Source organism: Fibrobacter sp. UWB16, assembly GCF_900215325.1.
Taxonomy (GTDB): Bacteria; Fibrobacterota; Fibrobacteria; order Fibrobacterales; family Fibrobacteraceae; genus Fibrobacter.
The window spans coordinates 1-195,611 of record NZ_OCMS01000005.1 but is presented as its reverse complement, the minus strand read 5'-3'; the positions used below and the strand labels follow the sequence as shown (position 1 = coordinate 195,611).

Below are 195,611 nucleotides of genomic sequence, written 5' to 3'. Positions count from 1 at the left end.
ACTTGCATGTATAAGACACGCCACCAGCGTTCGTTCTGAGCCAGGATCAAACTCTTCATTGATTTTCTAAATAGTCTGTCCTGTTTTTCGTAAATAGACTTCCAAGAAATTTTCTTGGGCCGTCACTAAGCACATCTCCGATTCCTTCAATCTTCCCGAAAGTCTCGCGGGCTTTCGTCTCTCGTTCAGGTCGTTTTGGGTGACCCGTTCGAGGGTGAGACCAATTATAGAATTTTCAGGAATAAAAACAAGGGGTCAGCGTAAAAAAAATCAACTTTTTTTCACTTTTTTCGATAAAAACGGGTTGTCTTCCGGTTCTACATCATGATATTCACATTCTATTCACCACTTTTTTAAGGGCACCCCAAAAGAAAAAGGGCAATTTGCCCTTTTCAAGTCCAATTTTTGGAGAAAAAATTTTCTGAGAGTCCTAAAAATGCCCCTTTTAAGGAGCAACTACCCTATTATGGATATATTCCAAAGGGTTTGTACAAGTATCCAAGTCTACTTCAGTCGATTTCACCTGCCAACGGAACCACGTCAACTGTCGTTTTGCGTAATTTCGCGTTTTTCGCTTAACTTCTTCGAGGACAGATAGCACTTGATTGCCGTCTTTTGCACACAAAAGTTCTTTATAGCCGAGACTCTGCCATGCAGGAGCGTCTAACGGCACGGTTTTAGCAAGTTCATGAATTTCATCAAGCCAACCATCTGTCATCATCTGGTCCACGCGAGCATCGATCCGCGCATAAAGGTTTTCGCGACTACGGTTCAACCAGAACACAGGCAGTTCACCAATACCACCTTCACGTTCCTTTTGCCAATCCGAGAGCTTACGCCTCGTCAGCTGAAACACTTCCAAGACGCGTATAATGCGCTGGACATTGTTCAGTTCAACTTTTTCCATCGCTTCGGGGTCTGCCTGTTTTGCCTTTTCGTATAAAGTTTTACTTCCAAACTTAGCAGCATCGTCTTCAAAAGACTTGCGCACGGATTCTTCGATTTTGGGAATCTGTGGAAGTCCAAGCATTAAGGACTGGAGATAAAGGCCAGTTCCCCCAACCAAGATGTAATTTTGACCTGGGTTATCGGCTAAAAGCTTTTTCACATTTGCACAAAAATCGCCCGCAGAAAATGCCTGACGAGGATCCAGGAAATCAACTAGATGGTGTTTTACCCTAGCCATATCTTTTAACGACGGCTGGGCAGTTCCAATGGCAAAGCCCTTGTAGATTTGACGTGAATCCACGCCGATAATTTCGGCATTAAAGCGTTCCGCCAGTTCCAGTGAAAGGCGAGACTTGCCAACACCGGTAGCTCCAACAAGTGCAAATAGAATAGGCATGGACTCAATGTAGTTATATTTATATATGAAATGATCAAACTAAAACACATTGTCGCACTTTTTTTAGCGTCGGGGATTTTTGCTGGTTTAGCATTTTTATTGAACAACCAGGATAAGGCGCAGCACGTTCTTGAAAAGCTCGAGGAGACCACAGGCATACGAGAACCGGAGGCCGCCCCAACCGAGCAGGACACCATTCCGTTCAGTCAAAAATTACAAGATGAAATGAAGATTATTTCGTCTTCGTACTCCAAGCGTTCCAAGCGAACCATCTGGACTCTCGCACGCGGAAAGACTATTGTCGTTTACCTTTTGCAGGCTCAAAAATTCATTCAAAAGCATGGCGGCAAAATTCTCCTGATGGAAGAAATAAACGAAAACCCCAACGCCTACCAATCCGCAAAAGTCGATATTCTTACGCCCAAAGGCGATTCGTTAAACCTGATATTCCAGGTTTCAGACAATATTTTCATGAAGAACGCATCGCTGATGTCGATTGCATTCCAGACAACAAACTTAACTCCAGAGATTATTGAAGAGCTCAACAAACTCGATTTTCCATTTGACTTGCTGATTCCACCCTTCGGTCTCAATGACGAAGTCTATAAAAGCCTAGACAAAATCAAGAACAAAGAAATCGTTCTATGGTTAACGATGGAATCAACAAAGTTGAACAAAGTCCATAACAAATTGCGTCCGCTCCGCATCCACCACACCGCAGAGCAAATCGAAGAAACAATCGATGCGGCAAAACAGGTCCTCCCCAATGCGGCAGGCATCGCAACTCGCTACGGCGAACAGGCGGTCAAGCATAAGCAACTTTTACAGGCCATTTTAAAACCGACAGAAAAAAGGAACATGTGGTTTATGGATTTATCCATGGAAGAACGAACCGTCGTTCCGCAGACCTGTAAAGACCTTGACATCACCTGCAAGATTGCATTTCCGTACAATCCGGATAACAGTTCCATTGAGGACTACGTCCATCAAAAACTTAGAGAAGCCCCCAAAAGCGGAACTTCTATAATGATCTTGCCTCTGACAGAAAAAAATTTGTCTAAAATTGAGGATATCGCCAAGAAGGCAGCCAAGCAAGGCACTACCCTCGTAGAACTTTCAACGTTATTAAATTCCAAATAGGAGAGCCTATGTCTATCAAACTCGGTGTAAACGTAGATCACATTGCAACAATCCGTGAAGCCCGTAAAGGCAAGGAACCTGATCCGGTCGCAGCAGCCATGATTGCCGAACTCGCCGGTTGCAATGGAATTACCGCCCACCTCCGTGAAGACAAGCGCCACATCCAGGACCGTGACATCAGGCTCCTCCGCGGAACAGTCACAACAAAGTTAAACCTTGAAATGGCTCCGACACAGGCAATGGTGCAGTTCGCCATCAACCGCCAGCCGGATATGGTAACGCTCGTTCCAGAAGTCCACACGGAACTTTCTACTGAAGACGGCTTGAACGTTTCTGCAAAGATTGACGAACTTGCAAAGTACATCATGACGCTCAGAAACAACGACATCCAGGTGAGCGTGTTCATCGACGCCGAAACAGAACAGGTCAAAGCAGCCAAGAAGGTCGGCGCAAACTATGTGGAATTCAACACCGGCAAATACGCAACCGCATTTGAACTCGGCAGCCGCGAAGAAGTCGATCGTGAAATTTCTGCACTGCAGGACATGACGGTGCTCGCCCACAAGTATGGCTTGAACGTGCTTGCAGGACGCGGCCTCAACTACAGAAACGTAGAAGCCGTTGCACAGATTGACGGCATTGACGAAATCATCATCGGTCACAGCATCATAAGCCGCGCCACACTCGTCGGCATGGAACGCGCTGTAAAAGAAATGATTGAAGCAATCAGGGGTTAATAATCCCTATATTCCACGTTTTCGAGGACAAGCCCCTGCGGGGGCGCCCACGTGCGTTCGCCTTTGAACTTTTTCTCGAAAATCTGGTTGACCGTACCTTCGGGATAGCGGCCTCGACCAATATCAAAAAGCGTCCCGACCATCGCACGCACCTGACGGTGCAAGAAGCGGTTCCCTTTGATATGGAACATGCAGCTCCAGTCGTTCAAGCGTTCCAAGCGGAACTCGCTCAACGTGCAAAGTGTCGATTTTCCATCATTACGCGGGATGCAAAAATCAATAAAATCGTGTTCGCCAAGGAAAGACTGAGCCTCGCGGCCCATCGCCTCGATATCCAAATTCAGCGAACCGCACTCCCAGCCAAAGTCACGCATCAACGCCACCGGGCGCGTAAATATCGTGTACTGGTAATAACGTAAAACGGCATCGTAACGCGCATTGAAATCAGGAGCACAAGGCTCCAAATCGCGGATGCGAATCAAGCGCTTAGTAAGACCATTCACAGAACGTACAACCTTCTGCGGATCCAATTCGCCATCAAAATCAAAGTGGACACACTGGCCGCGGGCATGGACTCCCGTATCCGTTCGGCCCGACCCCACCACGCGGATGGGCGCACGTAACGCCGTAGACAACGCCTCTTCGAGCGTTGACTGCACGGTTACAAAGCGGAGCTTGCCACCACAATTTTGTTCTTGCCAGCCGTAAAAGGCGCTGCCTAGATATTCACAACGAAAGCGGTAACGCATTAGTTACCTGCTTCTACAGCTTCCTTGATAACAGCCTCGACCTTAGCCTGAGGAATCTTCAACTTCGAAGCAATAGCCGAAGCCGGGAAACCTCTGCGAGACATCTGCAAAATCTTGCTGTTCACCGAAGATTCGCGATCAAAGCGGTTCATTTCAAGCGGATGGGCAACAGCTGTTGCAACAACTTCGGGCTTTGGCGCAGCTGCCGGAGCAGCGGGCTTAACCTTGGTGCGGTCATGATGTAGCACATCAGAAAGCGACTGCATTGCAGACGTGATGCGTTCTCTCGCCGTCGGGCGGAGAACCGTTCTACCGTTAAACGGAGACGTTAAAATTCGATTTTCAGGAACGCCATGTTCATCTTCGAAAGCAGCCTTCGTGGCGTTCACGTTCGAAGCATTCAAACTTGATGCATTTGCGCTGGAGGCATTCAAATTCGTTGCACTCTGGTCAACTGGATTTGCACCTGCGGCAGCCTTCGTCTGAAGAGCCATCGTTTCACGGCGCTTTGCGGCAAATTCTTCGGCTTCATCGATAATTGACTTTTTAGGAGCATGAACACGCGGAGTAAGGACCGTTTCTGTATCATCCACAGAAGGCATCTCCCCAGTTTCTCTCGATTTCGCAAGAGCTTCCATCATGCGCGTTTCAACAATCTTTTTACGGTGGATAAGCACGAGCACAAGAACCACGGAGCAAAGGAGCACGGCAAGCGTTCCGCCGATAATCCAAAGCCAAACGCCACCAGAGAAGCCTCCCACATTTTCTTCCGGAGCATCAGCCTCATCAGCCGTATTGGTGCGCATCGCCGAAAGGTCTTCCCATGCGTTAGAAAGTTCGTCGCGGATTTTCACCTGAGTATCGACATTGCCCTGGGCGTTCCAAAGAGCCACTTCCAAGGAATCAATTTTTGCGCGCGTCTGCATGTACCGGCTAACGTCAAAAGAGGAGGACGAACCAGAAAAATCAACCTTGAGGTATACAATTAAGGCGCAAGCCAAGACAAAAAGAACAACTGGAGCAGCGTATTTCTTCATGCCCGAAAATTTAGCAATAAAACCCTTTTCGTTATCAAAGTTTGACACTGAACAAAACCTCTTTTTTACATACCTAATAATAATTGTAGCAAATTTACAACACCCCATTGAGAAGTTCACAACACTTTTCAACACGAATATGACAAAAAACACATTATAGAGCCAAACTTTAAATACCTTTATGTTCAAGAACTCTTTGTTCTCCTCCTAACCCCAAAAGAAACACTTTAGCCCCAACAGCTAAAGTGTTTTTTCGTTTTTTAAGACATTCAGCCACATTCACGGCACACTAGCAATTGTCCATAGCTCCAAAAAGGTTTCATTGGCATATTATGCATAACAATAAGCGAGATAAGAGGTTACATAATTTAAGGATAACGATAAATCGTCAATAAAATGGAGGCGTCGGCCAAGGTATTGTCTTCGCAGTAGCGTGCAAAACGAGAGTCGCGGGCGACTGCTTGCAGGCGCACATGACCAAGTGAAGCCGCTGACGCCGTAGGCGTCAACTCTGAGCTGGGGCCCCGCCCGCATGAAGTACTTTTAGCATCAAAAAAGACTTTTGGAGGTCATTCCCGTACAATCATTCCAATTTATACGGTCAATAATTGCACTTTTTCGCTTGCAATTGCGCCAAACACAACTTTTTCCGAAAAGTTTTTATAGTTTCAAGCTATGCAACCGCAAGCACTTAGATTGTCCCGCATTACAATTTCGAATCTCCGCTCTATCCAGCGCGAGACTTTTCCGCTTAGTGATTTTACCGCCCTGATTGGCTACAACAACGCCGGAAAAACGAATATCTTGATGGGAATCCGCTGGTTGCTTGCCAATTTCTCGCTGGACATCTCGTATTTTGATGACCCGAACCACCCCGTAGAAGCGGAAGGACTTTTTGAGGGCATAACCGAGCAGGTTTTGAACCGTCTTGGAGAAGAAAAAGCAGCCGAAGTAGAGCCGTTCCTCTCGGGAACAACGCTCCGCGTCAAGAAAGTGCAGCGAATCCCGGGTGAACTCCCCGGCAATATTGAATTTTGGGCATTCTGCCCGCCAAACGGCAAGCGCAAAGGCAAAGACTGGGTACGCGTCAATGACAAGTTTACCGCAGCCTTTAATCGCATGTTCCCGGAATCCATCGCTATTTGGGATTTTGAGGGGAACCAAGCCTACACCAAGCTCATGCACGAGATTTTCAAGCCACTGGAACGCAGGTTTGGTGGCGAATTGAGCCAGGTCATCGAGCAGTTTACGGAACTGCTCTCCCCCGGAAGCGACTGCCAGGCCGAAGAAATCAAGGCTTTCGATAAAGAAGTCAACTCGGCACTCCGTCCGCTATTTCCGAGCGTTCGCGTGGAGCTCGACATTCCCGTGCCGACTCTCGAAACATTCCTCAAGAGCGCAACGATTAAAGTCGTCGACGAAGATGACGGTTTTGAACGCGATATTTCGCGCATGGGTGCAGGTTCGCAGCGCGCCATCCAGATGGCACTTATCCGCTACCTCGCCGAAATCAAGAAGCACCACAATAACCATTACCTGAGCCGCAAGCTTTTATTGATTGATTCGCCGGAACTCTTTTTGCACCCGCAAGCAGTGGAACTCGTGCGCGTGGCGCTGAAGAACCTTTCGAACGAAGGCTATCAAGTCGTTTTTGCAACGCATTCCGCGCAGATGGTCACGAGCGAAGACGTGAGCACGTCTCTCTTGATTCGCAAGAACAGGGAACGCGGCACATTCATGCGCAAGCGAATGGAAGATGCCGTTCGCCAGGTCGTGAAAGATGCTCCGAGCCAGTTGCAAATGCTGTTTAGTTTGTCTAATAGCAATGAACTTTTGTTCGCCGATTACGTGCTACTCACCGAAGGTAAAACGGAATGGCGTGTGCTGCCCGCCCTTTTCGAGCGCATCACCGGGCAATCTTTTGCTCTGATCAAGTGCGCACTCGTGCGTCAAGGCGGCGTGAGCAATACACGCAAGAGTATGCAGGTTTTAAGCGCAATGGACATTCCCGTGCGTGCGATTGTCGATTTGGACTACGCATTTACCACGGCAACCCGCGACGGATTTTTGAGCGCCAATGACCCAGACATTACGGAATGCCGCAACTTGTTCCGCGAGCTCGCTTGCCACAACCATTTGCGATTGGTAAACGGCCTCCCCGTCAACAAGCACAGCAATATCAGCGCATCCACGGCATACGCAATGATGGCATCCATGCCCGAAGCCGAACGCCCCATCCGCAATATCCACAATAAACTTTGCGAGCAAGGCATTTGGGTCTGGACTCGTGGCGCAATTGAAGAACACCTTGGGCTAAATGGCAAAAACGAGATGGTATGGCGCAATTTTATTGAACGCAGCAAGTCCAAGAACTTTGTGCAGACGCTCCCCGACTACGATGGCATTGAGGCATTGTGCCAATGGATTATCAACGGGAGCCGCGGGCAATTCTAAAAAATTCACAGCGAAGCAAAAAAAGGGAGTGCGCATTTCTGCGACACTCCTTTTTTGAAAAGGCGATCCCGGCACAAGGCCGGGATGACATTCTAGATGTTGTCGATAATTGCGTTGAACGCTTCGACAGGACGCATCCACTTCTTGAGAAGTTCTGCCTTCGGAACATAGTAACCACCGATATCGGCAGGCTTACCCTGTTCGGCAGCGAGAGCGGCGACAATCTCGGATTCCTTTGCGGAGAGAGCGGCAGCGATCGGAGCGAACTTTCCGGCGAGTTCCGCATCGTCCTTCTGGGCGGCGAGAGCCTGAGCCCAGTAGAGAGCGAGGTAGAAGTGGGAACCACGGTTGTCGAGTTCACCGATCTTACGAGCCGGCGTGCGGTTGAATTCGAGAATCTTGCCGTTGGCAGCATCGAGCGTATCAGCCAAGACCTTAGCCTTCTTGTTGCCGTCCTTGAGCGCGACCTGTTCGAATGCAGGCACGAGTGCGAAGTATTCACCGAGAGAATCCCAGCGGAGGTAGTTTTCGGCGAGGAACTGTTGCACCTGCTTCGGAGCAGATCCACCTGCACCCGTTTCATAAAGGCCACCACCAGCCATAAGCGGCACGATGGAGAGCATCTTTGCAGAAGTTCCGACTTCGAGAATCGGGAAGAGATCCGTGAGGTAGTCACGCATCACATTACCCGTCACACCGATAGTATCGAGGCCAGCCTTGGCACGCTTCATCGTTTCGACGATAGCCTTGCGCGGGCTCATAATCTTGATGTCGAGCCCCTTGAGGTCATGTTCCGGCAAGTAGGCTTCCACCTTCTTCTGAATTTCGCGGTCGTGAGCGCGTTCCGGATCAAGCCAGAAAATCGCCGGCGTGTTGCTGAGGCGAGCGCGCGTCACAGCGAGCTTCACCCAGTCACGCACCGGAGCGTCCTTGGCCTGGCACATACGGAAGATATCGCCAGCAGCGACTTCCTGCTGCAAGAGGACTTCGCCCTTGCTGTTCACAGCGCGAATGACGCCCTTGCCCTTTGCGACAAACGTCTTGTCGTGGCTGCCGTATTCTTCGGCACCCTGAGCCATGAGGCCCACGTTCGGCACAGTACCCATCGTCTTCGGGTCGAATGCGCCGTTCTGCTTGCAGAATTCAATCGTTTCGTCGTAGATACCAGCGTAGCAGCGGTCCGGAATGCATGCCACAACTTCTTGCAGCTTGCCTTCCTTGTTCCACATGCAGCCAGAATTGCGGATCATGGCCGGCATAGAAGCGTCAATAATCACGTCGCTCGGCACATGCAGATTCGTAACGCCCTTGGCAGAATCGACCATCGCGAGATCCGGGCCTGCGGCGAGGGCGGCGTTAATAGCAGCCTTGACTTCGGCTTCCTTGGCATTGCCTTCGAGGCGCTTAAACAAGTCACCGAGACCGTTGTTGGCATCGATTCCGAGTTCCTTGAAGAGGTCAGCGTACTTCGTGAACACATCCTTGAAGAACACGCGGACAAACGCACCGAACAGCACCGGGTCAGAAACCTTCATCATCGTGGCCTTGAGGTGCACGGAGAAGAGGAGGCCCTTGGCCTTGGCTTCGGCCATCGCATTGGCGATGAACTTTTCGAGAGAAGCCATGCGCATGACGGTCGCATCGATGATTTCGCCCTTGAGGAGCGGCTTTGCGGCACGGAGTTCCGTCACGGCACCAGCTTCATCGACAAATTCAATCTTGAACGTGTCGGCTTCGGCCATCGTAATGGACTTTTCGTTGCCGTAGAAGTCATCGGCCTGCATGCTCGCGACATAAGTCTTCACGGATTCGTTCCACACGCCGTTGCTATGCGGATTGTTGCGGGCATAGTTCTTGACAGCGTTAGGAGCGCGGCGGTCGGAGTTGCCCTGACGAAGCACCGGGTTCACGGCGGAGCCCTTCACCTTGTCGTAGCGGGCGCGGATAGATTTTTCTTCGTCGTTGAGAGGAGCATCCGGATAATCCGGGAGAGCGTAGCCGTTCTTCTGGAGTTCGGCAATCGCGGCCTTGAGCTGCGGCACCGAGGCAGAAATGTTCGGGAGCTTGATGATGTTTGCATCCGGTTCAAGCGTGAGCTTGCCGAGGAATGCGAGGTCATCCGTCACCGGCTTACCAGCAAACGTCGTACCTGCCGGGAGCGTGTCCGCGAAAGCGGCAAGAATGCGGCCCGGCAAGGAGATGTTCTTAGTTTCAACATCGATATCTGCGGTCTTTGCGAAAGCAGATACGATAGGAAGCAAAGACTGAGTCGCCAAGAACGGCGACTCGTCCGTAAGGGTGTAATAGATTTTAGTATTCATACAGTGCAAAAAATAGAAAATCCCAGCACTGTAGCTGGGATAAAAAGAATTCAATTAGACAAATCCATACTGATTAATCCACTCGCCATACGGTTCAATCCGTTCAAGACTTTCTTGATCGTCGCATTTCCAAAGTGGGCTTACATAAGTCTCCCTCACAATTTTCTTTCCGCTCACATCCCATTCAGGCGAGCCTTTTATCAAATACACGGAATAATAAACATCATTATTCTCCGTGCACGATTCCCCACTTTTCACAATATCCAAAATACGAATTTCATCGGCACCAATACTTTTCAAAATATGACCTTTAGCACCAATATCCTTTAAAACAATTATATAATAAGTTTCGTTCCTCCGTTTAAGAACTTCGAACACTTGCGGACTTTGGGCCGCCTCTGGGAAAAAAACTTCGACCAGAGAATCAGGCAAATGATACACGCCCTCTTCACGATATGCACTTACCACATCTGTTCCATTCGGGAAAGAATTGTATGCAACACCATCCCCAAAAACAAGTTCTGGATAATGATACGTGTGTAAGGTTCCATCAACCGTATCCTTAAATACATTAAATTGTTCCCTATAAGCATCAAATGTACGTTTCAAGCCTATACGCCAAGCAACTGATAAACTATCGAGCACAGGATCATAATTATTTTCAGGTTCAGGACAAGTGCTATAAAAAGACGATTCCATGTCTACGTATCCACCACCAGAACACGCTTGAATCACGTCATCTGCATTTTCAACAGATGCATATTTTACGGAATCATCTTGGCACATATTCTTATATTCTTCCGTAAATGAATCCATAACGGCATCTTCAGTCAATCCATCTAGAGCAAACATCGAGCAAGCCATAGTCAGCCTTAAACTTCGGCATCCATCTCCAAAATCTTTGAAGATTCCATTAGACTCGCTACAAGATTGTTTAAACCGATTCAAATATTCGGAACAGGACACGCCGTAGCCCCAATATCCATTTTGAAAGCTCTCAGTTCCGACCGATTTTACAATAACAGGAACACCATCCACTTCGACAAGTTTTGAGGATATAACACTTGAAGTTTTTTTCTGCGGACCACTGAAACTAGCACTAGCGTTAAACGACTGTTTCAGCACTACACCTAAATCCGCTGGATATGTCGAAACATTGCATTTTCGACGGCCATTTTGGCTTGGATAAGCAAAATTCTCTTCTGGCTTTGAATCAAACGGATATGTCAACCTAAGGATTTCCAAATAATTTGAATCAGGTTCCCAAATTCCGTCGTCATCAACCTCATCGCTATTAGACAGAACATACTTTGCAGAATCAACAAGAGTCTTGAAAGACTTTGTCAGAATCACCTTCTGTTCATCCGTCAAATTTGCCATTGGCGAAGTACTCGGTTCAGTCGTCGCCCCAGAGACCCCCGATTCAGCACCCGCATCGTTGGAACAAGCAGCCCAAAAGGCAGTCAAGCCTACTAGTATTACTTTATTCAGGTTTTTCATATTAGGCCTCCACCCCACTAGCGAGCGGGAATAGCTGTAAATTCAATCGATAAACTTTATCGTATTCTTTTTCTTTAGCTGCCATGGCAACCACCTGCAGCCTAAGCGTTTCAAGCTTTTGCACAAGCCACTGGTACGTCGCTTCGGACATTCCAAGCGTCACGCCTGCGATGTGGCGCTTTTCGGGCGGCACTTCGTCAATTGCCTCAGTTGCAAACTTTGACATTTGGCGGTTCATGGAACGCAGTGCCAACGGGATGGCCTCGGAAGATCCCGTCACGACTTTCTCGGTCTGCACGTAGGTATCTTCGCCGATTTTCTTGAGGAATTCGGCTTGGCACATAAAGTCAAGTGAATGGCGAACTTCGGCGGCACTCACAACCGGGTAGCAATGGTGTGCAAGTTCCAGCGGTTTTGCGCCCGGCATAATCGGGGCAAGTTCGCGCAACACCGGGTTCACCCACGATTCGAAATACTTGAACGCCTCGGCATCAACGACTCGCAAACGGTTTTCCTTTGCGATTTTTTGCATTTCGTTAAACGCCTGAATTTTGCTTGCATCGTTTTTGGCATCACCAAAACGCTCCATCGCGAGAAAATAATCGCGGTCAGCACCAGCAAGCCCCATGGCTTCGGCCACTTTTTCAACACCATTCTTGCTCAAGCGGCTTTTGCCTTCGCACACGAGCTGAATGTAGTTTGGTGAGGTAAACCCCGCCAGTTTGGAGAATTCGCGCCACGAGAAAAAAGAACTGCGTTTGCGTTCTTCGTAGAAGTCGCGCATGTATTCTCGGTAGTCTTGATATTCGGTTATCGGTTTCATACCTATAAATTAGATTTTGCGGCACGTTCCCGCAATAGATTTTACTATACAAAATCAAGATTTTTAAAGAAATTTCGATATTTTTTAATTTTTTTAAAAATTTTTAGAAAAATATTATACAGAGTGTATTATAAATTCGAGATGGCGATGCAGTCCCCATACGCGGATCATGACCACGTAAGAGCTAGTTGCATTCAAGGCGAGTGTCGCGACAGGCTGCTTGCAGACTGTCATGATTGAGCCGAAGATGCTGACGCAAAGCGTCAAAGCTCTAAGTGGTCAAAGAGAACGGAGTCCGGCATGACAAAAAGCAGAGACCGGGGTGACAACGCGACCAGCCCCATTGTCCAAAGACAACACTTAAAAGAAATTCTTAACAAAAATCGGCCTATTATAATGTAAATTATAGAAGCGGTGTGGGTTTAAAAACTCTTCTATAGGTCTTTTATGAAGAATTTTGGGTTTGGTAACTACAAGTTTTTTGTAGCGGCAATGTCTGTCGCGTCTTTTTCGTTTGCGGCAACCTATGCTCCCCCGTCAACAGCAGTTTCGAAAATCAACAGCTATCGAGGCTATTCGGAGCTGACTTCAGCTGCATCAGGCATGGATATCGACCAGTACACCTACAACATGACCACTTGGCAAATCGCAAACGGCGGTTTTTACAAAGCCATGGCCGACAAGTATAAAAGCGCGTATGGCGGCGGTCAAAAATCCGAATGGCGTGCACAGGGCGGGGCCGACCTCGGCACGATTGACAATAACGCCACCATTCAAGAAATACGTTTGCTCGCCGTGCGTTACAAAGAAACGACGAACAACAATTACAAATCCGCATTTAAGACAAGTTTCAATAAAGCCGTCAATTTTCTTTTGACCATGCAGCGCTCCAAAGGCGGACTCCCACAAGTTTGGCCCAAACGCGGCAACTATTCCGACCAAATCACGCTAAATGACAACGCCATGATCCGTGCAATGGTCACGATGATGGATATCGCCAACAAGACGAGTCCATTTGATTCGGATATCATCGACGACGCCACCCGCAGCAAAATGAAATCGGCTCTCGACAAAGCGGTCGATTACTTGCTCAAGGCCCAAATCGTGAACGACGGAAAACTCACGGTTTGGTGCGCCCAGCACGACACCAACAGCCTCGCCCCAGTTGGCGCACGTGCTTACGAACTCGCCAGCAAGTCCGGCAATGAATCCATGGGCGTGGTGTGGTTTTTGATGAACTGGCCGGACCAGAACGAAGCCGTTCAAAAAGCGGTCAAGGGGGCGATTGCATGGTACAGAAAGAATAAACTAAAAGACAAGGCGTTTAGCAAGACCGCTGGTGTCGTTGACAAGGCGGGCTCATCGCTGTGGTTCCGCTTTTACGAAGTCAACAACGACAACTACTTTTTCTGCGACCGCGATGGTGCTAGCACCAAGACGCAGGACTTCATGAAAATCAGCGAAGAACGTCGCAAGGGCTACCAGTGGGCAGGCGATTACGGCTCTGCAATTCTAGGCACCGAAAATGCATACCTCGAAGCACTCGCCAAGATGGACGACAACTATGTTCCACCTCCGCCAGCACCAGCTATGTGCGGAAACGACACATGCAAAACGTACATTGACGGTGTAGACTTTATCGACATTCAAGGCGTCAAGGAAACAACCAACACGGGATTCGTTGGCGAAGGTTACGCAAACGTTGACAACTCCACAGGAAGCTACGTGACTTACGGCGTCACCGCATTGAAATCCGGCAAATACACCTTGTTCATCAGCTTTGCAAACGGCGGCGGTTCTGCGCGCGGTTACAGCGTTTCTGCAGGCGACAAGACTTTGCTCGCCGACGGCAGCATGGAATCCACAGCAGCGTGGACGACATGGAAAGTGCAATCCATCGAAATTGAATTGCCACAAGGCTATAGCGAACTCAAGTTCACAAGCCTTTCAAAAGATGGCATGGCAAACATCGATTACATTGGCTGGATGAGCGATGATTTGAAAGCAGGCAAAGTCGAGATTCCGCCTACCTCCATTGAGGCAATGCGCACGGTACACAATGCGCAGCAAGGCAATCGCTATTTTGTGGACTTTGGTCGCAACAATAATAGCGCAGGCGCTTACTTTACGAGAAGTAATGGAAAAACGTACAGAGTGAACGGAAGGAATGCAAAATAGGCGACCCCGGAACAAGTCCGGGGTGACAGCCGGGGTGACAAACAAAAAAACGTCATTGCGAGCCGAAGGCGAAGCAATCCATGCATTAGAATTGAGGTAATATGTTGAATAGTTGGGTTTACAGGTTTGCAGTTTGTATGCCGCTTGCAATGGCGGTGAACGCTTCCGCAATCGCGAAGCACGGTTTTGACTTTGTCCTGGGCGTCGATGGTGATTTCAAGGCGGCTATCGCCAAGGCATCTTCTTCGGGCGCCACCGAATCCAAGCGATTCATTCTCTTTGTACCAAATGGTGAATACAACATCACCAAGGTCACCGGTGACGAACACGGCAAATCGACATTCAGCGGCTCGAACATATCCATTATCGGGGAGTCTGTCGACAAGACGATTATCTGGAACACGACCGACACCGAAGGCATCAGCACAACGGCAACGCTGTACTTCCCCAGCAACAAGAACATGTACATGCAGGACATCACCCTGCAAAACAGAGGCACCTATAACTCTGGCAGCGCTGCACGCCAGGTTGCTCTGCAGCAAAATGCAGGCGACAAGTTCATCTACAAGAACGTGCGTCTTTTGAGCGGTCAAGACACATACTACACCAAGAAAGGCCGCACGTATTGGGAAGGTGGCGAAATTGACGGAACTGTAGACTTTATCTGTGGTGGCGGCGATGTATTTTTCGAAGGCACCAAGCTCGTGATGACGCGCAACGGCGGCTACATTACGGCATCGCAAAACCCAGACACCTGGGGTTACGTTTTCAACAACGCGATCATCGAAGTCAGCAATTCAGGATTCAACAAGACATTCTATCTCGGACGCTCCTGGGGCCGTGCAAAAGTCGTCTTCTTAAATACCATCATGCGTGCAGAGCCCAAAGCCGAAGGCTGGGGTCCCGACATGAATTCTGCCCCCGTAATTTTCGGCGAATACAACAGCAAGAACGGGAGCGGCGGCGCAATCAACACAAGTCAACGTAAAACGTATTTTAACGGAGGCAAAGACGCATCGACAGCAACAACACTCAAGACCGTGTGGAATGCAAACGATGCCGCGAAATATACATTGAAAAACGTCTTAGGCGGTAGCGATAACTGGGAACCGAACAAACTCACAGCGCAAGTCTCCGCTCCTAAGATTTCTCAGGAAGGCGCCAACATCATTTGGAACGATGACGACAACGCTATATGCTGGGCGGTCTTTGTGAACGGCAAATACCACAGCAATACCACGACAAATTCCATTGATATCGGAGGTATTGCCGCAGGTTCCAAAGTCACCGTCCGCGCCGCAAATTCCATGGGCGGTCTCGGCGCAAGCTCCAACGAAATCACCGTTCTCGAAGCAAATGTCACCTACTACAACTTAACAATCAACTCTTCTATTGGCGGCTCCGTTATCGCCTCCCCGAATCGCGAAAAAATCGCCGAAGGCACAGCAGTCTCGTTCATCGCAGAACCCGCTAGCGGCTGGAAATTCGCAGGTTGGACAGGCAAAAGCGCAAGCGACGCCGGCAGCGAAAGCACTTGGAAAACAACGATGACCAAGGACATCGAACTCGGTGCCATCTTCGAAGCCAAGGGAACAACAACGTTCCAGGCCGAAGACGGCATCATCGATAACGCCATCAACGAAAGTACAAACGCAGGCTTTGCAGGCACCGGCTACATTAACTTCGGCACCGGGAAATCAACCGTCCAAGTCCCCGTTTATGTAGAATACCCCGGCGAATACACGATGGAAATGACATACGCAAATGGCAGCGGCAAAACACGCAACCTCGCCTTCGCTCCCCCCGGCACATGCTCCGCAGGCGTTGACGGATGCAAAGGCGCCGAAGTCATTTCGTTCGAAGCCACCGACAAGTGGACCACATACCAGACAAAAGAAGCGACCATTACGCTCCCCAAAGGCGCAAGCTACATCACATTTTCCATCGTTGACGGCAATGACGGCCCGAACCTCGACCAAATCAAGCTCACAGAAAAGAACGTCGACAAAGGCACAACAAGCATCGCCCAAATTAATCGCACAAACGCAACTGTTAGCGAAAGCCGCATCTACGATACGAACGGAAAACTTGTGCGCTATACGAAAGGGAACGCTAATTTGACCGTCCTTGCCCCAGGAATCTACGTCGTAAAGACCTCTGCGCAAGGTTACAGCAAACAAAAAATGGTCCAAGTCCGCTAGATTTTGTTAATTTTAGTCCATGCTTGGAATCGAACAGAAAAAAGGAAATGACGAAAAACTGTGCGGCAGAATGATTGCCTATGCGCGCATTTTGCCCTCCCCCGACGCCGAACCCAACGAAACGCCGTTTGACGACATGATCAAAAACGGACTTTTGACGTTGGAAGGCGATTTTCGTCAGTTCGAACACAAGCCTAGCAGAAGAGAAGTCAACCGCGCCGTCGATGCAAAGTTCAACAACTTTCTCAAAACGATGGAAGAAAACGGCGTGGAACTCCCCGAGAATTTGGACGTTGACGCCATGCGCGAACGCCTCCATGAGCTTTCGAACATGGAAGTGATCCCCATACCCGCCCGCATCGGGAACTTCAACAACGAAGAAGATATTCTCAAGGAAGACGCCGACATCTACTACATCGGTGAATTTATCGGTGCAAACCAGGCGCATTACTGCCTCACGACGCTCCCGATTTATTACCAGGCAAAGTATCGCGAACAAGCTAAGCGAAACGAAATGGACATGCTCAACGAAATGCTCCTGCAGTTTGAAGAGGGCGATTTCGTGAACACCGAAGACATCCAGAAGGATACGGAAGAACTCTTCCCAAAGGGTCTCACGCTCAACACGTTCATGGGAGACCTTTCGAAGCTCCTCAACGTACGCGTCATCCCGTTCTTGCTCGCCTGCGAATCCGACAGCGAATACAACACACAAATTCAGCTTTTCTACGCCTTCATGAAGGGCTATCCCGACCAGAAGGACATCGAGAGAATCGACAAAGCTCTGCGCGAACTCCGCAAGCAAAGCGATTCCATCGAGGCCCGCAATCTGCTCGAACTCAGCTGCAAGCGAATCAACGCCATTTACAACGAAGATTCACAGCAAGCAAGCGAACTCGGCAAGCAGATTGAAGCTATCGAAGGGGTGTAAGGGGGATTTCCGCTCAAGGCGGGAATGACACGCAAGGGTATCAAGCGAGAGGTCACTTGTGAACTCGCATTTGATACCCGCAGCAGTCAAGCCCCGTTAGGGGAATGACAATGGAGCCGAGCGATGCAGAAACATGCTTGCATGTTTCTATATCCGAGGCGAACAAGTCAAGCCCCGTTAGGGGAATGACAGTATCAGCTCGTTTTATTCTTTCACGAGGAAGCCCGCGGTGGACTTTTCTCGGACAAATGTTTTCTTCGCGACGCTCTGCACGTCGGCAACATTTACCTTGTCCAAATTATCGGCCCAGTTGAGGAAGATGCGGTAGTCACCGTAGACTTCGTACCATCCGAGCATCGTCGCGACGTTTTCCATGTCGGTCAAGCTGCGGACGAGTCCTGCGTAAGCGCGGTTCTTGACTTTCTGGAATTCGCGTTCACTGACTTGTTCCTTCTTCAGCTTTTCAAGTTCTTCCCAGACGATTTTTTCGACCTTTTCGCGGTTTGCGTCAGGGCGGAGGTTCACACGGACGGAGAACTCGGAAATGTACTTGTTCGGGCTATTGCTTGCGCTCACGCCGACAGCGAGTTTTTCTTCTTCGACTAGGCGCTTGTAAAGGCGGCCAGAACGTCCATTCAAAACGCCTTCAGCAATATCAAGTGCGTAGAGAGTGCTATCGCCCACTGCGGGGGTCTTAAACACAAGCGTATAAAGATTCGGAGCGTCCTTACGCTTGACGGTCAAACGCTTTTCGCCGGCCTGTTCGGGGTCACGCACGGTAAGCGGAGGGAAAGCTTCGCCAGCCGGAATTGGCGCAAAATACTTCTTGACGATTTTCATCGTTTCAAGCGTATCCAAATCACCAGCCATCACAAGGATTGCATTGCGCGGCTTGTAATACTTGCGGTAATGTTCTTCGGCTTGTTCGCGAGTCAAATTTTCGATATCGCTTGGCCAGCCAATGGTCGGCACTCGGTACGGGAACGCTTCGTAAATCATGGAATTGAGCGTTTCGTAGAATCGGCCTGTCGGGCGGTCGTCATAGCGCATGCGGCGTTCTTCACGCACCACAGAGCGTTCAGAATAGAACTCGCGGAGCACCGCATTTTGCATACGGTCGGATTCAAGCCACATAAAGAGTTCCGTTTTATTCTTGGGAAGCGTTACGGTATAAGCGGTAACCAAATCGCTCGTAAAGGCGTTAAGACCTGTTCCGCCAGCAGCCTGGTAGGCGCCCCACAATTCATCCTTGACAAAGATTTTGCGGTGTTCGTTCAGCACAGAATCGTGTTCTGCGGAAAGCTTTTTCACGAGAGCGGTATCGTCAGCAAGTCTTGCCGAGCGGATCAAAGCCTGCAAAGAATCCTGGGTTGCCATGAACTTGACATCAGCAATGCTATCGGAGATGCCGACCTTCTTTGTGCCCTTGAAAAGTTCGTGTTCCAAGATGTGAGCAAGCCCCGATTTGCCGGGAACTTCGTGGACAGAGCCAGTCACGTAAAACAAACGGAAGCTCACTGTCGGAGCTTGCTTGTTCGGGTACAGAAGAACGGTCAGCCCGTTATCAAGGACTTCCTTGTGCACTGGCAAATTTACTGCAGCCTCGGACGTTCCAGCCAACAGCGCAGGCACCAGAGCGCAGCTCATAGCAATTTTAGCGAAAAGTTTTCTCATGTTGAACAATTTAGATATTTTCTATAAAAAGGAGATCCCCGCTCGAGGCGGGGATGACATTTTGCCATAGCGGAGATGACATATTGCAAAAAAGGGGCATTCGCCCCAGTTTCTAGTTCATTCGAACCTTATACGATTTTATCAACCGCCCGTCAGACTCGAGCGTTGCAACGATAAACGTCTTTCCTCGCAAGGCCTCCATGTGGATTTCACAGGATTCTCCGTTAAACGATTGCGACTTCAAGAGCGTACCGTTGGCATCAAAGAGATTGACAGTCTTAAGCCCAGCCATCTTTGCGTTAACAAGCAAAACATTTTCCGACACAGAGAATTTAACCATAGAAGCGACGCGCATCTTATGGGCAATCATCGTATTCTCAGAAGACGAACTGATTGCAGAAATTTCCATTCGGCTTGACGAGCTTGCCACTACAGAAGAACTAGAGCGATTCGCAGAGCTACTAGACTCCTTCACTGCAGAACGCACGCTAGACGATGATACTTCAACACTCGAAGAGCTTTCCTTACTTGAAGAGGATTCAGCCACACTCGACGACGAAACTTTAGCAGAGCTCGAGGAGCTTTCAGGCACCGGCGAGACTCGGTTTCCACGGGTCTTAAATTCCGCATGGTCATCTACAATTTTGATATCATAGATTTCAAGTCCAAGGCTATCGCCTGCCCATGTTTTAAATCCGTTAAAGCTATTGACTCGGCTCGTCGGGAAAGCATCTGCCGCTACCGTGTAGGCATCGGCTCTGCCATCGGCTTCAATCAGATCAACGTGCATCGGGTCAGACACATTGATTTCATTATACATCCAAGAATACCGGTCATAATTTATATGCCAAACGAGCATACCCTTATTCGGCAGACCTTTATCAAAACCAGTATTCTGACGGAATTCAACAAAGTAATATTCATTGTCATTGTCGGATGTCAGCACAAGTCCATCATTTTCCTGAACAGCCTTCAAGACAACAGTCGTGTCCGATACTTCTAGCCGACGCGGCTCAAGCCAGCCCAAGCTAAACTTTTCAAACGCAGACATATTTGCAGGAGAACAAGACGTTGTATAGTATCTGTTCTGCGGGCAGTTGTACGAACCGGCATCCATCAAATCCCACGGCCCTGGAGTGTAGCGAGTTCGAGTCTTTGAATTATTAACGTTCACATCATAATGATCCATAAGGCCAAGCACATGGCTAAACTCATGGCAAAAAGTTCCAATACCATTCAGCGCATCTGTACTTTTACGGTACATATAAGCCTGTCCGTCGATTTCCGGAGAACAAGCATAGCGATTCATGGACATATTACGCGTAAGTCGTTTTGAAACGTTATACGAGTGCGGCCAGATTGCCGACTGGACATCCGTATCGGCCGAGCCGACACCGGCATAAATCATATAGACAAAGTCAACAACACGGTCGCCATCGCTATCATAAGGGGTAAAATCAACATTCCTAGCGACAAGCGAATCCATCGCCTCGCTAACAGCCTTGACAGCACCCGTAGCCATATTCCTAGAATCAACTAGAGCACCATAAGAATCGCGAGTTCCCTTCAGCGTAATCGGTCCAGCAACATCAAAAGTCGGCCTATACTTGCCGTTTGAATTTCCAATGAAGAAATCCCTGACGCTTCCGCTCATGTTGTAGTTGGAATAGCCTTCCTGATTAAGAAAATTCAGGTATTCTTCCTGGGCATTACTGCGATTGAACTTGACATCGCTAAACTGCACCAGAATGACAAGCCCGCGAACATCACCTTCCTTTTGAACGGTATTCAAAGTAGGCTGCTTTGGCCAGTTGGTATTTTGCACAGGGTCTTCGGGCTGAGTCCAACCACCCCAACCCCAGCCGCCCCATTCATTAGCCATTTGCGGATCATCTGTAGAAGACTGAAGCATCATGGGACCCAAAGAAGAGTCCACCTGCTGTTCTTGGAGCTGTTTCAACCGCTTTTCGCGGAATTTTTCCAAAATTTGGCGAGAATCGCGTTTTTTGAGGAAGTTTTTCTCTTTTGCACCACGTTTGGACTTGGCATGAACCCTCATGCCCGTCTTTTTGCCATGTTCGTCGGCATAATTCCAATAACCAGCGGAATCACGGACAACGAGCACACTATCTTCGCCTGTCAGCGTATAGTTAAAATGCTCGTTTCCAACCTTTCTAATCTGCACAACAGAGCCATCGGGCTGCGTTGAATTGATTAAAAACGGTGCAGCTTTAACGGCCCACACGGATGCGGAGCCGACTAAAGACCCAATCAATATGCACTTCCACCAACTCATACTATAAACATATATTCAGAATTGGGGATGAGCAAAAAAACAATATGTTTTTTACATGTTTTCCGTTGACAGAACGCCAACAGGCCGCAATAACCGCGACAAAAAGTTACAGTACCCTACATTTTTGACAATGCAAGCAAGGCACCACCACAAAGAATGACAGAAACTGCAATGGCAAGCTTAATTCGCTCCGGTTTTGTCGGGTACTCGTGGAAAACCATCACACCCCAAAGCAAGTTCACCAGCAAGTTCAATTGCGTGAGCGGGTAACCAACGGCATAGCCCAAAGCGCCATTCGAATCGATTGCCCAGAAACAGCCATGCTGCCCGATGACCCACAAGACACCCATAAGCATGGACGTCACAGACGGAGCAAGGCCATATTCAAAAAGAGCACGGCGCTTTATACTCAAAATTGCAACCAAAAGTTCAGCGGATACAAAAATGCCCAAGGCAAACGAACCCATAAATTCAAGTATAGGGACATTGGCAAACTTATACGGAATGAGGAACAGCCCAAAGATGAGACCGCCCAAAAGCGAGCGCCAATTCCTAAAGATGTTCCCCTGCGGAGGGGCAAGCCTGCTCAAACCGAAAAGCAACAAAAGGATTGCCGGGATCGAAAAATAAAGCAGCGTGGATTCCGAGAAAATGAGCACGCCACTTACAAACGAAGCCAGGATACTCACGCCCATCGAGCGCACACCGGCACCCGTCAAGTCCTGTTCAGCCTTGACCGCCCAGAAGCAGAATGCGCCTGCGCAAACCCAAAGGAATCCACAAAGGAGACCCACCGGCAAAAGGCGGAACGAGTCCGTCGCAAACGAAATGCAAAGTTGGCCGATGAACATGCCCAAGGCCATGCAAGAGAGGTACGCCCACGACGAGAACTTGGACCAAGCCTTGAGAGGGACCATGTAAGTGCCGAACGCAAAGACGGCAAGGACGAGACCAACGTAACTATTTTCCAATGCAGAACCCCGCAAATATTTGTTGTAAAACGTCTTCGGACGAGATTTCGCCCGTTATGCTCTGGAGTGAACGGCGCACCAGTTGCATTTCGAAAGCCAAAAGTTCCACCGCCGGATTTGTGCGGATAAGGTTAAGTGCGCGGTCGATGCCAGCAAGAGCTTCTTCGAGGCAGGTCTTTTCGCGCTCGCTCGTAATCCAGAGGTCTTCGGAATTTTCAGTTTTCTTAAAAAGAGCGGCGTTCATGGCGCGCTTGAGATCCGCGAGCCCCTCACCCGTCTTGGAGGAAATGCGAAGGCGAGATTCACTGGATCCTTCGCTTTGCTCAGGATGACGAGAGGCGCCGCCCTGCCGAGATGCGCCCAAGTCGCTCTTCGAAACGACGACAAAATCCGGTTTTATATTCTCAGAATAACAAGATGCGCCGCGCTCATCTGATCCATCGAGAACCAGAATCTTCATGTCGGCTTCGGCGAGGATTTCACGGCTTTTTTCCATGCTGAGGGCATCGAGCGCGTCGGTCGCCTTTTCGGCAATGCCAGCGGTATCGACAAGGCGGATCTCACCCCCGTCCAGGAACAAGCGGACTTCGACAAAGTCACGGGTCGTGCCGGGGATGTTACTCACGAGGATTCGGTCTTCACCGAGGAGCGCATTCACGAGGCTCGACTTGCCCGCATTCGGAGCGCCGTACAAAACAGCAAGCGGCAAACGGCTGACCGCCGCCTTGCCCTTAAAACTTTTCAAAATGGATTCTACGCTTTCGCGAATCGCAGAGATTTTCACGCCCCAAGTTGCATAATCCGGATCAGCTTCTTCTTCGGAGAAATCGACATCCAATTCGAGGCGGGCCGAGATATCCATGACCTGTTCCGTGAGCGTCTTGACTTTTTTCGAGAGCGCACCGCCGAGCAAGCGATGGGCGTTCTTAAGTTCATCACGGTTAGCACTGTGGATCACATCGGCAACGGATTCCGCCTGCACCAAGTCCATGCGACCGTTCAAGAATGCACGACGCGTGTATTCGCCCGGTTCTGCCAAGCGCACGCCATCGACGCTCTTGATGACCTGAATCAGTTCACGGACGATAATCGGGTTTCCGTGCGGGTAAAGTTCCAGCACGTCTTCGCCGGTATAGGAATTCGGACCTTCAAAAAAAATGTAGAGGAGGCTATCGATAACGAGTGCTGTCGCGCGGTCATCGCCGACCATTGTACGATAGTCGCGAGCCGTCGCAAGCTTTGCTTCGCGAGGCTTCAAATTCTTGATTGCCGATTCACCGAACAGAAGGCGCACCACTTCGCGCACCTTCGAGCCACTCACGCGGATGGCGGCAACGGCACTCACGCCCGCAGGCGTCATCGGAGCAACAATCGTCTGAGAATCCATAATAGCAAAGATAGTAATTGCTAAATTAAAAACATGAGCAACTTCAAACTTATTTCCCGTCCTTTGGGCACTGTGCAGTGCTTTGTTTTGCAGCGTGACGACGGCGCTGAATTTGAAATTTTGAGCGGTTACGGCGCAGGCCTCAACGCCTGGCGCATCCCCGACAATAACGGCAAGCTTCAAGACCTCCTTTTCGGCTACCGCGAAGGCGACGACATTTTCAAAATGGGCCCCGACACAAACGCAGGTTGCAGACTCGCCCCCTTCCCAGGACGCGTAGCCTACGCCAAATTCAACTGGAACGGCAACGACTACCAGCTCGTCAACAATGTGAGCTGGGCACCGCACGCTCTCCACGGCTTTTTGCAGAACAAGGAATGGAACCTCCTGAGTTTCGAAAGCGATAGCGAAAAATGCGTCGCAACATTCGGTATCGACTGGCCAGGTGCATTTACAGGATTCCCGTTCCCCTTCCGTGCCGTGAACAAGATCACGTTCACCGGAGAAAGCTACACCGTCGAATCGACCGTCACGAATATCGGCAAGGGCGACCTCCCCTATTCCGAAGGCTGGCACCCCTATTACACGCTCGGAGAAAAGATCAACGGTCTCCAAATGACGCTCCCGGAATCGAACCTCGCGATTCTCGACAAGGCAGACATCCCGACGGGCGAATTCAAGCCGGATACCCGTTTCGTGGGCGGTAGGCTCATCAATGACGAGTTCATCAACGATTGTTTCTGCTTAAACCAGGGCGAAGCCCCCTACGTTCTCAAAAACAAGAAAAATTTTGAGAACATTTTAGCCTCCGTAGAACTCAAAAGCGATACCAAATCCCTCCAAATTTGGCAAAAGGCCGGCAAAGAACAATATAACGCCATCCAGATTTACACTCCGCCTGACCGTATGAGCATCGCTATCGAGCCGATGACCGCGGAACCCGATACTTTAAACCATCACCGCGATTTAATCGTCATCAAGCCAAGCGAAAGCCGCACGTTCGTTTTCGGAGCAAAGTTCCAAAAACGCTAAAAACGGGCTAAAAAGGCATCCAAAAATGCCCGTAAACATATTTTTTCCTTTCAAGCAAAAATGCTATTGCATTTTTGCTTTTTTCAATATATTTTGAGAACACGTATCTTAAGGAGAGAACATGGATTTTAAGAAAGTTTTCCTCGCATGTGGCCTTTCAGTCGCCTGCACCGCCTTCGCGGCCCCGTATGAAGCCGAAGACGCAGCCATCACCAAAGACGCAGCCGTCGCCTCTAACACCGAAGCTTCCGGCGGTAAATACGTCAAGATGAACGGCGGCGACATCACTTTTTCCAAGGTGACGGTCGAAAAAGCAGGCAAATACACCATCGTTCTCCACTACATGAACAATTACGGTGGATCCAAGATTAACAACGTCGAAGCTGGCGGAGCCTCCTCTGCCGTGACGTTCGACGTGACCGATAAGGGCAAATTTGCCGACGTCGAAACGGTCATGAACCTCGCCGCCGGTGAGAACACCATCGCCATCACCAATAGCTGGGGCTGGATTGACCTCGACTACATCGAAGTCAAGGGTTACGAAGCTAAAGCGTTCAACCTCTGCAACGCCCCGGTGACAAAGACAGCCACCCCGTCCGCAGTCAAGCTTTACAACTTCCTCGTCAATAACTTTGGCAAAAAGACCATTTCTGGCGTGATGACCGGTAATATGGACGCCTACACCAAGGGTGACGCCACCCTGCACGAAGACGTTCAGGCCGTATTCAAGGCTGGCGGCAAGTACCCCGCACTTGTTGGAGTTGACCTGATGAACGCCACTGGCGGCAGCAAGGACAACAGCTGGTTCCAGGAATACACCGAAAAGGCCATCGATATCGCCAAGAGCACTTGGAAGAAGGGCGGCATTCCGGCATTCACATGGCACTGGCGTCCGGGTGACGAAGAAAACTTCTACGTGAAAGGCGCAAACGACAATTACACCGAATTCGACTTCACCGAAGCTTTCGTGACCGGCACGACCAACTGGGATACCGTTTCGACCGCTTACAAGGCTCTCGTCGCTGACATCGATCTCGTTTCTAAGATTTTCCTTGACCTCCAGAAAGAAGGCGTTGCCGCCATCTTCCGTCCGCTCCATGAATCCGGTGGCAACTGGTTCTGGTGGAGCACCCACACAGGCAAGCAGTTCGCAGCCCTCTACCAGTTGCTCTACGAACGCATGGTGTTCACGAATGGCGTCAACAACCTCATTTGGGACTTCAATCCGAAGGACGCCGCTACGATGTCCTGGACTCCGGGCGAAACCTACTATGACGTGTTGAGCGTAGACATTTACAATGCAGCCAACGATCACCAGAGCAACAGCTCCGCATTTATCGACCTTACGAACAAGGCTGGCACCAACAAGATTATCTCCCTCAGCGAAAACGGCCCGATTCCTGACGTTGACAAGATGTACGAAGACGGTGCTACTTGGAGCTGGTGGATGCCGTGGTACGAATCCCCGAGCTGGAACGGCGGCTATGTGAGCCAGACTGCAGCAAGCGTATGGCAGAAGAACCTCGCTGACGAACGCATCATCACCCTCGACAAAATGCCGGGTTGGGACAACTATAGCGAAGCTGCCGCAGCAACAAACGTTTGCCCGACTTCTACACAGAATGCCAAGTTCGGTGCAGACACGGCCAAGGCCAATCCGGAAAATGTTGACCTCGTCATGGGCGTGACCTACAAGGCTATCAACGATAGCGGTGCAAACATCGAATTCAAGAAGGTTCCGAAACTGACCGGTGCAAAGAGCATCGCCGTCACAATCGAAAACAAGGGTTCCGGTGGCGAAATGAACGGCATCTGGATCGGCATGGCATTTGTCCGCGATGGCTCCGCCGATAAGGCATGGACTTGGGAACAGTCTCCGTCTGACGGCTGCTGGCTCAACGACGGTGCAAAATCCACTTGTGAATTTGCCATCGAAACTTACACCGATGACGCAGGCGTCGAACACCCGATGGACCTCGACAACCTCTTCTCTGTCACCTTCATCTTGGCTGGCGCTAACGGATTCGAAGGCACCGTGCTTTTCGACAACATGGTCACGGACAACGGTATCATCATCAACGGATTCAATAAGAAGACTGAACTCTTCACCGCCGCAGACCAGAGCAAGGGCCACATCGCAAGTATCGAGCTCTATAACAAGGACGGCACGCCGGCAGGCACATCCGCCATCAAGCCGATTGCCGCCGCAAAGAAGGCAGGCATGAGCGTCAAGAACGGCAACCTCTCGCTCACCGCAAACGTTTCCGGTTTCGCAAGCATCGACGTGTTCAACATGATCGGCAAGCGCATCGCTACACTCCACCGCGGAAACCTCAGCGCAGGCAGCCACACGTTCAGCCTCCAGAACCTCAACAAGGGTCAGTACATCATCCGCGTCAAGGGCGCCGGACTCAATGCCACCCAGAAGGTTCTCATCAAGTAGACTATAACACAAAAAGCCAAATACCTAAAGGCGGCCGCACAAGCGGTCGCCTTTTCTTACAATGTGCATTTCGTCACTTTTCGCCCCGAACGGCCCAAATAAAACGTTTATTTATCTTACATTTCCGTGAAAATATTGCACTTTATCACAGCGCGTCTTGACTTCAAATTTCACAAATCTATTTTTCAATAGACGATATTTAGGATGTTTGGGGGTGTGGACATTTTCCACAAGTTTTGTCAACACTCAAAAGTCGGGATTGCCCTATTTCATCGTTAAAAATCTAGTTTCAAGAAAAACAAGGATATTTCATGAATAGCTTCAAGACTTTAATCGCCGCATCGCTCCTCGGAACGGCCGCATTTGCAGCCCCGGGTCTCACGGTAAGCGGAACCGATTTGCAATACAACGGCAAGAAGATTTTCTTCTCGGGTACAAACCTCGCCTGGAGCGACTACAATTCCGACGTGGGTGCTTCCCCGCTGGACGAAAACGCATGGCGTAAGGCTGTGGAAGGCACGCGTGCCGCAGGCGGTAACGCTATTCGTTGGTGGCTCTTTAACAACATGAGCCAGAGCCCAACAATTGACGAAACGACGCACTTGGTCACGGGCCCAAAGGAAAACACCATCGCGAACATGAAGAAGGCTTTGGACATCGCTGAAGAATATGGCGTGATGGTTTCGATGTGCCTTTTCAGCCACAACTTGATGGAACCGAACCAGTGGGGACTTTACAACGAAAAGCTCGACATTACCGCTAACGAATTGCTTTTCGAAGATGCAGGCACCAAGGCTTTTATTGACAACGTCCTTATTCCTGTCGTAAAAGCAATCGGCAACCACAAAGCGCTCATGACTTGGGAAGTCTTTAACGAACCCGAGGGTATGACTAGCGAATGCAGCGGCTGGACTACAAAGAAGATGGCACTTGCCAAAATCCAGAAGTTTACGAACAAGGTTGCAGCAGCCATCCACACGACAAACCCGGATCTTCTCGTTTCGACCGGTAGCGTGAACATCAAGTATCAGAAGCATTGGAATGACGCAGCCCTCATCGAAGCGGGTGGCGAAGCCAACGGTACGCTCGACTTTTTCCAGACGCACTATTACCCGTACTGGCAAGACAATTCCGTAAGCCCGTTCGTAAACACTGCGGCCCAGATGGCGACCAAGTACAGCTACGATTCCAAACCGATGATTATTGGTGAATTCCCGGCAAGCGGTTGGGCAGGCGATACTTACCGCTCCAATTTCGCCGCAAAGACAGAAATTACAACGGAAGAATGCTACCGCAAGGCTTTTGACGGCGGTTACGCAGGCGCTCTCGCCTGGCAGTACATCGGCGACAAGACCGAAGCAAACTTTGGCGGTTACAGCTACACGATTGACCCGGCTCTCGACGCCATGAAGAAGCTCGCCGCAACGGAAGAAGCAAGCATCAAGATTAAGGATGTGAACATTGAAGGCGGCAATGGCGGAAACGGCATGATGGCTGTGACCTACGGTGCCGACAATGGCCAGGTGGAATACCAGAACAAGGGCGGCTGGGACCTCTCCGGCGCAACGACGTTCACTTGGACCGCCAAGAACAACGGCAAGACCGACGCAGACATCTACTTGATTTTCAAGCTCACGGATTCTTGGACCTGGACGGAAACGGAAGGCAGCTGCAAGGTTCCGGCAGGCGAAAAGGTCACATGCTCTATCGATATCTCTAGCTTTGCCGACCGCAACAAGACGCTCAGCATCACGCTTGCCAACTACGCCGCTGGTTACACTGGCACGTTGATTTACGACGATATCAAGGCTGGCGATTTGACGCTCTTTGACTTCAACACCGACAAGTACGACGCCTTCAAGCGCGGTTACGAAAACACCGAAGAAATGATTCCGGAAATCAAAATCGTTTTCGATGAAAACTACGTTTACGGCAAATCCACAACTTTGACAAAGAGCAAAATCGCAACTTCGAAGTTCACTATCAACGGTGACAAGATTATGCTCAACACAAAGGCAAAAGGTCAGGTCAGCGTTGACGTGTTCGGCATGAACGGAAGAATCGTTGCCACGCTCTTTAACGGAGTTCTTGGCGCAGGCAACTACGTGTTCAGCCTTGCCGATATGCCGAAGGGTCAGTACATCATACGCATGAAGGGTGCTGGAATCACCACGACTCAGCCCGTGATTGTGAAGTAATCCTTTGAAAGGAGATTTCCGGTCATCCCCGTCAAGCGAGGACAAGCGCCGAGATGACAATGCAAATGAGTCCCGCTTTTCGCGGGACTTTTTCTTTAAATGGAACTGGATCCTTCGCTTCGCTCAGGATGACGAATTGCGTTGCTCAGGATGACGTGGGGCATGACAATGCTGTTTTTTGGACAAAAGCAGTGACGAAAATCCTTTGAATTTGGGGCGCAAGAATATAGATTTAGGGGTGGAGATATGGATGTTTATGAAACACTTTAACTACACAAATTTTGTCGCTACGGCAACTGTCGCAGCACTCGCAAGCACCGCTTTTGCCGCCACCCCCATCCGTTTAGAAGCCGAAGACGCCGTCCTCGCCGATGACCACAAAGTCGTCGTAATCGAAGATGCTAAAGCTTCGGGCGGAAAATCCGTCGATATGAAAGACGGCAATTTGGAGTTCAAAGTGGCAGTCCCCGTAACGGGCTATTACACTCTTTGGGCCACATACCAAATACCATCAACATCGACCAACAAAATCCAGAACTTGACCGTCAACGGCGTTTCTGCAGGGCAGATTTCTTTTGGAATTTCTGACGAATTCACGACCATCAAAGGCGCGGGCAAAATCAAGCTCACCGCAGGCGAAAACAAAATAGGCATCGTCCACAGCTGGGGTTACGTCAACCTCGACTACATCGAACTCACGGAATACGAAGCCAGCCCGTGGAGCATTTCACCGAATCCTGTCACGCCAGAGCCAACCGAAAGTGCACAGAAGCTCTACAACTTCTTGCTCAACAATTTCGGCAAGCACGTGATTAGCGGCGTCATGACGGAACGCCCGTTCGAAAATAACGGCCAGTACACCCCGCAAAACTACGAAACACAAACCGAACTCAGTTACATCAACAAGGCTAGCGGCAAGAACGTGGTTCTCGTAGGCTTTGACTTTTTGCATGCCTCGGGCAAGAATTCTGACCAGCAATGGTATCAGGGGTACACGCACGCTTCGCTCGAAATGGCAAAGACGGTCTGGAAAGCAGGTGGCATTCCGCAATTCAACTGGCATTGGAAAGACCCGATGCACGAAGTCGAAGCGTTCTACACGCAATCGAGCGGAAACGATCCCTACACCGAATTCAGTATCAACAAGGCTTACGACGAATCCACCGGCAAATGGAAAACAAGTAGCGATGAATACAAGGCCATTGTCCGCGACATGGAAATGATCGCCGACTCACTTTTGACATTGCAAAAAGAAGGCGTCGCCGTTCTTTGGCGACCGCTCCACGAAGCTAGCGGCAAGTGGTTCTGGTGGGGTACAGATGGTGCAAAATCGTGCGTTGCACTGTACAAGCTCATGTTCGATATTTTCGTGAATCAGAAAGGATTGCACAACTTGATTTGGGTGTGGACCACCGACGAAGCGAGCGACGCTCTCGACTGGTATCCGGGCGATGAATACGTGGACGTTGTGGGCCGCGACTACTATTACTACCCGCGTGAATCAAACCACTCCAGCCTCATCGGCAGCTTTGAGACGGTCAAGGAAATCTTCGGCGGCAAAAAGATTGTCGCGCTCAGCGAAAATGGTTCTGTGCCCTACCCTGACGAGATGAAGGCCGATGGCGCCAACTGGAGCTGGTTTATGCCGTGGTATGGCGACTACGCAATGGAAGGCTGGGCAAACGACAACAATGCCGAAAGCTGGAAAATCGTGATGAACAACGAATACACCTTGACGCTCGAAGATATGCCGGGCTGGGACAAGTACGAAATCGTCACGCCACCGACAACGGGTTTCAAGAACACGTTAAACGCACAGAAGATTGCCACAAGTTTGTCTGTTATCGGAAAGAATTTGCAAGTGATTATTCCGAGTGTCGCAGCATACGCCAACGCAAGAGTTGCAATTTTCGACATGCAGGGCAATCAGGTAATGAGCCGCACTATCAATGGCACAGCAAGCATTAACTTGAGCGGAATTGCGGTTGGACAGTACCTCGTGAAAGTGCAAGGCAATGGATTTAACCAAAACGGAAAGATTCTAGTAAAGTAATTGAGAATACCGATCCCGGAATAAATCCGGGATGACATTGCAAAAAAAAACGTTTCCGGCATAAAGCTGGGATGACAATGCAAAAAAAATGGAGTGTAGATATGGGATGTAAATCAATCGCGGGCGCATGCTCCGCAATGGCTTTTGCCACAGCAATCGCGGCAACATCAATTTATGCCGCACCGACAACTTACGAAGCCGAAGATTTGAGCGGCGCAACCGTTGCCGAAGGCGCAGACTTTTCGGGCGGCAAATACGCTAAGCCCGCCGACGCTAGCGGTATCACGTTTACGGTCAAAGTCGAAGAGACCGCCGTTTACGATATTACCACAAAAGTTCTCATCAAGCAATACGACTGGACTACCTCTAAAATCACAGTCAACGGTGTCGATGTAGGTTCCATGCTCACGACTCCACGTAATTGCGATTCGAGCTATGTCGTGTCCGCATCGGCAAAAATGAAGGTTGGCGAAAATAAGATTACGGTCGGGAACCAAGCCATCGGCGTGGACTACATCACCGTCGAACGCCATCCCGATCCGGAATACAAAATCGGTACCGCTCCTGTCACGCCCAATGCGTCAGAATCCGCACGCAAAGTATTCTCTTTCTTGCGCGAGAACTTTACGAAAACAACGCTTAGTGGCATGATGATCAGCGACCAGAATTTCAACTACGATTATGGCAACATGAAACTCATCCCGCCGGGCGGCTGCACTCCTGCCGATTCCTGCAAGTACACCGACGCAGAAGTTTCATGGAAAGGTCAGACGGATATTGCCGAATTCTACAAACGCACAGGGCACTACCCCGCCATTGGCGGTTTTGACATGCTCTTTGCCGCCGGCGGACATTCCGATGAAGGCTGGTTCAGAGGTTACTCTGAAAACAACCTCCTGATGGCAGAAGAACTCTGGAAGTTGGGCGGCATTCCGACATTCACATGGCATTGGAAAGTCGGCGAAGACACTGTATTCTACACCAAAGACACCTACCCCATGAACGGTTACCGCAGCAGCGGATGCGCCAATGGAGCAAAGGGTTCTAGCGAAAGCAACACGTGCTTCAACTACACTAAGGCTTTCAAGGATTCCACCTGCAAGGAAATCAACGAAGCCTCTCAAGAATACAAGGACATCGTAAATGACATCGATAAAGTTTCTGCACTATTCAAGCAATTGCAGGAAAAAGACGTTGCCGTCATCTGGCGCCCGCTTCATGAAGCAAGCGGTGGCTGGTTCTGGTGGGGTGTGGGCAGTGGCGATTGCTACAAACAACTTTACCGACTCGTCTTTGACCGCATGGTAAAAACAAATGGCCTCAAGAATTTGCTTTGGGTCTGGAACATCAATACCGACCCGCAATTTGGTTACGATTACTCAGCACTCAATGCTAGCTGGTATCCGGGCGATGAATACGTGGACATCGTTGCTGTTGACATTTACGACCCGCTCAACGACCACAATTCCGGTGCAAACTACTACAACAAAATCGTGAGCGATGTGGGCACGAACAAGATGATTGCATTGAGCGAAAACGGCGCCATCCCAGACATCGATAGCATTGCCGAAGACAAGGCCAATTGGAGCTATTGGATGACGTGGAGCCAGACCTGGAGCGGAAACTTCTTGGAAAAGACAACCGCAGAAATGTGGAAGAGGAATCTCGATGACAAGCGCATCATCGCGCTCGATGACATGCCCGGTTGGGACAAGGTCACCATTCGCAATCCTATTGCAAAACGCATTATAGCAAACAACGTAAATCTTGCTATAAATAGCAAGTCGCTTTCGTTGTCCACAAATCAAAATGGTAACGCCACCGTCACTATTTTCGACCTGACAGGACACCGCGTCGCCACACTTTTGCAGGGTCAAATTTCGGCAGGAACGCATAGCTTAAGCCTCCAATCGCTCGCCGCCGGCAACTACATTGTCAAGGCTAGTGTCGGACATCACAATACCATGCAGGTTTTACGCTTAAAATAGTGCGCGTCGCAACATGTATTTTAAAAAAAAGGTTCACTTTTGAACCTTTTTTCTATTTTTAAACCATGACCGAAAAGAACCCCCTTTACTTTACTATTCACGGACATTTTTATCAGCCCCCTCGCGAAAACCCTTGGACTGGTGTTATCGAGAACCAGCCAAGCGCACGTCCGTTCCACGACTGGAACGAACGCATTGCCAGCGAGTGCTATAGCCCGAACTCCGCAAGCCGTATTTTAAATTCTAAAGGCAAAATTGTCGACATCGTAAACAACTACGATTTCATGAGCTTCAACATCGGCCCGACTCTCATGGGCTGGATCCGTACCAACACGCCCGACACCTACAAACGCATTCAGGACGCCGACAAGCGCAGCCAGGAACGCATGAACGGGCACGGCAATGCGATTGCACAAGTTTACAACCACATCATCATGCCGCTCGCAAGCACGCAAGACAAGCGTACACAAATTCGCTGGGGCATTGAAGATTTCAAGTTCCATTTCGGTCGCATGCCCGAAGCCATGTGGCTTGCCGAAACAGCCATCAACTTTGAAACCGTTGTCGAGCTCATCAAGGCAGGCATCAAGTACACGATTCTCTCGCCCACGCAGGCTGACAAGTTCCGCAAGTTTGGCGACAAGAAGTGGACCGATTGCAGCAACACGAATATCGATACCACGCGCCCGTACCGCATTTACCCGCGCGACAAGGAAGGCAACCTCGTCTGTGACGGTTACCTCGACGTGTTCTTCTACAACCCGTGGCTTTCGAGTGCCGTCGGCTTTGAACATTTACTCCGCGATGCAGGGACTTTTGGTCACCGCATTGAAAGCGCCTGGGACGCAAACCGCAGCGAACCACAACTCGTAAGCATCGGCACCGACGGTGAATCTTACGGCCACCATGAACCGTTTGGCGACATGTGCGCCGCATGGCTCTACAACAAGTTCGCTCCGCAGAACCACATGGTTCCGGTGAACTACGGCTGGTACCTTGAAAAGTTCCCGCCCAAATACGAAGTTGAACTCAAGAATTTCTACGGCGAAGGTTGCGCTTGGAGCTGCGCTCATGGTGTTGGTCGCTGGTATAGAGACTGCGGTTGCTCCACCGGCGGTGGCGCCGACTGGAACCAGAAATGGCGTGGTCCGCTCCGCGATGCATTCAACCACCTCAAGGAAGTCGCCGACAACATTTTCGTTCGCGAATTCGAAAAGATTTCAAAGATTGATCCGTGGGAAGCTCGCAACAACTACATCCAGGTGATTGTCGCGCCCGAAGACGAATCCCGCAAGGAACAGTACCTCAAGGATACGCTCAAGGATTACGAAAAGCAAGAAGACCGCGCCAAGGCCATCCGACTTCTCGAAATCCAGAAGTTCTGCCTGTTCAGCTTCACGAGCTGCGGCTGGTTCTTCAACGATATCGAAGGGCTCGAACCGGTGCAGAACATGCGTTATGCCCTCCGCGCGATGCAGCTTTTAAAGCCGTTCCTCCCGATGGGAGACAATCTCAAGAGCGAAATTCTGTACATCCTCGCCCGCGCCACAAGTAACGAACACAAGTGGAACGGCGCCGAAGTCTTCACGAAGTACGCCGAAGAAAACGTCCCGTCCGTCATCAAGCAGATGGCAGAACGTGCCGCGATTTACCACCTCGAACTTGAAGAAGACTACCTCAACAAGGATTCCCGCATCACGGCAACAAAGATTGCGTCCCGCCGTCGCCAGACGCTCGTGCGCACGTCTTACGAAGACAACGATCTCGGTGAATCTTGCGTGACCACGAACTTGGTCGTCACGGACCAGCTCAGCCGCGTAAACATCGTCGTTGCCATGGGCGAAGAAAAGGAAAGCGGACTCACGTTTGTTGAAAATACGAACATGACAACGGAACAACTCCACGAGCTCTATCCGACAGCATACGTTGTCCGCATGAGCAATCTCGCGAGCGATTCCCTGAAGCGCATCAACCAGCTTTCGACGCAGATGCACCTCGAAAACATCACAAAGTCGTTCTCCGGCTTTGCGCTGAACCATGGCATTTCCATCGACAGCCTTGCCGACCCGGACCACACCTTGCCGGACACCATGAGGAAAATTCTCACGGTGGAAATCAACGCACGCATTCACCATGCCGCTTTGCAGTTGCTGAACGAGCACAACAAGGCGAACATCGAAGAAATTCACGAGCTCATCACCGAAGCAACAGCGCTCAACACGCACTTTAGCTTTGGCGGGCTTGGCCACATGTTCTTCCATAAGCTCACACTCCTCATCGACGAAGTAGCAAAGAAGTTCAACGAAGAAACCCTCAACTACATCACCGATCTCATCACGGTCGCCGATTGGCTGAAGATTTTCATCAACAAGACTTCTCTCGAAAACCACGTCTTTGGCATCTACAAGCAATACAAGGCAGAACCTGACGGAAAGTTTGCGGCCCTCAAGCCGATGTTCCAATGGCTGAACTTCGAGGTGATTTAATGTACAAGCTGCCAAGCGCTCCACTCATTACAGCGCAAGAGATAAATGCGCGTCTGGACTCACTCGCCTCTGAACTGAAGGCGTTTGATTTCGACGTGATTTTATCTGCACTTACCGGCAGCTACATGTTTACCGCCGACTTGTCTCGCCGTATCGCGACTCCGAAATTGCGCATCGCATTTATCAAGGCGTCAAGCTACGGCGAATCCGACAAGCCAAATGCAAATGTCCATATTTCGGGCCTTGAAGGTCTCGACATCAAGGGCAAACGCGTTTTGCTGATTGACGACATTCTAGACACTGGCAACACGATGTATTCCCTCGTGAAAGCCCTCGCGGATTACTCCCCCGCCTCCATCACGACTTGCGTACTGTTGAACAAGGAATCAAGACGAACGGTGAATTACCATGCCGACTTCGTTGGTTTTGAAATTGAAGATAAATTTGTGGTAGGTTACGGTCTCGACTATGCAAATACGTACCGCACCTATCCAGAAGTATGGGCACTTGAAGAAGCATGATTGAAAACAACAATAACGTAAACAACAGCGATAACGATGATTTGAACGAAGTCAAGAAACACGCGACCATGACGTTCGCCGCTCTGGAACGCAGTTTCAACAGAATGGCTTACCGCAGAAGAAACACCATCCGCATCATCGTCTGCTTGCTGTTCTTTTTCTTAGGCTACCAGGCCAACAACTGGTTTAGCAGCAAGATTCCGACTGAAAAAATCATTGAAAAAATTGCAGCCCAGCCGGACCTTCCGAACAAGTGCAAATTCCGTTATGACCGTTCCATGGAATACGCCATCATGCACGAATGCGTTTTCTCGCACGACACGCCGACAGACGACGTGAAGCTGATCCAGCGCATCAACTACTGCTCTTGCGCCTTGGAACGCGTACAAAAAAAGAAGCCCTTCCAGAAGATGTTTGAAAACAACCTGGAGGACTTCACATTTAAGATTCGCGAAGAAATCCTTTGCAAGGACGAAAAGATTCCGCAAGCGCTCGAAATGGAATCCGAAACGCCTGCAAAATAATCCCTTACAATATCAGCATTCCGTCGCCGTAGCTGAACAATTTAAGCTTGTTCTCTACGGCCATTTTGTATGCGTCGAGCGTGTTTTCACGACCATAGAATGCCGACACAAGCAAAATGAGAGAGCTCTTGGGCCAATGGAAATTGGTTAAGAGACCATCCACAATCTTGTACTTGTATCCTGGGTAGAAGAACGCATAGGTCACGCCCTTTTGCGGTTTCAAAAATCCGTTGGCATCGGCGACCGTTTCAATCACGCGCGTACTCGTCGTACCGACCGTCACAATGCGGCCACCTTCGCGCTTCGCCTTGTTGATGATGTCGGCATTTTCCTTGGTGAGTTCGTAATACTCGCCGTGCATCTTATGCTGCGTGAAATCTTCGACAGAGATGTTCTGGAACGTTCCCGGGCCCACATGGAGCGTGACTTCAGCAACGTACACACCCTTCGCCTTCAAGTCTTCGAGCATTTGTTCGCTAAAGTGGAGACTTGCGGTCGGTGCGGCCACAGCGCCAGCATACTTTGCGAAAATCGTCTGGTATGCCTTCTTGTCGTCTTCGTCATCGGGGCGGTCAATGTAGGGCGGCAGCGGAACGTGCCCTTCCTTGTTCATGACCTCTTCCATCTCGGCAGGAGTCTTTTCAAAACGAAGAACGCGGTTGCCGTCTTCTTCATGAACTTCTTCCACGAACGTGCGCACACCAGCGAGCTTGAGTTCACGCCCGACCTGGAAAGCCTTGCCCGGATGCACCTTGGCTTCAAAGCGGGCCTCGCCTGCTTCGGAGGGGTTCAACGCCTGCACCAAGAGGACTTCGACCTGACCGCCAAATTGCGTTTCGCCATACAGACGAGCAGGAATCACCTTCGTATTGTTCACCACGAGGCAATCGCCTGGGCGGAACAGGTCGACAATTTCAGGAGCCTTCATAATGCGGCGTTCGCCGCCATTTTTGGGGCAATACAAAATATGCGTCTTGCCCTTGCCCGCCGTACGGGAGGCAATCAATTCTTTCGGGAATTCAAAGTTATAATCAGAAAGACGGTATTCCATTACTACGCCTTCATATCCTTCAATGTATTTTTCAAGCGTTCAAGCATTTCCGTTTTCAAGGATTCCGGCTTCAAAATTTTCACATCCGGAAGCACGCCAAACAGCCATGTCTTAAAGTCCGGAGTCAAGCGGAGCTTGAGCGTCACAATCATGTTCTTGTCCTTATCCTCCGTGATTTCTGCACACGGAGAAAATCTAGACTTTAAGAACTGCGTCTTGAGCCAACCGGTCTTGATAAGAAGCGTCACCGTTTGCGGGTCTTCGGTAGAAACATACTTGCCAAAAGCATACTTGTAATGTTCATAGACGCAGAACGGTTCACGAAGCGTCATGGCGCAGTTATTCGTCTGGACAACGCTCATGATATTTTCGACAAGATAATTTTTAAAGATATGCGTTTCGGCATACGTTTCATCAGCAGCAATCAAGTAAAGCGTATCAATGCGCATCACAAGCTTGATTGGGCAAACTTCAATCGTCTTCTTTTCCGTTTCTTCGTTCGTACTTCTGTACACAATACGGATTCTAAAGCCTTCACGAATTGCAGACAAAAGCTTCGAGACCATAGAGTCTTGAGCCTTATGGTCACAGAACGGGCCATAATCCATAATGTAGTTCGGGTCAAGTGTAATCGCTTCAGCCTTGAATCCATCCGGGTCCGTTGTCTGCATGGACGAAATAACGCTATCGATGAGCTTGCGGTTTTTCAAGTCCAAAGGAGTCGTGTCGTTCATCGTCTTTTTCAACTTTTCGAGCTGCTTGACGATTTTCTGGTTAAAGTCCACCTTCTGTTCGGTTTGAATAACGTAAAAAGTTTCGCCATCCTTTTTGAACTTATGGAGACCACAATTTTCCTGTTCTAGTGCATTTAAATGGCGGAAAATAGTTCTCGGTCCGCAATCCATCGCCTGAGCAAGCATCGAGACCGTCATCGGCACACGAAGTTTGCATTTAATCTTATTTATCTTTTCATATCCTGTAGCCATTTTTCACTCCTCTTTTTCCTAAGTTTTTAAAATTCTTAGACGGTTCCCCACCGCTACCGACCGAGCAAAACCAGCAACAGCCAATAGCGCAAACTCTCTCTGAACAATATTTGCCACACGCCCCTCGACCAAGAAACGCTTGCCCACATACGTGACATGAACAAACGAATTTTTCAAGAAACTGTATGACGCAAGCTTATCCATAATTTTCTGGCAAAGGTCTTTTTTGCCGAGATTCTTTTTTAGAATCGCAGTCCCATGCATATTCAACGAAACTATGCCGGGAATACATTCAATACGCGACTTCAGTTCATCAGGATAAACTTCATCTTCGTAATAGAACGTCACCTTTGCAGCGCCAGATTTCACCTTGACACTGTACTTGAAAATCGGATGAGCAATATCATCCAAAACATCCCAAATTTGTCGTTCCAAGTCCTCGTCGGAAACCTTGGAATTCTTGCGGACGCGAACCATGTTCACACAACCGCGCAGTCCCGCAATTTCACCAATTTTGGTCTGTATTTTTCGCTTTGTCGCAAGGCTTTCTACAAAGCCACGCAAATAGACAATTCCCTGCCCCGCTTCAACGGAAACCTCTTCACTAAGCCCATCCGACAAAAGTTCCAGGTGCTTACGCACAACAGAAACAACTTCTTGATTCGGCGGATTTTCCGCATAACGCGGATAGCTCATAAAAACGATTAATCCATCATTCATCTTCACCACAAGCTTGTCCTTGGTTTCGTCTTTGACGACTCCAATGGCAATACCAAACTGCTTGCGGATGACATGGTAGACATGGTCTCCCAACAAGGTGTTCACACACTGGGCAGGCAATAGCCGATAGCCATTGGGCGATACCTCATGGTCTATCGGAATTTTTGGACCCTCGAACTTTGCATCCGCAGGTCCATTTTTATAGACGACAACTTCCTTATCCCTAGACTGGAAAAAACTCTTGACGATACAAGGACGGGTTGCCCCATCAAAGTAGAGCCAATCGCCTGGAAAAATTCGGTTGTGCCCATAGACCTTTGCATACTCGGATTGCGGATCATCCTTATGGCAAAACGCAAATTCCTGCGAGAAAGCCACATGATACGTTCCGCAATGAGTACAGACACAAAGTAGCGGAATACCGCGTTCCATACCCCCATACGTCGTGTACTCTTCCATGGCGCAGACGTCATGGCGAACTGCCTGCTGGCATTGCCGGCAGTACAGCTGCTGCGAGTACAATCTGTAAGGGAAATACTGACGCATTTTCTTTTCAAGTTTATTTCATCAGCGGGAGCGCCACGTCCATGCGGCGGAGCACTTCTTCCTTACCGATAATTTCGAACATTTCCCAGAGACCCGGGCCTGCAGTCACACCGGACACGGCAAGGCGCGGAGCGCCCACCAGTTCACCGACCTTGTGACCGCAACGTTCAGCAAGTTCGTAGAAGCCCTTCTCGATCACCGGAGTCTTGAAGTCTTCGATGGAAGCGAGCATGTCGCGCACGAGCGTTGCGACTTCCTTGGAGCCTTCACCGAAATGTTTCTTGGCACCCTTTTCGTCGTATTCCGTTGGTGCGACAAAGAAATACTTTGCCATCGTTGCGAGGTCCTGCACAAAATGAGCACGCGGCTTGAGTTGCTTCACAATTTCGAGCAAGCGTTCGTTCGGTTCGGCACTCGTATCAACGCCCATAGCCTTGAGTCCATCGACCATGATGTCCTTGAGGAATTCGTCATCGCACATGTGGATGTGCTGGCCGTTCATCCACTGGAGCTTCTTTTCGTCGAAGCTTGCGGACTTCGGGTTGATGCGTTCGAGCGTGAAGCAATCGATCATTTCCTTGACGCTCATCACTTCGCGATCGTCGCCCGGGTTCCAGCCGAGGAGAGCGAGGTAGTTCACGAGCGTTTCCGGCAAGTAGCCGAGGTCGCGGAAGTCACCGACAGAAGCAGCACCCTTGCGCTTGGAAAGCTTACCGCCGTTCTTGTCGAGAATCACCGGCAGGTGGCACCAGACAGGCGGCTGCCAGCCAAAGGCCTTGTACAAGAGTTCGTGCTTCGGCGTGGAGCTGATCCATTCGTCACCGCGGAGCACATGCGTCGTACCCATGTAGTGGTCATCGACAACGCTTGCAAAGTGGTAAGTCGGATAACCGTCGCGCTTGATGAGCACGAGGTCATCCAGAAGTTCGTTCTGGTAACTGATATGGCCACGGATCATGTCATCGAATTCCGTGACGCCCGTTTCCGGAACCTTGAAGCGGATGACAGCCTTTTCGCCAGCGGCAATGCGTGCTTCGGCTTCCTCGCGGCTGATGTTGCGGCAGTGGCGGTCGTAACCAGTGACCGGCACGTGAGACTTTTCTTGTTCAGCGCGGACTTCCTGCAGACGTTCTTCGGTGCAGAAGCAATAGTAAGCGCAACCGGCATCCAAAAGCTTCTTGATTTCACGATGGTAGATGTCCAAACGTTCGCTCTGGAAATACGGACCGCAGTCGCCTTCGCAACCCGGACCTTCATCCCACTGGAGGCCAAGCCACTTGAGGTCGCGCATCAAGTCGTGGAGAGCGGTTTCGTTATAGCGCTTACGGTCAGTATCTTCAATGCGCAGGTAGAACGTGCCACCCATGTGTTTTGCAAAGAAGTAGTTGTAGATTGCCGTACGTGCGCCACCGACATGCAAATAACCCGTGGGGCTCGGAGCAAAGCGTACACGGACAGGACTTTTTTCAGTCATAGATTCCTCTTTAAATCCATATTTTATTTTATGACAAAAATTAGCAAATTCCATTGTACAAAACTTAATAGGGAACCGACTTCAAGGTACATATTGGAACACCTTCTACAAGCAATTCCGTACAAAACTTTCAAATATACTTCAGAAATACTACAGAAATACGTTTTTGGAGATGCGATTCCTGTATACAGGCCAAAGCTAGAGCCTTTTAATTGCTAAGTTGCGGGCGTCAAAAATAGGAGTCATTATGATTATCAAACCGCTCATCCGTAGCAACATGTGCATTAACGCCCACCCAAAGGGTTGCGCTCAAGATGTCAAGCACCAGATTGAATTTATCGAAAAGAAGTTCACCACACGCAGCATTCCAGCCGACGCACCAAAGACGGTTCTCGTCCTCGGTTGCTCGACCGGATACGGGCTTGCAAGCCGCATCACAGCCGCATTTGGCTACAAGGCGGCAACGATTGGAGTTTCTTTTGAAAAGGAAGGCTCAGACGGCGGAGTCGGTGAATCCCGTGAAAAGACGGGTACGCCGGGCTGGTACAACAACATGGCTTTTGACAAGTTCGCAAAAGAAGCGGGCCTCGACGCCGTGACGTTCAACGGTGACGCGTTCTCGCACGAAATGCGCCAAAACGTTATCGACACGCTCAAGAAGATGGGCAAGAAAGTCGATTTACTCGTTTACAGTGTCGCAAGCTCCGTGCGTGTCGATCCAGACAACGGAACAATCTACCGCAGCGTCTTGAAGCCTATCGGTCAAGTATTCACAGGCGCCACGATTGACTGCCTCAGCGGAAAAATCAGTACCATCAGCGCAGAACCCGCCACCGCCGAAGAAGCCGCCAATACAGTTAAAGTCATGGGCGGTGAAGACTGGGCGCTTTGGATACGCAAGCTCAAGGAGGCAGGCGTTCTCGCCGAAGGCGTGAAGACCGTCGCTTATTCGTACATCGGCCCAAAACTTTCGCACGCCATCTACCGCGACGGTACAATCGGTGGCGCCAAGAAGCACCTCGAAGCTACCGCTCTTGAACTCCACAAGGAATTGCAAAACGACCTCCACGGCGAAGCCTATGTCTCTGTGAACAAAGGACTTGTCACGCGATCCAGTGCCGTCATCCCCATCATCCCGATGTACATTTCCGTGCTCTTCAAGGTCATGAAGGAAATGGGAAATCACGAGGGCTGCATCGAACAGATGGAACGCTTGATGACCGAAAGACTTTATACGGGTTCCAAAGTCCCGACGGACGAGAATCACCTCATCCGCATCGACGACTATGAATTGGATCCGAAAGTCCAGGCAGAAGTGGACAAGCGCATGGCAACAGTCACGCAAGAGAACCTCGCCGAAGTGGGTGACCTCGAAGGATACCGCCACGATTTTCTCGCGACAAACGGTTTCGATATTGATGGAGTGGACTACGAGGCGGATGTCAAAACGCTAACCAGTATCTAATTTAAACGTATATGGCGCCCCCGGAATAAATCCGGGGTGACAAAAGCAATCGACATTGCGTTCCATAATTTCTAACTTTAGGGCAAAACCCCTTAACATCAAGGATTATTTATGGAAACTCTCAATTCCATTCTCGATGCTATCGATGGATACGTCTGGGGCGTTCCCCTCATTGTCATCATCCTCTTTGTAGGCATCCTCCTCACCATCCGACTCGGCTGTCTGCAGGTCATGAACTTGCACAACGCACTCCGCTTCATGGCGCACAGCGAAAAAGACGGCGCAGGCGAAGTATCCAGCTTCGGAGCTCTCTGCACGGCTCTCGCCGCCACAATCGGTACGGGTAACATCGTCGGTGTGGCAACCGCAATCGGCACCGGTGGCCCTGGCGCCCTTTTCTGGATGGAAGTCGCCGCATTCCTCGGCATGGCAACAAAGTATGCCGAAGGCTTGCTCGCCGTCAAGTACCGCACAGTCGATAAAGAAGGCAAGGTTCTCGGTGGTCCGTTCTATTACATTGAAACGGGTATCAAGGAACGCTTCGGCTGGAACATGAAATGGCTCGCCGTGATCTTTGCCATCTTCGGCATGTGCGCAGGCCTCCTCGGCATTGGCACCATCACGCAGGTCAACGGCATCACGAGCGCTATGGCTCGCCTCACCCCGAACGCCGCTGAATTTGTCAACATCGGTGGAAACTCCGTGAGCGTCACGACCGCTATCGCAGGCCTCCTCGTCACAATCTTTGCAGCAACCGTCATCATCGGCGGTCTCAAGCGCATTGCAAAAGTCTCGATGTACATTGTTCCCATCATGGCAATCATCTACATCATTGCCTGCATTCTCCTTTTGCTCCTCAACTTCTCGCACATTTCTTCTGCCATCGAAACGATTGTGAAGGCAGCGTTTAATCCGTCTGCAGTCACTGGCGGCGTTGTCGGTTCCATCTTTATTGCAATGCAGAAAGGTATCGCACGCGGCATTTTCAGTAACGAAGCAGGCCTCGGTTCTGCACCTATTGCAGCGGCCGCAGCAAAGACAAAGGAACCTGTGCGTCAGGGCCTTGTCTGCATGACAGGCACGTTCTTCGACACAATTATCATTTGTACAATGACCGGCCTTGCCATTGTGGTCTCGGGCGCCTGGGATCCGAAGCTCGGACTCGAAGGCGTGAACATCACGATGGAAGCATTCTCCCGCGGCCTTGCCATTATCCCGGGCGGCGCAGTAATTGCTCCGTACTTCCTTGCCACGGCTCTCGTGTTCTTCGCTTTCACGACGATTCTCGGTTGGGCATACTACTCTGAAAAGTGCTTGCAATACCTGCTCGGGCGCAGGGACAAGAAGGCAATACTCACCTACCGCTGGCTCTACATCTTCGCGATTTTCATTGGACCGTACCTCACGGTAAGCGCGGTCTGGACAAGCGCAGATATTTTCAACGGCCTGATGGCATTCCCGAACCTCATAGCGCTTATCCTTCTCTCTGGAATTGTGGCAAACGAAACAAAGACGTTCCTTGCCAAGTTCAAGGGAGATAAAGAGTAGTCATTGGTCTTTGGTCTTTAGTCAATAGTTATTGATTATTAGACGCTAATATGATGGCCCGCGAAAGCGGGCTTTCATTTTATAAATAAGACATAGCCACGAAACATCCAGTTATTTCTTGTATTGCAAATACTAGACTTAACTGGGTGGGGCAAAGCCCCAACTCTTTGGCTCGGTTATGCCCATGCAAGCATGGTCGCAACGCCCGCCTTCTGAGTTGTCTTCGCTTCGCTCTGGACGACGCGGTAATTGCATTTTAGGATGACGATGCATACAAAAAGACCTCCCATGCGGGAGGTCTTTTTATGTTATACTCTATAATGAAACTATTACCAGTTCACACCGCAAGAAACGGAATCACCGGCAGGGATTTCAACCTTAACAGGAATGGAATAGCCATCAACCGTGTGAGCAACAGGCATACCACCCTTGGCTACATAAGTTTGGCCAGAAACCTTACCTGACAATTCGATTTCATCAATAGTGACAGTGAAATTAGACGTACTTGCATTACAATAGACATTGCATTCGGTATCAGTATTATGCCATCCGCTTGGCAAATTAGCAGAAATAGCATAACTACCGCTTTCCTTAAATACAGCCTTATCCTGAGTTGTCTCAATCTTGAATTCTTCGCCTTCGGTAACCTTAACAGGAGTGCAAGCAACTTCTTGCAAGGTATTGTCATTATTAGCAACAAACAAAGTCGGAGCAGCAGATGCTGTTGCAGCACTAAATGTCTTGGTAAAGGATATTTCTGCACCTGCAGCACCACCATCCCAAGAGTAAGTCATAACAGTAGCACCAGTCTTACAACCCGTTACAGTCCATTTAACATCTGGAGTCTTCAGGTAATTAACGGCACCAGTCACACCTTCAGGAGCGCATACACAACCCGTGATCGGTTCGCCGTTCACCTGAATTGCAGGGCAGCTAATGTTGTAGTTGGCCGGACCAACACTGACCGTTGCACTTGCCGTATACTGACCAGAAGCGATGTACTTCACATTCTGGGTACGACCATTCATGCCGGTAGCCTTGTTCGTTTCAGGATCGCCACCCAGAGCCTTCCACGTCGTAGTGGCGCTAATCATCTGAGTCGGATCCTTGAGTTTCAAGATCCAAGAGACGGTATCGCCCTTGGAAATAACAGTTCTTGCCGGAGAGCATGTTCCAAAGTCAGAAGACGGACCCGGATTAGCACCGCCACCCGAACTCGACGAAACGCCCGGATTGACAGTCTTGGAAGAAGAAGACACAGAAGGACTTGATCCCGGAGTTGCAGAGGAAGAAGAAGACTTAATAACAATCGAGCCACCATCATCAGAAGAAGATGTAGCCGACTGAGGATTCGGTCCACCACTGGAGCTAGAGGATCTAACCGGTTGCGTCTTACGAGAAGAACTAGAGACGCTACCTTCGAAGCAACGAGGGCAGTTTTCCTTAGTCATCACGTCCCAAATAATACTCGGATCACCAACTTCGCTAGTATCACCACCTTCGTTGGACACCACAATTCCCATCACGTCATCGCCTGCATTGGGTTCCAAAATGTCACCACTACCACAAGCCCAGAAACTTGCCGCAACACCAAAAGCAGCCATTCCGATATAAATCTTTTTATTCATAAATAACCTCTTAGGCGAAAAATAAATTAAATCGATCCAATATGCAAATAGTGTAAGAGTTTTTTAATGACGAAGCGCACAAAAAAACGCCCTAGTTCAAGCTTCTAGGACGTTTGTAAATTTAATTATACAGGTTAGTGTATTCTATAGCGATTCAAATCACTATAAACCCTAAATATCAATTATGCCTGGGTCAAAGGAAGAAGAAGAGGATTTCGCCTTAGATGAGCTAGACTTCTGTTCCTTCGATGAGGAGCTTTCGTCGGGAACCTCTTCAGAAGACGAAGAACTTTCGGCCTTATCCTTAACGACAAGCAACGGATTGAAATCATCTTCGTCCAGTTCGTTACGAGAGCAATCGATAGACTGATTCTTGCTACCCCAGAATCCCATAGGAACAACCGTTCCAGATTCGGTATATGTAACAGTGACTCTAGTCGATCCATTGCCTTTTTTCACACCTTCAACAATGTTTTCATCAGGAGTGCCCAGGTCAAACCAATTGTACGGACCTTCAAGTTCTACGCTATCGGCATCCACGATATACCAATCGACGGATTCGCCAATTTCAATTTCGTGTTTACTTACAGCGCAATAGCCCTTAGGAGTTGAGCTAGACGAAGATTTGGCAGATGAAGAGGATTCCGCCTTAGAAGAAGACGACACACTGGAAGAAGACGTAGGATCAACGCCCTCTGCATAAACCTTAAAGGAATCCTTGCACTTAAACTCCACATCGGCAAAGGTTAAAGACGGGCCAGTGACATCGCCTGGAGCCTTATACGACACGCTGATTTCCGGCAAGCCGGTTCCACTAATGTCGCCATCACCGATTTCAATATTGGTTTCGTCACCCAAATTCCATTCAAATCGGGCTTCTTCCAAAGTGTTATCATCCGGAAGGTAGCGCCAGATAACCTCTTCACCGACATGAACGACATCGGCCTTGAGCAATTGGCATTTGCCAGAAACCTTCGGACTAGAAGAACTGCTCGAGCCGCCCTTAGACGAGCTAGAAGAGCCCTTGGAGCTGCTGCTCTTGGCAGAGCTAGAAGATTTTCCGGACGACGAAGACTTTGCAGAACTGCTGCTCTTGGCAGAACTAGAAGACTTTCCAGACGACGAAGATTTCTCAGAGCTACTGCTGGCAAGTTCAGCCTTGCAACCTTTCTTGCGGCCTTCCTTGCTATTGCAATAGTCGATATAGTATTGCAAAAATTCTTCATCACTTATTACATTCTTCGATTTAGGATCGCTCTTCGAAGCCACCATTTCATCTTCATCAGTGACTTTGACGATATCGCCTTCGCCACACGCCCAGAAAGCTGTCATGGCGGACGTTAACAGTACTGATAATAATTTTTTCCTATCCATAATTTTCCCCACTCTTTTATTCTTGCGATTCCCCATCCACCGAAATTTTGCGCTGGCCCGTAATGAACTGGTGCACATACGGGTTGCTTGTATTCTTGATTTCATCGACGGTCCCCACCTCGATGATTCGACCATTCAAGAGCATGGCAATTCGGTCCGCCACCTTGAATGCACTGACCATGTCGTGCGTCACCACGACAGACGTAACCCCGAGCTTGCTCTGCATATCGAGAATAAGGTCGTTAATCACGTCACTCGTAATCGGGTCCAAGCCCGTTGTTGGTTCATCGTACAAAAGAATTTCCGGATTCAGAGCAATAGCTCTTGCAAGCGCCACACGCTTACGCATACCACCCGAAAGTTCGGAAGGCATCTTTGTACGGAAAGACGGTACGAGGTTGATCATCTGGAGCTTTTCGGTCACCACGTTCTGGATCTCGGCTTCAGAGAGTTCGGGATGATGTTCACGGAGAGCAAAGGCAATATTTTCGCCTGTATCCATAGAATCGAACAAGGCGCCCATTTGGAACAACATACCCATCTTGCGGCGGATGGTACGCGTATCGAAGAACTGCGGCGTACTGATCGTCACGCCATCGACAGTCACTTCACCGCCATCCGGCTGCAAAAGTCCAATCATGTGCTTAAGAATCACGGACTTGCCACCGCCAGACTTACCGATGATGACCATCGTCTCGCCACGGCGGATGTCGAGGTTCACGTCTTCAAGAACCGTCTGAGGGCCAAAGGACTTCTTAAGCCCTTTGAGTCGAATTGCAATGTCATTCGGATCGATTTTTACATTCGGCATAGCTCAACCTCTAGAAGAACAAGAACGCATCAAGAATAAAGTCAGAAACCAAAATCATAAGACAACTGGAAACCACAACGCTCATCGTCGCAAGACCCACACCGTGCGCACCCGGCTTGGAATGCGTCCCGTGGTAGTAGGCAAGCACAAAGATGATCGTTCCAAATACAATAGACTTGATAATCCCCGCCCACAAGTCCAAATTTTCGAACAGGTACTGCATACCGGTCGAATAGGTGTAGGTCGTGATATCCAGAGCAAGCACACAGACAATCCAGCCGCCAATCAGCGCAAGCGCATTAGAGATGGCCGTCAGGCACGGGATCATCGTCAAGAACGCAAACAGCCTCGGCATCGCGAGGTAGCGGTACGGGTCAAGCCCGAGCACCACGTATGCAGAAAGCTCTTCTTTCTCTTTCATGGAACCGATTTCAGCAGCGACAGCACTGCCCACGCGCCCCGAGAGCACGATGGCCGTAAGGAGCGGTCCAAGTTCGATAAGCACCATTTTGCAGGCGGCCGTCCCCACAAACTTGTCGGACACGAGATTGTGGAATTCGAATTCCGCCATGATGGTTGCGACCATGCCCGTAAAGATGGACGTCACGAACAGGAGCGGGAGCGAGGAGACTCCAACAGAAATCATCTCCTTCACAATCAGCGACGGATTCTTGTGCACGAAGCGGAACTGCTTGAGCGTAATGAACAGGATGCAAATGCACTCGCCAACAGCGGCGATTGCATCGACAATCTTTTGCCCTATCCATGTTATCGGTTTCAGAATCAACGTCATAGCACTTCCTTAAAAACTGCCAAAGTCGGCAACCTGCGGTCCACCGCCATCGTCATCTGAACCATACTGATAATCTTCGTCGCCACCTTCCATACCTTGCTGGTCGGTTGCATCGTAGAACGTCGTGTATTCCGGCACGAAGCTCATATCGATATCCTTCACAGAACCGTTACGGTGCTTCGCCACAATGAGCGTTGCCTTGTAGCGGTCTTCGTCCTTATGCGTCTGCACGAACGGGCGTTCCACGAACCACACCATGTCGGCGTCCTGTTCGATAGAACCGGATTCACGCAAGTCCGAAAGCTGCGGGCGTTCACGGCCCTTTTCTTCGACTTTACGGCTGAGCTGAGCGAGTGCAATAACCGGAATGCTCAGTTCCTTTGCCAAGATCTTGAGGCCACGGGAAATCGCACCGATTGCAACAGCACGGTTTTCTTCCTTGCCGGTCTTCATCAACTGCAAGTAGTCGATGATGAGGAGGTCGAGGTGGCCCTTGTGTTTGAGCTGACGCGCCTTACTCATGAGTTCCATGATACCGAGGTCGGCGTTGTCATCGACAAACAGCGGAGCCTGGTTAATCGGAGTCACGGCGGCAATAATCTTCTTGATTTCGTCAGAATTGAGCTTACCGTTGCGGAGCCTACTCTGGTCCACTTGCGCCTGCGAGCAGAGCAGACGTTGAGCAAGCTGGATGCCGTCCATTTCCAAGCTGAAGAACGCGACGTTCTTGCCGTAACGAATAGCGGCGTTTGCAGCAACCGTCATAGCGAAAGATGTCTTGCCCACACCCGGACGGGCAGCGAGAATAATCAAGTCGGAATTCTGGAGACCGTTCGTAAGTTCATCCAATTCCGTAATGCCCGTAGGCACGCCTGTAATGCCGCCTTCCCTGCGATTGTTGATGCGCTCCAGAAGAGGCGCCACGAAGTTGTCGATAGACTTTAAGGTGTTGCGCACCTGGTTATCGGCAATCGCAAAGATATCGCGTTCGGCATCTTGAAGCACATTGTCCGGAGTCGAAGCAGGGTCCATTGCCTGGCGGATAATATCGGATGACGTGCGGATGAGCTTGCGGAGCACCGCCTTACTGCGGAGGTGTTCCAACTGCCACGGGACATTCGCCGACGATGCGACGGATTCCATCAATTCAAAGATGTATTCGCGACCACCGACAATGTCGAGCTTACCCATCTTCGTGAGTTCCGCCGAAAGTGTCACGGGATCGATGGGGGTCACCGCCTTGTTCAAACTGCAAAGTGCGTTCCAAATCAACTGATGACGTTCCATGTAGAAAAAGTCATCGTCACTGATGGCCATAACTGCGGTGCCCATCACTTCGGGATCACGCAAAATACCGCCCAACAGGCAGCGCTCCGCCTCAACATCGGCGGGCATTTGGCGACCATCAAACGACTTGGAATTATTTTCTTCAGACATAACTATACCGATTTAAATATACAATAAAAATTTACATAGGATTTTGGGGATGGCACGAAATCGGGGTGAAATGGACCATAAAAAGGAGATGCCCCATCGAGTGGGGCATGACAATGTGATTGCGAGAGTGCGCGGGGTAATGCGCGGCTACTTGGCGGCGGTGAAAAGGCCGCTACGCGGAATATGGACCTTCCACGTAAGCCATTTAAGTTGCTTGTCCGTCGTCATCGCGTAGGCATCGACAAGCGATACAGTCTTTGTGCCATTGAAATCAAGCGCTGTTCCTGCGAGTTCGTTGAAGTTCTTGCCCTTGCTGAACACATCGTAGAAAAGCGGTTCGCTAAAGGTAATCATGATTTCAGGTGCAATAAAGGAAAGTTCCTTTGTTAGCATTCGACGGAGCGAAGCGAGCAGGATCGGAGATAGTGCTCGCGGAGCATCTTTGTAGAAATACGTGACGCCAAGGGATTCCGGGGCGTAACCGAGGCTTCCGAACAAACGCACAAGCATCTCGCCAGTCGGAGACTGGAAGAAATTGCTGCCGGTTTCGCCGGGCTTCGGGGCCGCAAGGAGAATCAGAAGGCGCGGATGTTCCGGGCCTTCGTAGCGAACAACGTTCGCGGCACGCGCGTAAAGTGCGTCGGTCTTGAGAGCATCGTAGAAGGCGCCGATGGAATCGGCGAGTTCGTACGCGGCAGTCGTTTTCTTGACGGCGCGCGGGGCAATGGTGAGGCCTGCATCGAGCTTTGGCGCCGGGGCCGGACGCGGAGAAGGCGCAGGTTGCGTGGGAGCGCCGAATGAAGGTTGCTGAAAAGCGGACTGCTGGAATGCAGACTGCGCAGGAGACTGGAACGGCGATTGCTGCGGAATCGGAGCAGGATTCGCGGGAGCCGAATGCTGCGGGAATGGCGCCGGGTTCGCCGGGCGCTGCATTTGCGGCATCGGATTTGCCGGGCGCGGAGCCCCAGCAGGAACGGCGGACTTTTTACGGGTCAATGTCCACGGTTCATCGAGGAGCAAGTCCTCCTCGCCCATGTCCATTTGGCCTTGCAGATATTTGCGAAGTTCGCTAAAATCAAATTCTTCGGGCATACCGTTCCTCTAAGCGTTCTTTAACTGATCAAGGCTAAAATCTACAATTTCTTGCGCGAGATCGATTTTGGAGCCCATCTTCATCTCGGGAATTTCAACCTCTGCGGCGTTTCGAGAGTCGCCGGATTCTTGTGCATTGCGAGAGTTCGCGCGGATCAATGTGTAACGGACTTCGTCAAAACCGAAACCGCTGTTCAAGGCCACAGGAGCATTGAGCAAAAGCGCATCAGCACCGCTCTTCTTGAGCTTTTCAGCAGCATGTTCCTTGAAATGATCCGTTTCAAGCGCAAAACCGACAATGACCTGATTTGCACGCTTTTGAGCAACACTGTCACGCAAGATGTTCGGATTCGGTTCCAGTTCCAAAATGAGTTGGCTACGGCTATCCTTGATTTTTTCGGTGGCGGCCACCTTCGGGCGGTAATCGGCCACGGCAGCGCAATGCACGAGCACATCAGCGTTTTTCATCTGTTCGAGAACGGCTTTGTGCATGTCGCAAGCGCTCTTGATTTTTGTCACGTGGACGGCACCCGGAAATTCAGCTTCCATCGGGCCAGCGACAACGCTCACATCAAAGCCGTTCGCCAGGAACGTCGCGGCAATGGCAACAGCAGTCTTTCCGCTGCTGCGGTTGCTAATGTAACGCACGGGGTCAATCGCTTCTTCGGTGCGGCCAGCCGTGATGAGGACTCGAGGAACACGTTCACCGGATGCGGGAAGGTCCTGCAAGGCGGTTTCTTGAAGGAATTGCGCAGCAGGAGATTGCGTTGGGCAAGATTTGACTGGACCCTTCGTTTCACTCAGGGTGACGGGTTGCGAACAGTCCTTCACGTTGTTCAGGACAACGGGTTGCGATGACGAATTTGACGCAGATGAAATAGGCGATGCCGTCCCGGAATAAATCCGGGATGACATGGAGTCCGGCATGACATTTGCACCTTCCAGATATTCCACGATTTCTGCAGGGTCGAGGAGGCGGCCTTTGCCGACTTCGCCACAGGCGAGCTCGCCCGCCGGGCTGTCCATCACGAACGTATTTTCAAAACTGCGGAGCGTTTCGAGATTGCGCTTGACCGCCGGAGAATTGAACATCGCGACATTCATCGCGGGAGCGATAAAACGCGGACCCGTGCAACTCATAAAGCAGAGGCTCACAGGGTCATCGGCAATGCCATAGACAAACTTGCCGATAACGTTTGCGGTCGCCGGAACAACGAGATAAAGGTCCGCCCAACGCGGGAAATCGATGTGCTGGAAAGGGCGTGCTTCGACGGCGCCGTTTTTCAGGTAAACAGGGCATTTGGAGAGGCTTGCAAATGTAAGTGGGGCCACGAACTGTGTGGCGGCTTCGGTCATGCAGACGCGCACTTCGGCGCCTTTCTTTTGCAACAGGCGCAAGAGTTCACAAGACTTGTAGGCGGCAATTCCGCCCGAGACTCCAAGAAGGATTTTCTTTCCAGCGAGATTCATGAACTGCAAGATAGAAAAAGCACACAAGGCGAGAGAAGCGCAAAAACTTGTTTTTGCATTTCCGAGCCGAAGCAGCGGACGCCGTAGGCGTCAAAAGTGAGCAAGGCGAGAGAAGACAATGCAGGCGTTGTCATGCCCGCGAAGGCGGGCATCTCCATTCGTAAATACGTAAGGGGATTCCGGCTCGGAGGCCGGAATGACAAGAGTGGAAAGTCACAGTTACTAGAGCCATTCGACTCCGTTCAGGGTGACACATGGCGAGACGTGACTGGATCCTTCGCTACGCTCAGGATGACGATGCAACCGGGGTGACGACGCAACCGGGGTGACGATGCAACCGGGGTGACGATGCAACCGGGGTGACGTTACAAAAAAAGAAATCCCACGGTTACCCGCGGGATTCCTTTAAGCTTTAGTCAGAAACTAAATTAAGCTTCTTCTTCGGACTTTTCAGCCTTCTTCTTGGAAGCCTTCTTCTTCGGAGCAACAGCTTCGCCAATCGTGGTGCCGTTTTCGCCCGGCTTGTGGGAGTCCATCCAAGCCTTGAGTTCAGCGGATTCACGGTTCTTGAAGTAGTCAACAACGGAGAGGTAGATCTTGCGGTTGTTCTGATCGATTTCGGTCACGACAGCCGGAACTTCGTCGCCAACCTTGAATGCATCGGCCGGAACCTTGATGTATTCAGCGGTGAGCTTGGAGACCGGGATGAAGCCTTCGATACCGTCAGCGAGTTCAACCACGACGCCGCGGTCGAGCATGCGAACGATCTTGCCCTTGACTTCGGAGTCAACCGGGTAGGTGGAATCGATAGAATCCCACGGATCTTCGGTGAGGTGCTTCATGGAGAGAGAAATGCGGCGCTTTTCCTTATCGACGGCGAGAACGACGCATTCAACCTTGTCACCCTTCTTGACCATTTCGTTCGGGTGGGTGATCTTCTTGGTCCAGGACATGTCAGAGACGTGGATGAGGCCATCAACACCTTCCTTGATTTCGACGAATGCGCCGAAGGAAGCGATGTTGCGGATTTCACCGACGACGCGTGCGCCCGGCGGAAGTTCGGTTTCGATAGAATCCCACGGATCAGATTCGAGCTGCTTCATGCCGAGAGAGATACGTTCTGCATCTTCTTCAACCTTGAGAACAACAGCTTCGACTTCCTGACCGACGGTGAGGATTTTGGACGGGTGCTTGACGTGCTGGGTCCAGGACATTTCAGAAACGTGGATGAGACCTTCAACACCGCTGTCGAGTTCGACGAATGCACCGTAATCAGTGATGGAAACAACCTTACCCTTAACGATAGCGCCTTCCGGATAACGTTCGGCGATATCCTTCCACGGATGCGGCTTAAGCTGCTTCATGCCGAGAGAGATGCGTTCCTTCTTGTCGTTGAAGTCGAGGACCATGACTTCGACTTCCTGACCGAGCTGGAGCATTTCGGACGGGTGGTTGATGCGCTTGTAGCTCATGTCGGTGATGTGGAGGAGGCCATCTACGCCGCCAAGGTCGATGAATGCACCGAAGTCGGTGATGTTCTTGACGATACCCTTGCGGACCTGGTTCTTCTCGAGAGTTTCGAGAACGTCGCCACGCTGCTTGTTGCGTTCTTCTTCGAGAACAACACGGCGAGAAACGACGATGTTGCGACGAGCCTTGTTGACCTTGATAACCTTGAGGTCGAATTCCTGGCCGATAAGAGCGTTGATGTCCGGAATCTGACGGAGGTCGATCTGAGAGCCCGGGAGGAAGGCATCGATACCAAAGAGGTCGACGACAACGCCGCCCTTGATGCGCTTCGTGAGAGTGCCGCGTACGACTTCGTTGTTTTCGAATGCAGCGTGGATGCGATCCCACACGCGAACGAAGTCAGCCTTCTGCTTGGAGAGGATGAGGCGACCGTCTTCGTCTTCGAGCTTTTCGACGAACACTTCGATTTCGGAACCGAGTTCGAGAGAATCAGTATCCTTGAATTCAGCGCGATCAATAACGCCTTCGGACTTGTAGTTCACGTCGACGAGAACTTCCTGGTCGTTCACCTGGCTGATCTTACCCGTGACGAGCTTGCCCTGTTCGAGGCAGCCCATGCCGGCATAGACGTCAGCGTTAGCCTTGCGGAAGTCCGGGGAGCATTCACCCTGAGCGGCGAGAATTTCTTCGAGATCTTCTTGAGTTCCGAATTTGAGATTTTGAGACATATTAGTTAATTGGGTTGTGGTAACAAAGGATTCAGGCTACGCCACTACACCTACGTAGTCGAGAATCTTTTGAACCTGTTGTTCGATTGAGATGTGTGTAGTGTCAATTTCAATAGCATCGTCCGCCTTCTTCAACGGGGCGGTTGCACGAGAGGAGTCCAGGCGGTCGCGTTCGACCAAGTTGTTGAGGACTTCTTCGAGGGTAACTTTTTCGCCTTTTTCAAGGAGTTCCTTGTAGCGGCGTTCGGCACGGACCTTCACGTCTGTGACCATGAAAAACTTGTACTTCGCATCGGGGAAAACGACGGTTCCGATATCGCGGCCATCCAGGATGCAACTCTGCTTCTTGCCAATTTCGCGCTGCTGCTTGGTCATGGCAGCGCGGACCGACGGGAGGGCACAGTAGATGCTCACGTTGCTCGAAACGCGCATGCCACGGATTTCAGATTCGCGGCAGACACCGTTAATGAGGATGTGGTTTTCGGAGTCGAACCCGAGTGTGAGGTTAGAGAGCAATTCGTCCATAGCCTTGCCTTCTTCAGCGGAAAGACCGGCATCGAGAGCGGCAAGCGTCACGGCGCGGTACATCGCACCAGTGTCGAGGTAGGTAATGCCCAATTTTTTTGCAATAATCTTTGCGGTAGTACTCTTGCCTGTGCCAGAGCCCCCATCAAGGGCGATAACAAAATTTTCCGAATTACTCATGAGTGGGGCTAAAGATAGAAAATCTCCCCAGAGAAATCAATATGCGTCATAGTAATCGTGATAATAATAGCTTGCATATCCCTTATAGGAGTCGATATAGATGAGTTCGGAGCCGTCCGCATAGACGACCATGCGGGTATCATCCCCCGAAAAGTCATAATAGCGATCCCCGTGGTCATAACCGGCATCGTATTCACCCGGATCGTAATAGGAGCATTCATCATCGACGCAAAGGGTGGCATAACCATCGTGGGTGATCCGCAAATCAACACTCATGGATGGAGACATGGTATAAGTATCCGAGCAATCGTAGGGCTGATCAAAGGCGTCGTAGCGGCAGTCCACTTCATAATAGTAATGGAAACGCCTGCTGAAAGAGGCGCCCCCATCATCCGGGCCTGCACTCCAGTCCGTACCACAAGCAGCTAGGCCCAAGGTCATAAGCATGGCAAATGATGCAAAAACTCGATACATAGGACACTCCTACAAAAAATCCCCCGACGAACCGTCGAGGGAATTAAATCTACAAAAAAGATTCACCCAAAATGACTTGCTTACCTGTAGTCACCATTATAGGATTCTTCAACAGTACCGTCTTCGCGAGTGGATTCCGGAGCGAGGAGTTCACCGGTGCTGCCATACTTGCGCTTTTCATCGTCAGTAAGGCGGTTGGTGAGCACTTCGACCTGCTGTTCCTGGTGAGCCGTAGCTTCTTCTTCCTGGAGAATCTTCTGGCCTTCTTCGAGGCGGCGCTTGATGCGGTCGTCTTCCATCTGCTTCAGGTTCGTACCGACCTTAGCCTGGTCTTCGGAAACCTTGTAGCGTTCGTTGGTTTCGTCCATGACGGCCTTGATACCGACGAGGCGACCATCGCTATCGACGCTAAGACCGGCCTTGCGGAGGGTAGAGAGCGGAAGACGGCTTGCAGCAGTCTGGTATTCCGGCAAAAATTCGTAGCCATCAGACGTACCAATCTGGCGAGCTTCGTCCGGTGTCACATTGGAAAGGGCTTCTTGCCAACGGGAGCTCTGGACATTAGACGTGAAGGTGACAAGAGCGTTATCCAACGCTTCACCGTTATCCTGCGGCGTGCCAGCGCAGCCCAGGAAGAACAAACTCATTGCAGACAAAAGAACTAATAATTTTTTCATGGGGTACTCCTCCGAAAAAAATCCTACCAAAATATACACTTATTTATTAAATATGTCATTCTAATTTTTTTCCGTTTTCACCATAAAAAGTGCCCAAATTAACCACTTTTTGAAAAAAAGGCCCATCTTTTTCTACATTACGTCTACCGTATGAATGAAACCAATTCTCAGTCTGAAGAAATCAAGGAACCTGTGTCGGGAGGAAAGTCCGACGTCTACCGTATCCATACCAAGGACAACAGGGAAATTGTCCTCGTAGGTACCGCCCATATTTCGCAAGTTTCCAAGGACCTGGTCCATGAGACCATCGAAGCCGAATCTCCGGACACGGTCTGCGTAGAACTCGACGACGGGCGCCTCAAGTCCATCCAGGACCCCGACCGTTGGAAAAATACAGACCTGAGAGATGTCATCAAGAAAAAGCAACTGGCAACCCTCATCGCAAACCTCGTTCTGGGCTCGTATCAAAAACGTATGGGCGCACAGACAGGCGTCAAGCCCGGTTCCGAACTGAAGGAGGCGGTTGACGTTGCCAACAGCAAAAATATTCCACTGGTTCTCGCCGACCGAGACATCAAGATAACGCTCCGACGCACTTGGGCCTGCACCCCGTGGTACCGCAAGTTCAGCCTCCTCGGAGGGCTTTTTGCAAGCATCTTCGACAAGACTGAAATCAGCGAAGAAGAACTGCAAAAAATCAAGGAAAAGGACGCCCTCAATTCCATGATGCAGGAATTCGGAAAGACGTTCCCCGAAGTGAAGCAGGTGCTTATCGACGAACGCGACCAGTTCCTCGCAAGCAAGATCAAGAACGCTCCAGGCAACAAGATTGTCGCCGTCATTGGCGCAGGTCACCTACGCGGTATCGCAAGCATCATCGAAGAAGACAAGGAACTGCCAAGCGAAGAATCCATCTCTGTCATCCCGAAGGGTGCTTCGCTCTGGAAGATTATCGGCTGGACAATTACATTCCTGATTATTGCAAGCATCGCCCTCATCGGTTACGTTGCTGGAATTGAAAAGGCTGGGCAGTTGAGCCTCCAGTGGGCCATGCTTACCGGCGGTGGCGCCATGCTCGGAACAATCATCGCAGGCGGCCATCCGGTCACCATACTTGTAGCGCTGATCATGGCTCCGTTCACTGGGCTTACACCGCTTATCGGAGTCGGGTTCTTTACGGCACTCACGCAGGTCTATATGCGACCGCCTCGCGTGCAAGAAATGGAAACACTCACCGACGACATTTGGCAAGTCAAGCGCTGGTGGAAGAACCGCGTCACACGCGTTATCCTCTGCTTCTTGTGCCCAGGCATTCCGGCAATCATCGGAAAGATTCTCGCGATCTTCAAGATTTACCAGGCATTCTAGTTTATAGGTATTAAGGGTTTAGTTTTAGGGGTTAGGAAAATCTCGGACGAAGACCTGCCGTTAAACACACCTCTGTTAGGCGTTTTACATAAATTTACTTTGTATAAAAGTTCGCAATAAAATGCGGACTTTTTTAAGTTTACCACGTCACCACCTTATTCACAACTTCACGTTGTTCACTTGCTGTCTGGCGCAAATAAATACGAGTCGTTTCGATATGTTCGTGCCCCATAAGGTCAGCAAGCAAAGCGATGTCGTTTCGCTTTTCCAAGAAATTCTTGGCAAACCGGTGACGGAACGAATGGGGATAAACGACGGCTTCATCTAGGCCATACTTCATTGCGAACGCTTTCAGTTGCGATGCAATCCCCCGCGGGGTAATCTCCTTGCCAAAACGATTCAAGAACAGGTATCCGCTGGAGCGGCCTTCACTTTCCAACCAGCGCAAAGATTCTTTTTGCAATGTCTCAGGAATGTAGAGCCGACGCAACTTTCCGCCCTTTCCGTAGATGTCGAAATATCCGCATTCCACATGTTCCACCTTGAGTTTCACAAGTTCCCCTACACGGGCTCCCGTCGCCGATAGAAACCACACGACAAAATACCACTTAGTCTGACCATCTTGCAATAGACTAGTTTTCAAAAATTTGTAATCGGCATCGCTAATGACATTTTCCAGAAAACTTTTTTGCTGAACCTTGACATTCTTGATCCGTAACTTCGATTTGCCTGCAAAATCCAAATACTTGTTGATGCCCTGAATTCGCAAATTAACAGTTTTGGGTTTGTAATTTTCTAAAAGAAAACTCTTATAATCAGCCAGCGACTTACGACCGAACCGTCCGAAATGCGACTTGAAGAAGTCCGCTGTCCAGCAATACGAATCCATCGTATTGACAGCAAGGTTCTGCCCTTCCAGATACTGGTAAAACGAAGGTCTTTCTGCAAGGTAGAAAACGAAACAATCCATCGCAAGTATCTCCTCTCCTTATTGAAAAAGGTCTGCTGCAGTCACACATCCTTGAACACAGGATTCATATTTCCCTTTAGCCAATCCAAAGGGGGTAATCATGGTCAGGTGCAAAGTCTTGTTCGTTCGCACATTCTCTCTAAAAATATCACGTCGTTCTTTAAGCCAATCTGCATAATCTTTTTTGATTTCAAACGGTCGATCGCAATACTTGATTTCGCATAAGTCAATCACCCTATCGCTCCGATCAATAACCAAATCTATCTGTGCGCCGTTCTCTCCTTTTTTAGTCCATGAGCAAACATCACTTGCAATCCCTGATATGCCCAAAGCTTTTTTTATTTGGTTTATATGGTGTATGCAAACCTGTTCATAAGCGTAACCTTGCCAAGCATTGCGTTTGCCATCGGGCAAATGACTCCAGGCATTTTCATCCATGCCGTTATAATTCTTGACAAACCGCACAAAGAACAGTGTGAACATGTCCGTCAGCTGGTATAACGCTTCGTTTTTTCTTTTTCCGAAAGATTGATAATGCCGAATAAAATCGCATTTTTCCAAGTTATCAAGAACTATCGAGAAAAAACCATTGTCCAAAAGTTTAAGATTCGACATCATCTCGCTACGAGTCATGCCAATCATTTTTGACGATAAAAGTTCCACAACTTTCTTGTATGCTTGCGCCTCGCTATAAAGCGAGTTAAAAAGGAAGTCATATTCCGTTTTTAACACCGCGTTACGCTTAAAAAACAGGTTGTCTATATTTTGCCGCAAACTTAAAGAGGGGCTCAACAGAGACAAATAATAAGGAACTCCACCCAATACCATGTAAGTCTCGATAACTTCCATATCGGACCAGTCAAAGCCCATATAAGTCAAGTATTGACTTGTTTCGTGCAAGGTGAACGGAGAAAGGCAAATCGGCATTGTCACACGATTGTGCAAACCGCCCTTATCACCTAGCAGTTTATTAATCATCCAGGTTGTGGCGCTGCCACAAACAATCAGCTTTAGTCGATTGCAATCAGAACCCCAGCTGTTCCAAAACATTTCAAGAGCCTTTAGGAAATTCGATTTGGGAGTATCGAGCCAAGGCAATTCATCAATAAAAACGACAAACCGTTCCTTTTTTAAGGATTGCAGATACTCTTGAAGCTGATCAAAAGCCTCAAACCAATCTTTAGGCGTGTTCCTTCTCTGTTTACTGTATTTCAGTAATTGCTTTTGCCAATTTTTCAATTGTTCAGAACGAGAGACCTGATAGACTCCAGTCGTATAAAAATCAAACGAGCTTTCAAAGAACTGCTTTACCAGAAAAGTCTTGCCGATTCTCCTGCGACCATATATCGCGACAAACTCAGCTCTTTCACTATCCACACACCTTTGGAGAACTTTTTTCTCCTCATGACGTCCGATAATTGAGCGAATTTCGCCAAAAATGCCCGATTGCACTGCGGAAAGTGTACTTTTCACCCCACTTTCCGCCATGTAATAAGCACTTTTTTCGCAAATTGAGCAAATTTGCGGCATTTTGACACCAGAAATTAGGGAAAAATAGAGTTTGCCGGCTGATTTTGATGCGGTAAAAGTCGACACATTCTGCTTGCTCATATACTACCTCACTCCGTTTACATGCTATAAAAAACGGACTACTGCACAAATATACACTATTTTAAAAAATTGTCAAGAGGTTTGGAGATTTTCTTGAAAAAATCTCGGTTTATATAAAAACAATTTTTACTCAAATGAATGATTCATTGTTTTTTTAGGCGACAAATTCAACAACGAATCGGCCTTTATCAGCCCAATTTCACATCCCAATCAAAACCTCTAAGCTCTTTTGTTTCCTTCAATGCTTCTTTTAAATTCTCTAGCACTTCTTTAACCAACCGCATCATTTCATCAGGAACACCCTGTTCTATAGAACTATGAACAAGGCTATTTCTAAAGGGAATTAAATCTAAAATTTTGGGGACTATATTATCATTTTTAAAATAACCATTTTTCAAAAGAATCATCAGCATTTCTTTTTTTGATACAAATCTCGATCTAGAATACCTATTATAATTGATGAAAGGAGCAGAAGCCTTTCCTAATGCTCGTTCTATTTTTTGAAAATATGCCAAAAAAAGTTGAACTGAGTTATCATTTCCTGAGCCAACACTTTTTACGTCATTACCACCAAACTCTTTTATAACCTCCCCTCTTATAGTATCTTCCCACTTCGGATTCGCAAATCTAATAACAAATTTTATTATTAAATACAAATCGTTCACAGTAAATACTATGGAAACATTTGCAAAGAATTTGCAGATATTTCTCTCATCATACGACGACATCGTTATCATGCAAAGAACAATTGAAAGAAATGTCATTATACTGATATAAATCAGCATTTTGAAACACTTTTGATTCATGCGATCCCAAATACCTTCCAAATCAGGGTCTTTAGCACCCCTTTTTTCAATCGAACCCTGAACAAATGAGAACGCTGTTAATACCAATCCATAAACAGCAGCTAAAACCTGCGCTGATGCAGAAAAAAGGTATAAAATTTGATTTTGATCTAATAAAAAAACAGGTTTGCAAAAGGATGCTAGAATAAATAAAAGAACTGCAACAAACAATAAGATAAGGTTGTTTCTTGCAACACAAATAACTTTTACATTGTCACATCTATTTTTATTTTTCATTATACGCCATCATTTAAGGAGCTAGTTCAAATAATTGCATATAAAATACAATATTTTTCATTAGTTAAAAAGGGTGTATCAAAAAAAACATAACCCCCATTATGAGAAGATAGAGGACGAACCTTTTGAAATACCCCAAAATTGGGTGTGGTGCAGGCTAGGGAATATTTGCGATAAGCTAATAGATGGAGACCATAATCCACCTAAAGGACTCAATCGCACAACAGAATACATTATGCTTTCTTCTCGAAACATCAACGACAATGATATCGTTGATCTTGAAAATGTACGTTATTTGTCGAAAGATATGTTTGAAGAAGAAAACCTTCGAACGAAATTAGAAAAAGGCGATATTCTTTTTACATCCGTTGGAAGTTTGGGGCGAAGTTGTGTTTTTTCGGGTGATGGCAAATATTGTTTTCAGAGAAGTGTATCCGTCATACATACCAATATTTATAATAAGTACTTGAAATATTTCTTCGATTCTAATTACTATCAAAAATACATAGTGGAGAATGCAACAGGAACAGCTCAATTGGGTTTCTATTTAGAGCAAATGAGAAAATCGTTTATTGCGATTCCTCCACTTAATGAGCAATCTCGGATTGTTGCAAAGATTGAAGAACTGTTTTCTACGCTAGACCAAATGGAGCGAAATCTCGTCTAACGACGCAAAGATTTCTTCAATCCTATCTACGATTCTTTTCTGCTCTGCCAATGGCGGAAGTGGAAAGGGAAACGTTTTGAATACGGCAAATGGGGGAATATTTTTGATTGCGGTTCCCTTTCCTTCTTTTTCGGAAAGTGTTTTTAAAACAAAATCAAAATAATACAAAAAATATTTATCATTAACAAATGAGAAAATTTTCATTCTCATTAAAGCTTGGTTAATGATACCCTGCTCGCATCCACTTGGCAAAATAAAAGTTTCACCAATTGTGCCTGCACAACTTACAAGAATGTCTCCCGGACGAACTTCAAAGCCTTTCATCACCGAATTAAAATAATCCTTAGTGATATAGTAGTCTCCTAACGATTCATTTTTTTGAATGGCGTTTTTTTGTTCGTATACCTTTACTGTGTTAGGTCCTTTAGGTACAAACATTGACTTTATCAATGCGCTGCCAAAAGGCCCCTTTTTGTATAAACCAACATCACCCAATTTTACCCATTCCCAAGAATCAGGGATTTCAAAGGGAACATCGGTCAACTTCTCATAATGGGGGTTATCACGTGTTATTCGTTCTAGCAAAACGCTGGCGGGTTCGTCGGATTTGTTTTGGGGAACGAGTTTGCCGTGGATGGCGAGGTCAAGGATTTTTTGGCGGGTTTGCTTGATATGGGTTTTGAGGAGTTCTTTGTTCTTTTCGATGGCATCGATTTCAGCAAAGGCTTCTTCAATTTTTTCGACAATACGTTGCTGTTCCGCTAACGGAGGGAGAGGTACTTCATACGAACGAAATACAGATAAATTTACATGAGCTACAGTAGATCCTCCAGAACATTCTACAAGGCGTTTCTGAGAAATAGAAGAAAGAATATAATACGCCAAATAATAAGAACAAAGAATATTCCGAAGAGGACGTACAAGCACCGTTCTTTGTCCCAAACAAACCTCTTGACCATCTTTTATTACAGCAATATTCCCAGCAGGGGCTTCTCGTGCAAAAATTAAATCATTCGACTGTGGAGTCGCTCGCAAATTTCTTCTTCGATATACATCTTCTGATACCCTGTGAACGCCTTCCAAAATTAGATGTCCAAACCCAATATTTGGAGTTCTTATCAAAGGATATCCAGCTCCTTCATCACAAGCTGTAGAGTGCGGACAGTCTTCTATTAATTCTGTTATTTGGTTTAGTCTCACCCATTCCCAATTTGCCGGGATTTCAAAGGGGGCTTCGCTTTTGTCGAGGGGGATTATTGTTTGGGGCGATGGATTGCCGCGCTTCGCTCGCAATGACGTTTTTTCTTGAGTCCTATCGCATATTTCTTTCAACAAATCAGCAGCGGAGCCGTCACTTTTGAGTTGTTGCGTGAGCTTTCCGCGAATGGCGAGGTCAAGGATTTTTTGCTTCAGGAGTTTCGTATTCATCCGTCGATTCCCTTGAGCATCTTGGCGAGTTTTTCGGAGTGGGCGGCAATTTCCTTCGCTTCGTTCTTGATGTTTGCCAAAAGATCGGTAAGCGTCACGTCTTCAATATCGTCCTTGTCCTTAATCCAAGTTATGTCGAGGCTCGTCTTGTCGCGGGCCAGGAGTTCCTTGACACTATACTTGCGCCACCGCCCGGTCGGGTTTTCTTCGCTCCAAGTTTCTTTGCGTTTAGCGATATTCTTTGCATTGTAGCAACTCACAAAATCATCAAGATCGCTGCGTTTCAGGGGTCTTGTCGCAAGCGTGTGTTTGACGCCTGTACGGTAATCATAGAACCAAGTTTCCTTGGTGGGGCTTCCCTTGACAAAGAACAGCACATTCGCCTTCACGCCGTTCGCATAGAAAATTCCCGTAGGGAGCCTAAGAATTGTGTGGAGGTTGAACTCGGTCAAAAGTTTTTTGCGAAGCGTTTCACCCGCACCATCTGCAAAGAGAACATTATCCGGCAACACCACGCCCGCACGGCCACCATCCTTGAGCATCAACATCATGTGCTGCAAAAAGTTCAGCTGATTGTTGGTCGTCGTGACAATCAAGTCGGTGCGCATGGTGGTAATATCCACGCTACCTGCCGGACGCGTTCCGAAAGGAGGATTCGCCAAAATAACATCCACCAAATGTTCAGGTTCGTGCTCCAAGGAATCAACACACTTGACAGGAGTCGTATCCGGGCTGACATCGTGCAAATAAAGGTTCATGCTCGCCAAGGTCACCACCAAGGGCGTGATGTCATTACCGCTAAGAGCCTTTGTCTGCAAGAACTTCAACTTTTCGATATCGTTGCTCTGGCGCTTCATGTAATCGTATGCAGCAAGCAAAAAGCCACCCGTTCCACAAGCGGGGTCTGCAACGGTTTCCGTAATTTTCGGAGCCACGACATCGACCATGGCGTTAATAAGCGGACGTGGAGTAAAATACTGCCCTGCACCGCTCTTTTTATCTTGGCCGTTCTTTTCAAGAATGCTTTCGTAAATAGCACCCTTGATGTCGCCTTCCATGCTGAACCAGTTTTCTTCATCAATCATGTTGATGAGCTTTTTTAGCATGGCGGGCTTTTGAATCTTGTTCTGCGCTTCGGTAAAGATTGCGCCAATCAGACCGTCTTTGGATTTGAGCGTTTCAAGAATTTTTTCGTATTTCGCCTGCAAATCCGGACCGTCAAGAGAAAGTAAATCCGTCCAGCGATTGCCCTTGGGAATGGCACTCCCCAATCCGTAGGATTCCTTTTCTGCATCCATTTTCAGGAACAACAAGTAAGTCAGCTGGATAATGTAGTCGGTAAAGCCCACACCGGCAGCCGCCAGCACATCGGCCATATTCCAGACCTTTTTTGTCAATGTCGTTTCGGATTTTACTTCAATCTGTTTTTTCATCTTTCTTTACTGGAACATGAACTTTGTCAGGTTCTGGATTTCGGTATTAACATTTTGCGGGCCGAAGAATTTTGCCGCTTGCAAGAATAGAGGTTTTTCATACTGCATCAGGATTGGCGCCGAGACACAACCGTTCTGCACAACATATTGAGCAATCCTCTTAAGCACCTGCTTTTGATCTTCGTTTAACACGCGTTGATTTTGACCGCAGTATAATTCAAAAAGGCTGGCAGAAGTGCTTTGCAATGAATAAAGCGACTCTTTTTGCCCCAAAGCATAACGTACTAACTGTATAAGGTTCGTCAAAAGGCCAACTTCGTCCTTTTCCAGGTCCTTTACTTTTCCGGCCTTCCCCACTTTATTCACGGACAATGTCTTGTAGCAAGTCCAAAGATTCTTTTCGTTCAGCATCGGATTGAACTTTTCGAGTTTGCGCTTCAAATCCGAGAGCATTTCGTAGGTAATGGCAACATCTTCGCTGTTGTAGATAATGCGCAGAGCTTCCACTTCATCACGATTCTGCTCAATAAAATCCTTAAAAATTTCCGCATACTTTTTAGATTCATCAATGCTGAAACCGGAGTAAACTAGACTATCAGTGCCTTCATGCTGAATCTTGATAAAGCCACGATTGATTTCAAGGAGAACCTTGCGAACCTTGACATTGTTGATGACTGCAGAAATCAATTCCCTGCGTTCAATGTTAGCGTCGTTGATATCCTTGTATTCCGGTAAAGGATGCGTCGAGAATTCGTTCTTACCTGTGAGGGCGTCATAAATTCGACTTACAAAGAAATACAGGGATGTCGGAGCTAGCAACTTGTTTACTTCGCTCAAATCTTCTTGTTCGGCCTTGTTGTTTATTTTCGAGAGATAGCCCGCAAACAAATTCAAGTGCTCATCAGGAACTTCGCCATGGGCCAGGCGTTCCATCAACCTTTCGAGTCCCAAGGTCTTGTGAAATTCCGCATCGCTAGCCGCACCCGGAAGTTTCATTTCGTGTTCGGTAACACCAACCGCATCGACTAAGTAGAAACAGTCCTTACTCGTTCCGTTCGGAGTTGCAAGCTGGAATTTGTCGTCGTCCATCGTTCGGCAACCGCGACCTTTCATCTGCGTGTAAAGTACGGCAGAATTGATATCGCGCATGAACACTAGGACTTCCAAAGGTTTCACATCCGTACCGGTCGCCACAAGCGTCACCGTCACCGCAATGCGAAATTCCTTCTCGTTCCTGAAATCGGAAATCAGCTGATTGGAATTTCCTGCTTTACAAGTAATCTTCTGCACGAACTTTTCGGGGAGTTTGAGCCCCACCTTTTCAAATTCAACAGCAAAGGACTGTTTGATGGCATCAACGATGTTGTCGGCGTGGCTGTCGGTCTTTGCAAAGAAAAGCGTCTTGGGAATATATTTCCAATTGCGGACAGGGTCATCGCCCAAACGTTCTGGGTAAAGCGACGAATAAATGGCTTGCTTAAAGGAGTCAACTACGAGCCTAATCTGTGCCGGGTTCACGACACTGCGGTCTAGTTCGGTACTTTCGTACTTTTGGTCCTCTTTCTGAATTTTCTTTTGCTTGGAACCATCCAAGAGCGTAATGCGCTCTACGTGTTCGCCCTGACCGATTGTCCCTCCCTGCGAACTGACTAAAGTCTTGATGCGGAATACGCGCGGGGGTACGTTCACGCCATCGCGGATAGAATCTTCGAGGGTGTATTCTACCACCGTATTCTTGTTGAAGAACGCGTAAGCCTCTTCGGTCGGAGTCGCAGTCAATCCAACGACACGGGCCGTATTGAAATAATCGAGCACCTGTTTCCATTTGCCATAAATGGAACGGTGGCATTCATCCACAATAATCAAATCGAAGGTATCTCTTGCAACCTTCAAATCTTGCGGAAGTTCAATGCTTACGGAGGACTGATCGTTTGTTGAGTCGCCATCAAGTTCTGATTCGTCATCATCGGTATCAACAAAGGTTTGCCCGGTCAAAACAGCATAAAGACGCTGAATGGTGGATATCACCACATGGGACTTTTCGATATCCTTCACGTTGTGGAGACGCTGAACGACATACTCATCACTAAACGGAATTCCTGTTTCCGTAAGCTTGTACGTCCCGAACTCGCCTTCGGCTTGTTTGCCAAGGTTGTTGCGGTCCACCAGGAACAAGACTTTTTTAGCCGGGGTATAATTGAGCAAACGATACGCCGCTGTGCATGCAGTAAATGTTTTACCAGCACCCGTTGCAAGGACAATCAAAGCCTTTTTCTTGCCATGCTTAAAGCTCAGTTCCAAGTTGCAAATTGCATCGTACTGGCATTGGCGCAAACCTGCTTTGGCCTTCGTCTGCACTGCGGGAACCGCAGGCATTTTTGCAAATTCAGATTTAAGTTCCGCACGAATTGCGACTTCTTTCGGCGTGAACATCTTTTTAAGTTCAAGGAACTCCAGAGGCTCTCCAGCAGCGAAATCCCTTCGGTCGCAGAACAGCAACTTGTCGCCATTACACATGAAAAGGAATGGCAAAGGTTTTGTCCATGTTTGGTACCAAGGAAGCGCCCCTGCGGAATACTTCGCCGTTTGTTCTGCAACTTTTCCACCTAGAGAATTTTCAGCACGTTTAGCCTCTAAAACACCAATAGCCTTTCCATCTAAGAAAAGCAGATAATCAGCTTCGTTATTTCCTTTAGTTAAGGCCTCGGTAACCGCCTGTGCATGCGGAACATCCAAATACTCAGTACGCGGAACAACTGCCCAGCCGGCTGCGGCGAGCATTTCATCTATCAAAACACGAGCTTGTTCTTCGGGCTTTAATTCATCCATGAATTTCTAAACCCTAAAATAACTTATTTTCTAAAAATAGGAGAAGCCCGCCTGCGCGGGCATGACAAAAAAGCGGGGATGACATTAAAAACAGATCCTCGCCTAACGACGAGGATTATGCAAGATAGAATCTGAAGCTATCCGTTTACTGCACGCAGCGGACTGAGAATCCGAACGCTTTCGGCTTCATCATGTAGCTAAAGCCCATCGACTTTGACGAAAGATACCACACCGATGCTTCATTAGCTTCGGTGTTTGCGCTCCAGAAGAACGCGAACTTGCTTTCGTTGCCGTATGTGCCATCATCAAACATGTTTCCGGATGGCATTGCGCTGAACTTGAGCGTATCGTTTCCGTTCGTTTCGCCGGACCATCCATAATTTGCCTTGATCAAATAGCCGGCATTGAAGTCGCCACCGGCGGCTTTCCACAAGCTCTCGAAATCTTCGTTTGTCGGCAAGCGGAAACCGGCAGGGCATGCAGACTTTGCCGCATCCCAAGTGTAGAGGCGACCATAGACCATGCAATTATCGTCATCTTCCCTATAGCAAGTGCTGCCCGGCATTTTGTAGTTCAAGTTGTCCGCCATCCATGTGCGGTCATCAATTTTGACAAGGCGGTACTTTTGCTTATCACGCGGGTCCTTGAGTTCTTGTTTTTTTGCTTTGGGGGCAGCAAGAGATGCGCTGGACGCAACGAGAGCTATTACAAGAGCAGATGATATATAATTCATATTCCAAATTTACTTTTCGACGACAATCATTTCCGGTTCACCACGGCCCGGAAGCGGCTTGAAAATCTTGACATTCGTCTGCGTTGCCGGTCCACCGAAAGCCTTCATTTCGCAAACGAAGAGGTAGTTCATTCCAGCGACAACCTGCGTCGAGACGCTGAGTGGTTTTAAGCCCAAATAGGCGTAATCCTTGGTAGCTGCGGCAAACACGGCAGAATCTTCGGCCGTGAGCGGGCGCTGTTCCGAGAAGCCACCAGCAAGCATTTCTTCAGTCTTGCCCGTTTCAAGATTAGCAAAGAATGTCGCGACTTCTTCCTTAGCCTTTTCGACACCGCCTTCAGCAGTAATTCGCTTGTTAGAAATTCCATAAGCGATCGTCACGTTGGCTTTCGGTTCAAGAGTCTTGAGTTCATCGGCGCTCGCCTTGCGACCGCCGCTACCGTAAGTGCAGAACGGCACTACGACCTTGCCGCTCAAGTCGTTTGCGTCAAGGAATGTGTAAATCGGCGGAGTGAAAGTTCCGAACATAATCGGGTAACCGAGGAACACGGTATCGTACTTGGCGAGTTCCACTTTTGCATTCACAAGAGCAGGCCACCGCTTGCTTTCGCGTTCGGCACGGACTTCGGCAATCGTGCTGTCGTAAGTCGAAGGGAACGGCTTTACAAGCTGGAGTTCAAATTCGTCTGCATTGCGGGCTTCCTTGAAAACCTGAGCCAACTTTTTGGTGGCACCCGTCTGAGAGAAATAAACCACGACGGACTTGGACTGTTGCGGAGTCACTTCGGCAGCAGGCGCGGGTTGGGTCTTAGACTGCTGAGCGTCCTGTTTTTCACAGGCCGAAAGCATTGCAGATGCGGCAACCGCAGCCGACAAAGCAAGCGAAAACTTCAAGGAACGAGACACGAGAACCTCCAACTTAAACTTTACTGATAAAAAGATATTCAATTTTAAAAGGGAGGTGTTCAATAGCGTTACCATTATTTTGGTTATCGTGGAACTTTGCATATTTTTCTTTACATCTTTTAGCTTACTTTTTGTTTATCTTAAATAATATTGGGTACTCATTAGGATTAGGGTTAAAAGGAGTACAAAAGATGAAAAAGACTCACGCATTCGCGGGTCTTATGCTTAGCATGGCCCTATTCGGTGCAGGATTAACAAACGCCTTCGCCGCAGATGAAACCCTTAGATCCCTTGCCGATAAAAACGGAATCTACATCGGCGCGATTTTGAACTCGCAATGGTTCGGCGGAGGCCTTCCTGGCAATTACGAACAGATCCACAAATCCCAATTCAACATCGTCGTTGCCGAAAACGAGATGAAGTTCGACGCCACCGAACCGCAAGAAGGGAGATTCAATTACAACAATGGCGACAAGATGGTCCGTTACGCACAGCAAAACGGCATGCGCGTCCGTGGCCACGCCCTCGCCTGGCACAGCCAAGTTCCGGGCTGGGTAAACAACTACAAGAACGATAAAAAGAAATTGCTCGCCGTTCTCAAGAACCACATCGAAAAGGTTGTCAGCCACTGGAAAGGTCAGGTCGCCGAATGGGACGTGGTGAACGAAGCAATCAGCAACAACGAGCCCCAGTGGCGCACCGGTTCCGTGTGGTACCAGGGTATCGGTCCGGAATTCATCGATTCCGCATTCGTATGGGCTCACGCTGTAGACCCGGATGCAGAACTCTGCTATAACGACTACAACCTCGAACAGGGCGTCAATCCGAAAGCCAAGGCAGGATTTTTGCTAGAACAGGTGAAGCGCTGGGTCAAAAACGGCATTCCTATCCATTGCGTGGGTTCCCAAACACACGTGGAAGACACCACCACCGACAAGCACTTTATCGGTTCGCCGGATAGTCTCCGCTCCCTCGCCAAGGAACTTGCAAAACTCAACGTCAAGCTGAAAATCACCGAGCTCGATATCGGATTCAAGAGCGGAATCAACGTCAGCAAGAGCGATCTTGAACGTCAGGGACAAACTTTCCGTCAATACCTCGACATCATTCTCGAAGAACCGAATGCGGACACATACTTGATTTGGGGCGTATCTGACAAATGGAGCTGGCTTGGCGGGCTCAACCGACAAAAAGGCCTTATCTACGATGACAATTTGAAACCGAAGCCGGCATTTGACAGCATCTTGGTAAGACTCCAGACTTACGAACCGCCGAAGGATTCAGCAAAAGCAGATTCTACAGTCAAGGACTCCACGGCAAAAGATTCAACCGCACTGGATCCGGGACAATCCATCAAGCAGTTCAATGCACCCAATAGTCTTTCTTTGCATGTCGCCGGACGCACGCTGTTCGTGACGGGATTGGCTTCGAAAAACGCCGCAAAGGTCGACTTGCTCGATTTGCAAGGTCGTCCCGTGTACAGCACAAATTGCATTAACGGAACAGTCGATCTAAGTAACATTGCCGAAGGCCTTTACGTGGTACGAGTGCAAAACGGATCCACGAATTTAACCAAACGGATTTCCATAAAATAGATTTCACCTCTTAATTACTAGGGACTAGGATTTTCCTGGTCCCTTTTTTATTTGACTTTCTCGAACGTTTTATGTATCTTTCGGGTTGGTGCAAATGGGTTGATAGAGGGATATAAAATGAAAAAGATTCATTCTTTATCGCACATTGCACTCGGTGCCGCAATTATAGGCGCAGGCTTCATGAACGCCCAAGCCGCTGACGAAACCATACGACAACTCGCCAAGGAACGCGGCCGCTTTATCGGCACCATTTTGAACAGCGAATGGTTCAACGATGCGATTGAACCGGAATTCGAAGAAATTCACAAGACGCAATTCAACGTGGTCGTCGCCGAAAACGAAATGAAGTTCGACGCCACCGAGCCCAAAGAAGACGAATTCAACTTCGAAAAGGGCGACAAGATGGTCAAATACGCACAGGCCAACGGACTCCGCGTTCGCGGACACGCTCTCGCCTGGCACAGCCAAGTTGCAAACTGGGTAAATGACTATAAGGGCCAAAAAGAAAAGTTGCTAGCCATCCTCAAGAACCACATCACCAAAGTTGTCAGCCACTGGAAAGGTCAAATCGCCGAATGGGACGTAGTGAACGAAGCCGTCAATGACGATTACAATGCCGACTGGCGTTCGACTAACTCCGTGTGGTACGAAGGCATCGGTGCCGAATTTTTGGATTCCGCATTTGTCTGGGCGCACGAAGCCGACCCGGATGCAGAGCTCTGCTACAACGATTATTCCATCGAATGGGGCCTCCGCGAAGGTTCCAAGGCAAGCTTTGTCGTGGAACAGGTCAAGCGTTGGAAAGCAAACAACATTCCTATCACCTGCGTAGGCACGCAAACCCACATCGAAATTGCACACGAAACAACTCCGCAAAACGTGCGCGCACTCGCCAAAGCACTTGCAGAACTCAACGTGACGTTGAACATTACCGAGCTCGACATTGGATTCCCGAAGGGTTCAGCAGGCAAGCTCACCGAAGCGGACTACGCCAAGCAAGGGCACTTGTACCGCCAATTCATGGACGTATTCCTCGAAGAGCCGAATATGGGCGAATTCGTGATTTGGGGATTGACCGATGCTCACAGCTGGCTTGATGAACAGCAAGGCAAGACCGAAGGGCTCCTTTACGACAAGCAATACAACCCTAAGCCCGCATACGATAGCGTCATGGCAAGCCTTAAGGCACACCCTGCTTCTGAAGTTAAAACTCCGTACCCAGAATCCGTTCTCAACCCGCCCAAAGATTGCGGAACAGGGAATTGCGGCGATCCCATTGATATCAAAACATTCACTAAGCCAAGCAACGTTTCCATGCACCTTGCCGGACGCGCGCTATTCATAACAGATTTGGCTTCGAAGGCAGCTACAAAGGTCGACATATTCGACATGCAGGGCCGCCCCGTGTTCAGTACAAAGTGTGTTAAAGGCTACATTGAACTTTCTTCAATTTCCGAAGGATTATACGTTGTTCAAATCCGTCAAGGCGTAACAAGACTTACCAAACAAATCGCCATTAAGTAATGGAGATCCCCGTCAAACGAGGACTGGCGACGGGGATGACAACTCTGATAAAGGTCGCGACACAATATCGCGGCCTTTTTCATCCCCCCCCAAAAAAAGATTTTTCGTTAATGTGACCTAGTCACAGTCTAAAGCCTTGTGATTATCTAAAATATAGGTGTAAAAGAAAAGAGTTTAAAATAAAACAAAAAAAGGAAAGGTAAAACAATGGCTGAATTAAAAATCACTAGCGCAAACTTTGAACAAGAAGTCCTTAAATCCGACAAACCCGTTCTGATTGATTTCTGGGCACCATGGTGCGGCCCGTGCCGTATGCTCTCGCCCACCATCTCGGAAATCGCCGAGGAGTACAAGGACAAAGTCAAAGTCTGCAAGGTCAACGTCGATGAAGAAGGTGATCTCGCCGCCATGTTCCGCGTGTCCAGCATCCCGCTGCTCGTGGTCATGAAAGACGGCAAAGTCACAAATTCCGCAGTTGGCGTCCGCCCAAAAGACCAAATCGTGAAGATGATATAATTTCTACGCTCCCCGAAAGGGGAGATTTTTATATATTCCCTCTAGAGGGAGCTCGCTATGGTCGAACCGATTAGTCAAATTGTCAAGAAAATTCCGTTTTGGGGAAATCTTTCGCTTGAAGAAAAAGCGTTAGTTTCGCAACGCGCGATGATCAAGCACTTTAATAAAGACCAGATTGTCAGCAGCAACAGTTCCGCCTGTCTCGGGATTATCCTCATTTTGAGCGGAGGCATCCGCGTGAGCCTTATCTCGGATGAAGGTCGCGAAGTCACACTGTACCGTGCGCACGCGAACGAATTTTGTATTTCGACAGCCTCATGCGTGATCCACCAGTTGACATTCGAAACAATCGTCACCGCCGAAGAAGATACAACCGTACTCGTCATTCCCTCCTCTGTTTGCGCTAAGCTCATGGACTTGAACATTCACGTGCGTTCATTCGTTTTTGAACGTGAAACGGAACGCTATTCACAGACGATTTGGGCCATTCAGCAGATGCTATTCAAGCGTTTCGACCAACGCCTTGCCAATTACTTGATTAATTCATACGAAAGTAGCGACAAGCCCGAAGTCAAAAAGACACAAGAAGAAATCGCGCGAGACGTGAATTCCGCCCGAGAAGTGGTCGCCCGCATGCTCAAGGAATTCGCCACCAAAGGGCTTGTTGAAATCAAACGCGGAGCAATCGTGCTCCGCAATATCGAGGGATTAAAAAGGCTGCTATAGAATCGCAAAATTTCATAGCAAAAAGGCTGCGATTTCTCGCAGCCATTTTTGTACCTATTTATTCAAAAACTTGACTTACTTGTACATGTAAATCTTGCCATTGGGGAACTTGAATTCCTTCATTCCAGCGGTATTCACCTGACTTACGGACTTCACATCGCCACCGTAGAAAATCGTGTTGCCATGGTATTCCGGCTTGAAAGCTGCATTTTCTGTACCGTAGTAATTATCACTCGTGAAGCTGACAGAAGCGCAATTCGGTGTGTCGGTCGAGTAGTCACCGAATGCGAGGAGCACACCACCCGTAATTTCAAAGCCCGTGTCCGTATCGATGAGACCGCCCGCCATATTGGAGGGGCATCCATTGCCACCACCCTGTTGGCCACCCATACCCGGGAAACCGCCAAAGCCGCCTCCCCAGCCGCCACCACCAGGGAAGCCACCGCCCATACCGCCATTTTCATAGCTTTGACCGGTAATTTCAAGAATCAACACACCACCCGTCATCTTTGCAGAACCATTGGCGTCAAGCACGTCAATCATGTTGCCCTTCGATGCGATGTAGTGGTGACCGCCACTAATCACAGCATGACCACTAGATTCGCTGAACATGGAATAACCACCGGCATTTTCCTTAGCGCCACCCGCAGCGTTCCAGCCATCATTTGTGGCAAATGTAGCCGTGACGCCACCTTCTGCGAAAATCTTATACGCTTCAAGACCTTCATAAGCAGTGACCACATTAATCGTAGAACCGCTCAAATGCAAGGCGGAGTCCGCATGGATACCATCGTCTTTCGTAGAAATGGTCACATCACCAGCATTCATGAAGACTTTGTATTTTGTATGCAGAGCATCGTCATCGGCAGTCACATTGATGTTACCGCCGTTCACATAGATGAACTTTTCAGCCACCAAGCCCTTGCCTGTAGAAGTCACCTTGACCGTTGACGGCTCCGTAGAATCGCTCACCATGACATAATGAGCAGCCTGGATGCCATCATCACCCGCTTTAATGGTGATGTTGCCACCGCGGATATCGACAATGCCCTTGCCGTCGATAAAGGACTTGCACTTGCCATCGTCACCTTCTTCGCATTCGTCACTTTCAAGGGCGTCACCCTTCTTGGCCGTGAGATTCAGCGTACCGCCAGAAATCTGGAGGCTACCCTTGCCCTTGATGGCGTTTTCTTCGGCTTCAACAGTAATGTTGCCGTTCTTGATTTTAAGATCGTTACTGCACTGGATGCCGTTTTTGAACTTTCCCTTGACGGTCAAAGTACCGGCACCCTTGATATTCAAATCGTCTCTCGAATAAATAGCAGCCTTTGCCGTATCCTGAGCACCATTGACCTTTACGAACAAGTGATTACCATTACCGTCTTCAACCACGTTGCTCGTACCCTTGACCAAATGGAGAACCGTCTTGTCAGCATTTTTCACGAGAATCGGAGCATTGGAGCTCTTAATCGTCGCATTGTGAAGATAGACGCCCGTGTTGCCTTCGTTTTCGGCACCCGGAGTATTCACGACCACCTGGAAATCGGACGATTCGCCGGTGACGTAGTAAGCGCCCGGGCAAGTAATCGTTGCGCTTTTGTCTGCAATTTCAACGCAGCCATTGTTGTTTTCGACAGTCGCCGAAGTTCCAGCAAGTTTCAGGAGAATCTGTGTACCATCCAAAGTTCTAGCATCTTCGTTATCGTTCTCATTGTCGCCAGATTCCGAGCTGCCAGGGACTGCATTGTTAGAACTAGACGACACGACAGGAATAACATTGCTAGAGCTAGAGGCGCCGACGTTCGGCACAACGCTAGAACTCGAAACGATATTGCCCGGCAATGCATTGCTTGAACTAGAAACTACGTTGCCAGGCAAAGCGCCGTTGCTAGAGCTCCAAATTTCAACATCAATATCTAAAATGCCAGAGCTAGATTCAATTCCAAAAGCATCACTGCTAGAAGAGGTTCCTGCGGGAGCATACGCCCCGCCATTAGGATTCATAATAGAACCGTCTTCACCACATGCCCAAAAGCTCAAAGCTGCAGATGCAGCAATCACAGGCAACTTTTTTAACATCATTGAACACTCCATTTTTTCTTAATATAAATTCCATGCTCCAAAACGGACCATTCCGCCGCCCAATTTCCGTTGAAGTCAATACAACAGGGTTTAACGATTACAATGGCCGCGACATTGACGGAATTAGCCAAATCCTATAGCCAGTTATTGTCTCCGCACAATTGCCGTCCCTTGTAAAAATTTCTAAATTGCCTCGCGCATTAGCATGTTTGGCGCATGTTGCGCCGCATTAACCGGAGGCTTTATGGCACTTCAATTCTACAACACCGCATCACGCAAGAAAGAACTGTTCACTCTTCCCGAAGGCGTTCCCGCCGTGCGTATGTACTGTTGTGGTCCAACGGTGTACCACTTTGCCCACATCGGCAACCTCCGCACTTACATTTTTGAAGATTTCCTCGTCCGCACGCTCAACTACTACGGCTACAAGGTCAACCACATCGTGAATATCACCGACGTGGGCCACCTCACTAGCGATGGCGACACCGGCGACGATAAAATGGAAAAGGGCGCAGCCCGCGAAGGCAAGTCCGTCTGGGACATCGCAAAGTTCTACACCGACGCATTCATGGCCGACTGGCACCGCCTCAACATCCAGGAACCGACCCGCTGGACGCGCGCCACAGACCACATCCAGGAACAGATTGACTTGGTGAAGACGCTCGAAGAAAAGGGTTTCACCTACCGCACTTCGGACGGCATCTACTTCGACAGCCTCAAGTTCCCGCGCTATGCCGACTTTGCACGCCTCGACGTGGAAAACCTCCGCAAGGGTAGCCGCATCGACATGGGCGAAAAGCACAACGCCACGGACTTTGCCCTTTGGAAGTTCAGTCCGAAGGACAAGAAGCGCGCCATGGAATGGGACAGCCCGTGGGGCGTTGGTTTCCCGGGTTGGCACATCGAATGCTCTGCCATGGCCATGAAGTACAACGGCCCGACGCTCGACATCCACTGCGGTGGTACAGACCACATCCGCGTGCACCACACGAACGAAATCGCCCAGAGCGAATGCGCCAACGGCGTTCAGTTCAGCCGCTTCTGGATGCACGGTGAATTCCTCCGCACTGCAAGCGAAGAAAAGCTTGAAGACGGCACGACCGAACAGAAGTTCGGCAAGATGAGTAAGTCCTCGGGCGAATTCTTGACCGTCACGCTCCTCATGGAACGCGGATTCAACCCGCTCGACTACCGCTACTTTGCACTCGGCAGCCACTACCGCAACTACCTGAACTTCACTTGGGAAGCCCTCACCGGCGCCAAGGAAGCCTTCAAGAGCTTGCACAAGAAGACGGACCCGCTGATTGGCAAGGCAACCGCTATTACCAGCGAAGCTGCCAAGGCATTCCAGCAGGAATTCAAGGACGCTATCGGTGACGACCTCAACATGCCGCGCGCACTCGGCATCATGAACACGATGCTCAAGAGCGACATCGATGACGGTGAAAAGGCTGCACTCGTGGCTGACTTCGACAAGATCTTTGGTCTCAAGCTCGACCAGCCGCGTGAAGAATACGCCAAGAAGGGCGCAAACGACAACATCGATACCGCTAAGATCGAAGCTTTGATCGCAGCCCGCAAGGAAGCACGCGCCAACAAGAACTGGGCCGAAAGCGACCGCATCCGCGATGAACTTGCCGCGATGAACATCGTGATCAAGGACTCTAAGGAAGGCACGACCTGGAGCGTGAAGGAATAAGCCATTTTCCTCCTCGTTGTCATATACGTTGCATTTATTGGGCTAGGTCTCCCCGACACCATTCTTGGGGCGGCTTGGCCCTTAATGCATTTAGACCTTAAAACGCCGATTTCTGCGGCGGGCATCCTTTCCATTATCGCATCGCTCGGGACAATCGTCTCTAGCCTCTGCACACCAAAATTTCTTCGCATTTTAGGCACAGGAAAGCTTGTCGCCTACAGCATTGCGCTGACCGCAATCGCCTCTGTCGGTTACGGAAATGCGGATTCGTTCAACGTCCTTTGCCTTTGGGCGATCCCGATGGGCATTGGCGCAGGCGCCGTCGATGTAGCGATGAACAACTTCGCCGCCATTTATCTGGAATCCAAGCACACGAACTGGTTGCATGCAAGCTGGGGCATCGGAGCAACGCTTGGGCCATCGCTTCTTTCGTTCTCGATTATGATCGGCAGCGGTTGGCGTGGAGCATACGAATATGTCGCCGCAAGCCTCACCGCAATTTTCGTGTTGATTCTTATTTCGCTCCCGCTGTGGAAAAAAACAGAAGCGCGTGGAGGGCTCTCAGAAAACGTCACCATCCCGGCGAGTTCTGAAAATGTGAAAGTCGCGAGCCCAGGAAACGCGCCGAGAACTGCCGCGCCCTCCGACAACAACGCAAATAATGCGCCGCACATCAGCATTCGCGAGGCGCTCCGCGTCCCGGGAATGAAGCTTTCGTTCCTCACGTTCTTCTTTTATTCGGCACTCGAAATTTCGACTAGTCTTTGGTGCGGCACCTACCTCATCGCTTGCGGATTCAAACCCGAAATCGGAGCATTCATCGTTTCGCTCATGTTTGCATCCGTGATGATTGGCCGCATTGCAAGCGGATTTTTTGCAATCAAGTTTACCGACCATCGCCTGATTTACGCTGGAATCGCCATCGTCTCTGTGGGTTGCCTCATCCTTTCAATCCCGCTCCCGCTGAACTTGCAGCCCGCCTGCATTTGCCTGCTCGGCCTCGGTTGCGCACCCGTGTACCCGTCACTAATCCATGCAACCCCTGCGCGTTTCGGCGAATCGCTTTCGAGTCAAGCGATTAGCATCCAGCTCGCCGGTTCCTACATCGGTTCAATCTTGATGCCGCCCGCATTTGGTCTCGTTGCAGCTAAATTCACCGTCCATCTTTGGCCGATTTCACTCTCGATTTTTGTCGGATTGTTACTTTTATGCGTGTGTTTGCTGGACTACGTAACGCACAAAAAACTGAACAAGTCTTACGCCCGCGAACGCGTCATTGACATTCTCCACACGGTTTCGATGGAAACTCTCAAACGGGAACGTCGCATACAACGTCGTTTACGCAATCGCCAAAAGAAACGTTAAGGGTTTATTATGGAAATAAAGCAATTTGTATTCAATCCGTTCGGAGTGAACTGCTACATCCTGAGCAACAGCAAGGGCGAAGCCATTTTAATTGACCCAAGCGTGAGCAATGCCCGCGAACAAGCGGCACTCACCGATTACCTCAAGAGTGAAAATCTCAAAGTCGTACGCGTTTTGAATACGCATTTGCACTTGGATCATGTTCTCGGGAACGCATTTGCAGAGCGCACTTTTGGCATCAAGGCCGAAGCGCACAAAGACGACACTTTCCTTCTCGATGCGCAAAAAGAACAGAGCCAAATGTTCGGCCTCCCGTGCAACGATTTAGCCCCCGCGTTGGGCAATTATCTGAGCGATGGCGACATCGTCGAAATTGCAGAAATCCGTCTGCAAGTGATTCACGTCGCTGGGCATTCCCCGGGCGGTCTCGCCTTCTTCTGCGAAAATCCGGGCAAAGTCAACGGACAAGATAACGTCCCACCACTCCTTTTCCCGGGCGACATCATTTTCGCGGGAAGCCGCGGTCGCAGCGACCTCTACGGCGGTGACGAATTCGCCCTCGTGAGCGGCATCAAGTCGAAGCTCCTTACGCTCCCGGCAGAAACCATCGTATTTCCCGGCCACGGACCAAGCACAACCATTGGCAACGAAAAGGGATGGTACTAATTTAAGCCAGAAGGTGATTCCCGATAGTCATCCCGGACTTGTTCCGGGACGGGAATGACAGTGAAGTAACAAATGAACAACGGGCAGGTAAGAATCGGGTGGATTGACGAATTCAAGGGATTCGTTCTTTTGCTCGTTTGCCTGTTCCACATTGAGCAGAATTTCCCGAACGCGCACCTTGGAATGTGGCATTTAAGCGCACTGCGCATGTCGGCATTTTTCTTTATTTCGGGATTTCTTTTTAGCACAAAACGCTTTACCAATTTCAAAAGTTACTTTACCCATAAAACGCGCGTTCTGTTAGTACCCTACCTTTACCTTTCGTTCCTATTTTTAGCCATTGACCCGGTCGTTTACAACTTCGCGCTCTACCCAAAAGCCCCCACAATGATGGTCGTGAATACCATTCCCGACATCAACAACACATGGCAATACATCTATTGGAACATTGCTAAAATTTTCATCGCCGGGAAGTCCTCGGTCGGAGCGGGCCCGCTGTGGTTTGTGTTCACTCTTTATTCCGTCAGCTTGCTATTTTACCTGCTTCATGAGATGTCCAAAAAGCAAGTCAACCCCAAACTGTTTTTCGCCGTTATGGCAATAGAAGGGCTCCTTGGCGGTTGGCTCCTGAACGAGAATCACATTCACTTGCCGCTAGGCATTGAACGCGACCTCACGATTTTATTCTTCTTCGGCTGCGGATATCTTTGCAAGGAACCCATCAAAAAAATCCACAACGCCATTTCTGCGAGCGCCGCTCACGCCGCAAAAAACACAGCTATCGTTGTCGCCATCGGAATTGCAAGTTTTGTCGCCTACGGATTTTTGGAATCGCCGAGCCCGAATTTCAGCATCATGAATAACGATTTGGGCAAGAGCCTCCCGAAATTTGTCGCAAGTTCCATCACAGGCATTATCGGCCTTATCGCCACGTTCCTGCTTGCGAGCAAGATTCCAAACATTGCCCCCATCCGCATTTTCAAGGGAATCCTCCGCAATATTTCCCGCAATGCGCTCGTAATTCTTGCAGTTCACTGGTGGATTGTCCTGATATTGCGACTCTTTTTCAGACCGCAAATCAACCAACCGGGAATCGCCTACATCGCCATCCCGATTGTCGCGTCGGGCACCATCGCCGCCATTCCGCTTTTCCGATGCAAACTCCACCGCCTACTCGGCAAAGAAAAAATCAGCGTAAAAGAAAGCCTCTGCATTAGGGAATAATGCAAAGGCTTGATCGTGAATTAGGAGTTTGTTTTTATGATTTCACGGATGCTAGGCACTGCCCAGCTCTAACTTCAGAGGATTCCTTCACAAAAATCTGCGACACAATGCCTCCGCATGTTGCAATCACAGGAATTTCGGTCTTCATACTTTCAATGATGGCGAGAGTATCACCTTCCTTTACCGATGTTCCCGGCTTTGCGACAATCAGCTTCCAAAGAGAGCCAGCAACAGGGCTGTAAACGCCATCTTCTCCTTCGGCTAGCGTAATTTCGGCTTCAGGAGCAGACTCTGCGCTGTGACTTTCAAATGTGAACTGGCCATTTGCAATCCAGCGTTCCTTTTCTTCTTCGAAAGCCTTGGTTCGCTTTTCTTCGAATGCAGAAATAGATGTCGCATTGTCCTTCAAGAACTTTTCGTATTCCTCGATATCGAAGGAACTGTTCTCTACAGTGACATGGAATTTGCCTGCGATAAAGTCCTTTCGCATTTGCAAAAGCGTATCCGCATTCACTTCATAATAGCGAATCTGGTCGAAGAACCGCAACAGATACGGCAACGGGAAATCACTCGTCTTTTTAAAGCGGTTCCACATTTGCACCGTACGGCCGACAAATTGATAACCGCCCGGACCTTCCATTCCATAAACGCACATGTAAGCGCCACCAATGCCCACCGCATTTTCAGGCGTCCATGTACGAGCCGGGTTGTACTTGGTCGTAACCAGACGATGCCTCGGATCGAGCGGAGTTGCCACAGGAGCACCAAGGTAAACATCCCCAAGACCCATCACGAGATAGTCCGCATCAAACACAATCCGCTTGACATCATCAATGGAATCAAGGCCATTGACTCGGCGAATGAATTCAATATTGTTGGGGCAGCACCAAGGAGCGCCCGGTCTAACCGTCGTCACATACTTTTCGATGGCAACACGAGTCTGCGGGTCATCCCACGAAAGCGGGAGATAAATGGTTCTTGTCGGGACCTTCGTCAGCTTGTTCTTTCTCAGGTGTTCTGCCAAATCCCAGAGGCGTTCCAAAACATCCTTCTGACGAATCTTTTTGATATCGTAGTGAATTTGTATAGAGCGAATACCCGGAGTAACATCAATGAGGACATCCGCAAAACGTTCCTTAACAGCGAGCATCCATGCGTGAGCCGTAAAGCGGAGACGCAAATCGATAATCGCCGGGCCAAATTCGACAAGCACGTTATCATCGCCGTCGGCACGAACAACAATATGTTCCATTTCAGAATCAGTGTTGTATTCCGAAATAATTGGAGACGTTACTGGAGCGGAGACAAGCGCCGGAACCGGTTTCGATACCTTATCTGGAGCAGCAAGCATTTCTTCGCGTGCAATTCGAATCTTTTCAGCATCTTCTACAGAAAGCGGAATAAAGCGAACCTTGTCGCCACTGCGCAACTGTCCCATTTTCCATAGTTCTGCAGAAACAATCGTCACCGGGCAAGCAAAACCACCAAGGCTCGGGCCATCAACGCCCAAGATAATCGGCATATCACCCGTAAAGTCCACAGTTCCTACGGCATACGCATTATCGTGCAAATTCGAGGGATGGAGTCCCGCTTCGCCACCATCGGGTCTTGCCCACTTGGGCTGCGGACCGATCAAGCGAATACCCGTTCTAGAAGAGTTGTAATGCACTTCCCACGTTGCTGCAAAGAATTCTTGAATGTCTTCGGCAGTCAAGTAATCCGGAGCGCCATGCGGGCCATACATCACACCAATTTCCCATTCGGTCCCAATCGACGGAAGCGCCGTTGCCGCCGGAATAACCGTTTCACCAGAAGCATCGTTTCCAATGTGGAGGATATCTCCTGCAGTCAAAGCACGTCCACCGTGGCCACCAAAGCCGCCCAGTGTAAATGTCGACTTACTACCTAAATAATCAGGAACATCAATACCACCGCGAATCGCCAAATAGCAGCGTTGTCCAGCCTTAGAAACTCCGAACTTGAGAACATCCCCATCGTGAACTTCGACAGGCGTATTCTTCAGGCACGGCATATTGTTTACAGTCGCCGGGAAATCACCACCCGTAAATGCAATCACGGCATCCGTATGGAACGCAAGCGTACATCCCGAATGAGTCATTTCGATTCCCGCCGCATTTTCGGCATTACCGACAATCTTGTTCGCAAGCCTAAAGCTGTAATTATCCATAGGACCGCTAGGAGGAATGCCCACATCCCAATACTTTAAGCGACCCGGATAATCCTGAATTGTCGTCTGCAAGCCCGGAGCGAGAACTTCAAAAATCCTGTCACGATATTTGTAATCGTTCAAGATCCAAGTCGAAACCTTTCCCGATACAAAATCCGGCATTTCAAGCACATCGCGCAAAAGCTTGATGTTCGTTTCAAAGCCATAAAGTTTGACTTCGGCGAGAGCCTTCTTTGCCTTTTCGATATTATCTTCACGGTCACTGCCCGCGACAATGACCTTTGCCAAAAGCGGATCGTAAAATGCGCTGACCTCCGTGCCACGAGAAACCCATGTATCAACGCGGATGCCTTCCGGGAAGTTTACTTCCGTCAAAAGACCACTGCTCGGGCGGAAATTCTTTCCCGGATCTTCGGCGTAAACGCGGAATTCCATGGCATGCCCATGCGGCACAAACTTTGCGCCAATTTCAAAGGGACGATTTCCAGCCGCAAGTTCAATCATCCAGCGCACCAAATCAACATCATAAACCGTTTCGGTGACACCGTGTTCAACTTGCAAACGCGTATTGACTTCGAGGAAATAGAATCGGTCGCTCGGTGCGTCGTATATAAATTCGACCGTACCGGCAGAACGGTAAGCAACACCCTGCGCAAGTCGCAAAGCAGCCTCATGCAGCGCTTCGCGAGTCTTTTCGGGCAAGCAAGGCGCAGGCGTTTCTTCAATGACCTTCTGGTTACGGCGTTGCACAGAGCAATCACGTTCACCAAGCACAACAGCATTCCCTTCGCCATCGCCAAAGACCTGTACTTCGACATGACGACCACGTTCTACATACTTTTCGACAAAGAGGCCCGCATTCTTGAAGTTGTTTTCACTCAGTCTCTTGATGCGGTCAAAGCTTTCAACGAGTTCCTTTTCGCTGTGGCAAATGCTCATGCCAATACCACCACCGCCTGCGGTACTCTTGAGCATTACCGGATAGCCGATTTCCTTGGAATGCGCAATAGCATCATCCAAGCTTTCCAAAAGACCTGAACCGGGAACAAGCGGAACATCAAATTCCTGTGCAAGTTCCTTGCTACGGTGTTTCAGGCCAAATTCAATGAGGTGCTTCGGAGTCGGCCCGATAAAAGCAATTCCATTATCTTCTAGAGTCTTTGCAAAATCTGCGTTTTCGCTCAAGAAACCGTAACCAGGGTGGACCGCTTCGGCACCAGTCGACTTAATGGCTTCCAAAATGGCCGGGACATTGAGGTAACTGTCCTTGGCAGGAGCAGGGCCAATACGAACAGCTTCATCAGCCATCAATACATGAGCTGCGGTTTCATCCGGATCAGAATAAACGGCAACAGATTTTACTCCCATCTCTTTCAGGGTACGAATAATGCGACAAGCGATTTCGCCACGGTTTGCTACAAGCACTTTGTTGAACATGGCTATCTCCTTTAGTATTTAATCAATTGTACAAGAAGTTGCGTCAGGGATCCTTCGGGATTTTCAAGTTCCTCGAGGATCGTAAAATGGTTATGGTTCGAAAGCAAATTGAACGAACCAGGAATATCTTCTTCGGCGCGGTGCATCGCAAATTCGGCACTTTGCCTACGAAGTTCCGGAAGTTCATTTGCACCAACAACTACGGCAATCGGCTTTTTGACAAACGGCCTACGGAGCGGACTGTACAAGAGAATCTCATTCTCGGTAAGCTGAAGTTTATCGTTCAAAAAGCATTGCGAAATAGGTTTCAAGTCATAAATACCGCTGATGGCAAGCGCCCCGCATACGCCGGGTTCATCAAGTACGCTTACGGCAAGATGAGCCCCAGCCGACCAGCCCGACACATAAATACGAGAATTGTCAAAGCCAAGGACATCACTATGACAGCGCAAAAAATAGAGGGCATTACGGATACTGGCAACAATCTCACCAATACTTGCGCTCGGAGCAAGCGGGTATCCGACACTAGCCACATCGAATCCTTGAGCAATAGGCCCCTTCGCTAAAAAGCGGAAAGTATCCTTGCAGCGCATTTGCCAATACCCGCCATGAATAAAGATAAAAAGCGGAGCATCTTTCTTACCACAACTAAAGTAATCGATACGTTCCCTAGAATCCATGCCATAATGCAAATTCATGGTATCCTGGAACTGCTTTGAAATTTCTGCGCTACGAGCATTGAAGCCTTCCAAAATTTCAGAACTATTCTTAACAGCACTGGTGTTGTCGTAGGCTTTACCAAGCGATTCCCTAGTGAAGTTTCGATAAACGTAGTTGTCCATAGCGGTATCCCAAATTATTTGTCAAAAACCAAAAGTCGAATTGGAGTCGGATTGTAATCGTTACAAGGATTGTTCAACTGCGAGCAATCCGAAAGCAAGAACAGAACATCCATATCGGCGCGAAGTTCAATGTATTTTCCGGGGCCCGAAATACCATCGGCAAATTCAAGGCGTCCCTTGTCATCCAAGATGACCTTCGTGAAAAAGTTCAAGTTGCAAGTCTGATCGCGCTTGCTCAAGCCATAGTTTTCAAGCGTACGCACAAAAGTATCACGACAGCTGTGCATATAACGAGTCTTATTCGTATAACGCACAACATTACCTTCCGCAGAGCATCCGCTTCCAAGCGTATCGTGTTCTCCGCAAGTATCCGCAATCACTGTAAGCATAGCGTTTCCGCAGTTGCTACGGATAACCGTACCAAGCTCAATCATCGTATTCGCCTGAGCCGTAATGGTGTTGTTCGCATTGTAGCGTTCTGTCGGGTCATTCGCGTTATAAATCTGCACATCGCCAGACTGATTGCCTTCTACGTCAACCAAGCGGAGGATCTGTCCCTTTTTGAGGGGCAGCATGTAACCGTCCCCGGCAAGGACGGTCACATCCGATACCGCATCTTCTACGCAACGCGGGCTTTCAAGAAGCTTCGAATTCATACGGACTCCTTTGAATCCCAAATAATCATCCTTACCGGCGTCGGATCGTAAGCGTTGCAGGGGTTGTTCAGCTGCGGGCAGTTGCTCACAACCGCGAGCACATCCATTTCGGCACGCATTTCCACATACTTTCCCGGCGAAGAAATACCATCAGCAAAGTTGAGGTTTCCCTTTTCGTCAAACGGAACATACATGAAAAAGTTCAAGTTGTTCACCTGATCGCGCTTATCCAGATTCGGTGTTTCGAGCAACACCTTCAAAAACGATTCACGGCAGGCATGCATATAACGCTTGTCGAGCGAATAACGGCAAGTATTACTTTCGCAAGAGCAGGCACTCCCAAGCGTATCGTGGTCGCCACAAGTATCCGCAACAACCGTAAGCATAGCGTTATCATCGTTGGAATAAAGCTTCGTGCCAACACCGACCAAGCAGTTCGCTTGTCTTTGCACCGTCTGCTGAACACTGTAGCGTTCCGACGGGTCGTTCGCATTGATGAACAGCGTATCAACAGCCTGGTTCCCTTTAAGGTCCAAAATGCGGAAAATCTGACCTTTCTTAATCAAATGCAACCACCCCTTTCCGGCAGCCACATCTTCAACATAACAAGCGTCTTCTTCCTTGAGCGTACTTTCCAAATACTTCGTAAACATGATAGACCTCTTACAAGTTGTAGTTTGCCGTGTTGATAAAGCCGCGACCGTTTTCCGGGCACCAGGTAAAGCAAGGATCTTCGGCACCGGCGATATCGCAAGTGATAAGTTCAACCTTCACAGGCTTACGCAAGTATTCCTTGCTCGGATTCAGCGGATGCATACCCGTATCGATAACGATCAAAGTATCCATCTCGGCACGCAGTTCCACATAGTCACCCGGCTTAGAGTTATTCTCTACAAAAGTCATTTTTCCGTCAGAAGTCACCACGACCTTGCTGAAAAAGTTGACGAGTTCCGTAAAGTCTCTCTTGGTCATGCCGTGCTTGCCAATTTCAACAAGCAAAGAGTCGTAACCATTGCGGTAAAAATCGTTGTGGGCGCTCTGATAATCCTTTTCGCCAAAGCGTTCCTTGATCAGCGAGGCATGCGTACAGCCGCAAAGCGGATCGTGCCAGCCCACAGTATCTTCGACAACGCTCAGCAAGATACGGCCCATGTCGCCATAAAGGCAGCAGTTCTTTGCAATTCTGCAAATGTGCTGGATTTTCAGGGTATCGCCCAAGTTAAAGCGTTCCGTAAAATTGTGAGCGTTATAGCACATCAAAGAGGCATTTGCACCACCTTCAATGTCAGTGAGTCGGATTTTCTGGCCGCACTTGACGATTCGAGAGTAGTTCCAGCCACCGGCAATCACTTGTTTGCAAAGGACTTTAGATTCAGACATATTAGCTCCTGTTTTTTAAAGTTGTTTCCCGACCATGTTCACGATGTTGAATTCTTCTTCAGCGATTTCGTTTACCTTGGGCGGGCGAATGAGTTCTTCGATGTATTTGCGTGTTTCGACGAACTCAGGCAAAGTAAGGGTTTCCTTGTTTCTCGGGCGAGGAATGTTGACTTCGACCAATTCCTTGACCTTTCCGGGATTAGCTTGCAAAGTCAAAATGCGGTCCGAAAGGAATACGGCTTCATCAAGATCGTGCGTCACGAAAATGATGGTGATATCGATATTCTTCCAAACTTCAAGCAGATACTTTTGCATCTGCGCTCTCGTCTGTGCATCAAGCGCTCCGAACGGTTCGTCCATCAAGAGAACGCGCGGCTGCGGGGCCAAAGCTCTTGCAATGGCAACTCGCTGCTGCATACCGCCAGAAAGTTGCTTCGGGAAATATTCGCCATACTTTTCAAGTCCAACAATTTCAAGCCACTGTGCAGCAATCTCTTCGGCATCATCGCTATCGTGCCCTGTAGATTCCAGCCCGAACATGACATTCTTCTTTACGGAAAGCCACGGGAAAAGCGAATACTTCTGAAAGACCATTCCTCTTTCGGCACCAGTACCACGAACAATCTTTCCATCAAGCCTGAACTCTCCACGAGTTGCTGTTTCGAGCCCTGCCGCAATGCGGATAAGCGTTGACTTTCCACAACCAGAAGGGCCAATGATCGAAAGGAACTCGCGACGACGCACGCCAAAAGAAATATCATCCAAAACACGATGCATCCCTTTTCCAGAAGTCTTTTCGAAATCCTTGACAATATGGCAGGCTTCCAAAATGTAATCTTCGAAACAATCCTTACGGCCTTCCATGATACTTCTCCTTGAGCGCCTTTTCTTCAGGTGTGAGGCAGAACGTGAAAACATTATCCTTTGGAGCAAGAATTTCTCTCTTGATCTTGGAGCTGACACCCACACGGCCACCTTCCCAGGCAAAGAAATCTCGGCCGAGGAAGTTGAGGATCATATCGCAACCAAGACCAATGACGCCCAAGATAATGATGGCGGCATAGACATTGTCAAAGTTACGGTACTTCGCCTGCTGATTGATAAACCAGGTAATGCCAGAACTTGTTCCCACCACTTCTGCGACAATGAGGTAAGTCCAAGCCCAACCCAAAAGAATGCGCATATCCTTGTACATCTTCGGAGCGATATCGGGCAATACAACCTTGAACATAATACGCATCGGCGATGTTCCCAAAGTACGGGCCGCTTCGATGAGAGTCGAATCTACGCGACGTGTCGTGGCGCACAGCATCGGAACTTGCTGAAAGAATGTACCGATGATGATAATCGCAATCTTAGGAGCATCATTGATGCCGAGGATGGCAACCGCCAAAGCTCCAAACACAGGCGCCGGGAAATACCGGAAAAATTCGATAAACGGACCTGTCAGCTTTTCAAAGAACGGGACAGCGCCACACGCAACACCTAGAGGTACGCCAATCAAGCTCGAAAGCAAAAACGCAAGGAACACAATCTTGATTGAATGCAGAATACTTTCGTAAAACCAGACATCACCATCGCGCTTCGGCTCGGTCATAAAAGCCGTGATAAGTGCTTTTGCGACCTTGTGCGGTGCCGGAAGGTAAGCGGGGTTCACGCGGATTCCCGTCATGGGCCTTTCATTAGCCTCAAGGAGATTCCGGTTCTCTTCTTCAAAGTTACTGCGTTCAATTTCGTCACCCGGTTGGCAAAACATGCTTCCGCCGGCATCGACGACCTTGACGAGCGGGTGGTATACAAAGGGGACGTAACTCACCACGCTCCAGATGGCAAGGGGAATGATGAACGAGAGCACAGTCAGCACAGTCGTCCACTTTTTCCCAACATGCTTTTGAATTCCAATCGGGTTTACCATGATTATTCCACTTTTAAAGGTTCGTTATTTCGTCTTGAGGAAGGTTTCCGTAAACGAAGGGATGATATAGCGGTCGACATTCACGCTTTTGTCGTAGACCTTGTTCTTGACAAAGAAGGCGTCGACATTTTTGCTGGAGCCATAAATGGAGCTGTAGCCACTACCCTTCTTGAATCGTGCGGACGCTTCTTCTGCCGTTAAGAATCGAGTTCCGCCCATAAATGTGGCATATTTCTTTTCAGAAATACCTACTCGGGCCGCAAGGATCTTGACCGCTTCATCCTTATTTTTCGGGTCGTTCAAGAAGTCAATGACATCGTACCAAGCGGCAACAACCTTCTGCCATTCAGCCTTGTTTTTCATCAGCGATTCCTGAGAGACTGCGAGGACATCGTAGATGATTCCGGGTTCATTTGCGCTGGTATAAATCTCTTTAGATCCTTTAACGACTTCGAGAGCATTTACAGAATGCGGAACCCAGGCAACAACAGCGGAAACTTCGCCACTTTCAAGAGTCTGCACGGCTTGATGCGTCGGCATGTTGACTAAAGTAATATCAGATTCCTTGAGTCCATTTTTCGTCAACGCATTAATCAAAAGCGCATGAGAAAGGCACCCAATTTCGACACCGACTTTTTTGCCCTTGAGATCCTTAACAGAGTTGATTCCCGGAGCACCAATAATCTTGTCGTTACCATTACTGTAATCGTTAATCAAGATAATCGAGTTACGGGCGCCCGTAGCGTTCATCATCATCGCATCGCCATTAGCCACACCAACGGCATCGACCTGCTTAGCAGCAAACGCGTCCATAGACGGGCCATAATCAAACCATTCCAGTTTAACATTGGCATCATGCTTTTTAAAGAAACCTTTCTTGTCGGCAATTTCCCAAGCCGTCCAACCCGGCCAATCACTGTAGGCGATTTTCAGCACAGGCTTTTGAGCATATACAGAAGCGGCAGCAACGGCAATGCATGTCAGAAGAATCTTTTTCAAATTCATGTTTTCCTCACTTTTTGGATTTCTTTTCACAACACCAATAGCAAACGGTGTGCCAAAACTTTCAAACTGCCGTTTTTTCATCAAAATCGCCATTTTTCAGGAACTTATGGTTTTTGTAACAGTTCTGTAGCACCACACTTTGTAAAAGACTTTTAAAAAGTATAGGGGTATTTCACAGAATGTAAAACCCCATTTTTATGCAAATAAACAAATTTTTAACCTATTCAAAAAATTTTTCAAAAAAACTTTTTTAATGTCTTTACAAAAGTACCAAACCGTCATTATATTTTTAACCATGAAACAAACTAACACGACAGCCGATTTAAAGCAACATAACAAGCAAGCCATAAAAAAGGCACTATTTACTTTGGGCTCCGCAACCAAGGCTGAGCTCGCTCAAGAAACTGGATTGAGCGTTGTCACATGCGGCACCATTTTAAACGAATTAATAGTATCCGGCGAAATCGCCGAAGACGAACAAAGAATTTCTAGCGGTGGCCGCCCCGCAATGGCCTACCAGTACAACCACGAAAAAGGGAAAACCCTTTGCCTATTCGCCCACGCCGACCACGAAGGAAAATTCTTGCGTTACCGCGTTCAAGATACCGCCGGGAACATCAAGCAAAACGGAGCCTTTAGGGAAAAGAATCTGTCAGCAGAAGTCATCATTGCAAACATCCGAAAAATCTTGAAAAAGGAATCAGGCATAGGCGTCCTCGTCATCGGAGTGCAAGGTTGCGTCAACAACGGAATAATTGAATTCTGCGATATCAAGGAACTTCGCGGAATCAACCTCGCCGAAAGAATCGAAGAGGCCGTCAAAATTCCGACCATCGTAGAAAACGACATGAACACGATTGCGCTAGGCTACTCCAAAGCAAACAGCGACGAGAAGAATGTCGCCCTGCTGTTCTTCCCCAAGGGAAACACGCCTGCCGGAGGCTTTATCGTCGATGGTAAAATTTTGCGAGGGACTTCAAATTTGGCTGGAGAACTTTCGTACTACCCGTTCAATTTCAACAAGAACAGTCAAAACGCCGCATTCAGCGACATTGAATACGCTTCTCCCATTGTCAACCAACTGGTTGTCGCCGCCACCGTATTTTTGGACCCCGCGCAGATTGTCATTACCGGCGGACTCGCCAACGAAATAAGCGAACAAGCCATCCTTCAACATCTGCGGAAACATTTGAATCGTTTGCAGTTGCCACGAATCATCATCAAGCCCAATACCGAAAACGAATATTTCGCAGGACTCTACAGCCTTGCAATGGATCGCCTACTGGAATCCTAAAAGGAGGTTTTATGGAACTTAGAATTTCAACTCTGCTAAACGCTTACCGTAACGGAACAACAACTCCGCGCACGGTCATCGAGAACATCCTTAAAGAAATGGACAAAGCGCCATCGCAGATTTGGATCAGCCGACTTTCTCGAGAATCTCTCGAAAAATACTTGGAACCGCTCGAAAACTGCAAAACCATTCCTGCGGACAAGCCTTTATTCGGCATCCCTTTCGCCATCAAGGACAACATTGATTTCGAAGGTCTAGAAAGCACCTCAGCCTGCCCCGCTTACGCTTACAAGCCGCAAAAATCTTCGTTCGTCGTAAACCGCCTCATCGCAGCAGGCGCCATACCGCTTGGTAAAACGAACATGGACCAGTTCGCTACAGGGCTTGTCGGCGTACGCAGTCCTTACGGTTCCATCCCGAACAAGTTCGCACCCGAATACATCTCTGGCGGAAGCAGCAGCGGTTCTGCCGCAGCGCTCGCTTACGGATTATGCAGTTTTTCTCTCGGTACAGATACCGCAGGCTCTGGGCGCGTTCCCGCCGCCTTCAACAAACTGGTTGGCGTAAAGCCGACTCGAGGCTTGCTCAGCACAAGCGGAGTCATTCCGGCCTGCCGAAGCCTTGATTGCGTAAGCATTTTTGCACTCGACACAAAAGACGCTCAAACAGTATTGAACATTGCACAAGGCGAAGATAGCGAAGACCCATATTCCCGCGAAGCACCTTGGGTTCACGCCGAAGCCAATCGCGCACGCCTCCCTGAAAAATGGACTTTCGGTGTTCCGGACAAATTGGAATTTTTTGGAAACGAAGGTTACCGCAAAGCTTTCGAAAAGACTGTACAAGCATTCGAAAATGCAGGCGGCACCAAGGTCATTATTCCATTCGAACCATTCCTCAAGGCAGCGAAGCTCCTTTACGAAGGCCCGTGGGTATTCGAGCGCTACAACGCCGTAGGGAAATTCATCGAAGAACACTCGGACGAAATTCATCCGGTCACAAAATCAATTATCACGCCCAAGCGTACCCCGCACCCTTCTGAAGTTTTCGAAGGGTTCCACTCGCTGCAAGCCTACAAGAAAATTGCAGACAAGCTTATTTCATCCGTAGACTTTTTGCTCACGCCCACCGCAGGGACAATTTACAAGACCGCCGATGTCGAAAAGAATCCTATCGAGCTGAACTCGAATTTAGGGTACTACACCAACTACATGAATTTGCTGGATTATTCCGCATTGGCAATTCCCTCCGAAGACGCCGACAACGAAAGCGGGAACGCACCAAGTCTCCCATTTGGCGTCACCCTTGTCGGCAAAGCATTCGACGACTACAAACTGCTCGACGCCGCTAAGAAAGTAGAAGGTTATCTCGCCTCAAAAATTCCGTTGGCCGTTTGCGGAGCGCACCTCAAAGGATGTCCTCTTCACGAAGAACTTTCCCGCGCCGTTTTCATCGAAGCCACCGAAACTGCACCCGAGTACAAGATGCTCGCCTTGAACGGCCCGATTCCAAAGCCAACCCTTATTGCAGCATCCAATGGCGAAGGCAAAAGCTTCTACATTGAAATCTACGGACTTTCTGCAGAAGATTTTGGCAAGTTCGTCAAGCGAGTTCCTGCACCGCTCTCGATAGGGAAAGTAAAAACCATTGACGGAAGATTTATTTCGGGATTCGTAGCCGACAGTTCCGTCCTCGAACTGTACCGAGCGGGCAAGGCGAAAGACATCTCGGAATACGGAGATTGGAGAAAATACAGAAATTCTCTTTAGATTTCTACAAATAGCTCTTGAACTTCGGCGCAGGTGCTTCGGCGGGCTTTTTCTTGGGCACGTAGATTTTTACGGCGTACACGTTAAAGTCCGTCTCCGCCAAAATATCGCCTTCTTGCAAGTCTTCGTATACATCGATTTCAATTTCGACGCCATCGCGTGCGATGCAGCGGATTGAACGCGCCGTCAGTTCCTCGCGCAAAAGAGGAACGTCAACGACCTTCTTGTAAGTGCCGTGATGAGTCGTACCAAGAATTCGATTGCAAAGCATGAACCGAAATATAGAAATTTCGAAGCAAGACTTCACTGGATCCTTCGACTTCGGGCTATGCCCTTCGCTCAGGATGACAACCTCAATTTTACTTACTATTTTTCGTCTGATATCATGGCTCGCGCACGTAAGACTATTACTCCTGATCCGTATGCAAAACCGATAGCGAAACCGCTACCGCCTTCCAAGAGCTTGCCCGGAAAACTCAAGCAGTTCCAGGCGCCCACGCGTGCGGATTTCGACCTCGTAAGTCCTTACGGCGCCGCAGGTGACCAGCCCAAAGCCATTGAAGAATTGACCGAGGGTTTCAAGAACGGCGAACAGTTCCAGACGCTTCTCGGCGTGACCGGTTCCGGCAAGACGTTCACGATGGCCAATGTCATCAAGAATGTCGGAAAGCCGACGCTCATCCTCACGCATAACAAGACACTCGCCGCCCAGCTCTATCAAGAATTCAAGTCGTTCTTCCCGAACAACGCGGTGGAATACTTCGTCAGCTATTACGATTACTTCCAGCCCGAAGCTTACATCCCGCACACGGACACGTTCATTGAAAAAGACGCAAGCATCAACGACGAAATCGACAAGCTCCGCCTGCGCGCCACAGCCAATCTCCTCACCCGCCGCGACGTCATCATCGTCGCTTCCGTGAGCTGCATTTACGGCCTCGGCAGCCCTAGCGAATACTTCGACTTGATGGTCCGTATCAAGAAGGGCGACATTTACGACCGCGACAAGATTCTGCGTGACCTTGTCCACATCCAGTATTCACGCAACGACTTTAGCCTCGACCGCGGCACATTCCGCGTCCGCGGTGACGTGATCGAAGTCCACCCGAGCTACGACGAAGATGGACTACGCATCGAACTTTTCGGTGACGAAGTCGACCGCCTTTACCGCTTTAACATCGTCACGGGCGAAGTTATCAAGGAAGTCGAAGAACTCACCATCGCCCCCGCGAAGCACTTTGTCACCAAAGAAGAAAACCGCGCGGGTATGTTGCAGCGCATCCAGATGGAACTCACCGACCGACTTGCCGAACTCGACAAAGAAGGCAAAGTTCTTGAATCAGCTCGCCTTTCGAGCCGCACCCGCTACGATATGGAAATGCTCCGAGAAACCGGCATGTGCAACGGCATCGAAAACTACTCGCGCATCATCGAAGACCGTGCTCCGGGCACACGCCCATTCACACTCATCGACTACTTTGGCGATGACTGGCTTTTGATGATTGACGAATCGCACGTGAGCATCCCGCAAGTGGGCGGTATGGCCGAAGGCGACAAGTCCCGCAAGACCACGCTCGTGCAATACGGTTTCCGCCTCCCCTGCGCTCTCGACAACCGCCCGATGAACTTCGCCGAATTCGAGTACATGTACCCGAAGCAAGTGCTTTTTGTGAGCGCCACCCCCGGTGACTACGAACTCAAAAAGACGAACGGCGTTGTCACGGAACAGATCAACCGTCCGACCGGGCTTTTGGACCCGAAAATCGAACTGTTCCCGATCCAGGGCCAAATGGACGTGCTCCTGTACCGCATCGAAGAAGTCGTCAAAAACGGCGACCGCGTGCTCGTCACGACGCTCACCAAGAAGATGGCACAGGACCTCACGGAATTTTTCATCGAAGCAGGCGTCCGCGCGAAGTACCTCCATAGCGACATCAAGACGCTCGAACGCCACGAGCTCATCCGCGGACTGCGTAGCGGCGAATACGACGTGCTCGTGGGCATCAACCTCCTGCGCGAAGGCCTCGACCTCCCCGAAGTGAGCATGGTCGCGATTCTCGACGCCGACAAGGAAGGGTTCCTCCGCAACTACAGAAGCCTCATTCAAACGATGGGCCGTGCAAGCCGCAACGTGAACGGCACAGTGCTTCTGTTCGCAGACAATATGACTGAAAGTCTGCAAAAGGCTATCGACGAGACGAACCGCCGCCGCGGTCTCCAGGAAGAATTCAACAAGGAACACGGAATCACGCCAAAGTCCGTGACCCGCAAGATTGAAGAAGACCTGCGAATCATCGACCCGCTGGGCATCAACGAAGAAGTGGACGAGCGTCATCCTGAGCAAAGCGAAGGATCCAGTTACGATTCCAGTAACAATTCCAGCGAAGACTTCACCCCGGGCATACGTCCGATGAAACCGTTGCAGCCTTCACGCTTCAGGAAGACAGCCTCCAAGAAGGCAGCCGCCGGTAACCGTCATCCTGAGCAACGCGAAGGATCCAGTAAAGTCCAGTCCAAGCTCGCCGACCTGGAACGTCAAATGAAAGAAGCGGCAGCCCGCCTCGACTTCGAAGAAGCCGCCCGAATCCGCGATATTATACGCTCTCTCGACGCTTAGTGTATAATTTTGTTTACAGATTTATTATAATATTCGTCACACTCTATACCGCGCTTATTACGCCATGTAATTTTATTTTTGTATTATTATAAAAAGTTAAATACTTGGTGCTTTTTGCCCAAATTTTGTTTATTTTCACTTTAAGATTACATAGAAAGGGTATTAAAATGAATTCAAAGTTCGTCACACCTCTTATTTTCACTTCCGCTCTCGCTATTGGAGCTTTAAGTTTTGTCGCCTGCGGAGGCGATGAGGGCAGCGATTTTTCGACAAAGCCAGAAAACCCGACACCTTCTAGCGCTTATGTTCCGCCAGAGCCGACACCGCAAACATCCATTCATTTTGCAAACATGGCGGCAAGCGTCGTTTCCAACAAGGTTAAGTTCAAGGGTGACATCACCCTCGACTTGTTTGACTCTACCGCTATTGATGATCCTAGCTTGGTTCGCTTCACCGATCTCCAGGTCACTATTGTCAACAGCCAGAATGTTCCGACCGGCAACTACACCTTCGGTAACCCGATTGATTTCAACGCCAATCGCGTGACAGCAATCAACTTCCAGGAAGCTGACCTCTACTCGAACCTCACTGAAGGCTACACGGAATGCGGCAATTTCTCTCTCATGATTACGGCAACCGCTTCCGATGGAATCTTGAAGTCGGTATCCAACTACACCATTCCGTTCACACGTAGCGAAGAATTCTGCAAGGAACCGGAAAGCTCTTCTTCCAGCGCTCCGAAGATTCCGGGCGGCGCCCTCGACACCGTCTCTGTTAAGGTCAGCACAAAGACCGATAAGTGCTTGGACATTGCAACAGGCATTGCTTCTAGCAGCCCCACGGGTGACATCTGCTTCAACAGAATCGCCGCAGGCAAGGTTTCTGTCTCCAGTACAACTGGCCTCTTGTTCACCAAGTACGACAACCAAAACGACGCTGAAAAGAAGAACGACTGGATGCGTGACTGGTACCCGACAAACCCGACAACGGATGACTTCCAGTATGTGGAATCTACCCTCGTAGAAACCTATCCGGACATTCTGTACGAAAGCGACGTGTTCTTTGTCGCTATCAACCCGAATGTTTACAAGTCTAACACGGGTTCTGCAGCAGGCTTCTATGCGTTCATCGTCAATGACACGCCGAGCCCGGATGGCAACGATGTAACCTTCACGTTGCTCATTTACAGAGCTAAGTAGTCTTCTAAAACAGAAACTCTTTAAAAGGACCTCCCCTGTGGAGGTCTTTTTTTTCTAAATTTGCCTCCGTAACATTTAAATGGAGTAAATATGCTCAAGAAACTTTCCAACTTCCCTGGCATCAAGGGACCCGTTGTCACGATCGTGATGGACGGTTTTGGTATCACCGATAAGGTCGAAGGCAACGCCATCAAGGCCGCCCGCACCCCGACTCTCGACAACCTCTTCAAGATGTACCCGAACGTCCTCTTGAAGGCCCACGGTCGCGCCGTCGGTATGCCGACCAACGAAGACATGGGTAACTCCGAAGTTGGCCACAACGCTATCGGTGCTGGCCAGGTTTACAACCAGGGTGCAGCCCTCGTTGCAGACGCCATCAACAGCGGCGACATCTTCGGCCGCGACGCTTGGAAGGAAATCTCCGGCAACGTTCGTGAAAAGAACACGGTTCTTCACTTCATCGGCCTCTTCAGCGACGGTAACGTTCACTCCAATATCGCTCACCTCAAGGCCATGGTTGCCCAGGCCAAGAAGGAAGGCGTCAAGAAGGTTCGCGTTCACATCCTCCTCGACGGTCGTGACGTTCCGGAAACTTCCGCTCTCGATTACGTTGGCCCGTTCGAAAAGTTCCTCGACGAACTCCGCTCTCCGGAATTCGACGTCTGCATTGCTAGCGGCGGTGGCCGTATGCAGATCACCATGGACCGTTACAACGCTAACTGGAAGATGGTGGAACTCGGCTGGAAGACCCACGTGCTCGGCGAAGGCCGCTACTTCGACAACGCTACGCAGGCTATCGAAACCCTCCGTGGCGAAACCAAGGCTATTGACCAGGACCTCCCGCCGTTCGTGATCGCTAAGGACGGCGCTCCGGTTGGCACCATCAACGATGGCGACTCCGTGGTGTTCTTCAACTTCCGTGGCGACCGCGCTATCGAAATCACGCGCGCCTTCGAAGAAGAATCCTTCAACGAATTTGACCGCAAGCGCTTCCCGCACGTCTGCTACGCTGGCATGCTCCAGTACGACGGCGACCTCAAGCTCCCGAACCGCTTCCTCGTTCCGCCTCCGGCAATCAAGGAAACCAGCGGCGAATGGCTTTCCGAAACGGGCGTCAAGCAGTTCGCTTGCTCCGAAACACAGAAGTACGGCCACGTCACTTACTTCTGGAATGGTAACCGTTCCAGCAAGTTCGACGGCGAAACCTACCTCGAAATCGAATCTGACGTTGTTCCGTTCGAACAGCGCCCGTGGATGAAGGCTGCCGAAATCACCGACGCCATGATCGAAGCTTTGAAGAGCGGCAAGTACCAGACTCTCCGCTGCAACTTCCCGAACGGCGACATGGTGGGCCACACCGGTTCCTTCCGCGCTGCTACGATGGCTATCGAAGCTGTGGATATCGGCCTCGCCCGTTTGCTCCCGGTGATTGACGCCCTCGGTGGTGTTGCAATCATCACGGCTGACCACGGTAACGCCGACGAAATGTACGAAATCGACAAGAAGACCGGCATGCCGAAGGTCAACAAGGATGGTTCCTTCAAGGCCAAGACGAGCCACACGCTCAACAAGGTGCCGTGCATCCTTTACGATAACGTCACTGGCGGCAAGCTCGGCCTCAAGGAAGGCGACTGGGGTCTTTCCAACATCGCAGCAACGACGGCCAACCTCCTCGGCCTCGAAAAGCACGAAGCTTGGGACGATTCCATGTTGATTATCAAGTAATGAGCTTGCGGACAAGCGCCGCGAACCATTAAAAAAGGAACCCTTTGGGGTTCCTTTTTTGCATTGTTCTATTCGCTAACTTACCAACTAATACCACATTTCAAATCGCTCGGAGCATCATCCTTAACAATGAGCGTGTAATCAGCATTGCCTTCAAGCTCACAGTTGCTATAGCTTCGATCATTGTTTCCATTAATCGTGATATTACAACCATTTACCGATGCCACGGTTCTTGCATATGATGCCGTTTGAGAAACAGAGCAGTTCAACCGATTTCCGTTATCAAAAGCAGCCACATACACACTATTTGAACCTGGTTCAAAGCTTTGGAAGTTCCCAGTTAGCTTTGTACCAACACCTACATAATTCGGGTCATAATAACATTCCGAAAGGTAGATATTGCCATTAATCGTGCAGTTTTCAGGAACATCCAAAGTTACAGTAGAACGTGCCGGAATGACATCATCGAAGTACACGCCACAATCAAGCGTCTTTCCGTTAATCGTAAACGTATGCGACAAGCCATCCGAGCAAGAACATGCCTGAGACTGGATTTGAGCCTTGCTACATTGCTTAACCGTTTTAATTTCATTGCAACCAGCAACAAATCTATCACTTATGCTAATATTACTGTTGCTGAAAGGCATTTTACGCACTACCGAGCGGCATCCAGAATTTGCATAGCCGACTTCGAACAAGCATGACTTCGAGGAATTCATGGCATCCGTCACCGTCAAACGATATTGCTTTGTGCCGCCAGAGCTAGCGCCCTTAAACGAAATAGCGCCACCATCATAATTGGATCCCGTACCATTCACAACGCTGATGTAATCCGCGCCAGATGTCGAATTCTGCATTTCGACACTGTACGAGCAATCCGAATTGCACCCTGTCACGGAATGCGGCTGAATCGTAATCGTTTCTCCAGGCTCGACATCCGTCTGCTTGGCAATTTCACAATCCAGTTCAAACTGAGACGCCCTTTCAACAGTCACATCGCAAGTCTTGCTATCAAGACCTTCATGGCTTAAGGTAAACGTGTATTCCTTACTGCTGCTCACATAAGATTCCGTTACCGTAAGGGTTCCCGATGTATAATTACTTGCCGGAGAAACAGAAGCCCCGCCAGAGACACTCCACGAGCAGCCACCATTTTCGCACCCCGTAACCGTCGGCGTCATTTCAAAAGTCTTATCATAGCCATTCACCGAGACAATCGAGGGGCAGGTCAATTCAAGTTCACTTTGCGGCGTAGATTGCATATAAGTCACAAGGCATCTACCGTTCCCTGTAGCGCCACCATTCAAAGTAAGCGAGATTGTATTTTGACCATTCGAGAACGGAACCGCAGACAAATCCACACTGATTTCAGAGGACGTTTCATCAACAAACGACTGGACCGTCCTATAGCGGTTACCGTTATAATCCAGCAAATCAATTTCACCCGACCATGTAAGCCCCTGGAGAATATCCACCTTGGCTGTAAACATCTTGGTATCCGGATTAAAATCACATGAGGCTTTCGCCTTGCTAGCCGTTTCTTCTACCGTAAATTTGCAATCACGGTTTTCTTTACCACCCGCAACAACGGTAAACGAATACTCTTTTGCATTCAACATATTTAACGGCGTATTCAAATCGGTAAAGGTGTACGTTTCCGTCTTGTCGCCCTCTTTTTGCGTATTCCCGCGAGCAATGACACTCCCTTCAAAACTGATAGTGTAATCACAGCCATCTTCGGGACAATTGGTAAATGAAAGATTCAAAGACGGAACACCAGCGCCCTGCTTGACCGTTTTCTTACTTTCGGCAATATCGCAACCCACTTCAATCGGTATGATTTTGTACGGATCGCACTTCAGCGTTTCCATTTCTTCATCGGCGCCAGAACCTTTGTAAGCCTTGACCGTAAATTCATAACTCAGCACATCTTCTTTAGAATACAGCCCTTCTTCCTTGAAACGGAACGTCTTGGGGCAACCTTCGGCCGGCCCGACAGCTTCCGCGTCAGATACGAGAGGCTTTTCAACGGAGCAACGATCTGCATTTTTCACATCCGCAGTAATTTCCCAATGCTTATTGTCGTACTGCACCTTGCAAGATCCAATGCTCAGCGAATTCGGGCAACTGCTCTTCAGCTGGTTGATTTCGATAGAACTTCCGTCAACCACCTTTACATTTACACTCATGACATGCTGCGGGTCAAAGCCATCCTCGTTAGAAATGGAGTTCACATCTATAGACAAAGTTCCATCCATAGCGGTTGTATAGAACGAAGACTGGATTTTATTCTTATCCGTAAAGGAGATGCGCAAGTTATGGCTATTGGGGTTGTTAAGCCCCACCAAAAGTTTGGATTTACGGACATTCACGCCCTCGTTGCCAGAGACCTCAAAACTACAGCTATCCGTGCAGAATACAGGTTCTTCGCTATTCAGGAAATCAAAGTTTTTCGAGCACATCAAAATATCGCCAACGTAGAACTCGCCGCAAGATTGCGTCTGGAGCAACGAAGAAGCGACATTCACTTTGACATCGGGCGGGCACTCTAGCGCCACCTTAGCATCCATGGCAAAGCCACCCCAACTCGATTCCGGGTCTTCAAAATAATAGCCATGCTTGCCTTCGGTTTTAAAGCGGTAATAAGGATCGTTCACCTCGGTGCCCTTATCCCAATACATGCCGAGTCGTTCTCCGCCCGCACAAGCATAGAGCTGATACAGTTTTTCCCAGTTATAAAGCGGGTTTGTCGGAGACGGCATCGAGGTGACAGCGTTGTCACAGCCATTGTAATAATACTTGACGTGGCATTTTTTGTACTTGTTCATCGTAAATGAACTGAAGCCGACCCAAGGTTTCACATTTTCATCTTGCGGAACAATTCCACCGAGGTAATTTGTCTTAAACGAGCAGACAAGTCTCGGGCGGTCCCAGCAAGCATTATCGCCATAAGCCGTACTCGACCACGAAATATCGTAAAGCTTAAAGTCCTTATTCGAAAGCTTGAAACCGGCATGACCATGGTGGATATCATTCAACAGAAGGTTCGATCCAAACAATTCATTCAAATCAAACGAGTATCCCGATGAAGAAGCATTTGCTGAATTGCCGTTCAACTGCAAATTCACCGAAACGATATTGCCCTGAATATTCATCACAAGGCCAATCTTTGAGAGGTTGGTAAAGCCACCCGATTCCGAGACATCCCAATCCGTCGTGGAGAGGAATTTTTCAACACAGGCATCATCAGAAGCCGTCTGCCCATTCACATAGCAAAGCATCACATAGACATACGGCGAGTATGCACCGCCCGCATGCTTTCCGTAAACGCTCAAGGAATAGTATTCCGAAGCGTCCTCATTCGCCCTAAAGATAAATCCCGAGTTAGCCATGTTTTTCACAGTCGTATTCACATCAATAATCTCCGTCGAGAAAATAGAGGTAAGCGTACCGTTGCTACCGTTATCTTTAGTATTGAGAATCACGCTCTGAGAACCGTTCGGCACATCCGAAGACGTTTCAGCTGCTGCATTGGCGGTGATGTAATTGTTCGAAATCGAAGGGACCAAGCGTTCGCCCGATTTAGTTGTCGTGCATACGCGCTTTCTGCATTGCAGGCGGCACGCATTGTCATCCGAAGAGCAATGGCAAGAGGAATAATCCCATTGGCAATTCGAAGTGGCATTTCTGTTATCGTAAACCATCACCCAGTCCGGATTCGAAGCCGCATCAGCCCCCACCCAGTGCATGGATTCCGAAATTTTGCAAGACATACCCGGCTGAGGGTTGGTATAGCACACATCAATGCAGCGCGGGAAATCCTCACTTTCACTACAGAAAGCAACAAAGCCCTTGTTGTTTGCATCCGGCGCAAAATCTTCGTAGAAGCAGTGTTCATCACGGTCATTGAAATACGCCACAACAGAATAATCACTCGATGCAAGAATCGTCAGCAAGGAATCCTGGGCGGCAGCAACGCTCGGTTCCGAAGTGAAACGAGAGAAGCGGTCAGAGCCCTTCGCAATCGCCCTTAGCTGATAATAATAACCGGCATAAATCGGGTAATCGCAAATTTCGCCATTTTTACAAGTGTACTTCTTGACATATTCATCCGAATCCTTCGCCTTGTTATACACTTCAATCACATCGCTAGATTCCTCGGCACCTTTAAATTCAATGTGCAAATTATACGTACGGCGCTGTACAGACGCATAGAGGTATTCCGTTTCGCTCTTGGCAGAAGAAATGCTCGTATTCGGCGGAATCACGACTTCGCAGAAGTTGTCATTAAAGTTATCCGCTTTTTTCAAGACTACAGGAGTCGTGATATAAATACTGCAGAACCACTTGTTATTGAGCTCATCCATCTTACAGCCAACGCCATCAGCGGTGACCCACTGCGTACCTTCTTTTGTCAAAGATCCGCATTCCGGAGTCTGAATTTTCTTGTACAAGTCTCCGCCCTGCTTGCAAGATTCATCGTCCTTATGCTCAGCCAGTTCGCAATATTCACGGACATCTTTACGGATAAGCGTAAACGAACCTTCAGCCGTCACAGTCGTAGAATTGGAATCCGCATTGATGACGCAGTTTTCACAAGGATCAACCAACTGGAAATAAACAGAGCCCGTTCCCGACGCCGTTTCTTTCATCGTTACATCAAAAGCCAGTTTATCGCCATTGAAGGGCATTGAGTAAACCTTGGAACCATCGGTATTCTCTTTCTTTAACGTTCCACCAGTAACCACCCATTCATCAGGAGCCTTCGATTGGAAAACATCAACAGTCGCAGGCTTCGCTTTCGAAGCCTTCAGATTTACATGGACTGTACCACCCTTAGTAATTTCAATCGATTTCTTTTCAAACTTCACAACAGGTTCATCACCAGAAGAGCCGCTAACGACAACATAAAATCCCATTTTTTCATAGTTGTTACTTGTGTATTGGCAACTATAGACATCTTGCGGGAGAACCGAAGCGTACAGCTTGAATTTTTCGACCGCCGGGAGTCCCATCGGGCTACACGTGACATTGTTCGGATTCTTGCGTTCATTGGCGCCATTCAAGTTCACCACATTGTAATAGTCCGAAAGGCGACCTTTAGCATCTTTGGGCAAATAGATGATTCGCGGCAAAATAAGAATAGACGGTTTTACGTTTTCATCACCATTCCCGTACGATTCATTGTTTTTATATTCAGATTCCATCGTAATCTTCAACTGAGATGCCACAGAGACATACACCGTATCGCTCACATCAGAACTTCCCGATGTCGAAGTAGCGCCACTGGACTTATTCGCAAGCCTTTCAAATTCTTCGTTACCGATAATGAGCCCTGCAGCCTGCACAGCCTGAACAACTTCCGCCTTATACTTCAAGTGGTTCTTGCCTTGGTATTTTCGCAGAGTAGAGCCGTTGTCCATAATGACACAGCCCTCGAGCTTCAACTCCTTCATTTCTTCAATGTCACCTCTAGAATAAATAAAGAAGTTCTGTTTAAAACCTTCCATACCGCGAAGCATTCCTGAACCTTCTTTCAAATACAGCAACACCACGGAATTATCAGTTGTCGAGGGCAAAATCAATTCATGGCCATTAGCCAATTTTTGAGGAGCGTAAAAAACAAACTTTCCGTCTAAAGCAATCGTCGGGTCCACCTTTTCGGAGGAATGCCATTCCAAAATCAAGAAACCATTATATAGTTCATTTTCACCCGCATCTTTATAGCACTTGTTTATCTTTTCGATATTTTCATTATTCAAGTTAAACGTTGTGCCCAAATGACAAAAAGCATTTTGCGTTTTTGTCGTCCACGTATCTTCATTATTCAACAAAATCGGCACAGGGACTTCGCCATCAGAGCCAATAAGCCCTTGATATTCATACATCTTTCTCAACTTGTTCCAATAATTATCGCCAATATTTCTCAATAGCGGGTCTGATTCACTCCACCTAGACACCTTGCGATTTTCTATACCTTTGGCCGCGTTAAACGAGAAATAGCGTCTGTTCCCACGGTCCCTCGCTTTTGCCTGTTCAGCGGTCGTACCTTCAACAAAGACACCATATTTCTTCGGGTTGTTGTTATTCCCCTGCTCCCTCAAAATAGTATTGGCAGTCGTATAGCTCATGACTTTACCCGTCAAGTCAATCGCATAGCCACCATTTTCATCTTTTCGACCATCCATCGTCGGCGGAAGAACCAAATTATTTGTAACCTTAAACGTTGATACTGTTCCGCCACCAGTACTGTTAAAATAGTTGAGTTCGTTCTTTGTCCAACTGGCATTATCCGTAAAGACCATGTTCTTTTTTACACCAATACCTTTTGAAATATCGCCAGTACCGCGTTCCATGTGCCCATTGACGGTAAAGTTTCCCCCGACCTTTATATCACAATTCACCGGCACACTTCCACCTACATAAAGGTCGCCACATACTGCAATGACGTTACCTTCGCACGTGGTTATAGAGCCACCGATATAGACGACAAGCGTATCGGCATCAGGCGTTTTGCAATTGGCGTAATCGTTGGAATGCGGGTCCATTTCAAGATTTCCGAAAAAAAGCCCTCCCCTATTTTCAAAGTTTCCACCGACATACAGGTCCCCTCCCATGTTCGTTGTTCCCTGAAACGAGAAATTACCCGTCACCAGGAGCGGTTTCGAAATTACAGGAACGTTGTTCTGATGTCCAAAATCGCCATTGATAATAGCCGATTCCAGCGAGTCATCGCCCGTAATACCCGTGGTCTTGCCAAAGAACGCTCGGTCAAACGAAATACTCACTTTTTTCTCGGGAACCTTGACTTGGTAAAGCCCCGAAATTTTCATAATCGCGACTTCACTATGTTTGGAGCCATTCCTCGATTCACCTGTCGAAAGGATTTTCACCACATACGGCGAGCTTTCCGTTTCGGCACCGACAAGCCACACGTCAAAATTTTGATTTGCACTTTCGATATTATTGCCGAGCACATTATTCAAGTGGATAGGCTTATTGCCATTGCCCTTGAACTGGCGAATAATGGCACCCGTCTCGTTTCCGTGATACGTCATCCACGAACGAGCGGCAGTAATCCCCGCCACCGCCGCCTGGCGCGCTTCATTACGCATCATGCGGGCCGCACTTGAATGACCTTCGGAATTAAGCCATTTGAACGTAGCCGTTGCAGCAATTGTCGCAACGAGCATAAACATCAAAACCGTTATAAGGGATACACCCTTCTTACCACACATCATATCACACCCCTATAATTATTCTACAGCGGAGCCATTGCTCGGCGTTGCAAAAACGTAACTCGATCCACCCTGTTCGCCGTGCTTGTTTATTCTCAAGTCCACATAGAACGCACGGACATTTTTCTTGTCTGCAATTTCGGGAGTATAGTCCGCATCGAATTCGTAATTGATATCCTGAACTTTTTTCACCGTCAAATTGGAAATATTCAGTGTTCCCTGTTCTGCAAGCGGAGAGAAGAACACAAACGTAAATGCAAGACACGCCTTCACTTCCTGATTTACAGAAAAGCGGAAATTTCGAGTAATATTCGCCGATGTTTCATCATTTGGAGGAGCGAACATAAAATCGTCAAAGCGTTCTATCTTTTCACCTGATTTTGTACGCAATCCAACCGCCAAATGGTCACGCCCCGGGACAATCGTTTGGGAAGCATCCGTAGACGAGAGAATCGGCAACTTAAAGGATATCTCGTACTCCGCCCCTGGCGTAAAAGTCATTTCGGAACACAGTTCCGACCAGCTGCCAGAACCGCTATTTGCCTGAGCGGCATAAAGCTGGTTGATTCTATTCACGGTCGAATAAGCTTCTGCATCGACATCGTAATTTGTAACAAATCCAGAAAGCTTGACCGGATTGCCCCCAAGTTCGGGAGTCAAATTCAAGCGAAGCATTTTTGTGCCGTCATAACGGGAAATCAAGCGAAATTCCGACACATCCCCAGCCGGCGGGAACATCACCTTGCCCGTACTTGCTTCTAGCAATTTGGGCTTCGCCGGCACAACCTTGAAGCGCGACATGTCATTTGCAATCGCCACTTCTGTATTGCCATCCGCAGGGCACGTTGCATCGTCAATTGCACCCGCAGCACTTTCAAGGCGTTTGCAGCGGCGATAAAGCACGCCATCGTGCACGTACCACGAGACAGCCTCGAGCCCTACATATTTACCATCATCGTCATAGCGGATTTTTCTAAAGTACAAACTGTCAAATTCGCCCGTTCCCTTTTGCAAAAAATACGAAGACTTGTCTATTAAAGAAGCATCTGCATTATTTGGGTCCATAAATGCATTTTGGACAACATTGAAAATGCCTGAATATTTTTCAGTTTCGTATTCCTTAGCACCCATTTGTGCGATATCGTCTTTTAACAAACTTGCCACGTTCTCGGCATTCTGGCTTGAGGCCAGCATATTTTGTGTGCGAACGCGAATTTTAGTGCTATCGGTAATAGCTTGCCCTGCAACAAGGACAACAACGCCAAGGATTGCCATATAGACAAGCAATTCCACCAAGGTAAAGCCTGCCTTACGGCTATATTTCGGGCACAAATCACCCACATAGTTAAATATCATACACATTCCAACTTTATCCCACGAAAGTGGAATAATCCAACTCTTTATATTATATGTGAAAAGATAAATTCAAAAAATTGCTAAAAGTTTACGCCTGCGGGATATATGTAAAAAAACATAAAATCAACACTTCTTTAAAAGAATCAAGTCAAGACACGAAAAAACGTTGATTTTCGTCAAATTTTTAGCAAAATCAGACAATAAAAAAGAATTTTTTAACACTTTTGCATACACAAAACTTATCTTTTAGATTAGAAAATATCATCATAATTGCACAATATTGTTGCAATTGTTAAAAAAGGTGTCGCGAGGGTCGAGAATGGAGTTTTTTAGTCGTTTGACAAATAAAGGTACGAATGTACAGATGCAACGAGCATCCGGTTTTACCCTCATCGAGCTGATGGTCTACATAGCCCTTCTTGGAGGCATAGTCCTTATCGCGGGCCAGGCTTTCAGCGACAGCACCAAGATGCGCATGCGCACGCAGAGCATGTTGCAAGCTTCAGAAACCGCAGAGAAAGTGGCCGCCATATTCAAAGCCGATGTCGCACAGACAGGGGCAAAGACCGCCATGGAAGCAGGGGCCTCGGAATCTGGGGCTGAATACGGCAACAAGTTCAGCAACATCTACACGAACGTTTACATGGACCCAAACAGCGAAAATAAAGATTCGTCATCTTTTTCTGTAGTGACCAAAAACGGGTTCGACAGCCTTACCATCCGCCGTTTACGTTACGACGAATCCGGCCATTACTCCGCCGTCGAACAAATCGCCTGGTTTGTCCGTGACGGATCGCTTTGGCGCAACTGCAGAATCCTCGAAAAAAAATCGAATCTCCCAGAAGACGACCCTTGTACCGACGGAGCAACATCTGAACCCAACAATATCGAAATGGCATCAGATGTAAGCAAGTTCAAAGTCACACCGGGAAAACCCGGCGTTGTAGGGGACAACGTCCAGCTGTTCCCTGGCGTTGGTGAATCCGAATTCAGGTTTGTCGGTAGAAACGACGGAGACCGCGAAATGCCTATTGTGACCAATGAAGCAGGAGAAACGCACAAAGGCGGAAATACGCAGACCATATCCGGGTTCTTCCAAAACTATGACCAAAGCATGCAAACCATAAAAAGCGAAGGCGCCCGTAAGATCAACGAAGTTATCGCCGTCCGCAACGAGACGTACCCGGATTTTTCGTGGCAGACCCTTTGCGCCAGTGAAGGCAGCAACCTCACATTTGAACCGGACAACGAGTATGAAATTTCATTCGAAATTCTGCCCACAGACGAAAATGCAGATAAAAGCAAGTTATTTGTCCCTGGCGAAGACCACATGGCCGTCGGTTTGAGGAGTCTCGAGACAGGCAACCCCATTACGTATGGCGACCCCGCTATAAAATTTGGAGATTTCGCATTTTTCCCGCCTTTGGGCGTCAAGAGCGAAGGAAGCGGAGAACGCACCATGCGTTTTTCAGTCCCCATTAAGATTACAAAAGCATGTCTCGCATTCACGTTCGCTTGCTATTCTCCTCTCGTTTCACAAGGGAAAATATCCATCTCGAAATTGAAAGTCCTAAAGATACCCAGTGCAAACTACAAATTCGAAAATTACGATTTCGAAGCCAACAAAAGCGACAAGCAGAACGTAAAGGCATTTCTGCTGAGTCTGGATATCAAAAACAGAGGAGAGTCCGGACATGTTGAAATGGTCGTTCCTGCACCGAGCAACGGTCCACGCGATTAGGAGGGTTTATGTTTAAGCAAAAGAATATGAAATCCGGTGTATCTCTTATCACCGTGCTGATGTTTATGCTTATTGCAACAATTGCAGCAACGGCCACCTATAAGTTGCTCACAAGCCAAGGGCGTTCTAGCGTCAGTAGAATGCGGCAACAAGAGGCTTATCAAAGTTCGCAAGCAGGCATCGAAAGCGCCCGAATGTGGATGACCTTCCACGCGAACGATGTCGGCGCATTGATAAAGGCTTTCATTGATGGCGGAAATAAGCCTATAAACCTTGACGCAAGGTTACGCCCGTTGCAACGCGCTGGGCAAAATTACCATGTATGGCTTACGGGCGTGAATACTGAAAAGACCACGTTCAAATTAAAAATTCTTTCATCTGGCGAATCAGGGGACAACACGCAATGGAATGAAGCGGCCATCTTTAACGTAGACGGTTTGTATCGAGTCAGGCTTTTTGAAGAAGAAGAATACAGCGCCATTCCGTTCAGGTACAATTACTTTGGTGGAACAACTCAAACACAAGGCCATATGAAGGCATACTCTTTGCTTGTTAACGGCAATCTCGACAACGGCAGCAACCCTGCATATACGGAAAACGATCTCATTATTACAGGAAACGCCAATGTATCAGGAAGTTCAATCGGTGCAGGCACTACGGCATGCATCGGAGGCAATCTCCTTGCAAACAACGGCGTCCTTGGTAACGACTTCTACGTCGGCGGCAACGCAGCCCACTTCACATTCCCGACAACATCTGAAGCAGCAGGCCTCTATAACGCAAACGTCACAGGTAACGTTTACATTGAAGGTAACCTTGAAGCACCAACCACAGGCGATCAAAAATTCCAGAAGAATCTGACAGTCAACGGCACATGGTATACAAACTTTTCAGCACACGATTCCCGTGTCGCAGGGAACATGTGCCTTGGGGAACACGGCCAGGTTCTCATTAGCGAAAAAAATCCCGCACGAGATTTCCTCGTCGGTGGAAATCTTTGGGCCGAATCGACATACCCCATATGGATTACAAACGGTGAAGACAACGAAGGCGAATACAACAAGATTATTCTAGGAAACAAAAAAGATTCCAAAGTTTACATCAAAAGTGCCCACCCCATTGCAGATTACGTGACACTCAGAAACAACAGAACGTTTATCGAAAAGAACACCTATTATAAAGGATCCAATACTTACGGTTCTCAAGCCAAATGGGACAACAAGACAACCCGCCCATACCCAGATTTAAAGCCCCACATGAAGAACAAAAACGACGCCTACTACCTTTACTACTACAACGGTAAAGGTCAAGATGTCGACTACATCGTCTCAAACGCTGGCGGCTGGGGCTGGGGCGCACAAGCGTATTACGCCAACTATTATGCCGGGAACAAAGTTTTTTACACGCCTCAAATCGGTTATTGGGGATCGTATGGCTACACTGCAGAAAAAAATAACTTCTTGAATTATCAGAACGGCACACCGACAGGCTCGCCATACTGCAAAGCGACTCCAGATAAGTGGCGCCCCGAATGCCGAGTTACCCCGTGGTTTAAATCCCAGGGAACCGTATCGAGCGAAATGCCGGCAAGCCAACCTTTTGAATGCGCCGAATCCGTCAAAACCTATTGTAACAAGCTCTGGAAAAAGAAAGAAGGCTGCGACGGGGCTAGCTACAAAGTCGATGACATTCTCGTCACCGCCTACAATCAGTTTATATCGTACGCAAACAAAGACTGCGACACCGTAAAAACCTGGGGCGACAACATGAGCCGCTACCTCAACAATTGCTACAAAAGAAATACCGAGAATCAAAACAAATACAAAAACAACCTTTACAATGGTTATCAAGTCGTTAAAATTGTAAATCGTGGCGAAATTAAAGATCCTAAAACTCCCTTAAAGGGCAAGTTTATCATTGTCGTGACAGACGCTTTAGGAATGCAAAAATTGCCCCCGACCACGGCCGATTCCTATGTACTCCTCTATCTAGCAGAAGGAGCAAGCTCCACGCTTTTACCAGCAGAAGACAATGGCATATACAATTACTTCATCTACACCAAAAAAGATATTGGCGGGCTACTGTTTAACAATTCTACTTTCAGCGGCTCGGTTTATGCAACCGCAGACAACTGCGCGAAGGTCGGCGATTTCAAAGCACGTTCCTTAGTGTTCAATGAAGATATGATGAACGACTTGTCGGCTAATGCCGTCATCTGCAACGCTTCTGTAGGCGCAAGTTCATGCGGAGGCGCAGCAACGGGAACTTCAGGATCCTCATCGTCTTCCTCAGAATCGACAGAAAAACTATTCGATAGCTATTATATTTCAATGGCTCCGCAATTGGGCGTAAGACTTGAAACCCAGAACAAAAGTTCCGAGACTCCTCCACAAGCAAGTAGCACCAACATAACAGAGCTTTCTCCATCATTCATCGTTCTTCCGCGTATCATTTACCTGCCGAACGATCCCTACGGACAGCTGAGCGACTATTACAACATTCAAACGCTCAACGGCAACGGTACGGCCTTGAGAAAATCAGACGTAAACGTATCTTGTAGCGGGCCAGGAGCACTATCTACAACAGGGAACCTCTATTTGGGAACAGCTCTCAGCAGAGGTCTCTACACATGCACCGCGACCGCAAACGGTTACCCCAGCATTCCTTTCTGGGTCCATGTCGGAAAAGACACCCGTGGAACTACAACAATCACATTCGAAAAAGAATCCGAAGAAATGGACGCCGATGACTTAAAAGAAGTCAAGCTCGTCGTCCCTGCACATGCGGCAGAACTTACCGTGAACTTCTATTGCCCTGACGTCGAAAATGAAGCATGGTCCTATGTTTCTCTGGGCGAAAACGTCACGCGCAACGGGATGTCATGCAATCTTAAACTAGCCGCCAACTCTTCGGCCGCCACACCGACGATAGCCACCATAAAAACATCCAATGCCGTGAAAGGAACTCTACTGTTCCAGTTGCTCCCTGGTGAAGGCTACATTCCTGGCTCGCCCTCCTCAACAGAGCTCTACATCGCTTCAAGTGCGCAGTTGAACCGCGAAGAAGCGACATCAACAGACATCAAGGAATATTGCGACAACCATTCTGGCAACTGCCCCTCTAATTACGAAACTTACTGGCCTGACTGTGATGTTTCTGGAGTGTGGGTAGAACCCTCCGGAACATCATTCATCAACTTGGTGGACAATAGCACTTGGGTGATTACCGTCGGCAACACACAAAGCGTAACCCTCGCAGCCACCGGCAGCAACGACTGCGAAACGATTATTCCACAAACAAACAACTCGATTGCGGCAAACGCCGTACAGGCAAACAAGAACTACACCTTGCGAGCAAGCGCCAAGGCCAAAAAAAGAACGTTCACCGTAGGCTTCAAAGGCAATGTGGGGTCTAGCAAAAGTCCTATAATAAACTTGTATATCGATAGCAATTACGGTAGCCGAAACGAACAGTGCCGCTACGAAGACGCTAGAAACAATGACGAAACTTCAACAAAGACATGTACATTCTCGATTTTCAAAGGCGAAAGTGTGAAAGCCGCCCTTGAAGACAATGATGACGCCAACGAGTTCAGTTATTGGAAATGTAGCGGCGGAAGTTGTCCAACAACCGACGGAACAAACACGAGTAAGGAATTCGATGCGTTTACGCTTTCAGATGACAACACCGAATTGATTGCATACTTTGGCGAAAACGACAAGCACTGTTTCTTTGACGAGTTCAAGCGCAATAGCGTAGAATGCGGAGACGATGTGCAATACTGCATTGACAAATGCAGCGACAACGACATCTATTCTACATGTACAGGCGCCGTTGACGGGAACAGCTTGTATCCGAACTCCAAATGGCACTTGATTTCGGGTTATTTATCGCAGATTGTCGTCGGCTCCAGTGGTGAAATCCACATCGACAAATCAGCAGTCAAGAAGAAGAAACAATCCGCTAGGAATCCGGTCATGGTCCTTAGCACGGTAAACGCCGGTATCTTAGGCACGCTCAAAGCCTTAATCAACGTACCACGTGTAACAAGTAGCTATGACAACACTTCTGCCAATATCAAAAATTCCGGATTCTTGCTCCGTGCCAACACTTACGGAAATGACTACTTCATGTTGAACCTGTACGAAAACAGCAGTGGCGCTCTCGAAGCTCAGCTCTGGAAAGGCACGACAAGTTTGACATCCACATTGACCAATAGCAATGGATACAAGGCGTATGTGTCCACGTCAAAGATGGTCATGGCGACTATAACCATTACAAATTCAGGGACCATCGAGGTGCGCGCAAATATCGGCGACTTCTATGGCGATTCCTCGACAGAATATGAATGTTCATTCAAGCTTTCGGAGTTCAACAATCCGCTAGCCGATGCCGCCCATGAATACGTCGGTTTTAGCCTCGGCGACCCGAACTTCAAGATTTACGGCATTGGCTGGAAGAGCGCCACTTACAATTCTGAATGCTATGATACCTACCCCACCGTCAAATGCTCGTTTGCAGCAGTAGCAACAGATGGAGTCATCAAAATAGATACGCTCGTTAAACCTTGGGTTGGCCATTCTGGATGGTTCGATTCCAAGGGTTGTACACCGCTCTATTATTACTACAACGGCAATGACAATAACGCCGCCAGCACAACTTGCTCTGGCGAATCCTGCTATGACGGTTACAAGTTCGACAAGAGTGGAATAGGCGCTCACGGCTACACCGAAGCAGGAACCGAATACAAAACAGCAAAAGCATGGCTCGGTAACTGCACAAACGTCGATGAAACCGCCATGGCCTGGGGGGTCACATCCGACAAGGAACGCGCTCATTGCGGTGCTTTCTGGACTGGAGAATTTACGGAGTGCTTAGCGCACCAAGACCTTTTCAGTGGTTCAAAAAGCATCGGAAGCCTTGAAGAAACCATCGTTTTCGAGAACAAGCAAAACCTTAGAGCGGCAACGCTCCACGTAACGCTTGAAAACACCGACAACAACGAAGTGGAAATCTGGTTGGTCAGCGAAAGCGATAACTGGGGCGAATACGATCACGAAAGCCATTCTGTCAGCATGAGCGGAACAACAGGATCGTTCAACATCATGCAAGAATTTGCTACAGGTTCAAACGGTTTCGACCCTGAAAACGTAAAACAGATTGTCTTGAAAAATCACGGTTCTACAAGTGTTACGGTAACATCGATTACAAGCACTTGCGCCAAAGCCATCGGCATAACCTACTGTAAAGCGGAATACGATGGTGACAATTGGAACGTGACAACACAGGTGACAAACAAGGACAAGAGCCTAATTTCAAAACAACAGATTACGGCAACTGTCGACGGCTCTACCCTCATTAATCAAACTAAAGATGCCACAGGTAACGATGGTATTGTATGGAATGGCGACATGGCAACACTCAGCATTCCTGATCCAACCGTTTACAGTCATCAGGGGAAATCGTACGTCTTTAACGCAACAATCACAGGAACATCCGGCCAAACATTCTCAAAGCAATGCTCGGTCTCTCCGGACCCTATTGGACTCATCGGCGTTGATTGCTCGGTCGTTAGCGCTGTAGCAAGCGGAGCAAGATTCCCGACATTTAACGTCAACTTCAGCGGATGCCCAGGCAACGGCTGCGGCTACGAGATTTATTTGGACAACGGATACACTCCGTTTGCAACAGGAACGGAAAAGACTGCCGCTCGCCATTCCGCAAACCAAAACGAATCTTGCAATACGACCGAAGGTTGTGAACACACTTACACAGTGAAGAGCACCGCAAACCCTGCACTTTTTGACGATTGCAGCGCAAGTTTCAAAGTTCAAAGAAACGCAGAAGACCTTCCCCCAATAGTAACGTGCGGAATTTCAACAAGCCCGACCGACTTCACCTATGATCCGGTATCCGTTTCGGACAACGTGTATTTCCTTGCTCGAAACAACGAAAGTGTTGATAAGCAATATACAGTTACGCTGAAAAGAGGCGATTCACAAGTAGGCACAGCAACATTGAGCAACTGGTCTGGCTTAACGAATATTAAGGATTTGGGAAAGCTTGCCGCCGGAGACTACACTTACAGCCTTTACTACAATAACGAAAAGATTTGCGATGCTCCTGTTACAGTGAACGAAGAATCAGGCGCTTGCCACATATCAGGAAACTTGTACGAAGGACAAGTGATTTCGATGAACGTGTCAGGAGTCAATGGAATTACTCAGTACATATGGACATTAAACGGTGATAGCAAAACGATAGACTGTAATCAAAATAATTGTAGGAACAACACAAGAAACGCTCCTACAACTCCAGGGACTTACAGCTACTCCGTGACAAGGGGTGCACATACTTTGTGCACAGGGAACGTGACTATAGAATCAATACTTTCATGCTCTGTGAACCCGACGACAGTAAACAAGGACCAAACTTACACATTCAGAGCAACCAAAGCTTCTGCAATAAACAGCTGCTGGAGTTGCGAGTTTAAAATTGATGGAGAAAAACAAGTTCCTCCATACAATCCACAGCCTGATACCGATATTGAAAAAACAGCAAGCAGTGAAGGAAATAAAACACTTTCGCTCAATTGCACTTGTGATAACGCAAGCACATCCTGCTCTACACAATTAGAAGTGACAAAGACCAAGCCTGTATTTAGTTGCGCAGACAATATAAAGGCAACCGTAAATAGCGATAACAACGTTAAGATTAGGCTCACAGGAATTACAGGATGCGATGATTCTGACTGTGATTATTTAATTGCAGGAACTGGCGCCGATGGAACATATCACAGTAGCTGTTCAAATTCAAATTGCACATTGCAAGCAGTTACAAATAAAAGCAAATCAAAAAATGACACGGCAATTTACATGGTTACGTTAAAGAACTCTGTTGGTCAAGAAACAAAGTATTGCAGTGTGTCATTCGTTGAAGGAGCAACCTGTAATTGCGCACAATACTGTGGAGCAGGCTGCGAAAGCAATGTTACAACGGGAAATGTTTCAAATGGTAGTTTCACAGGTTGTGTGTTCTTTACATCTGCAACAAGAATTAATGTCAACAAAGGCGACGCATGGACTATCAACGGATGGCATGAAGATGTTGAGCCATCTAATAATGGTTGTTGGGACAATTCAACTAATTGTGCAAACTTCCTAAACTCAAAAAACATCACTAAAGCTGATGGTGGATATTATTTCCACGGCAACGGCATTTGGGTTGAACTGCAAACATCCGGTTCTAACCCCTGCGATGGTTCCGGTGGCAGCGGAGGCTCTGGAGGCAGCGGAGGCTCTGGAGGCAGCGAAACAGTAACCGTAGTATCAAGTAAAGACAGCAAATTCGAATTGAATAACGGAACAAATACAGTTGAAATAAAATCAGGATTAAGCAATCCTAGTGGTTGTCAATTTGCCTGTGACAATGGAGGAACATCCTCATTTACGGTCGACATTGGATCAAACCACTTATCAGGAAACTGGAGTGCATCAGGCTCTATCGACCTAAATAACTGCAAGGAGGGCGCCACGGTATCAGTGGTTCTGAACGCATCAGCATCGAACTGCCATTTCAACTGGTGGTAATGACTTTTCTCACCAAGCTCCCCCGCCGGGGAGCTTTTTTTGCATTTACTCGTGCAAGAAATGCACTATTTTTCTAAATTTCGCCGTACTATGAGTGAAGCTATTAACAATGTCAAGCAGGCCTTTGATGCAGAACTTGCACAAACGGACCTCACCAATCAAGAAGCGGTCAATAATCTCCGCGTAAAGTACCTCGGCAAGAAGGGCGCCGTCACGGACCTCATGAAGCAGATGGGTTCGCTCAGCGCCGAAGAACGCCCGGCTTACGGCAAGCTCGTGAACGAACTGAAGGTTGCCGTCTCTGAAGCTATCGACAAGGCAATCGAAACCGCAAACGAAGCCGCTCTCCAGAAGAAGCTCGCTAGCGGCGCTGTCGATATCACGCTCCCGGGTACCGGCATCGCTGCCGGTTCTACGCATCCGCTGTACGACGTCCGCGAAGAAATCATCGACTTCTTTGCACAGATGGGTTTTGATGTGGACTTCGGTCGCGACATCGAAACGGATTGGTACAACTTTGAAGCTCTCAACACTCCGCCTGACCATCCGAGCCGCGACATGCAGGACACGTTCTACGTGGACAACAAGGTCATGCTCCGCACGCACACGTCAGGCACCCAGATTCACTACATGGAAACGCACAAGCCGCCTTTCCGCATGATTGCTCCGGGCCACGTGTTCCGCGTCGATAACGATGCTACCCACGCTCCGATGTTCCAGCAGTGCGAAGGTCTTGTCGTTGACGAAAACATTAGCTTCGCCGACCTCAAGGGCGTGCTCCAGGTGTTCATGAACAAACTCTTTGGCGCAGGCGTCAAGACTCGCTTCCGTCCGAGCTTCTTCCCGTTCACGGAACCGTCTGCAGAAATGGACGTGAGCTGCGTGTTCTGCGGAGGCAAGGGCTGCCGTCGTTGCAAGGGCACGGGCTGGATGGAAATCGGTGGTTGCGGCTCTGTGGACCCGAACGTGTTCAAGAACTGCGGCATCGACTCTGAAAAGTTCACTGGCTTTGCATTCGGTTTCGGTCTCGACCGTATCGCCATGCTCCGTCACGAGATTCCGGAAATCGGCCTCTTGACCGCCAACGATCAGAGATTCCTGAGCCAGTTCTAGTTTAGACGAAAGATTAAAAAAGCGAACCGTTGAGGTTCGCTTTTTTCGTTTTTACAAAGGTGATCCCGGAACGGAGTCCGGGATGACAAAGCAAGAAAGGCGGACCACAAGGCCCGCCTTTCTAAGCATTCTACAGCCCACTACTAAGAGCGCTTGTAGTCGTCCTGCATGCGGATGATGTCGTCTTCACCGGTGTATTCGCCGACCTGGACTTCAACAATCACGAGCGGGAGCTTACCTTCGTTCTGCAAGCGGTGAACCGTTCCAGAAGGAATGTAAGTCGATTCGTTCGGACGCACGTAGAACACCTTGTCGCCAACAGTGCATGTAGCCGTACCGCTCACAACGACCCAATGTTCCGAACGGTGCAAATGCTTCTGCAGCGAGAGGCGTTCGCCTGGACGCACAACGATTCGTTTCATCTTGTAGCGATCCGTCGATTCAAGTACGGAGTACGTACCCCACGGGCGATTAACCGTCTGCGGGACCTTCGGCAAGTCAGAGCCGCGAGCCTTGAGTTCGTCCACGACTTTCTTGACCTTCTGGCTGCTAGCAAGAGGAGCGACCAAAAGAGCATCCGGCGTATCGACAATGAGCATGTTGTCCAAATCAATCGTGCAAATCTGGCGCTGGCCGCCGAGCACGAGAGAATTCTTGGAACCGATAGCCAAGTGCTTTGCGTTCACGTTGTTGCCATTTTCGTCATGGTCGAATTCCCCGTAGAGAGAATCGAAAGCGCCGAGGTCAGACCAGCCGATATCACTCGGCACAACCTTCACCTTGGCAGACTTTTCCATCACGGCGTAGTCAATCGAATTCGAAGGAATGTTCATCATGTCTTCGTGGTCAACACGGATGAGCGAATCCTTGTTTTCTTTCTTGGCGTTCGCAAAAGCGATCTTTGCAGCGGTCAAGATATCCGGAGAATACGTTGCAAGTTCATCAAGGAAAGTCGATGCCTTGAAGCAGAAGATACCGCTATTCCAGAAGAATCTTCCAGAAGCGACATACTTCTTTGCAGTTTCCAAATCCGGCTTTTCGACAAAGCGCTTGACATCGTCACCATTGGCTTCAATGTAACCGTAACCGGTTTCCGGACCCGTCGGCGTAATGCCAAACGTCACCATAAAGCCTTTCTTTGCAAATTCTTCGGCCTTGCGCAAGCATTCTTCGTACGCTTCAGCCTTGCGAATCACATGGTCCGACGGAGATACAAGAACAATATCGTTCGGGTCAAGACCAAGGCAAGCAAGAGCGATTGCCGGAGCCGTATTGCGGCCCACAGGTTCGAGAAGGAAGCGAACATCATTAGCGCCCACTTCTTCGAGCTGATCTTTAGCCAAAAAATACTGTTCTGCATTGCTCACGATGTACTGTGCGCTGCAAATACGAGAATTTGTCTTAACCGTACGCTGGAACAGGGACGCACCGTCAAAGAGACGGGCGAACTGTTTCGGCATGAGGGAGCGGCTAATCGGCCAAAGGCGCGTTCCACTGCCACCACACAAAATCAGGTTGATCATAACTTTACCCTATTTATTATTTCCAGCCTTCGTTATGAATTCTCTGGACATAGTAGAACATATTCGTACCAGTATTAGCCGTATTGACGGTCGGCATAATCAAGCTGAGAAGACGGTTCCACGTTGCAATACCAGAAGCATCGACGTAAACAATGTCACGCGGATTCATATCAAAGCGGTCAGCCATTGCAAGTGCCATAGCATTCTTAGCATCCAGCTGGTAAATATCGATCTGCTTTTCCGAAGTGTTTCTGATAACATAGATATCCTTCGAAGAAGCGTTCATGGCATTGATGCCACCAGAAGCGGCGAGAGCTTCGGCCAAGGAGAGGTTGTGATCCATACGGACAATGCCACTCCTATTCACTTCACCAAGCACATAGACCTTTCTATCACGTTCCGTGTCAGCCTTCAAAGGCACAAACACCTGGTCACCCGGTTTCACAAGGATATGGTCAATAGCGACATTTTCCTTGAATGCACGAACGTAGTCAATGGTATAAATCTTTTCACCACGACGAATCTGAACAAACGCCGGGTCAGCACTTTCATTAAAACCGCCCACGTCTGCAATCACATCGGGAAGGGTCATCGGGTTTTCATCAAACTTCACATAACCCGGTCTATTCACAGCACCCGTGACAAAAGCCTTGCGGCTGTGGTAACCCGTCACGCGGACATCGACCTGCGGGTCATTAAGAATCTTGTCCGAGAGGCGCTTGGTGATTTCCTTACGGAGTTCCTGGGCGGTAAGGCCAGCAACCTTAAGTTCGCCTGCGTACGGATAAAAAAGCGTACCTTCGGTAGTCACCTTCTGACCAGCCGGCTGGTACTGGCCCATCGGAGATGTCAATTCCGGATGTTCCCAGACAACCACTTGCACCTGATCCAGAGGTCCAATCCTGTATTCCAAGTCAGGAAGAGTGTCCACCATCAATTCTTCCAACTTACCTTCCGAGGGATTTGCAGCGACCTGTACCGGTTCGCCCATATCACCCTTTTCAATGGAATGCAACTTGAAAGTAATTCCATTATAGGTTGTGGAATCCGAAGGGAGATCCATTCGCATTTGAGGAGCTGCAAAGCAACCGCTCAAAACCATAGCGGCTACTCCACAAAGACCTATACCAATTTTATTCATACGTTACCTTTTTAGAATTATTTTGCGGCTTCACTTTGCCTAATCTTTTCAACCCAATACGGAGTCAACTTGGAAATAAAATTCCAGGCCAACACATAAGCATTTTCAGGCCTTCTGTACGGGTCAGGAATATCGACCTGGCGAGATTCACCATAGCGGAAAACCTTACCTTCAAGCCAAGGATATTTGTGCAAAAGTTCTCTTTTATGGCCATTTTCCATCACCAAAACCAAGTCGGCCCATTTGAGGATATCCAAATTGATTTGGCGTGCTCGGTGTGCACTCATGTCTATGCCATGTTGCAACGCAATTTTCTGGGAAATTTCGTGAGCGGGATTATCGACCAAAGCACCGAGACCGGCACTCATCACATTGAAGCCCGGACCGAGTTCTTTCTTCAAAAGATACTCCCCTGTTGGGCTACGGCAGATGTTTCCAGTACAAACGACAAGAATATTCTTCATGATATGTAAATAATAGAAAAATAAGTTTACATTCTAAAGGTCAAAAGCGAATCCAAGGTCCTTGAGGAGCGGATTCTTGGTATCCTTTTCGGAAAGGAGCGGTTCAAAGCCATCGCCCACCGGCCACTTGATGCCAACAGCCGGGTCATTCCAGAAAAGACCACCTTCGTCATTCGGAGCATAGAATCGTGTGCACTTGTAGACAAATGCAGCCGTTTCAGAAAGCACCACGAAACCATGAGCAAAACCTTCAGGAATGTAGAACTGCTTCTTGTTTTCGGCGGAGAGCGTGACGCCCACCCACTTGCCAAAAGTCTTGCTGTTCTTGCGAAGGTCCACGGCCACGTCAAAGACTTCACCTTCAATCACGCGGACGAGTTTGCCCTGCGGATTCTGTTTCTGGAAGTGAAGACCGCGGAGAACACCCTTGCGCGAACGGGATTCGTTATCTTGAACAAAATCTACATCAATGCCACCTTCGGCAAAGTCGCGCTTGCTGTAGGTTTCCATAAAGTAACCGCGAGCGTCGCCAAACACAGTCGGTTCAATAATTTTGACGCCTTCGATTTCTGTATTAATGAAATTAAACTTTCCCATTATCTATTTCCGTACATTTTTTCGTAATACTTTTCGTAGTCGCCGCTGGTGATGTTGTCGAGCCATTCCTGGTTGTCCAAGTACCAGCGTACAGTCTTTTCGATGCCTTCTTCGAACTGCAACGACGGTTCCCAGCCGAGTTCCTTCTGGAGCTTGGTGGAGTCGATGGCGTAGCGGGCGTCGTGGCCCAGGCGGTCCGTCACATACGTGATGAGGTTCAGGTCTTCGCCTTCGGCGCGGCCAAGGAGCTTATCGACAGTCTTGATAACAACCTTGATGATGTCGATGTTCTTCCATTCGTTGAAGCCACCGATGTTGTAAGTTTCAGCAATCTTTCCATTGTGGAAAATCACGTCAATTGCACGGGCATGGTCTTCAACAAAGAGCCAGTCGCGAACGTTTTCGCCCTTGCCGTAAACCGGGAGCGGTTTCTTGTGGCGGATGTTGTTGATAAAAAGCGGGATGAGCTTTTCAGGGAACTGGTATGGGCCATAGTTGTTGGAGCAGTTCGTGACGATCGTCGGCATGCCGTAAGTGTCGTGGAACGCACGCACGAAGTGGTCGGAGCCAGCCTTCGATGCAGAATACGGGCTGTGCGGAGTGTACTTCGTCGTTTCGTAGAAGAAGTCGTCACCGTAGGCCAAATGGTGTTCCGAACTAGAAGCCGTAGTCGTGAACGGAGGCGTGATGCCTTCCGGGTGGTTCATCTTGAGAGCACCGTAAACTTCGTCGGTCGAAATGTGATAAAAACGCTTGCCTTCGTACTTTTCCGGGAGGCTTTCCCAGTAAAGCTTTGCAGCCTGGAGAAGGGAGAGAGTTCCCATGACGTTCGTGCGGGCAAAAGTGAACGGGTCCTTGATGGAGCGGTCCACATGGCTTTCAGCTGCGAGATGGATGATGCCATCAACTTTTTCATCTTGCATGAGCTTGTAGAAAGCGTCAAAGTCGCAAATGTCCATCTTCACGAACTTGTAGTTCGGCTTGCCTTCGACATCCTTCAAGTTTGCGAGGTTGCCCGCATACGTGAGCTTGTCGAGGTTGATAATATTGTATTCAGGATACTTGTTGACAAACAGGCGAACGACATGGCTTCCAATAAAGCCTGCACCGCCCGTAATCACAATTGAACGTTTCATGCATTTCTCCAATTATTCAGGAACAATATAGAAAAGAACAAATGCGAGATAAAAAAGAACCCGGCAAAGAAAGCCGAGTTCCTTGTGATAATGAGGAGTCTAGCAAAAACCAGAAACAGCAGGGCTTAGTGCCAATGATAATAGCAAGGGTTCTGACCAGGCATCCAGTCTATGCAGCGATTATTCATAATATTATCTTGAGCCTGCAAGAGATACTTTTGATAAACCAAGCCAGCAGTATAATCATTCAGAGGACCCGAATAATGCGTTACACCGAAGACATCTTCATTCGGTGCGCCCTGATTCCAAACAACGCCAACGGCCGTCACAGTAGCAATACCACCAACAGGAACATTATTCAGATTTGATGTACGCGTTTTCACATCCTTAGCAGTACTATGAGGATTCATGGGGTCAATCGGAGTTAAGCCAATACCATTTACGAAGTCGGCAGAATGTTTAGCGCAAGAATATCCATATGTTGCATTAGCATCAAATTCACAATAAGCAACAGCTACTGTAAGAACATTAGCCACAGTAGGAACCGGGCCATAAGCCAACGAGTATGCGCCAACACCATGAGCACCTTCTGCATATGTATTTACATCAATCGCAAAGCCAGGGTATTCATGGCGAACCATACCCTGCCAAAGTCCCTGCTCGAAATAATTCTTAGCCAAGAAGTTCTGATTCTGAGCTTCCTTTTTCACTTCATTGGTAGAAGCAACAGAGTTATCAAGACCTGCATCAGAGCAGCCCATCATAGCCAATGCCAAAACGGCAGCAGATATAGTAACTTTTTTCATATTTATCTCCTTTCATAAAAAAAGCCACATACAAAATAAACTAATATTACTTTACTTTCAAGACATAGTCTATATAATACACCTAAATTTTTAGATAAATTATTTTAACAAAATAACTTTTACTTACAAAAGAGTATACAAGCTAAACAAAATCACAATAAATTCATAGATTTTATAGTTTTAACAAAAAGAACCCAGCAAGCAAGCCGAGTTCTTCAAATCAAATGACAGAAAACTTATTTCTAGGGTGGTATCGCTAGCGCATATCAATAGTCCCCGTAAACAAGGCATTATTTCCTTGACTTACAGACAAAATCAAGCCCATTTTTCCAAGAATTTCGTCATTTACAACCATTTCGGAGCCATCCATCGCTCTTTCGAGCAACAGACTACCGATCGGCGAGAATACTCTGACAATTTTCCGGCCTTTTTGCGGGGCATAGACATAAATGGACCCGTTTTTCGCGCTTACGCGGACTCCCTGAGCCACAATTTTCGTCGAAATGCCCACAAGAGCTTCACTGGAGCTAGATTCAACTTCTTCGGAAGAAGACGATTTCACAGAAGAGCTGGACCATTCAATCGTCGGGCAAGTCGAGGCGTTCATACAGACATTAAACAGAACATATTCATGGTCTCCGGATTCCTTGATGCTCGAAAGTGCGATATTCGCATTCTTTCCATCCCAAAAAACGAACTTGTTGAATTCCGTCACCTTGCCACTACCCGGGAAAGGGTCACTCGACGAGCCGTACCCACTCGTTCTGGGAACGGCCTCAATAACATCCGCATGCATGTGGTCGCCATTAGAATTAATTTCATTGTCGCTCCAAACACTTGCATCATAATCAATATGCCATATCAACATTCCTGAATTCGGGAGATCGACATCCCACCCTTTTTTCGAACGATATTCAAGGTAATACGCCTCATCAGGATTGTTCGGATTCGTAACGCTATAAGCCACATTTTCGTCAATCTTATCCAAACGCAACGGCCCGCTTTCCCCGAGTTCCACAGGAGTGAGCCAGCCCATCGACATTTTTTCGAATGTCGAATAAAGCACTGGAGCACAGCAAGTCACGCGATCGGAATTGCTGGGGCAAAGGTTATCCCCATACGCCATAACGCTCCAATAGCCAGCGGATTCACGGCCACTATTTTTACCTGAATCATACCAGTCCATCAAGCCAAGGAGATGGCTAAACTCGTGGACAAAGACTCCAATACCTTCCAAGGCGGTTGTTGAATGGTCGTAGGCATACGCATTGCTAGAGATTTCGTTCGCGCAAGAGTAGTAGTTGATGCGCCTATCCTCGGACCAAAGCGGTCCAAGCAAGCGCCCCATGTGAGGCCAAACTGCCTGAGTCACGCCCGGCCGCAAAGCCGAGCTCAAAAGCAACTAGAACAACGATGTCGACAAATTAGTAGTGAATCTTTCCTTCGGCGACCTTCTTGAGATGCTGGCCGTAAGGCGACTTGCCGTACTTTGCAGCAGATTCCAAAAGTTTTTCTTTGCTAATCCAGCCGTTCTTATATGCAATTTCTTCAACGGCAGAAATCTGGATACCCTGGCGGTTTTCGACCATCTTCACGAACTCGCCCGCTTCGATGAGGCTATCCATCGTGCCGGTATCAAGCCAAGCAAAACCACGACCGAGGAGTTTCACGTCGAGTTCGCCCTTGTCGAGATACGTCTTGTTGAGGTCAGTAATTTCAAGTTCGCCACGAGCACTCGGTTTTTGCACCTTGGCAAATCCAGCCACGCGGTTGTCATAGAAGTAAAGGCCAGTAATGGCGTAATTGCTCTTCGGTTCCTTCGGCTTTTCTTCGACAGAAATTACCTTGCCCTGGTCGTCAAATTCCACAACGCCAAAACGTTCCGGGTCTTCGACGTAATAACCGAACACGCTTGCACGGCCGTTTTCTTCGGCATTTTTAACGGCAGCCTTCAAAAGCTGGCTAAAGCCGTTTCCGTAGAAGATGTTATCGCCGAGAACCATCGCGCAGCAATCGTCGCCAATGAATTCTTCGCCCAAAATGAAAGCCTGGGCAAGTCCATCTGGGCTTGGCTGCACCTTGTAACTCAAGTTGAGCCCCATCGCAGAGCCGTCACCAAGCAAACGTTCAAAGTTCGGCAAATCCGTGGGAGTCGAGATAATGAGAATGTCACGAATGCCCGCCAACATCAAAGTCGAGAGCGGGTAATAAATCATCGGCTTGTCATAGACCGGCAAAAGCTGCTTCGATGTGACCATCGTAAGCGGATACAGACGAGTGCCGGATCCCCCAGCAAGTACGATTCCTTTCATAACAAATCTCCTTACATTCGAAAATAGAAAACTTCTTACGATTAATATTATCTTTGAGCCATTATGGCAGAGCAAAACAAGCGGATTCTTAAAGAATTTTTGAATGAACTGATTGAAAAGTTCAATGGACACCGTTCCGACATTTCGTCCGAAGACGTTTTGGAACAATTTATGGCGTGGGCAGAAGCCCGTGGGACAACGTTGTACCCAGCGCAAGAAGAAGCCATTTTGGAACTTTTGGACGGCAAGAATGTCATCCTCAATACGCCGACGGGTAGCGGTAAGTCCATGGTCGCATTGGCGCTCCATTTCGATAGCCTTGTACACAACCGCCGTAGCGTTTATACCTGCCCCATCAAGGCGCTCGTGAACGAAAAGTGGATGGCGCTCTGCAAGGAATTCGGCGCCGAAAACGTCGGGCTTTCGACCGGTGATGCAACCGTCAACCGCGACGCCCCTATCATCTGCTGCACGGCCGAAATTCTTTCGAACATGGCGCTCTGCGAAGGCGAAACGCTCACCATCACAGACATCGTGATGGACGAGTTCCATTATTACAGCGACAAGGAACGCGGTGTCGCTTGGCAAGTTCCGCTTTTGACACTCCCGCAATCGAGATTCCTCTTGATGAGTGCTACCGTTGGCGCTACAGAATTTTTCGAACGCGACATGACCAAGCACACGGGCCGCGAGTCCGTGACGGTCCGTTCCACGCAACGCCCGGTGCCGCTCGACTTTAGCTACAGCACCACCGAAATTTCGACCGAAGTGCAAAAGCTTGTGAACGAGGGAAAGGCTCCTGTTTACGTTGTTCACTTCACGCAGGCCGCAGCGGCAAGCAATGCGCAAAACTTTATGAGTCTTGACCTCTGCACCAAAGAAGAAAAAGTCAAGATTAACGAGGCGATTAAGGAAGTCCGTTTTGCAAGCCCGTATGGTCCGGATGTCAAGCGTTGGCTCAAGCAGGGCATCGGACTCCACCACGCAGGGCTTTTGCCGAAGTACCGCATTCTTTGCGAAAAGCTCGCCCAGCAAGGTTTGCTCAAGGTCATTTGCGGCACAGACACGCTCGGCGTGGGCGTGAACGTTCCAATCCGCACAGTCCTTTTCACACAGCTCTGCAAGTACAGCGGCGACAAGACCGCCATTTTGACCGCTCGCGACTTTCACCAGATTGCAGGCCGCGCAGGCCGTAAAGGTTTTGACAATGTCGGCTACGTGGTCGCACAAGCGCCAGAGCATGTCATCGAAAATCTGAAACTCGAAGCGAAGTCGCGTACGACAGGCAAAAAATTCCAGAAGAGGAAACCGCCTGAGCACGGTTACATTCCGTTTGACGAAAACACGTTCAAGCGTTTGATTGAATCCGCACCGGAACCGCTGACATCAAGCTTCCAGGTGAACCACGGAATGCTTTTGAACATCTTGAGCCGCCCGACGGACGGTTGCCGCGCTATGCGAGCACTCCTCAAGGATTGCCACGAAAGTGCTGCCAGCAAGAAGCAATTGCAGCACCGCGCATTTTTGCTGTTCAGGAGTCTCGTCGAAAAAAAGATTATCGAATTCGTGCCCGCTGTAGCGCCGGGTTACAGCCACTTGCGCGTGAACATGGATTTGCAAGATGACTTTTCCATGAACCAGCCGCTTTCGCTGTACCTGCTCGACACACTTCCGAAGCTCGACAAAGATTCGCCGGAATACGCGCTCGATGTGATTACCTTGTGCGAAAGCATCCTCGAGAATCCCGATGCCATTTTACGCATCCAGCAGAGCAAGGCTCGCGATGCCCGCATGAACGAACTCAAGGCGCAAGGCATGGAATACAACCAGCGCCTCGAAGAGCTTGAAAAAGTCGAATACCCGAAACCGCTGCGTGATTTTATTTACGACACGTTCGATGCTTTTGCCGACATTCATCCGTGGGTGGACGAAAACATTGAACCCAAGTCCATTGTGCGCGAGATGTTCGAGAATTTCACGACATTTAGCGGTTATGTGAAGCAGTACAACTTGCAGCGCATGGAAGCGATTTTGCTTCGCCATTTAAACGGCGTTTACAAAGTGCTTTCGCAGACCGTGCCTGACGGCTACAAGAACGAAGAACTCTTGGAAATGCAGGACTACCTCGGCGAAATGATCCGCCGCGTGGACTCCAGTTTGCTCGAAGAATGGGAAAAGATGGCGCACCCGGAAGATTACCAGAAGCGCTTGGACGAAGGCGCTTCCGAAGACGAAGTCGAAAAGGCTTTCGGTGCAGACAAGGCTGCCGCTGACATCACTTATGACAAGAAGCGTTTCCTCAACATGGTTCGCCAGCGCATTTTCCAGATTATGATGAGTTTGCAAAAGCAGGACTTTTCGGATGTTCTGGACAGCCTCGCCGACGACCTTGCCGAAGGCGAACTTTTAGCGGATGATGAAGGTACCCCGTGGACAGAAAAACGGCTCATCGAAACGATGGCCGCCTACACTGCCGAGCATCACAAGTTCCGCATGGACGTGGAAGGTCGCGCTCTCAGCCATACCATCGTCACGTACGAAGGGAACATTATGCAGATACAGCAAATGCTCCAGGACGAAGAAGGATTCAACGACTGGAGCATTGATTTCACGGTCAATCTTGACGAAAGCCGAGAAGCCGGAATGCCATTGTTAAAGCTTGCTAGAATCGGCGAAGTTTAAACCTCGCCGGCAAATTCAAAGCCAGCTTCTTCGACGGCGGTCTTTAAAGAGTCCATGTCGATATCATCATCGTCGTGCCATTCCACGTGCAACGACTTGCTCGCGACATCGGCTTCGGCAAATACAACTCCATCAAGCGGGCGAACCGCTTTTTCGACGCACGCTTTGCAGTGGCTGCAATTCATGCCGTTCACGCGATACGTTTTAGAGACAGGCTCGGAATGCGCCAAGGTCGCTGAGCCTGCCGAAGCGCCGTGATGATGGTCATGTTCGCCGTGTTCATGGCATCCACAAGATTCGCCGCATTCGCAATGGTCATGATCGTGATCGTCCTCGCAAGAGTCAGCGCACTTGCAAGAATCTCCGCAACCGCAACCACAGCCGCAATGACCGTCACAGCCCTTGTGCGCAAACTTTGCATACAACATGAATGCAGCCAAGAGTCCAGCGCAAACGTAATCGAACACGCCTAAAGCCTCGTGCCCATGACAATCCGCAGCACCTTGCGGGAGCATCGCCGAGAGGAACGTATCCATAAAGAACGTATCGACGATAAAGCCAAAGAACATCGCACCAAACGCAATCGAGAACAAGTAAGCAGCGAGCGTACGCTTGCCAAAAGCCTTACCGACCACAAGCATCGAAGCGATACTCGTTGCAGGTCCAGCCATCAAAAGCACAAGAGCAGCACCCGGAGTAATTCCCTTTGCCACAAGCGCAAGTGCAAGCGGGATGGATCCCGTAGCGCACGTGTACATCGGCATTGCCAAAAGCAACACACAAACCATGCAAAGAATCGGGTATTCACGCAGTGCAAGGAACAGTTCATTCGGAACAAATGCAGAAATCAGCGCACCAAGCACAAGGCCAATCATGAGCCACTTGCTCACATCGCCCACCATGTTCACAAGGCCATAGCGGAACGTCTCTTTAATCTTTCCCGTGAAGGTCCCTGAGCCTGCCGAAGGGCCGCCGCATTCACAGTGTTCATGGTCATCGTCACAGCAACAACCGCAATGTTCGTGGTCGTGATGATGGTCGCCACATTCGCAATGATCGTCATCATCGTGGTCATGATGGTGTTCATGATGATGTTCGTGTTTTGCCGAATCGCCATGCGCACCCACAGCAGCATTCCCCGCAGATTCGCCGAGATCAATTTCTCCGCGAGTTGCAAAATTCGTCAGCACACCGCCAAACAAAGCCGTTACAAACGCTGCCACCGGACGCAAAATAGCGAACGGGAGTCCCAGCAACGAATAAGTCGCCAAGATGGAATCTACTCCCGTCGCAGGAGTCGAAATCAAGAAACTCACGCTAGCGCCCTTGCTTGCGCCTTCCTTGCGGATTGCAATCGAAGTCGGAATCACGCCGCAGCTACAAATCGGAAGCGGAACGCCAAAAATTGCCGCCCAAAGCACCGATGCAAAATTCGACTTTGCAATTTTAGGCACATACAAATGATTCGGCACCCAAACATGCAAAATTCCCGCGAGCAAAAAGCCAAGCAACAAAAACGGAGCCATCTCCGAAAAAAGCGTGATAAACTCCCAGACAAAATCAGTAACATAGTTCATTTTTAGCCCTTCTTCTTATGCAAAATGTGAGCAAGACCCGTATTGAAAATTTCGCCGATATGCTCGTCATCGAGCGAGTAATAAATCTTGCGACCGTCACGAGTCGGCTTCACAAGATTCGCCGTGCGCAGAATGCGCAACTGGTGGCTCACCACGGACTGTTCAAGGTTCAGCTTTTCGGCAATGGCACTCACAGACATCTCGCCCGAAAGCAACAAATGAATCACGCGAATGCGCGTCGTATCGCCAAAGAACTTGAAGAATTCAGACAGTTCAAAAAGCGTATCGAGCGAAATATTTTGCGTATTCGGTTCTTTATGCATATTTATACCTGTTTTAATAGTTTAAATACATGAACAACAATTCATATATACATATTTTCATAAAATACGGCAAGGGGTTATTTCCTCCAAAAAGACTCATTAGCGACCATTACGACAATAACGCCAAGCCTTCTTTATTATATTTTCATTACAAGTTAGGGGTCCATTAAAAAGGATCGCATTTCAAAGGAGTTTTTATGAAGAAATTTGCAGCAGGTCTCTTGACCGCCCTCTGCGCCACGGCAATCGCAACCGCACAGCCGGCAGATCAGGCTACTGAGTACACACAGCAAGCCGTCCCGGCTCAAGAAGCCACCCAGCAGGCAGTAGCTTCCGAAGCCCAAAACAACGAAGCCATGCCCATCGACGAACAGCCCGCCCCCACCTTGAAAAAGAAGAACCCCATCAGCATCGGAGCAAAAGCCTCCTTCATTTACGGTTATTTTTGGGGATTTAAAGAACTCAAGGAAGACGATTTGGATTCCCCGAGCGGCTTTGGTGGAGAATTCGGCATCGCAGCAAGCTTCAACATGATTGAAGGTCTTCAGTTCTCTCCAGAAATCGCTTTCCGCTTTTTCAACCTCAGCCATGACGATGAAGATTTTGAAAGATGCTATAACCAGATGTTCCTTGACTTCGCGTTCTACATGCGCGGCTCAATCACGAGCAAATTCTTCTTGGAAGTCGGTCCGCAGCTTTCCATCAACACCAGCGGCGATTACCCCATTGACGGCAACTCCAATTTTGACAAAATCGAACAATCGCCCGTTGAATTCGGCCTCAACATCGGTGCAGGCTACAACATTTTGGACAATTTAAGCGTTGGATTCCGTTGGTACATGGGCTTCAACGAAGTATTCCCAGACGTTAAGTACAAATACGATATCGATCCTAAAGATTACGACAAAGAAAGTGGCGAAGTCAAAGGCAACATCAAGTGGTCTACGATTCATTTAAACGGCGCCCACACGATGATGTTCAAGTTCGGCGTCACCTATTGGTTCAACTAAGTTAAAAATGCGCTCGCTCCAGTCTTTAAATTTACAGCCGGTACTTTCTACCGAAAGCATGCGTGGCCTAGATGCCGCGTCTAAAATCTTTTTAGCAAAAAAGACAACGAGCGAGCCTTCTGAAAAAGACATCATCCAAAGCGGATACACGTTAATGCAAGAGGCTGGGCTTGCGCTATTCAAGTTTGTTCAATGCAAAATAGCAGAAGCCCCAGTCTGTCATTACACAAAGCCCGTTGCCATTTTCATAGGTGGCGGGAACAACGGCGGTGACGGGCTTGTACTTGCCAAGCATCTTTTGCAGGCAGGAATCAAGAGTTCCGTCTTTAGTCTCGCGCCAGAAAGCAAATTCAAGAACGAAGCCAAATTGGCGCTTGACGATTTTCTACAGGTCGGCGGTTCTCTCGTCGATTCCAAGGCAATCACCGAAAAAGCAAATCAAGCACCTAGCTTTTTGCACGAATCATTTCAGCTTATCGTCGATGGCATGCTGGGAAACGGCGCCAAGGGAACACTCCGCCCCGAATTTGCAGAAACCGTACGAATCATAAATGAAAGCGGGCTCCCCGTCATTGCGGCAGACGCACCAACCGGTTACGATTCATCGATGCATATTTGCAACAACATTTGCATTCATGCCAAAGAAACAATGTTGTTCGGGTTCCCGCGTTTAGACGCATACGCAAAAGAAGGTGGTCCCGCATTCGGGAAAGCCACAGTTGCCCCGCTTAAATACCCCGCAGAACTGATTCCGCAATTTGACGAAAAGAATTACCTCGTCACAGAAGATTATATTCCGCAACTTCTGCCCCAGCGAAACGAATGGGGAGACAAGCGCCATCAAGGAACAGCGTTTATCATCGCAGGATCCAAGGACATGCCGGGTGCAGCAGCGCTCTGCACAGAAGCAGCGCTCCGCAGCGGAGCAGGACTTGTCACGCTAGCGACGACGGAAGCAATCACGCCAATTATCCAGGCGAAACTTTCAGAACCCGTTTTTTGCAGTCTTGACGATAGAGCAAACGGAACAGGCGACGAGAATCGCGGAACTTTGCAACCGCATCACATTCCAACTTTACTGGATCGCGCAAAACACGCAAGCGCAATCGCCATCGGGCCCGGTCTTTCAACAAACCTCGGCACTGTCCGAGCCGTTCTCGATTTACTCCCGCAGTTCAAGGCTCCAACAGTCATTGATGCCGACGCATTAAATGCAATTGCAATGTTGGACGACGCAGAACCCAGATGCGGCATGGTATTTCACGACGAGAAGTCGACAGTTCAGGCAGTCACCGAATACTTGCGCAATTTACAGCAGCCTGCTATTTTGACGCCCCACGTGCGAGAATTCGCAAGGCTCTTCGGAGATCTTCCAAACAGTAGCATGGCCATCCCAAGCCGCTTAAGAGAAATCGCCATAAATACAAATAAAGTCATTTTGCTAAAAGGCGCACCAACATACATTGCAGCACCTGATGGCAACGTTTATATCATTCCTGTCGCGAATTCCGGCATGGCAAAGGGCGGGAGCGGTGACGTTCTTTCAGGAATCATCGTCGCACTTCTCGCACAAGGTTTGGCAACTCCCGAAGCAGCCGTACTAGGCGCACTTTTGCACCAGAAAGCAGGTCGCATTACGCGCGAAGAACTCGGCGCATTCAGCATGCTCCCGAGCGACATCATCAAGAATTTGCACAAAGCGTTTTAATTTCTTTTTCCTCGCCTCGGCTCTTTTTTGCAAATTGCTACATTCCCAGTATGGCAGAAAAGACTTTATTACTTCTCGATTCTTTCGCACTCGCGTTCCGCATGTTCTACGCTTACAGCCAGAACCCGCTCGTCAACAGCAAGGGCGAAGACGTTTCCATGATGCACGGCTACTGGGGCGCAGTCCTCCGCATTTTAGCAAAGCACAAGCCCACGCATTTTGCGATTGCCCGCGATGTCGCGCACACAAAGACTTTCCGCCACGAACTTTACCCAGACTACAAGGCCAATCGCGGCCCCATGCCCGAAGAAATGGCAGCGCAGATGCCGCTCCTTTGCGAATCCTTGGAAGCAAGCGGCATTCCGCTTTTGTCGGAACCCGGCTACGAAGCCGACGACGTGATGGCAAGTGCTGCCGAAGCCGCCGTCAAAGCAGGTTTCGACCATGTCGTTATCATTAGCAAAGACAAAGACATGTCGCAAATCGTAACCGACAAGATCCACCTTTTCCATTTGGAAAAAAGCGCCGACGGCATCGATTTTGGACCGCAACAAGTCCTTGAGAAATACGGCATTCCGCCTGAAAAAATCCGCGACTATCTAGCCCTCATGGGCGACTCGAGCGATAACGTTCCGGGCGTCCCCAAAGTCGGTCCGAAAACAGCCATCCAATTGTTGACCGAATACGGCGACATGGACAACATTTACGCAAACATCGACAACATCAAGAAAAAAGGGTTGCACGACAATCTCGCGAACAACAAGGAACAGGCGTTCCTCAGCCGCGAACTCGTAACGCTACAGACAAAGCGCGCCTACCATGGCAATCTCGACGCCCTTGAATTCTGCGGTATCCACAGCGACACGCTCGAAGGCATTTTCAGGGAACACGAAATCAACAGCCTCATCCGATTGCTCGAAAATGTTCCGAGCAAGACAGGATTTGTGCGCAAAGACGATTCCGACGACTCAGCGACGGGGGCCGAGAACAACAAGGTTGGTGAGCCTGCCGAACCACCCGCCGACATTCCGCCCACTTACATCTGCGTCGACAACGAAGAAACCTTCGTACAGATGAAAAAGGAATTTGACGCGGCAACCGAAATCGGCATCGACACAGAAACCGACGGACTGGATCCGATGCAATGCAACATTGTCGGGCTTTGCCTTGCCGCCGCAGCAAAAGATGGAAGCGTCCCTAAAGGCTATTACATCCCGCTCGGCCATACCGACGATATCGGTTTCCCGTACCCTGCCGGCAAGGGCGGCAACTTCGACTTTAACGCCACCAAGAAGTGGTTCGTTGATTTCTGGAACGATTCTTGCACACTCCCCGGCGGCAGCTCCGACAGCGGTTCCAAGCATCCCGACAGTGCAAAGCGTTCACTCGTTTTCCACAACGCCAAATTCGACTTACACGTTCTCGCCCGCACCTTTGGACTCACGCAAAAGCAAATCGATTCCGCCAACATCATCGATACGCTCATCGCCGCATGGATGCTTTCGCCCGGCCAAACCGGGCTCGGCCTCGACAATCAGGTCATGCAGCTTTTGCAGCACGAGATGATTCCGATCGAGAATCTCATCGGACGCGGCAAGAACCAAATCACGTTCAACCGCACGCCCATCAAGGACGCGACCGAATACGGCGCCGAAGACGCCGTGTATACGCTCCGCCTTTGGGCTCCGCTCCGCGCCAAACTCCAGAAGTACGACTACGAAAAGTACTTCTTCAGCCAGGAAATGCCGCTTCTCAAGGTGCTTTACCAGATGGAAGGTGTCGGTGCATTTGTCGACACGAAGATTCTCAAGAAATTGCAGACCGATTTGGAACACCGCATCGAAAAGCTCGAAAAAGAAATCTGCGACATGGCGGGTTGCGAATTTAACATCGGCTCTCCCAAGCAACTCGGCGAAGTGCTCTTTGACACGCTCGGTCTCCCCGAAATCAAAAAGCGCAGCACCGACGCCGCCGTCCTCGAAGAACTCAGCTTCCGCAGCGCACACCCGATTGTTTTCGCCGTCATCGAATACCGCGAACTCAAGAAGATGCAGAGCACCTACGTTTCCGTGCTCCCGACACTCGTGAACCCGGACACCAAGCGCATCCACACAAGCTTTATCCAATGGGGTACGGCAACAGGCCGCCTTTCGAGCCGCGACCCGAACTTGCAAAACATCCCCGTCCGCAGCGAACTCGGCAAGCAAATCCGCGCCGCATTCGTTCCGCAGAACCCGAACAATGTGATTCTCGCGGTGGACTACTCGCAGATTGAACTCCGCATGCTCGCCCACCTGAGCGGAGACGAAGCGCTCATCGAAAGCTACAAGGAAGGCATCGACATCCACGCCCGCACGGCAGCCGCCATCAACCGCGTCAGCCTCGAAGACGTGACCGCCGACATGCGCCGCGACGCGAAGGTCGTGAACTTCGGCGTGCTTTACGGCATGACCGCCTTCCGCCTCTCCCGCGACCTGAAAATTCCGATGGCACAGGCAAAGAGCTTTATCGACGGCTACTTCGAAATGTACCAGGGCGTGCAAAAGTTCATCGACGACACCAAGGCCGCCGCCCACCGCGACGGCTATGTCGAAACGCTTTCCGGCCGCCGCCGCTACATCGCAGGCATCGACAGCTCCGACCGCATGGAATCGCAAATGGCCGAACGCATGGCAGTGAACACCCCCGTGCAAGGGAGCGCCGCCGACCTCATCAAGATTGCCATGATCCGCATCCAAAAGCGCATCAACGACGAGAACCTCCCGCTCCGCATGATGCTCCAGGTGCACGACGAACTCGTGTTCGAATGCCCGAAGGACCAGGTCGAAGAACTTTCTGCCATGGTCAAGTCCGAAATGGAAGGCGCCATGGAACTAAAAGTTCCACTCGTCGCGAGCGTCGGATTCGGCAAAAACTGGTTAGAGGCGCATTAAGGCGGCGAATCTCGCCCGCCCGCCAAATGTTCTCAAAAAAAGTTCTCAAACAGATGTGATTTAGACCACGTCTGTTCTTACGTACTTGTTATTTATTTCTGTGTAAATAATTTTTCAGTTGCGTTTCAAACCTTTTTCATATATATTACTAGCCGTACAACGGGTGTATTCTTGAGTGTATGAGAAAAAGGGATGTTTGAGATTGGGCAGCAAAGCTCAAGTATGTTCTCAAAAAATTTCTAAAATCACTTAAATTTCACAAAATAAGGCACCCAATCACAAGTCTCAACAAGGAGTCTTAGACATGAGATTGAATACCTTTGGCATCGCATGCAGCTCGCTTCTCATGGCAGCATCAGCATTCGCCGCCCTCCCCAAGGCAACCGCATTGGTCGAACCGATGGGCATGGGTTATAATATCGGCAACACCATGGAAGTGCCGGAAAATCCGACAGCATGGGGCAACCCGCTCCCGACCGCAGGCTACATCAAGGCCATCAAGGCAGCCGGTTTCAACACTGTGCGTATTCCCTGCGCCTGGTACTCTCATTCTGACGCTCTTGCCAAGGATATTGCCGCAAACGGCGGCACCGCCGACAATTCCACCTACAAGCATGTAGGCAAGGCCGCCGACTTTACCAGCCCGACCATCGATGCCGACTGGCTCAAGCAGGTGAAGGACGTCGTCGACATGATCATTGCCGAAGGCATGTACGTCGTCTTGAACTCTCACTGGGACGAAGGCTGGCTCGAAGACCGCGTTTACGAAGGCACCGCCAATCCGCGTAGCGGTTCCGGCGACATCGCTAACTCCTCCGCAACAGTCAAGGCACGCCAGGCTGCATTCTGGTCTCAGATTGCAACATACTTCAAGGACTACGATGAGCACCTTCTCTTCGCAGGCGCCAACGAACCGGGCGTGAACGACCCGTGGGGCGCAAGCGGTCAGTGGGCATTCGACAACTCCCGTATGCAGATTTTGAAGGGCTACTACGATGCATTCATCACTTCTGTGCGTAGCGCAGGCGGCAACAACGACACCCGTACCTTGATTGTGCAGGCTCCGCGTACCGAAATGGATAACGCTCCGATGCTCAGCACGAGCTGGCCGACCGACCCGGCTGGCGATGGCTACATGATGGCCGAAGTCCACTACTATCCGTATCAGTACTCCCTCATGACCGCCGACGAAGATTGGGGCAAGCAGTATTATTACTACACCGGACTTTCCAGCACGAATGACAAGGAACACAACATGGGCTGGAACGTTTACAGCAAGAGCATTGACAACTCCGCTCTCGGCACTCCGAACCAGATTGCAAAGGCATTCGGCGAACTCAAGACGATGTTCTGCGATAAGGGCATTCCTGTGATTATCGGTGAACTCGGCGCCATCAAGCGCACCGGCCAAATTACCGACGCAGCAAACCTCAAGCTCCACTTGCAGGGCCGCGCCCTCTTCTACGGTGAAGTCGCCAAGAACGCCAAGGCAAACGGCATCGTTCCTTACGTTTGGGACACCGGTGCAGAAAACGATGGCAACATGACCATCATCACCCGCCAAAAGGGCACCTATTCCATTCTCGACCCGGATGTCTTGAACGCATTGCAAAAGGCATACGGCATGGAAGGCAACAACAAGAGCAACCTCGACAGCTTGGTCAACGAAAACGAAGTTCCTGAAACCGCAGGCGGCAAGGGCATTGAAGTGACCTACAAGAGCGTAACATCCGACTCTAGCGAAACCGGCACACTCCGCATCAACCTCTCAGGCACCGCCAAGGATCTCTCCAAGTACGTCGGTCTCGAAATCAGCATGAAGGGCGAAGTCGCTTCTGCAGGTCCTTGCACCAACGCAGCAAAGGATTGCGGCGAATACGGCTGGACCTCCATGGACTTCTTCATGATGACCGGCGGCAGCTGGGACTGGTTTGACGCAAATGTCATGGAACAGGCAGACCAGCAGCTCGACGTTTCCACGTTCCAGACTTTCCAGGTCAAGTGGACTGATTTCCGCACTGAACCCACAGGCCTCACTTCCGTGAACGCCATCGGTCTCAACCTCTACGGTACTCAGGTTTCTGGAACGATCACGATCGACTATATCAAGGGCATCAAGGCCGACGGTTCTACCGAAATCATCGATGACTTCGATAAGAAACCGCAGCTTGAAGGTACCGCATCTGGCAAGATCGTCGCTATCGCAGGCGGCACAAGCAGAATCTGCATGCCGAGCACAACCGCAGCCCCGAAGATGCTCGTGAACGTGCAGCCGGGTTCTGTTTACGCCACATTCAACGCAAGCAAGGCTACCCACGCAACCGCAATGCTCATGAACTCCATGGGCCAGGTCATCGCTCAAAAGAGCTTCGACACACACGCTGGTGCAAACGAAGTCCAGCTGAGCACAAGCGCACGTGGCGCTGCAGTCCTCATCGTCAAGATAGGCAGCCAGAAGAGCGTCAAGCAGATCAAGCTCCGCTAACTTAAAACCCCTTGCATGTTGGAGTGTTTACTGCAAGGGAATAACAGAGAGACCTATCTCCTGTTGTTTAGGGGAAAGGGCCCGGCAATCGCCGAGCCCTTTTTCTTTTTCCTCCTAACAAATTACCATTCAGTTTGCCAATCGCGTATGAGCGCACCATTTTCATCAATAAACATCATGTTGATGGCGCCAACGCCAAACCTATAATCACCGTCCACTTCATCTTGAATCTTCAGCCTTACAGAAATCGTTTGCTTAGCAGCATTTTCCACTTTTTCTTCAATACGAGACGCTTCGTAACTTCCATGCATCATCATCTTGGTCACGTCACTCATGTCATTTATTTCACCTTCATAAGGAGCAATACTGTCCTTAGGCAACCTGAAATGGCCCCAATCTAAGCATCGTTTTACAGCCATTCGAGAGCTAGGCAATTTCGCCCACGGCAAGCCATCCGACGTATCGCTCACAACCAGTTCAACCCTTATGGGTATTTCTGAATAATATTCAAAACAGACCGCATTCCAATTCGATATATCAACAGGCAACGGTTCTCCAGAAGCATCCTTAGCAATTCCAAAGCCGAGCGACACATACGGATCCGTCTGGCTAGAGTCCTTCTTCAGAGATGCGACGCCACAGACGCCCTTGCACAATTCGACAACCGGAGTCAACGAATTTTCCGCACCTAGCGCCACCGGCCATTTTACAGACGACATCCCGCCTACATCTTCGTCCGTAGACCAATACCAACGGCCATCTTCCACGGCATTTTTCGGCCAAACGTTTTCAGCATAATATGATGTTTTAACTCGGTCCGGATTTTTAGTTGGAGTCCACAAAACTCCGTCATAGCCGTACAGTACAAACTCACCTGACGAATCGACCACTCCAGCACCACCTGCAGATTCCGGGTCTTCTACTTCCGGCACACCGTCCGCCTTCGTTCCAAAATACTTGATATCGAACTTATATTGCCCAGGTTCATTTTGGATCCTGAACATCAGCCCGACCAATTGCTTAGCGGCCCTCAAGCCAGTATTTTGTCCCCAGCCATCAGGATTTTCCTTTTTCCAGGAAGGTATTTTGAAATAGCTCCAGTTAAAGCATTTAGTAACCGGATTAACCGCTTTCGGCAACGACGCAGCCGGGAAGGCAAAGCCATCGTAGAATAACGCTCCAAGCGAGTCCCCTAGATCAAGCACAAGCGAGGCATCCGAATCAGACGTATACGAGATGCAAACGCCGTTCCAATCAGAGACATCAACCGGAGTCGGGTTACCAGCAGCATCCCTAGCCATCACAAAGCCAACGGCGGCAAAGGGCTGCATAGTCATCGATCCCTTTTTCAAATCGGCGATACCGCAAATGCCTTGGCACGAGTCAATAACCGTAGACAGGGAGTCCGCATCACTTCCCAACGCCACAGGCCATACAATAGAAGACTGTCCGCCTTCGTTTTCGTCCGCTCCGCGAGCTTCCCAGAACCAATGGCCATCCGCCTGTTCATTCGCAGACAAGCGAGCCGCATAAAGAACCGTGTTCAAATGGTAATCGCCCGCAAGAGGATCCCACAAGTCAACAGTGCGACTACCAAAAGAGCTAGACGAAAGATTGCCCACCGAACTAGACGAAATCAGAGCAATCGGATTCGGTTCCGTCGACGTTCCCGTGATGTCTCCGTTTTCTCCGGAGCACGCAGCAAGGCCAAACGCCATTGCACCACACGCTGCATAAAATTTGCTATTCATCTTTAGCCTCCTCATTTTTGCTAACCTCTTTAGAAAGAGGGAACAATTGTAAATTCAATCTGTAAACTTGTTTGATATTGCTGCACTCTTCCGCAATCGCGGTAATCTTTTTTCGGCATTCGTCCAATTCACGAACAATGCGTTCGTAAGCATCTTTGTCAATGCCCATCGTGACGCCCGTAATGTTGCGTTCGTTTGACGCAAAGCGATCCAGCGAATCAATCGCCAAATGACCCATTTCACGGTGCATCGAACGGAGCGCAAGCGGAAGCCCTTCCCTAGAGCCTTCTACAGACTTTTCCGTCTGCACATAAATGTTTTCGCCAATTTGCTTGAGGAACCCGGCGCGTTCCAAAAAGGCAAGCGACTTACGGACTTCAAGCGCAGAGATTTCTTGCGTGCACATCTTGGCGATTTCACCAGGCATCGCACCGGGCATTATCGGAGCAAGTTCTCGCACAACAGAATTTTTCCAGCTGTCGTAATACTCGAAAGCATCCTTATCGACAATGCGCACCTTATGATCAAGGGCGATCGAGTGCATTTGTTCTAAGAACTTTTTCTTCGCATCGTCCGTCTTGGCATTGCCAAATTGGACCATCGCCTCGAAGTAGGTCACTTCATAACCGGCAAGCCCAACGGCGGCAGCCACGCGCCCCATAGTCACTTTGCTGAGGATCGTCTTTCCACAGCAAACATCCTTGAGGTACGACGGCGAAACAAAGCCCGCAATCTTCGCAAACTCGCGCCAAGAGAATGCCGAAGTGCGCTTGCGTTCTTCGTAGTAGTCGCTCAGATAAGCGTGATAATCTTGATATTCAATTATTGGTTTCATACAAACAAATATACGTCACTAATTTTAAAAAGTCAATATTTTATAGTACATTTTCTTCAATTTTTATCAAAATTTCACATTTTTATTTACTATAAAAATAAAATTTATATCTATATAGTACACGCCGTACTGTATAAAAAAAAAGGACCGCCGAAGCGGTCCCAATCAACGCATCACAATGTCAGTAGAATCTTTCGACACCTAGGTCATTCGACCCCAAAAATGCAATATGAAAAATATAATTGCCTTCTAACGCTTGTAATTTAAACCGCACCCCGACAAGATGCTTAGAAGCCACTAGACCCGTATTTTCACGCCAGCCTTCCGCTTCGCCTTTGAACCAAGACGGAAATTTAAATTGATCCCATGTAAGGCATCTTCTCGTACCAGTGGAAGACTTGGGCAAAGACACCGTCGGCTGAGCATAGCCAAACGCAGCATTTAGAGAATCACCCAAATCCAATTCCAACGACGGAGCCGCAGCTGAAGAATAAGAAATGCAAATTCCATTCCATGTCGAAACATCGACAGGAACTGGCTTCCCGGAACCGTCCCTTGCAAGCGTAAAGCCGACTGATACGAACGGATTATATGTCAAAGTTCCTTTTTTCAAGACAGCCGTTCCACAAACTCCACCGCAATGCAGCACCGTAGAAGTCAGCACTTCGCCGTTTTCGCCAACACCTTCGTTCCAAGCTATTGACGAATTCCCTTTCACAACTTGTCCAACACGTTCGTCATAAACACCACAATAGGGACAAGAAGAATCCGTTTCCACCACACGCCACACGCCATCTACAACAGCATCTTGGGGCCACGCAGAATCCCCACAGGCTTCCATCACAACAGTCGAGTCATTATCATAACCACTCCATTGCATCCGCCGACACGAACTCGAACTTGACGAAAGTACAGTAGAGGAGCTCGACAAAAGTTCTGCAGAAGAGCTTGACAACGCAGCCGAACTCGAGGACAATTCCGCTTCGGAACTTGACGATTCAGGGACCGGAGCGCTAGAAGAAAGTCCGAACAGAGAACTGGAGGACTGCTCCACGGAACCAGAAGATTCCGCCAAAGAACTTAAAGGCGCCACGACAGAACTCGACGAAGCATCTGCAACTGGCCCCTGTTCATTAAACGCATTCGAGCCATTATCTTCAGAACAAGCCGCAAATGCCAAAGCAGCAATTCCACAGGCTCCATAAAGCTTCCGCTTCATATAAAATCTCCTTTTATCCTACACAATTAATATATACAAAAACCAGCAAGCAAGCAAAAAGGACCCGGCTTAACCGAGTCCTCTTTAGCATCTAGATCCTTCGACTACGCTCAGGATGACACAAAGTCGACGCTTACCAGATCTTGTCGAACTTCTTCTTGTTCTTTTCTTCGTCCTTCTTTTCCTGAACGATGGCGTCGATGACGGCGGCAACGGTCAAGTTGAAGATATCGTGGACAGAAGCGTCGGAGTCGGTGAAGTGAACCGGCTTGTTCAAGCCCATCTGAACAGGACCGATGGATTCGCCAACGCCCATTTCCAAGAGCATCTTGCAAGTGGTATTTGCAGAAGAAAGGCACGGGAAGATGAGCGTGTTCACGGTCTGGCCCTTGATCTTGTTGAATGGGTACTTCGTATCGCGAAGATCCTTGTCAAGAGCCACGTTCACCTGCATTTCGCCATCGAGAACGTAATCTGGATACTGTTCGTGAATCGTCTTCACGGCTTCGCGGACCTTGTTCACGGTGCCACGAGCAGCTTCCTTATCAGAACCGAAATTTGCGTAGCTGAGCATAGCCATCACCGGTTCGTGAGCAAAGAAGCGGACAGCGTCGTGCGTGAGCTTCACGATATCGACGAGCGTTTCTGCATCCGGGTCGCGGTTCACGAGCGTATCGGCGAGGAAGAACGTACCCTTCTTAGTGCTGAGGATATGCATAGCACCGAAGTGCTTGTATTCCGGACGAATACCGATAATTTCCTTAGCAAGTTCAATCGTTTCAGAGTACTTGGAATAGCCACCGGAAATGAGCGCATCGGCATCGCCGACCTTCACCATCATCATACCGAAGTGGTTCGGTTCGAACATGTCGTCGCGGGCTTCTTCGAAGGTCACGCCATTGCGGCCGTTTTCTTCAGCATAAATTGCAGCGTAATTGCGGCGGCGTTCGAATTCTTCCGGAGAACGCGGATTCACAATCTTGATGCCCGTGAGGTCGAGCTGTTCGCGCTGGGCGATCATCTGGATGCGTTCCGGGTTGCCAAGCATAATCGGGTGTGCAATGCCTTCTGCCTGAGCCTGGACAGCAGCCTTGAGCATGTTGAGGTTGCTTTCGGCAAACACGACGCGCTTCGGGTTGCTGCGGGCGGTATCGCTGAACTGACGGATGAGCTTGTTGTCATAACCCATCATGTCGCGGAGGCGATCGTAGTAAGCGTCCCAATCGGTAATCGGCTTGCGGGCCACGCCACTTTCAATAGCAGCCTTGGCAACTGCAATGGAAACTTCCGTGAGGAGGCGCGGATCGAGCGGCTTCGGAATCAAGTATTCCTTGCCAAACGTGAAGCGCTGTGAGTTGTATGCAATGTTCACCACATCCGGAACCGGCTTGTGAGCGAGAGCGGCGATCGCGCGGACAGCAGCGTGCTTCATGTGTTCGTTAATCGTCGTTGCACGCACGTCGAGAGCGCCACGGAAGATGTACGGGAAACCGATAACGTTGTTCACCTGGTTCGGATAGTCGCTACGGCCCGTTGCAAAGATGAGGTCGCCACGGCTTGCCATAGCTTCTTCGTAGCTGATTTCCGGAGTCGGGTTTGCAAGAGCAAAGACAATCGGCTGGTCAGCCATGCTACGCACCATTTCGCGAGTGAGGATGTTACCCTTGGAGAGGCCGACGAACACGTCTGCACCCTTCATGGCATCTTCGAGCGTTTCGATGTCGGTGCGTTCCGTTGCAAAGAAAGCCTTTGCTTCGGTGAGGCCCTTGCGGTCCTTGCGGATAACGCCCTTGCTATCGCACATCACAAGATTTTCTTTCTTGAGACCGAGAGACAAGTAGAGGCGTGTGCAAGCGCAAGCGGCAGCGCCAGCGCCGTTCACAACCATCTTCACGTTGCGAATGCTCTTGCCTGCAACTTCGATAGCGTTCAAGAGGCCAGCGGAAGAAATAATAGCCGTACCGTGCTGGTCATCGTGCATCACCGGAATATCGAGTTCAGCCTTAAGCGTGTCTTCGATTTCGAAGCATTCCGGAGCCTTGATGTCTTCGAGGTTGATACCGCCGAACGTCGGGGCAATGCCCTTCACAATTTCGATAAACTTCTTCGGATCCTTTTCGTTGATTTCGATGTCGAACACGTCAATGCCCGCATAAATCTTGAAAAGCAAAGCCTTGCCTTCCATCACCGGCTTACCAGCAAGTGCGCCAATATCGCCGAGACCAAGCACAGCCGTACCGTTACTAATCACAGCGACGAGGTTGCCCTTGCCCGTGTATTCGTAAGCGAGGTTCTGGTCTTTTTCGATTTCAAGACACGGTGAAGCCACGCCCGGCGTGTATGCAAGGCCCAAGTCCGTCTGCGTGCTGTGCGGCTTGGTGGGCACGATTTCGATCTTGCCCGGCTTGCCCATGGAATGGTATTGGAGAGCCATTTCCTTTAAGTCTTTTCCCATTTCGTTCTCCTGTGAGTCATAACATTATTTTCGCGCAAAATTTAGAAAAATTTACACAACAATAAAAGGGTGCCAAAAATGTGTTTTTTGTTACATTTTTACCCAAAATTGCTATAGTTAAGCCGCAAATAAAACTTTTAGCTCCCATACGACGCGCGTATTACAAAAAATGAAACAAAATATCAAACAGACTGTCCTCGAAAACGGAATTACCATTCTAACGGATTACATGCCGCACGCCTATTCGGCAGCCGTCGGTGTTTGGGTCCCGCGCGGGAGCCGCCACGAAGCACACGATGAATTCGGGCTCAGCCATTTTTACGAGCACCTCGTTTTCAAGGGAACCGAGAACCGCACCGCACTCGAAATTGCGCACGCCATCGAAGACCGCGGCGGGAATCTCGAAGCGTACACGACCCGCCAGGAATCGGGCTTTTACGCACAAGTCGAAAGCAGCGACATGCCGCTTGCCATTGACGTGATTTCGGACATGCTCATGCACCCGCGCTTCGACAAGAAAGAAATGGAAAAGGAGCGCCACGTCATTATCGAGGAAGTCCACAGCTACGACGACATTCCCGAAGAACTCGTAGGTGACATTTTCAACGCCATCCATTTCAAGGGCTGCGGTATTGCGCATTCCATCACCGGGAACGTGAAGCAAGTTCAAGCTCTCACGCGCAAGCAAATGCTCAAGTACGGACATCAAGTCACCGACGAAATTCCGCTCTACGTTTGCGCCTCAGGTAAAGTCAAGCACGAAGAACTCGTAGAACTTTGTGCTAAAAAATTTGAACAAAAAAAGATTAACGGAATCACACCCGAAGACATCTATACGCCGAATCAAGGTATCAAGATTGTACAGAAAAGCGACATCACTCAATCGAACCTTTTCTGGGGTTTGAGTTTCGACCGATCACTGATGAGCGACCGCGACCGTTGTGCATTCTCGCTTTTCAATGTGGCGATGGGAGCAGGCATGGCCTCGCGTTTGTTCCAAAAAATCCGCGAAGACAAAGGCCTTGCCTACTCCGTGTATTCCACCGCAGACCTTTACAAGGACTGCGTGGACTGGGGCGTTGCCCTGGCCACCGAGCCGCACCAGCTCAAGACAGCTCTCGCGCTTTCCATTGCCGAAGTCAGAAAATTCCTGCATCACGGGTTCATCAAGGATGAGTTCGAACGCACCAAGACGAACATCCTCGGCGGGCTCCACCTCGGCGCCGACAGTCCCGAGAAGCGCGTGTTGCGCATGGCGGAACAGACGCTCCACCTCGGCGAATTCCACACGATGGAAGATGTCGAGAAGAAAATCCGCGCCATCACCGAAGACGAAGTCCTCGCAACAGTCAATCGCTTGCTCAGCACGGCAAAATATTCCATCGCCGTCGTCGAACCCAAGAGCAAAAAGAAGACCGTCCTCGACGTAGATTTGTTCTAGCACATGACACGTCCACCGGAACCTGTCATGTCCGCCTGAACCGTTTGTCATGCCCGCCACTGTGCGGGCATCTCCTCTTTTTAGCATAAAAAGCGTTCAAATTTCAGACTCATGCATATAAATCGGACAAAAAACCGATTTTATAAGCTCCAAAGCCAATACAGCGAACCAATAGCACTATAATTTGTATACAATCAAAAGCAAAAAGTACCCCGCCTTTTCGGGCGGGGCACAATTTCTCGCGTTTTTGCTAAGTCAGGACTTAAGCAGCCTTCACGATTTCGACGACCTTAGCAAATGCTGCCGGATCGGCGACGGCGGGACACGACCGCATGCTCATTGATCAAAAAACGAGACTCCGACTATTCGCATGCTCTCGCCTACATCGCCAGCTTACGCCTGGCGACTCCGGCTCACAGTAGCAACCGTTCCGGCTTAACTGCTTGTATGAAAATAGGGTATAGCCTCACTCTCGCCTACATCGCCAGCTTACGCCTGGCGACTCCGGCTCACACTTGGCCATCGCCTTAAATGTAAAAACGCCCCACTCGCAAGGAGCAGGGCGAATTTCTCGCGTTTTCGCTAAGTCAGGACTTAAGCAGCCTTCACGATTTCGACGACCTTGGCAAATGCTGCCGGATCGGCGACGGCCAAGTCAGCGAGAACCTTGCGGTTCATGTTGATGTTAGCCTTGGAAAGCTTGTAAATGAACTGGCTATAGCTGATGCCGAATTCACGAACAGCAGCGTTCAAGCGAGTGATCCACAGAGAGCGGAAATCACCCTTCTTGTCGCGGCGGTGTGCATAGGCATACTGACCAGCGTGGGCAACGGCGTCAATAGCAAGGCGAAGGTTCGACTTGCGGCGGCCATAGTAACCCTTGGCGGCCTTGAGGATTTTTTTGCGGCGTTCGCGGGAAGGAACTCTAGTTTTTGCGCGTGGCATTCTTACTCTCCTTATGCTACGACAAGCAGACGCTTGACATGATAGGTATCGACTTTCTTAACGAGAGCGCCCTTACGAAGGTTACGCTTACGCTTAGTGTTCATCTTAGCTTGAATGTGGCGCATACCAGCGCGCTTGAACTTGACATGGCCGGAACCAGTCACGCGGAAGCGCTTCTTAGCACCGCTGTGAGTTTTCATCTTAGGCATTTTTACCTCGTAGGTTAATAGTTAAGCCTCACCTGCTGCCTTTGGCTCGGTTACGGGCTTCGGTGCCTGGTCTTGTTTCTTACCGGCACCACGTTTTGGACCGTAGATAGAAAGCATTGTGTTGCCTTCCACCCGCGAATCCATTTCCAAATCGCCAAACGGAGCCAAGTCTTCCTTGGCGCGTTCCATAAGGCGCTTGCCGTAGTCCATGTGCGCCATTTCGCGTCCACGGAACTGCATGATAAGCTTCACCTTCATACCGTCCTGCAAGAACTCGCCAGCCTGCTTGATGCGGTACTGGTAGTCGTTCTCGGCAGTCTTCGGGTGCATCTTGATTTCCTTGAGCTTCACCACGTGCTGCTTGGCCTTTGCGGCCTTAGCCTTCTTCAGTTGTTCAAACTTGTACTTGCCGTAGTTGATGATGCGGCAGACAGGCGGCTTAGCATTCGGGGAGACTTCCACAAGGTCCAGTCCGGCGTCTTTCGCCATCTGCAATGCCTTGCTCGTCTCGATGATGATAGCTTCGCCATCTTCTTTCACGAGACGAATCGGAGAGATATGGATATCTTCGTTGATACGGGTCCCATCGCTGGGACGGTTGGGCATGCGACGATCGCGCGGATTAGGGAACAAGTATGCTACCTCTGATATGATTGTTTGTTAATGCGAGCGTAAATTTAGAATTTTTTTCATATTTTTCCAACAACTTTTTTATGAACCCCTTTAAAAATCGACGTATTTTTGTATAATTGTGCATGCTCGCGGCGGTAGCTCAATGGTAGAGCCTTAGCCTTCCAAGCTAATGGTTGCCGGTTCGATCCCGGTCCGCCGCTCTTAGACCTCCCTTTGGGAGGTCTTTTTTTATCGCCATGTCACCCCGGACTCCGTTCCGGGGCCACCATAAACAAAAAAAAATTTCCCCGTCCGTATTAAGTAACAGGGCGTCGTAGTTCACTTCCAACGAATATTCAGTCGGCGTTTACTCAACGCACAATCCGTCAAGTACGAATCAATCAAAGTCTGGTAAGGGATGCTGACTTCTTTTGCCATCGCTTTAAAATATTCAACAGTACCCGAATTCAAACGAATCGTTATCTGTTTTTTCAATGCAGTTGCATAAGGATTCCTGACAGCCTGCATTTTTGCAAAATCATATTCTTTTTTCATAAGCAATCTCCTTCATTCCAAAATATCCTTTTCTATTAAAAGGGGCAAGTCTTCCCCTAATTTCAGCCCCGGCGTCCCCACAGTCAGTTTGGAACACACCGATAAGGTCCACCAGGTCTTCCATCACCCTTTCGCCTAGGGGCTCCGCCCCTAAAACCCCACAAAAAAATCGCCCCGTCCATATGATGGAACAGGGCATCAGCTTTCAATTTTTAAGTAGCAGGACTATTCGTCCTTGACACAACGGACACTCATCATGCTTTTTTTATAACCATTCGTAATCCATGCGTATGCACCACTCCCCACCACCAAATGACGCCCCGTAACCTCCCAAAAATAAGCATAAAAACCACTCGCATCAAATTTTAAATAACCTTCTTGAGCATCCCACCATCCCGCAGGCAACATAGAAAAGCCAAAAGCATCATCGAAATTTTGAGTCCCAGAATCCGACCAACCTGTTCGAGATTTGAGAAATTCAGCGCCACGCACATTCGCCCAAGTTCCACGACCACCTCCCACAGCAACCAAAAGATTTATCCATTCCGTCGTGTCAGGAAGATGCCAACCTTTAGGACACACTCCTTGAGTCTTGGCTGAAACATCGCAAACGGTAACGGTTCGTTCACAATAAGCCAATTTTTCCGCCAAATCAGGCCTAGCAACAGAATCAAATGCAGCAGCCCAAGTATAAAGTCGACCAGCCACTTCGCAATACTCATCTTTATTATCATAGCACGAGCTTCTACCCTTAAGGCTTGGCGTTTTTATACTGTCCGAATAATTCAAGTTTTCCGCCATCCACACTTGTTCGCCAATCTTCACTGTTCTATAAACACGCCCATCTCGATCGTCTATCATGGAGCCATACTTTACCTCAGGATTAAAACGAATTTCTTTCGAAACATTCCAATCCCAATTTGTAATATTTTTCCACTCCTGATTTGAACAATAATATTTATACATAGGCAACGGTGATGGACCAGAATAAGACACAGGACGCCCCTCAGCAATTTGCCCCTCGTTATTAGCCATACACGCCAAACCTACAGACCGTTCATCGTCAGCAGCCTCAACAAACTTTCCCGATTTACAAACATAATATCCAGAACTGAATTCAGAACCTTTAACAACAAGCCCTTCAACACACTCCAAACCATAAGTATGTATTTCGAATTCATTCGCTGTACGAAACCTTCCCGATTCGCATGTATACCTGTTATATTTATTTACATTACCTGCAACCGTTTGCCCTTCAACGCATTCAAAACCATAAGTATCAATTTCAATTTTATTCGCCTCACGGAACTTTCCCAATTCGCATGTATACTTATTTTCTTCATTCACTCTACCAGCAACGGTCCGTCCTTCAACGCAATCCAAGCCATAAGTATCCCGTTCAATGGAATTTGCCTCACGGAATTTTCCTGATTCACACACATACTTATTACTATCAATAACATTCCCACATACGGCTCGTCCATCGTCGAGACATTCCAAACCATAGGTATCATACTCTAATACAGTCGCTTTGGTCCAAGATTTCGACTTGCAAATTTTATAAACAGAACCTATTAACGCAAGGTAGCCTTCATGCTCCCGATCACACTCTGGCAAAACTTCCGTTGTATCCTTCACGCAAGTCTTTATTTTCTTGTCGTTTCCGCCACCGTCCTTGCAGGTGGACTTCGCAGCATTGAAAGCCATTTCAACACCCACTTCAGACTCCATATTATACATGGAATAAGTCTTAGAATCTACCGAGCCATCAGCACTCTTAATGGTTACAATCAAATCGCGACCGTCAGCCTTGTAAGTGTATTCAACATCATCGCCAAAATCATCCTTGCGCACAAAATGCCACGTGCCGACATCATTCTTATCCATTGCGTCGCAGGCTCCCGTTTCAGAACATCTTTCGTTCACTTTGGTTTCGGGTTCAAGGATTTCTGTGGGGCGCGAGCTGCTAGACATTACACTGCTACTCGACTGTTCCACCGCACTACTCGATGACGAAGATACCTTCTCAGAAGAAGACGAGGAAGACTTACCAGAAGACGAGCTATTTCCTTTACTAGACGAAGAACTCTTACCCTTCGCACTCGATTTCGGTTGGTCGTAAGATTCGAACCATTCTTCGCCATCGCATTCGTAATTTTTACCCAAGCTTTTCACGAATACTTTTCCGCCAATGACAGACATGTTGCATTCGTAAGTTTCGAGTTCAGCTTTATCAGCTACTTCATCAGGTAAAGAATTTGCAGAAGAAGATTTGTCGTCGCCACATGCATAAAACGACATAATTGTCGAAACAACAGAAAAAATTCCTACAACACGCCTAAAATTCACAACTCACTCCTTTTTTATTTGTACAAATAATACAAAATAATTAAAGGAGGAACAAGGTAAAACACGCTCTAAAGCAATTCAATTTCGCCCTTAAGGGGGCCTCCCCCAAGAGCACAACTGTCACTGGATCCTTCGGCTACGTTGCACTCCGCTCAGGATGACTCGTTTACCTCATTGCTCATGCCTCAAAGGGGCGTAGCCCCGACCTCACGCCTCATACCTACTGTTTACTAACCACTAATTACTCCCTCATAGCATAAAAATAGGCTTTAAACTTTCCGGGAACTTTTTAAATTTGAGGGTAGAAAAAAGAGGATTTCATGTTTTTTGAACAAGCAATAGCCCATAACCTCCCGAATTATACGAAGGAATCGGATTTCGCTTACGGCGAGACCCTCGCTCCGCTCGATTACAAGGACGAGCTTAAGGTCAAGAACGAAGCCATCCGCGAATTTTGGGAAGTCAACCGTCTTGCACGCGGTCCGCAGCCAATCGTGGCTAGCCCCATGCCGCGCAATTACCGCACGACGTCCAAGCGCCAAGTCGAAATGAAGCCGGGCGACCTCCGCTTTAACGAATACGATAGCATTTTGGAGCCCGAAGAACACAACGCCATTTACCGCCTGTTGTTCGACAAGCTCATCACGCCGGCATACAAGCCGCTCGCTTACGCGCTCAACTGGCTCATCATCCGCGGCACGTACAAGTACCGCATCGTGATTTTCAACGTGAAAAAGCTCGATGCAAGTATCGTGCGCAAGCTCAAGCAGATTTCCGAAGTCTTGCAGCAGAGCCCATACCACGTGACCGCAGCACATGCCTACGTGGACCCGACAGGATCCAACTACTATCTCGAAGCAAAGCGCCCGACAGACACGCTCAACTTCAAGCAGCTTTACGGCCCGCGCGAACTTTCGCTCGACCTCGGCCATTTCAGGCTCAAGTACCCGGTGACGGGCTTCAGCCAGATTAACGAAAGCCAGATTCACAACCTCATTAAGTCCGCAAGCCGCTTGCTCGGTCTCGAAAAGGGCGACCATTTCTTGGATCTTTACTGCGGTTACGGCCTCTTCAGCTTTGCACTCGGTGAAGCCGCCAAGTCCGTTCTCGGTGTGGAATGGGAAGGCCCGTCCATCGATTGCGCCAAGGCTTCTGCAAGATTCTTGAAGAAAAACTACAAGTTCATCGCAGGGAAAATTGACGAGACGTTTGTGCAAATGAGACTTCCGCGGCCGATCCCTGGCGAACCGGAACGCATTTTGTTGGACCCGCCGCGCAAGGGTACTGAACCGGGCGTCATCCGCGCTCTCGCCATGCGCAAGCCTGTGCGTGTGCTCCACATTTTCTGTGGCACCGACGAAATCCCTGCAGCCCTCGCCGAATGGGAACGTTACGGCTACCGCGTCAAGGAAGTGCTGCCGATGGATTTGTTCCCCGGCACCCCGCACCTCGAAACGCTTGTAGCACTCGAACGTAAATAATCTAAGGCAACGCGCTCAAGAAGGCATCTAGCCTTGCAGTGAACAGAGCCGCCCCAAGATAGCTCAAGTGATTGGGATTATAGGCCATCGCGTCGGTATAGTCGTGATGGCCATCTTTGTATTCATCGAAAACCATAATCCCCATATTCTTGACCGCGTCAATAATTTGATGAGCCACCTCCCAACTCGGGCCATACGGATCAAAAGCCTCTGTATCCTTGTACCCCGGGTTACGCGGAGGGATCGCGGCAATCAGCTGGATTCCTTTCGAATCCGCCAGAGCCTTTAGCAATTCCCAAATTTTCAGGTTATACTGCAAAACAAGCGCATCAAAAGTCAACGGGGTAAGATCCACATTCACAATCGGGGCTTCCCACGACCCAGAAGGCATCAGGAACGTTCCGTCTAAATATTGCTGCCCTAGCAGGATTTTCGGGAATTGTTGCTGTTGACTAAACTCCGCTATTTCATTTTTAGTAGCTTCGGACAAATGAAGCCTATCGTACAGTATCCCCGGGGAACTTTCAAGAACAAAAGCAGTCACTTCCTGATAGCTTCTAAACATAAGTCCAGGCGACAACTCCACTACAAGATACTTGACATTAGGAGCATACGGAATAACATAATTTCGAATTAAGTAATCAAACAGATTGATATCCATCATGCTCACGCCCATATTCAAAGTTTTGGTATATATCATTGCTTTATCATCAACAGCATCCAAAAGCATTGAACTTCCCAAAATGACAGCCTGCAAATCATCACGTTCTTTCCAGAAGGATTTCAGCTTTATCCCCATTTCCACAGCAGCAAATGAATACGGGTTCTGGACTTCGCTATCATAATAAACGCCAGCGCTATCCATATCCACAACAGGTTTCGGGCGGTTTGGACTATCTTGCCACACCCAAAGACACGGGTGCCACAGTTCTTCACCCTCGACAAGCGGGACTATGCGACCATCATTCAGATCCACTAGCACGACTTCACGATGAACGCCATTGATATCGCTAAGAGTCGCAACGACAAGGTTACTGGCAGAGTCTTTCAAAATGCCAACAGCCCATTCGCTATGGTCAAAGGAATAACCTGCAGGCGAAGGTACGGACTGGACCAACCGTCCCGTACTATCTGCAATAAGGAGCCTTTCATGAACCCCATAATCAACCCCTACAAATTCACGACCTTCCGATCCGCCAAAATCAAGGAACAATGTACGGTTGCTACCATCTTTCGCCAAAGATGCATTGCAAGCCTGCTCACCGTTGTACCAAATCATATCTGTTTTCCAAGTTCCATCAGACAAGCGGGCCCGTAACAGAGGAGACGACGAAATCGCAAGGCGATTATCATTCAAGACACCACCGTGGTAAGCGCCATCAAAAATCTTTTCTGGCGTACCGAACTTTCCATTTGAGAATTTCACCTGCCACGTACCTTCTAACAAGAACTGGTCGCCACGATTGCCTCCCGCCGAAGACACAAACACAATCACAGTATCCCCATTAGGGTTCACACGCCACCTCGGTATAGCACCCTTCATCGAAGACATTCTCACAGCCTTGCTACTAGCATCCGTCAAATCACGCACGTATATGAAAGACGTTTGCGAAGAGCCCTCCATCGATGTGCAAAAAGCAACATACTTTCCATTGGGCGAAATATCAGGATGGAATACTTCAACACCATCTTCAAACTGAACAACGGTCGTTGTCTTTCCGAAATTCATATAAACAAGATTGCCTTGCGCATCATTTCGGAACACGAGTTTCGCATTATAGGAACCCGTCATCGATTTCAATTCCGCAGATTCTATCAGCGGCGTTATCGGCGCCGAAACCGTACTCCCATTATCCGAAAACCACATGGCATCGGGAATAGAACCACGAGCAAGCCTAAAGCCAATGTAATCTCCTTTCGTCGAACTTAAAATGGGGTAAGTATCGCCACGATTGTACAAATTCATCGTTGTCGGGGATGAATAATAGCTCCCCCCTTTTACCACGCAAGATCCAAGGGCATCGCCATCAATCGAGCCCACAAAATTGGCGACCGTAGTATCCTTGAAAGACGCATATCGGTCATTCACAAGTTCAAGCATATTCCCCGCCATGTCGCAGATGCGATTCTGCGATTCATTCGAAGAACAAACCTTATGAACGACAGCCCCGGAATTCACGGCATTCCAGCCATTTCCCGGGTTCCAGTTTTCAGAAGCGACCAAAGTCCATTCCGCTTCTGTAGGTAACCTATAGCCACTTGATTTGGGAACGAACTTAAAATTTTTCATCTTCACACAGTGCTTTTCGGCATCCAAATCCACCTTGGAAAAAGAATAAGCCGAATCAAGCCCGTATTTTTTACTCAAAGCATTCGCATACAGCACCGCATCAAAGAAAGTCACATTCGAAGCCGGCAGCGAATCCATAAGACAAGGGACAGTCACCCCCGTCACAAACCCCATAGTCTCATTAAAATCTTTGCAGATAACCTCATGACGTCCGATATAAAAGTCATAGGTAAAATCAACGTTCATTTGAGGGCGTTCCAAGGATTTTGCCAAAACATCACGCGTCCCCAAGAAAGTCTTTTCCCCTGAGGCTTTTACATAGACCATTCCCTCGGCACCAATTTCACCCAAATCCAAAGTCGAAACTGGCTTTTCCATAAACGCACTGGAAAACGGATGTTCTTCCGAACAAGATACTGCTCCCCAAACGCACAAAAAAAGCAATAATGCTATTTTATGTATTTTCTCCATACCCTCAATATACTATTTTTTGCTTACATGGAAACAAAGTCCAACATTCCCGATAATACACTTTGGAGCCGCACGTTCATTACCGTCGCTGCGGCGAACTTTTTGCTGTTCTTTAGCTTTTACCAGCTATTGCCGATTTTGCCGTTGTACATCATCGACAAATTCCAGACAGACAACGCAACCGCAGGGTTCATCATTTCGCTCTACACGATTGGAGCGCTTGCCTGCAGGCCTTTTGCGGGGTTCCTCGTCGATACGTTCAGCCGAAAGCCGCTATACTTTTGGACATTTTTCGCATTTACACTCTGCTTTTTAGGCTACAAGACAGTCGGGCTGTTGCCGATTCTAGCGGTCGTGCGTTTTGCACACGGGCTGTTCTTTGGCATTTCGAGTACCGCAAGTAATACGGTGGCTATTGATGCACTGCCCGCAAGTCGCCGAGGCGAAGGCATCGGGTATTTCGGGATTAGCGTGAACTTAGCCTTCGCCACCGGTCCCATGACCGGAATGTTTCTTTACGAAGCATTCGGCGACGGGATCGTTTTTGCCATTTCTACAATCCTTTGCGTGATTGGACTTGTGCTTGTGCAGACGCTCAAGGTGAAACCCCGCGAAAAGAAAGTCTGCGCCCCGCTTTCGCTTGACCGATTTTTCCTCACGCGCGCCGTTCCGCAATTTGCAAACTTCATCTTCGTCGGATTTGCGTACGGCCCGGTCACGAACTACATCGCCATTTACGCTAATGAACTTGGTATCGGCGGCACGGGCTGGTTTTACGCACTTATCGCTTCGGGCCTAATCTTGAACCGCATCATGACAGGCCGCCTAATTGACCGCGGTTACCTGATTCATCTTGTGGGTACCGGCATGACGCTAATCGTCGTCGCCTACTTCATCCTCGCCTTTAGCCACGGGCCCATTACGTTTTTCTTGTCCGCATTCCTTATCGGAACAAGCCTCGGACTTATTTTCCCCGGCTACCAGACTATGTGCGTGAACCTCGCCCGCCACGACCAGCGTGGCACGGCAAACAGCACCTACCTCTCGGGATGGGACATCGGCATTGGAACAGGTATTCTCGTGGGCGGCGCCATGGCAAACCACTTCGGGATGCACCAGCAAGTGTTCTTCGTCTGCGGCGTCGCACTCGCCATCGCCGACGTCATGTTCCTCGCCTACACATCAAAGCATTATCAGAAAAACAAGCTTGAGGGGTAAAGCTACGCCAAGCGTTTTTCTTCGTACATTCTCTTGTCGGCGTTGATCATGCTTTCCTTGAAGCTTTCGGGATTTCCATCCCAACGGGCAAAGCCCATACTCGCTTCAATCTTATAAGAGCGCGACACGCCCTGCTTCGCAACTTCTTCTTGCAAACACCCACGGACTTCCTTAATCACTTCGTCCGGGACTTCAGTCTGCGCAATCATCAAGAATTCGTCGCCACCATAACGGCAGAGGAACATCGAAGACCCCAAGCGTTCACAAGCCTTCTTGAGCGCCTGCGAAACAATAACGAGCGCACGGTCACCTTCGGCATGTCCATAAGTATCATTAATTTGCTTAAAGTGGTCTACGTCCACCATAATCACAAAAGAGTTTTTCTCTTCGCGCGGCTGGTGCAAATAGTCATGCAGACGATTGCGGTTATTGAGCATTGTCAGCGAATCTGTCGAAATCAACTGGTTTTGCATGTGCAGATACGCAAACAAAATAATAGCGGTACACCAGAAGCAGAAAATCGGCGTCGTCAAGGCAAAGAGAATCTGTGCGCCCCCCGCCACCAACACGCCCGGCGTATAGCTAGCCACAATCAGATACGTTCCAAGATTAGCCCTATTTAGCATCGTCCGCGTGCGGAGCAAACCGCGGACTGTCCCCGCCACCCAATAAATCAACGGCAAGAAGGACAAAATGAAATAAAAAAAGTCAACAGGTTCCAACTGATCATCAAGCCAAAAGCCGGGGGCGATAGCAAATGATATAAGCAACACCACTATTTGCACAACAATCGGGATGCGTAATTTAAATTGAAGCGTTTCAATCTGCTTACGAGTCATTTCCGGGCGTGTACTGATTTCAGCAAACATAAAACAGTTGTACGCAACGATCGGCATAATAATGGCATTGAAATAATTCACAGCCAAAACGGTAAACGTATTTTTCGGTAAAGCAGCATCGTTCACAAGAGCCCAAGCGGAATCACTTAAGAAATAGACAATATGCCAAAGCACCAGTTTCTGGAAAAGCTCATACTTAATCTGAGGCGTCGGGAGTCTCTTGATACTGTACAAAAGGAGCATCAGTATCAGAATGCACCCAGCATTGACTTCGACATAAAATCCAAAAACGCTCATACCTACCAAAATACTCTATTTCTATTACATTAGGACAAAAATCCCTGTTTATTCTCAAAAACAATAGTAGGCACCATCGCACATTTCTGTTCGCGGCAAACGTTGCATACACAATACTAAAAAATAAAATTCAGTTAAAAACCTCCATTTTTGATTAATTTTACAATAATCCGTTTCATAGAAATATTGCTTTTCGGTAAATTTCAATTTATATTTAGGAGTGATGAAAGCGATTATCGAATACTCCGACTTCCGACAGTACATGCGCGACTTTTACGAAGAGCGCAAGCTCCGCCATGTTTTCTCGTGGCGAGAATTTTCCAAGGCCGCAGGCTTTACCTCATCTTCGTACATGAAGGTCGTCTGTGACGGGAAAAGCAATTTGAGCCGTATCGGTGTCGAACGCACCGGGCAAGCCATGGGACTTGTCGGATTCGAGATGGACTACTTCAGGGCGATGGTCAACTTCGGCCAAGAAACAGACGAAGTGAAAAAGAAGGCCGCCTACGAAGAGATGCTCGAAATCGCTAGAGTCCACAAAGTCAGAGTCGTCGAAGGCGATCTTTTTGAATTTTATGAAAGCTGGCGAAATCCGGTTTTACGAGAACTCGCCCCACTCATGCCGGGAGCCACTCCAGGCGAACTTGCCAAGATGTGCTACACGGACGTTTCCGCCGCCGACATCAAGCAGTCCCTCGATTTTTTGGTCAAAGCCGGGTTCCTCAAAAAAGAGGGAGAAAACACATACTCCCAGACCGAGACATCCATCAAGGGTTCCCCCGAAGCAACCAAGCTCGCCATCCGCGACATGCACCGCGAAATGGCCAAAATTGCAGCAAATTCACTAGACCTAGCCCGCACCGAACGCAACTTTTCCGGTGTCACCATGGGCATATCCAAGGACTCTTACGAACAAATCGTCAAAGAACTCGACGAATGTCGCCGTAAAATCGTGAGCATTGCCGCAGGCGACAAAAACATCGATCAAGTTTATAGACTAAATTTACAGTTATTCCCTCTCACAAAAAAGGCGAAGGAGAAAGGTAATGACTAAGTTGTTCAACAAATTCTTGACCGCAAGTACAATGGCATTAGCCGCTTTCTTTTCGTTTGCCTGTTCAGATAAAATTGCAGGAACAGCCGAAGAACAAAACCAGATCGCCAATGGAGAGAAATCGAGCAGTTCTTCAGAAGGCGAAACCGCGAACGGCGTAATTCCCGATTCGTCAAACAGTAACACAAGTCCAGCGCCTTCGGTAGACGTTTCATCTTCATCACGCTATGATGAGGGTTTCACACCAATATACATTGATCCAAACTCATCAAGCAACACAGCAGGAGAAGGCAACAAAGGTAATGATCCTGACGTCGTCGGCAATCCCGACACAGTCCCCGCATATACGCTAGATAGCTACCTCAAATATTACGGTATCACTGAAGTCACTTACGACGATAACGTTCTCGGCTACAACGTGACTTTTAAAAGTTGCGACGCATCACAAGAAACATGTTTTGAAAGTCCAAGCATCGCAAAGCTGAGAGAACTCGGGCTGCACAAGCTTACCGCTGAAAACGCCAGTGGATTAGGCGTACTGTTTTTAAGAACAGCCATGAACATGGGCAACAAGCTCTATGAAAACAACGGAGCTGTTTCAAGAACTCAGGACGGGTGCCCGCTCTATGTACTAAACGTTATCGACACATCGCCCGCTGTACACGTGCTTACCAAGATTTCAAAGGACACCATCGCCATCACAGAAATCCACGACAACTGTGCCTACGAAGCACGCCCGTTTGACATGCACGTCGGATTCCTGTTCGAATACTGCGGAGAGCTTTCCGAAAAACCCAAAATCGAGCTAACGTTCTTGGTAAAAGAAACTTGGAATTGTCGCAATATTGACTACGACGAGTACATCAAAAAGAACTTGTAACCGGTTATTTTATACTTCACCAATCTTTTGGAACTCCCAATCCAACTGGGATCTGGAATCGCGTTCAATAAAAAGGACCTCGGTTCCACTCAAGCACATCTTTAGAACTTGACATCACCAAAACCAAAAGAAGTCCTACTAAAATAGCCACCATAAACAGATTCAAGAATCAACCGGATTTGAGGATTCCTCACCACAGCCAACTTTTCATTCGGAAAACCCTGCTTTTTACGGAATCGATTGAATTCCATTTTGTCCTTAAAATGCTTTTGGAATTCTGACGCACGATTTCGAATAAAATCATCCAAATCAGGATCCCCACAAGTAAATTTTTTTATCGTACTTTGGGGATTTAATCGAATAAATCTCACATTTGTCTTTTCTAAGTATTGTCGAACCACGGGTCAACACCTCCATTGGCTTCTTCGCGGGCACGCTTTTCAGCCATACCCAGCTCGTAAGCCTTTTTCATGAATTCGTAATCTCGTAAAATGCGGGCTCGAACTTCAGGAGGTTCCGGTCTCACGTTCTGCATCGCCTCTAAAAAGCGGCGAGCATCTTCGCCAAAGAGAATCGGAGTTTCACGAATCGGTCTAGCCATAGCTATGTCCTTTATTTTTTCATATAAGCAACGATATAATAACTATGGAGTATCACTAGACAGGAGAAACTCGGCAACACACTACTAAGGAGGTTTCTATAATATAAGATGTTTATTTTTCAAAAACAAGGGGCCGCGCTGCACGCCTTTCATTTTGCAATCAATGGTTAACACCAAAGGTTGATTGCCCCGCAAACCGTTGGCGACACCGCACAAAAAAAGCGAAAATAAATTTTTGAGCTTTCTCACTACTCTCGCCTCGCACACTTTTGCCGCAGCGTTTCCAATTTTCTATCTTTGGGCACGATGAAAGATAAAGCTAAAAAACTCATTGAAAAGTACGAAGAACTGGAATCGGAACTCGGCAATCCGGATGTTCTCGGTGACCAGGCTCGTTACAACAAGATTCACAAGCAGTACAAGGGTATCGAAAAGGCTGTTTTGAAGGCCAAGGAATACCTGCAGATGATGGACGACCTTGATGAATACAAGGCCGCACTCGGCGATTCCGACCCGGAAATGGTCGCGATGGCCAAGGCCGAAATTTCGGAGATCGAAAAGAAGCTCCCCGAAGTGACGGACGAACTCCAGATTTTGATGGTGCCGAAGGATCCGTGGGACTACCGTAACGCAACGCTCGAAATTCGCGGCGGTACGGGTGGTGACGAATCAGCACTTTTCGCAGGCGACCTGTTCCGCATGTATCGCGGCTATTGCGACAAGATGGGCTGGAAGATGACTATCCAGGACTTGAGCGAAGGCACGGTGGGTGGCTACAAGGAAATCCGCGTGTTCATCGAAGGCGACAGCGTCTATGGGACGCTCAAGTTCGAAAGTGGCGTTCACCGCGTGCAACGCGTGCCGGAAACGGAAACGCAGGGCCGCGTGCATACGTCTGCAGCTACAGTCGCAATCCTCCCTGAAGCAGAAGAAGTCGACGTGGAAATCCGCGAAGCGGACATCCACATGGATACCTACCGTTCTTCGGGCGCTGGCGGTCAGTACATCAACAAGACGGACTCCGCAGTGCGTTTGACTCATATCCCGACGGGTGTGGTGGTGAGCTGCCAGACCGAACGTAGCCAGTTGCAGAACAGACTCCACGCTATGGAAATGTTGCGTTCCAAGATTCTTGACGCCGTCATCGCGAAGAAGGAAAAGGAAGAAGCGGCAAACCGCAAGGCCCTCGTGGGTACTGGCGACCGTTCTGCCAAGATCCGTACTTACAACTATCCGCAGAACCGCGTGACGGACCACCGCATTGGCCTCACCGTTTACAACTTGGACAAGGTTGTCACAGGCGATCTCGATGAAATCATCAACGGTCTCCAGATGGCAAACGCCCAGGAAAAGCTCGGAAAGTTCAACGCTTAAGTAAGGGAGATTCCCGCTCGGTGGCGGGAATGACAAGATCCCATCCATGAGGTAAGTCCAATGCCACAGCCGCAGATGACAGTTCTTGAAATTTTGAACCGTACCAAGGTCTTCTTTGAAAAGAAGGGCATTCCTGATGCACGTCTCGATGCCGAGTACATCATCAGCTACGGTCTCAAGATGAAGAACCGTATGGACTTGTACCTGAACTTCGAGAAGCCGCTCACGCCAGCGGAGCTGGACGTGCTTCGCACGATGGTTGCACGCCGTGCAACGCGTGAGCCGCTGCAGCACATCATCGGCGACACAAGCTTCCGCGGTTTCATTATCAAGTGCGACCGCCGTGCACTTATTCCGCGCCCGGAAACGGAATCGCTCGTGGACATGGCAGCCGACTGTCTCAAGGGCGTTGAAAAGCCGTTCATCGTAGAAATCGGCACTGGCACGGGCGCCATTTCGATCGCTTGTGCGAAAGAAATTGCAGGCGCGAAGGTTTTGGCAACAGACGTTTCCGAAGACGCTCTCGCCCTCGCTCGTACAAATGCTGAAGCGAACGACCTCGCAGGTAATCCCGACGCGGAAAGCGCCGCATCTTCGACCGATTCCACCGCTTCGGCAAGTTCCGCAAATGCAGCAAGCACATTGACCTTCGCACAGGGCGACTTGCTGAACGCCGTCACCGCTGACGTTATCGCAAAAGTCGTCGGCGCTTCGGCAGACTCAGCGACCTTACCCAAAATCGACTGCCTTATCGCAAACCTCCCCTACATTCCGGACAGCGAAAAAGACAAGCTCCAGCCCGAAGTTGCAAAGTACGACCCCGCACTAGCCTTGTTCGGCGGTGCAGACGGTCTTGACCTTGTCCGCAAGCTTTTGCAGCAGACCGAAGGCAAACTCAAGCCGGGATCATCTATTTTGCTTGAAATCGGTTCTGAACAAGGTGAAATGCTCAAGGCCGAAGCCGAAAAATATCCGTGGTTGGAATTCACGGGAATCCACAAAGATTTTTGCAACAATGTCCGCTTTGTCAGCTATAAAGCGAAGTAGAACTGTGTAAGGCGATGCCGGAACGAAGTCCGGCATGACAGGCTCCAGCGGGAATGACGCTAATATTTGCGCGGCGTTTGCCGCGTTTTTAATACCCGGAGCAGCCGAGGGCGGAAAGCACGAACGTTTCACTTTCACCCATGCGGTAATACGGAATCAAGTCGTCATCATCGATGACGCTATCATCGTTGCCACTTAATTGCATCAGTTCGCCAATGCGGCGTTTGAAAATGGAAAAGCCGGAATCCCACGGAGACTGTTCCGGAATTTCGACTACATGCTTATTCACTTTAACTACTTTGCGATTCATATATTCACCTTTTGGTGTTTAGTGTTATTACGAGCACTAATATAGAATCACAACATGTCATAAGATGACATTTTGCGCAAAGTCGTAAAAAAAAGGCGATGCCTGCTCAGAGGCAGGCATGACAAGTCGCGGCATTTTCACTCACAACAACTATTCTACAACAACGGCCTTGACCTGTGCATGGCCGGCTTTATCAAGCCCAAGCTTTTTACCAGCCGCTTCGCTCAAATCGAGCACACGCTTCTTGGCATACGGCCCGCGGTCATTCACACGCACAACAACAGAAGCACCCGTCTTTATGCGCGTCACCTTGAGCTTTGTGCCAAACGGGAGCGTCCTATGGGCACAAGTAAAGTCGTCGCGGTCAAAAATCTCGCCACTCGCGGTCTTTTTGCCATCAAACCCCTTACCGTAATAACTTGCATCTCCCGTAAAGGTATAGCCAATTTCAGCTTTTTTCTGGACACGTGACGATTTCGTCACGCGAGTGTAACCCTTGCGGTGTGTGGAACCGGAACATCCAGAAATTGCCACCAAGACGCAAAGAAGAACAGCAACAAAAAGTCGAGAATGCATAAACCTATTCAAAGTCGTACATGCTGTTGTACGTATTTTCGAGGATTTCGTCTTCCTTGCTAATAACCTCAGCCTTCTTTTCTTCGGGCTTGGCATTCAGTTCTTCGTAGTATTTTGCAGATTTCTTATTGAGGCTTTCAATGTTCTGCGCCGTGCGCTTGCGAAGTCTGGCGATATCATCATCAGTCGTCGTGAGTCGCGTATTCAGCACATAAACAGCGCGCTTGCCCCACTGGGTCTGTCCATACTTACTACTGAGTTCTCGATAAATGACAACAGCGCTATCCATATTCGGGAGCATCTGGTAATAAATGGCCTTCATATAAAGCGCCTGAATTCCAGATTGCGTCTGCGGAAATTCCTTATAGACGCTATCAAACGCGGCAAAGGCATGAGCATAGGCAGAGTCCACCAAATCCATTTTGCTCACAGGCATTTCAGAAGCCGCAGTCCACAAGCTTTCGGCAGCCATGTAACGTTCACGTGCCTCGTCTTCACGCGTTTTCATGGTCACACGCAAGCCCAAGTTCGCTTGAGCCTGCTTAGCATAATCCGTATTCGGATACTTCTCGATGATTTCCTTGTAATATTCTTCGGCTGTATCCGGATCATGCAAGAATTCATCATAGATGAATGCCCTTGCATAAGCGGCCCGCATTACGTTAGCGGTATCAGGAGAATTTTCAATCACATTCGTCAGTCTTGCAACAGCGCTATCGGCTTCAGAAAGCTTGAGCAAGAAGAGTTCCGCAATCATGAACTCGTTATTGAAGAAAGACTTCATGTCGGGAATGGAATCCTTACTCTCGCGAAGTTCATCATTTTTATCGCGCATCGAGACCAGGCGCCTTAAAGCGTTGCGGCGTTCACGGGCCTTCTTGCCATACTCGCTGATAGACCTTGCAATATAGCAGCTATCGTAATACAGCATTGCAAGCTCGTAATCCAGAACCTTGGTCTGCTCGTAATCGCCCATGTTGAAATAAGCCCGGGCAGAATGCACCGTTTTCGGATACTCAGTATTGACCTTATTGAAAATCACAAAAGCATCGGCATTGCGCCCCGCCAAGAGAGTCATTTCACCGATACGCACGAGGTAATTCGCACGTTGTTTTTCGTAAGCTTCGACTTTATAAAGTTCCTTAAATTCATCTGCAGCCTTGAGATATTCCTTCTTGTTCACAAGGCATTCCGCCGACTGCTCGCCCGCCGTCTGGCGTTCGCGATCGTTCAGGTTCTCGATTTCCTTGGCATTATAATGCTGATGGGCCTTGTCCCAGTTTTCCATCTTGTAGTAAAGCCCTGCCAAACGGAAATGAGCCTTGCCCTTCATGTACGGGGTTCCGCTTGTATCGGCAAGCACTGCTTCAAGAGCGGCGATAGCCTGTTCCGGAGCTTCGGACTTTTCATCCAAGAGCGAAAGCAAGTTGAGTCCCTGGAAATAATAGGGATGGTTCTTGTCGGCAACGACAGGTTCCAGCGCAAATCGGCTGATATTGAATTCCTGGTTGCGGTAGAGGCAGTAAGCACGCTGATATTCTACAGCACGCATGGAATCGTTATCGGCAAAATAGCGTTCGTATTCGTCGTACTTGGTAATGGCCTTCGGCCAGTCAGCCTTGTGCCTATAAGACTCCGCAATGAGGAAAACGGCTTCCGCGGTACGCTTTTTGTTCTTGGGGAAGCGTTCCAAAACTCGGGAACCCTTTTCAATGATTTTTTCGTATTTCTGGGCTTCTTCACCGCTTGCATAAGACTGTGTTTCGTCAGGAACACTATCCAAGCGGGCCTCACGGAGTTCGGTCGCTTCGTCATAGAGACGTTCTGCATTGAACATGTGGTTCAAGTAGGCGCAGCAGGTGCAGCCTTCCAATAATGCAGCGAACAAAACTAAAGCTAAAAAACGACCACGGAACATATAGCTACAAAATAGATAATTGCGAGCTAAAATTCCATAAGAAGTGGCAGATAATCGCAAAGTTTCATGCCTGACGGGGGCAAAGTATTGCGATCCAGGCGAACCATGCGCACTTCGGCGGGCTTTCCGACGATGCGGGCCAGGATTTCGAAGTTATCGCGGGTTTCCCAGACAGCGGCATCCATGACAACGCCATCGCCACAATCGGTTTCACCAGTGTTGTTGCTGATGCCAGAAATTCTTGAATTCTGCTTGAGGAGGCGCGTAAAGATTTCAGGCGCCACACCAAGATGGTTCGAATTCGAAGCGGAATCAAAAACGACAACATGGACTTCCTTGAATCGGTTCAACGAATCAAAGACGACCGTGTAAGTGTGATGGTACGGATTTTCGTAGAAAGTTTCCTGCCAGACAAAGCGCTTCACTTGTTTAAAATTAGAAGCAGAATACTTCTTGAAGAATTCCTGCGAAGAAGCACCATAGCGAACAAGATAATGTCCCAATTTCGTCGAGAAGTCGTGTTTCTGTTCGGGCATCATAGATTCGCGGAGGCTATCCACGGCGCGGTTCAAGTTAGCTGTAAGACCGTTGTTGTATTCCTCGATGGCCGCCTTGCGCACTTGTTCAAGTTCATTCAGGCGAGACTTGATATCCGGGTAATCCGGGTCGTTCTTGAGGATGTAGTTGAACTCGCGGCGGGCCATATCAAACATGTGGGCCTTGGTATAAGCGGTTCCCAAAGCTTCGCGGAGCGGCAAGTTTTCAGGATAACGTTCTACCAGCGGTGCAAGGATGTCGCACGCCACCTGGGCACGGTCACGAGACGAACCCGCATAATGGCCGTTCTTGCCAGGAGCAGTCTTTTCGCCAATCGTCGCCATTGCTCGGCGGGCCTTTTCGAAATCCGGACGGAACGCGAGAATGCGCTGGTACGTCTTTTCGGCAACGTCGAACTTGCCATTGTATTCAGCAAGGTAGCCGCGCAAAAGCATCAATTCCGAAGAAAGCGGGAACTGCGTCAAGGCGTAATCGACCACGAGCGCAGCACTGTCCAAAATACCATCGTCATGGTAGACTTTAGCCAAGAGTTCAAATGCACGCTGCGAGTCGCCCGAAGAAAGGCTGATGGCGGCACGGCATTCATTTGCCGCCTCCTTCATGTTCGAATTCTTGAGCAGAAGCTCCGCATACCAAAGTCTGATTTCATAAATGGATGGAGCACGTGAACTCGCCATCTTTGCAAGTTCGACCGCCACAGTCAAGTTCCCAGCAAGGAGCGACTTGCGGCTGTCCAGGTAAAAGCTGATGCCCGTATTCGGGTAACGCGCCATGAGGCGCCCGATCAAAAGTTCAGCACGGTCACGCATCGACTCCGACACAGAATCCATGTGGAATAAAGTATTGACTTCGCCCCAAACCGCCGCATCTACATTCGGGTAAAGGAGCACGAGCGCATCGTAAATTTCGTAAGCGGCCTTGGTCGCCCCGCTACGTGAAAGTTCACCCGCACGGCGGAATTCGGCCTGGGCCTGCACCGGCAGCCTTTCGACATCAGCCTTGAAATTCGGGGCATCGCCATTCAACACGGAAGTGCCCGCTTCGAGCCCGAACGGGATTTCCCCTACGACCGTCTTGGATGGTCCGTATTTGCTATAAAACTTGAATCCGCCATACGCAAGCAGCGCCCCAAAGAAAAAAATCAAAAAGAGGTACGCGGCAGTACGAGGCGCAGATGAAGGATTCGACATTAGAGTTCCAATTAGATTTCCAGGAAGTCAGCCAGTTTTTCTTTGTGTTCCTTGCTCTTCTGCAAGCGACGCAAAGTCTTGTTCTTGATCTGGCGGACGCGTTCACGGCTGAGCTTCAAGTCTTCGCCGATGTCCTTGAGCGTCGTGTCTTCGACCGTATCGAGGCCGTAGAACATGCGGAGGATTTCTTCTTCGCGCTGCGGGAGTGACGAAAGCGTTTCCTGGATGAGCTTCTTGCGCTCTTCGCGTTCCATGTCCTCGTCCTGGTTGCCATCGCTGCCGAGCACGTCCATAAGCGTACTCACAGAATCGGCACTAGAGACACCGGCATCATCGCCAATCGGAGCATCGAGCGAGATATCGACAATCTTTTCCATGACTTCGACGATATCGCGTTCGTAAGGAGCAAATTCTTCCATCGAGATGGTCTTGTCGTAGTCACCGCCATTCTGCATCAAAGCACGCTTGAAGCGGTTCACCAAGGCAAGCTTGTTAGGCGGAATGCGGACTGCGCCCACCTGTTCGAACAAAGCCTTCTGGATGGACTGACGGATCCACCACACAGCGTAGCTGATGAACTTCACATCCTTGTCCATGTCAAAGCGCTTAGCCGCCTTGAAAAGACCGAGGTTACCTTCATTGATAAGGTCCAAAAGGGAAAGGCCACGACCCTGGTACTTGCGGGCGACACTCACCACAAATCGCAAGTTGCCACGGATAAGGCGCTGCAAGGCAGACTTTCGAATTTCTTCGGTTTCACCGTTCTTGATAATTTTCAACAGCGCCGATTCCTCCTGCGGAGTCAGCGTAGGATACCTATTCAAGTCACGAAAATAAAGAGCTTCGTTAAAATCACTCATAAAAACAACACCTTTTGTCTTGGACAAACCGTCTTCGACTCTTTCAAATATGGTTTATTATGCGGATTTCGTCAATTCCTTAAGTTTATCATATGGGTAAATTCCCGAACGATGACCATCGCTAAAAGAAAGACCCACGGCATAACGCCCAATGGACTGAACATGTTCGAGTTTTACATCCAAGGGAACAGTCGAATCATCGAGGAGTTTTTCACCGGTATGTTCATCCACACAAAGTGCGCACGGACAAGCTAAGCGGAGTGTACGGGCATCACAGGCGCCTCGGCTGCCGTCATTCCATTCAAAGCCGAGTTTACCCTCTTTTGTCCTGAATACTTTCTTTGGCTGGATCATACTTCCTCCACCGGCAGTTGTTCAAAATCGTAATTGAAGTTTTTGAGGACTCCATCGCCTTCGGATTCAAACACAGAAAGCGTGCGGACCATTTTTTCGGCAGCGTCCATAAAGACCTTCGCCGATTCGGAGTTCGGGTAGCGGAGCACGGCCGGAGTACCACTGTCACCGCAGTCGGCAACGGCTGGTTCCATCGGGACTTTACCGATAAGCGGTACGCCCCACTTTTCGGCAATCTTCTGACCGCCACCGGCAGGGAAAATGTTGTGGTGCTTGCCGCACTCATCACAAATGAAGTAGCTCATGTTCTCAACAATGCCAATCACCGGGACGCCCACGTTATCGAACATGGCAATACCCTTCTGGCAGTCGGCGAGAGCCACCTGCTGCGGAGTCGTCACAACGACCGCACCTGCCATCGGGCAGTTCTGCGTGAGCGTAAGCTGGATGTCACCCGTTCCAGGAGGAAAGTCTACGAGGAGGTAGTCGAGCTTGCCCCAGCGCACATGGTGGATGAAGTGCTGGATCATCTGCGAAACCATCGGTCCGCGCCAGATGGTCGCCTTGTCGGAATCCGCGAACATGCACATCGAGACAATGCTGATGCCACCCTTTGCTTCGACAGGAGCAATCGTATTGTCTTCAAAAACTTCAGGAGCCTTGTCTATCCCGAACATGAGACCCATACTCGGTCCATAAATGTCGGCATCGAGAATACCTACGCGAGCGCCAGAAAGGCTGAGCGCCATAGCGAGGTTCGCCGTCACAGTCGATTTACCGACACCGCCCTTGCCACTAGCCACAGCAACCACATGCGCCACTTCGCCAATGTGCGAATTCTGCGGAGCCTTGGCAGCTGAATTATCGTCGCCCACGCGACCCTGCGAAGAAGTAAGCGTCACTTCGACTTCGGTGGCACCAAGGCTTTTCACGATGGCGATGCACTGGTCCTTGAAGCGGTCGCGAATCGGGCATGCCGGAGTCGTGAGGCGCAAATCAAAGGAAACCTTCGTGCCTTCAATTTTCAGGTTTTGAACAAAGTTTAGTTCTACAATATTCTTGTGCAAGTCCGGGTCCTGGACCGCGCGCAAGGCACTTAAAATATTTTGCTCATTCAATTGCATAGGCTAGGTATTAGGTTTATTAGTTCTTATAATTTATAAATTCCGAAGGCGCAGGCGGCAACACCAAGTACAAAGCTTGCTAGCGCGTAAGCTATGAACATCCCGAATTTTCCGCTTTGCAAAAGCGCCAAGTTTTCATTGGCAAAAGTGCTGAACGTGGTAAAGCCACCGCAAAAGCCAGTCACCAAGAACAGTTTGAGGTTTGGCGAGAGGGAGTCGCACTTGAGGAAGAGTCCCGAGAAAATCCCGATGCAAAGGCAGCCCAAGATGTTTGCGACAAAGGTCGGCCACGGGAACCCGGCGACCTTCGGAATCACAAGCGACATGAAGTAGCGCAACACGCTACCGAGAGCACCGCCAAGAGCAACGAATAAGAAATTCATTTCGGGACCTTCTTGTGTACGTCTAATTCAAAGAGAATTTCGGCATTCTAAGGAGGTGCGTCATGCAAGGAGGCCATTCCTCTTCGTAATGGCTGACCATGATGATTGTCGTTTCCGTCGAAAGCAGTTGCAACAAGTGGAACAACTTTTCGCGATACTCGCCCTTGAGACCTTGCGTCGGTTCGTCAAGCAAAAGGACTTTCGGCGGGCGGATCGCGGCACGGGCCATCAACACCAGGCGCTTGTCAATCGGCGAAATCTTACGGATAGAAATCGATGTATCTTCAAAGCCCAAATAGTTAAGCCATTCGCGAGCCTTTGCCTTTTCTTCCCATGTGATGTTTTCAGCGCGGCAGAGGTTCGGTGTAAATCCTGTGCAAAGCACATCCAGAAGGTTCAAATCTTCGCGGTACTGGAGAGCCATTTCCGGCGAGAAGAATCCGAGTTTTGCCTTGTGGTCCCAAATGTTGAGGCCATGCCCCGGACGTTCACCTAGGAGCGTAATGTCGTTGTTGTAAATCTGCGGATGGTCAGCGGTAAGCATGCCGAGGAGCGTGCTCTTGCCAGCACCGTTCTCGCCCATCACGGCCCAATGTTCACCCTTGCGAACCGTCCAGTTCAAATTCTTCAGCACATCCGTATCGCCAAAGCGAACATTCACGTGCTTAAGATCAAAAAGAATCTCGGCACTAGAATTCACTGGATCCTTCGACTGCGCACCTTGCGGTGCATCGCTCAGGATGACACCACTATTGTCATTCCCGTCCTGGAACGGAGTCCGGGATAAACTCCAACGGGAATCTCCCTTCGCACCACGAAGATCCACAATCTCGTAATCCTTGAGTTCAGCTTTTTTGAACTTCGGAGTTGCAGCAGCTTTCGGGAGTTCTCCAGCATACTGCGTGAACGTCTTGTCCGCATAAACAAACGCCGGAATTTCCGGGAGCAGCTCATCTTCGCGAGCAAGGCGCACCACGACTTTCAATCCTGGACGTTTTGCGAGGTCAGCCACACAGCCCGCCAAATGCGCACGGTACTCCGGATCAAGTCCGCCAAACAAGTCATTAAAATAAACCCATTCCGGCTTTTCCATCCACATGCGGGCCAAGAGTACTCGGCGCAGTTCGCCGTTTGAGAGGCTCAGCAGTTTGCGGTCAAGAATTCCTTCGGCAAGGTCTGCAATGTTCAAAGCTTCGCCAAGCTTATCCGGATCAGTCAGCGGCCACGCCATATCATCAATGTAGCGGTCCGTCTGCAAAAAGAACTTTTTGTCCAGAAGCAGGTTGCGCACCAGCGGAGCTTCCGCATCGTGCAAGCTAATAAAACGCTGCTGGAAGAACGGGGCCAACGCCTGCTGGATTTTACGTTGCATCGCCTCCGACATCGTGGAGACATTTTCACGTTGATTTAAGAAATGAGTAATGACTCGGTCAAGATCTTCGCCCTCAGTGCTGAAAATTTGCACCTGCGGAAACATCTCGATCAGAGCTTCAAAGCGCTTGAATTCCATGCACCCAAAGATAGAAAAAGCCTAACGGGACGGCAAATTTTCTCCTACGCAAAAACTCCCGGCCGAAACCGGGAGCTTAGTGAGGAGGAAAGATTCTTAGATATTAGAACTTGTTGAAGAAATCCCAAGTAGTCTTCGGTACCCAAGACTGGTTCGAACCCGGATCCTTGTGGTCCCAGATGTGGCCACCGTTCTGCGTGCACCAGCGAACCGGGAATCGTTCTTCGACTGTCGTGTAGTCATAGCACACATGCGGACCGTTGCCACCATATTCCTGAGCACGCTCGTTCTTGGCCTTGCCACCTTCGGAGTTGAGTTCCAAGATGATATCGCGAGCAGAGCGACCCATTGCCGGAGTGCAGAGATTGTCCTGCAAGCCGAGCACGCCCATCCAGCCAATGCCCATCTTCTTGCGCTGCGGGAGCCAAATGTTGCGTTCAGCAGTTTCGTACACGGCAACAGCGCGGAGCACGTCCTGATGGTTCCAAGAAAGTCCGTTAGAGAACATGGAGCCGTAGCTAAAGCCGGTCGAGAACACACGAGAAGAGTCAATGCAGAAGTTGCCTTCGAGGTATGCAAGAAGTTCATCGAAGAGCGTGTAGTCATCCTGACCCCACGGGGCCTGGTTTCCATTGCCTTCCGGAGCGACGAAGATAGCGGTATTTTCCGTATCAAGCGGTTTCAGGCCATAGTAGCCTTCATCCTGCACGCCACCGGCCCAGCCGCCCATGCACTGCATGCCGAAAATGAGTTTGTACGGTTTATTCTTGTCGTAGTTCTTCGGGATGTCGAGACGCACGGTGCGTGAACCCTTGCTCCACTTGAATTCGATATACGGCTTATCACCGCGATACTTGTAATCAAGCTTTGTATCCTTGCCGCAACCACGTGTCGGCACCGGATCGTTCTTGAGTCCCCAACCGTAAGCGTATTCCGGTTCCTTGACAGTCTTCTTGAGCTTGAGCGTAACGTTCGTGTCCAAGTTGCTGAGCGCAACCGTAAGCGTATCATAATCCGTTGCAATCACGCGAAGTTCATCGCCAGATTCTTCTTTCTTGAGACCGCGAGCCACAGCTTCGCCAAACGAAATCCCGTAATTGCCATTGGATGTAAAGCGGAAATTGCTCTTCGCGCTACCGACGCTCACGCGTGCAAAATAAGAGCCCTGAGATTTCACGATAGACTGCATGTCAAGCGTGCCCGTGCCATAAACGGTCTCGTTCAAGACGCGGGAACCTACAGCATCAAAAACCTGAATGCGCACCGGTTCATTTGTGCTCTGGGAATAAGACAAAACGCCGTTCATCACACTCACATAGCCAAGCATCGGACGAGCCGCATGCAGGCCAATCGTTTCATCTTTGAAGATCTTGAATTCGCCCTTGGAATCAGTCGTTGTCTTGAGAGCATTTTTAAGAAGTTCTACGGAGGCTTTTTCGATAGCCTTGCCGCTTTCGTCGCTAACCTTACCCGTAACGGTAAAGGCCTGTGCAGATGCCGCAAAAGCAAGCGCCATTGCAGCACACTTCAAACTGAGATGATTCATACCTGTTCTCCTTTAGTATCATTCCTAACTCTTTATCCCGAAGGGACAAGTCCTCCAAACTGATTTGACACACGCAAGGAGATACGCCACACAACAGCGTGGCTCCACAAAACCAAGCATGAACACACCAGTATTCTACCTAACTAAACCCATTCATAATATACCCCCAAATGTGAACCATATCACAAGCAACTATAGTTGTTCTATGGACAATTAATCCATGGACGACTTTACTATAATTACAAGCGATGAATTCCTTGTTAAATAAAGCAATCGCTCAAGAACGCCTCACACCGGCAGAAGGGCTCGAAATTCTGAAAAACGTCCCGTGGACCGAAGTCGTCGAGGCCGCCGATACGGTACGTAAGGCCAAGCACCCAGGTAACCGCGTGGGCTATACCGCATTCCGCATCGTAAACTACACGAACGTTTGCGAAGTGACTTGCAGTTTTTGCAGTTTTTGCCGCCCCGCAAAGCACCCCGAAGCGTACATTTTGAGTTTAGACGAAATCCGTCAAAAGACGCTCGAGGCCAAAGCCAAAGGCGCCGACCAGATTTTTCTGCAGGGTGGCGTCAACAAGGAAATTCCGCTCAACTATTACACCGACGTTCTCAAGATGCTCACACAAGAATTGGACGTCAAGGTGCGCGGATTCTCGCCGGTTGAACTTGTCCGCATCGCGGAATTCAACAACATACCGCTCGACGAACTGCTTGATATTTTCAAAGAAGCGGGCCTCAGTTCCGTTCCAGGCGCAGGCGCCGAGATTCTCTCTGACCGCATGCGTCAAATCTTGAGTCCCAAGAAACTCCCGGCACAGCAGTGGTGCGACACGCTTGCAGCATGCCACAAGAAGGGACTCCCTGGCAGCGCAAACATCGTCATTGGCAGTGCCGAAACCGCCGAAGAAGTCATCGAGCATTTGGAATACGTGCGCAAAACGCAGGACATCGCCCACGGCTTCAAGAGTTTTGTCGTGTGGACGTTCCAGCCGCAGACCGACAAATTCCCCATCCGCCATGTACGCGGCGATGAATACCTCAAGTTGCTTGCGCTCAGCCGCCTATACCTCGACAACGTCCCCCACATCGAAGTTTCGCTGCTTGGCATGGGACTTTCACTCGGGGAACTCGGATTGCACGCCGGCGCCGACGACATCAACAGCATCGTCATCGAAGAGAATGTGCTTAAAAATCATGGGCTTACGACCATCGAACAAGCCGAAAATTTCATCAAAAACGCCGGTTTCACCCCCTACCGCCGAAGTCTAAACTTTGACTAAGGCGAATTTTAATTAGACCATTCCCATTCAAAATTATAGGCTTATTTGCCCATTTTTTGTTTAAATTAAAGGAGATGCCCTCCCGGAACAAGGTCCGGGATGACAAGAAATGGGCATGACAAACTCACTTAAAGAAGGAGATTCTTATGAGCTGGGAATGTAAATACCTCAACGAAACATTCTGCGAAAAACGCAAACAGGAATGCGACCCGGGGGCAAAAGGTTGCGTCCTTCAAGGCAAATTCAGCTTTCCGCTAAAGGAAAAGACGAAATCCACCAAAACAGACAAATAACACATTTTCATCGCTAGACTCTCACGTCTAGCTTTTTTATTTACAGAACGCTCCGTGACAAGAAAGCCCCGCCACATCATTGTGGCGAGGCTTTTTTGCTTTCGGTTTTACCCCTTTACTTCACAGAGATCCTAGCAGAACGAGTCTGGCTCTTGCTTTCAATGCGGACCTGATAGACACCGCGTTTCAGCTTATCAAGGCTAAAGACCTTGGATCCGGCAACATCTTCGTTAAAGGACGTTACCAAGCGGCCACCTAAGTCATACACCAGCACACGGACCAGAGAAGCCTTCGGCATATACACCGTCAATTCGTTGTTTGCAAAGCTATACTTGAAGTTGCTCTGGACAACCTGGCCAATAGCCGAGGATTTTTTCTTTGCCTTGAACTTAGCCTTATAAGTGGCATTGCCCTTGACATCGACAATCTCCGGATCCCATTTGTCAAACGTGTACGTAGAATCCTTTGTCGACTTCTTTTCAGGCGTATCCTTCGGCGTCTTGACATTCTTAGCCTTCGTGCCATAAGCATACATTGTAGAGTCTACGGTCTTGCCTTCGACAACGAACTTCACGTAGTACTTATTCACAGTGCTATCGAACTTAGCCATGTACGTTGCAGCCGCCTTGACATCAGCAATAGTCTTGTCCCAAGACTTGAACTTGTAAGTGTACTGTGCCGTTGCTTTCTTTTCAGGCGTCGTCTTCGGCGTCTTGACATCCTTAGCCTTTGTGCCATAAGCATACATCGTAGAATCCACCGTTTTGCCTTCGACAACAAACTTCACGCAGTACTTATTCACAGTGCTATCGAACTTAGCCGTGTACGTTGCAGCCGCCTTGACATCTGCGATTGTCTTGTCCCAAGACTTGAACTTATACGTGTACTGAGCCGTTGCGGTCTTCGTTGCCGTCGGGGCCTTCACGTCCTTAGCCTTTGTACCGTAATCGTATTTCGTAGAGCTCAGTTCCTTACCTTCAGATACGAACTTCACTGTATACTTATTCACAACAGCATCAAATACGGCGGTATAAATTACATTACCCATGACATCGGCAACAGCCTTATCCCAAGACTTGAATGTATACGTGTACTGTGCCGTCGCATCCTTCGTTGCCGTCGGAACCTTCACGTTCGCAGCCTTCGTACCGTACTCGTATTCCGTGGAACTCAATACATTGTTTTCAGATACGAACTTCACAACGTACTTGTTCACTGTACTTTCAAATTCGGCGGTATAAGTGACATCACCCGTGACATCGGCAACAGCCTTATCCCAAGACTTGAATGTATACGTGTACTGTGCCGTCGCATCCTTCGTTGCCGTCGGAACAGTCACCTTTTCAGCCTTCGTGCCATACTCGTATTCCGTGGAGCTCAAATCCTTACCTTCAGACACGAACTTCACGACGTACTTGTTCACTGCACCTTCGAATACGGCGGTATAAGTTACATTACCCGTGACATCGGCAATTTCCTTATCCCAAGACTTGAACGTATACGTGTACTGTGCCGTTGCATCCTTCGTTGCCGTCGGAACAGTCACCTTTTCAGCCTTCGTACCGTAATCGTATTCCGTGGAGCTCAATTCGTTGCCTTCTGACACGAACTTAACTGTATACTTGTTCACAATCGTATCGAATACGGCAGTATATGTCACAGCTTCCGTTACATCGGCAATATCCTTATCCCAAGACACGAATTCAAACGTGTACTGAGCCGTTGCAGGTATTGTTGCCGTCGGAACAGCCACACTAGCAGCCTTCGTGCCGTACTCGTATTCCGTGGAGCTCAATTCGTTGCCTTCTGACACGAACTTAACTGTATACTTGTTCACAATCGTATCGAATACGGCAGTATATGTCACAGCTTCCGTTACATCGGCAATATCCTTATCCCAAGACACGAATTCAAACGTGTACTGAGCCGTTGCAGGTATTGTTGCCGTCGGAACAGCCACACTAGCAGCCTTCGTGCCGTACTCGTATTCCGTGGAGCTCAATACATTGTCTCCTACAACGAATTTTACAAGGACCTTATTACTCGTCGTAGAACATTCAAATTTAGCGGTATAGGTAACATCACCCCACACGTCGTCTATTCCTTCTCCGCCCCAATCATTTTCCCAATTCGTGAAGACATAGGTACAATTATCCGTAGGCGCCTTCGTCGCTGTCGGAACCTCCACCTTCTCTGCTTCGGTACCGGCATTATACTTTTTAGAAGCGATAATTTCATCATCCACGACAAACTGGACAAGATACTGTGCAAGCTCGCGATCAAACTGGGCCGTATAAGTCACAGAATATTGACCCACCGGTTCAATTTTCTTGTCCCAGCCCTTGAAGGTATAAGTGTACATACCACTATAATCATCCTTAGTCGGTTCGCCATCGTACGTAGGCGTTTCACCATAAGCATACTGCCAGCTCACATACTCATACCAATCATCATAATCACCAAGAACAAATGTCACACGATATTTGCACTGTGCCGTATATGTGGCATTTCCTGTAACCGTTTCGATCACCGGCCATTCACAATCATAGTTCGGAACGTTATAATACCCCTTATCACCCCAAACCCAACTAAATTCTTCATCGTTCTTTTCTTCGTTTCTTACAATATTCGGAGCATCGATTTCACTTGCCGTCGTTCCATAATCATACATCTCGGTTTCAAGAACCGTGCCATTATCATCCTTGAACGTAATGGTGTATTTGTTCTTTGTACTGTCAAACATAGCCATATAAGTCACAGACTTAGTTACAGCAACAACATCCTTATCCCAACCCTTAAAGGTATAGGTATAAGCAGCAGTAGCATCCTTAGTCGGCGAACCTTCATATGCAGGCATTTCAGCCGCCGTCACAAAATTTTCCCACAAAACTTCATCGCCATTCATAAACCTAATGGTGTACTTATTATCACTGGTCTTGTACGTCGCCGTATAAGTTATATCACCTTCCACAGTGGTATATTCGTCAAATTCAGGAGACCAGCCATCAAACGTGTACGATATGCCGCCCGCCGAATTCTTAGTCGGAGCCGTTTCAGGCTCAACAGAGGATACTAATGAGCCATACTCTTTCTCCTGAGCCGATATTTCCGTACCGTCGTCGTTTACAAACTTGACCATGTACTTGCGAGGAGTCGATGTATACACAGCACGATATTCCGTTCTCCCAGATACAGGAACAATTTCAGGCCACCATCCACTAAATTTGTAATCCCACTGCACATCGGACGGCTTTGTCGGATCATCTCCATTATACGTAGGCGTGGAGCCATATTCAAACATACCAAAATCAAGATCTTCACCATCTTCATCCACGAACGTCACCATGTACTCGCGCAACGTTTCGTCCCACACCATCTGGTATACAGCATCCTTCGTCACGGATTCAAGTTCTGGAGAAAACTTGCCGTTAAAGGTGTAATCGTATTTTTCAAACTCACCTAGAGATTGTTTATACCAATACTCACAAGATTCACATTCAGGCATTGAACCCTCAAAGAACTTGCGCGTTTCCACATGATTTTCACCATCCATGAATGTAACCGTATACATCGGAATATTGGAACAGCTAATATCATCGATTTCCAAAACACCTTCATTTGCCGATCGGTAGTTCACCTGCCATTCAAAAGCAGTTGCAAACTTGATTGCACTTTCAACACCCACATAACCCGAAGGCTGTTGCAACGAAGCCAATTCAACAACTGCAGTTGTCCAATCTTCATTGGCGTTTACAGTTTGTTCGTGGTACTGATAATCGTCAACAACGGTTGATTGCAATCTAAAACTATGTTTAACACCTTTATATTTATACTTGACGACATTGCACGAAGAAAGATTGCGGGTTCCACTTTCTACAAGTCGCATTTCAAGCCCGGCATATCCACCAGATTTTTTCTTTTTATAGCTAAACTTGATATTTTTCGAATCACCGGCAGAAACAACTTCTTCTTGAGCATAGGAATCTACGCCTTCATCGTCATAACTAGAGAATTCTCCGCCCCAATTGCTGATTTTATCACCATCTTCAAAATCGTCAATCACAATCGTTTCGCCCACAGCGATTTTGAAAACCGCTACAGCATCAAATGCAGCCAGATAAGAAGTATTCTTTGTAGCTTCAGCTAGTTCTGGTTCCCAGCCCTTGAAAACATAGTCAAATTTCTCGTCAGAAGCCTTTTCGGGAATTTCGCCTTCATATTGGGGCATCACTCCTTCCGCCACCGTCTGACGATCTAACAATTCCTCACCGTTATAGAACGAAATTTCAAAGAATTGCGGATTACGGCACTTCACGTTGTCAATCTGCAATGAACGAGAAACCCCACTAGAACCTGAGAAATTCCAATCAAGGGCATACACAGACTGTTTTACATCATTTAGCTTGACGTCTATATAAGTCCAAGACGGTCTCTTGAATTGATCTAAATTAAGGACAGCATGGTCCCACGAGTTGTCTTTAGAAGCTCCTACAGACATTTCATAGTACGCCCAATCACCACCACCAATAGCCTCGCTCAATGTGCTCATCAAACGAACTTTATGGGCCGCACCCTTATAATCATATTCAATTTGCGAACATGCGGATATATCATACGAGCCGTCGTCGGCATCCATGTATAGTGTAGCCTGCACAAAAGGATCATACTCGTAAGTCCCTTTACTCAAAGAATAGTCTATTTGGAGGATCTTTCCTGAATGACCTTCATCTTCACTTGTAACGACTTTAGGGGTAATAGTTGATTCGCCCACACCATCATTTGGATCAGAGGCAAAATCACCACTAAACTTCCAAGGACCGTATTTAGATACTAAATCGCCGTCCTCAAAGTCATCGAGTAACAGAGTTCCACTCGTCTCAATATTGAGAGCGGGATTTTCAGCCGCATAAAGTGTTGCAGCAAGCCCTAAGGCAATTGTCGAGTACATGATACTGGTATTCATGATGCCCCTCCTGTTTTTTGGACAGCGTATGTAATAAAAACTATACAAACATGTTACAATTGTTACAATTACATTACAAAATCACTATTTCATCTTAGAGTATTCATTTGAAGGTTTTCCTCAGCGTATAAAAAAAGACCCTCTTTCGAGAGTCTTTAAAAGCCGAGGCTTCGCGCAACTTACATTGCAAAATTTCGCAGCCCGCCAACGCCCTGATTAGATAAGGCGCAGGATTTCCTGGGCGGTCTGTTCGGCAAACGCGTTGTCTTGGACAAAGCGACGCACTTCCGTCGGGTTGATGCGTGCGTATTCAGAAAGTGCACGACCAATGCCATTGCGGATGTAATAGTCGTCATCCTTGGCGCAAGTGAGGCAGAACTGACGCAAGAGCGGCCAGTCGGTGCGGTCCTTGTACTGCACCTGGAAGATGATTGCACTGCGGCGTACCCAGATGTTCGGGTCGCGGATCCAGGAGGCAATCTTCGTACGCAACGCCGGCAAGCGGAGCGCCAAATCGCCCAGAACGCAAGAAGCGAGGGTATCGACCGTGTCGCGCCAAGCTCTGGTCTTGATGAGTTTTTTCAAAAAATTAAGGTGCTGGCCACCGAGAAGAGCACGATGGCGGAACAGGTAGTCACAAGCCGCGTACTGGAATTCCCTATACGGCTGAGCCCACATGTCCTCAACCCTCGACACGAGTTCATCCCCGTCCTTTGGCGGGTACTTGTCGAAGATTGGATACGTGACTTCACGACGGGGAACCAATCTGATTCCGAGGAATTCAAATTGCTCCCTAGCCTTCTTAGACATTTCATGCGCTTCTTCTTCATTAGCGATAGAGCGCAAAGCGAGAGATATTTCTTGTGTAAACCGAAGCATGTACACCAAAAATAGTCCATAAAGAATTTTTTTTCTAGACCTTGACAAACATTTTTTTCAAATTTTTTTAATTTTTTCCCTAGATTTTTTGCAAAAAAAGTGCAAAAAAAACCTTGACAAAGCCAAAACCGCTTAAAGACTCAGAAATCATGACTGATTCCACTAGAAAAGAGGCTCTTCAAATCACTGAAGTCCCGCCTGAACTGCGTGGTCTTTCCGACGAAGAAATCATCCGCAACTCGGAAAGCAAAGAGAAAAAATTTATCGGCAAAAAGCACAATGGCGCAAAGCGCCCGTCCAAGCGTGAACGCCAGAAGCTCAAAGAACAGAGCGAAAACGCCAAGTTCAATTCGCTCGTGGCCAAGTACAACAAACCCGAAAACGCAAAGCAGCGTGAAGCCGAAAGCGATGCCGAAATCAAGAGCATCCTGAAGAAAATCGCCACGAACGCCGCTCCAAAGGCCGATGACGCCGAAGTCAAGAAAATCATCGCTAAAGCAGCCCCAGTCGAAGCTCCGAAGCGCGTGCTCACGAGCGTTCTCTCGGAACCGCCCAAGCCGCCTTCAGGCCGCGTCCTCAAGGGCTCGTTCGGCGCAAAGCTTGGCGACAAGCCGAAAACCGTCATTGTGTCCGCAGCCGACCTCGCCCGCCAGCGCATCGAAGAACGCGCGAAAAAGATCCGCGAAGCGCTCATGGCAAAGAACAAGGCTTTGCACCCGGAAGCCGCAGCAGAAATGCCGGTCAAGCGCCCCCGTGGCCGCCCCCGCAAGAATCCGCTTCCGCCACCGCCTCCGGCAGAATAAGTTTTCAGCCCGCATCCCCGTCATCCTGACGACCAAAGGGAGGAAGGATCCAGTTATTTTTCATGACCCGTGCATATTCAATGCGCGGGCATTTTTATGGAGTGCGCAGTTCCCGCCTCCCGCAATCCTCGAGAAAACAAAAAGACCTTCCGTTTTCACGAAAGGTCTTTTGAGAGGCAACGGGCGGACTCGAACCGCCGAATAAGAGTTTTGCAGACTCGCCCCTTACCAACTTGGGTACGTCGCCATAATTGCAGACGCAATATAAGTATTTTATGACGTCCTTACAAGGGGTCCAATCAAAAAAAGTGAATTTTTTTAATTTTTAGCCGTGAATTTCACCCAAATGAAGACAAAATTGCTAGCCACGCTCGGCGCCCTCTGGATGAGGAGCCTCCGCATCCGCCTGCGCGTGCCCGACGACTTCCGACCGGGGATCCTCGGACTCTGGCACAAGGACCTGCTTGCAAGCACCGCCGCCTTCAAGGACAAGAACGTCCACATTCTCGTCTCGGAATCAAACGACGGTGAATTTTTCGCCCAGGCAGCCAGGCAGCTCCATTACGAAGTCACCCGCGGTTCCGACACACACGGAGCAACAAACGTCCGCCACCTGCTCAAGTCGCTCAAGAACGACCGCTTTGTCGGCATGGCGCTCGATGGCCCGCACGGCCCCGCCCTCCAGGTAAAACCGGGTTCCCTGTGGCTATCAAAGGCAAGTGGACGCCCACTCTGGCTCTTTTGCATCAAGTATGGCAAGCATTTTCGCCTAAACGGGTGGGATAATTTCATAATTCCTCTCCCTTTGACAGCAATTGACATCGAAATTAAGTATCTTTTGCCCGAAAATATTCAAAATAAGGAAACACAGCCGTGATTGCATTACCTCCAAAATTTGTCGCATTCGACTTAGAAACGACTGGTCTTGTAAACCGTAAAGACGAAATCATCGAAATCGGCGCCGTAAAGTTCACTGTCGAGGTGAAAAACGGACGCGTTGTGCCGAAGCTCATCTCGGAATTCGACACGCTCGTAAAGCCCAACATGCTCATCCCCGCCGAAGCAACGAACGTGAACCACATTACCGACAAGATGGTCGAAAACGCACCGCCGGTCGGCGAAGCTCTCAAGCAGTTCACCGCATTCTGCGGCCCGGGCTCCATCTTGCTCGCCCACAACGCAAACTTCGACGCCAGCTTTTTGCGTACCGCCTACGAGCAGAACCCGCAGTTCACGCCAGGCAATCCCGTCGTCGATAGCCTTGCCATTTCCAAGACCATCATGCCGGAACTCGCAAACCACAAGCTCGGTTTCATGGCAAACATGTTCATGAAGCGCGGTGAAATCTCGATGACCATCGACGAAGAAAAGATGCACCGCTCCGTGTACGACTGCGAAATGCTCATGGAAGTGTTCGTCGCCCTCCTCCGTCGCCGTCTCAAGGAGAAGGAATGGGAAATGGGCAGCATCATGCAGGCCATGGCCAAGTACAAAGGCATCCCGCAATTCATCAGGAAGTAGGAAGTAACATCATCATCGAACGACATGCGTTCGTCATTCCCACCACCGAGCTCTTTGCTCACTTAGTGCTTTAGCACTTATGTGAGCATGATCCGCGTATGGGGAGGGAATCTCCTTTTTTAGAAAACTAGAAGGAGAAGCCCTATCAAGTAGGGCTTGACAAAGAGAATTCGTCAGCCCCGGTCTAAACGCCGGGGCATTTTTTTAAACGACGACGCCGTATAAGGCGACCCCGTCCGAGGCGGCAACGCGGAATAAATACACAAAAGACCGCCATGCAAAGCATAGCGGCTTTCGTTAAACTTTTAATCTAAGAAATTAGATTCCGAGTTCCTGAGCAACAGCCTGGATACCAAGCTTGTTGATCGTGCGGAGACCAGCAGCGCTAACGCGGAGCGTGACCCAGCGATCTTCTTCAGGAATGTAGAAGCGCTTCTTCTGGAGGTTCGGAAGCTGCTTCATCAACTTCTTACGGTTAGAGTGGGAAACCATGTTGCCCACGAGACCGGCCTTGCCGGTAACTTCACAAATGCGGCTCATATTAAACTCCGTTGTTTTTACAGGCAGCAATTTTAGCTAAAAATTCTGGAACTGTCAAGGCTAAAGTTAATCTTGCAATGCTTTTGGCAAGTTAAACTTCGTATTTTCCACTAATTTTACAAGATTTTCAACCTCAACCGGCCCAAATTTTTCTTTCAGCCAGTCGACCACACCCTGAACCAGCACTTCCGGTGCGCTCGCGCCGCTCGAAATTCCGACCGTATTTATGCCATCGAACCATGCCAAGTCAAGATCATTGACATCAGCAATCAGGTGGCTCGGGAGGCCCTGTTCCAGTCCAAGTTCCATCAAACGAGACGAATTCGAAGAATTCTTGGCCCCGACAACCAAAAGCATGTCCACCACGGAGCACAGTTCGAGCACCGCCGCCTGACGGTTGCCCGTCGCGTAGCAGAGGTCGCCCGCATCCGGTCCGATGATATTCGGGAAACGGCGCTTAAGGGCTTCGATAATCTTGCGGGTTTCGGCCACAGAAAGCGTCGTCTGCGTGATATAGGCCAGTTCCTTATCCGTAGGCACTTCGACCGTCTCAGCATCCTTTTCATTGCGAATAAGCGTAATTGCGCCTTCCGGGAGCTGTCCTAGCGTACCTTCCACTTCGGCATGGCCAGCGTGCCCAATCAAGATAATATGGCGCCCCGCATTGAAATGGCGCTTGGCACTGAAATGCACCTTGAGCACCAGCGGGCAACTCGCATCGAGCACCTGCAAATTACGGGCCTTAGCCTCTTCATAAATATGTTCAGCAACCCCATGCGCCGAGAAAATCACCACGGAACCTTCCGGTACCTGGTCGAGTTCATCGACAAAGACAACGCCCTTGCTTTTAAGCGTTTCTACAACAAACTTGTTATGAACAATTTCATGGCGGACATATATCGGCGTGCCGAACTTTTCAATCGCCTTTTCAACCACATGAATAGCGCGATCCACGCCGGCACAAAAACCACGAGGCGTCGCCAAAACAATCTTTTTCATAATTCACCTAATTAAATTACACTTCAGTTACTTTAACAAATTCTTCAAGAAAACGAGCAGCTGCTGATAAGAATCGCTAATCTTCGCACTCTCATGAGCAAGGAACGTTCGAACCAAGCGGATATCCGGCTTGTTGCGCCTAGAATATTCATCCGCCGACCGCAATTGAGCAACGACACCCTCACGAACAAGCGTTGCAACCGCCTCTTTTTGCCCCTCGGCGTACGGGCCAACACACGTGGAAACTCCGCTCTGGAGCGGTTCCCAAAAATCGTGGACTCCAAGACCGCGTGCAAACGATCCTCCAACAACCGCCGTTTTAGAAACAGCAAGCACCTCTTTAGTCTTACCAAACTCGCTCACAATCGACACAGCGCCATTTTGCACTTGCGGCCAATCGACAACAGCAAGTTCCTGATTTTGGAGCGCCTTGCGGAATTCAGCCACTTCAGACAAGCGCCGCGGCATCAGCACCACAGATTCACCACGCTTGATCGAAGACAAAATCATGCGACCAAGACTCGGCATTTCCTGGATGTGCATCGAAACAAACACCGTATCAACCGTCGGATTTTCAGGAGCAGAAACGTCCTTGTTCAACCGTACCCACGGCAAAAGTTTCCAGTCTCCGCCAATCATCATCCGCGAATTATTCGCACGGGCCGAGACACTGAAAAAGCGAGACAAGTCCGAGCCTGTCTGCATACTCACAAAGCCAATGGCGGCATAGTCCATTCCAGGAACCGCATGATGGAAACGTCCCGAAACAAGGGCTACAGGCGGCCTCGTCGAAATACGCAACATCGAAGAAAGATAACCCGGCCAAAGTTCATTTTCGGCAAGAATCAGGCCTAGCGGTTTCACAGACGAGATAAACGACTTCATCGTTGCAGGAGCATCTACAGGCGCAATGTGAGCGACCACATCGACCCCCGACTCCTTAATAAACGAAACAACTTCGACTTTCTGCGTTGTGAGCAAAAGACGCGGACAATCCGGCAAGTCTTCTTTAAGGCACTTCGCCAAATTCAAAAGCATCTTGCACTCACCAAGACTTGCGCCATGCATCCAAAGGAAAGGTCCCTTAGGCCACGGACCACGCAAACGCTCGTTCACATGGTACTTATTTTCTATAACAGGCACCTTGGCTGCAGCTTTGGCTACAGATCCGAGAGCCTCACGCGCAATGTCAAATACCTTAAACATAGAAAACCGCCACTTTCCTTAATATCAATAATAAATTACAAAAGAAAAGCCACAGCCATGTCGAAGAATCGGCAAAAAAAGCCTGCCAAAAGGCTCTTTGCGCGGGAACGTGTTCAGAATCACAAGAAGAACCACCCCACAAGCCCAGATGCGGGGCAAAAGCAGGAGTTTTGCGAGCCCACGCGCGCCACACATCGCCAAATTTCTGTTCCAAGAAGCGGTCTTCAATTCGCGAAAGCGCCACTTCAAAAGCCACTACAACAACCATAAACGCGAGCACCCAAAGCGACACGCCTAAATGGAAAAACGCGACACCAAGAGCAAAGCCCGTATTTGATATGTAAAGCGGATGACGAACGTGAACGTAAGGACCGCAAGTCACAAGTTCATCGGCTGCATGGACATGCCCACGAGTATGTTCGCCAATAAAGCGCCGCGACTGAACTCGTAAAAATGCACTTACAACGTAAATTGGGATTGCAATTAGGGGGCCTATGGTTCCATCGCCCGGAGGCGTACAAACAAGAGCTACAGCAATAATACCCAAGATGTATCCGCGATAGCGATACAAAAAAGCAGAAAATTTACAATCCGCCTTAGGCATTGCCCATCTCCACGACATTGAAACGTTGTTCTAATTCATGAGACAGGACATCATGACTTACGAGAACCACCCACTTGTGAAGCAAATCCGCCGTATCGAGGAACGCCGTCAAAAGCAATTCACGGTCCGCAAGCGCCACAGACGCAAACGGTTCATCGAGCAAAATCATGGAACTATCTGAGGCAAGAGCCCAAGCCAAGGCGACACGCGCACGTTCTCCGCCCGACATTCCCTCCTTGGCAATTATTTTGTCCACTCGCGCGGCATGGGCAAATCCGACAACCGCAGTAGAATTCGTTTGCGCAAGAAGTTTTTTAAACAAGTGAATTGGCGGCAATTCCAAATCTTGAGCAACAAAAAATACGTTATTCTTCAGAGAAATCGAACTTGAAATTTTTCCATAGTCCCATTCTTCAAGCCCAGCAATCAAGCGCAACAGCGTCGATTTGCCGACACCATTTCGGCCACGGACAAGTACCGGCTTTTGAGTATTCCAGCAAAGCGAAAAATTGCTAAAGAGCGTTTCGAATGCACCTTCATAAGCAAAATCTCCATGCATAATTTGCAAGCAGTCCGAATCTGGAGAACACGTTTTTTCTGCAGAACTAGAATCCGATTTTTTCGAAGGCAACGTCTCGAACTTTTCCAAAACGCGAAGCGCACTCATCGCAGACCTTGCCTGCGGCATCACGCGGGCACACTCTTTCACAGGCTTGTAACAAAGGAGAACTGCCGAGCAGTAAAGCACAAGACCCGTTCCGTCCATCCAACCTTTCGAAATCAGGAGAGCGCAGAATGCAAGCACAAAGACCATCGCCAGAACCGACACCGTTTCCGTAATCAGCGAAAGCACACCCTTGCGGAGCGAGACATCAAGACCATCGTCCCTAAGATTGCGCACTTGCGTAATCAAGTCATTTGAGACTTCCTTGCGTTCAAAGCGGGAACTCCAACGGCGAAATAGCTTACGAGCAAGGTAAAGCGAGCCGCGAAAATCAGAACGTTCCGTCAAAAGGTTTTCTTCGGCAGGCCCCATTTTATGCAAACGGCGTTGCATCCAGCCCACGAGCGGAACCACCACAACAAACAAGAACAGCGTTAGTGGCCATGAGATGTAAAACAGCACCGGTAAAAAGACCAAAAGCTGGAGCACAGCCTGAACACCCTGGAAAAACACGCCGCCGTTCGATTGCAAAACAACAGTCGATTCATACGCGGACTCAACTTTTGATTCGCCCTCCGGCGTATGGAACACTCGCGGAGAAAGCGAGCGGAGCGTATGCAGGAACCATGCAGAAACAAGGGAGCCCGCGCCAAAAAGCCATTTTTCAGAAATGCTCAACTTCCAAACGAAAAAAGCAAAGCGAAGCGCCGTAAGGACAACCATCAATACTAGCCATTGCGTAAGCGAGAAAATCGGCTTGCCCTGGAGAATATCCATAAACGACCGAATGCCCCAAAGCAACGCCGCGTCGGCGGCACTCGCGAGCAAAGCCACCGGCAAAAAGCGCAAAACACCTCGCCAAAGTATCTTTTTTAGCCTTTTTTTCAGAATCACGAGAGAAAAATAAAAAAATCAAACAAAAACCCTTGACAATTTTCTATAAACATCTATATTTGGCGCACGCAAAACGCCCCTATCGTCTAGTGGCCCAGGACTCGGGATTTTCATTCCCGCAACAGCGGTTCGAAACCGCTTGGGGGTATAAAAAGGACTTGTCGAAAGACAGGTTCTTTTTTTATACCCTCGAGCAAACCGCGACAAAGGGTATAAAAAAGATCGACTGAAAAGTCGGTCTTTTTTTTCAACCGCCCAAAGCGGTATAAAAAAGATCCCGCCCCCTCAAAAAAAATTATCAACCCACCCTTGACATTATTCAATAAAATCCTATATTTGTCCTCACACAAAACGCCCCTATCGTCTAGTGGCCCAGGACTCGGGATTTTCATTCCCGCAACAGCGGTTCGAAACCGCTTGGGGGTATAAAAAGGACTTGTCGAAAGACAAGTTCTTTTTTTATACCCACGAGCAAACCGCGACACAGGGTATAAAAAAGATCGACTGAAAAGTCGGTCTTTTTTTATGACCGCGACAAAGGATATAAAAAAGTCAACCGTAAGGTTGTCCTTTTTTGTAACCGTGAAATGCCGCGAGCTCTATAAACGGGAAGTCGCCCTCGATAGGAGGGCGACAGTATTTTACGAGTTGGAATGAGAGACTTCTGAATAAACTCCTAATACACCAAAACCGTTCCTTACGGTTCCTATTGTCTCAGTTTATTTCGTTAAATTCTTAGAAGGGCGCTTGAAATTGCGCAAACAAATCAAAGCTCCCCTCTGATACGTTCACGTAAATAAATATAGCATATTTTTTAGAAAAGAATACATTTTTATTACAAAAATTCATTTTTTGACCACAGAAGTGCTAAAAATTACCAATTTATGGAAAATTTGACGTTTTTTAAGGGGTTGGAGAGCTCATTTTTTTTCACTTTTCCCTCTCTCAAGGAGAGAGAGGGATGGGACAACTAGCTCATTTCATTTCGCTAGGTTTTTCACCCTCTCACAATTCGAGCTCCCTCTCTCTAGGAGAGAGAGGGATGGGACGGCTCAGTCACATTCTGTTCCTTCTCGTCCTCTCTCTGGACAAGGTCAATCTGACACTCTAGAAAAGTGCATTATCTCTCTCAAGGAGAGAGAGGGATGGGACGGCTCAGTCACATTCTGTTCCTTCGCCTCCCTCTCTCTGGACAAGGTCAATCTGACACTCTAGAAAAGTGCATTATCTCTCTCAAGAAGAGAGGGATTGGACAACTAGCTCATTTCATTTCGCTAGTCCTTTCACGCTCTCACAATTCGAGCGCCCTCTCTCTAGGAGAGAGAGAGGGATGGGACGACGAACTCACTTCGTTTCGTTCGCCGCCCTTCGGGTTACGGCCGGAGGCCGTAATCCTTGACCGCGCTGTGTTCGCTTCGCTCTCGCGCGGTCAATCGAACCCTCTGCGAGGGTTCTCATCCACTAGTTTTTCACTTGAAACAAAAAGCGAAGCCTTTCGGCTTCGCTTTTCGTTTCAAAGGAGAGAGAGGGATTCGAACCCTCGGTCCTGTGACAGACTCCGGATTTCGAGACCGGCCCATTCGACCACTCTGGCATCTCTCCGAGGTTTGCATAATATAGTATAATTCATTTAAACTGTCTATGAAAAATTCCGGCACGGCGGCAACATTCTTTTTTATTACTTCATCACCAGCGGTTCTAAAAACCTTTGATTTCAAACCTTTATTTTCTACATTTGGCGCAAAATTAAGGGGACCCAACAGACTTCAGGTTTATAAGTGCGAGTGCACTTCGGGGCTTATTGAATGCTCGATTCGAGCAAAGTGATGACGCGGCATGTGCTGCAGATGAAGTTTACGGATCCCGAAGGTGACTTATGGCAGAAGATATTTCTTGCGGCCCGGAAATCGACGTTCCGGAAAATAACGACAACTCTAAATTGCAGCTCGAAGCGGATGCGTTCTTGAACGCCATCGCAGGCGGAGCAGACGAAGACCAGGCAGACGAAGCCGCATTCTTTGCAGCAAATCCGGATGGCATTGTCGTTGACGACAACGGCGAGGTTCTGGAATCTGGCGCAAATTCCAAGATTAAGAAAGGCGAAAAAATCGAATTTATCGACGATGACGATGTGACAAGTGATATTGAAAAGGAGATGCCCCCCCGGAATAAATCCGGGGTGACAGAAGCCAGGCATGACACAACCGCTGATGAAGTTTCTGTAGCTTCGACAAGCTCGGCAAACTTAAATGAAGACTCCGCAGACGAAGAAGATGTCGGCGACGAATCATTGGTGACGTTTGACGATCTCGGTCTCTCTCCGGAAGTTCTTGAAGCGGTCAAGCTCGCCGGCTACGAAACGCCCTCGCCCATTCAGGCTAAGGCCATCCCGGCACTTTTGCAGGGCGCAAACCTTCTCGGAACAGCACAGACAGGTACCGGCAAGACGGCAGCATTCTCGCTTCCGCTCCTTTCGCGCATCAACTTCAACGGACGCGAAACGTCCATGCTCGTGCTCACGCCGACACGCGAACTTGCGATCCAGGTTTCAGATGCCATCCAGCAATACGCCGTCAAGATGCAAAACGTGACGGTTGTCCCAGTCTATGGCGGTCAGGATATCGCTATCCAGTTGCGCGCCCTCAAGCGCAAGGCAAGCATCGTCGTTGCCACACCGGGCCGTTTGATAGACCATATCAAGCGCGGTTCTATTTCGCTCGGAGCGGTCAAGGCAATCGTCCTCGACGAAGCTGACGAAATGCTCGACATGGGCTTTATGGAAGACGTGGAAACCATCCTCAAGGAAATCCCCGCCGACGCCCAGCGCGCCCTATTTAGCGCCACCATGCCGGACAGCGTCAAGAAGATTATCGACCAACACTTGGGCGAATACGAAGAAGCCCGCATCGAAGGCAAGACGACCACGGTCGAAAATATTTGCCAGCGCTACTTGCTCGTGAAAAACGAACACAAGATCGAAGCGCTCGCCCGCGTGCTCGAAGGCGAAGAATTTGACGGCGTACTCATTTTCGTGCGCACCAAGCAGAACACCACCGAAGTGGCCGAAAAGCTCGAAAGCCGCGGATTCAACGTGGCTCCGCTCAACGGCGACCTCGCCCAGTCCATGCGCGAACGCACCATCAACCGCCTCAAGATGGGCAAGCTCGACATCGTCGTCGCAACAGACGTCGCCGCCCGCGGTATTGACGTGGACCGAATTTCGCTCGTTGTGAACTATGACATTCCGTACGACACCGAATCCTACGTGCACCGCATTGGCCGTACAGGCCGTGCAGGCCGCAGCGGTAACGCCATCTTGTTCATCACGCCACGTGAAAAGCGCATGCTCAAGACCATCGAAAAAGCTACGCGCCAGCCGATTGACGTGATGGAAATGCCGACCTCCGAACAAATCAGCAAGAAGCGCGTCGAAGCATTCAAGGCTAAAGTCAAGAGCGTTGTAAGCTACGGTGAACTCGACCAGTTCAAGGAACTCGTCCGCGCACTCGCCGCAGAAGGCTGCAACATGAAGGATGGCGTTGCCCTTGAAGATGGCTCCGTCAACGAAATGACCGCCGAAGACATCGCAGCAGCAGTCATCAAGATGTACCAGAAAAAGCAGCCGCTCTTCCCGAACCTCCCGCCGCTCGAAGCTCCGAAGGATCGTCGCGAAAAGGTCCGCAGCGGCAGAGACTTCCTCGGCAACGGCGAAGATTTCGGCCTCAATAGCGAAGAACAGAAGCGCATGCGTAAGGAACGCAAGGAAGGCTTGAACGGCGTCGAAGAAGGCTTCTTGCGCTACTATCTTGGCGTCGGCCGCATTGACCACGTTACCCCGCGCGACATCGTGGGAGCAATCGCTGGCGAAGCAAACATCAACAGCAGCAACATCGGCCGTATCAAGCTCTTTGACAAATTCAGTACCGTTGAACTCCCGAACACGCTTCCGCAAGACGTTCTCGACATCTTGTCCGAAATGACAATCCGCGGCAACGACGCCCGCTTCCGCGTGATGACCGACGAACCTCCCGAGGGCCCCGCACCGGGAACAAGACCGCACGCTAGCCGCGAAGAACGCCGCAGTTTCCATCGCGACCGCAAAGGAGGTTTCCACGACGATGAACGCCGTGGCGGATTCCGCAAAAATCGCGAAGGCGGTGATCGCTTTGGGGACAAGCCTTTCGAAAACCGCAAGGCACGTCGCGAACGCCAATTCGCCGACCGCAAACCCGGCAAGTTCGAAGACAAGCCTTTCCGCAAAGACCGCGACGAGCGCAGCTTTGGTGATAAGCCGTTCCGCAAGACGCGCCGTTTCGGTAGAGTCTAAGCCAAATCAAAACAAACAACTTAACGGAATTCAGAACGAATTCCGTTTTTTTATTCTTAAAAACAAAGTTTGTAAAAAATATTTCATGATTTGCTTTTTTCTCCACTGTTATATATACCTGATTATATACAATCCCTAAGGAGAAAAAAATGGCTACAACTAAAAAGAAAGTTCAAACAAAGGATATCATTAAAGATATCACGACAAGTCTGAAAAAAGAAATTGTCGCTAGCCCGAAAGACGTGCTCAAAGCACTCGATCTTGACGATATCGTCGCCAAAGACGATAAGAAGAAAGATATTTCTATCGGCGACCTGTTGGAAGGCATTCCCGCAACAAAGCGCGCAGGCCTTTCTGCAGCACTCGCCGAATCATTGGTCAATAACGAAATTCTTCAGCAAAACGTTCTTGTTGAAATTGGCAAACTTATACCGGGTAACTTTGAACCCGCAGAAGTTTTGAAACCCGTCATTCCGGCAGTAAAAGCAGACATAAAAGTAAGGCCCAAAATTCCCATCAAGCCAATTACAACAGTCGTCCCTGTTACCCCCATTATCCAAAGACCGCCCATTATTCCAAGGCCGCCTATCAATCCGAAACCGCCTATTATTCCAAGACCGACGGTTAAACCGATTCCGCCCGGCCCAGATCCAGTCAAGCCTCTCGTTAAGCCGGAATCGATTTCACGCATTAATACAAAGATCGTAGTCAAGCCTGAAGCCTTGATCAAGCCGACAATTCTCGTCAAGCCAGAAATCAAGCCAAAGGTAGATATCCTTGTCAAGCCGGAATCCATATCTCGCATTAAGCCGAAGATCATTCCGGAAATCAATGTAAGAGGCAATTTGGAACTTCAGCTTGAAGAGGTCCAGCGCATCCGCAAGGCGCTCCCCAAGAACGCCACCAAGGCCGAAAAGAAGGCTGCCGCCAATGCAGAAAAGCAGCTTAAGAACCTGTTGAAGGCCGCCAAAAGAGCCGAACCCAAAGCAACAAAGAAAGCAAAAAAATAAATGAAGATTACTCCGTTAAAAAGCGGGGTATTTAGCTTCGTGACAACAGATGGGTGTACCGCAAGGTGCTCCCACTGTTTGATGAATTGTACCCCAAATAAAAAAAACAAGCTTCAATTTGAACAAATGCAGAAATGCATTGATCAAGTTGTAAAAGAATACGATGTCAAGATGATCGTATTTACGGGTGGCGAATCGACTTTGCTCGGTGAAGATCTATTCCGCACCATCCGCTATTGTACGCTAAACTTCCTAAAGACTAGGCTTGTCACGAACGCCTTCTGGGCAACCAGCTTAGAACGCGCACAACGCTATATTGAGAAATTCCGCAGTGTCGGGCTCACCGAAATCAATTTCAGCGTTGATGACTACCACGAGCCATTTGTCCCACTGGAAAACATCCGCAATGCTTGGCAAGCCTGCAAAGGCGCTGGTTTTGAATCCGTCATTCTGGCTAATAGCCATGGGAATAACGACAAAATCGTCCCAGCATACATCCAGGAATTTTTAGGCGAAAAAATCGAAGTTGCGGTCTCAAACGGACCTGAAGACAACGAGATAAAGGAGCCAGGAAAAGAAACCCTGTATCAGATTTACGAAAACACGCTACAAAAAAGCGGTCGTGCCGCATCGCTCGATAGCGAGAAATTCGACACAATCGAAAATCAGGAGAATTTGGCCTGCTGCTGCCCATGGGCGGTCAGCGACCCGGTTGTTTCACCGCTGGGACACGTATGGGCTTGTTGCGGCATTCCGTCGGACAACAACGCAATCTTGGATCTCGGAGATACAAATAAGGAGAAAATCAAGACAATCCTGAACAGAGCAAGCAAAGACGTTCTACTCAATGCAATCCATGAGTTGGGCCCTCTAAAGCTCTGTCAATTTGTCGAAGAGCATAGCAATATCAAATTCAACAAAAGCTTTTGCGGAGTCTGTGAAATCTGTAGCGCTCTGACAAACAACAAGAACGCGGTCAAGGTTTTACGGGACAACGAAAAAAGCATTGCAGCCATAATACGCGCAAAAGAGAGTATTGCAAAGCTTTCTGATGTCCTAGCTCAAAAACAGTAAGACATATTTTTCTTCCAAAATAAAAGAAGTCCGTCTCCAACACAGACGGACTTTCTTTTTTCGTGATCAAGGACTAGGCGGCGAAGACGATCAGCGCGCAGCTCAGCACAAGCAGGAGCACGCCCCAAACAGTCTCGACAATGGGACCCAGCTTCCTGATCTCATTCTCTTTGTTTTCCATAGTGGACCCCTTTTTTACCCCGAGGCCTGCGACATCGCCTGCCTACATTCTTAAACTACAATTACTACAAGCTCGGGGAACATACTTTTTGGCTATTTTTATGGACTTTTTATCAATGTGCCAGGTTGGAATATTCAAGGTGCAAATATTGCAGGTCCGCATAACGGTGCGGTTTCCAGCGCGATCGGTGTGCGGACAAAGAAACACAAACAACATAGAAAACTGATCAGATGAGCCCGCAAGGGGAACCATGTAAGCCGATTCCCTCCCGGAACGGAGTCCGGGATGACAAGGGGGCGGAAATGACATGCAAGGCGAACGCAGCAAGAATAAGTAACTCATTCTTATTGCTGAGCCGCGGCGAAATCCTTGACGCGCCAGCAGGATTCGTGGGCGGGATAAAAAAGAAAAAGCCCCGCCCGACGTGTTGCGTCAGGCGGGGCGTGAATCCAGCGGCGACCTACTCTCCCGGGCCCGGGGGCCAGGTACCATCGG

Annotated in this window: 138 protein-coding genes, 5 tRNA genes, 1 rRNA gene and 1 pseudogene; 57 read left to right on the top strand and 88 right to left on the bottom strand. The window is 49.0% G+C overall.

Annotation, left to right across the window (positions count from 1 at the left end):
- Both CRN95_RS13720 and miaA read right to left on the bottom strand, forming a co-directional pair.
- Positions 1-62 (bottom strand): 16S ribosomal RNA (locus CRN95_RS13720); the annotation flags it as partial.
- A gap of 383 nt (positions 63-445) precedes the next feature.
- Positions 446-1,345: a tRNA (adenosine(37)-N6)-dimethylallyltransferase MiaA gene (gene miaA, locus CRN95_RS13715; RefSeq protein ID WP_088630909.1), complete on the bottom strand. Its 900-nt coding sequence runs from the start codon at positions 1,343-1,345 to the stop codon at positions 446-448.
- 30 nt (positions 1,346-1,375) lie between these two features.
- Between miaA and CRN95_RS13710 the strand changes: the two genes are divergently transcribed.
- Positions 1,376-2,485: a divergent polysaccharide deacetylase family protein gene (locus tag CRN95_RS13710; RefSeq protein WP_088630908.1), complete on the top strand. Its 1,110-nt coding sequence runs from the start codon at positions 1,376-1,378 to the stop codon at positions 2,483-2,485.
- Positions 2,486-2,493: 8 nt separating this feature from the next.
- Complete coding sequence (locus CRN95_RS13705; protein ID WP_088630907.1) at positions 2,494-3,222, top strand: pyridoxine 5'-phosphate synthase; 729 nt, start codon at positions 2,494-2,496, stop codon at positions 3,220-3,222.
- Here the strand turns inward: CRN95_RS13705 and truA are convergent.
- Complete coding sequence (truA, locus tag CRN95_RS13700) at positions 3,219-3,971, bottom strand: tRNA pseudouridine(38-40) synthase TruA (protein WP_088630906.1); 753 nt, start codon at positions 3,969-3,971, stop codon at positions 3,219-3,221. The genes CRN95_RS13705 and truA overlap by 4 nt on opposite strands.
- Positions 3,971-5,008, bottom strand: a complete 1,038-nt coding sequence (locus CRN95_RS13695) for a hypothetical protein (RefSeq protein ID WP_235003058.1) — start codon at positions 5,006-5,008, stop codon at positions 3,971-3,973. The genes truA and CRN95_RS13695 overlap by 1 nt, the downstream gene beginning before the upstream one ends.
- A gap of 675 nt (positions 5,009-5,683) precedes the next feature.
- On the opposite strand from CRN95_RS13695, the gene CRN95_RS13690 reads away from it, so the two are divergent.
- Positions 5,684-7,462, top strand: a complete 1,779-nt coding sequence (locus tag CRN95_RS13690) for an ATP-dependent endonuclease (protein WP_088630904.1) — start codon at positions 5,684-5,686, stop codon at positions 7,460-7,462.
- A gap of 92 nt (positions 7,463-7,554) precedes the next feature.
- Here the strand turns inward: CRN95_RS13690 and CRN95_RS13685 are convergent, their stop codons facing one another.
- From CRN95_RS13685 to CRN95_RS13675, 3 genes are read right to left on the bottom strand one after another with little or no spacing between them, the layout of a single operon-like run.
- Complete coding sequence (locus tag CRN95_RS13685; RefSeq protein ID WP_088630920.1) at positions 7,555-9,783, bottom strand: NADP-dependent isocitrate dehydrogenase; 2,229 nt, start codon at positions 9,781-9,783, stop codon at positions 7,555-7,557.
- A gap of 54 nt (positions 9,784-9,837) precedes the next feature.
- The gene (locus tag CRN95_RS13680; protein WP_088630903.1) at positions 9,838-11,283 is read right to left on the bottom strand and encodes a hypothetical protein; all 1,446 of its coding nucleotides are present in this window, start codon (positions 11,281-11,283) and stop codon (positions 9,838-9,840) included.
- Between the two features lies 1 nt (position 11,284).
- On the bottom strand, positions 11,285-12,106 hold the full coding sequence (locus CRN95_RS13675) for a TIGR02147 family protein (RefSeq protein ID WP_088630902.1): 822 nt from the start codon (positions 12,104-12,106) through the stop codon (positions 11,285-11,287).
- Positions 12,107-12,553: 447 nt separating this feature from the next.
- Between CRN95_RS13675 and pelA the strand changes: the two genes are divergently transcribed.
- The 3 genes from pelA (at position 12,554) to CRN95_RS13660 (ending at position 17,416) form a co-directional block, all read left to right on the top strand.
- Positions 12,554-14,284, top strand: a complete 1,731-nt coding sequence (gene pelA / locus CRN95_RS13670) for a pectate lyase (protein ID WP_088630901.1) — start codon at positions 12,554-12,556, stop codon at positions 14,282-14,284.
- Positions 14,285-14,385: 101 nt separating this feature from the next.
- Positions 14,386-16,485, top strand: a complete 2,100-nt coding sequence (locus CRN95_RS13665; RefSeq protein ID WP_088630900.1) for a pectinesterase family protein — start codon at positions 14,386-14,388, stop codon at positions 16,483-16,485.
- 19 nt (positions 16,486-16,504) lie between these two features.
- The gene (locus CRN95_RS13660; protein ID WP_088630899.1) at positions 16,505-17,416 is read left to right on the top strand and encodes a hypothetical protein; all 912 of its coding nucleotides are present in this window, start codon (positions 16,505-16,507) and stop codon (positions 17,414-17,416) included.
- Positions 17,417-17,620: 204 nt separating this feature from the next.
- Here CRN95_RS13660 and CRN95_RS13655 read toward each other — a convergent pair whose 3' ends face one another.
- The 4 genes from CRN95_RS13655 to mnmE form a co-directional block, all read right to left on the bottom strand.
- A complete protein-coding gene (locus CRN95_RS13655) occupies positions 17,621-19,090 on the bottom strand; it encodes a pitrilysin family protein (protein WP_088630919.1) in 1,470 nt (489 codons plus the stop codon).
- 112 nt (positions 19,091-19,202) lie between these two features.
- A complete protein-coding gene (locus CRN95_RS13650; protein ID WP_088630898.1) occupies positions 19,203-21,386 on the bottom strand; it encodes a M6 family metalloprotease domain-containing protein in 2,184 nt (727 codons plus the stop codon).
- A gap of 116 nt (positions 21,387-21,502) precedes the next feature.
- Positions 21,503-22,357 (bottom strand): GRP family sugar transporter, encoded by an 855-nt coding sequence (locus CRN95_RS13645; protein WP_235003057.1) that lies wholly within the window; start codon positions 22,355-22,357, stop codon positions 21,503-21,505.
- A complete protein-coding gene (mnmE, locus tag CRN95_RS13640; protein ID WP_088630897.1) occupies positions 22,347-23,744 on the bottom strand; it encodes a tRNA uridine-5-carboxymethylaminomethyl(34) synthesis GTPase MnmE in 1,398 nt (465 codons plus the stop codon). The genes CRN95_RS13645 and mnmE overlap by 11 nt, the downstream gene beginning before the upstream one ends.
- 33 nt (positions 23,745-23,777) lie before the next feature.
- On the opposite strand from mnmE, the gene CRN95_RS13635 reads away from it, so the two are divergent.
- From CRN95_RS13635 to CRN95_RS13600, 8 genes are all read left to right on the top strand, one after another.
- On the top strand, positions 23,778-24,776 hold the full coding sequence (locus CRN95_RS13635) for an aldose 1-epimerase (protein WP_088630896.1): 999 nt from the start codon (positions 23,778-23,780) through the stop codon (positions 24,774-24,776).
- 121 nt (positions 24,777-24,897) lie between these two features.
- The gene (locus tag CRN95_RS13630; RefSeq protein ID WP_088630895.1) at positions 24,898-27,219 is read left to right on the top strand and encodes a glycosyl hydrolase; all 2,322 of its coding nucleotides are present in this window, start codon (positions 24,898-24,900) and stop codon (positions 27,217-27,219) included.
- A gap of 311 nt (positions 27,220-27,530) precedes the next feature.
- Entirely contained in the window at positions 27,531-29,417 is a 1,887-nt protein-coding gene (locus tag CRN95_RS13625) for a T9SS type A sorting domain-containing protein (RefSeq protein WP_088630894.1), read from the top strand.
- Between the two features lie 250 nt (positions 29,418-29,667).
- Positions 29,668-31,470, top strand: coding sequence for a glycosyl hydrolase (locus tag CRN95_RS13620; protein WP_088630893.1), 1,803 nt, complete (start codon positions 29,668-29,670; stop codon positions 31,468-31,470).
- Between the two features lie 101 nt (positions 31,471-31,571).
- Positions 31,572-33,458, top strand: a complete 1,887-nt coding sequence (locus CRN95_RS13615; RefSeq protein WP_159462324.1) for a glycosyl hydrolase — start codon at positions 31,572-31,574, stop codon at positions 33,456-33,458.
- 65 nt (positions 33,459-33,523) lie between these two features.
- Positions 33,524-35,944 carry a DUF3536 domain-containing protein gene (locus CRN95_RS13610; protein WP_088630891.1) on the top strand — a complete coding sequence of 807 codons (2,421 nt, stop codon included), beginning with the start codon at positions 33,524-33,526 and terminating at the stop codon, positions 35,942-35,944.
- Positions 35,920-36,465 carry a hypoxanthine phosphoribosyltransferase gene (hpt, locus tag CRN95_RS13605; protein WP_235003056.1) on the top strand — a complete coding sequence of 182 codons (546 nt, stop codon included), beginning with the start codon at positions 35,920-35,922 and terminating at the stop codon, positions 36,463-36,465. The genes CRN95_RS13610 and hpt overlap by 25 nt, the downstream gene beginning before the upstream one ends.
- Positions 36,462-36,989 (top strand): hypothetical protein, encoded by a 528-nt coding sequence (locus CRN95_RS13600; protein ID WP_073443074.1) that lies wholly within the window; start codon positions 36,462-36,464, stop codon positions 36,987-36,989. Before hpt ends, CRN95_RS13600 begins: the two co-directional genes overlap by 4 nt.
- Positions 36,990-36,993: 4 nt before the next feature.
- Here the strand turns inward: CRN95_RS13600 and queA are convergent, their stop codons facing one another.
- The 4 genes from queA to gltX are packed head-to-tail and all read right to left on the bottom strand — an operon-like array spanning position 36,994 to position 41,766.
- The gene (gene queA, locus CRN95_RS13595; protein ID WP_088630890.1) at positions 36,994-38,040 is read right to left on the bottom strand and encodes a tRNA preQ1(34) S-adenosylmethionine ribosyltransferase-isomerase QueA; all 1,047 of its coding nucleotides are present in this window, start codon (positions 38,038-38,040) and stop codon (positions 36,994-36,996) included.
- Positions 38,041-38,042: 2 nt separating this feature from the next.
- Complete coding sequence (locus CRN95_RS13590; protein ID WP_088630889.1) at positions 38,043-39,026, bottom strand: YafY family protein; 984 nt, start codon at positions 39,024-39,026, stop codon at positions 38,043-38,045.
- 18 nt (positions 39,027-39,044) lie between these two features.
- Positions 39,045-40,292 carry a BON domain-containing protein gene (locus tag CRN95_RS13585; protein ID WP_097021220.1) on the bottom strand — a complete coding sequence of 416 codons (1,248 nt, stop codon included), beginning with the start codon at positions 40,290-40,292 and terminating at the stop codon, positions 39,045-39,047.
- A 13-nt stretch (positions 40,293-40,305) separates the two neighbouring features.
- A complete protein-coding gene (gene gltX / locus CRN95_RS13580) occupies positions 40,306-41,766 on the bottom strand; it encodes a glutamate--tRNA ligase (protein ID WP_097021219.1) in 1,461 nt (486 codons plus the stop codon).
- Between the two features lie 247 nt (positions 41,767-42,013).
- Here gltX and fabV point away from each other — a divergent pair, with 247 nt between their 5' ends.
- Together fabV and CRN95_RS13570 are read left to right on the top strand one after the other, a co-directional pair.
- Positions 42,014-43,231, top strand: a complete 1,218-nt coding sequence (gene fabV, locus CRN95_RS13575; protein WP_097021218.1) for an enoyl-ACP reductase FabV — start codon at positions 42,014-42,016, stop codon at positions 43,229-43,231.
- A 111-nt stretch (positions 43,232-43,342) separates the two neighbouring features.
- Positions 43,343-44,779 carry a sodium:alanine symporter family protein gene (locus CRN95_RS13570; protein WP_097021217.1) on the top strand — a complete coding sequence of 479 codons (1,437 nt, stop codon included), beginning with the start codon at positions 43,343-43,345 and terminating at the stop codon, positions 44,777-44,779.
- Positions 44,780-45,108: 329 nt separating this feature from the next.
- Here the strand turns inward: CRN95_RS13570 and CRN95_RS13565 are convergent, their stop codons facing one another.
- The 11 genes from CRN95_RS13565 to CRN95_RS13510 all read right to left on the bottom strand — a co-directional run bounded on the left by CRN95_RS13565 (position 45,109) and on the right by CRN95_RS13510 (position 57,438).
- The gene (locus CRN95_RS13565) at positions 45,109-46,407 is read right to left on the bottom strand and encodes a hypothetical protein (RefSeq protein ID WP_097021216.1); all 1,299 of its coding nucleotides are present in this window, start codon (positions 46,405-46,407) and stop codon (positions 45,109-45,111) included.
- 171 nt (positions 46,408-46,578) lie between these two features.
- A complete protein-coding gene (locus CRN95_RS13560) occupies positions 46,579-47,739 on the bottom strand; it encodes a hypothetical protein (RefSeq protein WP_235003055.1) in 1,161 nt (386 codons plus the stop codon).
- 58 nt (positions 47,740-47,797) lie between these two features.
- Positions 47,798-48,592, bottom strand: a complete 795-nt coding sequence (locus tag CRN95_RS13555; protein ID WP_014545511.1) for an ABC transporter ATP-binding protein — start codon at positions 48,590-48,592, stop codon at positions 47,798-47,800.
- Between the two features lie 10 nt (positions 48,593-48,602).
- On the bottom strand, positions 48,603-49,385 hold the full coding sequence (locus CRN95_RS13550) for an ABC transporter permease (RefSeq protein ID WP_088630881.1): 783 nt from the start codon (positions 49,383-49,385) through the stop codon (positions 48,603-48,605).
- Positions 49,386-49,394: 9 nt separating this feature from the next.
- Complete coding sequence (gene dnaB / locus CRN95_RS13545) at positions 49,395-50,822, bottom strand: replicative DNA helicase (protein WP_088630880.1); 1,428 nt, start codon at positions 50,820-50,822, stop codon at positions 49,395-49,397.
- A 147-nt stretch (positions 50,823-50,969) separates the two neighbouring features.
- Positions 50,970-51,914 carry a hypothetical protein gene (locus tag CRN95_RS13540; protein WP_097021214.1) on the bottom strand — a complete coding sequence of 315 codons (945 nt, stop codon included), beginning with the start codon at positions 51,912-51,914 and terminating at the stop codon, positions 50,970-50,972.
- A 9-nt stretch (positions 51,915-51,923) separates the two neighbouring features.
- A complete protein-coding gene (locus CRN95_RS13535) occupies positions 51,924-53,384 on the bottom strand; it encodes a phosphopantothenate--cysteine ligase family flavoprotein (protein WP_097021213.1) in 1,461 nt (486 codons plus the stop codon).
- 428 nt (positions 53,385-53,812) lie between these two features.
- Positions 53,813-55,582 carry a 30S ribosomal protein S1 gene (gene rpsA, locus CRN95_RS13525; protein WP_088630876.1) on the bottom strand — a complete coding sequence of 590 codons (1,770 nt, stop codon included), beginning with the start codon at positions 55,580-55,582 and terminating at the stop codon, positions 53,813-53,815.
- Between the two features lie 36 nt (positions 55,583-55,618).
- Positions 55,619-56,287, bottom strand: a complete 669-nt coding sequence (cmk, locus tag CRN95_RS13520; RefSeq protein WP_097021211.1) for a (d)CMP kinase — start codon at positions 56,285-56,287, stop codon at positions 55,619-55,621.
- 36 nt (positions 56,288-56,323) lie between these two features.
- Entirely contained in the window at positions 56,324-56,761 is a 438-nt protein-coding gene (locus tag CRN95_RS13515) for a hypothetical protein (RefSeq protein ID WP_097021210.1), read from the bottom strand.
- Between the two features lie 80 nt (positions 56,762-56,841).
- Positions 56,842-57,438: a hypothetical protein gene (locus tag CRN95_RS13510; RefSeq protein WP_088630873.1), complete on the bottom strand. Its 597-nt coding sequence runs from the start codon at positions 57,436-57,438 to the stop codon at positions 56,842-56,844.
- Between the two features lie 150 nt (positions 57,439-57,588).
- Between CRN95_RS13510 and CRN95_RS13505 the strand changes: the two genes are divergently transcribed.
- Entirely contained in the window at positions 57,589-58,806 is a 1,218-nt protein-coding gene (locus tag CRN95_RS13505) for a TraB/GumN family protein (RefSeq protein WP_088630872.1), read from the top strand.
- A gap of 139 nt (positions 58,807-58,945) precedes the next feature.
- On the opposite strand, the gene CRN95_RS13500 is transcribed toward CRN95_RS13505, so the two are convergent.
- From CRN95_RS13500 to CRN95_RS13490, 3 genes are all read right to left on the bottom strand, one after another.
- A complete protein-coding gene (locus tag CRN95_RS13500; protein WP_097021209.1) occupies positions 58,946-59,776 on the bottom strand; it encodes a tyrosine-type recombinase/integrase in 831 nt (276 codons plus the stop codon).
- 18 nt (positions 59,777-59,794) lie between these two features.
- Complete coding sequence (locus CRN95_RS13495; protein ID WP_200816213.1) at positions 59,795-61,387, bottom strand: ATP-binding protein; 1,593 nt, start codon at positions 61,385-61,387, stop codon at positions 59,795-59,797.
- Positions 61,388-61,575: 188 nt separating this feature from the next.
- Positions 61,576-62,469: a hypothetical protein gene (locus CRN95_RS13490; RefSeq protein ID WP_097021208.1), complete on the bottom strand. Its 894-nt coding sequence runs from the start codon at positions 62,467-62,469 to the stop codon at positions 61,576-61,578.
- A gap of 73 nt (positions 62,470-62,542) precedes the next feature.
- On the opposite strand from CRN95_RS13490, the gene CRN95_RS13485 reads away from it, so the two are divergent.
- Positions 62,543-63,136, top strand: a complete 594-nt coding sequence (locus CRN95_RS13485; protein ID WP_200816212.1) for a restriction endonuclease subunit S — start codon at positions 62,543-62,545, stop codon at positions 63,134-63,136.
- Here the strand turns inward: CRN95_RS13485 and CRN95_RS13480 are convergent.
- From CRN95_RS13480 to CRN95_RS13460, 5 genes are all read right to left on the bottom strand, one after another.
- Entirely contained in the window at positions 63,107-64,564 is a 1,458-nt protein-coding gene (locus tag CRN95_RS13480; RefSeq protein WP_097021207.1) for a restriction endonuclease subunit S, read from the bottom strand. The two genes, CRN95_RS13485 and CRN95_RS13480, sit on opposite strands and share 30 nt — an antisense overlap.
- On the bottom strand, positions 64,561-65,997 hold the full coding sequence (locus tag CRN95_RS13475) for a class I SAM-dependent DNA methyltransferase (RefSeq protein WP_097021206.1): 1,437 nt from the start codon (positions 65,995-65,997) through the stop codon (positions 64,561-64,563). Before CRN95_RS13475 ends, CRN95_RS13480 begins: the two co-directional genes overlap by 4 nt.
- Positions 65,998-66,003: 6 nt before the next feature.
- On the bottom strand, positions 66,004-68,826 hold the full coding sequence (locus CRN95_RS13470) for a DEAD/DEAH box helicase family protein (protein ID WP_097021205.1): 2,823 nt from the start codon (positions 68,824-68,826) through the stop codon (positions 66,004-66,006).
- A 145-nt stretch (positions 68,827-68,971) separates the two neighbouring features.
- Positions 68,972-69,559 carry a fibrobacter succinogenes major paralogous domain-containing protein gene (locus CRN95_RS13465; protein WP_097021204.1) on the bottom strand — a complete coding sequence of 196 codons (588 nt, stop codon included), beginning with the start codon at positions 69,557-69,559 and terminating at the stop codon, positions 68,972-68,974.
- A 9-nt stretch (positions 69,560-69,568) separates the two neighbouring features.
- Entirely contained in the window at positions 69,569-70,465 is an 897-nt protein-coding gene (locus tag CRN95_RS13460) for a flavodoxin (RefSeq protein ID WP_097021203.1), read from the bottom strand.
- A gap of 191 nt (positions 70,466-70,656) precedes the next feature.
- On the opposite strand from CRN95_RS13460, the gene CRN95_RS13455 reads away from it, so the two are divergent.
- The 4 genes from CRN95_RS13455 to CRN95_RS13440 all read left to right on the top strand — a co-directional run bounded on the left by CRN95_RS13455 (position 70,657) and on the right by CRN95_RS13440 (position 74,826).
- A complete protein-coding gene (locus CRN95_RS13455; protein ID WP_097021202.1) occupies positions 70,657-72,060 on the top strand; it encodes an endo-1,4-beta-xylanase in 1,404 nt (467 codons plus the stop codon).
- A gap of 117 nt (positions 72,061-72,177) precedes the next feature.
- Positions 72,178-73,584 (top strand): endo-1,4-beta-xylanase, encoded by a 1,407-nt coding sequence (locus CRN95_RS13450; RefSeq protein WP_097021201.1) that lies wholly within the window; start codon positions 72,178-72,180, stop codon positions 73,582-73,584.
- Positions 73,585-73,791: 207 nt separating this feature from the next.
- Positions 73,792-74,100: a thioredoxin gene (gene trxA / locus CRN95_RS13445; RefSeq protein ID WP_097021200.1), complete on the top strand. Its 309-nt coding sequence runs from the start codon at positions 73,792-73,794 to the stop codon at positions 74,098-74,100.
- Between the two features lie 57 nt (positions 74,101-74,157).
- Complete coding sequence (locus CRN95_RS13440) at positions 74,158-74,826, top strand: Crp/Fnr family transcriptional regulator (RefSeq protein ID WP_097021199.1); 669 nt, start codon at positions 74,158-74,160, stop codon at positions 74,824-74,826.
- Positions 74,827-74,901: 75 nt separating this feature from the next.
- Here the strand turns inward: CRN95_RS13440 and CRN95_RS13435 are convergent, their stop codons facing one another.
- On the bottom strand, positions 74,902-76,908 hold the full coding sequence (locus CRN95_RS13435) for a carbohydrate-binding domain-containing protein (RefSeq protein ID WP_097021198.1): 2,007 nt from the start codon (positions 76,906-76,908) through the stop codon (positions 74,902-74,904).
- A 244-nt stretch (positions 76,909-77,152) separates the two neighbouring features.
- Between CRN95_RS13435 and cysS the strand changes: the two genes are divergently transcribed.
- The 4 genes from cysS to CRN95_RS13415 all read left to right on the top strand — a co-directional run bounded on the left by cysS (position 77,153) and on the right by CRN95_RS13415 (position 81,862).
- A complete protein-coding gene (gene cysS / locus CRN95_RS13430) occupies positions 77,153-78,607 on the top strand; it encodes a cysteine--tRNA ligase (RefSeq protein WP_097021197.1) in 1,455 nt (484 codons plus the stop codon).
- A gap of 3 nt (positions 78,608-78,610) precedes the next feature.
- Positions 78,611-79,972, top strand: a complete 1,362-nt coding sequence (locus CRN95_RS13425; RefSeq protein ID WP_097021196.1) for a sugar MFS transporter — start codon at positions 78,611-78,613, stop codon at positions 79,970-79,972.
- Positions 79,973-79,981: 9 nt separating this feature from the next.
- The gene (locus CRN95_RS13420) at positions 79,982-80,638 is read left to right on the top strand and encodes an MBL fold metallo-hydrolase (protein ID WP_097021195.1); all 657 of its coding nucleotides are present in this window, start codon (positions 79,982-79,984) and stop codon (positions 80,636-80,638) included.
- A gap of 72 nt (positions 80,639-80,710) precedes the next feature.
- Positions 80,711-81,862, top strand: a complete 1,152-nt coding sequence (locus CRN95_RS13415; RefSeq protein ID WP_097021194.1) for an acyltransferase — start codon at positions 80,711-80,713, stop codon at positions 81,860-81,862.
- A gap of 34 nt (positions 81,863-81,896) precedes the next feature.
- On the opposite strand, the gene uca is transcribed toward CRN95_RS13415, so the two are convergent.
- The 8 genes and pseudogenes from uca to CRN95_RS13375 all read right to left on the bottom strand — a co-directional run bounded on the left by uca (position 81,897) and on the right by CRN95_RS13375 (position 91,285).
- Positions 81,897-85,487 carry an urea carboxylase gene (gene uca, locus CRN95_RS13410; protein ID WP_097021193.1) on the bottom strand — a complete coding sequence of 1,197 codons (3,591 nt, stop codon included), beginning with the start codon at positions 85,485-85,487 and terminating at the stop codon, positions 81,897-81,899.
- Positions 85,488-85,498: 11 nt separating this feature from the next.
- Positions 85,499-86,329, bottom strand: coding sequence for an alpha/beta hydrolase (locus CRN95_RS13405; RefSeq protein WP_088630853.1), 831 nt, complete (start codon positions 86,327-86,329; stop codon positions 85,499-85,501).
- Positions 86,330-86,343: 14 nt separating this feature from the next.
- Entirely contained in the window at positions 86,344-86,985 is a 642-nt protein-coding gene (locus CRN95_RS13400) for a DUF1989 domain-containing protein (protein WP_073443145.1), read from the bottom strand.
- Complete coding sequence (locus CRN95_RS13395) at positions 86,982-87,638, bottom strand: urea amidolyase associated protein UAAP2 (RefSeq protein WP_073443147.1); 657 nt, start codon at positions 87,636-87,638, stop codon at positions 86,982-86,984. The genes CRN95_RS13400 and CRN95_RS13395 overlap by 4 nt, the downstream gene beginning before the upstream one ends.
- A 10-nt stretch (positions 87,639-87,648) precedes the next feature.
- Positions 87,649-88,365, bottom strand: coding sequence for an urea amidolyase associated protein UAAP1 (locus tag CRN95_RS13390; RefSeq protein ID WP_088630852.1), 717 nt, complete (start codon positions 88,363-88,365; stop codon positions 87,649-87,651).
- Between the two features lie 15 nt (positions 88,366-88,380).
- Complete coding sequence (locus CRN95_RS13385) at positions 88,381-89,229, bottom strand: ABC transporter ATP-binding protein (RefSeq protein WP_088630851.1); 849 nt, start codon at positions 89,227-89,229, stop codon at positions 88,381-88,383.
- A 106-nt stretch (positions 89,230-89,335) separates the two neighbouring features.
- Positions 89,336-90,280: pseudogene (locus CRN95_RS13380) on the bottom strand (ABC transporter permease subunit); the annotation flags it as partial.
- Positions 90,281-90,304: 24 nt separating this feature from the next.
- Entirely contained in the window at positions 90,305-91,285 is a 981-nt protein-coding gene (locus CRN95_RS13375; RefSeq protein WP_088630916.1) for an ABC transporter substrate-binding protein, read from the bottom strand.
- 295 nt (positions 91,286-91,580) lie between these two features.
- Between CRN95_RS13375 and CRN95_RS13370 the strand changes: the two genes are divergently transcribed.
- Positions 91,581-92,579: an ROK family protein gene (locus tag CRN95_RS13370; protein ID WP_159462323.1), complete on the top strand. Its 999-nt coding sequence runs from the start codon at positions 91,581-91,583 to the stop codon at positions 92,577-92,579.
- Between the two features lie 11 nt (positions 92,580-92,590).
- On the top strand, positions 92,591-94,348 hold the full coding sequence (atzF, locus tag CRN95_RS13365; protein WP_088630848.1) for an allophanate hydrolase: 1,758 nt from the start codon (positions 92,591-92,593) through the stop codon (positions 94,346-94,348).
- A gap of 4 nt (positions 94,349-94,352) precedes the next feature.
- Here the strand turns inward: atzF and CRN95_RS13360 are convergent, their stop codons facing one another.
- Positions 94,353-94,619 carry a hypothetical protein gene (locus CRN95_RS13360; RefSeq protein WP_088630847.1) on the bottom strand — a complete coding sequence of 89 codons (267 nt, stop codon included), beginning with the start codon at positions 94,617-94,619 and terminating at the stop codon, positions 94,353-94,355.
- Positions 94,620-94,676: 57 nt separating this feature from the next.
- Between CRN95_RS13360 and uvrB the strand changes: the two genes are divergently transcribed.
- The 3 genes from uvrB to gpmI all read left to right on the top strand — a co-directional run bounded on the left by uvrB (position 94,677) and on the right by gpmI (position 99,889).
- Positions 94,677-96,965: an excinuclease ABC subunit UvrB gene (gene uvrB / locus CRN95_RS13355; protein WP_235003053.1), complete on the top strand. Its 2,289-nt coding sequence runs from the start codon at positions 94,677-94,679 to the stop codon at positions 96,963-96,965.
- Positions 96,966-97,132: 167 nt separating this feature from the next.
- Positions 97,133-98,164: a hypothetical protein gene (locus tag CRN95_RS13350; protein ID WP_088630846.1), complete on the top strand. Its 1,032-nt coding sequence runs from the start codon at positions 97,133-97,135 to the stop codon at positions 98,162-98,164.
- A gap of 90 nt (positions 98,165-98,254) precedes the next feature.
- Positions 98,255-99,889, top strand: coding sequence for a 2,3-bisphosphoglycerate-independent phosphoglycerate mutase (gene gpmI, locus CRN95_RS13345; protein WP_085492200.1), 1,635 nt, complete (start codon positions 98,255-98,257; stop codon positions 99,887-99,889).
- A gap of 80 nt (positions 99,890-99,969) precedes the next feature.
- Here the strand turns inward: gpmI and CRN95_RS13340 are convergent, their stop codons facing one another.
- Positions 99,970-107,130 carry a hypothetical protein gene (locus tag CRN95_RS13340; RefSeq protein ID WP_141099871.1) on the bottom strand — a complete coding sequence of 2,387 codons (7,161 nt, stop codon included), beginning with the start codon at positions 107,128-107,130 and terminating at the stop codon, positions 99,970-99,972.
- A 15-nt stretch (positions 107,131-107,145) separates the two neighbouring features.
- A complete protein-coding gene (locus CRN95_RS13335) occupies positions 107,146-108,483 on the bottom strand; it encodes a type II secretion system protein J (protein WP_159462322.1) in 1,338 nt (445 codons plus the stop codon).
- 337 nt (positions 108,484-108,820) lie between these two features.
- On the opposite strand from CRN95_RS13335, the gene CRN95_RS13330 reads away from it, so the two are divergent.
- The 3 genes from CRN95_RS13330 to pheS all read left to right on the top strand — a co-directional run bounded on the left by CRN95_RS13330 (position 108,821) and on the right by pheS (position 118,926).
- Positions 108,821-110,224, top strand: coding sequence for a type II secretion system protein J (locus CRN95_RS13330; RefSeq protein ID WP_235003052.1), 1,404 nt, complete (start codon positions 108,821-108,823; stop codon positions 110,222-110,224).
- A gap of 8 nt (positions 110,225-110,232) precedes the next feature.
- Positions 110,233-117,813 (top strand): pilus assembly PilX N-terminal domain-containing protein, encoded by a 7,581-nt coding sequence (locus tag CRN95_RS13325; RefSeq protein WP_097021192.1) that lies wholly within the window; start codon positions 110,233-110,235, stop codon positions 117,811-117,813.
- A gap of 90 nt (positions 117,814-117,903) precedes the next feature.
- Positions 117,904-118,926, top strand: a complete 1,023-nt coding sequence (gene pheS / locus CRN95_RS13320) for a phenylalanine--tRNA ligase subunit alpha (RefSeq protein ID WP_088630841.1) — start codon at positions 117,904-117,906, stop codon at positions 118,924-118,926.
- 143 nt (positions 118,927-119,069) lie between these two features.
- On the opposite strand, the gene CRN95_RS13315 is transcribed toward pheS, so the two are convergent.
- The 8 genes from CRN95_RS13315 to rfbA all read right to left on the bottom strand — a co-directional run bounded on the left by CRN95_RS13315 (position 119,070) and on the right by rfbA (position 126,905).
- Positions 119,070-120,449 carry a mannose-1-phosphate guanylyltransferase/mannose-6-phosphate isomerase gene (locus CRN95_RS13315; RefSeq protein ID WP_088630840.1) on the bottom strand — a complete coding sequence of 460 codons (1,380 nt, stop codon included), beginning with the start codon at positions 120,447-120,449 and terminating at the stop codon, positions 119,070-119,072.
- Positions 120,450-120,465: 16 nt separating this feature from the next.
- Complete coding sequence (locus CRN95_RS13310) at positions 120,466-121,590, bottom strand: polysaccharide biosynthesis/export family protein (RefSeq protein ID WP_088630839.1); 1,125 nt, start codon at positions 121,588-121,590, stop codon at positions 120,466-120,468.
- 17 nt (positions 121,591-121,607) lie between these two features.
- Positions 121,608-122,054, bottom strand: a complete 447-nt coding sequence (locus tag CRN95_RS13305; protein ID WP_088630838.1) for a low molecular weight protein-tyrosine-phosphatase — start codon at positions 122,052-122,054, stop codon at positions 121,608-121,610.
- A 33-nt stretch (positions 122,055-122,087) separates the two neighbouring features.
- Positions 122,088-122,651 (bottom strand): dTDP-4-dehydrorhamnose 3,5-epimerase, encoded by a 564-nt coding sequence (gene rfbC, locus CRN95_RS13300; protein ID WP_088630837.1) that lies wholly within the window; start codon positions 122,649-122,651, stop codon positions 122,088-122,090.
- Entirely contained in the window at positions 122,651-123,787 is a 1,137-nt protein-coding gene (locus CRN95_RS13295) for a dTDP-glucose 4,6-dehydratase (protein WP_085492208.1), read from the bottom strand. The genes rfbC and CRN95_RS13295 overlap by 1 nt, the downstream gene beginning before the upstream one ends.
- Positions 123,788-123,912: 125 nt before the next feature.
- Positions 123,913-124,593 (bottom strand): hypothetical protein, encoded by a 681-nt coding sequence (locus CRN95_RS13290; RefSeq protein ID WP_088630836.1) that lies wholly within the window; start codon positions 124,591-124,593, stop codon positions 123,913-123,915.
- Between the two features lie 256 nt (positions 124,594-124,849).
- Entirely contained in the window at positions 124,850-125,965 is a 1,116-nt protein-coding gene (locus CRN95_RS13285) for an immune inhibitor A domain-containing protein (protein WP_141099870.1), read from the bottom strand.
- Between the two features lie 52 nt (positions 125,966-126,017).
- Positions 126,018-126,905: a glucose-1-phosphate thymidylyltransferase RfbA gene (gene rfbA / locus CRN95_RS13280; RefSeq protein ID WP_088630834.1), complete on the bottom strand. Its 888-nt coding sequence runs from the start codon at positions 126,903-126,905 to the stop codon at positions 126,018-126,020.
- A 63-nt stretch (positions 126,906-126,968) separates the two neighbouring features.
- Between rfbA and CRN95_RS13275 the strand changes: the two genes are divergently transcribed.
- Positions 126,969-129,587 (top strand): RNA helicase, encoded by a 2,619-nt coding sequence (locus CRN95_RS13275; protein WP_088630833.1) that lies wholly within the window; start codon positions 126,969-126,971, stop codon positions 129,585-129,587.
- Here the strand turns inward: CRN95_RS13275 and CRN95_RS13270 are convergent.
- Together CRN95_RS13270 and CRN95_RS13265 are read right to left on the bottom strand one after the other, a co-directional pair.
- On the bottom strand, positions 129,584-131,164 hold the full coding sequence (locus tag CRN95_RS13270; protein ID WP_088630832.1) for an SO_0444 family Cu/Zn efflux transporter: 1,581 nt from the start codon (positions 131,162-131,164) through the stop codon (positions 129,584-129,586). The two genes, CRN95_RS13275 and CRN95_RS13270, sit on opposite strands and share 4 nt — an antisense overlap.
- Positions 131,165-131,166: 2 nt before the next feature.
- Complete coding sequence (locus CRN95_RS13265; protein ID WP_088630831.1) at positions 131,167-131,487, bottom strand: helix-turn-helix transcriptional regulator; 321 nt, start codon at positions 131,485-131,487, stop codon at positions 131,167-131,169.
- 197 nt (positions 131,488-131,684) lie between these two features.
- Here CRN95_RS13265 and CRN95_RS13260 point away from each other — a divergent pair, with 197 nt between their 5' ends.
- The 4 genes from CRN95_RS13260 to CRN95_RS13245 all read left to right on the top strand — a co-directional run bounded on the left by CRN95_RS13260 (position 131,685) and on the right by CRN95_RS13245 (position 139,623).
- Positions 131,685-132,497 carry a porin family protein gene (locus tag CRN95_RS13260; RefSeq protein WP_088630830.1) on the top strand — a complete coding sequence of 271 codons (813 nt, stop codon included), beginning with the start codon at positions 131,685-131,687 and terminating at the stop codon, positions 132,495-132,497.
- A 7-nt stretch (positions 132,498-132,504) separates the two neighbouring features.
- Positions 132,505-134,205 carry an NAD(P)H-hydrate dehydratase gene (locus CRN95_RS13255; protein ID WP_088630829.1) on the top strand — a complete coding sequence of 567 codons (1,701 nt, stop codon included), beginning with the start codon at positions 132,505-132,507 and terminating at the stop codon, positions 134,203-134,205.
- 50 nt (positions 134,206-134,255) lie between these two features.
- Positions 134,256-137,138 (top strand): DNA polymerase I, encoded by a 2,883-nt coding sequence (polA, locus tag CRN95_RS13250; RefSeq protein ID WP_097021191.1) that lies wholly within the window; start codon positions 134,256-134,258, stop codon positions 137,136-137,138.
- A gap of 304 nt (positions 137,139-137,442) precedes the next feature.
- Positions 137,443-139,623, top strand: a complete 2,181-nt coding sequence (locus CRN95_RS13245) for a glycoside hydrolase family 5 protein (RefSeq protein ID WP_097021190.1) — start codon at positions 137,443-137,445, stop codon at positions 139,621-139,623.
- Between the two features lie 122 nt (positions 139,624-139,745).
- Here the strand turns inward: CRN95_RS13245 and CRN95_RS13240 are convergent, their stop codons facing one another.
- From CRN95_RS13240 to CRN95_RS13225, 4 genes are all read right to left on the bottom strand, one after another.
- The gene (locus CRN95_RS13240) at positions 139,746-141,374 is read right to left on the bottom strand and encodes a hypothetical protein (RefSeq protein ID WP_097021189.1); all 1,629 of its coding nucleotides are present in this window, start codon (positions 141,372-141,374) and stop codon (positions 139,746-139,748) included.
- Entirely contained in the window at positions 141,367-142,209 is an 843-nt protein-coding gene (locus CRN95_RS13235) for a TIGR02147 family protein (protein WP_097021188.1), read from the bottom strand. Before CRN95_RS13235 ends, CRN95_RS13240 begins: the two co-directional genes overlap by 8 nt.
- A gap of 181 nt (positions 142,210-142,390) precedes the next feature.
- Entirely contained in the window at positions 142,391-143,428 is a 1,038-nt protein-coding gene (locus tag CRN95_RS14710; RefSeq protein WP_145993999.1) for a hypothetical protein, read from the bottom strand.
- Between the two features lie 133 nt (positions 143,429-143,561).
- A complete protein-coding gene (locus CRN95_RS13225) occupies positions 143,562-145,883 on the bottom strand; it encodes an NADP-dependent malic enzyme (protein WP_014545550.1) in 2,322 nt (773 codons plus the stop codon).
- A gap of 169 nt (positions 145,884-146,052) precedes the next feature.
- On the opposite strand from CRN95_RS13225, the gene CRN95_RS13220 reads away from it, so the two are divergent.
- Positions 146,053-147,324 (top strand): pitrilysin family protein, encoded by a 1,272-nt coding sequence (locus CRN95_RS13220; protein WP_097021186.1) that lies wholly within the window; start codon positions 146,053-146,055, stop codon positions 147,322-147,324.
- A 594-nt stretch (positions 147,325-147,918) separates the two neighbouring features.
- Here the strand turns inward: CRN95_RS13220 and rplT are convergent.
- The 3 genes from rplT to infC are packed head-to-tail and all read right to left on the bottom strand — an operon-like array spanning position 147,919 to position 149,084.
- A complete protein-coding gene (rplT, locus tag CRN95_RS13215; protein ID WP_014545552.1) occupies positions 147,919-148,269 on the bottom strand; it encodes a 50S ribosomal protein L20 in 351 nt (116 codons plus the stop codon).
- A gap of 11 nt (positions 148,270-148,280) precedes the next feature.
- On the bottom strand, positions 148,281-148,478 hold the full coding sequence (gene rpmI / locus CRN95_RS13210) for a 50S ribosomal protein L35 (RefSeq protein WP_014545553.1): 198 nt from the start codon (positions 148,476-148,478) through the stop codon (positions 148,281-148,283).
- 21 nt (positions 148,479-148,499) lie between these two features.
- Positions 148,500-149,084, bottom strand: coding sequence for a translation initiation factor IF-3 (gene infC, locus CRN95_RS13205; RefSeq protein WP_014545554.1), 585 nt, complete (start codon positions 149,082-149,084; stop codon positions 148,500-148,502).
- Between the two features lie 155 nt (positions 149,085-149,239).
- On the opposite strand from infC, the gene CRN95_RS13200 reads away from it, so the two are divergent.
- Positions 149,240-149,311 (top strand) — tRNA-Gly (locus CRN95_RS13200).
- A 118-nt stretch (positions 149,312-149,429) separates the two neighbouring features.
- Here the strand turns inward: CRN95_RS13200 and CRN95_RS13195 are convergent.
- Together CRN95_RS13195 and CRN95_RS14860 are read right to left on the bottom strand one after the other, a co-directional pair.
- On the bottom strand, positions 149,430-149,645 hold the full coding sequence (locus CRN95_RS13195) for a BrnA antitoxin family protein (protein WP_088630822.1): 216 nt from the start codon (positions 149,643-149,645) through the stop codon (positions 149,430-149,432).
- Positions 149,646-149,870: 225 nt separating this feature from the next.
- Positions 149,871-151,994 carry a fibrobacter succinogenes major paralogous domain-containing protein gene (locus CRN95_RS14860; RefSeq protein WP_159462321.1) on the bottom strand — a complete coding sequence of 708 codons (2,124 nt, stop codon included), beginning with the start codon at positions 151,992-151,994 and terminating at the stop codon, positions 149,871-149,873.
- A 320-nt stretch (positions 151,995-152,314) separates the two neighbouring features.
- Between CRN95_RS14860 and CRN95_RS13185 the strand changes: the two genes are divergently transcribed.
- Positions 152,315-153,475 carry a class I SAM-dependent RNA methyltransferase gene (locus CRN95_RS13185; protein WP_097021185.1) on the top strand — a complete coding sequence of 387 codons (1,161 nt, stop codon included), beginning with the start codon at positions 152,315-152,317 and terminating at the stop codon, positions 153,473-153,475.
- Position 153,476: 1 nt separating this feature from the next.
- Here CRN95_RS13185 and CRN95_RS13180 read toward each other — a convergent pair whose 3' ends face one another.
- A complete protein-coding gene (locus tag CRN95_RS13180; RefSeq protein WP_097021184.1) occupies positions 153,477-156,236 on the bottom strand; it encodes a TIGR02171 family protein in 2,760 nt (919 codons plus the stop codon).
- 27 nt (positions 156,237-156,263) lie between these two features.
- Between CRN95_RS13180 and CRN95_RS13175 the strand changes: the two genes are divergently transcribed.
- Positions 156,264-157,454 (top strand): MFS transporter, encoded by a 1,191-nt coding sequence (locus tag CRN95_RS13175; protein WP_097021224.1) that lies wholly within the window; start codon positions 156,264-156,266, stop codon positions 157,452-157,454.
- Positions 157,455-157,456: 2 nt separating this feature from the next.
- On the opposite strand, the gene CRN95_RS15045 is transcribed toward CRN95_RS13175, so the two are convergent.
- On the bottom strand, positions 157,457-158,590 hold the full coding sequence (locus CRN95_RS15045) for a GGDEF domain-containing protein (protein ID WP_235003051.1): 1,134 nt from the start codon (positions 158,588-158,590) through the stop codon (positions 157,457-157,459).
- A gap of 223 nt (positions 158,591-158,813) precedes the next feature.
- On the opposite strand from CRN95_RS15045, the gene CRN95_RS13160 reads away from it, so the two are divergent.
- On the top strand, positions 158,814-159,644 hold the full coding sequence (locus tag CRN95_RS13160) for a TIGR02147 family protein (protein WP_088630819.1): 831 nt from the start codon (positions 158,814-158,816) through the stop codon (positions 159,642-159,644).
- A complete protein-coding gene (locus CRN95_RS13155; RefSeq protein ID WP_097021183.1) occupies positions 159,637-160,524 on the top strand; it encodes a hypothetical protein in 888 nt (295 codons plus the stop codon). The genes CRN95_RS13160 and CRN95_RS13155 overlap by 8 nt, the downstream gene beginning before the upstream one ends.
- A gap of 101 nt (positions 160,525-160,625) precedes the next feature.
- Here the strand turns inward: CRN95_RS13155 and CRN95_RS15040 are convergent, their stop codons facing one another.
- Together CRN95_RS15040 and CRN95_RS13145 are read right to left on the bottom strand one after the other, a co-directional pair.
- Positions 160,626-160,925, bottom strand: coding sequence for a hypothetical protein (locus CRN95_RS15040; RefSeq protein WP_235003050.1), 300 nt, complete (start codon positions 160,923-160,925; stop codon positions 160,626-160,628).
- Positions 160,907-161,125 carry a hypothetical protein gene (locus tag CRN95_RS13145; protein WP_088630817.1) on the bottom strand — a complete coding sequence of 73 codons (219 nt, stop codon included), beginning with the start codon at positions 161,123-161,125 and terminating at the stop codon, positions 160,907-160,909. The genes CRN95_RS15040 and CRN95_RS13145 overlap by 19 nt, the downstream gene beginning before the upstream one ends.
- Positions 161,126-161,431: 306 nt before the next feature.
- On the opposite strand from CRN95_RS13145, the gene prfA reads away from it, so the two are divergent.
- Entirely contained in the window at positions 161,432-162,499 is a 1,068-nt protein-coding gene (prfA, locus tag CRN95_RS13140; RefSeq protein ID WP_015732162.1) for a peptide chain release factor 1, read from the top strand.
- 60 nt (positions 162,500-162,559) lie between these two features.
- Complete coding sequence (locus CRN95_RS13135) at positions 162,560-163,546, top strand: HemK/PrmC family methyltransferase (RefSeq protein ID WP_088630816.1); 987 nt, start codon at positions 162,560-162,562, stop codon at positions 163,544-163,546.
- A gap of 88 nt (positions 163,547-163,634) precedes the next feature.
- Here the strand turns inward: CRN95_RS13135 and CRN95_RS13130 are convergent, their stop codons facing one another.
- From CRN95_RS13130 to CRN95_RS13085, 10 genes are all read right to left on the bottom strand, one after another.
- The gene (locus CRN95_RS13130) at positions 163,635-163,856 is read right to left on the bottom strand and encodes a hypothetical protein (RefSeq protein WP_088630815.1); all 222 of its coding nucleotides are present in this window, start codon (positions 163,854-163,856) and stop codon (positions 163,635-163,637) included.
- Between the two features lie 150 nt (positions 163,857-164,006).
- Positions 164,007-164,432: a septal ring lytic transglycosylase RlpA family protein gene (locus CRN95_RS13125; RefSeq protein ID WP_088630814.1), complete on the bottom strand. Its 426-nt coding sequence runs from the start codon at positions 164,430-164,432 to the stop codon at positions 164,007-164,009.
- 4 nt (positions 164,433-164,436) lie between these two features.
- On the bottom strand, positions 164,437-166,320 hold the full coding sequence (locus CRN95_RS13120; protein WP_235003049.1) for a tetratricopeptide repeat protein: 1,884 nt from the start codon (positions 166,318-166,320) through the stop codon (positions 164,437-164,439).
- Between the two features lie 56 nt (positions 166,321-166,376).
- Positions 166,377-168,098, bottom strand: coding sequence for a tetratricopeptide repeat protein (locus CRN95_RS13115; protein ID WP_097021181.1), 1,722 nt, complete (start codon positions 168,096-168,098; stop codon positions 166,377-166,379).
- 11 nt (positions 168,099-168,109) lie between these two features.
- Positions 168,110-168,958: an RNA polymerase sigma factor RpoD/SigA gene (locus CRN95_RS13110; protein ID WP_072830344.1), complete on the bottom strand. Its 849-nt coding sequence runs from the start codon at positions 168,956-168,958 to the stop codon at positions 168,110-168,112.
- 57 nt (positions 168,959-169,015) lie between these two features.
- Entirely contained in the window at positions 169,016-169,312 is a 297-nt protein-coding gene (locus CRN95_RS13105) for a DUF971 domain-containing protein (protein ID WP_097021180.1), read from the bottom strand.
- A complete protein-coding gene (locus tag CRN95_RS13100; protein WP_088630810.1) occupies positions 169,309-170,436 on the bottom strand; it encodes an Mrp/NBP35 family ATP-binding protein in 1,128 nt (375 codons plus the stop codon). The genes CRN95_RS13105 and CRN95_RS13100 overlap by 4 nt, the downstream gene beginning before the upstream one ends.
- Positions 170,437-170,462: 26 nt before the next feature.
- Positions 170,463-170,819 carry a fluoride efflux transporter CrcB gene (crcB, locus tag CRN95_RS13095; RefSeq protein ID WP_097021179.1) on the bottom strand — a complete coding sequence of 119 codons (357 nt, stop codon included), beginning with the start codon at positions 170,817-170,819 and terminating at the stop codon, positions 170,463-170,465.
- 22 nt (positions 170,820-170,841) lie between these two features.
- Positions 170,842-172,329 carry an ATP-binding cassette domain-containing protein gene (locus tag CRN95_RS13090; protein ID WP_097021178.1) on the bottom strand — a complete coding sequence of 496 codons (1,488 nt, stop codon included), beginning with the start codon at positions 172,327-172,329 and terminating at the stop codon, positions 170,842-170,844.
- 103 nt (positions 172,330-172,432) lie between these two features.
- Positions 172,433-173,875, bottom strand: coding sequence for an esterase (locus CRN95_RS13085; protein WP_097021177.1), 1,443 nt, complete (start codon positions 173,873-173,875; stop codon positions 172,433-172,435).
- Between the two features lie 248 nt (positions 173,876-174,123).
- Between CRN95_RS13085 and CRN95_RS13080 the strand changes: the two genes are divergently transcribed.
- Complete coding sequence (locus CRN95_RS13080) at positions 174,124-175,158, top strand: radical SAM protein (protein ID WP_097021176.1); 1,035 nt, start codon at positions 174,124-174,126, stop codon at positions 175,156-175,158.
- Between the two features lie 146 nt (positions 175,159-175,304).
- Positions 175,305-175,451: a hypothetical protein gene (locus tag CRN95_RS14950; protein WP_173847534.1), complete on the top strand. Its 147-nt coding sequence runs from the start codon at positions 175,305-175,307 to the stop codon at positions 175,449-175,451.
- A gap of 115 nt (positions 175,452-175,566) precedes the next feature.
- On the opposite strand, the gene CRN95_RS13075 is transcribed toward CRN95_RS14950, so the two are convergent.
- Together CRN95_RS13075 and CRN95_RS13070 are read right to left on the bottom strand one after the other, a co-directional pair.
- On the bottom strand, positions 175,567-180,414 hold the full coding sequence (locus tag CRN95_RS13075) for a T9SS type A sorting domain-containing protein (protein ID WP_097021175.1): 4,848 nt from the start codon (positions 180,412-180,414) through the stop codon (positions 175,567-175,569).
- Positions 180,415-180,630: 216 nt separating this feature from the next.
- Positions 180,631-181,293, bottom strand: a complete 663-nt coding sequence (locus tag CRN95_RS13070) for a DNA alkylation repair protein (RefSeq protein ID WP_088630912.1) — start codon at positions 181,291-181,293, stop codon at positions 180,631-180,633.
- Between the two features lie 149 nt (positions 181,294-181,442).
- Here CRN95_RS13070 and CRN95_RS13065 point away from each other — a divergent pair, with 149 nt between their 5' ends.
- Positions 181,443-182,096 (top strand): hypothetical protein, encoded by a 654-nt coding sequence (locus CRN95_RS13065; protein WP_088630806.1) that lies wholly within the window; start codon positions 181,443-181,445, stop codon positions 182,094-182,096.
- Positions 182,097-182,270: 174 nt separating this feature from the next.
- Here the strand turns inward: CRN95_RS13065 and CRN95_RS13060 are convergent.
- Positions 182,271-182,343 (bottom strand) — tRNA-Cys (locus CRN95_RS13060).
- A gap of 99 nt (positions 182,344-182,442) precedes the next feature.
- Here CRN95_RS13060 and CRN95_RS13055 point away from each other — a divergent pair.
- Positions 182,443-182,973: a lysophospholipid acyltransferase family protein gene (locus CRN95_RS13055; RefSeq protein WP_235003047.1), complete on the top strand. Its 531-nt coding sequence runs from the start codon at positions 182,443-182,445 to the stop codon at positions 182,971-182,973.
- Positions 182,970-183,617, top strand: a complete 648-nt coding sequence (locus tag CRN95_RS13050) for a PolC-type DNA polymerase III (protein ID WP_088630805.1) — start codon at positions 182,970-182,972, stop codon at positions 183,615-183,617. The genes CRN95_RS13055 and CRN95_RS13050 overlap by 4 nt, the downstream gene beginning before the upstream one ends.
- Before the next feature lie 318 nt (positions 183,618-183,935).
- Here CRN95_RS13050 and rpmB read toward each other — a convergent pair whose 3' ends face one another.
- The 5 genes from rpmB to CRN95_RS13025 all read right to left on the bottom strand — a co-directional run bounded on the left by rpmB (position 183,936) and on the right by CRN95_RS13025 (position 188,524).
- Positions 183,936-184,157 (bottom strand): 50S ribosomal protein L28, encoded by a 222-nt coding sequence (rpmB, locus tag CRN95_RS13045; protein WP_014546602.1) that lies wholly within the window; start codon positions 184,155-184,157, stop codon positions 183,936-183,938.
- A 66-nt stretch (positions 184,158-184,223) separates the two neighbouring features.
- Complete coding sequence (gene ispH / locus CRN95_RS13040; protein ID WP_088630804.1) at positions 184,224-185,156, bottom strand: 4-hydroxy-3-methylbut-2-enyl diphosphate reductase; 933 nt, start codon at positions 185,154-185,156, stop codon at positions 184,224-184,226.
- 27 nt (positions 185,157-185,183) lie between these two features.
- Positions 185,184-186,362: a 3-deoxy-D-manno-octulosonic acid transferase gene (locus CRN95_RS13035; RefSeq protein WP_097021173.1), complete on the bottom strand. Its 1,179-nt coding sequence runs from the start codon at positions 186,360-186,362 to the stop codon at positions 185,184-185,186.
- Positions 186,355-186,966 (bottom strand): isoprenylcysteine carboxylmethyltransferase family protein, encoded by a 612-nt coding sequence (locus tag CRN95_RS13030; RefSeq protein ID WP_097021172.1) that lies wholly within the window; start codon positions 186,964-186,966, stop codon positions 186,355-186,357. The genes CRN95_RS13035 and CRN95_RS13030 overlap by 8 nt, the downstream gene beginning before the upstream one ends.
- A complete protein-coding gene (locus CRN95_RS13025; protein ID WP_235003046.1) occupies positions 186,959-188,524 on the bottom strand; it encodes an ABC transporter ATP-binding protein in 1,566 nt (521 codons plus the stop codon). Before CRN95_RS13025 ends, CRN95_RS13030 begins: the two co-directional genes overlap by 8 nt.
- A gap of 75 nt (positions 188,525-188,599) precedes the next feature.
- On the opposite strand from CRN95_RS13025, the gene CRN95_RS13020 reads away from it, so the two are divergent.
- Together CRN95_RS13020 and CRN95_RS13015 are read left to right on the top strand one after the other, a co-directional pair.
- Positions 188,600-188,672, top strand: a tRNA-Glu gene (locus CRN95_RS13020).
- 205 nt (positions 188,673-188,877) lie between these two features.
- Positions 188,878-188,950, top strand: a tRNA-Glu gene (locus CRN95_RS13015).
- 1,091 nt (positions 188,951-190,041) lie between these two features.
- Here CRN95_RS13015 and CRN95_RS13010 read toward each other — a convergent pair.
- A tRNA-Ser gene (locus CRN95_RS13010) sits at positions 190,042-190,126 on the bottom strand.
- A gap of 274 nt (positions 190,127-190,400) precedes the next feature.
- On the opposite strand from CRN95_RS13010, the gene CRN95_RS13005 reads away from it, so the two are divergent.
- From CRN95_RS13005 to CRN95_RS12995, 3 genes are all read left to right on the top strand, one after another.
- Complete coding sequence (locus CRN95_RS13005; RefSeq protein ID WP_235003045.1) at positions 190,401-192,851, top strand: DEAD/DEAH box helicase; 2,451 nt, start codon at positions 190,401-190,403, stop codon at positions 192,849-192,851.
- Positions 192,852-193,000: 149 nt separating this feature from the next.
- The gene (locus tag CRN95_RS14855) at positions 193,001-193,861 is read left to right on the top strand and encodes a hypothetical protein (RefSeq protein ID WP_097021171.1); all 861 of its coding nucleotides are present in this window, start codon (positions 193,001-193,003) and stop codon (positions 193,859-193,861) included.
- Positions 193,862-194,935, top strand: a complete 1,074-nt coding sequence (locus CRN95_RS12995) for a radical SAM protein (RefSeq protein ID WP_097021170.1) — start codon at positions 193,862-193,864, stop codon at positions 194,933-194,935.
- Positions 194,936-195,611: the final 676 nt, after the last annotated feature.

Coding starts and splice junctions, on each gene's coding strand:
- CRN95_RS13195 (WP_088630822.1), bottom strand. CDS start 149,645: ATGAAAAAAGAATATGATTTTGCAAAAATGCAGGCTGTCAGGAATCCT.
- CRN95_RS13660 (WP_088630899.1), top strand. CDS start 16,505: ATGCTTGGAATCGAACAGAAAAAAGGAAATGACGAAAAACTGTGCGGC.
- CRN95_RS13085 (WP_097021177.1), bottom strand. CDS start 173,875: ATGAATCATCTCAGTTTGAAGTGTGCTGCAATGGCGCTTGCTTTTGCG.
- CRN95_RS13450 (WP_097021201.1), top strand. CDS start 72,178: ATGAAAAAGATTCATTCTTTATCGCACATTGCACTCGGTGCCGCAATT.
- CRN95_RS13375 (WP_088630916.1), bottom strand. CDS start 91,285: ATGAATTTGAAAAAGATTCTTCTGACATGCATTGCCGTTGCTGCCGCT.
- CRN95_RS13350 (WP_088630846.1), top strand. CDS start 97,133: ATGAATTCAAAGTTCGTCACACCTCTTATTTTCACTTCCGCTCTCGCT.
- CRN95_RS13565 (WP_097021216.1), bottom strand. CDS start 46,407: ATGAATAAAAAGATTTATATCGGAATGGCTGCTTTTGGTGTTGCGGCA.
- miaA (WP_088630909.1), bottom strand. CDS start 1,345: ATGCCTATTCTATTTGCACTTGTTGGAGCTACCGGTGTTGGCAAGTCT.
- CRN95_RS13145 (WP_088630817.1), bottom strand. CDS start 161,125: ATGGCTAGACCGATTCGTGAAACTCCGATTCTCTTTGGCGAAGATGCT.
- CRN95_RS13550 (WP_088630881.1), bottom strand. CDS start 49,385: ATGACGTTGATTCTGAAACCGATAACATGGATAGGGCAAAAGATTGTC.
- CRN95_RS13560 (WP_235003055.1), bottom strand. CDS start 47,739: ATGACAGCTTTCTGGGCGTGTGGCGAAGGCGATATCGTCAAAGTCACT.
- CRN95_RS13065 (WP_088630806.1), top strand. CDS start 181,443: ATGACTGATTCCACTAGAAAAGAGGCTCTTCAAATCACTGAAGTCCCG.
- CRN95_RS13155 (WP_097021183.1), top strand. CDS start 159,637: ATGACTAAGTTGTTCAACAAATTCTTGACCGCAAGTACAATGGCATTA.
- gpmI (WP_085492200.1), top strand. CDS start 98,255: ATGCTCAAGAAACTTTCCAACTTCCCTGGCATCAAGGGACCCGTTGTC.
- CRN95_RS13090 (WP_097021178.1), bottom strand. CDS start 172,329: ATGGAATTCAAGCGCTTTGAAGCTCTGATCGAGATGTTTCCGCAGGTG.
- CRN95_RS13265 (WP_088630831.1), bottom strand. CDS start 131,487: ATGCATAAAGAACCGAATACGCAAAATATTTCGCTCGATACGCTTTTT.
- CRN95_RS14710 (WP_145993999.1), bottom strand. CDS start 143,428: ATGAAGCGGAAGCTTTATGGAGCCTGTGGAATTGCTGCTTTGGCATTT.
- CRN95_RS13675 (WP_088630902.1), bottom strand. CDS start 12,106: ATGAAACCGATAACCGAATATCAAGACTACCGAGAATACATGCGCGAC.
- CRN95_RS13275 (WP_088630833.1), top strand. CDS start 126,969: ATGGCAGAGCAAAACAAGCGGATTCTTAAAGAATTTTTGAATGAACTG.
- CRN95_RS13175 (WP_097021224.1), top strand. CDS start 156,264: ATGGAAACAAAGTCCAACATTCCCGATAATACACTTTGGAGCCGCACG.
- CRN95_RS13340 (WP_141099871.1), bottom strand. CDS start 107,130: ATGATGTGTGGTAAGAAGGGTGTATCCCTTATAACGGTTTTGATGTTT.
- CRN95_RS13590 (WP_088630889.1), bottom strand. CDS start 39,026: ATGGCTACAGGATATGAAAAGATAAATAAGATTAAATGCAAACTTCGT.
- uca (WP_097021193.1), bottom strand. CDS start 85,487: ATGTTCAACAAAGTGCTTGTAGCAAACCGTGGCGAAATCGCTTGTCGC.
- CRN95_RS13620 (WP_088630893.1), top strand. CDS start 29,668: ATGTTTATGAAACACTTTAACTACACAAATTTTGTCGCTACGGCAACT.
- CRN95_RS13310 (WP_088630839.1), bottom strand. CDS start 121,590: ATGAATAAAATTGGTATAGGTCTTTGTGGAGTAGCCGCTATGGTTTTG.
- CRN95_RS14855 (WP_097021171.1), top strand. CDS start 193,001: ATGGCTACAACTAAAAAGAAAGTTCAAACAAAGGATATCATTAAAGAT.
- CRN95_RS13540 (WP_097021214.1), bottom strand. CDS start 51,914: ATGCCCGAAGAATTTGATTTTAGCGAACTTCGCAAATATCTGCAAGGC.
- CRN95_RS13245 (WP_097021190.1), top strand. CDS start 137,443: ATGAGATTGAATACCTTTGGCATCGCATGCAGCTCGCTTCTCATGGCA.
- CRN95_RS13495 (WP_200816213.1), bottom strand. CDS start 61,387: ATGAGCAAGCAGAATGTGTCGACTTTTACCGCATCAAAATCAGCCGGC.
- rpsA (WP_088630876.1), bottom strand. CDS start 55,582: ATGTCTCAAAATCTCAAATTCGGAACTCAAGAAGATCTCGAAGAAATT.
- fabV (WP_097021218.1), top strand. CDS start 42,014: ATGATTATCAAACCGCTCATCCGTAGCAACATGTGCATTAACGCCCAC.
- CRN95_RS13570 (WP_097021217.1), top strand. CDS start 43,343: ATGGAAACTCTCAATTCCATTCTCGATGCTATCGATGGATACGTCTGG.
- mnmE (WP_088630897.1), bottom strand. CDS start 23,744: ATGGATTCTCAGACGATTGTTGCTCCGATGACGCCTGCGGGCGTGAGT.
- CRN95_RS13240 (WP_097021189.1), bottom strand. CDS start 141,374: ATGAATAGCAAATTTTATGCAGCGTGTGGTGCAATGGCGTTTGGCCTT.
- CRN95_RS13400 (WP_073443145.1), bottom strand. CDS start 86,985: ATGAATTCGAAGCTTCTTGAAAGCCCGCGTTGCGTAGAAGATGCGGTA.
- CRN95_RS15045 (WP_235003051.1), bottom strand. CDS start 158,590: ATGAGCGTTTTTGGATTTTATGTCGAAGTCAATGCTGGGTGCATTCTG.
- CRN95_RS13370 (WP_159462323.1), top strand. CDS start 91,581: ATGAAACAAACTAACACGACAGCCGATTTAAAGCAACATAACAAGCAA.
- rpmB (WP_014546602.1), bottom strand. CDS start 184,157: ATGAGCCGCATTTGTGAAGTTACCGGCAAGGCCGGTCTCGTGGGCAAC.
- rpmI (WP_014545553.1), bottom strand. CDS start 148,478: ATGCCTAAGATGAAAACTCACAGCGGTGCTAAGAAGCGCTTCCGCGTG.
- CRN95_RS13615 (WP_159462324.1), top strand. CDS start 31,572: ATGGGATGTAAATCAATCGCGGGCGCATGCTCCGCAATGGCTTTTGCC.
- dnaB (WP_088630880.1), bottom strand. CDS start 50,822: ATGTCTGAAGAAAATAATTCCAAGTCGTTTGATGGTCGCCAAATGCCC.
- CRN95_RS13315 (WP_088630840.1), bottom strand. CDS start 120,449: ATGATCAACCTGATTTTGTGTGGTGGCAGTGGAACGCGCCTTTGGCCG.
- CRN95_RS13125 (WP_088630814.1), bottom strand. CDS start 164,432: ATGCATTCTCGACTTTTTGTTGCTGTTCTTCTTTGCGTCTTGGTGGCA.
- CRN95_RS13305 (WP_088630838.1), bottom strand. CDS start 122,054: ATGAAGAATATTCTTGTCGTTTGTACTGGAAACATCTGCCGTAGCCCA.
- CRN95_RS13225 (WP_014545550.1), bottom strand. CDS start 145,883: ATGGGAAAAGACTTAAAGGAAATGGCTCTCCAATACCATTCCATGGGC.
- atzF (WP_088630848.1), top strand. CDS start 92,591: ATGGAACTTAGAATTTCAACTCTGCTAAACGCTTACCGTAACGGAACA.
- CRN95_RS13475 (WP_097021206.1), bottom strand. CDS start 65,997: ATGAAAAAACAGATTGAAGTAAAATCCGAAACGACATTGACAAAAAAG.
- infC (WP_014545554.1), bottom strand. CDS start 149,084: ATGCCCAACCGTCCCAGCGATGGGACCCGTATCAACGAAGATATCCAT.
- CRN95_RS13260 (WP_088630830.1), top strand. CDS start 131,685: ATGAAGAAATTTGCAGCAGGTCTCTTGACCGCCCTCTGCGCCACGGCA.
- CRN95_RS13290 (WP_088630836.1), bottom strand. CDS start 124,593: ATGAAAAAAGTTACTATATCTGCTGCCGTTTTGGCATTGGCTATGATG.
- gltX (WP_097021219.1), bottom strand. CDS start 41,766: ATGACTGAAAAAAGTCCTGTCCGTGTACGCTTTGCTCCGAGCCCCACG.
- CRN95_RS13405 (WP_088630853.1), bottom strand. CDS start 86,329: ATGGACAACTACGTTTATCGAAACTTCACTAGGGAATCGCTTGGTAAA.
- CRN95_RS13610 (WP_088630891.1), top strand. CDS start 33,524: ATGACCGAAAAGAACCCCCTTTACTTTACTATTCACGGACATTTTTAT.
- CRN95_RS13115 (WP_097021181.1), bottom strand. CDS start 168,098: ATGTCGAATCCTTCATCTGCGCCTCGTACTGCCGCGTACCTCTTTTTG.
- CRN95_RS13385 (WP_088630851.1), bottom strand. CDS start 89,229: ATGGAAGGCCGTAAGGATTGTTTCGAAGATTACATTTTGGAAGCCTGC.
- CRN95_RS13030 (WP_097021172.1), bottom strand. CDS start 186,966: ATGCCTAAGGCGGATTGTAAATTTTCTGCTTTTTTGTATCGCTATCGC.
- CRN95_RS13490 (WP_097021208.1), bottom strand. CDS start 62,469: ATGAAAAATAAAAATAGATGTGACAATGTAAAAGTTATTTGTGTTGCA.
- CRN95_RS13635 (WP_088630896.1), top strand. CDS start 23,778: ATGAGCAACTTCAAACTTATTTCCCGTCCTTTGGGCACTGTGCAGTGC.
- CRN95_RS13685 (WP_088630920.1), bottom strand. CDS start 9,783: ATGAATACTAAAATCTATTACACCCTTACGGACGAGTCGCCGTTCTTG.
- cmk (WP_097021211.1), bottom strand. CDS start 56,287: ATGAGTAATTCGGAAAATTTTGTTATCGCCCTTGATGGGGGCTCTGGC.
- CRN95_RS13510 (WP_088630873.1), bottom strand. CDS start 57,438: ATGAAAAAATTATTAGTTCTTTTGTCTGCAATGAGTTTGTTCTTCCTG.
- CRN95_RS13705 (WP_088630907.1), top strand. CDS start 2,494: ATGTCTATCAAACTCGGTGTAAACGTAGATCACATTGCAACAATCCGT.
- CRN95_RS13470 (WP_097021205.1), bottom strand. CDS start 68,826: ATGGATGAATTAAAGCCCGAAGAACAAGCTCGTGTTTTGATAGATGAA.
- CRN95_RS13710 (WP_088630908.1), top strand. CDS start 1,376: ATGATCAAACTAAAACACATTGTCGCACTTTTTTTAGCGTCGGGGATT.
- CRN95_RS13420 (WP_097021195.1), top strand. CDS start 79,982: ATGGAAATAAAGCAATTTGTATTCAATCCGTTCGGAGTGAACTGCTAC.
- CRN95_RS13235 (WP_097021188.1), bottom strand. CDS start 142,209: ATGAAACCAATAATTGAATATCAAGATTATCACGCTTATCTGAGCGAC.
- CRN95_RS13335 (WP_159462322.1), bottom strand. CDS start 108,483: ATGATATTTAACTATGTGGGTGATTTGTGCCCGAAATATAGCCGTAAG.
- CRN95_RS12995 (WP_097021170.1), top strand. CDS start 193,862: ATGAAGATTACTCCGTTAAAAAGCGGGGTATTTAGCTTCGTGACAACA.
- uvrB (WP_235003053.1), top strand. CDS start 94,677: ATGCCCTTCGCTCAGGATGACAACCTCAATTTTACTTACTATTTTTCG.
- rfbC (WP_088630837.1), bottom strand. CDS start 122,651: ATGGGAAAGTTTAATTTCATTAATACAGAAATCGAAGGCGTCAAAATT.
- pheS (WP_088630841.1), top strand. CDS start 117,904: ATGAGTGAAGCTATTAACAATGTCAAGCAGGCCTTTGATGCAGAACTT.
- CRN95_RS13665 (WP_088630900.1), top strand. CDS start 14,386: ATGTTGAATAGTTGGGTTTACAGGTTTGCAGTTTGTATGCCGCTTGCA.
- CRN95_RS13630 (WP_088630895.1), top strand. CDS start 24,898: ATGGATTTTAAGAAAGTTTTCCTCGCATGTGGCCTTTCAGTCGCCTGC.
- truA (WP_088630906.1), bottom strand. CDS start 3,971: ATGCGTTACCGCTTTCGTTGTGAATATCTAGGCAGCGCCTTTTACGGC.
- CRN95_RS13160 (WP_088630819.1), top strand. CDS start 158,814: ATGAAAGCGATTATCGAATACTCCGACTTCCGACAGTACATGCGCGAC.
- CRN95_RS13600 (WP_073443074.1), top strand. CDS start 36,462: ATGATTGAAAACAACAATAACGTAAACAACAGCGATAACGATGATTTG.
- CRN95_RS13535 (WP_097021213.1), bottom strand. CDS start 53,384: ATGAATCTCGCTGGAAAGAAAATCCTTCTTGGAGTCTCGGGCGGAATT.
- CRN95_RS13695 (WP_235003058.1), bottom strand. CDS start 5,008: ATGAAGAAATACGCTGCTCCAGTTGTTCTTTTTGTCTTGGCTTGCGCC.
- crcB (WP_097021179.1), bottom strand. CDS start 170,819: ATGAATTTCTTATTCGTTGCTCTTGGCGGTGCTCTCGGTAGCGTGTTG.
- CRN95_RS13585 (WP_097021220.1), bottom strand. CDS start 40,292: ATGCGTCAGTATTTCCCTTACAGATTGTACTCGCAGCAGCTGTACTGC.
- CRN95_RS14950 (WP_173847534.1), top strand. CDS start 175,305: ATGAGCTGGGAATGTAAATACCTCAACGAAACATTCTGCGAAAAACGC.
- CRN95_RS13435 (WP_097021198.1), bottom strand. CDS start 76,908: ATGATGTTAAAAAAGTTGCCTGTGATTGCTGCATCTGCAGCTTTGAGC.
- CRN95_RS13075 (WP_097021175.1), bottom strand. CDS start 180,414: ATGAATACCAGTATCATGTACTCGACAATTGCCTTAGGGCTTGCTGCA.
- CRN95_RS13465 (WP_097021204.1), bottom strand. CDS start 69,559: ATGAATTATATATCATCTGCTCTTGTAATAGCTCTCGTTGCGTCCAGC.
- pelA (WP_088630901.1), top strand. CDS start 12,554: ATGAAGAATTTTGGGTTTGGTAACTACAAGTTTTTTGTAGCGGCAATG.
- CRN95_RS13480 (WP_097021207.1), bottom strand. CDS start 64,564: ATGAATACGAAACTCCTGAAGCAAAAAATCCTTGACCTCGCCATTCGC.
- CRN95_RS13105 (WP_097021180.1), bottom strand. CDS start 169,312: ATGATCCAGCCAAAGAAAGTATTCAGGACAAAAGAGGGTAAACTCGGC.
- CRN95_RS13185 (WP_097021185.1), top strand. CDS start 152,315: ATGTTTTTTGAACAAGCAATAGCCCATAACCTCCCGAATTATACGAAG.
- CRN95_RS13415 (WP_097021194.1), top strand. CDS start 80,711: ATGAACAACGGGCAGGTAAGAATCGGGTGGATTGACGAATTCAAGGGA.
- CRN95_RS13390 (WP_088630852.1), bottom strand. CDS start 88,365: ATGTCTGAATCTAAAGTCCTTTGCAAACAAGTGATTGCCGGTGGCTGG.
- CRN95_RS13395 (WP_073443147.1), bottom strand. CDS start 87,638: ATGTTTACGAAGTATTTGGAAAGTACGCTCAAGGAAGAAGACGCTTGT.
- CRN95_RS13440 (WP_097021199.1), top strand. CDS start 74,158: ATGGTCGAACCGATTAGTCAAATTGTCAAGAAAATTCCGTTTTGGGGA.
- CRN95_RS13270 (WP_088630832.1), bottom strand. CDS start 131,164: ATGAACTATGTTACTGATTTTGTCTGGGAGTTTATCACGCTTTTTTCG.
- CRN95_RS13325 (WP_097021192.1), top strand. CDS start 110,233: ATGTTTAAGCAAAAGAATATGAAATCCGGTGTATCTCTTATCACCGTG.
- CRN95_RS13505 (WP_088630872.1), top strand. CDS start 57,589: ATGAATGAAACCAATTCTCAGTCTGAAGAAATCAAGGAACCTGTGTCG.
- CRN95_RS13255 (WP_088630829.1), top strand. CDS start 132,505: ATGCGCTCGCTCCAGTCTTTAAATTTACAGCCGGTACTTTCTACCGAA.
- CRN95_RS13500 (WP_097021209.1), bottom strand. CDS start 59,776: ATGGATTGTTTCGTTTTCTACCTTGCAGAAAGACCTTCGTTTTACCAG.
- CRN95_RS13130 (WP_088630815.1), bottom strand. CDS start 163,856: ATGAATCGCAAAGTAGTTAAAGTGAATAAGCATGTAGTCGAAATTCCG.
- CRN95_RS13100 (WP_088630810.1), bottom strand. CDS start 170,436: ATGCAATTGAATGAGCAAAATATTTTAAGTGCCTTGCGCGCGGTCCAG.
- CRN95_RS13070 (WP_088630912.1), bottom strand. CDS start 181,293: ATGCTTCGGTTTACACAAGAAATATCTCTCGCTTTGCGCTCTATCGCT.
- ispH (WP_088630804.1), bottom strand. CDS start 185,156: ATGAAAAAGATTGTTTTGGCGACGCCTCGTGGTTTTTGTGCCGGCGTG.
- CRN95_RS13625 (WP_088630894.1), top strand. CDS start 27,531: ATGAATAGCTTCAAGACTTTAATCGCCGCATCGCTCCTCGGAACGGCC.
- CRN95_RS13515 (WP_097021210.1), bottom strand. CDS start 56,761: ATGTATCGAGTTTTTGCATCATTTGCCATGCTTATGACCTTGGGCCTA.
- prfA (WP_015732162.1), top strand. CDS start 161,432: ATGAAAGATAAAGCTAAAAAACTCATTGAAAAGTACGAAGAACTGGAA.
- trxA (WP_097021200.1), top strand. CDS start 73,792: ATGGCTGAATTAAAAATCACTAGCGCAAACTTTGAACAAGAAGTCCTT.
- CRN95_RS13110 (WP_072830344.1), bottom strand. CDS start 168,958: ATGAGTGATTTTAACGAAGCTCTTTATTTTCGTGACTTGAATAGGTAT.
- CRN95_RS13360 (WP_088630847.1), bottom strand. CDS start 94,619: ATGCTTTGCAATCGAATTCTTGGTACGACTCATCACGGCACTTACAAG.
- CRN95_RS13690 (WP_088630904.1), top strand. CDS start 5,684: ATGCAACCGCAAGCACTTAGATTGTCCCGCATTACAATTTCGAATCTC.
- CRN95_RS13135 (WP_088630816.1), top strand. CDS start 162,560: ATGCCACAGCCGCAGATGACAGTTCTTGAAATTTTGAACCGTACCAAG.
- queA (WP_088630890.1), bottom strand. CDS start 38,040: ATGGAATACCGTCTTTCTGATTATAACTTTGAATTCCCGAAAGAATTG.
- rplT (WP_014545552.1), bottom strand. CDS start 148,269: ATGCCACGCGCAAAAACTAGAGTTCCTTCCCGCGAACGCCGCAAAAAA.
- CRN95_RS13180 (WP_097021184.1), bottom strand. CDS start 156,236: ATGGAGAAAATACATAAAATAGCATTATTGCTTTTTTTGTGCGTTTGG.
- CRN95_RS13295 (WP_085492208.1), bottom strand. CDS start 123,787: ATGAAACGTTCAATTGTGATTACGGGCGGTGCAGGCTTTATTGGAAGC.
- CRN95_RS13035 (WP_097021173.1), bottom strand. CDS start 186,362: ATGTTTAAGGTATTTGACATTGCGCGTGAGGCTCTCGGATCTGTAGCC.
- CRN95_RS13555 (WP_014545511.1), bottom strand. CDS start 48,592: ATGCCGAATGTAAAAATCGATCCGAATGACATTGCAATTCGACTCAAA.
- CRN95_RS13455 (WP_097021202.1), top strand. CDS start 70,657: ATGAAAAAGACTCACGCATTCGCGGGTCTTATGCTTAGCATGGCCCTA.
- CRN95_RS13080 (WP_097021176.1), top strand. CDS start 174,124: ATGAATTCCTTGTTAAATAAAGCAATCGCTCAAGAACGCCTCACACCG.
- polA (WP_097021191.1), top strand. CDS start 134,256: ATGGCAGAAAAGACTTTATTACTTCTCGATTCTTTCGCACTCGCGTTC.
- CRN95_RS13055 (WP_235003047.1), top strand. CDS start 182,443: ATGAAGACAAAATTGCTAGCCACGCTCGGCGCCCTCTGGATGAGGAGC.
- hpt (WP_235003056.1), top strand. CDS start 35,920: ATGGCTGAACTTCGAGGTGATTTAATGTACAAGCTGCCAAGCGCTCCA.
- cysS (WP_097021197.1), top strand. CDS start 77,153: ATGGCACTTCAATTCTACAACACCGCATCACGCAAGAAAGAACTGTTC.
- CRN95_RS13650 (WP_088630898.1), bottom strand. CDS start 21,386: ATGAGTTGGTGGAAGTGCATATTGATTGGGTCTTTAGTCGGCTCCGCA.
- CRN95_RS13655 (WP_088630919.1), bottom strand. CDS start 19,090: ATGAGAAAACTTTTCGCTAAAATTGCTATGAGCTGCGCTCTGGTGCCT.
- CRN95_RS13005 (WP_235003045.1), top strand. CDS start 190,401: ATGGCAGAAGATATTTCTTGCGGCCCGGAAATCGACGTTCCGGAAAAT.
- CRN95_RS13220 (WP_097021186.1), top strand. CDS start 146,053: ATGAAACAAAATATCAAACAGACTGTCCTCGAAAACGGAATTACCATT.
- rfbA (WP_088630834.1), bottom strand. CDS start 126,905: ATGAAAGGAATCGTACTTGCTGGGGGATCCGGCACTCGTCTGTATCCG.
- CRN95_RS13680 (WP_088630903.1), bottom strand. CDS start 11,283: ATGAAAAACCTGAATAAAGTAATACTAGTAGGCTTGACTGCCTTTTGG.